The 169706-nt window shown below is 50.7% G+C and carries 156 protein-coding genes, 2 tRNA genes, 3 other RNA genes, 16 pseudogenes and 1 other annotated feature (2 of these 178 cut by a window edge); of the genes and pseudogenes, 87 read left to right on the top strand and 90 right to left on the bottom strand.

What is annotated here, in order from left to right; translation table 11 throughout:
• Nucleotides 1-710: the end of an L-asparagine permease gene (gene ansP / locus J4685_RS01750; protein WP_000857112.1), read on the top strand. Its footprint begins 784 nt before the window's first position; 710 of the gene's 1494 nt are visible here — the last part of the coding sequence; its start codon lies beyond the left edge, outside the window; it ends in the stop codon at nucleotides 708-710.
• A 76-nt stretch (nucleotides 711-786) separates the two neighbouring features.
• On the opposite strand, the gene J4685_RS01755 is transcribed toward ansP, so the two are convergent.
• Both J4685_RS01755 and J4685_RS01760 read right to left on the bottom strand, forming a co-directional pair.
• Nucleotides 787-1008: a YgdI/YgdR family lipoprotein gene (locus J4685_RS01755; RefSeq protein ID WP_000732362.1), complete on the bottom strand. Its 222-nt coding sequence runs from the start codon at nucleotides 1006-1008 to the stop codon at nucleotides 787-789.
• Nucleotides 1009-1152: 144 nt separating this feature from the next.
• Nucleotides 1153-2214, bottom strand: coding sequence for a YncE family protein (locus tag J4685_RS01760; RefSeq protein WP_000550643.1), 1062 nt, complete (start codon nucleotides 2212-2214; stop codon nucleotides 1153-1155).
• Between the two features lie 263 nt (nucleotides 2215-2477).
• On the opposite strand from J4685_RS01760, the gene pqqU reads away from it, so the two are divergent.
• Nucleotides 2478-4598, top strand: a complete 2121-nt coding sequence (gene pqqU / locus J4685_RS01765; protein ID WP_000692052.1) for a TonB-dependent receptor PqqU — start codon at nucleotides 2478-2480, stop codon at nucleotides 4596-4598.
• Between the two features lie 55 nt (nucleotides 4599-4653).
• Here pqqU and mcbR read toward each other — a convergent pair whose 3' ends face one another.
• Nucleotides 4654-5319, bottom strand: a complete 666-nt coding sequence (mcbR, locus tag J4685_RS01770) for a colanic acid/biofilm transcriptional regulator McbR (protein WP_001119592.1) — start codon at nucleotides 5317-5319, stop codon at nucleotides 4654-4656.
• A 333-nt stretch (nucleotides 5320-5652) separates the two neighbouring features.
• Nucleotides 5653-6690: an NADP-dependent oxidoreductase gene (locus J4685_RS01775; protein ID WP_001682108.1), complete on the bottom strand. Its 1038-nt coding sequence runs from the start codon at nucleotides 6688-6690 to the stop codon at nucleotides 5653-5655.
• A gap of 211 nt (nucleotides 6691-6901) precedes the next feature.
• Between J4685_RS01775 and mddA the strand changes: the two genes are divergently transcribed.
• Both mddA and J4685_RS01785 read left to right on the top strand, forming a co-directional pair.
• Nucleotides 6902-7417, top strand: coding sequence for an L-methionine sulfoximine/L-methionine sulfone acetyltransferase (gene mddA, locus J4685_RS01780; RefSeq protein ID WP_000155373.1), 516 nt, complete (start codon nucleotides 6902-6904; stop codon nucleotides 7415-7417).
• Entirely contained in the window at nucleotides 7417-7866 is a 450-nt protein-coding gene (locus tag J4685_RS01785) for a DMT family transporter (RefSeq protein WP_001076573.1), read from the top strand. Before mddA ends, J4685_RS01785 begins: the two co-directional genes overlap by 1 nt.
• A 4-nt stretch (nucleotides 7867-7870) precedes the next feature.
• Here the strand turns inward: J4685_RS01785 and J4685_RS01790 are convergent, their stop codons facing one another.
• The gene (locus J4685_RS01790) at nucleotides 7871-8104 is read right to left on the bottom strand and encodes a YdcY family protein (RefSeq protein ID WP_000018720.1); all 234 of its coding nucleotides are present in this window, start codon (nucleotides 8102-8104) and stop codon (nucleotides 7871-7873) included.
• A gap of 223 nt (nucleotides 8105-8327) precedes the next feature.
• Between J4685_RS01790 and srfA the strand changes: the two genes are divergently transcribed.
• Genes srfA through srfC form a run of 3 tightly spaced genes read left to right on the top strand, consistent with a single transcriptional unit; the run spans nucleotide 8328 to nucleotide 14780 of the window.
• Entirely contained in the window at nucleotides 8328-9653 is a 1326-nt protein-coding gene (gene srfA, locus J4685_RS01795; RefSeq protein WP_001129959.1) for a virulence-associated effector SrfA, read from the top strand.
• Nucleotides 9654-9657: 4 nt separating this feature from the next.
• Complete coding sequence (locus J4685_RS01800; protein WP_011233043.1) at nucleotides 9658-12639, top strand: virulence factor SrfB; 2982 nt, start codon at nucleotides 9658-9660, stop codon at nucleotides 12637-12639.
• Nucleotides 12636-14780 (top strand): virulence-associated effector SrfC, encoded by a 2145-nt coding sequence (srfC, locus tag J4685_RS01805; RefSeq protein WP_000165623.1) that lies wholly within the window; start codon nucleotides 12636-12638, stop codon nucleotides 14778-14780. Before J4685_RS01800 ends, srfC begins: the two co-directional genes overlap by 4 nt.
• A gap of 44 nt (nucleotides 14781-14824) precedes the next feature.
• Here srfC and J4685_RS01810 read toward each other — a convergent pair whose 3' ends face one another.
• Nucleotides 14825-14998 (bottom strand): GhoT/OrtT family toxin, encoded by a 174-nt coding sequence (locus tag J4685_RS01810; protein ID WP_001522647.1) that lies wholly within the window; start codon nucleotides 14996-14998, stop codon nucleotides 14825-14827.
• Nucleotides 14999-15196: 198 nt separating this feature from the next.
• Between J4685_RS01810 and yncL the strand changes: the two genes are divergently transcribed.
• The gene (gene yncL, locus J4685_RS01815; RefSeq protein ID WP_001103198.1) at nucleotides 15197-15292 is read left to right on the top strand and encodes a stress response membrane protein YncL; all 96 of its coding nucleotides are present in this window, start codon (nucleotides 15197-15199) and stop codon (nucleotides 15290-15292) included.
• A 104-nt stretch (nucleotides 15293-15396) separates the two neighbouring features.
• Here yncL and patD read toward each other — a convergent pair whose 3' ends face one another.
• The 5 genes from patD to J4685_RS01840 all read right to left on the bottom strand — a co-directional run bounded on the left by patD (nucleotide 15397) and on the right by J4685_RS01840 (nucleotide 20210).
• Nucleotides 15397-16842 (bottom strand): aminobutyraldehyde dehydrogenase, encoded by a 1446-nt coding sequence (gene patD, locus J4685_RS01820; RefSeq protein WP_000158083.1) that lies wholly within the window; start codon nucleotides 16840-16842, stop codon nucleotides 15397-15399.
• A gap of 114 nt (nucleotides 16843-16956) precedes the next feature.
• Nucleotides 16957-18381, bottom strand: a complete 1425-nt coding sequence (gene ycdR / locus J4685_RS01825) for a GntR family transcriptional regulator YdcR (protein ID WP_000760692.1) — start codon at nucleotides 18379-18381, stop codon at nucleotides 16957-16959.
• A gap of 135 nt (nucleotides 18382-18516) precedes the next feature.
• Nucleotides 18517-19287: a M15 family metallopeptidase gene (locus tag J4685_RS01830; protein WP_000237710.1), complete on the bottom strand. Its 771-nt coding sequence runs from the start codon at nucleotides 19285-19287 to the stop codon at nucleotides 18517-18519.
• 261 nt (nucleotides 19288-19548) lie between these two features.
• Nucleotides 19549-19779: a hypothetical protein gene (locus tag J4685_RS01835; RefSeq protein WP_001637891.1), complete on the bottom strand. Its 231-nt coding sequence runs from the start codon at nucleotides 19777-19779 to the stop codon at nucleotides 19549-19551.
• A 32-nt stretch (nucleotides 19780-19811) separates the two neighbouring features.
• A complete protein-coding gene (locus J4685_RS01840; protein WP_000747901.1) occupies nucleotides 19812-20210 on the bottom strand; it encodes a hypothetical protein in 399 nt (132 codons plus the stop codon).
• Between the two features lie 528 nt (nucleotides 20211-20738).
• Between J4685_RS01840 and sifB the strand changes: the two are divergent.
• Nucleotides 20739-21688, top strand: a pseudogene (gene sifB, locus J4685_RS01845) (SPI-2 type III secretion system effector SifB).
• Between the two features lie 273 nt (nucleotides 21689-21961).
• A complete protein-coding gene (locus J4685_RS01850) occupies nucleotides 21962-22192 on the top strand; it encodes a DUF2554 family protein (protein WP_000956438.1) in 231 nt (76 codons plus the stop codon).
• Here the strand turns inward: J4685_RS01850 and J4685_RS01855 are convergent, their stop codons facing one another.
• Together J4685_RS01855 and J4685_RS01860 are read right to left on the bottom strand one after the other, a co-directional pair.
• A complete protein-coding gene (locus tag J4685_RS01855) occupies nucleotides 22193-24157 on the bottom strand; it encodes a peptidase U32 family protein (RefSeq protein WP_001249743.1) in 1965 nt (654 codons plus the stop codon).
• 78 nt (nucleotides 24158-24235) lie between these two features.
• Nucleotides 24236-24484: pseudogene (locus J4685_RS01860) on the bottom strand (cupin domain-containing protein); the annotation flags it as partial.
• Here J4685_RS01860 and J4685_RS01865 point away from each other — a divergent pair.
• Nucleotides 24474-25313 (top strand): annotated as a pseudogene (locus J4685_RS01865) (benzoate/H(+) symporter BenE family transporter); the annotation flags it as partial. The pseudogenes J4685_RS01860 and J4685_RS01865 overlap by 11 nt on opposite strands.
• 53 nt (nucleotides 25314-25366) lie before the next feature.
• Here J4685_RS01865 and J4685_RS01870 read toward each other — a convergent pair.
• The 3 genes from J4685_RS01870 to tehA all read right to left on the bottom strand — a co-directional run bounded on the left by J4685_RS01870 (nucleotide 25367) and on the right by tehA (nucleotide 27787).
• Nucleotides 25367-26035 carry a DUF3313 domain-containing protein gene (locus tag J4685_RS01870; protein ID WP_001259024.1) on the bottom strand — a complete coding sequence of 223 codons (669 nt, stop codon included), beginning with the start codon at nucleotides 26033-26035 and terminating at the stop codon, nucleotides 25367-25369.
• A 155-nt stretch (nucleotides 26036-26190) separates the two neighbouring features.
• Nucleotides 26191-26787 carry a tellurite resistance methyltransferase TehB gene (tehB, locus tag J4685_RS01875; RefSeq protein WP_000218276.1) on the bottom strand — a complete coding sequence of 199 codons (597 nt, stop codon included), beginning with the start codon at nucleotides 26785-26787 and terminating at the stop codon, nucleotides 26191-26193.
• Nucleotides 26774-27787, bottom strand: a complete 1014-nt coding sequence (gene tehA / locus J4685_RS01880; RefSeq protein ID WP_001243994.1) for a dicarboxylate transporter/tellurite-resistance protein TehA — start codon at nucleotides 27785-27787, stop codon at nucleotides 26774-26776. Before tehA ends, tehB begins: the two co-directional genes overlap by 14 nt.
• Before the next feature lie 106 nt (nucleotides 27788-27893).
• Between tehA and ydcK the strand changes: the two genes are divergently transcribed.
• On the top strand, nucleotides 27894-28874 hold the full coding sequence (ydcK, locus tag J4685_RS01885) for a YdcK family protein (RefSeq protein ID WP_000170590.1): 981 nt from the start codon (nucleotides 27894-27896) through the stop codon (nucleotides 28872-28874).
• Here ydcK and rimL read toward each other — a convergent pair.
• A complete protein-coding gene (gene rimL / locus J4685_RS01890) occupies nucleotides 28871-29410 on the bottom strand; it encodes a 50S ribosomal protein L7/L12-serine acetyltransferase (protein ID WP_000229312.1) in 540 nt (179 codons plus the stop codon). The genes ydcK and rimL overlap by 4 nt on opposite strands.
• Before the next feature lie 216 nt (nucleotides 29411-29626).
• Between rimL and J4685_RS01895 the strand changes: the two genes are divergently transcribed.
• The 8 genes from J4685_RS01895 to aac(6') all read left to right on the top strand — a co-directional run bounded on the left by J4685_RS01895 (nucleotide 29627) and on the right by aac(6') (nucleotide 35624).
• Entirely contained in the window at nucleotides 29627-30745 is a 1119-nt protein-coding gene (locus tag J4685_RS01895) for a M42 family metallopeptidase (RefSeq protein ID WP_000144634.1), read from the top strand.
• Nucleotides 30742-31023, top strand: a complete 282-nt coding sequence (gene sgcB / locus J4685_RS01900; RefSeq protein ID WP_000976132.1) for a PTS sugar transporter subunit IIB SgcB — start codon at nucleotides 30742-30744, stop codon at nucleotides 31021-31023. Before J4685_RS01895 ends, sgcB begins: the two co-directional genes overlap by 4 nt.
• Before the next feature lie 10 nt (nucleotides 31024-31033).
• A complete protein-coding gene (gene sgcC, locus J4685_RS01905; protein ID WP_000460835.1) occupies nucleotides 31034-32347 on the top strand; it encodes a PTS sugar transporter subunit IIC SgcC in 1314 nt (437 codons plus the stop codon).
• Between the two features lie 13 nt (nucleotides 32348-32360).
• Nucleotides 32361-33167, top strand: coding sequence for a BtpA family protein SgcQ (gene sgcQ / locus J4685_RS01910; protein ID WP_000118612.1), 807 nt, complete (start codon nucleotides 32361-32363; stop codon nucleotides 33165-33167).
• Nucleotides 33168-33298: 131 nt separating this feature from the next.
• Nucleotides 33299-33736 carry an SgcA family PTS sugar transporter subunit IIA gene (gene sgcA / locus J4685_RS01915; protein WP_000606457.1) on the top strand — a complete coding sequence of 146 codons (438 nt, stop codon included), beginning with the start codon at nucleotides 33299-33301 and terminating at the stop codon, nucleotides 33734-33736.
• A gap of 11 nt (nucleotides 33737-33747) precedes the next feature.
• Nucleotides 33748-34380, top strand: a complete 633-nt coding sequence (locus J4685_RS01920; RefSeq protein WP_000924325.1) for a ribulose-phosphate 3 epimerase family protein — start codon at nucleotides 33748-33750, stop codon at nucleotides 34378-34380.
• 15 nt (nucleotides 34381-34395) lie between these two features.
• A complete protein-coding gene (locus tag J4685_RS01925) occupies nucleotides 34396-35187 on the top strand; it encodes a DeoR/GlpR family DNA-binding transcription regulator (RefSeq protein WP_011233042.1) in 792 nt (263 codons plus the stop codon).
• On the top strand, nucleotides 35187-35624 hold the full coding sequence (gene aac(6') / locus J4685_RS01930; protein WP_000354852.1) for a cryptic aminoglycoside N-acetyltransferase AAC(6')-Iy/Iaa: 438 nt from the start codon (nucleotides 35187-35189) through the stop codon (nucleotides 35622-35624). Before J4685_RS01925 ends, aac(6') begins: the two co-directional genes overlap by 1 nt.
• Nucleotides 35625-35678: 54 nt before the next feature.
• Here aac(6') and J4685_RS01935 read toward each other — a convergent pair whose 3' ends face one another.
• The 5 genes from J4685_RS01935 to hrpA form a co-directional block, all read right to left on the bottom strand.
• Nucleotides 35679-36881 carry a lactate oxidase gene (locus J4685_RS01935; RefSeq protein ID WP_000848075.1) on the bottom strand — a complete coding sequence of 401 codons (1203 nt, stop codon included), beginning with the start codon at nucleotides 36879-36881 and terminating at the stop codon, nucleotides 35679-35681.
• Between the two features lie 11 nt (nucleotides 36882-36892).
• Nucleotides 36893-37468: a YceI family protein gene (locus J4685_RS01940; protein ID WP_001024306.1), complete on the bottom strand. Its 576-nt coding sequence runs from the start codon at nucleotides 37466-37468 to the stop codon at nucleotides 36893-36895.
• A 195-nt stretch (nucleotides 37469-37663) separates the two neighbouring features.
• A complete protein-coding gene (locus tag J4685_RS01945) occupies nucleotides 37664-39319 on the bottom strand; it encodes a glucan biosynthesis protein D (RefSeq protein WP_001081950.1) in 1656 nt (551 codons plus the stop codon).
• A 219-nt stretch (nucleotides 39320-39538) separates the two neighbouring features.
• On the bottom strand, nucleotides 39539-40846 hold the full coding sequence (locus J4685_RS22720) for an ElyC/SanA/YdcF family protein (protein ID WP_001098493.1): 1308 nt from the start codon (nucleotides 40844-40846) through the stop codon (nucleotides 39539-39541).
• A gap of 63 nt (nucleotides 40847-40909) precedes the next feature.
• Nucleotides 40910-44812, bottom strand: coding sequence for an ATP-dependent RNA helicase HrpA (gene hrpA / locus J4685_RS01960; protein ID WP_011233040.1), 3903 nt, complete (start codon nucleotides 44810-44812; stop codon nucleotides 40910-40912).
• 200 nt (nucleotides 44813-45012) lie between these two features.
• Between hrpA and azoR the strand changes: the two genes are divergently transcribed.
• Complete coding sequence (gene azoR, locus J4685_RS01965; protein WP_000048924.1) at nucleotides 45013-45618, top strand: FMN-dependent NADH-azoreductase; 606 nt, start codon at nucleotides 45013-45015, stop codon at nucleotides 45616-45618.
• Here the strand turns inward: azoR and J4685_RS01970 are convergent.
• From J4685_RS01970 to J4685_RS01985, 4 genes are all read right to left on the bottom strand, one after another.
• A complete protein-coding gene (locus tag J4685_RS01970; protein ID WP_001518898.1) occupies nucleotides 45615-46064 on the bottom strand; it encodes a GFA family protein in 450 nt (149 codons plus the stop codon). The genes azoR and J4685_RS01970 overlap by 4 nt on opposite strands.
• Nucleotides 46065-46203: 139 nt before the next feature.
• Nucleotides 46204-46527: a YdbL family protein gene (locus J4685_RS01975; RefSeq protein ID WP_000760414.1), complete on the bottom strand. Its 324-nt coding sequence runs from the start codon at nucleotides 46525-46527 to the stop codon at nucleotides 46204-46206.
• A 7-nt stretch (nucleotides 46528-46534) separates the two neighbouring features.
• Nucleotides 46535-46726 (bottom strand): YnbE family lipoprotein, encoded by a 192-nt coding sequence (locus J4685_RS01980; protein ID WP_000784063.1) that lies wholly within the window; start codon nucleotides 46724-46726, stop codon nucleotides 46535-46537.
• Nucleotides 46726-49362 (bottom strand): YdbH family protein, encoded by a 2637-nt coding sequence (locus J4685_RS01985; protein WP_000677040.1) that lies wholly within the window; start codon nucleotides 49360-49362, stop codon nucleotides 46726-46728. Before J4685_RS01985 ends, J4685_RS01980 begins: the two co-directional genes overlap by 1 nt.
• A 239-nt stretch (nucleotides 49363-49601) precedes the next feature.
• Between J4685_RS01985 and ldhA the strand changes: the two genes are divergently transcribed.
• The gene (ldhA, locus tag J4685_RS01990) at nucleotides 49602-50591 is read left to right on the top strand and encodes a D-lactate dehydrogenase (protein WP_000762206.1); all 990 of its coding nucleotides are present in this window, start codon (nucleotides 49602-49604) and stop codon (nucleotides 50589-50591) included.
• 110 nt (nucleotides 50592-50701) lie between these two features.
• A complete protein-coding gene (gene hslJ, locus J4685_RS01995; RefSeq protein WP_000725241.1) occupies nucleotides 50702-51112 on the top strand; it encodes a heat shock protein HslJ in 411 nt (136 codons plus the stop codon).
• A 43-nt stretch (nucleotides 51113-51155) separates the two neighbouring features.
• On the opposite strand, the gene J4685_RS02000 is transcribed toward hslJ, so the two are convergent.
• Nucleotides 51156-51422 carry a DUF333 domain-containing protein gene (locus J4685_RS02000; protein WP_001200679.1) on the bottom strand — a complete coding sequence of 89 codons (267 nt, stop codon included), beginning with the start codon at nucleotides 51420-51422 and terminating at the stop codon, nucleotides 51156-51158.
• Between J4685_RS02000 and J4685_RS02005 the strand changes: the two genes are divergently transcribed.
• The 3 genes from J4685_RS02005 to uspF all read left to right on the top strand — a co-directional run bounded on the left by J4685_RS02005 (nucleotide 51326) and on the right by uspF (nucleotide 56138).
• The gene (locus J4685_RS02005) at nucleotides 51326-51637 is read left to right on the top strand and encodes a hypothetical protein (RefSeq protein WP_031608776.1); all 312 of its coding nucleotides are present in this window, start codon (nucleotides 51326-51328) and stop codon (nucleotides 51635-51637) included. The two genes, J4685_RS02000 and J4685_RS02005, sit on opposite strands and share 97 nt — an antisense overlap.
• Nucleotides 51638-51697: 60 nt before the next feature.
• On the top strand, nucleotides 51698-55222 hold the full coding sequence (gene nifJ / locus J4685_RS02010) for a pyruvate:ferredoxin (flavodoxin) oxidoreductase (RefSeq protein WP_001193241.1): 3525 nt from the start codon (nucleotides 51698-51700) through the stop codon (nucleotides 55220-55222).
• A gap of 481 nt (nucleotides 55223-55703) precedes the next feature.
• Nucleotides 55704-56138 (top strand): universal stress protein UspF, encoded by a 435-nt coding sequence (gene uspF, locus J4685_RS02015; protein WP_001082296.1) that lies wholly within the window; start codon nucleotides 55704-55706, stop codon nucleotides 56136-56138.
• A gap of 52 nt (nucleotides 56139-56190) precedes the next feature.
• Here the strand turns inward: uspF and J4685_RS02020 are convergent, their stop codons facing one another.
• The gene (locus J4685_RS02020; protein WP_000159242.1) at nucleotides 56191-56529 is read right to left on the bottom strand and encodes an SMR family transporter; all 339 of its coding nucleotides are present in this window, start codon (nucleotides 56527-56529) and stop codon (nucleotides 56191-56193) included.
• Between the two features lie 274 nt (nucleotides 56530-56803).
• A complete protein-coding gene (locus J4685_RS02025; protein WP_001223391.1) occupies nucleotides 56804-58636 on the bottom strand; it encodes a DUF4765 family protein in 1833 nt (610 codons plus the stop codon).
• A gap of 429 nt (nucleotides 58637-59065) precedes the next feature.
• Here J4685_RS02025 and J4685_RS02030 point away from each other — a divergent pair.
• Nucleotides 59066-59218 (top strand): annotated as a pseudogene (locus J4685_RS02030) (tyrosine-type recombinase/integrase); the annotation flags it as partial.
• A gap of 105 nt (nucleotides 59219-59323) precedes the next feature.
• Nucleotides 59324-60259 (top strand): tRNA 2-thiocytidine(32) synthetase TtcA, encoded by a 936-nt coding sequence (gene ttcA / locus J4685_RS02035; RefSeq protein WP_001156210.1) that lies wholly within the window; start codon nucleotides 59324-59326, stop codon nucleotides 60257-60259.
• A 43-nt stretch (nucleotides 60260-60302) separates the two neighbouring features.
• On the opposite strand, the gene dbpA is transcribed toward ttcA, so the two are convergent.
• From dbpA to smrA, 4 genes and pseudogenes are all read right to left on the bottom strand, one after another.
• Nucleotides 60303-61676, bottom strand: a complete 1374-nt coding sequence (dbpA, locus tag J4685_RS02040) for an ATP-dependent RNA helicase DbpA (protein WP_000123679.1) — start codon at nucleotides 61674-61676, stop codon at nucleotides 60303-60305.
• Nucleotides 61677-62162: 486 nt separating this feature from the next.
• The gene (gene zntB, locus J4685_RS02045; RefSeq protein ID WP_000387373.1) at nucleotides 62163-63146 is read right to left on the bottom strand and encodes a zinc transporter ZntB; all 984 of its coding nucleotides are present in this window, start codon (nucleotides 63144-63146) and stop codon (nucleotides 62163-62165) included.
• Nucleotides 63147-63291: 145 nt separating this feature from the next.
• Nucleotides 63292-64446: pseudogene (locus tag J4685_RS02050) on the bottom strand (methyl-accepting chemotaxis protein).
• Between the two features lie 410 nt (nucleotides 64447-64856).
• On the bottom strand, nucleotides 64857-65420 hold the full coding sequence (gene smrA / locus J4685_RS02055; RefSeq protein WP_001046799.1) for a DNA endonuclease SmrA: 564 nt from the start codon (nucleotides 65418-65420) through the stop codon (nucleotides 64857-64859).
• Between the two features lie 264 nt (nucleotides 65421-65684).
• Here smrA and ogt point away from each other — a divergent pair, with 264 nt between their 5' ends.
• The 3 genes from ogt (at nucleotide 65685) to uspE (ending at nucleotide 68246) form a co-directional block, all read left to right on the top strand.
• The gene (ogt, locus tag J4685_RS02060) at nucleotides 65685-66200 is read left to right on the top strand and encodes a methylated-DNA--[protein]-cysteine S-methyltransferase (protein ID WP_000945038.1); all 516 of its coding nucleotides are present in this window, start codon (nucleotides 65685-65687) and stop codon (nucleotides 66198-66200) included.
• A 195-nt stretch (nucleotides 66201-66395) separates the two neighbouring features.
• A complete protein-coding gene (gene fnr, locus J4685_RS02065) occupies nucleotides 66396-67148 on the top strand; it encodes a fumarate/nitrate reduction transcriptional regulator Fnr (RefSeq protein WP_000611914.1) in 753 nt (250 codons plus the stop codon).
• A gap of 150 nt (nucleotides 67149-67298) precedes the next feature.
• On the top strand, nucleotides 67299-68246 hold the full coding sequence (uspE, locus tag J4685_RS02070) for a universal stress protein UspE (protein WP_001262138.1): 948 nt from the start codon (nucleotides 67299-67301) through the stop codon (nucleotides 68244-68246).
• 54 nt (nucleotides 68247-68300) lie between these two features.
• On the opposite strand, the gene J4685_RS02075 is transcribed toward uspE, so the two are convergent.
• Nucleotides 68301-68555, bottom strand: coding sequence for a DUF2534 family protein (locus J4685_RS02075; protein WP_000605645.1), 255 nt, complete (start codon nucleotides 68553-68555; stop codon nucleotides 68301-68303).
• A gap of 238 nt (nucleotides 68556-68793) precedes the next feature.
• On the opposite strand from J4685_RS02075, the gene J4685_RS02080 reads away from it, so the two are divergent.
• A complete protein-coding gene (locus tag J4685_RS02080) occupies nucleotides 68794-69825 on the top strand; it encodes a mechanosensitive ion channel family protein (protein ID WP_000493674.1) in 1032 nt (343 codons plus the stop codon).
• Nucleotides 69826-69910: 85 nt separating this feature from the next.
• On the opposite strand, the gene J4685_RS02085 is transcribed toward J4685_RS02080, so the two are convergent.
• Complete coding sequence (locus tag J4685_RS02085; protein ID WP_000163361.1) at nucleotides 69911-70513, bottom strand: helix-turn-helix domain-containing protein; 603 nt, start codon at nucleotides 70511-70513, stop codon at nucleotides 69911-69913.
• Between the two features lie 43 nt (nucleotides 70514-70556).
• Between J4685_RS02085 and J4685_RS02090 the strand changes: the two genes are divergently transcribed.
• Together J4685_RS02090 and J4685_RS02095 are read left to right on the top strand one after the other, a co-directional pair.
• Entirely contained in the window at nucleotides 70557-71243 is a 687-nt protein-coding gene (locus J4685_RS02090; RefSeq protein ID WP_000097264.1) for a B3/4 domain-containing protein, read from the top strand.
• Nucleotides 71244-71270: 27 nt separating this feature from the next.
• Nucleotides 71271-71609: an antibiotic biosynthesis monooxygenase family protein gene (locus J4685_RS02095; protein ID WP_000051816.1), complete on the top strand. Its 339-nt coding sequence runs from the start codon at nucleotides 71271-71273 to the stop codon at nucleotides 71607-71609.
• A gap of 106 nt (nucleotides 71610-71715) precedes the next feature.
• On the opposite strand, the gene J4685_RS02100 is transcribed toward J4685_RS02095, so the two are convergent.
• From J4685_RS02100 to zirU, 4 genes and pseudogenes are all read right to left on the bottom strand, one after another.
• Nucleotides 71716-72273, bottom strand: coding sequence for a redoxin family protein (locus J4685_RS02100; RefSeq protein ID WP_001062615.1), 558 nt, complete (start codon nucleotides 72271-72273; stop codon nucleotides 71716-71718).
• A gap of 98 nt (nucleotides 72274-72371) precedes the next feature.
• Complete coding sequence (gene zirS, locus J4685_RS02105) at nucleotides 72372-73205, bottom strand: two-partner-like secretion system exoprotein ZirS (protein ID WP_001242936.1); 834 nt, start codon at nucleotides 73203-73205, stop codon at nucleotides 72372-72374.
• Nucleotides 73206-73225: 20 nt separating this feature from the next.
• Nucleotides 73226-75209: pseudogene (zirT, locus tag J4685_RS02110) on the bottom strand (two-partner secretion translocator ZirT).
• Between the two features lie 74 nt (nucleotides 75210-75283).
• Nucleotides 75284-76129, bottom strand: a complete 846-nt coding sequence (gene zirU, locus J4685_RS02115) for a two-partner-like secretion system exoprotein ZirU (protein ID WP_000273690.1) — start codon at nucleotides 76127-76129, stop codon at nucleotides 75284-75286.
• A gap of 291 nt (nucleotides 76130-76420) precedes the next feature.
• On the opposite strand from zirU, the gene J4685_RS02120 reads away from it, so the two are divergent.
• Nucleotides 76421-77278: a GyrI-like domain-containing protein gene (locus tag J4685_RS02120; protein WP_077905006.1), complete on the top strand. Its 858-nt coding sequence runs from the start codon at nucleotides 76421-76423 to the stop codon at nucleotides 77276-77278.
• Between the two features lie 387 nt (nucleotides 77279-77665).
• Nucleotides 77666-78775 (top strand): hypothetical protein, encoded by a 1110-nt coding sequence (locus tag J4685_RS02125; protein ID WP_000275519.1) that lies wholly within the window; start codon nucleotides 77666-77668, stop codon nucleotides 78773-78775.
• Nucleotides 78776-78987: 212 nt separating this feature from the next.
• Here J4685_RS02125 and J4685_RS02130 read toward each other — a convergent pair whose 3' ends face one another.
• Entirely contained in the window at nucleotides 78988-79224 is a 237-nt protein-coding gene (locus tag J4685_RS02130; protein ID WP_001168012.1) for a YgdI/YgdR family lipoprotein, read from the bottom strand.
• A 128-nt stretch (nucleotides 79225-79352) separates the two neighbouring features.
• Nucleotides 79353-79943 (bottom strand): TetR/AcrR family transcriptional regulator, encoded by a 591-nt coding sequence (locus J4685_RS02135; protein ID WP_000208479.1) that lies wholly within the window; start codon nucleotides 79941-79943, stop codon nucleotides 79353-79355.
• Nucleotides 79944-80020: 77 nt separating this feature from the next.
• On the opposite strand from J4685_RS02135, the gene bdcA reads away from it, so the two are divergent.
• A complete protein-coding gene (bdcA, locus tag J4685_RS02140) occupies nucleotides 80021-80734 on the top strand; it encodes an SDR family oxidoreductase (RefSeq protein ID WP_000171961.1) in 714 nt (237 codons plus the stop codon).
• A 90-nt stretch (nucleotides 80735-80824) separates the two neighbouring features.
• Here bdcA and J4685_RS02145 read toward each other — a convergent pair whose 3' ends face one another.
• Nucleotides 80825-81694, bottom strand: a complete 870-nt coding sequence (locus J4685_RS02145; RefSeq protein ID WP_000456776.1) for an aldo/keto reductase — start codon at nucleotides 81692-81694, stop codon at nucleotides 80825-80827.
• A gap of 275 nt (nucleotides 81695-81969) precedes the next feature.
• Nucleotides 81970-82875, bottom strand: coding sequence for a LysR family transcriptional regulator (locus J4685_RS02150; protein ID WP_000359207.1), 906 nt, complete (start codon nucleotides 82873-82875; stop codon nucleotides 81970-81972).
• A 118-nt stretch (nucleotides 82876-82993) separates the two neighbouring features.
• Between J4685_RS02150 and J4685_RS02155 the strand changes: the two are divergent.
• A pseudogene (locus J4685_RS02155) lies at nucleotides 82994-83922 on the top strand (aromatic alcohol reductase).
• Nucleotides 83923-84018: 96 nt separating this feature from the next.
• Here the strand turns inward: J4685_RS02155 and J4685_RS02160 are convergent.
• On the bottom strand, nucleotides 84019-85632 hold the full coding sequence (locus J4685_RS02160; protein ID WP_001216566.1) for an ABC transporter substrate-binding protein: 1614 nt from the start codon (nucleotides 85630-85632) through the stop codon (nucleotides 84019-84021).
• Nucleotides 85633-85821: 189 nt separating this feature from the next.
• Between J4685_RS02160 and mpaA the strand changes: the two genes are divergently transcribed.
• Nucleotides 85822-86550, top strand: coding sequence for a murein tripeptide amidase MpaA (mpaA, locus tag J4685_RS02165; protein ID WP_000219108.1), 729 nt, complete (start codon nucleotides 85822-85824; stop codon nucleotides 86548-86550).
• On the opposite strand, the gene ycjG is transcribed toward mpaA, so the two are convergent.
• Nucleotides 86525-87490: an L-Ala-D/L-Glu epimerase gene (gene ycjG, locus J4685_RS02170; RefSeq protein WP_001258078.1), complete on the bottom strand. Its 966-nt coding sequence runs from the start codon at nucleotides 87488-87490 to the stop codon at nucleotides 86525-86527. The genes mpaA and ycjG overlap by 26 nt on opposite strands.
• Before the next feature lie 115 nt (nucleotides 87491-87605).
• Here ycjG and tpx point away from each other — a divergent pair, with 115 nt between their 5' ends.
• The gene (gene tpx, locus J4685_RS02175; RefSeq protein WP_000084399.1) at nucleotides 87606-88112 is read left to right on the top strand and encodes a thiol peroxidase; all 507 of its coding nucleotides are present in this window, start codon (nucleotides 87606-87608) and stop codon (nucleotides 88110-88112) included.
• A gap of 89 nt (nucleotides 88113-88201) precedes the next feature.
• On the opposite strand, the gene tyrR is transcribed toward tpx, so the two are convergent.
• From tyrR to pspA, 8 genes are all read right to left on the bottom strand, one after another.
• Nucleotides 88202-89743 carry a transcriptional regulator TyrR gene (gene tyrR, locus J4685_RS02180; RefSeq protein WP_001235493.1) on the bottom strand — a complete coding sequence of 514 codons (1542 nt, stop codon included), beginning with the start codon at nucleotides 89741-89743 and terminating at the stop codon, nucleotides 88202-88204.
• A gap of 147 nt (nucleotides 89744-89890) precedes the next feature.
• On the bottom strand, nucleotides 89891-90952 hold the full coding sequence (locus tag J4685_RS02185) for a YcjF family protein (protein WP_001294474.1): 1062 nt from the start codon (nucleotides 90950-90952) through the stop codon (nucleotides 89891-89893).
• Entirely contained in the window at nucleotides 90949-92346 is a 1398-nt protein-coding gene (locus J4685_RS02190; protein ID WP_000825860.1) for a YcjX family protein, read from the bottom strand. The genes J4685_RS02185 and J4685_RS02190 overlap by 4 nt, the downstream gene beginning before the upstream one ends.
• 148 nt (nucleotides 92347-92494) lie before the next feature.
• On the bottom strand, nucleotides 92495-92809 hold the full coding sequence (gene pspE / locus J4685_RS02195) for a thiosulfate sulfurtransferase PspE (RefSeq protein ID WP_000913428.1): 315 nt from the start codon (nucleotides 92807-92809) through the stop codon (nucleotides 92495-92497).
• 75 nt (nucleotides 92810-92884) lie between these two features.
• Nucleotides 92885-93103, bottom strand: coding sequence for a phage shock protein PspD (pspD, locus tag J4685_RS02200; protein ID WP_001097607.1), 219 nt, complete (start codon nucleotides 93101-93103; stop codon nucleotides 92885-92887).
• Nucleotides 93104-93125: 22 nt separating this feature from the next.
• Entirely contained in the window at nucleotides 93126-93485 is a 360-nt protein-coding gene (gene pspC, locus J4685_RS02205; protein ID WP_000508938.1) for an envelope stress response membrane protein PspC, read from the bottom strand.
• Nucleotides 93485-93709, bottom strand: a complete 225-nt coding sequence (pspB, locus tag J4685_RS02210; protein WP_001274953.1) for an envelope stress response membrane protein PspB — start codon at nucleotides 93707-93709, stop codon at nucleotides 93485-93487. Before pspB ends, pspC begins: the two co-directional genes overlap by 1 nt.
• Before the next feature lie 59 nt (nucleotides 93710-93768).
• Nucleotides 93769-94437, bottom strand: a complete 669-nt coding sequence (gene pspA / locus J4685_RS02215) for a phage shock protein PspA (protein ID WP_000511000.1) — start codon at nucleotides 94435-94437, stop codon at nucleotides 93769-93771.
• A 170-nt stretch (nucleotides 94438-94607) separates the two neighbouring features.
• Between pspA and pspF the strand changes: the two genes are divergently transcribed.
• The 3 genes from pspF (at nucleotide 94608) to sapB (ending at nucleotide 98311) form a co-directional block, all read left to right on the top strand.
• A complete protein-coding gene (gene pspF, locus J4685_RS02220) occupies nucleotides 94608-95588 on the top strand; it encodes a phage shock protein operon transcriptional activator (RefSeq protein WP_011233037.1) in 981 nt (326 codons plus the stop codon).
• A 111-nt stretch (nucleotides 95589-95699) separates the two neighbouring features.
• Complete coding sequence (gene sapA / locus J4685_RS02225) at nucleotides 95700-97349, top strand: peptide ABC transporter substrate-binding protein SapA (RefSeq protein WP_001241631.1); 1650 nt, start codon at nucleotides 95700-95702, stop codon at nucleotides 97347-97349.
• A complete protein-coding gene (sapB, locus tag J4685_RS02230) occupies nucleotides 97346-98311 on the top strand; it encodes a peptide ABC transporter permease SapB (protein WP_000583291.1) in 966 nt (321 codons plus the stop codon). The genes sapA and sapB overlap by 4 nt, the downstream gene beginning before the upstream one ends.
• A 149-nt stretch (nucleotides 98312-98460) precedes the next feature.
• Here the strand turns inward: sapB and J4685_RS02235 are convergent.
• The 4 genes and pseudogenes from J4685_RS02235 to J4685_RS02250 all read right to left on the bottom strand — a co-directional run.
• Nucleotides 98461-98867, bottom strand: a pseudogene (locus J4685_RS02235) (recombinase family protein); the annotation flags it as partial.
• A gap of 235 nt (nucleotides 98868-99102) precedes the next feature.
• Nucleotides 99103-99216, bottom strand: a pseudogene (locus J4685_RS02240) (putative holin); the annotation flags it as partial.
• Between the two features lie 58 nt (nucleotides 99217-99274).
• A complete protein-coding gene (locus J4685_RS02245) occupies nucleotides 99275-99700 on the bottom strand; it encodes a subtilase family AB5 toxin binding subunit (RefSeq protein ID WP_000727930.1) in 426 nt (141 codons plus the stop codon).
• A 19-nt stretch (nucleotides 99701-99719) separates the two neighbouring features.
• Nucleotides 99720-100223 (bottom strand): annotated as a pseudogene (locus J4685_RS02250) (pertussis toxin-like subunit ArtA); the annotation flags it as partial.
• 179 nt (nucleotides 100224-100402) lie between these two features.
• Here J4685_RS02250 and J4685_RS02255 point away from each other — a divergent pair.
• Nucleotides 100403-100540: pseudogene (locus J4685_RS02255) on the top strand (IS4 family transposase); the annotation flags it as partial.
• Nucleotides 100541-100611: 71 nt separating this feature from the next.
• Here J4685_RS02255 and J4685_RS22725 read toward each other — a convergent pair.
• Nucleotides 100612-100758, bottom strand: a pseudogene (locus tag J4685_RS22725) (hypothetical protein); the annotation flags it as partial.
• Between the two features lie 252 nt (nucleotides 100759-101010).
• On the opposite strand from J4685_RS22725, the gene J4685_RS02265 reads away from it, so the two are divergent.
• Nucleotides 101011-101898: a hypothetical protein gene (locus J4685_RS02265; protein WP_023211925.1), complete on the top strand. Its 888-nt coding sequence runs from the start codon at nucleotides 101011-101013 to the stop codon at nucleotides 101896-101898.
• A 333-nt stretch (nucleotides 101899-102231) separates the two neighbouring features.
• On the opposite strand, the pseudogene J4685_RS02270 reads toward J4685_RS02265, so the two are convergent.
• Nucleotides 102232-102587: pseudogene (locus J4685_RS02270) on the bottom strand (Arm DNA-binding domain-containing protein); the annotation flags it as partial.
• Between the two features lie 134 nt (nucleotides 102588-102721).
• Here J4685_RS02270 and sapC point away from each other — a divergent pair.
• The 3 genes from sapC to sapF are packed head-to-tail and all read left to right on the top strand — an operon-like array spanning nucleotide 102722 to nucleotide 105412.
• On the top strand, nucleotides 102722-103612 hold the full coding sequence (gene sapC, locus J4685_RS02275) for a peptide ABC transporter permease SapC (RefSeq protein WP_001146150.1): 891 nt from the start codon (nucleotides 102722-102724) through the stop codon (nucleotides 103610-103612).
• Complete coding sequence (gene sapD, locus J4685_RS02280) at nucleotides 103612-104604, top strand: peptide ABC transporter ATP-binding protein SapD (RefSeq protein ID WP_001128869.1); 993 nt, start codon at nucleotides 103612-103614, stop codon at nucleotides 104602-104604. The genes sapC and sapD overlap by 1 nt, the downstream gene beginning before the upstream one ends.
• Before the next feature lies 1 nt (nucleotide 104605).
• The gene (sapF, locus tag J4685_RS02285; protein ID WP_000230457.1) at nucleotides 104606-105412 is read left to right on the top strand and encodes a peptide ABC transporter ATP-binding protein SapF; all 807 of its coding nucleotides are present in this window, start codon (nucleotides 104606-104608) and stop codon (nucleotides 105410-105412) included.
• A 15-nt stretch (nucleotides 105413-105427) separates the two neighbouring features.
• Here the strand turns inward: sapF and J4685_RS02290 are convergent, their stop codons facing one another.
• Together J4685_RS02290 and steC are read right to left on the bottom strand one after the other, a co-directional pair.
• Nucleotides 105428-106135, bottom strand: coding sequence for an EAL domain-containing protein (locus J4685_RS02290; RefSeq protein WP_001268400.1), 708 nt, complete (start codon nucleotides 106133-106135; stop codon nucleotides 105428-105430).
• Nucleotides 106136-106601: 466 nt separating this feature from the next.
• Nucleotides 106602-107983 (bottom strand): annotated as a pseudogene (steC, locus tag J4685_RS02295) (SPI-2 type III secretion system effector kinase SteC).
• 34 nt (nucleotides 107984-108017) lie between these two features.
• Between steC and J4685_RS02300 the strand changes: the two are divergent.
• The 9 genes and pseudogenes from J4685_RS02300 to osmB all read left to right on the top strand — a co-directional run bounded on the left by J4685_RS02300 (nucleotide 108018) and on the right by osmB (nucleotide 116594).
• The gene (locus tag J4685_RS02300; protein WP_031608761.1) at nucleotides 108018-108197 is read left to right on the top strand and encodes a hypothetical protein; all 180 of its coding nucleotides are present in this window, start codon (nucleotides 108018-108020) and stop codon (nucleotides 108195-108197) included.
• On the top strand, nucleotides 108172-108471 hold the full coding sequence (locus tag J4685_RS02305) for a hypothetical protein (RefSeq protein ID WP_031608760.1): 300 nt from the start codon (nucleotides 108172-108174) through the stop codon (nucleotides 108469-108471). The genes J4685_RS02300 and J4685_RS02305 overlap by 26 nt, the downstream gene beginning before the upstream one ends.
• 117 nt (nucleotides 108472-108588) lie before the next feature.
• A complete protein-coding gene (gene fabI / locus J4685_RS02310) occupies nucleotides 108589-109377 on the top strand; it encodes an enoyl-ACP reductase FabI (protein ID WP_000506501.1) in 789 nt (262 codons plus the stop codon).
• A 199-nt stretch (nucleotides 109378-109576) separates the two neighbouring features.
• A pseudogene (locus J4685_RS02315) lies at nucleotides 109577-110554 on the top strand (CMD domain-containing protein); the annotation flags it as partial.
• 244 nt (nucleotides 110555-110798) lie between these two features.
• The gene (locus J4685_RS02320; RefSeq protein WP_000485045.1) at nucleotides 110799-112733 is read left to right on the top strand and encodes an exoribonuclease II; all 1935 of its coding nucleotides are present in this window, start codon (nucleotides 110799-110801) and stop codon (nucleotides 112731-112733) included.
• A gap of 261 nt (nucleotides 112734-112994) precedes the next feature.
• Complete coding sequence (pdeR, locus tag J4685_RS02325; protein ID WP_011233034.1) at nucleotides 112995-114977, top strand: cyclic di-GMP phosphodiesterase; 1983 nt, start codon at nucleotides 112995-112997, stop codon at nucleotides 114975-114977.
• A 121-nt stretch (nucleotides 114978-115098) separates the two neighbouring features.
• Nucleotides 115099-115278: a hypothetical protein gene (locus tag J4685_RS02330; RefSeq protein ID WP_001279854.1), complete on the top strand. Its 180-nt coding sequence runs from the start codon at nucleotides 115099-115101 to the stop codon at nucleotides 115276-115278.
• An 86-nt stretch (nucleotides 115279-115364) separates the two neighbouring features.
• A complete protein-coding gene (locus J4685_RS02335; RefSeq protein ID WP_001088591.1) occupies nucleotides 115365-116117 on the top strand; it encodes a DNA-binding transcriptional regulator YciT in 753 nt (250 codons plus the stop codon).
• A gap of 258 nt (nucleotides 116118-116375) precedes the next feature.
• Complete coding sequence (osmB, locus tag J4685_RS02340; protein ID WP_000481166.1) at nucleotides 116376-116594, top strand: osmotically-inducible lipoprotein OsmB; 219 nt, start codon at nucleotides 116376-116378, stop codon at nucleotides 116592-116594.
• Between the two features lie 119 nt (nucleotides 116595-116713).
• On the opposite strand, the gene yciH is transcribed toward osmB, so the two are convergent.
• The 5 genes from yciH to pgpB all read right to left on the bottom strand — a co-directional run bounded on the left by yciH (nucleotide 116714) and on the right by pgpB (nucleotide 120366).
• A complete protein-coding gene (yciH, locus tag J4685_RS02345; RefSeq protein ID WP_001285199.1) occupies nucleotides 116714-117040 on the bottom strand; it encodes a stress response translation initiation inhibitor YciH in 327 nt (108 codons plus the stop codon).
• On the bottom strand, nucleotides 117040-117777 hold the full coding sequence (pyrF, locus tag J4685_RS02350; protein ID WP_001529407.1) for an orotidine-5'-phosphate decarboxylase: 738 nt from the start codon (nucleotides 117775-117777) through the stop codon (nucleotides 117040-117042). Before pyrF ends, yciH begins: the two co-directional genes overlap by 1 nt.
• A 190-nt stretch (nucleotides 117778-117967) precedes the next feature.
• Nucleotides 117968-119137 (bottom strand): lipopolysaccharide assembly protein LapB, encoded by a 1170-nt coding sequence (gene lapB, locus J4685_RS02355; RefSeq protein WP_000891378.1) that lies wholly within the window; start codon nucleotides 119135-119137, stop codon nucleotides 117968-117970.
• A 6-nt stretch (nucleotides 119138-119143) separates the two neighbouring features.
• Nucleotides 119144-119452, bottom strand: a complete 309-nt coding sequence (locus J4685_RS02360; protein ID WP_000876301.1) for a LapA family protein — start codon at nucleotides 119450-119452, stop codon at nucleotides 119144-119146.
• A gap of 149 nt (nucleotides 119453-119601) precedes the next feature.
• Entirely contained in the window at nucleotides 119602-120366 is a 765-nt protein-coding gene (gene pgpB, locus J4685_RS02365) for a phosphatidylglycerophosphatase B (RefSeq protein WP_000948635.1), read from the bottom strand.
• Between the two features lie 195 nt (nucleotides 120367-120561).
• Here pgpB and ribA point away from each other — a divergent pair, with 195 nt between their 5' ends.
• On the top strand, nucleotides 120562-121152 hold the full coding sequence (gene ribA, locus J4685_RS02370) for a GTP cyclohydrolase II (protein ID WP_001176284.1): 591 nt from the start codon (nucleotides 120562-120564) through the stop codon (nucleotides 121150-121152).
• A 55-nt stretch (nucleotides 121153-121207) separates the two neighbouring features.
• On the opposite strand, the gene acnA is transcribed toward ribA, so the two are convergent.
• The 6 genes from acnA to topA all read right to left on the bottom strand — a co-directional run bounded on the left by acnA (nucleotide 121208) and on the right by topA (nucleotide 128842).
• Nucleotides 121208-123883 carry an aconitate hydratase AcnA gene (gene acnA / locus J4685_RS02375; RefSeq protein ID WP_000099457.1) on the bottom strand — a complete coding sequence of 892 codons (2676 nt, stop codon included), beginning with the start codon at nucleotides 123881-123883 and terminating at the stop codon, nucleotides 121208-121210.
• 182 nt (nucleotides 123884-124065) lie between these two features.
• Complete coding sequence (gene ymiC / locus J4685_RS22400; RefSeq protein ID WP_223148964.1) at nucleotides 124066-124158, bottom strand: small membrane protein YmiC; 93 nt, start codon at nucleotides 124156-124158, stop codon at nucleotides 124066-124068.
• Between the two features lie 109 nt (nucleotides 124159-124267).
• Nucleotides 124268-124438, bottom strand: a complete 171-nt coding sequence (locus tag J4685_RS02380; RefSeq protein WP_000029023.1) for a hypothetical protein — start codon at nucleotides 124436-124438, stop codon at nucleotides 124268-124270.
• Nucleotides 124439-124579 carry a YmiA family putative membrane protein gene (locus tag J4685_RS02385; RefSeq protein ID WP_216640612.1) on the bottom strand — a complete coding sequence of 47 codons (141 nt, stop codon included), beginning with the start codon at nucleotides 124577-124579 and terminating at the stop codon, nucleotides 124439-124441. It abuts the gene before it with no gap.
• Between the two features lie 280 nt (nucleotides 124580-124859).
• The gene (cysB, locus tag J4685_RS02390; RefSeq protein ID WP_000776228.1) at nucleotides 124860-125834 is read right to left on the bottom strand and encodes an HTH-type transcriptional regulator CysB; all 975 of its coding nucleotides are present in this window, start codon (nucleotides 125832-125834) and stop codon (nucleotides 124860-124862) included.
• Between the two features lie 410 nt (nucleotides 125835-126244).
• Nucleotides 126245-128842 carry a type I DNA topoisomerase gene (gene topA / locus J4685_RS02395; RefSeq protein WP_000513595.1) on the bottom strand — a complete coding sequence of 866 codons (2598 nt, stop codon included), beginning with the start codon at nucleotides 128840-128842 and terminating at the stop codon, nucleotides 126245-126247.
• Nucleotides 128843-129244: 402 nt separating this feature from the next.
• Between topA and J4685_RS02400 the strand changes: the two genes are divergently transcribed.
• Complete coding sequence (locus tag J4685_RS02400) at nucleotides 129245-129496, top strand: YciN family protein (protein WP_000548618.1); 252 nt, start codon at nucleotides 129245-129247, stop codon at nucleotides 129494-129496.
• A 41-nt stretch (nucleotides 129497-129537) separates the two neighbouring features.
• On the opposite strand, the gene sohB is transcribed toward J4685_RS02400, so the two are convergent.
• The gene (sohB, locus tag J4685_RS02405; RefSeq protein ID WP_000422087.1) at nucleotides 129538-130584 is read right to left on the bottom strand and encodes a protease SohB; all 1047 of its coding nucleotides are present in this window, start codon (nucleotides 130582-130584) and stop codon (nucleotides 129538-129540) included.
• A 237-nt stretch (nucleotides 130585-130821) separates the two neighbouring features.
• Here sohB and J4685_RS02410 point away from each other — a divergent pair, with 237 nt between their 5' ends.
• Both J4685_RS02410 and cobO read left to right on the top strand, forming a co-directional pair.
• Nucleotides 130822-131583, top strand: a complete 762-nt coding sequence (locus J4685_RS02410; protein ID WP_000559310.1) for a YciK family oxidoreductase — start codon at nucleotides 130822-130824, stop codon at nucleotides 131581-131583.
• A complete protein-coding gene (gene cobO, locus J4685_RS02415) occupies nucleotides 131580-132170 on the top strand; it encodes a cob(I)yrinic acid a,c-diamide adenosyltransferase (protein ID WP_001278859.1) in 591 nt (196 codons plus the stop codon). Before J4685_RS02410 ends, cobO begins: the two co-directional genes overlap by 4 nt.
• An 86-nt stretch (nucleotides 132171-132256) precedes the next feature.
• Here the strand turns inward: cobO and rluB are convergent, their stop codons facing one another.
• The 3 genes from rluB to rnm all read right to left on the bottom strand — a co-directional run bounded on the left by rluB (nucleotide 132257) and on the right by rnm (nucleotide 134742).
• Nucleotides 132257-133132, bottom strand: coding sequence for a 23S rRNA pseudouridine(2605) synthase RluB (gene rluB / locus J4685_RS02420; RefSeq protein WP_001291233.1), 876 nt, complete (start codon nucleotides 133130-133132; stop codon nucleotides 132257-132259).
• A 100-nt stretch (nucleotides 133133-133232) separates the two neighbouring features.
• A complete protein-coding gene (locus J4685_RS02425; RefSeq protein WP_000077250.1) occupies nucleotides 133233-133853 on the bottom strand; it encodes an L-threonylcarbamoyladenylate synthase in 621 nt (206 codons plus the stop codon).
• Nucleotides 133854-133860: 7 nt separating this feature from the next.
• Nucleotides 133861-134742 carry an RNase RNM gene (rnm, locus tag J4685_RS02430; protein WP_000500438.1) on the bottom strand — a complete coding sequence of 294 codons (882 nt, stop codon included), beginning with the start codon at nucleotides 134740-134742 and terminating at the stop codon, nucleotides 133861-133863.
• 121 nt (nucleotides 134743-134863) lie between these two features.
• Here rnm and trpL point away from each other — a divergent pair, with 121 nt between their 5' ends.
• The 10 genes and pseudogenes from trpL (at nucleotide 134864) to J4685_RS02485 (ending at nucleotide 144264) form a co-directional block, all read left to right on the top strand.
• Nucleotides 134864-134908: a trp operon leader peptide gene (trpL, locus tag J4685_RS02435; RefSeq protein WP_010989026.1), complete on the top strand. Its 45-nt coding sequence runs from the start codon at nucleotides 134864-134866 to the stop codon at nucleotides 134906-134908.
• Nucleotides 134885-134980: a sequence feature (Trp leader region), on the top strand. It overlaps the preceding gene by 24 nt.
• A gap of 22 nt (nucleotides 134981-135002) precedes the next feature.
• On the top strand, nucleotides 135003-136565 hold the full coding sequence (locus J4685_RS02440; RefSeq protein ID WP_001194397.1) for an anthranilate synthase component 1: 1563 nt from the start codon (nucleotides 135003-135005) through the stop codon (nucleotides 136563-136565).
• Nucleotides 136565-138160, top strand: a pseudogene (gene trpD / locus J4685_RS22405) (bifunctional anthranilate synthase glutamate amidotransferase component TrpG/anthranilate phosphoribosyltransferase TrpD). The gene J4685_RS02440 and the pseudogene trpD overlap by 1 nt, the downstream one beginning before the upstream one ends.
• A gap of 3 nt (nucleotides 138161-138163) precedes the next feature.
• Nucleotides 138164-139522 (top strand): bifunctional indole-3-glycerol-phosphate synthase TrpC/phosphoribosylanthranilate isomerase TrpF, encoded by a 1359-nt coding sequence (gene trpCF / locus J4685_RS02455; protein ID WP_001195278.1) that lies wholly within the window; start codon nucleotides 138164-138166, stop codon nucleotides 139520-139522.
• 9 nt (nucleotides 139523-139531) lie between these two features.
• The gene (trpB, locus tag J4685_RS02460; protein ID WP_000209485.1) at nucleotides 139532-140725 is read left to right on the top strand and encodes a tryptophan synthase subunit beta; all 1194 of its coding nucleotides are present in this window, start codon (nucleotides 139532-139534) and stop codon (nucleotides 140723-140725) included.
• Entirely contained in the window at nucleotides 140725-141531 is an 807-nt protein-coding gene (gene trpA, locus J4685_RS02465; protein WP_000443035.1) for a tryptophan synthase subunit alpha, read from the top strand. The genes trpB and trpA overlap by 1 nt, the downstream gene beginning before the upstream one ends.
• Nucleotides 141532-142010: 479 nt before the next feature.
• On the top strand, nucleotides 142011-142193 hold the full coding sequence (locus tag J4685_RS02470) for a general stress protein (protein WP_000807657.1): 183 nt from the start codon (nucleotides 142011-142013) through the stop codon (nucleotides 142191-142193).
• Nucleotides 142194-142282: 89 nt separating this feature from the next.
• Nucleotides 142283-142786, top strand: a complete 504-nt coding sequence (locus J4685_RS02475; RefSeq protein WP_001022826.1) for a ferritin-like domain-containing protein — start codon at nucleotides 142283-142285, stop codon at nucleotides 142784-142786.
• 73 nt (nucleotides 142787-142859) lie between these two features.
• Nucleotides 142860-143366: a ferritin-like domain-containing protein gene (locus J4685_RS02480; RefSeq protein ID WP_001109977.1), complete on the top strand. Its 507-nt coding sequence runs from the start codon at nucleotides 142860-142862 to the stop codon at nucleotides 143364-143366.
• Between the two features lie 19 nt (nucleotides 143367-143385).
• Nucleotides 143386-144264, top strand: coding sequence for a manganese catalase family protein (locus J4685_RS02485; RefSeq protein WP_000488347.1), 879 nt, complete (start codon nucleotides 143386-143388; stop codon nucleotides 144262-144264).
• An 81-nt stretch (nucleotides 144265-144345) separates the two neighbouring features.
• Here the strand turns inward: J4685_RS02485 and ompW are convergent, their stop codons facing one another.
• Nucleotides 144346-144984 (bottom strand): outer membrane protein OmpW, encoded by a 639-nt coding sequence (gene ompW / locus J4685_RS02490; RefSeq protein WP_000714795.1) that lies wholly within the window; start codon nucleotides 144982-144984, stop codon nucleotides 144346-144348.
• 337 nt (nucleotides 144985-145321) lie between these two features.
• Here ompW and J4685_RS02495 point away from each other — a divergent pair, with 337 nt between their 5' ends.
• From J4685_RS02495 to yciA, 4 genes are all read left to right on the top strand, one after another.
• Entirely contained in the window at nucleotides 145322-145726 is a 405-nt protein-coding gene (locus tag J4685_RS02495) for a YkgJ family cysteine cluster protein (RefSeq protein ID WP_000114955.1), read from the top strand.
• Nucleotides 145727-145751: 25 nt separating this feature from the next.
• Nucleotides 145752-146495, top strand: coding sequence for a YciC family protein (locus J4685_RS02500; protein WP_000028507.1), 744 nt, complete (start codon nucleotides 145752-145754; stop codon nucleotides 146493-146495).
• A gap of 56 nt (nucleotides 146496-146551) precedes the next feature.
• A complete protein-coding gene (locus tag J4685_RS02505; protein ID WP_000808682.1) occupies nucleotides 146552-147091 on the top strand; it encodes a septation protein A in 540 nt (179 codons plus the stop codon).
• Nucleotides 147092-147251: 160 nt separating this feature from the next.
• A complete protein-coding gene (gene yciA / locus J4685_RS02510) occupies nucleotides 147252-147653 on the top strand; it encodes an acyl-CoA thioester hydrolase YciA (protein ID WP_000210317.1) in 402 nt (133 codons plus the stop codon).
• 58 nt (nucleotides 147654-147711) lie between these two features.
• Here yciA and tonB read toward each other — a convergent pair whose 3' ends face one another.
• Nucleotides 147712-148440, bottom strand: a complete 729-nt coding sequence (tonB, locus tag J4685_RS02515) for a TonB system transport protein TonB (RefSeq protein WP_001525247.1) — start codon at nucleotides 148438-148440, stop codon at nucleotides 147712-147714.
• A gap of 223 nt (nucleotides 148441-148663) precedes the next feature.
• Here tonB and J4685_RS02520 point away from each other — a divergent pair, with 223 nt between their 5' ends.
• Nucleotides 148664-148960, top strand: a complete 297-nt coding sequence (locus tag J4685_RS02520) for a YciI family protein (RefSeq protein ID WP_000967605.1) — start codon at nucleotides 148664-148666, stop codon at nucleotides 148958-148960.
• A gap of 43 nt (nucleotides 148961-149003) precedes the next feature.
• On the opposite strand, the gene J4685_RS02525 is transcribed toward J4685_RS02520, so the two are convergent.
• A complete protein-coding gene (locus J4685_RS02525) occupies nucleotides 149004-149177 on the bottom strand; it encodes a YciY family protein (protein ID WP_001531561.1) in 174 nt (57 codons plus the stop codon).
• A gap of 142 nt (nucleotides 149178-149319) precedes the next feature.
• On the opposite strand from J4685_RS02525, the gene cls reads away from it, so the two are divergent.
• Together cls and J4685_RS02535 are read left to right on the top strand one after the other, a co-directional pair.
• Entirely contained in the window at nucleotides 149320-150780 is a 1461-nt protein-coding gene (gene cls / locus J4685_RS02530; RefSeq protein WP_000206883.1) for a cardiolipin synthase, read from the top strand.
• 33 nt (nucleotides 150781-150813) lie between these two features.
• Nucleotides 150814-151143, top strand: coding sequence for an HI1450 family dsDNA-mimic protein (locus tag J4685_RS02535; RefSeq protein WP_000425070.1), 330 nt, complete (start codon nucleotides 150814-150816; stop codon nucleotides 151141-151143).
• A gap of 47 nt (nucleotides 151144-151190) precedes the next feature.
• Here J4685_RS02535 and J4685_RS02540 read toward each other — a convergent pair whose 3' ends face one another.
• From J4685_RS02540 to J4685_RS02570, 7 genes are all read right to left on the bottom strand, one after another.
• On the bottom strand, nucleotides 151191-152027 hold the full coding sequence (locus J4685_RS02540) for an ion transporter (RefSeq protein ID WP_000059074.1): 837 nt from the start codon (nucleotides 152025-152027) through the stop codon (nucleotides 151191-151193).
• Nucleotides 152028-152074: 47 nt separating this feature from the next.
• Nucleotides 152075-153079, bottom strand: a complete 1005-nt coding sequence (oppF, locus tag J4685_RS02545) for a murein tripeptide/oligopeptide ABC transporter ATP-binding protein OppF (RefSeq protein WP_000994695.1) — start codon at nucleotides 153077-153079, stop codon at nucleotides 152075-152077.
• Nucleotides 153076-154083, bottom strand: coding sequence for an ABC transporter ATP-binding protein (locus J4685_RS02550; protein WP_000058858.1), 1008 nt, complete (start codon nucleotides 154081-154083; stop codon nucleotides 153076-153078). Before J4685_RS02550 ends, oppF begins: the two co-directional genes overlap by 4 nt.
• An 11-nt stretch (nucleotides 154084-154094) precedes the next feature.
• Nucleotides 154095-155003 (bottom strand): oligopeptide ABC transporter permease OppC, encoded by a 909-nt coding sequence (gene oppC, locus J4685_RS02555; protein WP_000979653.1) that lies wholly within the window; start codon nucleotides 155001-155003, stop codon nucleotides 154095-154097.
• A 14-nt stretch (nucleotides 155004-155017) separates the two neighbouring features.
• A complete protein-coding gene (gene oppB, locus J4685_RS02560) occupies nucleotides 155018-155938 on the bottom strand; it encodes an oligopeptide ABC transporter permease OppB (RefSeq protein WP_000911102.1) in 921 nt (306 codons plus the stop codon).
• 121 nt (nucleotides 155939-156059) lie between these two features.
• Entirely contained in the window at nucleotides 156060-157691 is a 1632-nt protein-coding gene (gene oppA / locus J4685_RS02565) for an oligopeptide ABC transporter substrate-binding protein OppA (protein WP_016504817.1), read from the bottom strand.
• A gap of 776 nt (nucleotides 157692-158467) precedes the next feature.
• On the bottom strand, nucleotides 158468-159115 hold the full coding sequence (locus J4685_RS02570) for a YchE family NAAT transporter (protein WP_000615840.1): 648 nt from the start codon (nucleotides 159113-159115) through the stop codon (nucleotides 158468-158470).
• 476 nt (nucleotides 159116-159591) lie between these two features.
• Between J4685_RS02570 and adhE the strand changes: the two genes are divergently transcribed.
• A complete protein-coding gene (adhE, locus tag J4685_RS02575; RefSeq protein ID WP_000301678.1) occupies nucleotides 159592-162270 on the top strand; it encodes a bifunctional acetaldehyde-CoA/alcohol dehydrogenase in 2679 nt (892 codons plus the stop codon).
• Between the two features lie 196 nt (nucleotides 162271-162466).
• Here the strand turns inward: adhE and tdk are convergent, their stop codons facing one another.
• Nucleotides 162467-163084, bottom strand: a complete 618-nt coding sequence (gene tdk, locus J4685_RS02580; RefSeq protein WP_000068097.1) for a thymidine kinase — start codon at nucleotides 163082-163084, stop codon at nucleotides 162467-162469.
• Between the two features lie 662 nt (nucleotides 163085-163746).
• On the opposite strand from tdk, the gene hns reads away from it, so the two are divergent.
• On the top strand, nucleotides 163747-164160 hold the full coding sequence (gene hns, locus J4685_RS02585; RefSeq protein WP_001287382.1) for a histone-like nucleoid-structuring protein H-NS: 414 nt from the start codon (nucleotides 163747-163749) through the stop codon (nucleotides 164158-164160).
• A gap of 130 nt (nucleotides 164161-164290) precedes the next feature.
• On the opposite strand, the gene galU is transcribed toward hns, so the two are convergent.
• The 3 genes from galU to rssA form a co-directional block, all read right to left on the bottom strand.
• Nucleotides 164291-165199 carry a UTP--glucose-1-phosphate uridylyltransferase GalU gene (galU, locus tag J4685_RS02590; protein ID WP_000729448.1) on the bottom strand — a complete coding sequence of 303 codons (909 nt, stop codon included), beginning with the start codon at nucleotides 165197-165199 and terminating at the stop codon, nucleotides 164291-164293.
• 202 nt (nucleotides 165200-165401) lie between these two features.
• Nucleotides 165402-166415 (bottom strand): two-component system response regulator RssB, encoded by a 1014-nt coding sequence (gene rssB, locus J4685_RS02595; RefSeq protein ID WP_000193433.1) that lies wholly within the window; start codon nucleotides 166413-166415, stop codon nucleotides 165402-165404.
• A 90-nt stretch (nucleotides 166416-166505) separates the two neighbouring features.
• Complete coding sequence (rssA, locus tag J4685_RS02600; protein WP_001230572.1) at nucleotides 166506-167411, bottom strand: patatin-like phospholipase RssA; 906 nt, start codon at nucleotides 167409-167411, stop codon at nucleotides 166506-166508.
• A gap of 110 nt (nucleotides 167412-167521) precedes the next feature.
• Between rssA and J4685_RS02605 the strand changes: the two genes are divergently transcribed.
• From J4685_RS02605 to J4685_RS02635, 7 genes are all read left to right on the top strand, one after another.
• On the top strand, nucleotides 167522-167980 hold the full coding sequence (locus J4685_RS02605) for a YchJ family protein (protein WP_001540172.1): 459 nt from the start codon (nucleotides 167522-167524) through the stop codon (nucleotides 167978-167980).
• 50 nt (nucleotides 167981-168030) lie between these two features.
• Nucleotides 168031-168873: a formyltetrahydrofolate deformylase gene (gene purU / locus J4685_RS02610; RefSeq protein ID WP_001191156.1), complete on the top strand. Its 843-nt coding sequence runs from the start codon at nucleotides 168031-168033 to the stop codon at nucleotides 168871-168873.
• 170 nt (nucleotides 168874-169043) lie between these two features.
• Nucleotides 169044-169185: non-coding RNA, RtT sRNA (locus J4685_RS02615), on the top strand.
• Nucleotides 169186-169213: 28 nt separating this feature from the next.
• Nucleotides 169214-169298, top strand: a tRNA-Tyr gene (locus J4685_RS02620).
• 34 nt (nucleotides 169299-169332) lie between these two features.
• Nucleotides 169333-169417, top strand: a tRNA-Tyr gene (locus tag J4685_RS02625).
• A 44-nt stretch (nucleotides 169418-169461) separates the two neighbouring features.
• Nucleotides 169462-169592: non-coding RNA, RtT sRNA (locus tag J4685_RS02630), on the top strand.
• A gap of 44 nt (nucleotides 169593-169636) precedes the next feature.
• Nucleotides 169637-169706: non-coding RNA, RtT sRNA (locus J4685_RS02635), on the top strand (it continues 161 nt past the right edge of the window).

Raw genomic sequence — 169706 nt, forward strand, 5'->3', positions numbered from 1 at the left:
GGCGTATTGGTCTTTTCTATGTAGGATCGGTCGTATTGCTGGTTTTACTGCTGCCGTGGAACGCCTACCAGGCGGGGCAAAGTCCGTTTGTCACCTTCTTTTCTAAACTTGGCGTGCCTTATATCGGCAGTATTATGAATATCGTGGTGTTAACCGCCGCGCTTTCCAGCCTGAACTCCGGGCTTTACTGTACGGGGAGAATTTTACGTTCAATGTCGATGGGGGGGTCCGCGCCGAAATTCATGGCGAAAATGAGCCGTCAGCATGTGCCCTATGCGGGTATTCTGGCGACTCTGGTGGTTTACGTGGTCGGCGTGTTCCTGAATTACCTGGTCCCCTCCCGCGTGTTTGAGATCGTTCTTAATTTTGCCTCGCTCGGCATTATCGCGTCGTGGGCGTTTATCATGGTGTGCCAGATGCGTTTACGCCAGGCAATAAAAGAAGGCAAAGCCGCAGACGTCAGTTTTAAACTGCCCGGCGCGCCTTTTACCTCCTGGCTAACACTGCTGTTTTTACTAAGCGTGCTGGTACTCATGGCGTTTGACTACCCGAATGGAACTTACACTATCGCCTCGTTGCCGCTGATCGCTATTCTGCTGGTCGCCGGCTGGTTTGGCGTGCGACGTCGCGTAGCGGAGATCCATCGCACTGCGCCAGTGACGGCGGATTCGACAGAGAGTGTCGTATTGAAAGAAGAAGCAGCGACATAACATTACCCTTCCCCGGCAGCCCCAGGCCTGCCGGATTTAATGCGCGTTGCCGCCAACACCGCATCGCGCCCAATGCTTAGTCAGCCTTAATCAACTGCGCCACATCATTGCTGTTAATTTCCCGCTGGTTGCCTTCCTGATCGGTATAACTGGTCATTCCCGTCTCTTTATCTAACTGTGGCTTACCCTGAGTTACGATCGTTTGCCCATTCTTCGTCGTCATCACATAGTTGGTTGTACAACCCGCAAGCATAAAAAACATCATGCCCAAACCTGAGCATATAAATAACTTTTTCATATTTTCCTCGTGAATATAATGAGTAAACTACAGCAAAAAGGCAGTGTAATTCTCACAGAATCATCAGGCTATCGGCGGGGTGTAACGAGGCGTATCGGTGCGTTTAAAGAGATGACTGGAGGGGTTTCCCCCTCCATACCCTATTTACAGAGCAATGCGAATAACATCATCCGGCTGCGTCGCTTCCTGTTCACGTGTCGATTTCTGCTTCACGCTGACGTAGAGCGTTTTACCGTCTGCCGATAGCGCCAGACTATTCGGGTACGTCGGCGTATCGAACGTTTTAACAACGTTATAGGTCTTCGCATCGATCACGCTGACCTGCCCTGCCTGACGGTGCGTCACATACGCCTCGTTACGTGTCGGATTATACAGGACGGCCAAAGAGGCAGGCGCCGCGATTTTGACAAGAATATTGCCATTACGGGTATCGACAACCAGAACTTCAGTCGCCTTCGAGTCGGTGATAAACGCGCGATGACCTGCGGTATCGAGACTCAGATTAATAAAGAAGTGTTCTTTACCGTCATCCAGCAACTTCTTACGACTGAGAATTTTATTGCTGGCAGTATCGATGGTGATAAATTCGCCATCCGCATTGGTGGTGTACAGGCGTTGCGCTTTACTGTCGAGCGCCAGACCCGTACTCATTTTGCCGGTATTTTCGATCGTCGTTTTCAGTTTGATGGTTTCGCCATCCACTACCCAAATAGCACTCTCTTTACCAACACCGCTAATGTAGATCGTGTTGGTAGACGCATCGGCAACCAGCTCACGGGGCTGTAACGGACGAACCTCTTCAGTACGTTTGCGCGCATCAAGTACCAGACGACCTTTTACATCACCCGTTTTGGCATCAATCGCGGTAACAGCGCTGTTAATGGTATTGCCAAACCACAGCGTTTGGGTCGCGGCATTGATGGTGGCGCCGAACGGCTTGAGATCGTTATGAATCGCTTGCGTGATTTCCAGCGTCACCGGGTCGAGACGATAAACTACGCCGCCTTTATCCAGTTTACGGCTTTGCGATGTAGCCAGCCAGAGCGCGTTTTCTTGCTGACTCCAGGCCATCTCATAAGCGCCTTTGCCTACTGCTTTACGCAGCATGTCTTCCGCCGCCAGCGTGCTAAATGAGGATGCGACGAGGAGCGAACCTAACAATAAAGAACCACGCAGGCGCGGCGAAAAAAGATGACGTAAGTGCATGACGACTCCCTTTGATAAAAACGTGTATAGCTGCTTCACACTACTTCGCTGCGCGGGATCTTCGTTCCGCACTTATTATAAGTTGAGAATAATAATCATTATTTATCAGAAAGTGGAGCTTTTCCTCGCCTGCGAATGTCATGGCTCTTAAATACCGCACATTTTCTTAACTTAATGTGCGATTAAAATCTCAAAACTTTACATATTGACTACCCTTAATGTCACGTTTTCCGTTGATACGCTTACATTTATCCGGCATTTTCATGAAAATTATTTCCGTTAGACAGCGACTTTATCCCGCCCTCTTATTGCCTCTGACCTTCTCCCCGGTCCTTCAGGCCGCCAGCGCGCCCAATGAACAAACCATGCTAGTCACCGCAACGCCGCAAACCGTATCCGAGCTGGATACACCTGCCGCCGTTAGCGTCATTGAGGGAGAAGACATGCGTCTGGCGACGCCGCGCGTTAATTTATCTGAGTCTTTAACCAGCGTCCCGGGATTGCAGGTGCAGAACCGGCAGAACTACGCGCAGGATCTGCAAATCTCTATCCGTGGATTTGGCTCGCGTTCCGCCTTTGGCGTGCGCGGCATTCGTCTGTATGTTGATGGCATTCCCGCCACCATGCCGGATGGACAAGGCCAGATTTCGAATATTGATATTAACAGCATACAAAACGTTGAAGTGTTACGCGGCCCCTTCTCAGCGCTATACGGCAATGCTTCCGGCGGCGTGATAAATGTCACCACCGAAACCGGGAGACAGCCGCCCACCCTTGAGGCCAGCAGCTACTACGGCAGTTATGGAAGCTGGCGCTATGGGTTAAAAGCCACGGGAGCGATGGGGGACGGCACACAGCCTGGCGACGTGGATTACACGGTATCGACTACCCGTTTCACCACCCACGGCTACCGCGATCACAGCGGCGCGCGAAAAAATCTGGCTAATGCCAAACTGGGCGTGCGCCTTGACGATGTCAGTAAACTTTCGCTGATTTTTAATAGTGTGGACATTAAGGCGGACGATCCCGGCGGACTTACCGAATCTGAATGGAAAGCCGATCCGCAACAGGCGCCGCGCGCTGAACAGTACAATACGCGTAAAACCATCAAACAAACTCAGGCAGGATTGCGTTATGAACGTCAGCTCAGCGCGCAGGATGATATCAGCGTGATGGCCTACGCCGGAGAGCGGGAAACCACGCAATACCAGTCTATTCCCCTGGTGGCACAGCTAAAACCAGCCCAGGCTGGCGGCGTAATTACACTGCAACGCCACTATCAGGGAATTGATTCCCGCTGGACTCACCGGGGAGAATTAGGTGTGCCGGTCACCTTCACTGGCGGGTTAAACTATGAAAACATGAGCGAAAACCGCAAGGGTTACAATAATTTCCGTCTCAACAACGGCACCCCTGAGTTCGGGCATAAAGGCGATTTACGGCGGGATGAGCGTAACCTGATGTGGAATGTCGATCCTTATCTGCAAACCCAGTGGCAGCTTACGCAAAAACTCTCGCTGGATGCTGGCGTGCGCTACAGTTCCGTGTGGTTCGATTCTAACGATCACTATATCGCGCCCGGCAATGGCGATGACAGCGGCGACGCCAGCTATCACCACTGGCTACCCGCCGGATCGCTAAAATATGCGTTAACTGACGCCTGGAATCTCTATCTTGCTGCCGGTCGCGGATTTGAAACTCCCACTATCAATGAACTTTCTTATCGCGCTGACGGCCAAAGCGGGTTCAACTTTGACCTCAAACCGTCGACCAATGATACGGTGGAAGTCGGCAGTAAAACGCGGATTGGCAATGGCTTGTTGACCGCCGCGTTATTTCAAACCGATACCGATGATGAAATTGTCGTCGCCAGTAGTATGGGAGGACGCACTACCTACAAAAACGCGGGCAAAACGCGCCGCCAGGGCGCAGAGCTCGCGTTGGACCAGCGCTTCGCCGGCGACTGGCGGGTGAAAGCATCATGGACCTGGCTGGATGCGACCTATCGCAGTAACGTTTGTCAGGGGCAAAACTGTGATGGAAACCGGATGCCCGGCATCGCCCGTAATATGGGATTCGCCTCATTAGGTTTTATCCCGGATGAGGGGTGGTACGCCGGAACAGACGTTCGGTATATGGGCGATATCATGGCCAATGATGAAAATACCGCCAAAGCGCCTTCGTATACCGTTGTTGGACTAAATACAGGGTATAAATTTAATTACAGTCAGCTTACCGTCGATATTTTTGGGCGGGTAGATAATCTATTTGATAAAGAATATATCGGTTCGGTGATCGTTAATGAATCTAATGGCCGATATTATGAGCCAGCGCCAGGGCGTAACTATGGCGTGGGGATTAATCTGGCATGGCAATTTGAATAAATATCCGGCAATAGCGGGGCATCCCCGCTATTGATTAGTCATAGTTTCATGAAAGTTACATGAAGTACTGATTTTTAATCGTCGCTACGTTTTGTTGCAAAACGTTCTGTAGGCAGTGGCGACTGGCTTCTTTATCACCAGTCACTAACGCATTAAGCAATTTTCTGTACAGATTAACGCCGTTTTGATAATCATCAAGTTTAAAATTATCATATAAAAAATGCAGACTTGGCCCCAGGCGTACCCATAATTGCTCGATCATGGCATACAGCGTTGGCATATCCGCGTAGTGGTAGATCTCAAAGCGGAATGCGCGGTTGGCCAAAAGAATTTTCTCCATAACGCCACTTTCCAGCGCCTGTTGAAATTCATCTAATAGCGCATTCAGCGTCTGCTCGCGATCCGGGGTAATCTTACCCGCAGCGGCGACCACCGCCATCTCCTCCAGGGCAGTACGAATCGTATTAATTTCCAGCAAACTTTCCAGCGAGATCTCCGGCACCATAAACGCCTGTGCTGGCGCTACCGCCAAAGCACTGGAAGAGACCAGCCTTAACAGGGCCTCACGCACCGGCGTAATACTGACGCCTAACTCTTGAGCGATATTTTTAGTGATAAGCCTTGCGCCTGGTTTTAATGCGCCAATAGACAATTGATGCTTTAACCGATTTTCAACCTGTGTGGTCAGGCTTATATGTTGTGTTTTTTCCGTACCCGGCATTTTCCTTCCTTCACCTCTTGGCAGAACAACATCGCAATCGAGTCCCGAAGAAGTTTCGGAACTTAATTGTAAAAAAGATAATCCAGACCTGAACGGCCAAATAAATAAAAGTGATAATTTACTTGCGTGATATTCTCATCTTTTACAACAATACAGGTTTCTTTATGGCAACCGTTTTATCTCCGTCATTCCTTCATGTATCGAGATTTTTGACCGGTTCAGGCCGCTGAGGGAGATAAGCTGCCCCACCGCGATCTGAATGATGAATATAAGTAAAGCCGCAATTTTAAAATTTGCACATTTTTATGGCGACATAATGCCGCCATTTTTTCTTTACGCATCGTCCGCTAAACGTATCACGACTTTGCCAAAGTTCTTCCCCGCCAGCAGCCCTATAAACGCTTCTGGCGCATTTTCCAGCCCATCAGTAATCTGCTCCCGGTAATGTATTTTCCCTTCTTTGATCCAACGCCCCATTTCTTGCTGAAACTCATGTATCCGGTGACCATAGTCCTGGTTGATGATAAAACCTTGCAGGCGAATACGCTTTTTAAGTAATGTCGCCATCAGCAGTGGCAGTCTGTCTGGACCGTCCGGCAACGTTGTCGCATTGTAGCCGCTGACCAGACCGCAGAGCGGAATCCGCGCCGACGTATTCAGTAGCGGTAAGACGGCGTCAAAGACTTTACCACCGACATTCTCATAATAGATATCGATACCCTGCGGGCAGGCCTGCGCAAGCTGTTGTGGGAAATTATCAGCGTGATGATCAAGGCACAGATCAAATCCCAAAACGTCTGTCGCATGACGGCATTTTTCCGCGCCGCCGGCAATACCCACGACCCGGCAGCCCTTCAGCTTGCCAATTTGCCCAACCGTTGCGCCTACGGGGCCGGTGGCGGCGGCGACAACCAGCGTTTCGCCCTCTTTCGGCTGGCCGATATCCAGTAACCCCATATAGGCGGTAAACCCCGGCATCCCTAAAACTCCCAACGACCAGGAAGGATGTTGCGGATTATCACCCAGCTTTACCAACCCTTCGCCATCTGAAATGTCATAATCCTGCCAACCATTGTAACTCAACACCCATTCGTCTGGTCGGTAATCAGGATGATTCGACGCGACAACGCGACTGACCGTACCGCCAACCATAACGCAGCCAGGTTCAACTGGCGGCGCATAAGAGGGTTCATCGCTCATGCGGCCACGCATATAAGGGTCGAGTGATAAAAAAACGGTACGCAATAGCACCTGCCCTTCACCGGGCGTCGCGACGTCATCTTCTTCGAGGCGGAAGTTATCCATCTGCGGCGCGCCGTGGGGACGCGAGGCCAAAACCCAACGACGATTTCGGTTGGTCTGTTGCTTCATTCTATTCTCCTCATGCCTGGCATAATCCATCAATAATAGTCGAACATTAGCTTTCTGAGGGAGTTAAACACTCTCAGATATCAGGCTGTGCGCTTTTATGAACGACTTTCTTTCCCCTCTCGCTAAATATGAATTCTTGCGCTAATTCGTTGATTTATGCCGCCTTCAATAGTATTTCTAACACTATCGTAAACATTCCCTGGGGTTCCCTATGACGATTCGCTTTGCCGATAAAGCAGACTGCGCCGCGATTACCGAAATCTATAACCATGCGGTATTACATACTGCGGCCATCTGGAACGATCGGACGGTCGATACGGATAATCGCCTTGCCTGGTATGAGGCCCGTCAATTACTGGGCTATCCGGTGCTGGTAAGCGAAGAAAATGGCGTGGTGACTGGCTATGCATCATTTGGCGATTGGCGCAGTTTCGACGGTTTTCGCTATACCGTCGAGCACTCGGTTTATGTTCATCCGGCGCACCAGGGGAAAGGACTGGGGCGAAAACTGCTCAGCAGACTGATCGACGAAGCCCGACGCTGCGGCAAGCATGTGATGGTGGCCGGTATTGAGTCACAGAATGCCGCCTCGATACGCCTGCATCATTCGCTGGGATTTACCGTCACCGCGCAAATGCCGCAGGTCGGCGTAAAATTTGGCCGTTGGTTAGATCTTACGTTTATGCAGCTCCAGCTTGATGAACACGCCGCGCCGGACGCCTGCTGATGAACCAGTCGCTGACGCTTATCTTTTTGATCGCCGCCGGCGTCGGGCTGGTGGTACAAAACAGTATTATGGTGCGTATTACGCAGACATCAACGACGATTCTGATCGCTATGCTGTTGAACTCGCTGGTAGGGATCGTTTTATTTGTGACGATATTGTGGTTTAAGCAAGGCGCTACGGGCTTCGGCGAGCTGGTCGCCAGCGTGCGCTGGTGGACATTGATCCCCGGTTTGCTGGGGTCATTTTTTGTATTTGCCAGCATTAGCGGGTATCAGAACGTTGGCGCCGCGACGACTATCGCGGTACTGGTCGCCAGTCAGTTAATCGGCGGACTGGCGCTGGATATTGCGCGTAGCCACGGCGTCACGTTACGCGCAATGGTCGGGCCGGCGTTTGGCGCGCTGTTGCTGGTCATTGGCGCATGGCTGATTGCGAAGCGCCAGTTTTAATGGGTTACAGGATCGTGCCGCCTTTGGTGAGCTGTTCGCGGCGCGCGTCCCGATCTTCTTGATATTGCCTGCCGTGATGCGCGATAGCCGTGCGTAAACGCTGCTGCTGCACATAACGATCTTCACGACGTAATTCAGCGTCATCGCTCAAGGCAATCAGCAATTCATTCATATGGGCAATTACGCTCTCCGCGATGGCGGCATCCACGCGGGCGCTCACTTCCTCCAGGTGCGACATAAGCTCTCCTACTCTTTATTCTGTAACAGCATGATTCGCCTATTATACGCGTTATTGTCGCCCGATGCGGTCATTCGCCGCCGCCACCCTGATTTAACTTACGTCAAGTGGAAACACGGGGCTTAATAGACCGAGAATTCGCGCCTTTTTGCCTTTCTTCCGCCGTTTGCTTGCGTATAGACCCCGTAAAGTAGACGCGTGAAGAAGTCTAAGGGATAACAACGTGGCAAAATCTCTCTTGCGCAGCGGCAATCTGGATGATTATCAGGCCGTGGGCGGCGGCGGTCAGGCCGTATTTGAATCAGCATTGCAAATTCGCGAAACGCTTCGTCTGCGTAAACAGCAGGCGATGGTTGACTGTCTGGCGATTCCGCAACTTAACGATAATGGCGATCGGGTTGACTGGTATTCGCCGATTGAAGGTCAGGCGATAGCGTGGAAAGCGGCTGACGAAGAGACACGTTCTCGGGCTTTACGTTATTTAGCCAGCACTTTTGAAAGCGCGGCTGCACTCAGTCGCAAAAGTCTGCAATCCGGTAAAACAGCGCTCCAACTATTTGGTTCGCTACTTGAGAAAGCGACGCAATTTCCCGGCGAAAATCATGTTTTCCTGGTTAACGGCAAACCGGTTATCACCTTCTGGGGATTCGTTAATCTCAACGAAAATACACGCGATGATGTGCTGGACTGCCTGCGGGTCACCGAGGCAATCCCTGACATCCCGCTGGTCGAGCCGGAGCCGGAGCCCGAAGAAAAGCCGCTGGTAGAGGCGGCGTTTAGTCAGGCGGATGAACCCTTGTTAACGTCTGTCATTGAACCGCCGAAAATGCCGGAGGAACCTGTTGCGCCGCCCGTTATCGTTAGCGAGCCGAAGCCGGCCACACCCATCCCGGTTGCTGAGGCGAAAAGAGCTCGCCGTCTACCGCTGTGGAGCTTACCTGTCGCTGCCGTGGTTATCGCCGCCGTCGCCACGCCTTTTTTCTGGCCATCTTCATCCGTTAACGGGTCCTCTCCTGTTCGCGCCGCGCCTGTCGCTACCGCGAAAACTGACGTTACCCCATTGCCTGAACTCACCGCGCATTTGCCACTGCATCGCGCTGAGGTGACGCCCGCCCCCAAAGCGGCGCCGCTGCCGGAGGCGCCTGTTATCATTGCCGCTATTCCCAAAGACGCGCTGGTGATGGACAGTACGCAGATGAAGCTTGGAACCACGCGCTTTTTAAACGGTAGCTGGCGCGTCAGCGTGGATGTCAAAGATCCGATTACCGGCAAGCCGCCCTCTCTGCGTTATCAGATCCAAAATAACAAAGGTATCGCGCGCGTAGTACATGGCGATAACGTGGTTTGTCGGGCGGAAATTTTCTCTGGTCTGCATCAAACGGGCGAGCTGATGATTAAAAGTCGCGGCAATGCGCGCTGCACCGACGGTTCACGTTATCCGATGCCGGAAATTACCTGTAAAGCAGGCGTCAATGACGTCGCAACCTGTACCGCCCGTTATGGCGACCACGCGGCAATTCCGTTGACGTTTAAAAAGATAGGTGCCTGATTTTATGTTGGTCAATCTGTGTGATTACAAACAGAGCGTCACGCTCATTGCAAACAGCGGCGTCCAGTTTCTTGATTTTGGCTTAACGCCGCAAGAGTCGGCCCACTACGGACGTTTTGTGCGCAAAACGGCAAACGGCCCGCTACTGCGCCTCGATTTTGATCTGACCAGCGGGCGCTACACGTTGCCTGGACGTGCTGGCGGCCAACCCGAAGTCGTGAAACCGGAAAGCACTCAGACGCTGCACTATTCTCTGGATGTACTCGACGGGATCTGGCTTCCCCTGCCGTTCCTGCGTTTTAATCCGCCGCGTACCTTTATTGACGGGCCGGATAACTGGGCACGCATTCAGGCACGTAAACTCAGCGAGCCAGATAGCGCCGGAAACACACACCGGATCACCCTCGCCTTCGACAGTCAACTGGCAAAAAATATGCCTGCGGCGTTGGCGCCTTGCGAAAACGATCTGCTCAATGGCACACGTTTTGCGCTCGCCTGGCGCGATGAAGAAGTTGCCGATTTTCTTGACCAGACATGGATTGACGGCTGGCTGCGCGAGTCGTTTCTTCAGTATGCCTCACAGGTGGAAAACCGTTCGGAACAGGCCATACAACAAGCGCTGCGTAGCTTTGAGTATCAGGCGCACTGGTTGAATTTACTGACGCTGTTAGGCGAACAGCTTACGGTGCCGGAAGTAAAGTTTGTGACACATACGTTAAGCACGCCCGCAATCCCGGTCGATCTGATTCTGGATGTCGGCAATACGCATACCTGCGGCGTCTTGATCGAGGATCATGGCGATGCGAATGACGGGTTACGCCAGACGGCAGAGCTTCAGGTGCGTTCTTTAAGCGAGCCGCAGTATCTGAACGATCCTTTATTTACCAGCCGGGTGGAATTCTCGGAAGCACGCTTTGGCAAGCAACACTTTTCTGTCGAAAGCGGACGAGACGACGCCTTTGTCTGGCCTTCCATTGTGCGTGTGGGCGACGAGGCTCGCGCCCTTGCTATGCAGCGTGTGGGCACCGAAGGCAGCAGCGGCATCTCCAGCCCGCGTCGCTACCTGTGGGATGAAACCCCCGCCTTGCAGGACTGGCGTTTTAGCCAGATCCACGGTAAAACGCAGCGCGAACCGCTTGCCACCGCGTTTCCGCTGATGAATCTGATGAACGATGACGGACAGCCGTTATTCCGCCTGCCGCATGAAGAAAGGCTACCGGTTTTTTCGCCGCAATACAGCCGTAGCACCTTGATGACGCATATGTTGTGCGAAATTCTGGCTCAGGCGCTGGGGCAAATTAACAGCGTCGCCACCCGGCTGCGGCTCGGCTTTCCCGCCTCGCCGCGCCAGCTACGCACCCTGATTTTAACGCTGCCTTCCGCCATGCCGAAACAGGAGCGAGAAATTTTCCGCCAGCGAATGTTTGAAGCGCTGGCGCTGGTCTGGAAAGCCATGGGCTGGCATCCGCAGGATGAGGATTTCACCACGCCTAAGCAGCGTGAAAAAAGCGTGGTGCCGGTACCAGAAATACAGATGGAATGGGACGAAGCAAGTTGCGGCCAACTGGTATGGCTTTATAACGAAGCCATTTCGCATTACGCCGGGCGTACCGAATCCTTTTTTAATGCGCTGGCCAGACCGGATCGCCAGCCTGAACCCGGCGTCGTCCCCGGGCGCGCGTTGCGCGTGGCATCGATTGATATCGGCGGCGGCACGACGGATATGGCGATCGTTCACTATCAGTTAGATGACGGCGTGGGGGCCAATGTAAAAATTACGCCTCATCTCCTGTTTCGCGAAGGTTTTAAAGTCGCCGGGGACGATCTGCTATTAGATATCATTCAGCGTTGCGTACTCCCTTCCCTGCAAACGGCGTTGCAACGGGCAGGCGTTACGGATGCCGCCGCCCTGCTGGCGACCTTATTTGGCGATTCGGGACGAATTGATACTCAGGCCATTTTGCGCCAGCAAACGGCGCTGCAATTATTTATGCCGCTGGGCCATGCGGTACTTTCCGCCTGGGAGCAAAGCGACATTAACGATCCGTTTGCTGGTTTACATGCAACATTTGGCGATCTGCTGATCCGCCGCCCAACAAGCAACGTGATGAACTATATCCAGCAGGCGATCGATCATGCCTTACCGTCTGGTTCGCCGACATTTGATATATTCAATGTGCCGTTGCAAATTCAGTTTAGCCAGCTTCAGGAGGCTCTGCTGGCCGGTCAGTTTACGCTGACAACGCCGCTTCATGCGGTCTGCGAAGCGATCTCCCACTATCACTGCGATATCTTGCTGGTGACGGGGAGACCGACCTGCTTACCCGGCGTACAGGCGCTCATCCGGCACTTACAACCGGTGCCGGTTAATCGCATTGTGTGGATGGATAAGTATCAGGTACATGAATGGTATCCCTTCAGTCAGCAAGGGCGTATCGGCAATCCAAAATCCACTGCCGCGGTGGGCGCGATGTTATGCAGCCTGGCGCTGGACTTACGTCTGCCGCGTTTCAATTTTAAAGCGGCTGATATCGGCGCGTATTCGACTGTGCGTTATCTCGGCGTACTGGATAATACCGTTAATACGCTTCGCGATGAAAATATCTGGTATCACGAGATCGATTTGGATAAACCCGGCGCAACGCTGGACGCACGCCTGCATTTTCCGCTACGCGGCAACGTGACGTTGGGCTTTCGTCAACTGGCGAACAGTCGCTGGCCTGCAACCCCACTCTATTGCCTGAGCATTAATTCCGCCGAACTGGCGAAAACCATCGCTGGCGACGGCGTACTGAATGTCCGACTGAAATTACGCGGCAGTAGCAAAGATAGCGCCCCGGAATCGTTCATATTAAGTGATGCCTGGCTCCAGGACGGGACGCCGGTCGCCGCCGATGCGCTGACATTAAAATTGAATACGCTGGCTGACCGCCGCCACAGCGGCAGCCACTACTGGATAGATAGCGGGAGTGTATACCTGAAATGACAAAACCGTTAAACGCCACCCAGGCTGTTATCGAGTGGGTTAACAACACGCGCCGTTACGCAACGCGACTGGATGACGAAGCCGACGCTCTGCTGGCGCAACTTACGCTTGCCGCGGCGGATGAGTCAGCGCTCAACGCCGCCTGCGCATCACATGGCTGCGTCGGTCTGTACGGGTATGCGCAATCCGCAAAAGCGCATCTGTTAACGACGCTATGCGGTAACGAGAATGGCAAGCTGGAAATTATCACGCCGGACCGTGACTATGATTATTTCAGCCACATCAACCCGGGTCATGCGCCAGCGAATATGGCTATTCGCTTTACGCGCGACATTTTTTCAAACGAGAGCGGCTGGCCGTTGCGCCTGTGCTTGATCAGTGAAGCCGAACTGGTGCAGATCTTTATTGCCTGGACCAGCGCGTCCCCCGTTTGTCGCCAGGTCGAAAAATCCATTATCACATCACGCCTGGAGAAATGGCAATCGCTTCGCCAACCGCAGCCCGTCCCCGGCGTTACCGCTGAAGAGGTTGCGACCATCGCGAGTTTCTGGCGCTCTTGCCTGCCGTCCGCCAGACAACATATTGATGATGCGACATGGCAACACTTTGCCTCGCTCTTGCCTGCGTTGGATCTCACGACACGGGCGCACGCCTGGGCATTACTGTGGGGAGAGCAACCAGAGATCACCCAGCAATGGCTGGCGCTGGCACATATGTTGCAACAAACCGGCCATGCCGAGGAACTGGCGGCGCCGCTCAGCCTGCTGGTCGATCATTTTGGCTTACCGGCGGAAAACTTCCTGACGCAAATGGCGCTAACCGCCAGCGATACGCAAAGCGATGTGGTGGTGCATCCGGTTAAGGAAGGCCGACTGCTCAATGCGGTCAGCCTTTCGCTTGATTCTCTGGCGCTGCTTACCCGCGAACTGGTGCTAACCGTTGAAAACAGCGTACTGGATAACGTTGATTTACTGGATATTCCGGTCGCGCCAGACAGTCATCCTCATCCGTTATGGCGGACGAAATTAGGCTGGATGCTGGCCCATTACCGTCAGCAGATACAGCCCGATGTTCTGGTGATTTGCAATGCTCTGGTATCTCGCTCGCAAACGTCCACTGCCGCCCGTCACTTACTGGAGTGGGTTAACGCCACGCAGCCGCAGCATGAATCAGCGTTACCCGGCGTCGTCTGGGCTATTACTCCACAGGATGCCCGTTTTGCCACCCAGCAAAATCTGGATGAAGCCGTCCAGCAGTTGATGGGTAAACCTGGCGTGCATTGGGGAACGTTGCAGGCGCTGGATAAACACAGTATGCAGCGTTTGGTGGAGTGGTTATCGCAGGCGACATCGGCACCACAGCGACAGGCGCGCTTACAGGCGTTACGCGCACAACTACGAGGCCGCGTGCGCGATCTGTTACCGATGTTTGATGACGCGCGGCTATCGGTTGAAACCGTGATCCGGCGTCTTCAGGCCCAGGCCGCCAGACATGGCGACCTGCTGGCCGGGCTGTTACCGCCGGTACAGAACTTCGAAGCGTTGCTGCGCACCCGACAGTCGCGAGAAGAACAGGTCAGCGGTTTATTTAATGACGCGATCGATCTCTTTGCCGACGAACCAACGCGCGCTTCAGCGTCAGAAGGTCATGAAACAGGCTACCAGGCGCACAAAATGTGGATCAGTCATCTGCGCCAGTGGGCCCACTGCCGGGATAATGCGCAACGTCTGGGGCTGGAACCGCAGATGCTCAACGCCGTGGCGGAGATTTTAATTACCGCCAGCTATCGCCTCGGTTTACCTCAGCAGTTACAGAAAACCATGCAGCGCGAGGAGGTGAGCGGCGCGCAGCTTCATGCCATCATTGGTAACTTCATCGCCTGGCTCGGCTACGCAAATATCGAGGAGGCCCAACGCCCGGCCAGCCGCGTTCAGAAAGGCGCAGCCATTTTCGCCGCAACGCCGCGTTCGACAATGTTACGTCTAACAAAGCTTGACGAACAGCCCGTTCACGCCGCCAGCCGCTATGTCTATGACTGGCTTGTTGCGCTGTATACCCTGGCCAATGAGAACGCAGGTTATCGACATCCGCAGGACGTTACCGACGTAGACAGAGAGCAATTACTTGCCCTGATAGCCTGACCTGGCGGAAAAACCATGCCCGGTAACCTGTATCGGGCTTGAGGTCAGAAAAGCGAAAACAGCAATGCGACGGGGAAACTTATCGGCCATGTCGCGCCAACCAAAAAGGCGCTCAGGAAACGAATTCGTTTTTTGTCATGAGTCAAAAACCAGGTGATCAGGAATGATATCACCGCCATGACGGCGTAAAAAATTAATATCTTTTGAAAGAGGGTCATATCAGGCATCCGCGCCAACCAGAGGAAAAAACGCGCGCAATATGCTCTTTTTATTTGACACACATCAAGGTTTATCAGCCTTGACAGCAAAACGTTCTCAATGCACGGCTCCGCTCACAGAATATCCTGTTTACGTATTATTGCGGATCTCGCCAACCCGTACTATACCCATAGGGGTTATGATGAAAGGTGGCGAAAATGAATGTTTCCAGTAAAACCGTCGTGCTGATTAATGTCTTTGCTGCTGCAGGACTTTTGGGTCTGATCTCGTTGAGATTCGGCTGGTTTGCTTGAGGTGTTCAACCTTTGAGTACTTGCTGCGCATGTTGGCGGGGAGGTCCCCCTCTCCGCCGATACCCGCCTATTTTTTCATGATTTTTCTGAACAGTAAATGATCCTTAATGCTTAACCATGATGTGGCGGACAAGGGTGTAGTCTTCCAGACCATACAATGACATATCTTTGCCGTATCCCGACTGTTTTTGCCCTCCATGCGGCATCTCGCTAACCAACATGAAATGGGTATTAATCCAGGTACAGCCATACTGCAATCTGGCGCTAAGCCGGTGCGCCCGCCCAACGTCCTGAGTCCAGACGGAGGATGCCAGACCATAGCGAGAATCGTTGCCCCACCTCAGAACCTGATCTTCATCATCAAAGACGGTTATACTGACCACCGGGCCGAAGACCTCGCGTTGCACGATGGCATCTTCCTGTTTTGCGTCTGCCAGCAACGTCGGAGCGAAATAGTAACCTTTACCTTCCGTTTGACTTCCGCCAGTAATCACACGGATATGGCTGAGGGCCTTCGCCTCCTCTACAGCCGCTGTGACGCGCTTCAGGTGCGCCAGCGAACTTAACGGCCCCAGCTCTGTCGACTCATCCTCCGGTGCGCCCATTTTCAGGCTGCTCACCGCGTTCCCCAGCTTTTCGACCAGCGCATCATAGATACCGCGCTGCGCGTATATACGGCACGCTGCAGTACAATCCTGTCCGGCATTATAGAAACCGAAAGTCCGGACGCCTTGCGCCACCGCATCCAGATCGGCGTCATCAAAAACAATCACCGGGGCTTTACCACCGAGTTCCATATGCGTACGTTTTATCGCTGGCGCAGTATGGCGCAGAATATGCTCCCCGGTCGCGATAGAACCGGTTAAAGAGACCATGCGTACTTTTTCATGGCCGGTCAATACATCGCCAACAGTTTGCCCTCGTCCGAACAGGACATTGAGCACCCCAGGCGGAAAGATATCCTTCGCCAGCGCGGCAAGTTTAAGCGCCGTCAGCGGCGTGATTTCAGAAGGCTTAATCACCACACAGTTACCTGCCGCCAGCGCAGGCGCCAGCTTCCAGGCCGCCATCATGAGCGGATAATTCCACGGCGCGATAGAGGCAACCACGCCAATCGGGTCCCGGCGGATCATCGACGTATGCCCTTCCAGATATTCACCCGCCGCCAGTCCACTCAAACAACGGGCCGCGCCGGCAAAAAAGCGAAAGACATCCACGATTGCCGGAATTTCATCATTAATTACGCAGTGCAAAGGCTTACCGCAGTTTTGCGATTCAAGCCGGGCGAACTCAAGGGCGTTTTGCTCGATGCTGTCCGCCAGTTTTAACAGACATTCCGCCCGTGCTTTGGGTGTGGTCTGCCCCCATTCGGCAAACGTGTTAACGGCGGCCTGCACTGCGGCGTCAATCTGCGCGGGCGACGCTTCCGCAATCTCAAGTATGACCTCGCCTGTCGCCGGGTTATAAACAGACTGCCTTTCTCCCTCGCCGTCCACCAGCACGCCATTAATCAGTAATTGATATTGCATAGCATTTTCCCATATCGTCATTAATCGATTTCCGGCGAACGGGCCGCCGCTTTCCTAAAAATAGACGGCGCGCCAGATGCTCACCCGGCACACTCGGGAAATTTAGTCAGGTTGTGAGCTGACACGCATTCCACCTCACACAAGGCTTTTAGCGCTCAGCATCTCGCGAATCAGGCTGCCAAGCTGTTTTACGGCCTGTTCTTCCCGTTCTCCCCAATGCCATGCGGTGTTAAAACGAAAGAAACGCGTCCAGGCGCCGGACGTTGAAAACATTTTCCCCGGCGCGATACTGATAAGGTGTTCAAGCGCTTTGGCGCTAAGTTCACCGGCATCAAGCTGCTCAGGTAGCTCCAGCCAAAGAAAATAACCGCTATCGTTATGGTGAATTTTTACTTCCGCCGGGAGATGGCGCAAAAGGGTTTGCCAGGCTTGCTGTTTACGTTCGGCAAGCTGCCTTCGCAATCGTCGCAGATGCGCGTCATATCGACGTGTCGAGAGATAATCCACTAACGCCAATTGCATGGGGGAACTGGTGGATAATGTGCTCATTAACTGCAAACGCTGAATTTGTCTGGCATGGCTTCCTCCCGCAACCCAGCCAATGCGAAAACCGGGAACCAGACATTTGGAAAAAGACGAACAATGCAACACGGTATCGTCGCGATCCCATGCTTTGGCAGGCAGAGGTTTCTCGCGGCCAAAGTAGAGTTCGCTATAAACATCGTCTTCAATTAGCGTCACGTTATGGTGCGTGAGTAACGCAACCAGCCGCGCTTTTTTCTCAGCACTCAGCGTGAACCCTAACGGATTCTGGCTGTTGGTCATTAACCAGCACGCTTTCACCGGATATTCCTGTAACGCCTGTTCCAGCGCCATAAGATCGATACCTTCTTTAACATCGGTAGGTATCGACAACGCTTTCAGGCGCAATCGCTCCAGGGCCTGTAGCGCACCGTAGAAACAGGGGTTCTCCACCACCACCCAGTCTCCCGGCGCCGTCACCGCCTGTAAACTAAGATTCAACGCTTCCAGCGCGCCGGCGGTAATGACAATCTCGTCAGGAGAAACGGTAATCCCCTGCTGCGCGTAACGGCGTGCTATCGCATAGCGCAATTCTGCATTACCTGGCGGCAAGTTTTCGATGACGCTCATTGCCGTCGCGGTTTTACTGACCTGCGCCAGAGAGCGGTTCAATTGCGGCAAGGGAAACAGACGCGGATCGGGAAACGCTGAGGCAAAGGGCACCACAGAGGTATCACGGCTCGCCTGCAGCATCTCAAAAATATAGGTATTGATATCTACGGCTTCATCCCGAATAACGTGCGCTGCCGTCGCGACTGACCGACAAACCGGATGCGGCGCGACATAATAACCAGATTGCGGACGGGCGATAATCCGTCCCTGACTTTCCAGCAACTGGTACGCATGACCGACAGTCATAAAACTCATGCCGCTACTGGCGACCTGCTCCCTCAGCGAGGGTAATCGATCGCCGGGTTGCCAAACGCCAGAGGCGATTTGTTCTCTAATTTGCTCCGCCAGACGTTGATATTTTTTCATTATTCGATCTCATTGAGCGCTGCTTACAGGTGGCAACCGCAGTGTATATCAGTTGTTAAAATTAACAATGATTTGCTAACTGTTATGGTGCTTTCCAACAGGCGTAATGATTAGATTTCGCAACAAAACGCCGTTTCAGGGTCTCTGCTTAACGGGAAAGTCAAACCAGGTGTTCGGGTATGGTTCATGAGTAAGAGAGAAGTGCCACCATTCAGTATCCAGTGGCGTAAAACCCGCATCACGCATCAATGTTTGTAATAACAACCTATTTGCGCGTTGCTGAGCGGTAAGTATGACATTATCGGGATGGGATAACGGACTAAAACAGTCAAAGCCGGTACCAAAATCCAGACTATTATCTGGCGAGCGTTGCGCCGCGGACGCAGTACAATTCACCAGTGGTCGTCCGGGATCGTATATTGGTATTTTACTGTCAAGTGGAACAATCGTTAGATCAAGCGTACTTCCCCGACTGTGGCCGGATCTGGCGGCAAGATAACCTTCCTCAAACAGACGATTTTTCTCTACCTGCGGATAAAATTCGTTTTTCATTTGGTTTTGAGAAGGATCTTTGGCCCACGCGATAAAGTCGTTCACTGCGCTTTGCGGACGGTAGCAATCATATATTTTTAAGGTAAGTCCGAAGGGGCGTAAACGATCGGCGACCTGCTTTACTGCGTTTGCGGCTGGTCGTGTTAACAGGCAAACAGGCGCGTTATAGCCTTTAATGGGGCGACCAATAAAGTTATGGGAACTGAAGTATCGCATGTCTACCTGTACGTCGGGGGCGACCGTAGTAATATCGACAAAGTCTTTTGGCTGGTGGAGATCAATATGGTTTTCAGCTGATATTGCCTGAACGGACAACAGGCTGAACAGGAGGAAAGAAGATACGCATTTTACCATATGTTACACCTCGCGAGAGTCACAGGGGTGATTATGTATTTGAGCAGGTAAAGATTAGCGGACAGCGCTTAAACAGATGGTTAAAATAAACATCATTCCCCCCCTGTAATCTGTGCCTTATTACAAACGGAGAGGTTATATTTTGCTTATATGGCCATTACGCCGCCTGTTCTATACCCAAAATAATTCGAGTTGCTTAAAGGCGGCAAGGGAGTGAGTCCCCAGGAGCACAGATAACGATATGTTTTCACAAAGGCGAGTCTACCTGACCAGAAAGGATATTTGATAATCAGTAGTACAGTTGTTGTCGCCTTCCATAACTAAATAACATTGTTTCGCCAAAGATAAGACCACTATATAGTCAGGAAGGCAATTAGTGAGGAACACGTCGATTGTCGGCGATAATGCACTGAAATTACGATTCACTGCAGTTGTGCAAACACATAGAATCCCCCTCGAACCGAGATAATTCGGTCTGCTGGTCATAGCCATTATTCAGTAAGACCGCAGGTTGCAGCGGCGGATCACGGGCGTGAAGAAAAATCCTGTGCCCCAAATTTTTTGGACAAGCGCTGAACCTGCCGTATACTTTTACTTAACGTACACTCCGCCATAAAAATAAACCCTGCGATGATACCGTAATGCCACAGGCATAACTTAAGGATATGCCATAAATCAAGCGAAGCATGATTTAACTTCTCAGTAATTGCGATAGTCTGTACAAATATTATGGGATGAAATAATAAGACGCCTAACAAAAATATCCCTGCCACGATCATGGCAAGTAACTGGAAAAAAGCCCATCCGATAACGAAACGGTAAAGTAACAGCAATAATAGCCGTCCACATTTTCTTAGCCATTCTGACTGCAAAATGCCCCAGGATGCTGTCTTTTCGTGAATTTCACCATCTGATTTCTTCATTTTGAGCCTCCTCGCAGGTTTTTATAATTTTATCACCTAACTGGAAATAAACCCGTCAGCTAATCGTTACAACAAATATAATTAAGACAAAAACTAAAGAGTAAAGGCATTTATATCATAAGTACTATCAGCATAGGCCTCCTGCCCTGCCGCTAAATATCTCATTGTTGTTAGCCTAATAATACTTTCAGTTTAACTTCTTATAAGACAATTTGTACACGGTTGAGCAACAATTTACTTTCTCTAAAAATAATATAGCGTGTAATTAAACATTACTCATGGTATATGATGATGTGAGAATTAAGAAAACCATTTTACTTTCATTCGTTTTACCTGACATACTTCATGGCCAGGAGGCGTGGACTGACTAAAGCCACGGGTCGATTTTAACAATAATGTTGACGGTTCAGGACAAAGCAAAAATCAGGTGTTTCACCGATAGGCAAACCGATGGGCAACATGGGATAATATTTCGAATACCACCTATTCCAGTAATGAAGTATCATATAATCACTTGTGGTCTACATTATGCCAATTACTATCGGGAGAGGGTTTTTAAAGAGTGAGATGTTTTCTCAAAGTGCTATCTCTCAACGCTCCTTCTTTACGTTACTATGGGAAAAGATTAAAGATTTTTTTGTGACACGCAAAGATCCACTGCCGATCAATATATAAAGGAATTGTGTGATGTTGCCTCTCCGCCTGACGCGCAACGTTTATTTGATTTATTTTGCGCGTTATATGAATTATCATCACCATCATGCAGAGGAAATTTCCATTTTCAGCACTATAAAGATGCTGAGTGTCAGTATACAAATCTCTGTATTAAAGATGGCGAAGATATTCCGTTATGCATTATGATACGTCAGGATCACTACTATTATGAGATAATGAATAGAACAGTGCTCTGTGTTGATACTCAGTCTGCCCACCTGAAAAGATATTCTGATATTAATATAAAAGCTAGCACTTATGTTTGTGAACCGCTATGTTGCTTGTTCCCTGAGCGGTTACAACTCTCGCTATCCGGCGGTATAACATTTTCCGTTGACCTAAAAAATATAGAAGAGACGCTTATCGCCATGGCAGAAAAGGGTAATTTATGTGACTGGAAGGAACAGGAAAGAAAAGCCGCCATCTCCTCCAGGATTAATCTGGGCATCGCACAAGCAGGTGTAACAGCTATTGACGATGCTATCAAAAACAAAATAGCCGCAAAGGTTATTGAGAATACTAACTTAACGAATGCAACATTTGAACCAAATTATGTACAAAGCTCAGTTACTCAAATTGTTTATTCATGTTTGTTTAAGAATGAGATACTAAGGAATATGCTGGAAGAAAGTTCCTCTCATGGCCTGCTATGTTTAAACGAGCTTACTGAATATGTAGCGCTACAAGTTCATAACAGCCTTTTTTCTGAAGATTTATCTTCACTCGTTGAAACAACAAAAAATGAGGCTCATCACCAGAGTTGATCACACCATAAATAGTATGGATTTACAATCCCCTGGCAATACCAAAACCATCTAATACAATAACTTTAAATATATACTCCCAGGGAATAATGGATTTACTATGGAACGAATTGGCTCGTTATTTTTATAATTGACATACTGAGTATAAGTATATTTTCTCATACAACTTATCGCACTTATTGACAAACCGTTTTCGCTAATTTGAAGTGTGGAATAATAACTCAAAGAAATTATTGGCATCATAGCCTCACGACGTAACTGGAAGGTGGCATGATGCTTACAAAAACGTTATCAGTAGTTTTACTGACCTGTGCGCTGTTTTCAGGCCAGTTACTGGCGAAACAGCAAGACCACGCATTCGTATGGTTTGCGACGGGAGGGCACCAGCTTAGACACGAAGCCGACAGTGATGAATTACGGGCGGCAGCGGAAGAATCCGCGGAAGGCTTGCGCGAGCACCACAACTGGCAGAAATCGCGCAAACCAGAGAGCTATTTTCGTTAATTAAACGCCCCTGCGCTTCGGCAGCGTTTTCATCAGCGCTTCAGGGCTCACTGAAGCGACAACGCTGCCGGGCTGGGGCATTTTTAAGATGTGGTTTTTAATTTTGCCAATGACATGCATTTCGCAAGGGCGGCAGTCGAATTTTAGCGTCAGTACCTCATCGCCATGCACCAACTGCATCGGCGTGGCTTTCCAGCTCTTAATATTTCCTTTCGCCTGCTTAGGACAAAGGTTGAACGCAAAACGCAGGCAGTGTTTGGTGATCATGACCGGTACCTCGCCCTTCTCCTGATGCGCCTCATAGGCCGCATCAATCAATTGTACGCCGTAACGGTGATAAAATTCCCGCGCTTTGTGGTTGTAGACATTAGCGAGAAAGCTGAGATGCGTTTGCGGATAGACCGGCGCAGGCTGCGCCACGGGTTTCCGACGACCTCGTTGATAATGGGCCAGCCGCGCCGCGTCAAGCATATCAATCGCCTCCCGACGGAACTGATTGAGCAGGCTATTTGGCACGAACAACGCCGCCGGTAATGTCACCTGCATATCACGCGCGTAGTAAGGCGTCTGTCCCAGCTTCGCCAGTCCGGCTTTTAGGTTATTCAACGCTTTTTCAGAGTTGTTGGCTTCCTCAAATACCCCGTCAAGCGTATGCGTGATGCAGACACCGTCTTCACTGGTCAGCGTCAGAATAAGCTGTTCCTGCCAGCCGCCCAGCATGATATCAACCGCCACACGGCGCTCACTGGAGGTTTTTGTCAGCGCTTGCTGCCAGTTATGATCCAGATTACGATTCAACGGATGATGCGGACGGACTTTATGCAGGTCGGCAGGCATATCATTTGGCCAAACGCGGTAGCGGTTATGACCGGTTTTCTCCACCGTATTGGCGCGAAAACCTACCACTTCACGCTTAATCAACACGTTCAGACCATCGCCATTCGCCAACGGCTCCGTCGCTTCTACATCGAGATAATCCTTCGCCACATTCAGCACCTCACCTACCGGCAAGCCAATAAATTTTGGTGAATCAAATGCGCCAATATCACCTTTACGCGCGTTAACAAAATAGTCGGTGCTGCCGCGATGGAAGGTTTTTTCCGTGGAGGGAACAAAAAAATGCTCGGTCCGACCAACCGATGCACGCGCCAGATCGCCACGTTGCTCGATAATCGCGTCCAGCATCTGACGATAATGCGCGGTGATGTTTTTGACATAGCTCATGTCTTTATAGCGCCCTTCAATCTTGAAGGAACGTACGCCTGCATCGATTAACGCGCCGAGGTTAGCCGTTTGGTCGTTATCTTTCATCGATAGCAAATGTTTTTCGTAAGAGACCACCCGCCCCTGATCGTCTTTTAACGTATACGGTAAGCGACAGGCTTGCGAACAGTCGCCCCGATTGGCGCTGCGCCCGGTTTGCGCATGAGAGATATAACACTGCCCAGAATAAGCGACACACAGCGCGCCATGAATGAAGAACTCAATCGTGGCGTCAGTAGCCTGATGAATAGCCGCTATCTGACTCAAATTAAGCTCGCACGCCAGTACAATCTGTGAAAAACCGACATCGGCAAGAAACTTCGCTTTTTCCACGCTGCGAATATCACACTGTGTACTGGCGTGAAGCTCAATCGGCGGGATATCCAGTTCCAGAATGCCCATATCCTGCACAATCAGCGCATCCACCCCGGTGTCGTACAAATCGGTGATTAACCGCTGCGCGGGCTCCAGCTCATCATCATGCAGGATAGTATTCAGCGTGACAAAAATCCTGGCGCCGTAACGGTGAGCAAACGGGACCAGATCGGCGATATCGCGCAGACTGTTACTGGCGTTATGACGCGCGCCAAAACCGGGTCCGCCGATGTAGACGGCATCTGCGCCATGCAAAATCGCTTCGCGAGCAATTGCGGCGTCACGGGCCGGACTTAACAATTCGAGATAGTGAGGTTGCTGGCGCATACAGTCTTTCTTATCCAATAGCAGCGAAATGGCGGCTATTGTAGTCAGAAGCGCAAACTAACGAAATAGTTTTCCCGCTTAATCACGTGGGTAATGGATCAGCGAGTGAAAATGAACCGTCTGGTCACTACTGTTGCGATAGGTATGCGCCGTATCGCCGGCAAAACGCAAACCTTTACCAGCGTCTATTGTTTGCCATACCCCACCAGTACACATGTCCAGCCGACCCTGAATCACCACCACATGTTCGATAACGCCGGCTTTATGCGGCGTTGATTCGCTGACCGTGCCAGGCGCCAGCAATAGAGAAAAATAGTCAAAACAGATGCGGATAATCCCCCATTTTCTTGCCGCCGCAATGCTGGCGGGAATACTGCTACGCTTCGGCCTGCAGGCGTTCGGGACGCTCAACGGAGAGTTTGTCATGTGCGGCGGTATGCTATTGGCGTGGCTACTCTTTAAAGTATTCGCGCCCCGCTATGCCGTTATTGCTGCCATGGTGATGGGAATAACGGTGGCGCTCATCCAGGGTAAGGTGGCGATGAGCGGTATTCATTTCGCGCCGGTGTGGCCCACCTTCGTTCCCCCCCACTTTTCATTCGCTCAAAGCCTGAGCGTCGCGGTACCGCTCTTCCTGGTGACGATGGCATCGCAAAACGCCCCCGGCGTCGCCACAATGAAGGCGTCTGGCTATCAGCTTCCTGTCTCTCCGTTAATGATTTTTACCGGCTTGCTGGCGCTGCTGCTTTCGCCATTTGGCGTTTATTCTATCTGCATTGCCGCCATTACAGCCGCCATTTGTCAAAGCCCGGACGCGCACCCCGATCCAACGCGTCGCTGGTTAGCGGCCGCCGCCGCAGGCGTTTTTTATTTACTTGCCGGGTGGTTTGGCGGTTCGATAACCGCGCTGATGGTCGCCCTGCCGGTTAGCTGGGTGCAAATGCTGGCTGGTCTGGCACTGTTAAGTACGATTAGCGGTAGCCTGTATCAGGCGCTTACTCACGAAAGTGAGCGTGACGCGGCAGTTATCGCATTTCTCGTCACCGCCAGTGGGCTAACGCTGATGGGCATCGGATCGGCATTCTGGGGGTTGATCGCTGGCGGGATAGGCTACGCAGTATTAACGAGAACGCGCCGCCCATCGTTGTCTGGCTGATGGCGGCCGCTAATCTGCCGGGGTTTGCGCCATCTTGCGATGGCGCCGCAGAATTATTTTTTGTTAGTGTCAAACATAGAGGTATCCGTCGCCATATCATCCACAACCTGTTTCAACGTCTCAAACGCCATTGGCGTACTGGAATTACTCAGGTCTTTACCTTCGCCCTGGCGCACTACCTTGACGACCGGCTTGTTGGTCGCGGCATCTATCAGCTCACCCTCAAAATAGAGGTGGGTATCCATGGCCCGGTGGCCCGTCGCCATTTGCGTGCCCGCCACAATCAGCGCTACAGGGATCACCTCATAGAATTGCAGCCCTTCTTTGCTGGTATCCACGCCCGTAATCGCCCCGCGGAAAATCAAACTGCGCGGCCCTGGCGTCGTGACCAGCGGTTTGCGCTGTTCAATTGCTGATTTTACTTTAGTGTTCGTATAAGCCAGCAGTTTATCAAGAACTTGCTGCCCGACCTGGGTCGTTGGTTTGGGGACGGGATAGTATGTTATCGGATTGTAAACAATACTGTCATAGTTAGAGTCATTGAAATGTGGATCTACCCAGCGCAACACCGGTTTCCCCGTGGCGGAGGTAGTTTCCTGCAGGTCCGAATAATTTTTTAAGAATCCAGAATACTTATCCGGCTGTGTGACTTTAGACGCACAGCCGGATAACGCCAGCAAGCCAGTAAGCACTGCAACTTTAAATAAAGTATGAGTACGCATGAAACGATCCCTTTAGTCTTCGCAATGATGCAAAGGAAATAATAGCAAAACGAAATCATTCTGGATGCACTAAAAATGGTAACGACAGCACAATTTGAACGCAGCGCCCGACAAAAAAATGCCGAACGCAGCGAGACTTACAGAACTTGCATCGCTCAGGCCGTTTTTCTCGCCAGCATCGTAGCAAAGCGCAGTTTGATACGGTTGCCGTTTTCGTCCGTGCGGTGAAGCTCGCCGACATCTTCGTTGTATTTCAGCATGTCCCATCCTTCGTAATAGCGGCGTAATTCGCCTTCTTTAAAAGCGAACGGGAATCCCACCGTACAGGGAAAGTCCGGCGTATCCATTGCCGCAACAATCAAATTATACCCGCCGGGTTTTGTGCAGCGTTGCATATTGGCAATTAAACCGGGAATGGTTTGCGCCTCAAGAAACATCATAACCACCGTCGAGAGAATAAAATCGTACTCGCCGTCAAAGGTCAATGTATTCAGATCGACAATGTCGGTTTGCAGATTATCCAGCCCTTCTGCCGCTTTAATACGCTCAAGGTTAGCCATACTGGCCGGATTTTTATCCCACGCGGTAACGTCATAACCGTTCGCGGCCAGATACAGACTATTACGGCCATTGCCACATCCCAAATCCAACGTTCGACCCGGCGCGACAACCTTTGCCGCCGCCAGCACATCCGAATGCGTGCGGGTTAAACCGTATTTCTCAGTAAAGTAATTTTCGTCACGAACGGTCATTTTTTTCCTCCGTTTTCAACAGTGCAGCGCGCTCAGTGCGAATAAGCAACGTCCCCTGCACCAGCAATAGAAATGTACGAACCAGCAATAAGGCGATAATAGCGTTCGTGAAAATAAACAGCGGGACGGCCAGAATATGGAAAAGCCCTGATTCACTACCGTGACCAAGATGTAACCCCGTGGTCGCCAGCGCGGAAACGCCGAACGAAAAACTCCAGAAGGAAGCATTAAACGGTTGTGATAAATACCAGGGCATTAATCGCAGCATAAATAAAAGCTGTAACAGACCGTAGCCGAATAGCATTTTCGCCAGCGTGTCGCCTTCCCCGCCATTGACGCTCAGCCAGGCGCTACAGGCGACCAGCGCGGGCGCCAGTTGGATACCCAGCGACGTTCGCAGCACCGCCGGTAATTCGCCGCAGCTACGCAGTCGCTGCAAAATAACCGGTTCCAGGCTTAACCACGAAAAGACGCCTGCGCCTAAAAACACCAGTCCGGCATCATTGTAGCCGAGCGCTCCACAGGCCATGGCGCTGATAAAATTATTCGCTACCGTGGGCAGATAAAGTCCTGGGGTTGTCGCTTCTTCCGGATGCGCTCCGCGCCAAAGTCCCGCCGTCTGCCAGGCGGCATACGCCAGTTGTATGACGACCCCCACGCTGAATAGCGCAACGGCCAACGGGCGATACCAGGGAACGAAACCGATCGCGACCAGCATCGTGGTGGCGGGAAACAGGCTGACAAAACTGCTCATTACCGGATGTCGCACTTCAGCCATCACGCTATGGGGAAAGCGCGCCAGACGGCTAAGGAACGCCAAGGTCAAGAGTGCCCAAATAATCATCGCCAGGATCACCATGATGTCGCCGGGCCAGTGGCTTATTGCCCATATCTGGCTGGCATAACGCCAGGCGAATCCCATACCGATAGTGCCAAGGACGATGCCAAAATAGCCCGCAGGCAGATTGAGCACGCGATCGCTCTGCTTGTGATTACGCATTTTGTTTAATTTATAAAGTATATTTGAAATGCATTTTATGGAATTTCTGGTTGTTTCGCCAGTACCTTTGCTACGGTTATCTTAATCGTTCACACGGAATTTCCCTATGACCAAATATCGACTGAGTGAAGGACCTCGTGCTTTTACTTATCAGGTAGACGGTGAGAAGAAAAGCGTCTTATTACGACAAGTTATTGCCGTAACGGATTTTAACGATGTTAAAGCCGGAACCTCCGGCGGCTGGGTTGATGCCGATAATGTGCTGTCACAACAGGGGGATTGCTGGATTTATGATGAAAACGCGATGGCCTTTGCGGGCACGGAAATTACGGGGAACGCGCGTATCACGCAGCCGTGCACGCTCTACAATAACGTGCGAATAGGCGATAACGTCTGGATTGATCGCGCTGATATCAGCGATGGCGCGCGGATAAGTGACAACGTCACCATTCAGTCCTCTTCCGTGCGCGAAGAGTGTGCGATTTATGGCGATGCCCGCGTGTTAAACCAGTCAGAAATTCTCGCCATTCAGGGACTAACGCATGAACATGCGCAGATTTTACAAATTTACGATCGCGCCACCGTGAACCATTCGCGGATTGTCCATCAGGTACAGCTTTATGGCAACGCCACTATCACTCACGCTTTTATTGAGCACCGGGCGGAGGTCTTTGATTTCGCGCTCATCGAAGGCGACAAAGACAATAATGTCTGGATCTGTGACTGCGCCAAAGTCTATGGCCATGCGCGGGTTATCGCCGGCACAGAGGAAGATGCGATCCCTACCCTTCGCTACAGCTCGCAGGTAGCGGAACATGCGTTAATCGAAGGCAACTGTGTGTTAAAACATCATGTGCTGGTAGGCGGACATGCTGAGGTACGCGGAGGTCCGATTTTACTGGACGACCGCGTGCTGATTGAAGGCCATGCCTGTATACAGGGCGAAATTCTGATTGAGCGCCAGGTCGAGATTAGCGGACGGGCGGCGGTGATAGCCTTTGACGACAATACTATTCACCTACGCGGCCCAAAAGTGATCAATGGCGAGGATCGTATTACGCGTACCCCCTTAGTCGGTTCCCTTTAATCCGCATCAATAATGCGGGCATACATATTAACGTCGTGATAGTCGCCGTTAAGATACTCTGCCTGTTTCATACAGCCTTCCAGCGTAAAATGGTTGCGCCGTGCGACCGCGTTACTGGCCTGATTATCAACGCGGCATTTAATGACGAAGCGCCGAATATCGCCGCGCCGGGCATAATGTGTCATCAGCGCCTGTAATGATTGCGACATTATCCCTTGTCCCTGGAGGGACTCATCCAGCCAGTAACCGATATAGGCGGCTTTGTTTACCGGTTCGATGGCATTAAATGAGAGTACGCCTGCCATCTCATTCTGGCAGAAAATCAGGTACATTTTGGCGTAACCACGCTGGTGTAACAGCATATTACCCTGCACATGCTTACGCGTTTCCTCTTGCGACGTGACATATTGCGGCCAGTCGAGCGACTGTTGTAGCCACGCTTTGTTTTTGAGTACCAGTTGGTGCAGCGCCGGAACATGACTTTCATCTGCCGCTCGCAGTTCCAGCGTCGTGCTAACAGGAATAATTTCCACCATCGCGTTGCCCTTCTTCGTTGTTGGTCGTAATCACATAAATAGCCTGGTTTACCGATAACCCGCAGGTGATATGAGCGTTTTTATTGTATCGCCATCACATTATTTTTTATTGGCCATATTTAGCGTATTTCCGCGTGACACATTTCACACTTATCCAACCATTCTCCGCCTATAAAACGCTCAACGACTGATTGTTTTATCACCACGGAGACGCCAATGACCTTTTCTGTGCAGGAAACGCTTTTTTCTTTACTGCGGCTAAACGGGATTTCAGGACATGAAAGCAGTATTGCAAACGTTATGCAGCACGCGTTTGAGCAGCAGGCCAAAGACGTCTGGCGGGATCGCCTGGGCAATGTCGTCGCCCGTTATGGCAGCGACAAATCCGACGCGCTTCGCCTGATGATTTTTGCGCATATGGATGAAGTCGGTTTTATGGTACGCAAGATCGAACCCTCCGTCTTTTTACGTTTTGAACGCGTGGGCGGCCCGGCGCAAATTACTATGCCCGGTTCGGTCGTGACGCTTGCCGGACGTTCAGGCGATATCATGGGCTGTATCGGTATTAAAGCATATCACTTCGCGAAGGGTGACGAGCGCACCCAGCCTCCCGCGCTCGATAAACTCTGGATTGATATCGGCGCAAAAGATAAAGCGGATGCCGAACGAATGGGTATTCAGGTGGGGACGCCAGTAACCCTTTACAACCCGCCGCACTGTCTGGGCAACGATCTGGTGTGCAGTAAGGCGCTGGACGACAGGCTGGGGTGCACGGCGCTACTGGGCGTCGCCGAGGCTCTCGCCTCCACACCGCTCGATATCGCGGTGTTCCTGGTCGCGTCGGTACAGGAAGAGTTCAATATTCGCGGGATTGTTCCCGTTTTACGACGCGTGCGCCCCGACCTGGCGATTGGTATTGATATCACCCCATCCTGCGACACGCCTGACCTGCAGGATTACTCGGATGTGCGGGTCAACCACGGCGTCGGCATCACCTGTCTGAACTATCACGGACGCGGTACGTTGGCGGGACTGATTACGCCGCCGCGTTTGCTGCGGATGCTGGAGACCACCGCGCACGAAAATAATATTCCCGTACAGCGAGAAGTCGCGCCAGGCGTCATCACTGAAACCGGCTACATTCAGGTTGAACTGGACGGTATTCCCTGCGCTAGTCTTTCTATTCCCTGCCGCTATACCCACTCGCCAGCCGAAGTCGCCAGCCTGCGCGACCTGACTGATTGTATCCGTTTACTGACTGCGCTGGCCAATATGTCGCCAGAACAGTTTCCCATTGAGCCTGAAACAGGCGCTACACAAGAGGCACGACCATGATGAAAAAGATCCTTGTGGCATGTGGTACCGGCATGTCGACATCAACCATGATTGCACAAAAACTGCAGGACTTTCTTGCGGAGCAAGGCATTGCGGCAACCACGGCGCAATGCTGTCTGAATGAGATCCCGTTGAACTGTAACGGTATGGATCTCATCGTAACGTCCATGCGTACGCACAGTGACTATGGCATCCCGACGCTCAACGGCGCCGCCCTGCTGACAGGCATCAACGACGACGCATTAAAACAAGAAATCAAGGCGCTGTTAACACAATAAAGGGGGCATTATGTTTGATTACATCCTGTCTCTCGGCGGCACCGTTTTTGTGCCCATCATTATGATTATCATCGGCTTAATCTTTCGTATTCCCTGGCTGCAGGCAGTGAAAGCCGGGGTGACGGTCGGCATCGGTTTTGTCGGCATGGGGTTGGTGATCGTCATGGCGATCGACAGTCTCAGTCCGCCGATTAAAGTGATGATTGAGCGTTTTGGCCTGACGCTGCATGTGTTTGACGTCGGCGCCGGACCCGCATCCGGCGTCGGCTATGCGACGGCCATCGGCGCGATGATCATTCCCGTTATCTTTCTGCTCAACGTCGGTATGCTGGTGACTCGACTGACCAAAACCATGAACGTTGATATTTATAACTACTGGCACTACGCCATTACCGGAACGGTCGTCCAGTTGATGACCGGCAGTCTGATTTATGGCGTACTGGGCGCGATTTGCCACGCCGCCTTGTCGTTGAAAATGGCCGACTGGACGGCGAAACGAGTACAGAACATTGTGGGTCTGGAAGGGATTTCTATTCCGCAAGGGTATGGCTCCAGCTCCGTGCCATTGTTCGTATTGCTGGATGCGATATACGAAAAAATACCGTTTATGAAGGGACGCAATATTGACGCTCAGGAGATCCAAAAACGGTATGGGATGGTCGGCGACCCGGTGATCATTGGCGTTGTTCTCGGGCTGATCTTCGGACTTGCTGCAGGCGAAGGCTTTAAAGGGTGCGCAACCTTAATGATTACCGTGGCGGCGATTATGGTGCTGTTTCCGCGCATGATTCGCCTTATCGTTGAGGGATTAATGCCCATTTCCGATGGCGCGCGTAAGTTCTTCCAGAAACACTTTAAAGGGCGCGAAGTCTTTATCGGTCTGGATACCGCAGTGACGTTAGGCCACCCGACCACCATCGCGGTTGGACTGTTGTTAATTCCCATCATGTTAATTCTGGCGAGCATACTGCCGGGCAATAAAGTCCTGCCGCTGGCTGATTTACCGGTCGCGCCATTTTTTATCTGCATGGCCACGGTTATTCATCGCGGCGATCTGATTCGTACTCTGCTCAGCGGCATCATTGTCATGATTACCGTTCTGCTGATCGCCACCCAGTTCGCGCCGTACTTTACCGATATGGCGCTCAAAGGCGGCTTTAGTTTCGCCGCTGAAAACGCGCAAATTACCGCGCTGTCGGTGGGAAACATGTTTGGCTGGTCAATATCTGAATTGATGTCGCTGGGCATGATTGGCGTGGTGATTGTGGTCGGCATTGTCGCCAGCATCATACTTGTCTTACGTAAACGTGAACTACCGGAATAAGGAGCAACCCAGAATGAGTTGGCTAAAAGAGGTAATAGGAACGGAAAAAGCCGTTATCGCCATGTGCCATTTACGGGCGCTGCCGGGCGATCCCGGGTTCGATACAAAGAAAGGCATGAACTGGGTAATTGACCGCGCCCATGACGATTTAATGGCGCTACAAAATGGCGGCGTGGATGCGGTGATGTTCTCCAATGAATTTAGTCTGCCCTATTTAACAAAAGTCAGACCGGAAACGACCACCGCGATGGCAAGAATTATCGGTCAGTTAATGAGTGAAATTCGCGTACCGTTTGGGGTAAACGTGTTGTGGGACCCTGTGGCCTCTTTTGATTTGGCGATGGCGACCGACGCAAAATTTATTCGCGAAATTTTCACCGGTGCTTACGCCAGCGATTTTGGCGTCTGGGATACGAATGTCGGCGAAACCATTCGCCATCAGCATCGCATCGGCGCAGGCCACGTGAAAACGCTGTTTAACATCGTGCCGGAAGCGGCGGTGTATCTGGGAAACCGGGATGTCTGTTCAATTGCGAAATCGACCGTATTTAACAATAACCCCGATGCCCTGTGCGTCTCAGGCCTGACGGCGGGCGCTCGCACGGATAGCGCCATACTGAAGAGGGTAAAAGAGACCGTCCCCGACATGGTCGTGCTGGCGAATACCGGGGTGTGTCTGGAAAACGTCGAGGAGCAGCTCTGCATTGCCGACGGATGCGTAACGGCAACCACGTTTAAAAAAGACGGCGTCTTCGCCAACTTTGTCGACCAGGCGCGCGTGGCGAAGTTTATGGAGAAAGTACGCCATATCCGACAATAAAATGGGGATAAGCAAAACGCTTATCCCCTGCAGAGAGCGATAACTCTTCTGCCGATCTCCGTCGCCTTCGCCAAAAGACACGCCGGAGATCGGTTTCAGAGTAACCCGAACCGGCAAGGAGTCAACGATCGATGATTAATGATGTTAAGTGGGTTCAGGCGCAACGCCATGCCAGCGACTGGCGACACGCGCTGGATATCGCCGTCCGTCCGCTGATTACCTTCGGCGCGGCGGCCCCCTGCTACCTGGACGGTATTATTGAGAACACCCTTAAATGGGGGCCATATTATCTTATCGCGCCGGGGATTGCGCTGCCCCATGCCAGACCGGAGCAAGGCGCCAACCATAATCAAATCAGCGTCACTACGCTATCAACGCCGATCGCTTTCGGCAATGCGGATTGCGATCCCATCTGGCTGTTGCTTTGCGCCAGCGCCACGGATGCCGAAGCACATATTCGCACCATTCAACGCATCAGCCAGTGGCTCGACTCGCCGGAAAGCGTCGCGATGTTGCAAGATGCGCCAAATGATGCCGCGCTTTTCGCGCAATTAGCCGCATTACGCTGATGGAGGTTCCGATGCTCCTGCACCCTTCACTGGCCTCCGCCGATCCGCTGCGCTATGCCGAGGCATTGACCGCTTTACACGATGCGCCTCTCGGCTCGCTGCATCTGGATATCGAAGATACCAGTTTCATCAACAATATTACCTTCGGTATGAAAACCATTCAGGCGGTCGCGCAATACTCTCGCCATCCGCTCTCATTTCACCTGATGGTCTCATCACCGCAACGCTGGTTACCCTGGCTTGCAGCTATCCGCCCCGGCTGGATTTTCATTCATGCCGAAAGCGTGCAAAACCCCTCGGAGATTCTGGCGGATATTCGCGCTATCGGGGCGAAAGCAGGACTGGCGCTTAACCCGGCAACGCCGCTATTGCCTTATCGTTATCTGGCATTGCAACTGGATGCGCTGATGATCATGACCAGCGAACCCGACGGGCGCGGGCAGCAATTTATCGCCGCGATGTGTGAAAAAGTGAGCCAGAGCAGAGAGCATTTCCCTGCTGCGGAATGCTGGGCGGACGGCGGTATTACACTTCGCGCCGCACGGCTGCTTGCCGCCGTAGGCGCACAGCATCTGGTGATTGGCCGGGCGTTATTCACGACGGCGAACTATGATGTGACGTTGTCACAATTCACCGCGCTATAAAGGAGTCATATGCTGATGAGCCAACAGCGCCCCGACCGTATCAAACAGATGTTGCATTACCTTTGGCAACACAGGCACCTCTCAACACAACAAGCTATTGAGCTTTTTGGCTATGCAGAGGCAACCGTGCGCCGGGATTTTCACTATATCGCCAGCCGTTATCCCGGTATGGTTCGCGGCCATGGTTGTATTGACTTCGACGACAGTACGGAAGATAAAGAATATGTTTTCGACGTTAAGCGAACGTTACAAAGCGAGGCGAAACGCGAAATCGCCGCCCTCGCCCGCACGTTCATCAAGGATGGAGACTGCTTTTTTCTCGACTCCGGCTCCACCTGTCTGGAACTGGCAAAATGTCTGGTCGACGCCAAAGTAAAAGTCATTTGCAATGACATCAAAATCGCTAACGAACTGGGTGGCTTCCCACACGTAGAGAGCTACATTATTGGCGGACTGATTCGCCCCGGTTACTTTTCGGTGGGCGAGAGTCTGGCGCTGGAGATGATTAACGCTTTTGCCGTTGAACGCGCCTTTATCTCCTGCGATGCGCTGTCGATTGAAACGGGCATCACCAACGCTACCATGTTTGAAGTAGGCGTCAAAACGCGCATTATTCAGCGCTCACGCGAGGTCATATTGATGGCCGATCATTCAAAGTTTGATACTGTAGAACCCCATGCGGTGGCGACGCTGTCCTGTATTACTACCATCCTTAGCGACAGCGCGCTCCCGTCTGCTATCGCCCGACGTTATCAGCAGGCAGGGTGCCGTTTCATCATGCCAGCCCCATCATCAGGAGCGCGTTAATGGACATCAGGCAAATGAACAAAACCCATCTGGAGCACTGGCGCGGATTGCGAAAACAGCTCTGGCCAGGTCACCCGGATGACGCCCATCTGGCGGACGGCGAAGAAATTCTGCAAGCCGATCATCTGGCATCATTTATTGCGATGGCAGACGGGGTGGCGATTGGCTTTGCGGATGCCTCAATCCGCCACGATTATGTCAATGGCTGTGACAGTTCGCCCGTGGTTTTCCTTGAAGGTATTTTTGTTCTCCCCTCGTTCCGTCAACGCGGCTTAGCGAAACAATTGATAGCAGCAGTGCAACGATGGGGAACGAATAAAGGGTGTCGGGAAATGGCTTCCGATACCTCGCCGGAAAATACAATTTCACAGAAAGTTCACCTGGCGTTAGGATTTGAGGAAACAGAGCGCGTCATTTTCTACCGAAAGCGTTGTTGAGGGAAATCACACAGGAAAAGGTCGGGTATAATATCCGACCTCTATATTACAGTATTACTGTGGCAGATCTTTTTCAGTTAACAAGCGTGTCGTTTTCACTTGTTCAATATTCCTGGCGCCACCTAACATCATGTTAATTGTCAGCTCCTTGTTTAGCTGTTCAATCACTGATGCCACACCCTGAGCGCCGCCAAGATTAAGACCGTATAATACAGGTCGGCCTACCGCCACAATATCCGCTCCGCTGGCTAACGCTTTGAATACGTGCGAACCACGGCGTACTCCACTGTCAAAAATAACAGGCACTCGCTTGTTGACAACTTTTGCAATCGCAGGAAGCATGTCGAATGAGGACGGCCCGCTGTCTAATTGACGGCCACCATGATTAGAAACCCATATTCCTGCGGCTCCGGCCTGGATAGCAATTTCAGCATCCTCCGGCGACTGAATGCCTTTTACGATAACCGGCAGACCGGAAATACGATGTACATAGGCAATATCCTCCGGCGTAAAGGCTTGTTTAGCCTGCGCGTAAATTTCACTTATCCCTGCCCCTTTTCCGGTTTTTGAACCATCGTCATTTTTTCTGGCGAACATTTCCAGGTTTGCAAAGCCCAACGGGAACTGGAAGTTATTTTTAATATCTTCTTCCCGATAGCCACCTACAGGCGAATCTACGGTCAGAATAATCGCTTTAGCGCCATGTTTTACCGCTTGTGCAAGAATAAATTCGTTAAATTGATTATTCTTACTCATATAAAGCTGGAAGAAGAACGGATTTTTCCCGGAAACGTTAGCCACCTCTTCGATGGTCTTGTTGCCATAAGTGCTCAACGAGAAAATCGAACCGACCTGCGCCATGCCTTTCGCCGTCGCCAACTCTCCGGAGGCGTGGGCCAGGCCCTGCGCCGCCATCGGTGCCTGGATTATAGGCGTTTTAAGCGGAATACCCAGCAGCTGCGTTGATAAATCGATCTCTTTTAACTCAATGCCCTGTAATACGCGCGGCATAATATATTTTTTGTCAAAGCTTTCGGTGTTGCTGCGAAGGTTATTCTCATCTTCGGCTCCGCCGCGAATATAACCAAATGCCCCTTTCTCCATTCTGGCCTGAACGCGTGCTTCCAAGGAGGCTACGTTCGTCATTTTTATTGCTTTTTCGTCCATACTGGCTTTGTACTCTTCAGCATAAGCCAGGCCTGATGTTGCCAACATTGCCAGCGAGGCCACTACTCGAATGAGGTGATGAGTTTTCATCATTATTCCTTTTATTGCTTAACCGCTTCTGCCTGGATTTTTATATCGACAACTTTCGTCATCCCCATATCGACCAGATAATCTACCCCCCACTGGGTGCGATCTATTTGCGTGACAAAATCACCGCCGCAAACCTGCGCCTTGAATATCGGGCTCATATAACAGCCAAACTTGGTGGTGGTTAAGGTGACGGGCTTAGTTACCCCCTTCATTGTTAACAAACCGTCAATAGAAACCGGTTTATTATCTTCAAAATGCCATTTTGTCGATTTAAATACTATTTCTGGATATTTTTCCGCATCCAGAATATCGCTACTGCGGATATGGTTATCAAACGCATCCACCCCGGTATTTAAGGCGCTTACGGGAATCGTCACGCGCATCTCTGCGACTTGCTTTTCCGGCTGATATTTCAGTTCGCCGCTAATAGCATAAAACCCGCCATGATTGGTTGAGGTCTGGAAATGATCGATATTAAATACCGCATTGGTATGCGTATTATCAAATTTATATACATCTGCATGAGCAGCACTTAATAAACCCAGAGACAGGGCAGCACCAAGAAAACTCTTTTTCATTATATTCACTTTATATCTTAAATAAGGTGAAGCTATCTTAATGTTCCCTGTCCGCAGGATCGAGAGGGATAAACAGGAAGGACTGTTGCAAAAATAGAACGATGAAAAGGCCGTGTTACAAAAACAGCGGCTCACGAATGGGTTTATGTCAGGGCTATTTCCGCAACCTGTACCGCCTTTGTGGCGGTACAGAAGGCAAACTGACTAACGCATGATACGATCGTCAACATAACGGCGCTTATCCGGCGCGGGCGGGAAATACTGATACAGCCAGGTTTCGCTGATAGCCTCCCCCTGGCAGCGCAGGAACATACGCATATCCACCGGTGCCGTAGAATCCGAGGTCGGATACCAGTCAAACTGGATACGATAACCGTCGAAAGGCTCTACGTAGAGGATCTCAACCTGCTTCGCCTCACCGCTGGAGAGCGTAATTACCGGCTCAATGCTTTTTGGCGCGGCCGCTTTCAGATCGCCGCCGACAAAATCAATAGCAAAACGGCGTGCCCATTTATCCGGGTAATGTTCGCCCGGCGCCCAGCCTTCGGGAAAGCCGCCCATCCCTGTACGGGTCGCCATGACCCGCGCAAGCGGCGATTGTACCGGCGGCTGCGCGCTCCAGTACAAACGATAATTAAACACCAGCGTATCCCCGGCTTTGATCGCTTTTTCCGGCTGCCAGAAACAGACCACATTATCCAGAGTTTCGCCAGTGGTTGGGATCTCCATCAGGCTAACCGCGCCTTTCCCCCACTTACTGCGCGGCTCCACCCACAGGCTCGGACGTTTGTTGTACCAGTCCATGACATCCTGATAATGCGAGAAATCGCGATCGAGTTGCAGCAGGCCGAACCCTTTTGGGTTATCGTCCATATATGCGTTGAACTGCAATTTCTGCGGATTATTCAGCGGGCGGCAAATCCACTCGCCGTTACCCCGCCACATCGCCAGCCGATCGGAATCGTGAATTTGCGGATGAATGGTGTCGCATACCCGGCGTTCATTATTCCCACAGCTAAACATACTGGTCATCGGCGCAATGCCAAGTTGCTTTATATCTTTACGGGCGTAGAGATGGTTTTCTACATCCATGATCACCTGCGTTTTTTCGCAATGGATTACAAATTTATACGCGCCCGTCACGCTGGCGCTGTCCAGCAGAGCGTAAACGGTAAACGTAGTATCGCCCGGCTTCGCGGTGTCAAACCAGAAGGCGGTGAAGTCAGGGAACTCTTCCTGACCGTCAGTATAGGTATCTATCGCCAGCCCGCGAGCCGACAGGCCATACTGATAAGTATCATCTACCGCCCGGAAATAACTGGCGCCCAGGAAGGAGACAACATCGCGCCGCGCCAGTTCCGGCGCTTTAAAGACACGGAAACCGGCGAAACCGAGATCGCTCTGCCCTTCCAGTTGCGTCGTGTCGACGCCGGCATCGTTGTATTTAAACAGTTCCGGGCGAAAATGGATCTCGCGAGCAAGATGCGTCGTCGTATCAACGGAAAACATGCGTACGCGACGACGAAAGCCCATCCCTACGTGGAAAAACTGAATATCGAGCTGCCGGTTGGCAACGCCGTTCCAGAGTGAATGCGCCGCGTCATACTGAATGCTGTTATAGGCCTGCGGCGTCAGATTGGCGAGCGTATCCGGCAAGGGTCCCGGCGCGCCGCCCCAGGGCTTTTTCGCTAACGCCTGGGCCATTGATTGCAGACCAGCAAAATCAAAACGGACAATTTTACCATCCGCAATATCGGATTCCGCGGCAAACGCCGCCTGAGAAAAGAGTGAAGCAATACCGCTGGAACCGCACACGGCGGCCATTGCCATTGAACCTTTAATAAATCGTCTACGATTCATACCTGAAAATGAGTCCTTCTGGTCTTGTGAATGGTCCCGCGCTGGTTTTTTCAGCAGCAAGAATGTGCCCGTTTCTGACCGCTCACTCTAGACAAAATTCATTAATAATCCAATTGTTGGTCGCCTGGAAACTGTGCAAAAGCGTAAATATTTTATGTCGATAAGAACCGACCGAATCGGATGTAAACCTCACGCAGCATTCTTCAGGTTATGAAAAGTTTATTCCAGACTAACGTGATGCTTCATGACTCGTTTAAACAGCGCCAGACGCGCACGCATAAAGCGGTTTTCCACTTTAAAACCGGCAAGTTTGTTCAGCCCAATCCGCAACAGACGATCTCGCCCCCGAATGCTGGCGGGCCAGCGAACCGGGCCGTGCAGCACGTCGCGCGTGCGGCTGGCATGACGAGCGAAATTCACCCAGTAATCCGCCACCTGCGAGGCAAAGGCCAGGTCATTCTCATTCACATAATGGCATGTGGGCTCAGCCCGCGTTAACGTATCGAATACATACGGTATTTCATTGCCATGACAGGCGCCATTCGCGTAGGTGTTATGCTCCGCTTCGGCGACATAATCAAACCAGTAACGCCAGCACGGTTCGCCGATCCGCTGCTGCGCTTGCATGACGACATAACCCAACGTGGTAAATACCATATCCCGACAGACCTGCCGCCCTAGCGCTTCGTCGCCTTTCACTCCAGGATAAAGCAGCCGGATTAACCCCAGACCAACACGCCGCTCACGGCGCGCACTGCGCAGCGTAGTATCTGCCTGCAATACCTGCCATGCGTTTTCAATATCGCGTGGGATATCAACGTGAATGATAAAATCTTTACCACGCGGTCCATACCCTGTTTCATCGTCACGCAAACGTGGTAGCTCGCCGGCAATCAGAGACAGATAACGCTCCACCGTCCAGATGCCCTCTTCAACATTGGCAAAACGTGTACCGCCATTCAGATGGCGCAGTATCGGAACAAAACCAGGAAAACTCAGCCAACGCGGCGCATCGGTGTCGTCGTCTGTCACGCGCCGGAACGTCGCGATAGTGCGCCGCTGCATGGTGGGGTCTTGCACAACGATAGCCGTGTTAATGTTTTCTTTCGCCTGACGGATCAGTGCGCAGGAGAAACGGGCATTTTCGCCGCAATTAGTTGACCGATCTTCCAGCCAAATTTTCTCAGCCGGAATATGCCAGAACTGGTTCGCGATATCCGCGAGGATCGCGGCTTCGGCGCGTCCGGTTGTACGAATAGTGTGGTAGCGCGGATGCCGGGCAATCACGGCGTACAAAAACGGCGTTGAATGACTTATGCCGCCGCTAATCAGTAAAGGAACGCCTTGCGCTTTGGCGATGCGGCAGGCCGCGTCGATAGTGGGGATCACCGCATTGCCCGCCAGGACGACGCAATCCGACGAATAAGGTTGTTCGCCGGAAAAATCATTTTGCGCCAGCCACTGTCCGACGGTATTCACCGCCAGCAATGTTGCCGCAGAGAGCGCCGGAAATGGCGTTGTATTCATGATTCCTCCTTTTTGTTTCGAACTTGTACCGGATCTCTTTGAAAGACGTCGTCGCCTGGCTTTTTAGGCCGTAATCTGATCCATGGCCTGTAAAATACGCTTATCGGAAATAGGATAAGGCGTACCGAGCTGTTGGGCGAAATAACTGACGCGCAATTCTTCAATCATCCAACGGATCTCTTTAACATCATCATCCTCGCGACGCGCTGGCGGCAGTTTATTTATCCATTGTTGCCACGCCTGCTGAACGCTTTCGACTTTCAGCATTTGCGCCCGATCGCGGTGCGGATCGACAGCCAGTTTCTCCAGCCGCTTTTCAATTGCCTGCAGATAACGCAGCGTATCGCCGAAACGTTTAAAGCCGTTGCCAGTCACAAAACCACGGTATACCAGGCCGTTCATCTGCGCCTTGATATCGGAAAGCCCCAACGCCATGCTCATATCCACCCGCCCTTTCAGACGCTTATTGATATTGAATACGGTCGTCAGGATGCGCTCAACCTGCTTCGCGATATCCACCACAGTATCATTCAGCTCGGCGCGTACCTTTTCGTGCAGCGCGGTGAAACCTGCTTCGCTCCACACCGGCCCGCCGTTGGCATCTATCAGCTTATCTACCCCGCAGGCGATACAGTCATCAATCAACTCCAGTACTTTGCCGTACGGGTTAAAGTACAGCCCCAGCTTGGCTTTATTCGGCAATTTCTCATGCAGATACTTAATCGGTGAAGGAATATTGAGCAACAGCAGACGGCGTAAACCGCACCACATCGCCTGTTGTTGTTCCAGCGGATTATCAAACAATTTGATAGCGACGCTGTCACGCTCATCCACTAACGCCGGCCACGCCTTCACTTTATAATTACCGCGTTTCTGTTCGTAGCTTTCCGGCAGCTCGCCGAAACTCCAGATATGCAGCCCGCTCTGCTCGATGCCGTCATCCGCCACCGCCGAGAGCGTCTCCTGCACTTTGCCTTTCAGCGCATTTTTAAGCTCGGCGAGCGAACGCCCTTCCTGCAGTTTCTTGTTTTTGTCATTCACCACGCGAAACGTGATTTTCAGATGCTCGGGCACCTGATCCCAATGCCAGTCTTCCCGGTCGACCGTGACGCCGGTCATCCGGCGCAGTTCACGCTCCAGAGCGTCCAGCAGCGGCAGCTCCAGCGGCGTTACGCGACCTAAAAACGCTTCAGCATAGTTTGGCGCCGGAACAAAGTTGCGACGTACCGGTTTTGGCAACGATTTAATCAGCGCAATAACTAATTCACGGCGCAGCCCTGGGATCTGCCATTCAAAACCGCTCTCGTCAACCTGGTTAAGTAGCGGCAACGGAATATGGACGGTCACGCCGTCAGCATCCGCGCCCGGTTCAAACTGATAGCTCAAACGCAGCTTGAGATTGCCCTGGTGCCAGAAATTCGGGTAATCCAGTTTGCTGATTTTTTCCGCGCCTTCTTTAATCAGCATACTTTTTTCAAAGTTGAGCAGATCCGGCGTCTCGCGGCTGATTTTTTTCCACCAACTATCAAAGTGGCGGGCGGAAATAACGTCATGGCTAATACGCTGGTCATAAAACTCAAACAGGGTATCGTCATCCACCAGGATATCGCGGCGGCGAGATTTGTGCTCAAGTTCCTCGACTTCCGCACGCAATTTTAGATTCTCACGGAAGAAGGCATGACGGGTTTGCCAGTCCCCCTCCACCAGCGCATGGCGGATAAACAACTCACGACACAACGCCGGGTCAATCTGGCTGTAATTCACCTTGCGCGCGGCGACAATCGGCAGACCGTAGACAGTAACCTTTTCCGTCGCCATCACCGCGCCTTGCGCCCGCTCCCAGTGCGGTTCGCTATATGAACGTTTAATCAGGTGCTGGGCTACCGGTTCCACCCATTCTGGCTCAATGCGGGCAGCGATGCGCCCCCACAAACGGCTGGTCTCCACCAGTTCTGCGACCATTGTCCATTTCGGCGGTTTTTTGAATAAACCGGAACCGGGGAAAATAGAGAATCGGGCGTTACGCGCGCCGGTGTACTCTTGTTTATCGGCATCTTTCATCCCGATATGCGACAACAGCCCCGTTAACAACGCAACGTGAATTTCCCGGTATTCTGCGGGTTCGCTGTTTACCGGAATCCCCAGTTCTTTTACCACCTGACGCAGTTGGGTATAGATATCCTGCCACTCACGCACGCGTAAATAGTTCAGATAGTCGGTGCGACACAGACGGCGGAATTGATTCGACGACAGGGCCTTTTGTTGCTCGCCGAGGTAATTCCACAGGTTAACAAACGCCAGAAAATCGGATTCCTTATCATGGAAGCGCCGGTGTTTCTCATCGGAAGCCTGCTGCTTATCCACTGGGCGCTCGCGCGGATCCTGAATAGAGAGTGCGGAAGTAATGATCATCGCTTCGCGCACACAGCCATGTTTTTGCGCTTCCAGAACCATACGCGCCAGGCGCGGGTCGACCGGCAACTGGGATAATTGTCGGCCCAGCGGCGTCAGCTTATATGCCGTTTGCTGTTCGTCGGCGGTAATCGCCCCCAGCTCTTCCAACAAACGCACGCCATCCTGAATATTGCGCTTATCCGGCGCTTCGACAAACGGGAAGGCGGCTATGTCACCCAGTCCCAGGGCGGTCATCTGCAAAATAACCGACGCCAGGTTGGTACGTAGAATTTCCGGGTCGGTAAATTCCGGGCGTGACAAAAAGTCATCTTCCGAATACAGACGAATGCAGATCCCTTCCGATACGCGTCCGCAACGCCCTTTACGCTGATTGGCGGAAGCCTGTGAGATCGGTTCAATCGGCAGGCGCTGCACTTTAGTGCGGTAGCTGTAGCGGCTGATGCGCGCAGTGCCAGGATCGATCACATATTTGATACCCGGCACCGTCAGCGAGGTTTCCGCCACGTTAGTCGCCAGCACGATACGACGTCCGCTGTGCGACTGGAAAACGCGGTTCTGTTCGCTGTTCGACAAGCGTGCATACAGCGGCAACACTTCGGTATGCCGTAAGTTCAGCTTGTTCAGGGCGTCGGCGGTATCGCGGATTTCCCGCTCTCCGCTCATAAAAATCAGGATATCGCCGGGACTTTCACGCCCCAGTTCATCGACAGCGTCGAAAATTGCCTGTAGCTGATCGCGTTCAGTGTCGTCAGCCTCTTCCACGATGGGGCGATAACGAACTTCTACGGGATACGTTCGGCCAGATACTTCGATAATCGGCGCGTTATTAAAGTGGCGCGAGAAGCGTTCCGGGTCGATGGTCGCAGAGGTAATAATCACTTTCAGATCGGGGCGACGCGGCAGAAGCTCTTTCAGATAGCCGAGCAAGAAGTCAATATTCAGGCTGCGTTCATGCGCTTCATCAATAATGATGGTGTCATACTGCATCAATAGCCTGTCCTGCTGGATTTCCGCCAGCAGGATACCGTCCGTCATCAGTTTGACCATGGTGTTGCTACTGACATGATCGCTGAAACGAACTTTATAGCCGATGCAGCCGCCTGGCTCCGTTTGCAACTCTTCGTCAATGCGGTTAGCGACGGTGCGCGCCGCCAGGCGACGCGGTTGAGTATGTCCAATAAGTCCTTTAATTCCGCGTCCCAGTTCCATACAAATTTTCGGCAACTGGGTGGTTTTACCGGAACCGGTTTCCCCTGCCACGATCACTACCTGATGATCGCGGATCGCTTCCAGAATGTCCTGTTTCTTCTGGCTAACAGGCAGATTTTGCGGATAAGTGATTGAGGGACGCGCCGCTTCGCGGAGAGCGACCTGCGTCGCAGCCTGTTCAATTTCTTTCGCCATCGTCTGGAAAATGGCCTGTTGCGCATCAGGATTTTTTACTTTCTTTACGCCATGCAGGCGGCGCGCAAAGCGCTGTTTGTCGCGCAGCATCAGTGCATCCAGCCGCTGCTGTAACACCTGAAGCGTCAACATAGATTGTTCAGTCATAAAGCTCTTGGGCAGCATTCTGCCTGTTTAAAATCGTTTTAAATGATAGGTATAGAGTACCACATTGGGGCTTTTTTTGCGTTGTTCAATAATTTCGAACAAAGGGTTCGATATATTGCGCTATCCCTGCGACATATTTGTGAATAAAGTGTCAACAAGCAACGGGGCACGCCCCTTCAAACACATAAAAGGAAACACCCATGAGCAAGGTATTAGTTCTTAAATCCAGTATTCTGGCAGGGTACTCTCAGTCTGGTCAGTTGACTGACTATTTTATTGAACAATGGCGCGAAAAACACGTCGCAGATGAAATTACTGTCCGCGATCTGGCGGCCAACCCTGTTCCGGTGCTGGATGGCGAGCTGGTGGGCGCGATGCGTCCGGGCGATGCGCCTTTAACGCCACGTCAGCAGGACGCTCTGGCGCTGTCTGATGAACTCATTGCTGAACTGAAAGCCCACGACGTCATCGTTATTGCGGCACCGATGTACAATTTCAATATCCCGACGCAGCTGAAAAACTACTTTGATCTGATTGCCCGCGCCGGTATCACTTTCCGCTATACCGAAAAAGGCCCGGAAGGTCTGGTAACCGGTAAACGCGCGGTGGTTCTCTCCAGCCGCGGCGGTATCCATAAAGACACCCCGACGGATTTGATTGCGCCTTACCTGAAAGTGTTCCTTGGTTTTATCGGTATTACCGACGTGAATTTTGTCTTTGCCGAAGGCATCGCCTACGGGCCGGAAGTGGCGGCTAAAGCTCAGGCCGATGCAAAAGCCGCGATTGACAGCGTAGTGGCCGCTTAAATATTTTTGCCTCCCGTTTCGACGGGAGGTGACTTCTTAGGTTCGTAGCGCAAATATCCTACCACGCCGCTACTGCCGCCATCGCTGGGATGCGTTACCCCATCATTGACTTCAACGCAGGCGAAATCAAAAGGCGACACATTTTCAATGCACGCCACATTGACCCCATATTGATCGGGATTGGATCGGCGCTGATGAAAAGTATATATCCCGCATACCGAACAGAAAAAATGCACCGCCTTGCCCGTATTGAAGCGATATTCGGTAAGCTTATCCTGCCCTTTTAGCACTTTAATACCCGATAGCGGCGCAGACACTGCCACCGCTCCGCGCATCCGGCAAAACGAACAGTTGCAGCGCCTGGCGGTATGAAAGCCATCGCTAAGTTGAACGGTAAACACGACGCTGCCACAATGGCAGGCAGCAGATAATTTTTCAGACGTCATACCTGGTTACTCGCGAATAGTGATACCAGTCAACAGTATAGAAATAGCCTTCCGGTTCGCCTAATGTAAATACGACCTCCGTATTCAAAAATTACCAATATAAAAAAGTATTCTGCAATAAAAAATTGTCGGGAAGCGGTTATTTACGCATCCATTTGCCATTAATTCCCTGGACATATTCTCCCGGCCTGGCGCGCTCAACCAGTTTTTGCCCTGCCATCTTCGCCACCTCGTCCACGGGAAGATGATTGCTATCCGCTAACTGCTGATAACTGGCGCGGCGGGCATGATTAATATCAAGCACCAGTTTCTGGGTTTCGGCATCATTCTTTAAGGCCACCAGATAGCCATTCAGCGTTTCCCCGACCCGGCCCTGCGTGCGCGCTTCGTCCAGGGTTAAGGCCCACACAGAAGGTGTGAGCAAGCTCAGCGTCAGCACCCATAGCATTAAATACTTTTTCATTATGGCCTCAGAATAGATCGCTGCGTGATTTCAGGAGTTCTTCAACGTCTTTATCGACTTTGATATGTATTTCATGCTCGATCTTTACATTCATGTTGATGGTAATCGGCTGTTCCGGCGCGGCGACTTCAATTCGTGGCGTGCACCCCACCACGATAAATGACGCAAGCGCTGACAGCATGGCAATACTCATTTTCATTATTTATCCTCACAGTCCTTGTCTTTCCGGCAAGGAGGTTGCGGCAACGCTGTATTTTGTTCAAGCCATGCCTGTAAATTGTCGCCAAAACGCAAACTGCGCCACAGCGTAAACACATTTTCTTCATGGGTATAGTTCAAGTTAACGATCGCGGTTTTACCATCTACCCGGCTTTTGCCGGTAATGGCCGCCTGCATCGTTAGTACGCCCAGGTTATCAACGTTAATTTTCGTCCACGAATGCGTAATCTCCATATAACGTAGCCAGTTAATCGCCGAGCCTGCCGTAACATTATCCTTCACCACCGCATCCGCAGTATCTTTATCGATACGCAACGTCATTGGCCCGGGATTCGTAAGCCAGCCATCTTTGATTATCCATTTTTCATTGTTCAGCCACAGCGGCAGCGCACCGCTAACCGGACCAGACATGGCGAATTGCTTTGGATTTATGGCGCTAATCAATTCGCTGGATGAAATATTTTGCACCCGCAAAAGCGCCGGGTCGTGCTGCGGCATTCGCAACTGTTTCATAATGATTTGACCGCCCAGCACGTCTACGCTGACATCGCTTAGCAGTAATGGATTCGACTCGCTCCAGGGATAACCGCCCTGTAAATCAGCAGTGATATTTTTCGCCGTGACCTGGTTAACTATCCCGGCAATACGCAGCGAGACGGGCCCGCGCGTCCCCAATTGCCACGCGCCGTTGTGGAAGCGAAATGGCAGAATGAAATCGACGCCGTTGATTTTGTTATCCGGCATCCAGGCACTGCCGCCTTTTAACACGCCGTGTCCACCCGCTTCAAACCCCTGCCCCTGTGCGGCGGAAAAAGCCACCTGCGCATACAGTGAGCCTTCGCGCAGCGTCATTTTCCAGTCTGGTGGAAGCAACGGCTGGAAAACGATAAGCGACTGCTTCGGCCACCAGGCCTGTCCGCGAAGGCGTTCGCCATCCCAGCGCCCATTCAGCCGTACCGGCCCTATCGCCCCCGCCCGAAGGTCGCCTTTAAACTGGAACAGGGTTGGCTCGCGCCCTTCAACGCTAAAATTAATGGTAGAAGGCGGCAGCACGCTCCCGCTGGTAAATACGGTTTTTCCCGCCTCCAGAGACAGCGCGCCCTGTAGCGACGGCGTTGTGGCGTCGCGAACCCAGACAATAGGTTTATTCAGCGCCAGTCTTGGCGATGTGACGGTCATTGCGCCATAGTGCAACTGATCAAAACCGGTGGACAAACTGGTCAACCTGATGGTGTCATCATGCCATTCGCCCTGTCCGGCAATATCCCAGCGGGCGCGCATTGGCGTAAAGCTTCCTTGCCCCCAATAGCGCCACCGCCAGCGACCAGCATCAGGGAGAAAATCATTCGCCAGGCCATCAAGATGAAGAACGAAATCGCCCATCTCATTTTCGTGCGCCCGTAAAATAGCCTGTAATCGGCCATCAACGCCGCGCGGCGTCACCTTAACGCCCGCCAGCGGCCAACGAATTTCATCAATATCTAACGCATCAATCACCCGTCCGCGCGAGCGTAGCAATGCGCCAGGTGCAAAGGTGAGCTGCGGATCGGCCAGACTGCCGCGGAACATAGCGGGCAATACGGCATAAAAGATTAAATCCTTCTGTTTAGCCTCGCCGGTAAGCTGTAGAGGCATCTCACTGCTATCCATGCTGAGTTTTCCCGGGCCGATAGTCAGTACAGCGTTCGCTTTACCGGCATCGCCCTGGGTCAGAATATTCAGGCGTCCGCTGACTCGCGCATTATCCGGCCCGGCTTGCCAGTTATCGATATTAAAAGCCAGACGTCCGCTCAAGGGGAATCCCTGATATGGCCAGTTCCAGCGGCCATCGCTGATGGTAAGCCGCTGACGCGTTACCGCCCAGGGGAGATCGAGAATCGGGTCAGGATTACCTCGCGCCATCACGATGAGCTGTCCGGCGTTATCACGCCACTCCAGTTCCGCATCCACCAGCGACGGTTCCTGCGGCAGACGCAAGGTCGCTGCCGCATGACCGCTGACCGGCAGGCCATCCGGTACCAGCGGCAACATAAACTCCCCCACCAGGCTAACGGGAGGCTGGTTGGCCAGCGCGGCGATCTCCAGTTGGCTCACCGTCAATGCCTGACCGCGTAGCTGCCCTTGAAATTTTACTTTTTCGCCCTGATAACGTATCTGCTGAATGACCGGCGTCATGGAGATCGCCAGCTTGCCCTGCCATTCCGACCAGGGCGCGAGAATGACATTATCGATGTTAATCCAGGTATTGGGCAGCATTGACTGCCACTGCGCCAGCGTACGCGGCGCGGCGGGAGAAGCTTCCGTAGCGGGCAGTTTCGCCAGGCATACGGCATCCAGTTTGAGGCTTTTAATATTCAGCAACCAACGGCTGGGATGCGTCAGTTCCGCCTGGGTAATATGCGCTAACGAACAATCATTGACCAGATAGCGAAGATCGGGAATCACTAACCCATGACGTGTCAAGCGTGGACTTTGTTCCAGAGCGATACGGGTACCGACGGGTAGCCAAATTCCCGCCAGAGTGGGAACCCACAGCCCGAGGGTCATCAGTAGCGTCAGAGGGACAAGAATCAGCAGTAACAGTAGCGCAAGGGCGGCTTTATATTTACCCTTCATGGGCCATTAATTTCCTGATTTAACGAAAAATTCAGTCGGCTATCTCTTTATTTTGGCATGATTGCCCGTACATAGCCTAATAGTTCATGTTGCAGGGGCGCCCTCCGGCTATTTGAGGCGTTGTGGAGAATGATAACCTAAAATTATTCATTATATGTATGACTATCAATTATTTTTGATTTTTTGTAAGATAATTTTAAGCATATTTGTGTGATTCTAACATCACTGGAGAAGGTCATATGAAACTCGCCGTCTATAGTACCAAACAGTATGACAAGAAATATCTACAGCAAGTGAACGAAGCGTTCGGTTTTGAACTGGAGTTTTTTGATTTTCTGCTGACCGAGAAAACAGCGAAAACCGCCAATGGATGTGAAGCAGTTTGTATCTTCGTGAATGACGACGGGAGCCGACCGGTACTGGAAGAGCTGAAAAAACACGGCGTGAAATACATCGCGCTGCGTTGCGCCGGATTTAATAATGTCGACCTGGATGCCGCTAAAGAGCTCGGTTTGCAGGTGGTCCGCGTGCCGGCTTATTCTCCGGAAGCCGTCGCTGAACATGCGATTGGCATGATGATGACATTGAACCGCCGTATTCACCGCGCTTATCAACGCACCCGCGACGCTAACTTTTCCCTTGAGGGACTGACCGGCTTTACCATGCACGGAAAAACCGCTGGCGTCATTGGTACCGGTAAAATCGGCGTCGCCGCGCTGCGTATCCTGAAAGGCTTTGGAATGCGTTTACTGGCGTTTGATCCCTATCCCAGCACCGCCGCGCTTGATCTCGGCGTCGAGTATGTGGATCTGCAAACGTTGTTTGCCGAATCGGATGTCATTTCCCTGCACTGCCCGCTCACGCCGGAAAACTACCATTTGCTGAACCATGCGGCATTCGACCAAATGAAAAATGGCGTTATGGTCATTAATACCAGTCGTGGCGCGCTGATTGATTCCCAGGCGGCTATCGAAGCTCTGAAGAATCAGAAAATCGGCTCGCTGGGGATGGATGTGTATGAAAACGAACGCGACCTGTTCTTTGAAGATAAGTCAAACGATGTTATCCAGGATGATGTTTTCCGCCGTCTGTCGGCCTGCCATAACGTACTGTTTACGGGGCACCAGGCATTCCTGACCGCAGAAGCGCTGATCAGCATCTCTGAAACCACGTTACAAAACTTAAGCCAGCTTGAGAAGGGCGAAGCCTGCCCGAACGCGCTGTTCTAATCCTATCGCTCCCCTGCGCTCAGGGGAGCATTTTCGGATAACCCCTGAAGATCTATCCGGTCATATCATTACTATAGTCAGTGTTAACTATCAGATTACAGAGAATATCAATGAAGAAAATCGTCACGCTGGTCGCCCTGAGCATCATAATGACAGGGTGTGTGAGCAGTGGAAAAGTGTCCGTCAAACGCGAGCAACTGGAGCACCACCGCTTTGTTCTGGAAAGCGTAAACGGTAAAACGGTCACCGGCCCGGAGCTCAGCTTTGGCGAGGACATGACGGTATCCGGCAAAATGTGCAATCAATTCACCGGCGAAGAAAAACTGTCGGACGGCGAATTAAAAGTGAAAAATTTAGCGATGACCCGAATGATGTGCGCCGATCCGCAGCTTAATGCGCTGGACGGCACCCTCAGCGAGCTCTTCAGCAAAGGCGCGCAGGTCGATTTAACCGCGAACCAATTAACGCTGGCGACGGCAGAAACAACGCTAATGTATAAACTGGCGGATTTAGCGCACTAAGCTATTAAGTGAAAAGTTATACGCGTCAGGCGAAACGCCGCGCTTAGTAACTCCCGCAGTTTCCGGCGGCAAGCGACTGTTCGCTACAACGTTTGCCGTTGGGTAGCGCGCACATACCAATTACTGAACCATCAAGCTGCCGGGCCGCTGAAAGCGAACCGCCAATCATAGCGCAATTCGCTTCGCCGGCGCTGGACATCGCCGCTTTCATCCCTGGCGAAACATGCGCCGCGGTTGCCTGCTGAACAGGTTCGCTACTGCAAGCCGACAATAATAACGCGGCACACCCCACCCAAAACGCTGCGCGCATTTCTCTCCCCTCTGTTTATTCATCCAAACGACACCGCCCTAAATAATAGGCAGCAGAAACTGACGCGTCGAGAGGCAAAGCGCGCATTTATGCGCTTCATTAACATTTATTGGCAATTTTTTACGTCTTTTCGGCAAGAAATCGTCATTCTCCTCCCGCCAGGGACACAAAAGCGAAAATGGGGCTTGAAGGGCTTTGCTAAAATAAAAGGATAACTACAGGATGCGCTCTCGATTATGCGTGTCCCTCTTTTTTGCGCAATGTAAGGGTGTCATATGCAAACAATTGACGGTAATGGCGCAGTAGCGTCGGTGGCGTTCCGTACCAGCGAGGTTATCGCCATTTACCCGATTACGCCCAGTTCAACAATGGCTGAACAAGCGGATGCCTGGGCCGGCAATGGGCTTAAAAATGTCTGGGGCGATACGCCGCGTGTGGTAGAGATGCAGTCGGAAGGCGGCGCGATCGCCGCCGTTCACGGTGCGTTACAAACCGGTTCGCTTTCTACGTCATTTACATCATCGCAGGGGCTGCTGCTGATGATTCCAACGCTGTATAAACTGGCGGGGCAGCTCACGCCGTTTGTACTGCACGTTGCCGCGCGCACTGTTGCCACACACGCGCTTTCTATTTTTGGCGACCATTCCGATGTGATGGCGGTCCGCCAGACAGGCTGCGCGATGTTATGCGCCGCCAGCGTTCAGGAAGCGCAGGATTTTGCGCTGATCGCACACAGGGCTACGCTGAAAAGCCGCGTTCCGTTTATTCATTTTTTTGATGGCTTCCGTACATCGCATGAAATCAACAAAATTATACCGCTAACGGATGAAACCATTCTGAACCTGATGCCGCAGGCGGAGATCGACGCTCACCGCGCCCGCGCGCTGAATCCGGAACATCCGGTGATTCGTGGAACTTCAGCGAATCCGGATACCTACTTCCAGTCTCGCGAAGCGACCAACCCGTGGTACAACGCCGTTTATGATCATGTTGAAGAGGCGATGAAGGCATTTGGCGACGCTACGGGCCGTCAGTACCAGCCATTTGAATATTATGGCCATCCCCAGGCTGAACGCGTCATCATTATGATGGGCTCCGCCCTCGGCACCTGCGAAGAGGTCGTGGACGAGCTACTGATACGCGGAGAAAAGGTCGGCGTTCTGAAAGTCCGTCTGTTCCGCCCCTTCTCCGCCAAACATTTGTTACAGGCATTACCGGAAACCGTTCGCGCTATCGCCGTGCTGGATCGCACCAAAGAGCCTGGCGCGCAGGCCGAGCCGCTTTATCTGGACGTGATGACCGCACTGGCGGAAGCCTTTAATAATGGCGAGCGCGAAACGTTGCCGCGCACCATTGGCGGCCGTTATGGGCTATCATCCAAAGAGTTCGGCCCGGCGTGCGTACTGGCGGTCTTTAATGAACTCAGCCGCGCGAAGCCCAAGCCACGGTTTACGGTGGGCATTTATGACGACGTCACTCACCTCTCGCTGCCATTACCGGAAAATACCCTGCCCGGCAGCGCTAAACTTGAAGCGTTATTTTACGGTCTGGGAAGCGACGGCAGCGTATCCGCCACGAAAAATAATATTAAAATTATCGGTAATTCTACGCCGTGGTATGCGCAAGGTTATTTCGTTTATGACTCTAAAAAAGCTGGCGGGCTCACGGTATCGCACCTGCGCGTCAGCGAAAAACCCATTCGTTCCGCTTACTTAATTGCTCAGGCGGATTTTGTCGGCTGCCATCAATTACAGTTTATCGATAAATATCAGATGGCGGAGCGTCTGAAGCCAGGCGGTATCTTTCTGCTTAATACGCCGTACAGCGCCGACGAGGTCTGGTCGCGTCTGCCGCAAGAAGTTCAGGCGGTGTTGAATCAGAAAAAGGCGCGTTTTTACGTGGTTAACGCGGCGAAAATCGCCCGCGAATGTGGACTTGGCGCCCGCATCAATACCGTCATGCAAATGGCTTTCTTCCACCTGACGCATATTCTTCCGGGCGATAGCGCCCTAGTTGAGCTGCAGGGCGCGATTGCCAAAAGCTATAGCAGCAAAGGGCAGGATCTGGTTGAGCGTAACTGGCAGGCATTGGCTCTGGCACAGGAATCGCTGGCGGAAGTGCCGTTGCAGGCGGTTAATCCGCACAGCGCGCATCGCCCGCCGGTCGTCTCCGACGCCGCGCCGGATTTTGTGAAAACCGTTACCGCCGCCATGTTGGCGGGCCTCGGCGACGCACTGCCTGTTTCCGCCCTGCCGCCGGACGGAACATGGCCAATGGGCACCACCCGCTGGGAAAAACGCAATATCGCCGAAGAGATTCCTGTCTGGAAAGAGGAACTGTGTACCCAATGTAATCACTGCGTCGCCGCCTGCCCTCACTCGGCGATTCGTGCGAAAGTCGTTTCCCCGCAGGCGATGGAGAACGCGCCAGCCAGTCTGCATTCGCTGGACGTGAAGTCCCGCGATATGCGCGGCCAGAAATATGTGCTGCAGGTCGCGCCGGAAGACTGCACTGGCTGTAATTTATGCGTAGAGGTCTGCCCGGCTAAAGATCGGCAAAATCCACAGATCAAGGCGATTAACATGATGTCGCGCCTTGAGCATGTGGAAGAAGAGAAAGTGAATTATGACTTCTTCCTCGACTTGCCGGAAATCGCTCGCAGCAAACTGGAACGGATTGATATCCGCACATCGCAGCTCATTACGCCGCTGTTTGAATATTCCGGCGCCTGTTCCGGCTGCGGTGAAACGCCGTATATTAAACTGCTGACTCAGTTATATGGCGACAGAATGTTAATCGCTAACGCCACGGGGTGTTCCTCTATTTACGGCGGTAACTTACCCTCTACGCCTTATACCACCGATGCCAACGGACGCGGCCCGGCGTGGGCGAATTCGCTATTTGAAGATAACGCGGAATTTGGCCTCGGTTTCCGTCTGAGTGTGGATCAGCACCGGGCGCGCGTCATGCGTTTACTGGCGCAATTCGCCGATCGCATTCCGGCGGAATTAAACGATGCGCTGCATGCCGAAGCAACGCCTGACGTTCGGCGTGAACAGGTCGCCGCATTACGCCAACATCTGAAATCGGTTGCGGGCGCAGAGGAACTGTTAAAAGATGCTGATGCGCTGGTAGAAAAATCAATCTGGCTGATTGGCGGCGATGGTTGGGCATACGACATCGGCTTTGGCGGTTTAGACCATGTGTTAAGCCTGACGGAGAATGTCAATATTCTGGTTCTGGATACGCAGTGTTATTCCAATACTGGCGGCCAGGCGTCGAAGGCGACGCCGCTTGGCGCCGTCACTAAGTTTGGCGAACATGGCAAGCGTAAAGCCCGTAAAGATCTTGGCGTCAGCATGATGATGTATGGTCATGTTTATGTCGCGCAAATTTCGCTGGGCGCGCAGTTAAACCAGACGGTGAAAGCCATCCAGGAGGCCGAAGCCTGGCCAGGACCGTCGCTGATCATTGCCTATAGTCCCTGTGAGGAACATGGCTACGATCTGGCGCTAAGCCATGACCAGATGCGCCAGTTAACGGCGACCGGTTTCTGGCCGTTATACCGCTTTGATCCCCGCCGTGCGGATGAAGGCAAGCCGCCGCTGGCGCTGGACTCTCGGCCACCGTCTGATGCCCTGGCGGAAACGTTGCTTAATGAACAGCGTTTCCGTCGCCTGAATGCGCAACAGCCTGAAGTAGCTGAACAATTATGGCGAGATGCCGCATTGGATTTGCAAAAACGCTATGACTTTCTTGCCTTGCTGGCAGGAAAAGCGGAAAAACCCAGCGCAGATTAAAAAACATTCTAAGGATTAACCTGGAAATAAAAAAAGCCCGAACATCCGTTCGGGCTTGTCAATTTATACGCTGGAAAGCAAAGGTTAACGCAATGGCCCAACGACAAAATGAATATGTGACAATAAAGGCATATAACAGGCGTAGAATATCGTAACCGAATGATATTGTATAATTTTTATTTCGTATAATACCCCTAAAAGCATTCGTATAAATTATATCTATTTCACTGCGAATTATTTCATTAATTATTGAATTAAACGGTAACATCTCTTTTTAGGTCTTTCCTGACAAGGCAGAAATAACGTTTTAACGTCAACTCGCTGATTGTTTACGGGGAATGCGCTTAATATTACGCCGTCCTCCCCTGTTGGTAGTCCCCGCAGAGTATCGTGGAGCAGCACCTAAAATGTGACGTATGTCATTGTACATAAAGTGCCTTTAGGGAGTAGAATTTCAGTGGATACTTAAACAGGAGGTTTTATGAACAGAACGATTCTTGTACCCATCGATATTTCAGATTCAGAATTAACTCAACGCGTGATTTCACATGTTGAAGCCGAAGCAAAGATTGACGACGCTAAAGTGCACTTTTTGACTGTAATCCCGTCTTTGCCCTATTACGCTTCACTGGGACTGGCTTATTCAGCAGAGCTCCCCGCAATGGACGATTTGAAAGCCGAAGCCAAATCTCAACTGGAAGCGATTATCAAGAAATTCAACCTTCCCGCGGACCGCGTGCAGGCGCACGTGGCAGAAGGCTCTCCTAAAGATAAGATTCTGGAAATGGCAAAAAAATTACCGGCCGATATGGTGATTATCGCCTCGCATCGTCCGGATATTACTACCTATCTGTTGGGTTCCAACGCCGCAGCCGTTGTGCGTCATGCGGAATGCTCCGTACTGGTGGTGCGCTAAATACCCGAGCCCGCATAAGAGAGTGCGGGCTCAAATCAACCATCATCATCGCCTAGTGACTGACGCTTTTTGAAAACAGATTGATTACGATTACACCGCAGATGATAAGCAACATGCCAATAATAGCCGGCACATCCAATTTTTGGCCAAGAAACAGCCATCCTATCAATCCAATAAGAACAATCCCTACCCCAGACCAAATGGCATAAATGATACCCGCAGGGATGGTTCGCATAGGGATGGTAAGGCACCAGAACGCGATACAATATCCGATGATGGTAACGAGGCTCGGTACCAGACGCGTAAAACTATCCGATAATTTTAATGAGATCGTGGCGATAACTTCTACCACGATGGCGATAAATAGAAAGATTACAGCTTCTTTAGTCATACATCTCTTCGTTCCGATATTTTTCTGGTCGTGGTGACATCTTAATTAATACGGATGACAGAATAAAGACGCTTTTGACCCGTTGCGTATCTCGCCATAACCTACTTCAAGTTGCATGTGCTGCAGCTGCGTTCCCTTACCCCAGTCACTTACTTGAGTAAGCTCCTGGGGATTCGCTCGCTTGCCGCCTTCCTGCAACTCGAATTAATTAAAGTATAAAAGCAACCTTTCATACACGAGAGATAACAACAATAAACCTGTTCAGGATTTATGATTACTTAGAAGCGTTTGCCTGCCCCGTATTTTCTGCTTTACCATATGTCCTGTCAATTATACCAACAGGGTCCACTGGTGTGTTTTTTGGCATAACCCAGCCACTTTCACTGACACTACCTCGTGTAAGATATTTGACTTTTACCCTAACGATAATAAGATAATGTTCCCTGCTGAACCTGTCGGCAACACTAAGATCGGTGGTATATTCAGGTACGATTCTTCCACTTCGAACCTGCTCTTTGGCTATTTCAGCAGAGACAGGCAATACCTCTACATCGCCCCCCTCAATACCGCCTGCTGTTTTAAAACTAACAATATTTTCAGCCTGCGGACCTATTGTACCTCGGCATAATACAACTTCAGTCTCCCCTGCTGCAGCATCCCCACTCTGGTATTTCTTATAAATACTTTGTACATTTTCTTCTGATGTAGGGTATAAATCTTCTGACAGAGAGGCCAGTATATCTTCCAGTAAGGGGGAATCATCCGTAATATCCAGAAGCTCTTCATCATAACCCGTGTCTCCTTCTCTTAACTCTGAATAAGGCTTATCAATATGGCGAATAAGCCCCCCACCTTTCAGCCCTGACGCCTGATAAAATCTTCCATCAGAAGATCGGTAAAATGTTATGGCTGAATTTTTTCCGCTATCCGAATAGGTTGCCTGATACGTTTCTGAACCGGGTTCTTTAGTTAAAACGAGCTCTCTGTCGCCATATTTTATCGTATTAGGCGCTTCCGATGACAGCGGTGGATATGAGGCTTGTTTTCTGTAGCGTCCCCCTGCCATAGATGTAACGTGTTCAAATAGGCCATCTAACACCTTACCTGCCAGGTTAGGCTCCGTAGTTGGGGCAGGATGATCCTCCGGGAGAGCCCTTTCATATCTCTGTAATTCTTTAACAGGTAAAAAATCATTCTCACCCTCTGAATTACCATTTTTTATCCTATAATCACCAGATGTTACTGCTAATCTTGATGATAATAACAAACCAGTTACTGCAATGTTTTTAATACTCCTGTCCATTTTATGAATGGTTACTGGCTGAAGATGATTGCGGCTATGAGAAGATAAGAAAATTTGCTTTTGAATTTCCTTTCCCTCAAATATAATTTGCTCAGTGCTTTTAGGTGGAACAGTTACGCTATCTACATTAAATAGCTCATGTTCACCACTCATCGTTACCTGAGAAAAACACGACGATGTATGTGCAATTGCAGCGGGATCAATCTCTTTATAAATAACATTGGCGTAAACGTTTGCAACTTCACCGCTTGCATTTAAATGATCGTGCAAAATATGTTTTAGAAATAGATCTAACAACAATTTTTTTGATGTGATTCCATTTACACAGTTGTGAAAGTCAGGGGGAATTGGATAGCCGTTTTGATCAAATGGAAGCGATAAACATCCTCGCCCCCCATCAATATTTTCGTAACTGTAATTTAGAGATATCTTTACCTCGCATTTATTGGTATCTACATCGTCATTGATACTGAGCTCTACTTTATAATTAACCAGCCTACGGAAGGTTACGCTATTTGAATAATAAAAATCCAATGTTGATTGGATTTCTTCACATATAATTTCATGTGTTGGCTCAAAGAAGAATTCATAAATATTTAAGCTGTTCTTTTCTTCATCTTTGGCCATCTCATCCAGCTTAATATATTCTTCTGGTAAATTAGATATTTGCTCATGAAAGATATCGTCCTGATAAAGTCCATCCAACATTGAAAGGCACGGTATGGTATCCCAACTTCTGATAGCTTGTATCTGTACCGTCTGCTGTGATTCTCTGGTTGATATATCACTTACTGTTATACGCATTACGTTCTCCAGCCAGAATTATGGTATACATCATAAGGTGTAGATATCAGGTAGCAATTCTCATCGCAAATAATTTGTCTGAACTGTACATATGATACAGGCTATTTTTAATTCAATATGACCACCAGAATAGGCAAGAAAATTTTAAATAGTATACGGTAAAATGATCTTACCCAACGATAATTAAACACACTGCACTATCTTATTAGATAATAAAATACTGATACGTTATTTTATATCACCAATAAAAGAGCAAAAAGGGTGTGCCGAATATCATTTTACACCTGTCCCGGTTCACCCCACGGAACCACTTGAAACGTACCATCATCAGGACGCTGCAGCGCCTGAATTTCAGTTGAGCCCGTCACTTCTTAACGGGCCTGGCTACATGATGTATACAGTTGACAATATCCGAAGGTACTATCTCTATTAAAACGTGCTGGCATTCGTCGCCGTAATCCGTACCATACGCGACATACTTTTGCCTGCTGGCTGTTGACGGCAGGAGCGAACCCGGCATTTATCGCCAGCCAAATGGGGCATGAAACTGCGCAGATGGTGTATGAAATTTACGGTATGTAGATTGATGACATGAACGACGAACAAGTAGCGATGTTGAATGCGCGGTTATCGTAGTTGCAAAGTTTGCCCCCAATTTGCCCCATTTAGTACCAGAGAACTGAAATAATGCAAGAAATTCAAAAGAATACAAAGAAAGAGCAATACAACCTCAACAAGTTGCAAAAGCGCCTGCGCCGTAACGTTGGCGAAGCGATTGCCGATTTTAATATGATTGAAGAAGGCGATCGCATTATGGTTTGCCTTTCTGGCGGCAAAGATAGCTATACGATGCTGGAAATTTTACGTAATTTGCAGCAAAGCGCCCCGATCAATTTTTCACTGGTCGCCGTCAATCTCGATCAAAAGCAGCCAGGTTTTCCGGAGCATATCCTGCCAGCCTACCTTGAGCAGCTGGGCGTAGAATATAAAATCGTCGAAGAAAACACCTACGGCATTGTGAAAGAGAAGATTCCGGAAGGAAAAACCACCTGCTCGCTGTGCTCGCGTTTGCGTCGGGGTATCCTGTATCGTACGGCGACTGAACTGGGCGCGACCAAAATCGCCTTGGGCCACCATCGCGACGATATTCTGCAAACCCTGTTTCTGAATATGTTCTATGGCGGAAAAATGAAAGGGATGCCGCCGAAGCTGATGAGCGATGACGGCAAACATATCGTGATCCGCCCGCTGGCTTACTGCCGCGAGAAAGATATTATCCGTTTTGCTGAGGCCAAAGCCTTTCCTATCATTCCTTGTAATCTGTGCGGTTCGCAACCCAACCTGCAACGCCAGGTGATTGCCGACATGCTACGCGACTGGGATAAGCGCTATCCTGGACGGATCGAGACGATGTTTAGCGCCATGCAGAATGTCGTGCCGTCTCACCTTTGTGACACTAACTTGTTCGATTTCAAAGGGATCACTCACGGTTCCGAGGTCGTCGACGGCGGCGATTTAGCGTTCGATCGTGAAGAGATTCCATTGCAGCCCGCTGGCTGGCAGCCGGAAGAAGATGACACCTCCTTAGAGGCGTTGCGGCTTGATGTTATCGAAGTGAAATAATCTGCAGGCGTCTCAGCACTCCGCTGAGACGCCATACTATCGATCATTTTAATAGCCGTACCCGGCATGACTTGCCTTTGATCTTCCCGTTTTGCAACTGCTTCCAGGCTTTTTGCGCTACTGCTTGACGTACGGCGACGTAAACGTGCATTGGATGCACGTTAATTTTGCCGATATCCGCCCCGTCTAATCCAATATCGCCGGTCAGCGCGCCCAAAATATCTCCCGGACGCATTTTCGCTTTTTTGCCGCCGTCAATGCATAGGGTAGCCATCTCTGCGGCCAGAGGGAGTAACGGCTGCCGGGCGGGCGCATTCAGCCAGTTCAGCTTGAGTTGCAGCATTTCTGAAAGAATATTCGCCCGCTGCGCCTCTTCCGGCGCGCAGAAACTGATCGCCAGGCCGCTGCTTCCCGCGCGCGCCGTACGGCCAATACGGTGGACATGCACCTCCGGGTCCCAGGCCAGTTCATAGTTAACCACCAGTTCGAGCGATTTAATGTCTAATCCTCGCGCGGCAACGTCGGTGGCAACCAGAATGCGCGCACTACCATTTGCAAAACGCACCAACGTCTGGTCGCGGTCGCGTTGTTCCAGATCGCCGTGGAGCGCCAACGCGCTTTGTCCCACCGCATTAAGCGCATCACAAACGGCCTGACAATCTTTTTTGGTATTGCAAAACACCACGCAGGACGCTGGCTGATGCTGGCTAAGCAACGTTTGTAGCAGCGAAATTTTTTCATGCGCAGACGTTTCGAAGAACTGTTGTTCGATAGCCGGTAGCGCATCTACCGTATCGATTTCAATACGTATTGGCTGCTGCTGTACACGGCCGCTAATCGCCGCAATGGCCTCAGGCCAGGTTGCTGAAAACAATAACGTCTGGCGCGTCGCAGGCGCAAAGCGGATCACCTCATCAATGGCGTCACTGAATCCCATGTCCAGCATTCGGTCTGCTTCATCCATTACCAGAATATGCAGCGCATCCAGCGATACGGTTTCTTTTTGTAAATGATCCAGCTGGCGCCCCGGCGTCGCGACAATGATATGCGGAGCGTGCTGAAGCGAGTCGCGCTGTGCGCCAAAGGGCTGCCCGCCACACAAGGTCAGAATTTTGGTATTTGGCAGAAAACGGGCCAGGCGACGTAACTCTCCGGCAACCTGATCCGCCAGCTCCCGCGTCGGACACAGCACTAACGCCTGTGTCTGGAACAGACTGACGTCAATTCGATGCAAGAGCCCAAGACCAAACGCCGCCGTTTTGCCGCTACCGGTCCTGGCCTGCACACGCACATCATTTCCCGCCAGAATGACGGGTAATGCCGCGGCCTGAACAGGCGTCATCTCAAGATAGCCCAGCTCAGTAAGGTTATTGAGCTGGGCGGCGGGCAAAACATTCAGGGTTGAAAAAGCGGTCACAATTTACTCTCGCGGTAACGACTCATAGTCAGCAGGCGCGTATCCTCGCAGATCCGGGCGTTTGATGCGACATTTTAATCGGTTCTTCGTCCGGCGGCGGGTCGGGCATCGGCTGAGGACGGGGAAGCGGCTCAGGAATGGGAACAGGGTCAGTCGGAACCGGGTCCGACAAGGACGAGTGTAGATATAATAAGGTCAAAAGACAGCTCATATTACCCTCCAGAATGTCAATCAGACTCTTAAAGGGTAGACGCTGATATCCTACAGGCAAAAAAAAGCCGACTAATCTAAGTCGGCGTCGTACGAATCAATTGTGCTATGCAGTAATTCAAAAAAGGAAGTAAGACAATATGGAGCGCAACGCCCATCGCTTGACGTTGCATTCACCTGCGAGAGAGATATTGCCCCGAATAGGTAGATGGTTTATTGACTTCGCTCAAATTTCTCGGCGTTTTTTCATACGAAATGGTCTGAAAAGCGCTTTTGTTACAACCATTTACTGCGATGCAACCATAAAGTAACACCACCGATCAGGACAACTAACAGAATACAAAACAGAGAAAAGCCGAACCGCCATCCGCCGCCAGGAATACCGCCCAGGTTAACGCCAAATAACCCTGTTAAAAAGGTGCTGGGCAGAAAAACCATCGCCATAAGCGACATGGTATAAGTTCTGCGCGCCAGAGACTCCTGCATCACCTGGGCAATTTCATCCGCCATGATGCCAGTACGCGCGATACAAGCGTCAATTTCATCCAGCCCCCTTCCCAGCCTGTCGGCGATATCCTGCATTCTGCGCCGATGATCGTCGCTCATCCACGGCAGCCGTTCACTCGCAAGCCGGGCATAGACGTCGCGCTGCGGCGCCATATAGCGGCGCATAACAATTAGCTGTTTACGTAGCAATGCGAGGAAACCGCGCGGTGGGATTTGCTGGTCGAGAAGATTATCTTCCAGATCGATAATTTTATCGTGTAGCTCTTCAATAAATTCACTGGCGTGATCGGTTAACGCATCGCACACATCCACTAACCAGCCGCCGCAATCTACGGGCCCGGTGCCCTCCTGCAAATCACTGACCACATCGTCCAGCGCCAGAACCTTTCGCTGACGGGTAGACACAATGAATCGCTCGTCCATATATAAACGCATTGCTACTAATTGATCCGGGCGTTCGTCAGTACTGCCATTAATACAGCGCAGCGTAATGAGCGTCCCTTCCCCCATACGACTTACGCGCGGGCGCGAGCTTTCACCAGCCAGCGCATCACGCACGTTATTGGGGAGTAAAGGCGTTGAAGCTAACCAGCGGGCGCTGTCCGGGTGGGTATAATTAAGATGTAGCCAACAGGGATGCTGACTATCGATCACATCATTATCTTCGAGCGGTTTTACTCCACCACGACCATCCAGTAGCCATGCGAAAACGGCATCCGGCACGTTCACATCTGATCCCTTAATGGCTTCCACAGCGCCTCCACGTTACAACTCTCATGCCGTTAGTCTAGCTTTCGGGAAAGGTTAAGCAATCTCTCATTTTCTCATTGCGCAAAAAGAATGACGGGAACGTGAGAAAAAAGCGCCTTAGCAACAGGCGCTTACCAAACATGTATTATCAGGCCTGGCCGCGCCTGGTGATGGTCGAAAGAGGTGATACATGAGAGCGCAACAGCGCATGTTCACTGTAACCCGGCTGGCTTAAACGAAATTTGTCGGTTTTAGTCTGTAACTCGATCACCTGCGCCTTTAAAACATCCGAAGAAGCAGATAACGCTTCAACCATTAAGACATTGCTATGGGTTGCGCTTTCCAGATCGTTCAACGCCAGGGTTATCTGGTTAATGCCTTTTTCCTGCTCCCGCGTGGTGGTAGAAATTTCACTCATCAGCACGTTTAATTGCCCGGAGCCGCCAACAATCTCCTGCATATTTTTTTCAGCCTCCTGCACTATGGCGGCCCCCTGCCGCACATTGTCATGCGTAACGTCGCTCAGCGCCTTGATATTTTTTGCCGCCTCGGCGCTACGATGCGCCAGATTACGCACTTCCCCGGCCACCACGGAGAAACCTTTTCCATGATCGCCCGCCCGCGCAGCCTCTACTGCCGCGTTAAGCGCCAGAATATTAGTCTGGAATGCGATACCGTCAATCAATGAAATAATCTCCGTCATCTGCGAGGCACAGTCGGTAATAGAACGCATATTTTCTGTAACCCGCACCATTAACTCACCGCCTTTACGGGCGCATTGGGTTGCACAATCCGCCTGTATGCTCGCCATTCGGGTATTATCCGCATTGTTTTTGGTACTCGCCGCCATTTCATCCATACTGGCGGCAGTCTGAATTAGCGAGGCCGACTACTGTTCCGTCTTTACGGATAGCGACAGACTGCGCGCCGCCAGTTGTTCGGAAAGGGTCATTGCCGTTTGCGAAGAGGATCTGATTTCACGTACCAGCGCGGAAATATTCTCCGACAGGCTATTAATACCGGGGATGAGTCGCCCGGCGCAATTATTGCCAAATTCGGAGATATGAATAGACAAGCTTCCTGCTGCGACCTCTTCAATACTTTTCTTCACGGTATTAATCGGCACTACCAGATAGCAGGTCATATACCACCAAAGCAGTAATGCCGAGATCAGATAAATGATATTACACGTAATTAAAATAGGGAGATCGTGCAGAAAAGCTATTTGTAAAGTATCCACCAAAAGAAACGCACATACCATGAATAGAATAATGCATGTCCTGACGCTGATATTTCTCAACATTTTTGACGGCCTACAACCAGGATAGGAGACAGGTTTTATTTTTATAGCATTTCAGATACCTATTGCCATTCGTTTCTTTGACATTCTCCATATTCAATACCAGACCATCGCCATTTCCCTTAGTGCAACAGATAAAATCACCTATATTCGCTATGCCAGGATATTCATCCATCCATATTGACAACTGATGTACTTATCACCATTTTCTGCTTAATAGTTAAGTCGAAAGCCAGTATATTTTAATAGACGCTTAAATAAGCGAATGACTGTTTCTCCGTGTTATTACCGTGGACAGCGTTATCGCCCGTTCTCTTGCAGAATCCTGAGCGTTTGGATGAGGCGTTATATCAGGCATAAAATCGGGTTCGTGCGAGCTTGCGCTGGCGGTCCTGTCCGCCAGCGGCAACGATTTACCGACTACGCTTCGCATGGCGCTCCCAGTTATCCTGTTTAGCCTGCACTGTTTTACGTAAAGCGACATAACATGCCCCGCCGCCGCCATGGTGCGGCAGCGCCGAACAATAAGCCTGTACATCCTCAAACTCTGTCAACCAGCGGGCCACATAGCTTCGGACGATATTGGCATGCGACTTCGCCTCTCGCCCTTTACCATGAATGATCAGGACATTACGCAACCCCTCTTTCTGCGCCTCCAGGATAAAACGAAACAGCATTTTTCGGCACGTTTCGACCGGTTGGCGTAACAAATTGAGGCTGGCCTGCTGAGGGTATTTCCCACTGCGTAACTTGTCGATGACACCCTGCTGCAATCCTTCCCGACGAAATTCCAGCGGTTCATTCAGCGGCAGAATATCCAGAAAGCCCGTCGTCAGGAAATTATCAAGCTGAAGCGTGTCGATACGCTGGGGCGTTTTAAGATTACGCGTTGGCTGCCAGTGTACATCAGTATGGCGTTTCAGCGGCTGGACATCCTCCATGGCGTCAAGAAACAGCGCTTTATCGTCAAGGTTCATGGTTCATGGTTCATCCTCCAGCGTTTTTGCGACTGCCGTTATCATAACCGTGCCCTGTTATACCGACAACGGTTTACAGTTATTTCCAATAACAGCGACAATGTAAGGCAATTAACCGCCTCGCCAGGCTCCCTTTTTCTCCGCCAACGATATTACTGGCGCTAAATGTGTTATCCCTGACTATCTTTTAAGGAGTATGGTTGCGGGTATTCCTGGCATGGTATCTTGTCTCTTACGTTAGATTAAGACGATGTGAGAGAACGGATGCTGAGATTACTTGAAGAGAAGATAGCCACGCCATTAGGCCCGTTATGGGTGGTTTGCGATGAGCAGTTTCGACTGCGGGCCATTGAGTGGGAACAGTACCGCGATCGTATGGAGCAACTGCTAAATATCCACTACCGTCACGAAGGCTATGAACGCGTTTCTGCGACTAACCCCGGTGGACTCAGCGATAAGCTTGCAGATTATTTTGCAGGCAATCTCGCCGTAATTGGTACCCTGGAAACCGCCACGGGGGGCACACCTTTTCAACGGGAAGTATGGCAGGCGTTGCGCGCTATCCCCTGCGGGCAGGTGATGCACTATGGCCAACTGGCGGCGCAACTGGGACGACCGGGCGCCGCACGCGCAGTGGGTGCTGCGAATGGCGCTAACCCCATCAGTATTGTTGTTCCCTGCCATCGCGTCATCGGGCGTAACGGCACTCTGACCGGATACGCAGGCGGCGTGCAGCGAAAAGAGTGGCTATTACGCCATGAAGGCTATCTTTTATTATGAATATACAGGCAAAAAGTGCCTTATCGGTCACACTTTTATGTAAAGCAACAACAAATAAATTACGTATTTTCAAATAGATAAAAATATTCATCAAACTTATACTTGAATTATTCCTTCTCCGGGATAGCTCAGACTTACGCGCTCACCAAAAAGATGTTAAAATTGACAAATATCAATTACGGCTTGAGCAGACCTATGATCCCGGAAAAGCGAATTATACGGCGCATTCAGTCTGGCGGTTGTGCTATCCATTGCCAGGATTGCAGTATCAGCCAGCTTTGCATCCCGTTCACACTTAACGAGCATGAGCTTGATCAGCTTGATAATATCATCGAGCGCAAAAAGCCCATTCAGAAAGGGCAAACTCTGTTTAAAGCAGGTGATGAACTGAAATCGCTCTATGCTATCCGCTCCGGAACGATTAAGAGCTACACCATTACCGAGCAAGGCGATGAGCAGATTACTGGATTCCATTTAGCAGGCGACCTGGTGGGTTTTGACGCCATTGGCAGCGGTCATCATCCGAGCTTTGCACAGGCGCTGGAAACCTCAATGGTATGTGAAATCCCCTTTGAGACGCTGGATGACCTGTCCGGCAAAATGCCTAACCTGCGTCAGCAAATGATGCGTCTGATGAGCGGTGAAATTAAAGGCGATCAGGATATGATCCTGTTATTGTCGAAGAAAAACGCCGAAGAACGTCTGGCCGCGTTTATTTACAACCTGTCCCGCCGCTTTGCGCAGCGTGGTTTTTCACCGCGTGAATTCCGCCTGACGATGACCCGTGGCGATATCGGCAACTATCTTGGCTTAACGGTCGAAACCATTAGCCGTCTGCTGGGGCGTTTCCAGAAAAGCGGCATGCTGGCGGTGAAAGGTAAGTATATTACTATTGAAAACAGCGATGCGCTGGCGGCCCTCGCCGGTCATACCCGCAACGTCGCTTAAACGTCAGCTAAACCATTGATGTTATCTTCTGCCATATCGTTAAATTTTTCTCATTTATTGATCTGGCAGAAGCGCTTCCTCTGTTTCATTCACCATATTTGAGTTACTCTTTAGTTACAAGCTGCGATGACAGTTGTAAGGAGACCCTGTATGGCTATGTATCAAAATATGCTGGTGGTCATCGATCCCAATCAGGACGACCAACCCGCATTACGGCGAGCAGTTTATTTGCATCAACGGATTGGCGGCAAAATTAAAGCTTTCCTGCCTATTTACGATTTCTCGTATGAGATGACCACCCTGCTTTCTCCTGACGAACGCACCGCAATGCGTCAGGGCGTAATAAGTCAACGCACAGCCTGGATACGTGAGCAGGCGAAATATTATCTTGAAGCCGGTGTCCCCATTGAAATTAAAGTGGTCTGGCACAATCGTCCCTTTGAGGCCATCATCCAGGAGGTGATTGCCGGCAGTCACGATCTGGTATTGAAAATGGCGCATCAGCACGATCGACTGGAAGCGGTCATTTTTACCCCTACCGACTGGCATTTGCTGCGTAAATGCCCAAGCCCCGTGTGGATGGTCAAAGATCAGCCGTGGCCAGAGGGCGGCAAAGCCCTGGTCGCCGTGAACCTGGCAAGCGAAGAGCCCTATCACAATGCTCTCAACGAAAAACTGGTAAAAGAGACCTTACAATTGGCGGAGCAGGTTAATCATACCGAAGTGCACCTTGTCGGCGCCTACCCCGTTACGCCAATCAATATCGCCATTGAGCTGCCGGAATTTGATCCCAGCGTGTATAACGACGCCATCAGAGGCCAGCATTTACTGGCGATGAAAGCGCTGCGCCAGAAGTTCAGCATCGATGAAAAAGTTACGCATGTAGAAAAAGGCTTGCCGGAAGAAGTTATCCCGGATCTTGCCGAACATCTCCAGGCGGGGATCGTTGTGCTTGGCACCGTTGGACGTACCGGACTCTCGGCCGCGTTTCTGGGGAACACGGCCGAACAGGTCATTGACCATCTGCGCTGCGACCTGTTAGTCATTAAGCCTGATGAGTATCAGACACCGGTGGAACTGGACGACGAGGACGATTAATCCCTCTTGCGTCCTGCCGGATGGCGCTGCCATCCGGCCAATACCCTATTCCTGTTACTCATCTCCGCCGAGGAAATAGATCCCCAAAGGAATCGCCAGCAGAATAGTGAACACCAGACTGTAAACGAAAATCATTGCCGACTGAATGGCATACATAGAGCTTGTCCACTCGGACAGTGGAATATGATATTGCTCAATCACACCGCCGATAGTCGCGCGCGTTACCACCGATGCCGCAACGATAAACACTGCCAGCAGGCATAACAGAAATTTTTTCCCCTTCGCCGATTTCAGCTTCATCATGATCATAGTATTGTCCTTTACAGATGACTTTGTTACCTGATAGCAACAATACCATGACAATCACGCGATGTCTGCTCTATAAAACGTGACATTATATTTACATAAAAAGTAAACCGCTGAGATTAAAGCTGATAGCACTATTTCTTCTTTTTACTTATCGATGATCTACGCGTTTATCCTGGGTAAAATACCTGTTAATCAGGTCATTCTGAGCTGTTATCGTAGGAAGGAGCGGAAAACAATAATGTTCACTGAATTTTTTCTCAAAAACGCATTTAATCTGGCGATACTTTTCAGTTGCGGCATGGCGTTGCTGGTCGTGAGATTTTGGCTCAGCCGTAACGTACAGTGGAAGAAAGGATTCACGTTCCATGCGGCACAGTTTTTTATTTACGCGATTATTATTGGGACCATCGGGAGCATCCTGAATAATGCTATTGGAGATTATAACTTGCGTTTTATCTCTTCCGGAGTCATTGATTTTATCTGCACCTCGCTCATTGCGCTTATTCTGACGATAAAACTTTTCCTGATTATTAACCAATTTGAAAAAGCACAAGTCAATAAAGGTAGAGATGTCACTAGTACCCGTATTCTGGCACGGGTCATAAAAATAACCATTATTGTCGCGATTGTCTTACTGTATGGCGAACATTTTGGCATGAGTCTGTCCGGTCTGCTGACCTTTGGCGGTATCGGCGGTATCGCTGTTGGTATGGCGGGCAAAGATGTCCTGAGCAATTTTTTCTCCGGTATTATGCTCTATTTCGATCGCCCCTTCAGTATCGGAGACTGGATTCGTTCTCCTGACAGAAATATCGAAGGTACGGTCGCCGAAATCGGCTGGCGAATTACACGAATTAACACATTCGACCACCGCCCGTTGTACGTGCCTAATTCCGTCTTTTCATCCATTAGCGTTGAGAATCCGGGACGGATGACCAACCGTCGAATAAAAACGGTTATTGGATTACGTTACGAAGATGCCGACAAAATTGGCCTCATTGTTGACGCTATCAGAAACATGCTGCAGGCGCACAGCGATATCGATCAGAAACAGACGCTGTTGGTCTATTTTAATGAATTCGCCGACTCTTCGCTGAATATTATGGTGTATTGCTTTACCAAAACAACAGTATGGCAGGAATGGCTTGCCGTACAGCAGGATGTTTACCTGAAAATTATTGCGATTGTCCAGGAAAACGGCGCTGACTTCGCCTTCCCAAGCCAGACGCTCTATATCGATGACCCGGAGGCCGCGCCTGCGATAAAATAAAAGATAGCCGGTGCCCGATAACGCTTATCGGGCACCGAGGCTTCCCTGTCCGAATGACGGGTTGTTAGCGCCTTCCTCACGGTGATCAACGGCTCTTTTCATTCACCGTCATGGTAAATTCAAGCACCTCATTAGTGTCGTTAACGTAGACATGAGGCATGTCGGTTCTGGCTACAGCGGAGCAGCCCTCCCGAATAATAAAGCGTCTACCGTCGACTGTTAATGTCAGTGTTCCCTGATTAACAAACAGTAATTCACAGGTGTCTGCCGGATGCCCTGCCGATTCAAACTGTTCACCAGGATGCATTATCCATTGCCAGAGTTCCAGCATATCCGGCCCGCTGGTTCCCGCCATCAGTTTTGCGCTGCCGCCTTTCTCGCCGCGCCACAACACCGGAATAGCATCCCGGTCGATAAGATGGACCATCGGCTCGCTGGCGACGTTGACAAAATCCGCCACGGACACTCCCATTGCCGCCGCGATCTTACATAACAGCGCAATGCTTGGATTGGCTTTACAGCCTTCAATTTCCACCAGCATTCCTTTACTGACGCCGGAACGCCGCGCAAGCTCATCCAGCGACATCTTTTTTTGGCTACGAAATTGTTTGATACGTTGGGAAACAGCTTCATTTATCGTGCTGACGTCGGCGCCCGCCGCGGTCGATAAGTTGACTTTTTTGGTCATTGGTCGATATCATAGAAGAAAATAGTCATTACAGGATTATGCGATGTCTTCTATGTTACCGTCAATCAGCCCGGAACTGGCCCGTATCGCTCCCGGCTTTCGTGCATTAAGTATTAATGTTATTGCCGCTCCGGTTCGCGATGCGCAAGTCGGAGAAATCGCGCTAAAAGAGGCCTGTCAGGCCGTAATTAACGGCCAACCGGCGTGGGCACAGGCGCATATAGACGCCTGGAATGCGGTGTTTAAAGCATTCGGCGCAAAACCAAAGCGCACCCCCTGCTCGGCTGAAGCGCTACGAAAACGCGTGTTGAAGGATGGAACAATGGCGGCGCTGGACCCGGTCGTTGATCTTTATAACGCCGTGAGCCTGCGCTATGCCGTACCGGTAGGCGGCGAAAATAGCGCGGCTTATCGTGGATCGCCGCGGCTGGTTTTCGCAGACGGTAGTGAAACATTTGATACTCTGAAAGAAGGACAACCCGTCACCGAGTCGCCAGAACCAGGCGAAGTTATCTGGCGCGATGACAGAGGCGTCACCTGTCGGCGCTGGAACTGGCGTCAGGGAGTACGTACCCGACTAAGCGCTTCAGATAAAATGATGTGGTTTATCCTTGAAAGCTTGCCGGAAATGCCGGTTGATGAATTGTACGCGGCAGGAAACATGCTGACTGACGGCCTTGAAAAAATGATGCCAGGTTTACGTTTTGAATCCACGTTGATGGGTGTTTGATTGATATTGCGTAACAGGAGAAATACCATGTCGCTGTTTCTGACAAGTTTTATTTTCGAAAAAAAAGAGTACGACGAAGAATTTTATCAACTGGATGGCTGGATTGAGCGCTATACACAGACTATTGATGGCTATATTGGGATGGAAAGCTATACCGATGCCGCCAGCGGAAGAATGGTTAATAATTATTACTGGCAGACCCGCGAATCAATGGAGCTATTGATAAATAATTTACAGCACCAGCAGGCCAAATCACAAAGTCATAAGTGGCTTTCCGGTTACCAGACGATTATTGCAGAAATTCAGGGGTGCCATAACGTTAACCTGCCCCATCCGCTGGCATCATTTTCAGTTCCTTATGCGTGATGCAATAGTATATGCGTTAAATGTGGGGGCACTACAGGAGGATGCCTGCGCCCCTGCATTGCCGGTTATTCGGTTCTCTGTGCAGGAGCGGTGCTGATATAAGTGATTAGTAAACAGGAAGATGAGTGATATCTCGTGGTACACTAACATGCGTAACCACATTGTTTTCATCGCACTCTATCAACGCTCTGGCAAAAATACTGAGCTCATTAATTTTCAGTCCGGAATTATCCAAAAACTGGCGGCAAGCGTAGTCAGAAACAAATATTATGCCGGGATGAATATCATGTTCCCGAATAAAACGGGCCTGAGCAAATGGCGTATCCATACTCAACACATATACCGCCCGGTTTGAGTGGCTACCCGCTGATTTAAGGCGGTCACTATATTCTTTTACCTGCCATTCACAAACCGGCGTATCCAGTGACGGGACGACAATAATCCGCTTTTTTATCCCCGGGATACAGTAACCCGGTAATAAATTATGGCTCACCAGCCCCTTTGTGCAGGGTAATGGTTCGCCTTCAGCCAGTATACCGGGTTTGAGGGTCAGTTGCGTTTTGCCAAAGGTCACAGCGTGTTCCTGACCCAATGAGATATAATCTTGTGTTGTTGTTGGCGTCATAAAAACTTCTCCTTTTAACATTTGTATTATTTTAGCCATAATAATTATTTAGCAATCCGCTAAAAAACCAGGTGAACATCCATAATAAGATGATGGTGATAAAAAGAATTATATTAGCCATAATGATTAATATAGTTTTATAGTCTTCCTCTGATGGAAATTTGTTTACTGAACAAATGCCCTGCATATTCAAAAGATATGTCAATACGTTCGTTACTATGTCCACGATAGGTTATAACTTGTGTATATTTACCTGGCATATTTTCTTTCTTAAGAGGGCCATAATCCCATAAGCCTTTTGAATTTTCATACGCTACCATCTTACTAATGAAAACTTCATTTACAGGATTTCCGTCGATATCCTTAACAATAGTTGTGATGGTGGCACTTTCACCCGGCGATAATACAGGTTTATCTATACTCATAACTGTTAAATCTCGGCTTGGCGTATTAGATATAGTTTCTGTTTCAATATACTGAAATTCAGATACCGATGGCACAGGCGTGTACCCTGACGCTGAAGCCATATCCGTTTCATTATAAATTTCTAGTTTAATCTTTGAACCCCGATGTTCCTTTTGGATATTAAATTTATGTTCACATGGCTTTTCACGTTTAAGTATATGCTGAGAATTATCTTTATTGATCTGATAATACGTACATACTGTAGTAAAAGTTTCCGCAGACTGATAGTTATTATCCGGATCTCTGATGCCTACATTTCTGGCATTCCTCGCAATAGTCATTCCCGGAAAAGGTGTATACTTTTCAATAGAAAAGCCAAGTCCATTAAACTGCAATTCGTAGGTATCACGAGGTGTTCCAGGCCTGTGCCCAACGCTCGGCGCCGTAGGTGGAGAAAACATCCCGACGGTTGCCGCGGACGTTGTCGACGAATCCGCCAAGACGCTTATCGGCACAGCCGCCAGAAGCAGGCTATAGATAATAAGATTATGTTTCGACATACGCACTGTTGATCCTTTTTAAAACATTAATTCGCATCAGAGGTTGCGGTATTACTCTTAGCATTTTCCTTATCAGAAATAATTCTGACGCGGATATATTTATTCTGAAGCGATTCCCCATTAAGACTATAAGGAAGAAGCCAGGTGGCTTTTGTCGCCCCCGGTACGGATTGCCAGGATTTCATTTCATCCGAGATTTCCCACTGATAATTAAATGCATCAGTACAGTCCGTGTTATTTACACAAAGCGTTCTGGCTCGCATTTCTGTTCCGACGACTGGCGCAGTAACGCTTCCGTTGGCTTCTTCAGTACCCGGCGTAAAAAGCACCTCCACAGAAGTGACCTTCTGCGCAATACTGTCTGACTGCGCTTGTAGTAGTACGGTCCCCTTCACCGGATGTTTATCGTCTGGTCCGCTTGCTTCAATATGTAATTTGAGCGAGCGGGCATCATCGCCGATATGGGTCACCAGAACCCGTTCAACCCAATGGCCGTCACGCTCTGTACCACCGAGCGCTTTAAATGCCAGACCCGGCATATCTGATTGATACTTAATATGACGTGGTTTGAGCGACGCCCACTCCTCTTCAGAACGCTCGCGCACGTAGTGCCACTCAATAACCTTCCCCTCTTCTCCGGCAGGAAGCGGCGTACTGATAACAAAGTTGCCGTCCTCAACCTGAACATCGTCATTGATAACATTTATCCATGAACGGAAACTGGTCTCATCCTGTGTCACCCTTACCGGGATACGCTCGGAGGTCACACGAGTACCCCGGCTGTCAGTCACCGTTAAATAAAGGCTATACTCCTGACCGTCGGTCGCCGTCAGCGGAAGTTGTGGAAGGATAAGGCCGCTGCCCAGACTTCCCTGAAGCTGGAGTCCGGCGAGAAGCTCCGCATCACCCGACCACTCAACCTTCTCAATCGGGTAACGGCTATCTACCGTCGCCATTAATGTCACCAGCGTCCCGGACAGGCCTGACACCGGCATTGCCGTAATGCGGATTTTACTGGCCTGCTCCCGATACGCCATGACGATATCGTAATTACGATCGACAAAGGCACGCCGGTTAGTCGTATTCGACGGCGCCCCAACGTTGCGGTAATCAAGCTGTTCATGTAACGGCGTACCGAAGGAATAGTTGACTCTCAGACCGCCCTCTGCCTGCGAGCCGCCGTTACCGGCGTCCCGATATCCTGCTCTGACCTCAAGTAAGGGGACGGGATTCCAGACCAGAGCCGCACCTGCGGCGCGGGGATTCCGGCTTAATGTACCGTTACCCAATAGATCAACTTTAATCCCCGTAATACTGTTCATATGTGAGCTCGCCACTGAACCAGGGAAAATCGGGCAGCGTGCCTTTTGTTCGCAGATCAAAGCCATATGCCGGACGCTCATCATGTAATTCATGCGCTGCTGACGTTTTCCAGCCGGTGAGAGGGAAATAATAGTTGCCGGAAAAGGCCAGACTGTCTTTATAAACTTCCCCGCCAATGCCGCCACGTAAGTGGGAATAACGGATGTCGGCATCCAGAAACGTATTGACGCCGAGCAGCCATCCATTGACCTCCTGGCGGTAACCCATACCAACGTTAACATAGGTGCGGCCATCGAAACTGCTGCTGTCGTGGTCGCGAAAGCCAAGCTGGCCAAAGAGTAAAGACGATGTCGTTTCCTCGACGGGAATAAACATATCGAACTCTGATGAGCGATATTTCGCGCCATCTTCAAGATTGACGCCACCACGGAAAATAATCTCCGGAAAAGCGCTCTTCATCCCCTCGTTCACCAGATGATTAGCGGCTTGCCCTAGTAATGCCTTTATTTTTCCTTTGGCATAATCCTCCAGCGTCCCCTCCTGCAGATGCGGAGAAATAGACGATGCCGTCCCTGCAATCCATGACTGAATTTCATTATCGCTATCAGCAATGACCGGCAGTGGAATCTGACTGGTAACAATGGCCCAGGTTATATATTTAGTAATGGGTTTTTTAGAAAAAACCACTTTATTGTCTCCTGCTATATCCCCCTGCCTGGCAGAGGGAGTATTTAAATAAGATGTTTATTTGGCGATAACCATCAGCGACGGATAGCGCGTTTATTCTCCGGCGTGGCTTTCGTCGTTTTAGGCGTAACGTGGACACGGAACAGTTTATTCTGCTCAGTTCCCTTAATAATATATTTATGTTTTTCAGCGTTGGTATTATTCAGATCGGTGAACTTATCTGGTGTCCCGGCATCCGCCATCTGCCAGGTAAAGTTATAATTACTGACCTCACACTCAGCCGCCGCTGTGGCGGCACATTCCAGTACCGCTTCAAGGGTGCCGCCTACTACTGGAGTGTTGGCGTCATTGGTACCGTTGAGTTCATCAGTCGGTTTACCACTTTCATTCACCACATTGATAGTGACAGAACGTAGCTTATTAGAAATCGTACCGTCTGCGGCGGAGTCGCCGCCCACCCCAGAAGATGCAGAAGTTAATAAGACAGTGGCTGGTAAGAATGCACTATCCGGCGTCCCCGTTGCCGTCTTAATTCGGTAAACGATTTTAATTTTTTTACCGCCTGCATCAGCAGGAATGGTAAAAGCCGTCCCGGTTGCCGCCGGGGTTCCAGAAGGATCGGCGGCCTCATTATCCACCAGATACCATTTAATATCGTCGGCATTATTCATTTTATCTAGCGATAAGGGATCCCCATCCTTATCCTCAATAAAAACATCCGCTATCTGGAGGGTTGAACCGGTCGTCAGTTCCCCAGACACTTCTATCTTTTTTGCATTAGTAGTTGCCACAGGACGGTGACCAACAGAAGCAGGTGTAGCAGAAGAAGCCATATCATTGGCTCTGGTATTCGCCACCGTCTCTACTGAGACCACGGATGCACAAATTGCTAACGCTAATAAAGATCTTTTGAAGTACAAAACAATTCCCTTTTATTAAATCATTAGAAATAATTATGAGATTTATAATCTCACGGGCTAAAAATTCAGGATTATTCAATCATTTTAACCGCCTGTGAAATTATGCCCTTCGCCATGCCAATTACTTAGCTTTACTGGCAAAAGCCGATCTCCAAGTGTAAAGTTTATTCAGAAACGTCAAGCAATTTAAATCTTTCTTGTTTTGCCAGAAAAGCTAACAACCCCACTAGTTTAATAACACAGTATGTCAAACACCTTAAATGTTTATATTTTCAGCTTCAATAAAGAGGAATGATGATGAAAAAAGCGATAATAATCTCAGTATTAGAGCAAATAGAAAAAAATCTTGAAGAGAGGATTGATATTGAAAATCTGGTTGTTATAACAGGTTATTCGCGAAGGAGTTTGCAGGATTTTTTTAAAGAAAAGTGTGGCGTCTCTATCGGAAAATATATCAGACAACGCAAGTTGAGCAGAAGCGCCACTCTGCTAAAGCTGACCTCTCAGTCGGTCACAGATATCGCGTTCAGAATGGGGTTTGATTCAGTGCAGTCCTATAGTCGAGAGTTCAAAAAAACATTTGGCGTCAATCCCAATAACTATCGCAAGGCTGATTTCTGGGATCTCAGAAACCTACGGCCTCCCTACTGGCTTGACTGTGATGAGCATTATCAGTTCGAGATTTGCCAGCTTACGTCAAAAGAAATTTTCGGATTTCAAACATCTCATCAGATCGCAACAAATGACCTTCCTAAAAAAGCGTCGCCTATAAAGTGGAAAATCATTCATGAGACGCTCAGAACGTGGGGCGAAAATGTGTATTGTCTCTCGTCTTTTAAGCCGGATAATACCAAAGACCAGGTCATCGCCGTAAGCAGTTTTTTTGGTATGGAACATAATTCCGTCGATGGAGGCAAAATACCCATGTCGAGGGTAATAAAATGTGGTAAATATGCAAAATTCCATTTCGTTGGTCATAAGGAACAATATCAACAATTTTCCAATACAATATATATGTGTATATTGCCAAAACTGAATCTTATCAGGAGAGAAGGAGAAGATATTGAATACTTCCATTTGGCATCCGTCCAAAAGCAACAGAATAATGAATCCATTGTCGATCTTTATTATTACATCCCTGTACTGTAATGACGTTGTACCATCCACGCATTTCTGCTGAAAAGTCTTCTCTTTTCAGAGCGGTAATAAAACTCTCGGCATTGATTCTGATAAAATAAGTAACTATTAAATAAGTTAACGTTTGAAAGAATTGAAAAATAAATTGTTGTCACGCAACGCCGGAGCCAGGTTTCTAACAGTACTGTACGGTGTGGTGATCAGGTAATATTGGCTACAGTTTACGGTAAAAGCAGAGTCCATACTTTAACTATTAATGGGAGTATGCTGGTCGGGCGACTTGCGGGGCCTTTATGCTCCCACATTTATAATGTTGGTATGACTACATTCTCTCTATACTTTCCTATGCTAACCTTTTATCTCGTTGAGATAACGTTTAATTAAAATGTTCTCTTTTTGATGTACATTATAAGAAGATACATTATTCATATTTTCGAAATCAGAGCAGACGATATGTATACAACCATCAGAAACACAGCGCTAGCAATGGTAGCTTGTTTTTCGTATATCGCACATGCCAGTACCCACCCTCCTCTTATTATCACCAGGGGAGCCGGAGGAGACGCATCCGGAGCCACAGTCATTCATGATAATTGGCGGCATGGCACTCCTGACCTGGTCAATCTTACCGATATCCCCATAGATAAAATCAGACCAGAAAAATACAGTTGCGTACTGATTATTGGGCAAGGAGCTATAAAAGAGATGCTTCTTGCGAACAATGCCTCAGCAATACTTTCCGGAAAAACGGTTGGTCTGTATAGTCATCTGATCGATCAGAACACGCTCAGATTACTTTGGCAATTGCAGAACAAAGTGAGATTCAATCTCTTTTTTACCCGCTCGCAGATAACTCTGCTAAAACTAAGGAACATTTCAGAATATAATTTTTTGAGTTCTAAAGTAAATAATGTCTGGGGACAAGACTCACTAGCAATTGAAACAGTGGCACCTGACAGGGGTAATATACCGGAAAAAGCGCTTCCCCTCAAAACAACAGATTATGTGATCTGGCTGGGTGGAAACTATACTACCTCTTCTGGTACGCAGCGTATTTTCACAAACGATCAGATTGTTGTAGCCCTGAAGCCACTACATAATGTTATTTCATCAAATGCATCGATTGCTATTATGCTTTCACCACGTTTTTTTGATAATAGCATGAGTAAAGAAGCAAAAGTTAAACGACTGAAGGCAGTGCTTAACACCTTTTCGCGAAGCAGGGTCACATTTTATATGAATAAGGAGATGCTTGCTAATCTGAAAGAATTTGATTTGCCTGTTCAACTATCCCCCTCTTACGCAGAGCTGATGCGAATGCCCTGGGCCAGCGCTACCCAGCATTTTGCTTCTGTGGATCAATATAACCTGTTTGCTGATCTCATACCTAAAGTCACGCCGTTTCTTCTTGAACCGAATGATGCCGATCAAGCTCTCTATGCGACGGATTATCTTAATACCCGGCGTGTAAGTCTGACCCAAAATATTCTTAACCACGGTTGTGACTAAACAAAACGCGCAGAATCCGGGATAGTTAGCAATCCAAAACAGACCGTTAGCCATGAGTACTGTTTATCTTCACTATACAGGGAACAACCAAATAACTGACGACACAAATCAAGCCGAGACCCGGTATTCGGCTATTCAGGTGCTCTATTCAATTCAGGCCCAGAAACAGTCCGGTACCCATACTGGACACGGCCTCCAACTGCTTTAGCGCATTACCAGTCCAGCTTCGATGCGCCTTCTGTCGTCTGCACTATTTCACTGGTTTTAATGACGCGATGATAACCATAAGCATCAGCGTATTTCGTCATTCCGGTTGCGGTGTCAACCTCCGGCTTACCCTGCGTTTCAATAATCTCTCCCGTCCGGGTCGTCATAGTATAGGTCGTTGTACATCCGGCTAGCATCAACACTGATAAGCTAATTACCGTAATAAGACTACATTTTTGCATTTCTCTTTTCCCTGACACCTCTATTTTTGATGTACTTTACCGAATACCGCAACGGCAAGATGGATGATTAGGGCTATTGCTCCCTGTTTGCCCGTATCTGATTGGCTCAGGTTTTTTGATGCGCTGCGTTAATCCGGCAGTAATCGCTCCAGCACATCTCCAGCCAGAAGTACGCTCTCCTGAAGACGCTCCAGGCTATACCCCGCTCGCGCCTTGGCGGAAAGTCCCGCCATTAGCGTCCCCATAAAGTCCGTCATCCGGTCAGCCTCTTGCGGATACCGCATGGCGACATAAGTGCGAATCAGGTTTTCAGCAGCGATGTAAAACTCGCAGGCGGCCTCTCGTGCCGGTTTATCGTTACAATGAGCGCCCTCCAGAACCAGACATCCGGTAGCATCAGGATCGGCAGCGTAACGTCTTGCCGCTTCCATCAGCACATCGATAAGGCACTTCGCGGTCGGGCGATCGTGACGCAGAAGCGCCCCGAGCGGAATCGCGTCGGTCATCCTGTAACGCTTTAATACGCGCGTATACAGCCCTAGCTTGCTGCCAAACGCCGCATAGAAACTGGGAGGATTGATCCCGAACGCTTTTGTCAGATCCGCTACGCTCACCGCGTCGTAGCCGCGCGAATGAAATAAGTGTTGAGCGGTTTTAATGGCTTGCTCCGGATCGAACTGGCGAGGGCGACCCGGCGTTCGGCTATGTTTTGTAGTCATTACTACATAACTCCTTGACGGCATGATTTCATTACACATATTGTAGTGGCTACTACAATATCATAAAGGACATCCTGATGACGCTATTTCGCAACAAATCTGTACTGGTTTTAGGGGGAAGTCGTGGTATCGGCGCGGCTATTGTACGACGCTTTAGCGCTGACGGCGCATCGGTCGTTTTCAGCTACGCCGGATCGCGTGAAGCCGCCGAAAAACTGGCAGCGGAAACCGGAAGCACCGCCATCCAGACGGATAGCGCCGATCGGGATGCCGTCATCAGCCTCGTGCGTGAGTACGGACCGCTGGATATTCTGGTCGTCAATGCGGGCGTGGCTCTCTTCGGCGATGCGCTGGAACAAGATAGCGATGCGATAGATCGTTTGTTCCGCATTAATATCCATGCGCCTTACCATGCGTCAGTCGAAGCAGCCCGCAACATGCCGGAAGGTGGACGCATTATTATTATCGGTTCCGTGAATGGCGATCGGATGCCCGTACCGGGAATGGCCGCGTACGCCGCCAGTAAATCAGCCCTGCAAGGGCTGGCGCGCGGCCTGGCCCGTGATTTTGGCCCCCGCGGGATTACGATAAATGTGGTGCAGCCAGGTCCCATTGATACCGACATCAATCCGGAAGATGGCCCCATGAAAGAGCTGATGCACAGTTTCATGGCAATCAAACGACACGGAAGACCTAAAGAAGTGGCTGGAATGGTGGCATGGCTTGCCGGCCCGGAAGCCTCTTTCGTCACCGGCGCGATGCACACCATCGATGGTGCCTTCGGAGCCTGACGGCCAGGCGAATATCACACGGTTGCCGTCTACGCTCCGGCAACCGTGTTAGAAGCTGTTCATGCGAGAAAACATCCGCAAGCGCCGGGATCAATCGTGGATTTTAACGCCAAGACAACCGCGAACAAATTCAGGATTAAAATGCTTCACCGCTTCGCCAACGTAGCCTAAATCAAGGGCGTTGATTTGAGCCATTTCATTATCCGTTAGTGAGAAATCCCAGATGGCAAAGTTCTCTTCAATGCGTTCCTGTCGAGTGGATTTAGGAATAACCGTGACGCCACGCTGCACGTTCCAACGCAGGACAACCTGCGCGATGGTTTTTTGATGGGCATCGGCAATCCTTTGAAGCATGACATTTTCATACGGTTTATGTCTCCCGCCGCCTAACGGCGCCCACGCTTCAGGCTGAACGTTATAATGCTTCATGGTTTCCAGCGCGGCAGGTTGTGCAAAGTATGGATGCAATTCGACCTGGTTTACCATTGGCGTAATTCTGACGGTTTCACAGAAGTTGGCTAACACATGCGCATAGAAGTTGGACACGCCAATGGCTTTTAGTTTACCGGCTTTATAAGCGTCTTCCAGCGCGCGCCACGCGCTAAAATAATCGCCCATGGCCTGATGCAATAAATAGAGATCAAAATAATCTAACCCGGATTTTTTCAGCGACGCTTCAATACCTGCTTTGGCCAGATCGTAGTTAGCCATATCTTGCACCCACAGTTTAGAAGTAATAAATAACTCCTCACGGGTACACAGACCTGTCGCGATGGCTTCACGAACAGCGTCACCAACGGCATCTTCATTGCCGTATACCGCAGCGGTATCGATAAGGCGATAACCGCTGCGAATAGCGCTTAACACTGACTGCTGACATTCTTCTTTGTCGGTTACCTTAAAAACGCCAAAACCCACCATAGGCATTTTAAGGTTGTTACTTAATATTGAATATTCCACGCTAAAGCACCCTTTCGTCGTAAAGACGCCATGATAAGAGCAAAATACAGGTACAATGAGTATTGTTAAATCCGATTATATTTATACAAAAAGTTCATTAATAACAGTTGTACAGATTTTTTATTGCATCCAAACGTTCAGTGCTTGCTATATACTCGCCGTGTAGCACCCTGTTTGATAATGACTTTTCTTATGTGTCAAAACCAGTACCGTCATTTTGACCGTTTGTGAAAAAGTTTTCTGAACAGGCAATGCGATATCCGGAATAATACTTTTTAGCAAAAAGGCTCCGGCTGGCTCAGTGCCGTTTTGCACCAGTGATAAAAAGCGCGTACCGCAGGCGGCAAAAACCTGTTTTGCGGATAGACCAGCGCAAGCGGCAAATCATAAGAATGGTTGTCCATGCAGGTCACCAGCGCCCCGCTGTGCAGATACGGCGCAACCAGATAGCTGGCGACGCGAATTAACCCCAGCCCCTGTATTCCAGCCTGAATATAAGCGTCCGTATCATCGACAACCAGCGTCTCCTGCACCCGCATCGCGTAATCCTCCCCCTCACGCGTAAAAAACCAGTCGGTGGTACGCCCGGTGCGGTGGTTCAGGTAGCCGACCGCATAGTGTTTTTGCAGATCATCTAAATTTTCAGGGCTACCGTAACGCTCAATGTAAGTGGGCGATGCTGCTATCACCCAGTTAAAACTGGCGAGCGGACGGGCAACCAGCGTGGTGGAATCATCGATCCTGCCGGCCCGAATCACGCAGTCATACCCTTGAAGGATAATATCCTCCACGCTATCGCTGGAACAAAGTATCAGCTCCAGCTCCGGATACTGGCGCAAAAAGGCCGGGAGCGTGGGAATAATGCAATGTCGGGCGAGAGATTGCGGCATCCCCACTTTAAAACGCCCTTTGGGTTGTGCCGCCCGGCCGGGAAATGACGACTCCATGGCCGCGATATCTGCCAGCACTCTTTTGCACTCTTCGTAGTAACGCCGCCCCTCTGCGGTCACACTAAGTTTGCGAGTTGTACGTTGCAAAAGTTGAATCTTAAGCCAGGATTCCAGTTCTTTAACCACTCGCGATACCGTTGAGCGCGGCACGCCCAGCACTTCGGCGGCTCTGATAAAACTATGGGTATCCACTACGCAAACATAGACCTGCATCGCTTCCAGCTTGTCCATTTTCCCCCCGCCAATTATCCCATTTATCAGAACAGTCTAACCCGTCTTCGGCGTCTTATCGAACGCAGATCCCTGACGTAATCTCTATCTACAGGTGAATCAACACAGAGAGGTGCAAATGAAACAATCCAATAATCAGGTGGGTGAAAAAGTATTGGTGCTGGGCGCGGGACAACTGGGGGCGTCAGTGCTGGCGTCGTTGGTTCCGGCGGTCACACAGCGTAATGGTTCCGTTAGCGTTATTGTGTCAGGGCGATCCAGGGATAAACAGAGCAAACGACGTTCCAGCATTCATCAACAACTGGCGGATGCCGGTGCGCGGTTTATCCCGGTCGACATCGCAGACAGTTCGGTTGCAGCGTTAAAAGATCAATTCCACGGTTTTGATACGATCATCAATTGTATGGGGTTTGTCGCCGGTGCGGGTACCCAGATAAAAATCACCCGCGCGGTACTGGAGGCGGGCGTTAAGCGCTATTTCCCCTGGCAGTTTGGCGTGAATTACGATGTGGTCGGCAAAGGCAGCGGCCAGCCGGTGTGGGACGAACAGTATGACGTCAGGACGCTTTTGCGCGAGCAAAACGTCACAGAGTGGGTGATTGTTTCAACCGGTATATTTACCTCTTTTCTCTTCGAACCAGCCTTTGATGTGGTCAACTTAGCCAAAAAACCATCAATGCCCTCGGCGGATGGGAAAGGCAGGTCACCGTCACGTCGCCTGCGGATATTGGTCGCCTGACCACTGAAATTTATCTGCATCAGCCGCGTATCACTAACGAAGTCGTCTTTGTCGCGGGGGAAACGACCTCTTATGCAAAACTGGTGGAAACGGTCGAACGCGTGACGCAGCAAACTTTTACCCGAGGCGTATTGACGCAACCTGACTTACAGGAGCAGCTCCGTTTACATCCGCATGACCCAATGCTGCGCTATCGCGTCGCCTTCGCGCGTGGTGACGGTATGTGGTGGCCGATGAGTGACACCTGGAATGCACAACATCATCTGCCGACACAGGATATTGCCGCCTGGCTGAAAACACACCAATGAGAACGGCGGCATCAGGCGCTCGCTTAATCCCCATGCCTTCTGCCAGCACCAGGCGGCGGGCGTGGTTACCTTTCATCAAAAGGTAACCAGTACGCATCAGTGCTTCACGATATACATTGTACGACTATAGGCCACATCTTCTGGGTTAGTAATGGGGTATCCCTTTACCCACGGTTTAATTAACCGGCCATTGGTATACTGATAAATAGGCGCTATAGGCGCTTGTTCCGTTAAAATTTTCTCCGCTGCATTGTAATCCGCGTTACGCGCTTCGGCGGTATTTTCCATCGTCGCTTGCGTCAGGATTTTGTCATAAGTCGGATTAGTAAAGCGTGAAATATTCCCCGTATGCGTGGACGTTAATAAGGATAAGAAAGTCGACGGTTCGTTGTAATCACCCACCCAGGAGGCGCGAATAACATCAAAATTACCGGTATTCCGGCTGTCGATATACGTTTTCCACTCCTGGTTTTGCAATTTCACATCCACCCCCAGATTTTTCTTCCACATTGACGCCACCGCAATCGCGATTTTCTGATGGTTTTCTGAGGTATTGTAAAGCAGGGTTAATTTAAGCGGCTTCTGCGATCCGTAGCCTGCTGCACGCAGCAATGTTTTCGCCTGGGCGTTAAGTTCTTCCTGGTTCATTTGTTCAAACGGTGAAGGATCGGGCTTAAATCCTGCCGTGACATCCGGTGTAAAATGCCAGGCCGGTTTTTCACCGGTACCTAAGACTTTTTCCGCCATCAAACGGCGATCAATGGTCATACTTAGCGCCAGACGAACGCGGGAATCCGCCGTCGGCCCTTTCTGCGTATTAAACGCATAATAATAAGTCCCTAATTGCGGCGGCGTATAAACTTGCCCTGGAATATCCTTCAATAATTTCTGGTACATATTTTTAGGGAAAGATTCGGTGATATCAATATCACCGGCAAGATAACGTTTCGTCGCAGCCGACTCCTGGTTAATGGGTAAAAATGTCACTTTTTGCAGTACCGTTTTCGCGTTATCCCAGTAATGCGTATTAGGCTCGACCACCAGTTTTTCATTTACCACGCGCTCTTTAAGCACATACGCGCCATTGCCGATCAGTTTTCCCGGCTTCATCCAGTCTTTGCCGCTTTCGACATTCGCTTTTTGGACCGGATAAAAGGCAAAACTGGCGGTCAGACTGGCAAACCAGGGCAACGGCTTGTCAAGCTGAACACGCAAAGTGTGCGCGTCCACGGCACTGACGCCAAGCTGATCCGGCGTGACATTACCGTCGATAATGGCTTGCGCATTAGTGATGCCAGCCAGAGCGGCAAACCAGGCGAAGGGGGAAAGCGTTTTGGGATCAACCAGGCGTTGCCAGCTATAGACAAAATCCTGGGCGGTCACCGGCGTTCCATCGGCCCATTGCGCATTATCCCGCAACGTAAACGTCCAGATACGATTATCATTGCTCTTCCACTGGCTGGCGACGCCAGGGATAATTTCACCCTTTTCGTTCTGGTTAACCAGCCCTTCAAACAGATCGCGGATCACCTGAATTTCAGGCAGCCCAACGGCTTTCGCTGGATCTAACGAAGCGGGCTCATCTTTGATATGACGCACCAGTTCTTGTTTTTCTGCCAGTACCGTTCCGCCGGGAACATCCGCAGCATATGCCAGGGAAAAGCTGCTAACCAACAGCGCACAACAGGTTACTGAAACAGAATGCCTCATAGAAGTTCCTCAAAGATGAGTTAAATGACAACGTAATTATTTGTTTCAGCAGAAAGGAATGCAATTATCTTCCGCCAGAAAGTTGATATCGCGCCATACAAGAGGGTAAATAGAAACCATTTGATAATCGGTGGGTTTTACACAACACTACGATGATTACCCTACTGGTCTCAGCTTCGGGAAACGCGTATGACTGTCACCCGCCCCCGTGCCGAGCGCGGCGCATTTCCGCCAGGCACTGAACATTATGGACGTTCGCTACTTGGCGCGCCGCTAATCTGGTTTCCGGCGCCTGCCGCCAATCGCGAAAGCGGTCTGATACTGGCTGGCACCCACGGGGATGAAACCTCATCCGTGGTGACGCTCTCCTGTGCGTTACGCACCTTAAATCCAACCCTTCGCCGTCATCATGTCGTACTTGCCGTTAATCCTGATGGCTGTCAACTGGGGTTAAGGGCAAATGCGAATGGCATTGATCTAAACCGTAACTTTCCCGCCGCCAACTGGAAAGCGGGTGAGACAGTTTATCGCTGGAATAGCCGCGCGCAAGAGCGTGATGTCGTGCTGCTAACCGGCGACCATCCCGGCTCAGAACCGGAAACCCAGGCGCTTTGCCAGTTAATTCATCGACTCCAACCCGCCTGGGTCGTCTCTTTTCACGATCCGCTAGCCTGCATTGAAGATCCACGTCGCAGCGAGCTAGGCGAGTGGCTGGCCGATGCGTTTGCGTTGCCGCTGGTGACCAGCGTAGGTTACGAAACGCCCGGTTCGTTTGGCAGCTGGTGCGCCGACCTCAACCTGCACTGCATTACCGCCGAGTTTCCCCCTGTTTCCGCCGATGAAGCCAGCGAAAAATACTTGCTGGCGATGTCGAATCTGCTCCGCTGGCATCCTAAAGATGGAGTTGACCCGTCGTAAAGCGTAGCGCGGGCTCAACATCAACCGTCAGCCATGTTGGGCCATCAAGATCGGCGAAGCTCACCTGCGGCATAAGCGGCAGCGCGGCGCTAATCGCTCTTAATGTACAGAGCATACAGCCCAGCATCAGGCCGAATCCTTGCTCCCGCGCCTCCGTTGCCAGCGCCAGCGCCTCGGTCAGACCGCCGGTTTTATCCAGCTTAATGTTGATCATATCGTAGCGCCCCGTCAGGGCTTTCAGACTACTGCGAGTATGGCAGCTCTCATCTGCACAGATGGGCAACGGATGAATAAAATTTTCCAGGGCGGCGTCATCCTGCGCGGGCAGCGGTTGCTCCAGCATCGCGACATTCAGATCCGCCAGTAACTGGCAACGCGCCGCCAGCCCCTCCGGACGCCACGATTCATTGGCGTCCACAATGAGCGTCGCCTCCGGCACCGCCGAGCGGATCGCCACCATACGTTCGCTAATCAGACGAGCATCGAGTTTGATTTTCAGCAACGTCGCCCCTTTTTCCCATAGTGCCGCCGCACTGGCAGCCATCTGTTCCGGCGTGCCTATCACTACCGTTTGCGCGGTAGTAAAAACCGGGGCCAGCGTCACGCCGAGCAGCCCGGCAAGGCTTTGCTGCCGCTGGCGGGCCTGCAAATCCCATAAGGCGCTATCCACCGCGTTGCGCGCCGCGCCTGCCGGCAACAGTTTCTGCAATGCTTCGCGAGTCAGCCCGTTTTCCAACTGAGGCACAATACTCATGGTTTGCGCCATGACCGAGGCATCACTTTCACCATAACGTGGATATGGCGTACATTCCCCGATGCCTTTTACGCCCTCTTCTTCCAGTTCGACAACGACAACATGCGCTTCGCTTCGGCTACCGCGCGCAATAACGAAAGGCGTATGCAACGGCCAGGTTTCCTCATATACCTTAACAGATCTCATCTCTTCCCCTCTGATAGCGCCGGACGCGGCTTGCTACAAATAGTATTTGCCGTGTTAATGAATAATGACTTAAACTGGATTTCGACGTTAACTATAAGTAAATAGGAACATAATTATGTCACAGACTGTACATTTCCAGGGTAACCCGGTCACCGTTGCCAACGTTATTCCGCAGGCTGGTAGCAAAGCACAGGCTTTTACTCTTGTCGCAAAAGATTTGTCTGACGTTTCCCTCAGCCAATATGCAGGCAAACGCAAAGTGCTGAATATTTTCCCAAGCATTGATACTGGCGTATGCGCCGCATCAGTTCGTAAGTTTAATCAACTGGCCACAGAAGTGGAGAATACCGTCGTATTGTGCGTTTCTGCTGACCTGCCTTTTGCACAGTCGCGTTTTTGCGGCGCGGAAGGCCTGAGCAACGTTATTACGCTTTCCACTCTGCGTAATAACGAGTTTCTGAAAAACTACGGCGTCGAAATCGTTGACGGCCCGCTGAAAGGTTTGGCGGCGCGCGCAGTCATCGTGCTTGACGAAAACGACAACGTTATTTTCAGCCAGTTGGTGGATGAAATCACCCACGAGCCGGATTACGACGCCGCGCTTAATGGCCTGAAGGCATAAGCCAGCGCCTGCTGGCGCTACGTTTGTCAGTGCTACAGGCGGTGCTCTTTTGTCACAAGAAGGCCTCTATCCGGAGGCCTTCTTTTTTTCTACTCTTCACCCTTCTTCTGGCTCAGACCATATTCACGCAGCTTATTGGCAATCGCGGTGTGCGATACCCCCAACCGTTTCGCCAGTTTACGCGTACTCGGATAGCTACGATAAAGCTGGGTCAGGACAGAACGTTCGAAACGACTGGTAATGTCATCCAGAGAACCTTCCATCGCATCCTCGCCGACTGCCACCGTCGCGGCATCGTAGTCAGGCAACAGGATGTCCTGCGGACGCAGCTCATACCCTTCCAGTTGCGTCAGCGCCCGGTAAATCGCATTTTTAAGCTGGCGAACGTTACCCGGCCAGCCGTAACGAGTGAGGACCGTACTCAGATCGGCAGACAGTTTCGGTCGCGGAACGCCCTGTTCGTCGGCAAAACGCGCCACGAACAGTTCGGTCAACGGCATAATATCCTGCGGGCAATCGCGCAACGGCGGCAAATTAAGCGTCAGAACGTTAAGTCGATAATAGAGATCTTCGCGGAACAGTCCTTTTTGCACCAGCTCCACCAGATTTTTCTGCGTGGCGCAGATAACGCGGACATCAACATGAATTTCGTGATCTTCGCCGACGCGACGGAACGTACCATCGTTGAGAAAACGCAGCAGCTTCGCCTGCATACGCGGCGACATTTCGCCAATTTCATCCAGCAGCACCGAACCGCCATTCGCCTGTTCAAAAAAGCCTTTTTTACCTTCCGGCGCATGGCCAAATAGTTCGCTTTCTACCGCATCTTCCGGGATTGAAGCGCAGTTGAGCGCCAGATACGGTTTCGCTGAACGAGGGCTTGCCTGGTGACAGGCATAGGCGAAAAGATCTTTGCCGGTTCCCGTATCGCCGGTAATCAGCAGCGGCGCGCTGAGCATCGCCAGTTTGCGCGCCTGCTCAACGACGTGCTTCATCTTTGCGCTCACGGCAATAATCTGACTAAACGCGCTCAGATCCTGCGTGGACAAATTCTGTAGCTGCTGCCCCATACGAATCGTGGAACGCAACATCACGACCGCCCCGGTCAACACGTATTCGTCATTTTCGTTTTGTAAATGTACCGGCGTAATCTCCATCAGGAAGTTTTGCCCGTTGATCACGACATGTTCGTTATGGGAGCTTTGCGGGTTACCGTCCAGCCAGCGCTGAAAATTGAAGCCGTTGATTAATTGTGCGGCGGTATGGTGCCGCATTCGCTCCTGGCTCTGGGCAAAAAGCTGACAACTCGCCGGGTTCGCCATCTCCACTTTACTCTTCATATCCAATGAGAGCACCGGCTCCGGCAACGCCTCAAGCAGCGCGCTCAGGGCCAGATGTTCACGTTCGGACGGCATCCAGGGAACGGTACGGACATCCGTTACGCCGGAAATACGGCGGATTTCGGCCATCAGGCTGCTGAAGTCGGTGAATTCCAGCTCAGCAAAATTAAGATAAATTCGCCCAATGGGATCAATCTCGATTCCGCGTAAATCAATGCTACGTAACACCAGTAAATCAAGTAATTCGCGGGTCAGACCAAGTCGGTCTTCACAAAAGACTTCCAGACGCATGGGAACCTTCACCTGAATAATGAACCATTAAATAGATGATAAGCCACTATTCGGCTGGCAGGAAGGATTCTGTCAACAAATATTGACAGCATGACGGAAAAACGGGCGCTGCGGCGTAAAGCCAGGCAATCAGCGCCCTGTGGAAGGTCATTTCTCCGGCGACGACTTACTCTTTTGCAGGGTCTCTTTTAGCTGACCGATAAGCTGACGACGAAAATCACCGAGACGTGGTTTATCGTTGTCGATCCACGGCAATGGCCGACATAGCTCCATCGCTTTTATTCCCAGTCGAGCGGTAAGAAGGCCTGCGCCAATCCCCTGCGCCGCGCGCGTAGACAGGCGTGCGGCCAGATCCTGAGACATCCAGTCCATACCGACTTCACGTACCAGCTCACTGGCCCCCGCGAACGCGATATTCAGCAACACCAGACGGAACAGACGAAGGCGGCTGTAATAACCAAGTTCAATGCCATACAGCGTTGCGATGCGGTTAATCAGGCGTAAATTACGCCAGGCAATAAACGCCATATCCACCAACGCTAACGGGCTGACGGCGATCATCAGAGTCGATTCCGCGGCGAAACGGCTAATCTCACGTCGCGCCTGCGCGTCAAGTACCGGCTGTACCAGATTCGCATACAACCCGACGATTTCCCTGTCGTTTTGCGTTTCGTGAATAGCGGCATACCAACGTTGTAATACCGGATGTGATTGATCAATCCCCGCCTGCTGCGCCAGTTTTTCGCAAAATGCGCGACCTTTCCCGACGCTATGGCTATGTAACAGTTCACGTGCTTCATCGCGTTCATGCGCCCGCTGGCGCAAGCGCCATAATCGCCGCCACTCCGTGACCACCGATCCCACGCCAGCGCCAACGATCAGCGCGCCTGCGGCACAGCCGCCTAAAGCGACCCAGTCCTGAGTTTGCCAGGCATTCATTGTCCACTGTACGCCTTGCCCGACCACGCTCGCGCCAAACAGCGCCAGTCCTCCCATCACCATTTTACGCCACAGGCTGCGTTTGGGGCGCAGCGCGGCATCGACCGCCGCTTCTGCCACGCCTTCGTCTTCCGGGCGCTCATCGATAGCTGCAGGCGCAAATGTACGCGACTCCGCTTCGCTGAAAGTTTGCTGCGCTTTGAAGGCCGACGTAGGTTCCTCCTTTAGCGGTTCTGCAAAATCAATACGCGGTTTTAACGGTTCGCTCATCGCAGCTTATCTCCTATTAAAAACTCCAGCGCAGCGTCCAGACGAATATGCGGTAACGGTTTATCAACATCCATCACCTGCGGACGAAAGGCTTCGAACTGAAAACCCTGACTATCCCAAAACGCTTGTCCCGGCAAACGCGAAGGCACTTCGCCGGGGTACACGGTTAACGGCGCGCCGTCACTCAAACGGTTTCCACGTAAAGCCGGGATTTTTTCACCGTTGACCTCAATCACACCGCTGGTGGTCGCCTGTACCGACGCCAGCCCCAGGCAATCCATACTAATGCCTTCAAACGCGGCATTTTGCCAGGCATCCTGAATAAGCTGCTGGAGCAAGGCCACCATATTGGCATGTTGGTCGAGGGTGACATGGTCGGCTTTCGTCGCGGCGAACAGCAATTTATCAATCACCGGCGAAAACAAGCGGCGAAACAGAGTCCGCTGGCCATAGTGAAAACTTTGCATCAACTGCGTTAAGGCGAGACGCATATCATTAAACGCCTGCGGCCCGCTATTAAGCGGTTGCAGACAGTCGACCAGCACAATCTGGCGATCAAAGCGTAGAAAATGATTTTTGTAGAACCCCTTGACCACTTTTTCGCAATAGTAGTTAAAGCGTTCGCGCAGCATTCCAGCGTTGGTCTGCTTATCCGCCTGCGCCAGTTTTGACTCGCCGAAGGCGTCCACATCCGGCCACGGGAAAAACTGCAACGCTGGCGCGCCCGCCATATCGCCCGGCAAAACAAACCGTCCAGGCTGAATAAAGTGCAATCCCTGCGATTTACACTGATGCAAATAATCCGTCCAGGCGGCGGCAATCTCCGCCAGCCGATTTTCATCGGCGGGCGCCAGCGGATCGAGCCCGTCGCAAAGTTGCCGCCATTTTGCGGCCCACTCAGCGCGTTGCCCTTGCAACAAGCCGTTCATCTGACGGGACCAGCTTAAATAATCCTGAGCCAGCATGGGCAGATCGAGTAACCATTCCCCTGGATAGTCCACAATCTCCAGATACAATGTCGAGGTATCTTTAAAATGGCGCAGCAGCGAGTCGTTTGAGCGATAGCGCAACGCCAGCCGAATCTCACTCACGCCGCGCGTCGGTGTGGGCCAGGCGGGAGGATTGCCATAAAGCTGAAGTATCCCCTCGTCGTAGGTAAAACGGGGAATACCAAAATCACGTTGAGGCACGCGCTTTACGCCAAGCAGGCGTTCTTCGCGTACCGCGCTGAGCAACGGTAAGCGCGCGCCCGCGTGGACATTAAGCAACTGGTTAACCATCGCCGTGATAAACGCTGTTTTACCGCTGCGGCTCAACCCGGTTACGGCAAGACGCAAATGCCTGTCTACCCCACGATTGACCAGCGCGTTGAGTTCAGTTTTAAGTCGCTTCATTGACATCCTGTTGAGCCTGAAGAGAAGAAAAAATAATAACGAGCCTGCGTTATAGATATGTGCAAAAACGTTATTATCAACTACCCGGAGAGATCAACAACGGCGCATTAAGCGCCGCGGTTAGTATGAGTATTGAGCAATAGATTATCTATTTTTTTACTTTCGGCATATCAAGACGACTGATGCCGCCCATATTCATCGCGTGCGTATACCCCATATCAAGCAACATTTGTTTTGCCATGCCCGACTGTCGTCCGGAGTTGCAATATAACTTTACCGTATCGTTCCTGTCTGGAACTACCGTTTCGATATGAGATTTAATCTCCTTCAATGGGATATTAATCGCGCCCTGAATATGCTCTCGCTGATATTGTTCCGGAATGCGGACATCTATCCAGTATTCTGCGGCATAAAGCGGCATGGCTATGAATAACGCTAACGCAAATATTCCTTTTTTCAACATACTTCCGTCCTGACACGTAATGTATTTCGCACACACTATACGCCAGAGCTTAACGAAATATTATGACCAGACTCGCTATTTGTAACGCTGCGAAATTTTATTCGCCGCCTTACGAAGTACTGGCTCCAGCGCAAACGCCAGCAACATTTTTAGCGGACGACGGGCGACGGATTTTACCGCCCATCCCGCCACGCCGGCAGGCCCGTAGCGTAACGCGGTCAACAGAACCAGCTTACCTGCTATTTTGAAGCCGGGCTTCACCTTCTGCCCGGCGCGTTGCCAGCGAGTATTCATCTTCACCTTCCCGATATATCACTTACAGTTGACGGAAACGACTACGCAATGTGAACGTATCTGACGTGACGTAGCGTTCCATTTCTCGCAAACGCTTTTCGCCTGCGGCAAGCTCTCTGTCTACGGTATCCAGCAGTTCGCCGCTGGTCGGCTGCGGTTTCCCTGCGGCCAGATTATCCGGCATAGGGTCCAGTACAAAAGACAGGACGATATAGGCCACTACGGTAAAAAACGCCAGCCCAAAGAAAATCGACAGCACGACCAGAATACGCACCAGTTTTACCGGTACATCAAGGTAGTCGGCGATCCCGGCGCAAACGCCACGCACCATGCCCTTTTGCGGCATACGCCATAGTTTTTTATTCAGATTGATTCCACCCATTAGCGCTCTCTCCAGTTCGGATGCTCTGCATCAAGAATATCTTCCAGCGCCTGAATGCGCTCGCGCATACGTTGCGCGTCGTCTGTGAGTTGCAGTAAGCGTTGCTGCTCGCTTTGCGACAGTTCTCCCCGACCGGCGCGGTTGCTGTAATGCAGCCACAGCCAAATCGGTAACACAAACAACACAAAAATGGTTAACGGGATGGCCAGAAATAGCGCGCTCATGCGTTCTCCTTACACCTAAAGCTGATGAGCGACGGCGCGTACCGGCGCCGCCATTGTCATTATTGATTATCTTGCTTCATTTTGGCTTTCAACTGCGCCAGCTGCTCGCTGATTTCATCATCGGCTTTCAGGTTGGCAAACTGTTGGTCCAGCGATTGCTGCTTACCAAAACGATGACTTTCCGCTTCCGCTTCCATTTGATCGATACGACGTTCAAAGGATTCAAACCGCGCCATGGCTTCATCCAGTTTGCCGCTGTCAAGCTGACGACGGACATCGCGGGAAGAACTCGCCGCCTGATGACGCAGCATCAGCGCCTGCTGGCGAGCGCGTGTTTCGCTGAGTTTGTTTTCCAGCTCGCCAATCTCTTTCTTCATGCGCGCCAGCGTGTCATCCACCAGCGTGACTTCCTGTTCAAGCGTAGCAATTAAATCGGTCAGCTTTTGTTTTTCAATCAATGCGGCGCGCGCCAGATCGTCTTTATCTTTGCGCAGAGCCAGTTCCGCTTTTTCCTGCCACTCGGTCTGCTGAGCCGTAGCCTGTTCAATACGACGGGATAACTGTTTCTTTTCCGCTAAAGCTCGCGCGGAGTTCGAGCGAACCTCCACTAGCGTATCTTCCATCTCCTGAATCATCAGGCGCACCAGCTTCTGCGGATCTTCCGCTTTTTCCAACAACGCATTGATATTGGCGTTCACGATGTCGGCAAAACGAGAAAAAATACCCATAATTCAATCCTCACATAATGTTCTGATAACGGGCGATGCCCTGCTACGTGATTAATACAATTTGCGTGCCAACTTTTCATATCACTGATAATAAAGAAATTGTTTCGTTTTACCTCGCCAGCAAAAAAGGATAAAGTGGTGAAAAACACTAACAAGTGGCGATTTTCATCATGGCTGAATTTAAAGATAATCTGCTCGGCGAGGCAAACCGTTTTCTTGAAGTACTGGAACAAGTCTCCCGGCTCGCGCCGCTGGATAAGCCAGTGCTAATTATTGGCGAACGCGGGACGGGTAAAGAACTTATCGCCAATCGACTGCACTATCTCTCTTCACGCTGGCAGGGGCCGCTTATCTCGCTTAACTGCGCGGCGCTTAACGAAAATCTGCTGGACTCAGAACTGTTTGGCCATGAAGCGGGCGCTTTTACCGGGGCGCAAAAACGTCATCCCGGTCGCTTTGAACGCGCCGATGGCGGCACGCTGTTTTTGGATGAACTGGCGACAGCGCCGATGCTGGTACAGGAAAAGCTGCTGCGGGTGATTGAATATGGCGAGCTAGAGCGCGTCGGCGGCAGCCAGCCGTTACAGGTTAATGTGCGATTAGTATGCGCCACCAATGCCGATTTACCCGCCATGGTGAAGAAAGGGACATTTCGTGCCGATCTGCTCGACAGGCTGGCTTTTGATGTTGTACAACTGCCGCCGCTGCGCGAACGCCAAAGCGATACTATGCTGATGGCCGAGCACTTTGCTATTCAGATGTGTCGTGAGCTACGTCTGCCCTTATTTCCCGGTTTTACCGATCGGGCAAAAGAAACGTTGTTGCATTACGCCTGGCCGGGTAATGTCCGCGAGCTGAAAAACGTAGTCGAACGTTCAGTGTATCGCCACGGCAGCAGTGAACATCCTTTGGATGAAATTGTTATCGATCCTTTTCAACGCCATCCCGCCGAACCGCCCACGCCCGCCCTGCCATCGGCATCCGCCACGCCTGACCTGCCGCTCAACTTGCGGGAGTTTCAACTGCAACAGGAAAAAGCGCTGCTGCAACGTAGCTTACAGCAGGCGAAATTTAACCAGAAACGAGCCGCCGATTTGCTGGCGCTCACCTACCACCAGTTTCGCGCCTTGCTTAAAAAGCATCAGCTTTAGCTATTTCTCCGGCTAATTGACGACATTTACGCCAGTTATCCACCGACATTTTTACGTGGCGGGCCGAAGTGCGATACACTTTGCAAATTGAACTTCAAAAACTTAACTATTATGCGCCTGGTTTTATCGTCTCTGATCGTGATAGCGGGTCTACTGAGTAGTCAGGCTACGGCTGCGACTACGCCCGAACAAACTGCGAGTGCAGATATTCGCGATAGCGGCTTTGTGTATTGTGTCAGCGGGCAGGTCAACACCTTTAATCCGCAAAAAGCGAGCAGCGGCCTCATCGTTGATACCCTGGCCGCCCAGTTATATGATCGCCTGTTGGATGTCGATCCCTATACTTATCGTTTAGTCCCAGAGCTGGCAGAAAGCTGGGAAGTGCTGGATAACGGGGCAACGTACCGTTTTCACCTGCGCCGCGACGTTTCCTTTCAAAAAACCGCCTGGTTTACGCCGACCCGAAAACTCAATGCTGATGATGTCGTCTTTACCTTTCAGCGGATTTTTGATCGTCGGCATCCGTGGCATAACATCAACGGCAGTAGCTTCCCCTACTTTGATAGCCTACAGTTCGCCGACAATGTAAAAAGCGTGCGTAAGCTGGACAATAACACCGTTGAGTTTCGCCTGACGCAGCCAGACGCCTCCTTTTTATGGCATCTGGCCACACACTACGCTTCCGTCATGTCCGCTGAGTACGCCGCGCAGCTTAGCCGAAAAGATCGTCAGGAACTGCTAGACCGCCAACCGGTCGGCACCGGGCCTTTCCAGCTTTCGGAGTACCGTGCCGGACAGTTTATTCGTCTCCAGCGCCACGATGGGTTTTGGCGCGGCAAACCGCTAATGCCGCAAGTGGTGGTGGATTTAGGCTCCGGGGGTACTGGGCGTTTATCGAAATTACTGACCGGTGAATGCGATGTTCTGGCCTGGCCCGCCGCCAGCCAGCTAACTATTTTACGCGACGATCCGCGTTTGCGTCTGACGTTGCGCCCGGGGATGAATATCGCCTATCTGGCCTTTAACACCGATAAGCCGCCGTTGAATAATCCCGCAGTGCGTCATGCGCTGGCCTTATCGATCAACAACCAGCGCCTGATGCAGTCGATTTATTACGGCACGGCGGAAACCGCAGCCTCCATTTTACCGAGAGCCTCATGGGCTTACGATAACGATGCCAAAATTACGGAGTACAATCCGCAAAAATCGCGCGAACAGCTAAAAGCGCTGGGCATTGAGAATCTTACGCTGCATCTCTGGGTGCCGACCAGTTCTCAGGCCTGGAACCCAAGTCCGCTAAAAACGGCGGAGCTTATTCAGGCGGATATGGCGCAGGTTGGCGTAAAAGTGGTCATTGTGCCGGTTGAAGGTCGTTTTCAGGAGGCGCGCCTTATGGATATGAATCACGATCTGACCTTATCCGGCTGGGCCACGGACAGCAACGATCCGGATAGCTTTTTCAGACCGCTGTTAAGCTGTGCGGCCATCAATTCGCAAACCAATTTCGCCCACTGGTGTAACCCTGAATTTGACAGCGTGCTGCGTAAAGCACTGTCGTCGCAGCAGTTGGCTTCGCGCATAGAAGCATATGAGGAAGCGCAGAATATCCTGGAGAAAGAGCTGCCGATACTGCCGCTGGCATCATCACTACGCCTGCAGGCTTACCGCTACGATATTAAAGGGCTGGTGTTAAGCCCGTTCGGCAATGCGTCTTTTGCCGGCGTCTCCCGCGAAAAACACGAAGAGGTGAAAAAACCATGATTATCTTCACCCTGCGTCGGTTATTGCTGTTGCTGGTGACGCTATTCTTCTTGACCTTTATCGGCTTTAGCCTGAGCTATTTTACGCCGCACGCGCCGCTACAAGGCGCATCATTATGGAATGCCTGGATTTTCTGGTTCAACGGTCTGCTGCACTGGGACTTTGGCGTGTCCAGCATTAACGGCCAGCTGATCTCCGAACAGCTTAAAGAGGTGTTTCCCGCCACGATGGAGCTGTGCATTCTCGCCTTTGGTTTTGCGCTGATGGTCGGCATCCCGGTCGGGATGCTGGCTGGCGTGACGCGTAGCAAATGGCCGGATCGTTTTATCAGCGCGCTGGCGCTATTAGGTTTCTCAATTCCGGTTTTCTGGCTGGCGCTTCTGCTCACACTGTTCTTTTCGCTCACGCTAGGGTGGCTGCCGGTATCCGGGCGATTTGACCTGCTTTATGAAGTTAAACCGGTTACCGGTTTCGCCATTATTGACGCCTGGATTTCAGATTCGCCGTGGCGTGATGAAATGGTAATGAGCGCCATACGACATATGGTTTTACCGGTGCTCACGCTTTCCGTCGCGCCGACCACAGAGGTGATCCGCCTGATGCGAATCAGCACTATTGAGGTCTACGATCAGAACTACGTTAAAGCGGCGGCCACGCGCGGCTTGTCGCGCTTTACGATTTTACGCCGTCACGTGTTGCATAATGCGCTGCCGCCGGTCATTCCCCGTCTTGGTCTGCAGTTTTCAACCATGTTAACGCTGGCGATGATTACCGAAATGGTTTTCAGCTGGCCAGGGCTGGGACGATGGTTAATTCACGCCATTCGTCAGCAGGACTATGCCGCTATTTCCGCTGGCGTGATGGTCATTGGGTCGCTGGTTATTGTGGTCAATGTGATTTCCGATATTTTGGGTGCTATGGCTAACCCTCTGAAACATAAGGAATGGTATGCCTTACGATAAGAAGCAATAAAAATATCATTAAATCAAAAAGTTATGCTTTTATTTTTGTGATAAGTTCGTTTTTTAGTACGTAAATATATACATATTGTTTTCTATTTTCTCCGGCAGTCCATGCTTCGATGATGATTGCCGGAGATTTATCTTCTCTATCAGCGCCTCCGGGTTTCACTGCGTGATGCTGCAGGAAGTTTTCTGTACAGCGTCGACAGCCCCCATAAATAATCGTTACCTGCTGTCGCGGTACTTCTGACCCAATCAGACGCCGGGCCTGCGCCTATTGTTCCAATGTTAGTTTCGGTCGTCGGCCACCATTACGCCCCCTCGCCCTTGCCGCTTCCAGTCCAGCGCGGGTTCTTTCCACAATCAATTCACGTTCCATTTCAGCGAGTGCGCCCATGACATGAAAGAAGAATCGCCCCATTGGCGTCGACGTGTCTATGCTGTCGGTCAGGCTGCGGACATTAACGCCGCGTTCGCGCAATTCTTCTACCAGAACGACCAGATGACGCATACTGTGACCCAGGCGATCAACCTTCCATACAACCAGTGTGTCCCCTTATGATAACGTCCTGACTAAAAGGAGCAGGCTTCACGGGCTGGATTTATCCAACAAAGCGCGTAGTGAGTGTTTTCCGTGAGCCTGAATACGAAAAAGGCCACGTAAATGCGCAGCCTTTATGGTGGAGTTCTAATCTTAAGAGGCACTCCATCAAACAAACCACCCACAGTTGTCAGAAGCTTGAAGGAGTGCTTTGGGGTGACAGTATCTGCGGCATTGTTGCCACGAACTACGTTCCCGCAAATGCTCAAAATACAATCCCAAAATCCGCTCCAGTAAACAGTCTGAATATCGTTGCCCCACAGATCGCTACAGCCATACAGGAACCTGATAAAGGTTCAGACATAATCATCTCACCAACAAGATTAAGCCTGTTCTTTAGAGCGTTTAATACCCAGCAACATTTAATTTGTCACCGTAGGCCCCATACAATAACTTGATGAGCTACAAGTAGTTATCGCAATTAATTCCCTGGAAGAGAATGCACTTTTGAAATCGGGGTCGCGCCAAACATTCTCTTTATAATATATCCTTACATCCCCCCCTGTTGTATAATAATACTTTGCTGTATTTAGCATGTTATCAAACCCCTGTTTATGATTCCCGTACACATCCACTTTACACATGGCATTGATGCTAATAGCTTCACTCCCGTGCTTCAGTCCGATACAAAAAAACTGAGTTTCCTTACCCCCTGACGTATACACACCATAAGACAGGTTGTTAATCTGAACATTACTCACATACGTATCATAATCAGCCATAGCTGCATAACAAACACTGGATAATGACGCAAGAGCAAGAGTCAGAACCTTTAATTTCTTTTTCATAATCCACTCCAACAATATTTACCATACTTGTATTTCTATCGTAAACAAGCTCAACTGCTTCATGGATATTTTCAATTGGGATAGAATTTACAGATACATACTCACTTTGTAACCGCATCATCACTCGCTCAAAATGACCAAACTGGATACCACATAACTCAATATAAGCAACAGACGGCGGAAGGCTGTAGAAACTATTGTCTGCACGGATTCTGTATCTGTACAACCTGCCGCTAAATGTTGCTCTGGAGTAATATAATTGTGCTATATTATAAGACTCATTAATATCTGAGATAGTCGCAATATAGTACTGTCTCGACTACCGGATGCACAGGAGTCATCTCTTATATGTTGCTGAAGATTCCTGTTATTACCGTGAGAAGCAAAACCATCCCGAAAAATCACATCTGAAGGTCTCGAGTCAACACGATATACAAAACCAACGGTACTTGCATAATCAGAAAAACACTAAAAATAATATTACTTTTTTATCATACCCTCTCCCACAGAAACTATCAGGCAAACCACCTAATGTGTTAAACCGAGTGCTAACCATAGCTCAGTCATACTTTACGTCTCGCTGGATAAAATTAGAAAAACAAACCTCCCCGGTTTACGGGCACGAAAATCCCCGTAATCGCACAATGCCTATCCTTAAACTGCGGCACTATAACGGCTTCCCCTACAGGGAGCCGTTTTGTTATGCCACTTCTCAATGACCTGCTCGATTTCAGCGACCATCCCCTTATGCCACCGCCTTCAGCGCAGATGTTTGCGGAACATCTTCCTGCTGAGTGTATACAACACTGCCTGACGCTCTCTAAGCATGCAACCGTTCGCCTGGCGTTCGGCTTTTCCGCCTGGTGTTTATCCCTGATACGCCTGGCACGCAGTTCCAGCGCGTAGATAGCGCCATGTTCAGGACAGCACCAGACAACGTTGCTGTAAGCAGGAGAAAACACTTCCCGGCAAACTTTGCATTTACGGCGCGGTAATTTAGCCATGCTCACCTCAGACCCGGTTACGGATATAGCATCTAATAACGTTAGATTATGCATGCGTAATAATTCATAGCATATCTATATTAATGTAAATAAAATACAGTCAACAGATTTCTCCAATTTTATTATATATAAACAGAGGCTTACGTTGAGTAATAACAAGATCATACAATTCCGCACCAGTAAAATTAATGTAAAAATAGGCGTAATCATGTATTAATATTGACTGGACAGCAGGTAAGTGATAACAAATAAATATTAAAAAGTAAATATCACATAATAACCATTATCACTACATGAGAGGTGAATATGATGAAACCTATTTCTGCCGCGATCCTCAATATTAGAGGGGCAGCCCCCGGCACTGCCACTATCGGAAATGGCGCAACTAACCTAGCCAAAGATATTATTAGGGTAGCTAATATTGCTTATAATATTTCACAGGTTGAGCAAAAAAGTGGGTTCTTGTTAGTTACGGGAGAGAAAGGCTTCAACAAATCGGCTTGCCTGCATATGCTGGGACAACAAATATCCAGAGTTTTTTCTGGGAAGCACTTATATCCTGGTGTTTTTATAAGTAAAGACGCAGCGTCCGAATTTGAAAAAACAATCAGCACTCATTATAAAACTCTTTTGGGTCACATTGATCTGCAACAATACACTAATGATGTAAATTGCGGAGCAGCTGTAGGTATTGTTGCACGGCAGCAAGAAAACCTCATACTAGATGAGATCACATTAAGTGCGTTTAAAAAGGTCTATATTACCGGTCATGGTGCAGCAGGCACTAATGTTCTAGCCAGTGGCGACTCTGTTTTTTCTGCAAAACAACTGGTTGATATTCTGGTTGCTAATAAAGTTTTAGAGGTTATAAAGGATATAAGGATTAGTAGTTGTTATTCCGCAGATAAAAGAGAGCCTAATAGTTTTAAAATGGAGGACATAGATAAAGCGAATAGAAATGCTGGTTTCTTTGAACGAATGGTGTTTGGAGAACGTGATACTTTTATAGAGAGGGTTGCTAATGAGATCTGGAGTCGAGGCTACACAGATGTCAAAGTTTCTGGTTATCATGGTGCTGGTGTATTTTATGCTGGTGAAATCCCATTTACACATCTTAGAAGCACGACGATCCCGCCAACTATCACTGTAAAAAGAAAGTCCGTAAGAGTAACGCTGGAAAGTCCTATAGATTAAATCATAAACTCAGCTCTATTACTTTTGGGTAGATAAAGGGATTATCATCAAAATTATATTTTTGTTAAGGTTTTTACGATATTGTAAACTGACAGTTACTGTATAAATAATCGGTAACTGTCAGCTCACATCTGAGCTAATAAATATAATTCCCCCTGCTGACCCGCTGCAGCGGTTTAAGACGCAACACCTCATGCCGGAGTATTCCGATCTGTCTTATTGTGAACCTCCCAGAGACTAATGCCGCAACATCCTGATCGCGCCATACTCCAAACTGGCGCCAGCCGCCACTGTCGGTCTTAATGACCCTGGCCCAAATTCCGTACAGTGCTAAAACTTCTCCCAGTAGTCGTATGTTCTTTTACGGTTAACGCTTCTGTTTTTTTCTTCTTCTCCAGTACCATCTGGCGACGAGGATCGAGTCCCTCAGTTAACCATGATCTAAAGTACTGACGGCGTTCCCTGGCATGAGATAGTGATATGGTTGGATAATCGCCAATCGTCAGTTGAGCAGCGTTCCCGTTCCATCTGTATCGGTAAAAGAATGTTATACTGCCGGATGTAGAGAGCCTGACATTGAGACCATGAGCGTCTGAGATGACCTTGATTTGGTCTCTTTTTTTGCCAGGAGCCTTTCTTAATTTTGTATCGGCAAGCAATGTGTACACTCCATGAGAGGATATGCACATTAGTGTACACATTTTGCATAATTGATAACCTCAAAGTACACAAAATTAAAACACCAACGCTCGATAACGAATTGATAATGTTTGAAAATTTCAAAAGACATAAAGCATGGTAAACAAAAATAAAACGAGTAAATATGCCTTACGATAGCGTCTACAGCGAAAAGCGCCCGCCAGGCACCCTGCGCACTGCCTGGCGCAAATTTTATAGCGACGCGCCTGCGATGGTGGGCCTGTATGGATGCGCCGGTCTGGCGTTGCTGTGTATTTTTGGCGGCTGGATCGCGCCCTATGGTATCGATCAGCAATTTTTGGGCTATCAGCTACTGCCTCCCTCCTGGTCACGCTATGGCGAAGTCTCCTTTTTTCTGGGGACTGACGATCTGGGGCGCGATGTGCTGAGCCGCCTGTTAAGCGGCGCGGCACCCACAGTCGGCGGCGCGTTTATCGTAACGCTGGCGGCTACGCTATGTGGATTAGTCCTCGGCGTAGTGGCAGGTGCGACTCACGGTTTACGCTCTGCCGTACTGAACCATATTCTGGACACGCTGCTTTCCATCCCTTCGCTCTTGCTGGCGATTATCGTCGTGGCATTTGCCGGCCCACATCTGTCACACGCGATGTTTGCCGTCTGGCTGGCCCTGTTGCCGCGAATGGTACGTTCCGTCTACAGCATGGTGCATGATGAACTGGAAAAAGAGTACGTCATTGCCGCCCGTCTGGATGGCGCGACAACGCTGAATATTCTGTGGTTCGCCATTTTACCGAATATTACCGCCGGTCTGGTCACCGAAATTACCCGGGCGCTGTCGATGGCGATTCTGGACATCGCCGCGCTGGGATTTTTAGATCTTGGCGCGCAGCTTCCCTCTCCCGAATGGGGGGCCATGTTGGGGGATGCGCTGGAGCTAATCTATGTCGCGCCGTGGACCGTTATGCTACCCGGCGCGGCGATAACGCTCAGTGTTTTACTGGTAAACCTGCTCGGAGATGGGATTCGTCGTGCGATTATTGCGGGGGTGGAATAATGCCGTTACTGGATATCCGCAATCTCACCATTGAATTTAAAACCAGCGAAGGTTGGGTAAAAGCGGTCGATCGCGTCAGTATGACATTAAGCGAAGGCGAAATTCGCGGCCTGGTAGGTGAATCGGGTTCCGGAAAGAGCTTGATTGCTAAAGCTATTTGCGGCGTCGCGAAAGACAACTGGCGAGTCACTGCCGACCGTATGCGTTTTGATGATATCGATCTGCTGCGCCTCTCCTCTCGTGAACGGCGTAAGCTGGTCGGGCATAATGTGTCGATGATCTTCCAGGAGCCGCAGTCGTGCCTTGATCCTTCCGAACGCGTCGGCCGCCAGTTAATGCAAAATATTCCCGCCTGGACCTATAAAGGCCGCTGGTGGCAGCGTTTAGGCTGGCGTAAACGGCGTGCAATTGAATTACTGCACCGGGTGGGAATTAAAGATCATAAAGACGCGATGCGCAGTTTTCCCTATGAACTGACCGATGGCGAGTGTCAGAAAGTTATGATCGCTATCGCGCTGGCGAATCAACCGCGACTCCTGATCGCTGATGAACCCACCAACTCAATGGAACCAACGACGCAGGCGCAAATTTTTCGCCTGTTGACCCGACTGAATCAAAACAGTAATACCACCATTCTGTTGATTAGCCACGACCTGCAAATGCTGAGTCAGTGGGCTGACAAAATCAACGTCTTATACTGCGGCCAGACGGTAGAAACCGCGCCAAGTAAAGATCTGGTGACGACGCCACATCATCCTTATACGCAGGCGCTTATCCGCGCGATTCCGGATTTTGGCAGCGCGATGCCGCATAAAAGCCGTCTCAATACGCTGCCGGGCGCGATCCCGCTACTGGAGCAGTTACCGATAGGTTGTCGTCTGGGGCCGCGCTGCCCTTACGCACAACGAGAATGCATTATCACGCCACGCTTAACCGGCGCGAAAAATCATCTCTATGCCTGTCATTTTCCGCTGAATATGGAGAGAGAGTGATATGGTGGAAACTCTGCTTGAAGTGCGCAACCTGAGTAAAACCTTTCGCTACCGGACAGGATGGTTTCGCCGCCAGACCGTAGACGCCGTGAAACCATTAAGCTTTACGCTTCGTGAGCGTCAGACTCTGGCCATTATCGGCGAAAACGGTTCCGGCAAATCCACGCTGGCAAAGATGCTGGCCGGCATGATTGACCCCACCAGCGGCGAGCTTCTTATTGACGATCATCCCCTGCATTACGGCGACTATTCATTTCGAAGCCAACGTATTCGAATGATTTTTCAGGACCCCTCAACGTCACTGAATCCACGTCAACGTATTTCACAGATTCTTGACTTCCCCCTGCGCCTTAATACCGATCTGGAGCCGGAACAGCGGCGCAAACAGATTGTCGAGACGATGCGTATGGTGGGGCTATTGCCCGATCACGTGAGCTACTACCCGCATATGCTGGCGCCGGGACAGAAACAACGTCTGGGTCTGGCCCGCGCGCTGATTTTACGCCCAAAAGTCATTATCGCGGACGAAGCGCTGGCTTCGCTTGATATGTCCATGCGCTCGCAGCTCATCAATCTGATGCTTGAATTGCAGGAAAAACAAGGCATCTCCTATATCTACGTCACGCAGCATATCGGCATGATGAAACATATTAGCGATCAGGTATTAGTGATGCATCAGGGGGAAGTGGTTGAACGCGGCAGCACCGCCGATGTGCTCGCCTCTCCGCTACATGAGCTTACCCGCCGTTTAATCGCAGGCCATTTTGGCGAGGCGCTGACCGCTGACGCATGGCGAAAGGATCGCTAAGCGAAACAAATACCCTCAGTTCGATTCTCTGAGGGTGTTCACGCGACGGCCCAACAGCAATGTTTCAACCTCTTCTAACGCAACGGAAGGAAATAACGTGCCCTGGGTTGCCCAAATGCCTGCCGTTTTTAACACCGGCAAATAGCGTGTGTTTTCCTGGCCACCCACCACGATCTTGTCACAATAACGCCGGATATGTTTGACAAGCAGCGGAAACGTCATTTTTTCAATTTGTGAGATAAAAAAGCTGCGATCAAGTTTTACGCCGCTAAAACACCCGCAAACTAATGGCGCAGCGGTTGCGTTCCCTACGCCCAGGTCGCCCAGCCATAATGGATTAGGTTGCTTATGAAGCGCGTGTATTAAAGGATCGATTAAGGCGTTATCTTGACATGAAAAATGTTCAGCGACCTGCAGCTCCACAAATAGCATGGCGTGTAGTAACGCGCGAATATCTTTGTCCTGAAGGACAAGCTGCGCCATACCCCGATCGATATTTACGATACAGAACAGGCCGTGGCGTAGAAACCAGCCATGTTTGGCCGCGATTGTCCGCAACAGATCAAGCAGAAAACGGCGCTTCTGCGAATTGTCCCATGACGAGATAACAAACTCAGGGTGTAGCGGACGAGCGGGCGACGATGCAAAATGGGTAGTGATTTCGACACCCAGTAAATCCCCCTCCATTGCCCTTATCGGCTCTGCCATAAAAAAATAGCGCATGTGACCACTCCACTTGATCTTAACTCCCTGATAATGCGCTTTTAACGCAAATCAATCAATAAAAACGATCAATATCTAAAAAATGATCGAAAAAAACAATATATGTTAACTTCATGATAACTTGCTAATTTTATGTTTTGAGAATGTTCTTCTATTGCTATAAGGAAATTTACATACTACGCCGAACAACGCTAATACGACGGCATGAGACCATCCGTAAAGCCAGGTTTTTCTTGTCAGGAAGAGGGGAAAAATCAAGGCGAGTTAATAGTGTTGCACCATCGCGTAGCATTTCACCCACTATGGCAGCGCGGCATCGCCAACCCTAGTGGCGAGTTGCATCTCCGCTACAGGCTGTCCAGATCCCCCGAACGACCTTTAAGCGAATAGCAACTCTCAATAATTGATCGGTAAATCTGTAGCGAATGTGCCCCCGGCGATTCGCAGAAAAGAACGGAACTAAATGCTATTTTTTTAATTCATCCTTTAATACCTTAGCCACAAGAGTCCCTTCCTCCGGCGCGGCTAGTTTAAAACGTCTTCCTGGCGCAGGTGCCTGTTCTTCCTCTCCGATTAACTCATCAAGTTCTGTAATAAGTGACTTATAATATTCAATATCTTCAGTATTTCCTTCGGTCTCGGACTGCTTTAATTTTACCAGGTAACGGGCCTTAATTTGCTCTTCCAGTTGCCTTGTTGCAAGAGAAACGCTTCGCTGTTGCCGGGATTCTTGTGATAGCACGATTTGATCGCCATCGACAAAGAAAAGTACCCCCTCTTTAATCAGAATATTACCTACGTTATCTATATCATGCATATAAACCCCCCGGGATTCAAGAAGCGCCTCCGCCATTCGATAGTTATCTTCATCTTCAATATCGAACTCCTGACCTTGAATATATTTTGAAACTAAAACTGTAACGTCTTTACCATTAATATTCATGGAGGCCGAACGAGAAAAATTCTTGTCGTCATTGGCCATATTCAAATACTTACTGACACGATCAGGATGACAATTACGATGCTCCGGAGAGTTAACATCCACTTTTATTCCCCGCTCATTAATTGGAATCTTAACAACAAAGTCATCATGTAACCGATAGACTGTCCCATAACTTCCGCTACCTATTTTATTTTTTTCAATATCACGCATGCGAATATTTTTCTGAAACTCCGGCGAGTTAATAAACGCCTCTATTGCCGCTGGTTGTGATGTATCTGTCTGATCAATAGCGCCGCTCTCATCACCAGACGCCGTGGCGGGCGTGGCGGGCGTGGTCAGGAAGTCTATCAAACGATGCTCAAAGCCTCATAGATCCCATTACTACCTGCTTCGCTCGGCGTCAGGTGATCATTATCTAAAGCGGCAAGCGTAATTTCCCCGGAATTATAATTAAACATCGTTTCTTTTAAAAAATCGACGCAACGCTCAGAGCACTCCGTCTCGGTCACTAACATTCCATCATAAAACATCTGTAGTAGTAACATATTTTCTTGATGTGCTAATACCTCTACAGTGTATTTATCTCTTGTTTCAGGCCTGGAGACATCAATAAGTTTAATATATCCAAGAAGGGGGCGCCATCGTGTACAGTCTTCATCTCGCTTCGAAAATGGTCGTAGCGAGAAAGGCTTCGTAATATCTGGACGCTCGTTTTTTTGGCACAGTAGATTATAGATTTCTCTATAATCAGAGATTAAACTTCGACTGGTAAATATATTCCTGAAAAAATCTATGAACTTCTCATACGTTGAAAAAACATGCTCTCTTTTATGATCAATGATATCTCTTAAATGTCTTTCTGATATCTGGCAACTATGATTTCCGATCTGAAATGTAAACGGCATATGTCTCATCCTCTGAAAATTTATTATAATATACATGCAAACATATAAAAACCTGATTTGTAACTACTGTAATTACCTGATTTCCAAAATTTTTCATATTCAGTATTACTCTGCATCAATAAATAGAGAAAACCTTCAGCGCCTAAAAAAGAAATTATTTTTGTTAAGCATTTGCTGGTTAAAATTACATATCCATAACATCGCTAATAGGTGAGGTAAACCATTTGGATGAATATTCAGGCTTCCTACAGAACCTTTATTTGTCTGGTGGAAGGCGCATCGCTATCATACTTGCTGTCCGTCCCGGTGTCTCTGGTTGGATGAGGCGAACCTTACACCAGCTGGTATACTGCACCGTAGGGCCTGTCCCATTAGACTCTTTGATTTGCCAGTTTGGCCCTGGGGAGTGCTCAAAATCCTCAGGGACTTCGTTACCGTGTGGTTTTAGAACGTCACCTGCCGGAGATAGCGGCGGAAAAATAGCGTGACACACGGGGCCAGGAGTGGGATATAATTTCAGACTAATTTCGAATAATGTTGAAAAGTTGCTGTTAACCATTGTTCGTAAAAGCAAAAAATAAGCAATGACTATAAGGATTAAAGCTATGGGTTTTCTTTCCGGTAAGCGCATTCTGGTCACTGGCGTGGCCAGTAAACTGTCCATCGCCTACGGTATCGCACAGGCGATGCACCGCGAAGGAGCTGAACTGGCGTTCACCTACCAGAACGACAAACTGAAAGGCCGCGTAGAAGAATTTGCTGCCCAGCTGGGTTCCAGCATCGTTTTACCGTGTGATGTCGCTGAAGATGCCAGCATTGACGCTATGTTTGCGGAGCTGGGTAACGTTTGGCCGAAATTTGACGGTTTCGTACACTCGATCGGTTTCGCGCCTGGCGATCAGCTGGACGGCGATTATGTTAATGCAGTTACCCGCGAAGGCTTTAAAATCGCTCACGATATTAGCTCTTACAGTTTTGTTGCCATGGCGAAAGCCTGCCGCACCATGCTGAATCCGGGTTCTGCGCTGTTGACCTTGTCTTATCTGGGAGCGGAGCGCGCCATCCCGAACTACAATGTCATGGGTCTGGCGAAAGCCTCTCTGGAAGCTAACGTGCGTTATATGGCAAATGCAATGGGGCCGGAAGGCGTTCGCGTCAACGCCATCTCTGCGGGCCCAATCCGCACGCTGGCGGCGTCCGGTATTAAAGACTTCCGTAAAATGCTGGCGCATTGTGAAGCCGTTACGCCAATTCGTCGCACCGTGACCATTGAAGATGTGGGTAACTCAGCGGCGTTTCTGTGTTCCGATCTCTCGGCAGGCATTTCTGGCGAAGTCGTCCATGTTGACGGCGGGTTCAGCATTGCGGCAATGAATGAACTGGAACTGAAGTAAGCGCATTAAGTTTATTAGCGGGCGGCACGGCTGTGCTGCCCCATTCCCCTCACTCACCGCTCATCTCGTTATATAGCGTTCTGATATTTGTTATCACCTAACAATCTTTCATCCCTTTCCCGCATACGCCAGGATAATCCAGCATAAACGATCCGACGCCGAATCATTATCGATCGCCATTTCATCCTCGGGAAACCCTATGGAACAATGCCGAAAAGCGGGTAAAAGCCACTGGTATCATGAAACACAATCCACTATCTCGTCACAAACTCCGCTTTCGCTGATGCCGGAAGCCGCGTATGTTAACGATCGATTTTTACTGGATTTAGCGGTAGCAGAAACCGCGTTGTCGCCTTTTGAGTCATGGTTAAAGCCAGCTCGCCAGTTGGCGGATGTCTTATTTCCCCGCACGGTTCTCAACGACCGGCTTCATACGTTTAGCGCCTATGAACGTATGAGCACCGCCCTTACCGCCGCTCAGGTATTTGGGGTTCAGCGTTTGTGCCGCCATTATGCCGCACGTCTGGCGCCGCTACCCGGCCCTGACGCCTCAAGAGAAAGCAATCAACGGCTGGCGCAAATTACGCAATACGCTCGTCAGCTTGCCGGCTCCCCCTCCGTTATCAATACGCGAGCCCGCGAACAGCTTGCAGAGGTGGGATTAACCGCCCGGGATACCGTACTCATCAATCAGATCATTGGGTTTATCGGTTTTCAGGCGCGAGTAGCGGCGATATTTCAGGCGTTTTGCCGTCTGCCCGTGCGCGAGCTGCCCGGCCAGGAGATGCAGCGCTTTGCCAGGGCCGCGCGGTTTCAAAACCCCCAGACGACATGGCGGCCCGCCGCCAGTCTGGTAGAATATCCTCTCGCCCATACCAAAGTTCGGCGGCAATATTCGTCTTCACAATGCCAAATAATGGCGCCGGTACTCATGCGCGATCCGTCTTCATTCGCGTTACTCGAACGCATACTGACCAGCACATTACACACTGCGTCGCCCCCTTCTTTACTTCCACTTATCACGCTCCTCACATCACGTATCAACGGCAGCGCCGCCTGCTTTAACGAACAGGCAACCCAACCTGGCGCGTGGCGCCGTGCTGTCATCACGTTACGCCAGGAAGACGACGACATCGCTCGTTGGGAACTTGAGCCCGCGCTGACACAGGCGATACAATGGCTCACCAGAGCGCCCGATCACTTTAGCGCCGCGCATTTTTTCCCGCTACTCACCAGGGGAGTTTCATCGGAGCAGGCCATTAATATGTTAGGCTGGTGTGGCGTGTGCGGATGGTTAAATCGTTTAAAAATCGCGTTGGGCGAAACCTATTAACTCATCCATTACTGAAAGAGCGCTTGCTGCGCCAGGCAGAATCGCGTAAAACTGTCAGCCGCTCTTTTGGCTACGAAAATAGACGAATATGTTTCAGGACAACCCGCTGCTAGCGCAGCTTAAACAGCAACTGCATTCCCAGACGCCGCGCGCTGAAGGGGTCGTAAAAGCCACGGAAAAAGGCTTTGGCTTCCTTGAGGTTGACGCGCAAAAAAGCTACTTCATTCCTCCGCCGCAGATGAAAAAAGTGATGCATGGCGATCGTATCGTCGCGGTCATCCACACGGAAAAAGAACGGGAGTCTGCCGAGCCGGAAGAACTGATCGAACCGTTCCTGACGCGTTTTGTGGGAAAAGTTCAGGGTAAAAATGACCGCCTGTCCATCGTGCCGGATCATCCGTTGCTGAAAGACGCGATTCCCTGCCGCGCCGCGCGCGGCGTTCAGCATGAGTTCAAAGAAGGTGACTGGGCGGTTGCCGAAATGCGCCGCCATCCGCTTAAAGGCGACCGTTCGTTTTACGCCGATTTAACGCAGTACATCACCTTTGCCGACGATCACTTTGTTCCCTGGTGGGTTACGCTTGCCCGCCACAACCTGGAAAAAGAAGCGCCGAACGGCGTAGCGACGGAGATGCTGGACGAAGGGCTGGAGCGCCAGGATCTGACCGCGCTGAATTTCGTCACTATCGATAGCGCCAGCACTGAAGATATGGATGACGCGCTTTATGCTGAGGAATTAGCGGACGGCAGACTCCAGCTTACGGTGGCTATCGCCGATCCTACCGCCTGGATTGCCGAAGGCAGTAAGCTGGATAACGCAGCGAAAATTCGCGCCTTCACCAACTACCTGCCGGGCTTCAATATTCCTATGCTGCCGCGTGAGCTGTCTGACGATCTGTGCTCGCTGCGCGCCAACGAAGTGCGTCCGGCGCTCGCCTGTCGCATGATCATCGCCGCGGACGGCACCATTGACGATGATATTGCCTTTTTTGCGGCCACGATCGAATCGAAGGCCAAGCTGGTGTACGACAATGTCTCCGACTGGCTGGAAAATAACGGCACCTGGCAGCCGGAGAACGAAGGCATTGCCCAGCAGATTCGTCTGTTGCACCGTATTTGTCTAAGCCGCAGTGAGTGGCGTCATCATCATGCGTTAGTCTTTAAAGACCGCCCGGATTACCGCTTTGTGCTTGGCGAAAAAGGCGAAGTACTGGATATTGTGGCGGAACCGCGCCGTATCGCTAACCGTATCGTAGAAGAGTCGATGATCGCCGCTAACCTTTGCGCCGCGCGCGTACTGCGCGATAAGCTCGGTTTCGGTATTTACAACGTACATACGGGCTTCGATCCCGCGAATGCCGACGCGCTGGCCGCGCTGCTGAAAACGCATGGTCTGCATGTCGATGCCGAAGAGGTGCTGACGCTGGAAGGCTTCTGTAAACTGCGTCGCGAACTGGATGCGCAGCCCTCCGGTTTCCTTGACAGCCGCATTCGTCGCTTCCAGTCTTTTGCGGAAATCAGCACCGAGCCGGGGCCGCATTTCGGTCTTGGTCTTGAGGCTTACGCCACCTGGACCTCTCCTATCCGTAAGTATGGCGATATGATTAACCATCGCCTGCTGAAAGCGGTCATCAAGGGAGAAGCTATTGCGCGTCCGCAGGAAGATATCACCCAACAAATGGCGGAACGCCGTCGCCTGAACCGCATGGCGGAGCGCGATGTCGGCGACTGGTTATATGCACGCTTCCTTAACGATAAGGCGGGGACAAATACCCGTTTCGCGGCAGAAATTATTGACGTCAGCCGCGGTGGTATGCGCGTGCGACTGGTCGATAACGGCGCTATCGCCTTTATCCCTGCCCCATTCCTGCACGCCGTTCGCGATGAACTGGTATGCAGCCAGGAAAACGGTACGGTACAGATTAAAGGTGAGACGGTTTATAAAGTGACGGATGTCATTGATGTCACTATTGCGGAAGTTCGCATGGAAACCCGCAGCATTATTGCCCGACCGGCAGCGTAACCACGCTTAGCTCGCTCAACGGCCTTTGCTGAGAAGGCAAAGGCCGTTTCTTTTCTTCTTCTCCCTTCCGTCATGCTCTAAGTTTAATCTTATTCAAGCGCCCCATTTCTTGTTATTTTTAGCTGGCGACTATGCTTTTTCCAGAATCTGGATTACATATGAATACATAGATAAAACAATACGTTCAGCCATAATTACCCTTATTTATAACATGGCTAACCTTTCTTTTCGGGCACCTGGCGCTTAAATGGGATGGTACGCATGATGAAACAGATTCAGGAACAAACGGCGCTAAATCCCCTTCACTCTCACTGGCGTCTGGCTGATGACCGCAACGTGCTGTATCTCTCCCCGACAGGTGAAACGGATGCAGAAAAAACGGTTGAGCTATCGCCGGAGCAAGCCGGGCGTATCCGGGAAATAACGGCGATTACGTCCAGTCTGCTGATAACGTTGTTGATAGAAAAACAGGTTACCGCTGTGCACCTGGTAGGCCGTAAGATTAATAACCGTGAATGGGCTGGCAGCCTGGCAACCTGGCCTGATACGCCTGCCGTCGCGCCAACGCAGGCGCAGGAGCTCTCTTTTGCCGAGCAAATCGTATCAGAAGCCAGCTCAGTCATTGCGATACTGGATAGTCGGGGAAAAATCTGTCGATTTAATCGGTTATGCGAAGAGTACACGGGCTTAAAAGAGCGAGATGTAATTGGTCAAAGCGTCTTTAAATTATTTATGAGTCGCCGGGAGGCGGTTGCCTCCCGACACTACATTGAGAATTTTTTTCGCAATGGCAATGCCTATGAAATCGAACGCTGGATAAAGACTCGTAAAGGCCAACGCCTGTTCTTATTTCGTAATAAATTTGTCCATAACGGTAGCGGAAAAAACGAAATTTTCCTGATCTGCGCAGGCACGGATATCACCGAAGAAAGGCGGACTCAGGAGCGTTTACGCATACTGGCGAATACAGACACCGTCACCGGCCTGCCCAATCGCAATGCTATTCATGAATTTATTAATCATGCTATTGCCTCGGCTGGCGAGTCGCAGGTGGGTATCGTTTATCTCGATCTGGATAACTTCAAGAAAATTAATGACGCCTATGGGCATATGTTTGGCGATCAGCTCTTACAGGCCGTTTCACTGGCGCTGTTGAGTTGTCTGGAGGAAGATCAATTGCTGGCCAGACTGGGGGGAGATGAATTCATTGTCCTCGCTGCCCATACGTCTCAGGCCGCGCTGGAAGCAGTAGCCTCACGAATCCTTACCCGTCTGCGGCAACCGTTTCGTATTGGACTCATCGAAGTTTACACGGGATGCGCCATTGGCATTTCGTTGGCCCCCCGGCACGGACAGGACAGCGAAAGTCTCATTCGCACTGCCGACACCGCAATGTATAACGCCAAAGAAAGCGGCCGCGGTCAGTTCTGCGTTTTTTCGCCGGAAATGAATCAGCGCGTATTTGACTATCACTGGCTGGATACAAACCTGCGAAAAGCGCTGGAAAACGACCAGTTACTTATTCACTATCAGCCCAAAATTACCTGGCGCGGCGAAGTACGTAGCCTGGAAGCGCTGGTACGCTGGCAATCGCCGGAACGCGGATTAATTCCGCCGCTGGAGTTCATCTCATACGCCGAAGAGTCAGGACTCATCGTGCCGCTGGGCCGCTGGGTGATTCTGGATGTGGTTCGCCAGATTGCGAAATGGCGCGATAAGGGGATTAACTTGCGCGTCGCCGTTAACTTTTCGGCGCGACAACTGGCCGACCAGACGCTTTTTACTGCGCTTAAACAGGCTTTGTACGATCTGAATTTTGAGTATTGCCCGATCGATGTCGAGCTAACGGAAAGCTGCCTGATCGAAAACGACACGCTGGCGCTATCGGTTATCCAGCAATTTAGTCAGCTCGGCGCCCAGATTCATCTGGATGATTTTGGCACCGGGTATTCTTCGCTTTCTCAACTCGCCCGGTTCCCTATTGATGCCGTTAAACTGGATCAGGCTTTCGTCAGAGATATCCATAAGCAACCGCTGTCGCAATCTCTGGTTCGGGCGATTGTCGCGGTGGCTCAGGCGCTAAATTTACAAGTGATTGCCGAAGGCGTAGAAAATGCTAAAGAAGATGCCTTCCTGACAAAAAACGGCGTCAATGAACGACAGGGCTTTTTATTCGCCAAACCTATGCCCGCCGTTTCTTTTGAACGCTGGTACAAACGTTATCAGACGAAAAAAATGCGTTAATGGCGGCGATAATAGGGAGAACAGCCTGTGCAGACAGGCATAGCCCTATTTTTCCCTTCTCTTTTCAGATTAATTTCTGCATCATGAATTGAAACCTTTTCTGACATTAAGGATGACAAACATGTCTGATATCGAAGCACAACGAATTGCCGCACGCATTGATACCGTGCTGGATATCCTTGTTGCTGGCGATTACCACTCGGCCATCAATAACCTTGAAATATTGAGAGCAGAGCTGTTAGATCAGGTTAAAGACGGTATCTCGCCATCCCAGGCACCCGGGTCGCCCTGGGAAATCTGATAGCGATTATTTGTCCGGGATGGCCGTTAGCCCTTCCCGGCTCTCTGACTGTCTGTTGACTCCTCTTAACGTATAAAATTAATACTATGAACTCCCGACAACAATCAATTTTGCAAATGGTGGTTGATAAAGGCCAGATGAGCGTTGCTGAACTGGCGAAAATTACCGGCGTATCTGAAGTCACGATTCGTCAGGATCTGAATACCCTGGAAAAACAGAGCTATTTACGCCGTGCGCACGGTTTCGCCGTTTCGCTTGAGAGCGATGACGTAGAGACTCGCATGATGACGAACTACATGTTAAAACGCCGACTGGCGGAGTTCGCCGCCTCGCTGGTCAGTCCAGGGGAGTCCGTTTTTATTGAAAATGGCAGTAGCAATGCGCTATTGGCCCGGACGCTGGCGGAACAAAAAGATGTCACGATCATCACCGTGAGCAGTTATATCGCGCACCTGCTGAAAGAAACCCCTTGCGAAGTCATTCTCCTCGGTGGAATCTATCAGAAAAAAAGTGAAAGCATGGTAGGGCCGTTGACGCGACAGTTTATCCATCAAGTGCATTTCAGCAAAGCATTTATCGGTATTGATGGCTGGCAGGCTGATACCGGCTTTACCGGACGCGATATGATGCGATCGGATGTGGTTAACGCTGTTCTGGAAAAAGGCTCAGAAGCGATTGTCCTCACCGACAGCTCCAAATTTGGCTGTGTGCATCCCTATCCCCTGGGCCCGCTTTCTCGCTTCCATCGTGTCATTACGGATTCCAGAATTTCCGCCAGCGATCAAATGCAGTTAGAACATGCGGGGCTGCTAGTCAATGTTATTGGCTCATCCGTTTAAAATATTTCCCGATGGTTTGCCCTATGGCAAATCATCCTCTCTCTAAGACTTTTCTGACATCCCAATTAAGACTATTTACCTGTTGTAACGAGCGTAACGTCGTAAAATTAATATTAGCGAAATAACAGGAAGTGACTATCACCTGCGTGATATACCCCTGCACAATCAGGTTTTACGGAAAATCTCTTAACAGATTTTATTTTAACTATAGTTATAGTGAGCTTAATTCCGTGAATCGTTAATTCAGGAGAGAGTATTATGTTTATGACGAGCAAAAAAATGGCCGCTGCTGTGCTGGCAATCACCGTAGCAATGTCTCTGAGCGCCTGCTCAAACTGGTCCAAGCGCGATCGCAACACGGCTATTGGCGCAGGTGCGGGGGCATTAGGCGGCGCAGTGTTAACGGACGGCAGTACATTAGGCACCCTGGGCGGCGCGGCGGTCGGCGGCGTGATTGGTCACCAGGTTGGAAAATAATCCAGACGTTTAAATATTGAACGGCTCAAAATAATACGTTTATTCTTTTCAGGTCTGGATTACAAAAATAGACAAAGTTGACTTTTACGCCACGGTAATTTACAACCGTGGCGTTTTCATTAGCCGCCAGCTAATTTTACTTTCATTCCTTTAGCTTCCAGCAATGATTTTATCAAGTCGCGTTTATCACCCTGAATTTCAATAATCCCTTCTTTTACTGCCCCGCCACAGCCGCATTTTTTCTTCAGTTCAGCCGCCAGTTTGGTTAATTCCGCATCATTCATCTCGATACCGGTAATCAAACATACGCCTTTACCCTTACGGCCACTGGTTTGACGCTGAATGCGAACGATACCATCCCCTTTGGGACGAACCGGCGCCGTTTTAGGTTCTTCAATGCGCCCCGTCTGTGTTGAATAAACCAGACGACTATTGGAATCGCTCATTATGCCTCCCGTTTCAGTGACGCGTTAATATCCTTCAGCGTTTGCGCCGGATCTACTGATTGCGTAACCGGGCGGCCAATCACCATATAGTCGACGCCGGCGGATAATGCCTGTTCGGGCGTCATAATGCGTCGCTGGTCGCCTGCCTCGCTGCCTGCGGGCCGAATGCCCGGCGTCACCAGCTTAAATGCAGCGCCAAAGACCTGTTTAAATCTGACCGCTTCCTGAGCGGAACAGACCACGCCATCCAGCCCGCATTGCTGCGTCAGGCGCGCCAGCCGCTCCGCATGTTCCGCCGGTGACAACGTCACGCCAAGATCACGCAGATCGCTGGTTTCCATACTGGTCAACACGGTCACGGCAATGAGCAACGGCGCATCTTTACCGAATGGCGCCAGCGCGTCGCGCGCTGCGGCCATCATTCTCGCCCCGCCAGACGCGTGAACGTTTACCATCCAGACGCCCAGGTCTGCCGCTGCGGCGACTGCCCGGGCCGTGGTGTTGGGAATATCATGAAATTTTAGATCAAGAAAGACATCAAACCCACGTTGCTGGAGATCCCGAACGAGCTGTGGACCAAACAGCGTGAACATCTCTTTGCCCACTTTTAAGCGACAATCGCGAGGATCGATTTTATCGACAAACGCCAGGGCTTTATCGCGTTCATGGTAATCCAACGCCACAACGACAGGCGATTCAGTAATAGCGCAGGAAGAAGATGAAGCAGTAAACGTCATGACCAGACCTTCTTGATGATGGGCACCGGAAGTGGCGCAAATTGGATAAACGGCGTGCATTCTACCTGCGGCGCAGGGAAATTAACAGGTTCGATTGACAACCTGATAAGCCCTGGTCGCCGATGTCAGCGTCGTTTCTAGCTTTACATCATTAAGTATGTTGTAACTAAAGTGAAGCTTTTTTTATATACTACTGCCCATCAAGTCCGCGAATAGGTTTAATGGTCGACCATGCCCGGCAGGACGGACAGTGCCAGTACAAGGTATAGGCGGTAAAACCGCATTTCTGACAACGATACCGCGGTTTACTGCGCACCTGCTCGCCAACCATATCACGCAGTACCATCAGGCTTTCTTTCGCTCGCCCTTCTTCCGCCTCGTTGAGATGGTAATCCATCAGCTTATGGAACACCCGCATGGTAGGATGTCGCTGTAGCTGACGCGTGATATAGACTTGAGCAGCGTCACTACCTTCACGCGCTTCCAGAATATCGGCAAGCATTAACTCAGCGCCAGCACCAGTATTCTCCTCAACGGCGCGACGTAAAAACTCCGCCCACTCGGCATTTTTACCGAGCTGTTGATAACAGGTTTGCAGCATCTCCAGCGTTTCGCTGACCAGCTCTTTATCCTGAACGATCACACGTTGCAGGCTTTCGACCGCTTTGGCGTAATCCCCTCTCGCCATATAAACGCGCCCCATCATGATAGACACCCGGGCGCTATTTTTATCTGCGGCGGCACCTTTTTTCAGCAACGCCATCGCGCGATCCATGTCGTCGTTGCCCATCTGCTGTAACGCTAACTCACAGTAAAAATGGGCGATTTCGATACGTTGTTTATCTTTGCCCAGTTTCACCAGCCGTTCTGCTACTTCGATCGCCTTTTGCCAGTCGCTGGTTAGCTGATAGATTTGCAAGAGCTGCTGTAACGCGCCTACGCGAAATTCCGTTTCGTCGGTAAGTTGGTTAAACATATCTTCCGCGCGGTCATATAAACCGGCGGCCATATAGTCGCGCCCCAGTTGCTGAACAGCCAGTAAACGCTGTTCATAGGTCAATGAAGCGCTTTCCATGAGCGTTTGATGAATACGAATGGCGCGATCGACTTCGCCGCGTGAGCGAAACAGATTACCGAGAGTGAGATGAGCCTCAACGGTGCCGGTATCCTCTTTAAGCATATCGAGGAACAGATCCACCGCTTTATCTTGTTGGTTACTCAGCAGGAAGTTAACCCCTGCGACATAATCGCGCGACAGGCGGTTAGCTTCATCCTGTTTTGTTTGTTGCGCACTTCTGCGACCCATATACCACCCATAGGCAGCGGCTACAGGCAACAACAGAAATAACAACTCCAACATAAATGATTATTCCTTTACAACCGACGAATCGGCAGGGACCGCAACGTCGGTTGCTGGCGAGAGCTTGTTTTCCAGTCGTTTAATTTTACGTTCAGCGCGGGCAAGGGAAACGCGGACCCGCAGCCAGAACAGGCCGCAAATCAGCCAGCCAATCGCAAAACCGACGGCGAACAGCACAGCAAGCAACGTGGAGATACGATACTCCCCTTGCGCCAGCAGGTAGTTAAACGTCACCTGTTGATCATTCTGCGCGCCCAGCGTCACCGAAATAACAAAAATCGCCAATACCAGTAAGAAAATGAGTAAATATTTCACATTACTTCCCGTTATGTGGTTTGCGCGAATAAATCGTGTCCAACTTACCGCATCCAGCCTTCTAAATTACCATTTTCCCGCCTCGCGCGAAATGGAAATGCGCCCGCCATCAGATGATTTAAGGGCAATAGTCAGAAAATCAACCGTTGTCAGCTTTCCTGCTCGCGTTCAGCAATTTCTTGCGCTTCTTCACGAGGCGGCATAAGCGGCCCGCAAATTCGCTGCGCCAGCCAGGTCGCCAGGGTAACTAATAGCCAGGAGATGAGCGTGGCGACCACTAAATCTCGCGGCCAGTGCATTCCCAGAAGCAAACGGCTGCCCATTACGCCGGTCGCCCAGACAAACAAAAACGCGATGGTGAAAGTCCGTCTGCGCGGCCATAACAGACCCACGGCCAAAAGCGCCCAGCTCGCTGCAAACATGGTGTGTCCGGAGGGAAACGCAAAGCCCGTCTCTTTTTGCCAGTGCTGACGCAGGAAAACGGGAATGTTCTGTTGCCCGGCCAACTGCTCTTTCACTAAATGTCCGCGTTCTGTACGCTTTAAAGTGTAGAACTCATCGACGGGAATATGGTGCGTTTTTTCAAGCCAGACCACAAATGGCCGAGGCTCCTGTACGCGCTCCTTTACCCATGACTTCACGCCCTGCCCGACGATAATCGCCCCGCCGAGAATCGCAAACAGCATAATGGCGGCGCGCAGGCGAAATCGCAGGCACCATAAGAACCATCCACAAAGAATCACATGCGTGATAACGCCCCAGGGTTTGGTCACGGTTTCCGTTATCCAGAATAGCGTTTTTAGCCACCAGACCTGATGTCCTGGCTGCCACTGCCAGCCTGATACCCATACGGCAAGCGGCATGATAAGCAACAGGGCGGCTCCTGCCGCGGTGCGCTTCGCAATTGAAAGCATGGATGCTCCTTTTATAAGTAAGTATCACAATCATAACTGAAAATTCTCGCCGGACTGGAAAATTGACAAATTTGTGCCATTCCTGAGCAATTACGTGGTAGTGATTAGGTGATGACCGCCGCCTTATGGCAAAATAGCGGGATACAATCCAACAGGCGACGACACCGCAGGCGTCAGCATAATCTGGAGAAATACATGCAGCTTAAACGTGTGGCAGAAGCCAAACTGCCAACCCCATTGGGTGACTTTCTGATGGTGGGATTTGAAGAACTGGCAACCGGACACGACCATGCCGCGCTGGTTTTTGGCGATATTTCAGGTAAAACGCCAGTACTGGCTCGCGTTCATTCCGAATGTCTTACGGGGGACGCGCTTTTTAGTCTGCGCTGTGATTGTGGTTTTCAACTGGAAGCCGCGCTGACGCATATTGCGGAAGAAGGCCGCGGTATTCTGATTTATCACCGCCAGGAAGGCCGCAATATCGGCCTGCTTAATAAAATTCGCGCTTATGCGTTACAGGATCAAGGCTATGACACGGTGGAGGCCAATCATCAGCTCGGCTTTGCCGCCGATGAGCGTGATTTCACCCTGTGCGCGGATATGTTCAAATTACTCGGCGTGGATGAAGTTCGCCTGCTGACCAATAATCCGAAGAAAGTCGAAATACTGACCGAGGCGGGAATTAATATCGTGGAACGCGTTCCGCTCATTGTGGGTCGTAATCCAAATAATGAGCATTATCTCGATACTAAAGCGGCCAAAATGGGCCACCTGCTAAGCAAGTAAGCCACCGGTATTAAAGCGCGGGCCTGCCTGTTTACGGCAGGCCCGATAAACGGCTTTAGTTCAGCATATTTCTAATGACATAGTGCAATATGCCGTCATTCTGGTAGTAAGTCAGCTCGGTGGCGGTATCAATGCGACAGCGACAAGGCACCGTTTCTTTGCTGCCGTCCGCTCTCGTTAACATAACCGGAATGGTCGCGCCAAGGCGCAGATTTTGCAGATCCGCGATATCAATCACCTCTTCCCCGGTCAGTCCCAGCGTTTTACGCGTTACGCCCTGTGGAAACTCCAGCGGCAGGATCCCCATCCCAATCAGGTTTGAGCGATGGATACGTTCGAACGACTCGGCGATCACCACGCGAATACCTAACAGCCGCGGACCTTTTGCCGCCCAGTCACGGCTCGATCCCGACCCATACTCTTTCCCGGCAATTACCGCCAGCGGCGTTTTTTCCTGCTGGTAGAGCATCGCGGCATCATAAATCGACATCGCTTCCGTACCCGGCAAATGCCGCGTCATCCCACCTTCGACGCCGGGCAGCATTTCGTTGCGAATACGAATATTGGCGAACGTACCGCGCATCATCACTTCATGGTTGCCGCGCCGTGATCCATAGGAGTTAAAATCCTTCCGCTCAACGCCGTGGTTTTGCAGATAGCGTCCGGCGGGACTGTCCGGCTTGATACTGCCGGCCGGGGAAATATGGTCGGTCGTCACCGAATCGCCCAGCATCGCCAGGATACGCGCGCCGTGGATATCTTTGACGGGTGCAGGCTGGGCCTGCATTTCATCAAAGAAAGGCGACAGGCGGATATAGGTTGAATCCGACTGCCAGCCGTAGGTATCGGACGATTCAACCTGAATCGATTTCCATTCTTCCGTGCCCTCAAACACTTCCGCATACTCTTTACGGAACATATCCGATGATACCAGTTCAACGGCGCGGGCAATTTCCTGCGCCGAAGGCCAGATATCCTTCAGGTATACCGGATCGCCTTTACGATCGTACCCCAGCGGGTCTGTCGCGAGGTTAATATTCATGTTTCCGGCCAGCGCATACGCGACCACCAGCGGCGGCGACGCCAGCCAGTTCGTTTTCACCAGCGGATGGATACGCCCTTCAAAATTTCGGTTACCGGAAAGCACGGCCCCTACCGTCAGATCGCCTTTTTTAATCGCGGTCTCAATAGGCTCCGGCAACGGACCGGAGTTCCCGATACAGGTCGTACAGCCATAGCCGACCAGGTTAAAACCGAGCTCATCCAGATAAGGCGTAAGTTTGGCCTGCGCCAGATAGTCAGATACCACTTTTGACCCCGGCGCCAGAGAAGCCTTGACCCACGGTTGACGCTTCAACCCCAGCGTTACTGCCTTTTTCGCCAGTAATCCCGCCGCCATCAGCACGCTGGGATTCGAGGTATTCGTACAGGAGGTGATGGCGGCAATGACGACAGCGCCATCCGGAAGCTGATATGGCTGTCCGTTCATCGTATAGTCAACCGGCTGGCGATCTCTTTGCGCGGTATTCAGCTCCAGCTCGGCGCTGGCGGCAAAGGCTTTCGGCACATCGCCTAACGCCACGCGATCCTGCGGGCGTTTCGGCCCGGCCAGGCTGGCCTCGACATCGCCCATATCCAGTTCCAGCGTACTGGTAAATACCGGTTCGTCACCGGGATTACGCCACATTCCCTGCGTCTTCGCGTAGGTTTCAACCAGCTCGATCAGATCGTCGCTACGTCCGCTTAATCGCATATATTCCAGGGTGATGGCGTCAATGGGGAAGAAACCACAGGTGGCGCCATATTCCGGCGACATATTAGCGATAGTCGCGCGATCCGCCAACGGCAGCGAATCCAGACCGTCACCATAAAATTCAACAAATTTACCCACGACGCCATGCTTACGCAGCATTTGCGTGACGGTGAGCACCAGGTCAGTGGCGGTGATCCCCTCCCGAAGCTTACCGGTTAACTTAAAGCCGACGACATCCGGGATAAGCATCGACACGGGCTGACCAAGCATCGCCGCTTCCGCTTCAATACCACCCACGCCCCACCCCAATACGCCCAGACCATTAATCATGGTCGTATGGGAGTCAGTCCCCACCAGCGAGTCCGGGTAAGCAATCCACTCCCCGTCCTGTAATTCGCTCCAGACGGCTTTACCCAAGTATTCCAGGTTAACCTGATGGCAAATGCCGGTTCCGGGCGGCACCACGCTGAAACGGCTGAATGCCTGCTTTCCCCATTTCAGGAACATATAACGCTCATGGTTACGTTCCATTTCCAGCCGCACGTTTTCTTCAAACGCATCGTCATCGCCGAAATGATCGACCGTCACAGAATGGTCAATAACCAGATCAACCGGCGATAACGGGTTCACTTTCGTCGTATCGCCGCCGAGGCGTTTAACGGCTTCACGCATCGCCGCCAGGTCGACAACGGCAGGCACACCGGTAAAGTCCTGCATCAGGACACAGGCGGGCCGCCAGGCAATTTCACGATCGGCATGGGCATTTTTAAGCCAACCGGCCAGCGCCTGAATATCTTCATCAGTCACAGACTCGCCGTCCTGCCAGCGCAACAGGTTTTCCAGTAACACTTTAAGTGATTTGGGCAAACGGGCGATATCGCCCAGGGATTTGGCAGCCAGCGGCAGACTGTAGTAATGATACGTTTTATCTTTGGCCTGCAATGTATCCTTACTGGCTTCTCGTAGGGTTGACGACATAGCTCCTCCTTTAATTACAGGGTTGCGTTACCCTGATTCTCCACAGGGTTGTATTAAAGATAACACAAACAAAATGTAACGTTTTGATAACAACCCAAATTGCTAAAAGAGGAGAAACCTAACAGGCGAGAAGCGAAGATGAAAAAGCCCGATAAATAACGCATTATCGGACTTTGACGAGATTAGACGGCAATCCAGATTAACTCGGCCCAGAACAGTAGCGATAATATAAACGCGCCAGTCCATGACCAATACTTTATATTTGACGTTAACATAGGCGACACCAACTGTGTTTAATCAATACTGAGAGGCGCTCAGCACACGGTTGCTGCGGTGTAATAAGACAGCGTTAATAAAACAGTAACGCCAATAAAAAGACGGATATTATTTTTGTGACACCTCGTCAGCAAAAGCATCAATAAATGCCCGCTGCTGCGGTGTGAGCGTCCAGTGCTGCGGAACAGACCGGAAAACGGTCGTATCCTGGGTGTTATCATCGTCACAAGGTTGAATCGGGGGCGCGACCACGCGCTCGCGTTCCGACGTAATGCTCACTTAGCCCCACCAATGCCAGATAACAAGCGCTACCACTACCCAGAACAACGCAGAACCCACAAAAACCGCCAGCCATGCTTTACATTTGAGCTCAGGGTCGCGGCGCGGTTCCTGGTTTTCAGAAGGCATTACTAACCTCATGCTATCGGTATCACTTATCATTTCAGCACCAAACAATCGGTACAATTAATCATCAGATGAGACAAATCCTAAATAAACTTTAGTCAAAAATCCAGTCAATTTACGAATCGTTGCCAGTGAATAAATCAATCTTTTGACTCAAGATAACTATTTGGAAAAAGAAACTGGCGTGACGGGTAATTCAACACTATTTTGCTGATCATTACCCGTAATACTTCGAGGGGTATTGCAAAAGGCGGCTTTGTCTGCCATGCCACTACGAGGCAAACCGACGGTGCTATTACTTTTCAGGCAGCTTTATATCCTGAAACATCGCTTCAATTTCTTCATTAGAACGCAACGCCACCGCCGTATCCACCACATCACGCGTCAGATGCGGCGCAAAACGCTGGATAAAATCATACATATAGCTGCGTAAAAAAGTACTACGGCGAAAACCAATTTTTGTGGTGCTGTGGCTAAAAATATCGTGCGCGTCAACCCGCACTAAATCAGGATCGGCAAGCGGATCGACCGCCATGCTGGCAATGACGCCAACGCCCAGCCCCAACCTGACATACGTTTTAATCACATCCGCATCGGTTGCAGTAAAGACGATCCGCGGCGTTAATCCTGCGCGATTAAAAGCGGTATCCAGTTCGGAACGGCCGATAAAGCCGAAGGTATACGTCACCAGCGGATACTGCGCCAGCGCTTCAATCGTTACGGAAGACATTGCCGCCAATGGATGATCCGGCGTCACCACTATCGAACGGTTCCAGTGATAGCATGGCAACATCACTAGATCGTCATATAAATGCAGCGCTTCCGTGGCAATCGCGAAATCGGCGTTCCCTTTCGATACCGCTTCCGCAATCTGCGTTGGCGACCCCTGGTGCATATGCAGCGAAACGCGCGGGTAACGCTCGATGAAGCCTTTAATCACGCCTGGCAATGCGTAACGCGCCTGAGTATGGGTAGTCGCAATATAGAGCGAGCCTTTATCCGGCCAGGTGTGCTCGCCGGCGACCGACTTAATGGCATCGACTTTGGAAAGCACCTCACGCGCAATACGAATAATCTCCTGACCTGCGGGCGTCACCTGAGTCAGATGCTTACCGCTGCGGGCGAAAATCTGGATGCCAAGCTCATCTTCCAGCATCCTAACCTGCTTGCTGATCCCCGGCTGGGAAGTATACAACCCCTCAGCGGTAGAGGAGACGTTAAGGTTATGATTAACCACTTCAACAATGTAACGAAGTTGCTGCAATTTCATAATACATCATCCAGATTAGCGCCATCAGGCCATCGTTTATCTGCAGACTTAATCGGGCTGCTAATACGATTTAATAATAAAAAAGGTGTTAACTATAACCACTATATCATTTATATCTGAACTGTATAGCCAGCGCGATAAAATAATAAGCCCGCTATACTCAAAATAATTCGAGTGATTAAAGGCAACAAGCGAGTGAGTTCCCAGGAGCATAGATAACCAGGTGACTGGGGTGAGCGACAAATCTGCCGGGAGCAGATTTGAACGTCGCGTGCGACGGCCCGTCAGGGCGAGGCCCATAGATGGGCCGGGTAATCCGTAGCCAACACATAAGCAACTTGAGGTATGAAGGGGATATAAAAAAGGGCCGCTTACGCGGCCCGCTTGACTACAGTGGCGACAGGCAGGGGTTATTTCTTACCTTCAACCCACTTGCCGTCGACGAAGAACGCTGACCATCCCGTCGCCTTCCCGTCTTTTTCCGCCGCAACGTACTGCTGTTTTGTTTTGCGGCTAAAGCGAACAACGGTTTTATTACCTTCCGGATCCTGCTGCGGCGCATCCGCCAGATACCGCAGTTTTTCCGGCAGGCGATCGCGGAACCGGTAAAGCTCCTCGACTAATGGCGCGCGCGTTTCGCGTGATTTCGGGAACGTATTGGCCGCCAGGAATATCCCTGCGGCGCCATCGCGCAGCACAAAGTACGCGTCCGATTTTTCACACGGCAGTTCCGGCAATGGAACAGGATCTTCCTTCGGCGGCGCAACTTCGCCGTTACGCAAGATCTTACGGGTATTTTTACATTCGTCGTTAGTACAGGCCATGTACTTACCAAAACGCCCCATTTTCAGGTGCATTTCGGAACCACATTTCTCACACTCAACGATCGGGCCGTCATACCCTTTGATGCGGAACTCGCCTTCTTCAATCTCGTAGCCGTCACAGGTCGGGTTATTACCACACACATGCAATTTACGCTTCGGATCGATCAGATAGCTGTCCATCGCCGTACCGCACTTCTGACAGCGACGTTTGGCGCGCAGGGCGTTGGTTTCGGCGTCGTCGCCTTCCAGCACGTTCAGAACTTCATTTTCCGGCACCAGGTTAATGGTCGTTTTACAACGCTCTTTCGGCGAAAGCGCATAACCTGAACATCCAAGGAAAACCCCCGTACTGGCAGTACGAATTCCCATTTTACGGCCACAGGTTGGACAGTCGATGCTGGTCAGCACCATCTGGTTAGGACGCATCCCCCCTTCTTCCGGATCTTTCTCGGCTTTATCGAGCTGCTGAGTAAAATCGCTGAAGAAGTTATCCAGTACCGCTTTCCACTCGGCCTGGTGATTTGCAACCTGATCCAGACTATCTTCCATCTGCGCGGTAAAATCGTAGTTCATCAATTCGCGGAAGTTTTCTTCCAGCCGATCGGTGACGATTTCACCCATTTTTTCCGCATAGAAGCGACGGTTTTCAACGCGAACATAGCCGCGATCCTGAATGGTCGAGATAATCGACGCATAGGTAGACGGACGACCAATACCGCGCTTCTCAAGCTCTTTAACCAGAGAAGCCTCGCTAAACCGGGCTGGCGGTTTAGTAAAGTGCTGAGCAGGCGTCAATTCAACTAGCGTCAGCGCATCGCCCTTATTCACGGCAGGCAATGTGCGATCTTCATCGCCTTTACGCAGCGCCGGCATCACTTTTGTCCAGCCGTCAAAGCGCAAAATACGCCCACGCGCTTTCAGACGGAATTCGCCTGCGCCAACGGTAAGCGTAGTAGAGTCATATTGCGCTGGCGTCATCTGACAGGCGACAAACTGACGCCAAATTAGTTGATACAACTTCTGCGCGTCAGCCTCCATGTCTTTCAGCGACTCCGCCATGACAGCAACGTCGGAAGGACGGATCGCTTCGTGCGCTTCCTGAGAGTTTTCTTTGCTGGCGTACTGGTTCGGGTTATCCGGCAGGTATTTCTTGCCGAAATTATCGCCAATATAACCACGCACCATGTTGACCGCATCCTGACTCAGGTTGGTGGAGTCTGTACGCATATAGGTGATGTAGCCCGCCTCATACAGACGCTGCGCCATCATCATGGTTTTCTTCACGCCAAAGCCCAGCCGGGTGCTGGCCGCCTGTTGTAGCGTGGAGGTGATAAACGGCGCGCCAGGTTTGCTGCTGGTCGGTTTGTCTTCACGCTCCAGTACGCTATAGCGCGCTTTTTCCAACAAGCTGACGGCGGCAAGCGTCTGCTCGCGATTTACCGGCCGGAATGGCTTGTCGTTCTGATGCGTGACCTGTAGCGGTAGCGCCTCGCCAGACGGCGTCGTCGTATTAGCGTCAATTTCCCAGAACTCTTCCGGAACAAACGCTTTAATCTCGCGCTCGCGCTCAACGACCAGACGGACCGCGACAGACTGAACGCGACCTGCCGACAAACCACGGGCGATCTTTTTCCACAGCAGCGGCGAGACCATATAGCCTACCACGCGGTCCATAAAGCGGCGCGCTTGCTGGGCGTTGACCCTGTTAATATTCAGCTCGCCCGGCTGTTCAAACGCCTGACGAATGGCATTTTTGGTTATTTCGTTAAAGACTACGCGACTGTAGCGCGCGTCATCGCCGCCGATCACTTCCCGCAGGTGCCATGCAATGGCTTCCCCTTCGCGGTCAAGGTCGGTTGCGAGATAGATGTGGTCGGCTTTTTCCGCCAACTGTTTCAGTTCAGAGACGACCTTCTCTTTACCGGGCAGCACTTCATAGTGCGCATCCCAGTTGTGCCACGGGTCAACCCCCATACGGTTGACGAGAGCGCCACGTTCATCCTTTTTGGGCTTTTTAGCCGTTTTGGTGGAGGTAGAGTCGGCGCTCTTTTTAGCTGCTGAGCCACTGGTCGGCAAATCACGGATATGACCCACGCTGGATTTCACCACGTAGTCATTACCCAGATACTTGTTGATCGTTTTGGCTTTTGCCGGGGACTCAACGATGACAAGAGCTTTACCCATATTCACCTTTACCTAAGTTGATTCTTCCAGGAATGCGTCGCACGTTGATTCACCTTCCACTGGCGACGAGACAACGATATATGGTCTCTGCGTCTGCGGATATCAACCCCTTGTACTGGCTTTGTGTACGAAATGTAACCCTCAGGTGACTGAGTTAACAGGCTTTTTTGCACACACGCGCTATAGCACGACGGAATTTTGGTCGAATGTCAAGCAATTCTGTTGCCAGATTGACGAAAGCGTCACACTGTACCTGATAAAATTCGATACGCAACTTTATTAGCATGCAAAAACAAATCTTGCCAGTGAACGCAACATGACAAATCCATCAATTTCCTGTGAGAATATTTGCCCATCAGAAGTGCTCAGCGTAGACTAATCTCCTTGTTTAAGGAGTAAAAAATGCATAAAGAGACGCAACCTATCGATCGCGAAACACTGTTGCTTGAAGCCAACAAAATTATTCGGGAACATGAAGACACGATGGCAGGTATTGTCGCCACCGGCGTAACGCAGAGAAATGGCGTGCTGGTTTTCAGCGGCGATTACTTTTTAGACAAGCAAGGGTTACCGACCCCTAAAAGCACCGCGGTGTTTAACATGTTTAAACACCTGGCGCATGTGCTGTCTGAGAAGTATCACCTGGTTGATTAATCCATGCCGGATGGCGCTGAATGCCATCCGGCAATAGCGGTTTACATCAACGGCTTTTGTCCACGCTGCCACCAGCGCAGCAGCAGCCGATCCGCGCTTTCCGCCGCGCTGCCGGTAACACGATCGATCAGTTTTTTACGCTGCATATAGCGCACATTCAGCACCTCACGCCCTTCCATCAGGCCGAGGATAACCTCATCGCTGGTGTTAATCTCATCAACCAGTCCTTTCTCCAGCGCCTGCTGACCGTACCAGTGTTCGCCCGTGGCGACCTGTTCAATGTCCAGAGCCGGACGCATCCGCTGCACAAACTCTTTGAACAGATGGTGCGTTTCGTTGAGATCTTCACGAAACTTCTGCCGCCCTTCTTCCGTATTCTCGCCTAACAATGTCAGGGTACGTTTGTACTGCCCTGCGGTATGCAGTTCAATATCAATGTCTTTACTTTTGAGAAAGCGGTTAAAGTTCGGAATTTGCGCGACAACACCAATTGACCCCACAATAGCGAACGGCGCCGCGATAATTTTTTCCGCCACGCAGGCCATCATGTAGCCTCCGCTTGCCGCGACTTTATCCACCGTCACGGTCAGCGGAATATTTTTATCGCGCAGGCGCTGCAATTGCGATGCCGCCAGGCCATAGCCGTGCACAACGCCACCGGGGCTTTCCAGACGCACAACCGCCCGATCGCCGGGTTTCGCCACTGCCAGCACCGCCGTGACCTCTTCGCGTAACGCATTAACTTCGTGAGCATCCATACTGCCTTTGAAATCTATCACCCATACGCGCGGTTTGTCCGATGTCGCAATGTCCCCCAGCTTCGCTTTCACTTTGGCGGCTTTCGCCTCCTGCTTATGCTTTTTTTTCTGCGCTTTATGCCACAGTTTTTGCTGATGGCCATCCATCAACGCCGCAGCAAGGTCATCCTTCATCTCCTGATACTGCTCACTCAAATTGGTCACACGCAGCTCGCCGCGCTGACGTTTGCGTTGCGTAGCATTCACGATCAGCAGCACAATGACGGCAATGGCCACCACAACGGTGACGATTTTTGCCAAAAATAAGCCATATTCAGACAACAATTCCACGACTCCCACCTTGATTAAATAACGCGACTTGCGCTCAGTGTACAACAGGCATCGAAGTCAGTCTCTCTTCATCCGTGTGCCTGTTGAGGAAGAAAAAGTATGACAAGACGTTCATTTTACGGCGTTATCGCCCCTGTCTGATTGAAAAAAAAGGCGCTTTCAGGCATAAACCCGAAAAGTTAACGCGAAGATAAGACAACCTGGCAGGACGGTGCACCACGCCGTTGAGGAGTAGCCATGCATTACCAACCGAAACAAGATCTATTGCAAAACCGCATTATTCTGGTCACTGGCGCCAGCGATGGCATTGGGCGGGAAGCCGCGCTCACGTATGCGCGTTACGGCGCAACGGTGATTCTGCTGGGACGCAACGAAGAGAAACTGCGTCGGGTCGCGCAGCACATTGCTGACGAGCAACATGTTCAACCACAGTGGTTTACGCTCGATCTGCTGACCTGCACCGCTGAAGAGTGCCGGCAAGTGGCCGACCGCATCGCCGCGCACTATCCCCGTCTGGATGGCGTCCTGCACAATGCCGGGTTACTGGGGGAAATCGGTCCAATGAGCGAACAAGATCCGCAGATCTGGCAGGATGTCATGCAGGTGAATGTTAACGCCACCTTTATGCTCACCCAGGCGCTGTTACCGTTATTATTGAAGTCCGATGCCGGCTCGCTGGTCTTTACGTCATCAAGCGTTGGCCGTCAGGGACGCGCCAACTGGGGCGCCTATGCCACCTCGAAGTTTGCTACTGAAGGAATGATGCAGGTGCTGGCGGACGAATACCAGAACCGTTCTCTGCGTGTTAACTGCATTAACCCGGGCGGCACGCGCACCAGTATGCGCGCCAGCGCCTTTCCGACGGAAGATCCACAGAAATTAAAAACGCCTGCCGATATTATGCCGCTTTACCTGTGGCTTATGGGCGACGACAGTCGCCGTAAAACCGGTATGACCTTTGACGCCCAACCGGGCCGTAAACCAGGAATCGCCCAATGAGTGATGAACGTTATCAGCAGCGCCAGCAGAAGGTAAAAGATCGGGTTGACGCCCGTGTCGCCCAGGCACAGGAAGAGCGCGGTATTATTATCGTGTTTACTGGCAATGGTAAGGGCAAAACCACGGCGGCTTTCGGGACTGCCGCCCGCGCCGTAGGACACGGTAAAAACGTAGGCGTGGTGCAATTTATTAAGGGCACCTGGCCCAACGGCGAGCGTAATCTGCTGGAACCGCATGGCGTCGAATTTCAGGTGATGGCAACGGGATTTACCTGGGAGACGCAAAATCGCGAGGCAGACACCGCAGCATGTATGGCCGTTTGGCAGCATGGGAAACGGATGCTGGCCGATCCGCTGCTTGATATGGTGGTCCTGGATGAGCTGACCTATATGGTGGCGTATGACTATTTGCCGCTGGAAGAGGTCATAAGCGCGCTAAACGCGCGCCCTAGTCACCAGACGGTGATTATTACAGGTCGCGGCTGTCACCGGGATATTCTTGATCTTGCGGATACCGTCAGCGAACTGCGTCCGGTTAAACATGCTTTCGACGCGGGCGTAAAAGCCCAGATGGGAATTGATTATTAACCGTAGGCCGGATTAAGGCGTTTGCGCCGCCATCCGGCACAAACCCTCTTGTCTGATGATTCTCGGCCTATAGACCGCGGTAGAGATTACCCGTTGTTATTACGCCCACCGGAGCGGCGTCCGCCAGCTATCTGGCTGTGGCGTTTTACCGCCCGACGGATCTGGTTCGCTTTCATACGACGACGGTCTTTTTCGACGGCAACCTTCGACGAGGTTTCCGGCGGGAGCTCTACCAGACCACGCAGATAGTTCGTTTGCGCGAGGTCGAGCTCAGTCCAGCCGCCGCGCGGCAGGCCTTTCGGCAGCGGGATATCGCCGTAACGAACGCGGATCAGACGGCTGACCTGAACGCCTACCGCTTCCCACAGTCGGCGAACTTCGCGGTTGCGCCCTTCCGTCAGCGTCACGTTATACCACTGGTTAATGCCTTCGCCGCCGCTGAATTTAATGGTCTTAAATGCCGCCGGACCATCTTCCAACTGTACGCCACGGCTTAAATCACGCAGTTTCGATTCATCCACCTGACCGAACACGCGCACGGCATATTCACGTTCAACTTCACGACTAGGGTGCATCAGGCGGTTCGCCAGTTCACCGTCGGTGGTAAATAACAATAGCCCGCAGGTGTTGACATCCAGACGTCCTACCGCAATCCACCGCGCGCCGCGCAGTTTCGGTAAGCGATCAAAAACGGTTGGTCGCCCTTCAGGGTCATTGCGGGTACACAGTTCACCTTCTGGTTTGTAATAGGCCAGAACGCGGCAAATTTGTTCCGCCGACTCTTTCACCGAAATCAGGTGACCGTCGATACGGATTTTCAAACCGGGAGTGACTTCAACACGATCGCCAAGCGTGGCGATTTTACCGTCAACGCTGACACGTCCCGCTTCAATAATGGATTCGATTTCACGGCGAGAGCCGTGGCCAGCGCGCGCCAGCACTTTTTGTAACTTTTCGCTCATAGAGCTTCCTTCAGGTGTCGCCTTCACAGGCGTCGAACAGGAGAATGAACGGCGCGTTGCCGCGCCATTTTAAGGCCGCGTAGTATACAGGCTTACGCCCTTATAAGAAAGGTGTAACGTCGCCGACGCCTTCGCGCAGCACCACCGGGGAGTCATTGGTCAAATCGATTACCGTGGTAGGCTGTTGACCGAGGTAACCGCCGTGGATGATCAGATCCACCTGCTTCTCCAGCCGATCTTTAATCTCCTCCGGGTCCGACTCGGTAAAATCGCTGCCAGGCAGCATCAACGACGTCGAGAGCATCGGTTCGCCCAGCGTATCCAATAACGCCAGCGCAATCGGGTTTGACGGTACGCGCAGGCCGATAGTTTTACGCTTTTCCTGCAACAGACGGCGCGGCACCTCTTTTGTCCCCTTCAGGATAAAGGTGTAATTACCCGGCGTATTGTTTTTCATCAGACGAAATGCCACGTTGTCGACGTAGGAGTAGGTCGACAACTCGGACAAATCGCGGCACATCAGCGTAAAGTTGTGGCCGTCCGGCAGATGACGGATGCGGCAAATGCGCTCCATTGCGCCTTTGTCTTCAATTTTACAACCCAGGGCATAGCCGGAATCGGTTGGATAAACAATAACACCGCCTTTACGCACAATGTCGACGGCCTGATTAATCAGCCGTTGCTGTGGGTTATCCGGATGGATATAAAAAAACTGGCTCATACTTCCCTCACTGTGATATTTGCGGCTGTTCCCATGTCTGCCATACGCCTTCAACGCCAGCGGGCAGCCAGAGTTTACGCCCCAACTCAATCCACGGGCAGGGCTGATGGAAATCAGATCCAAGCGATGCCCATAAATGATGCTGACGCGCAAGCGTCGCCAGTTGGGTGCGTTCATTGGGCGATTGTTGGCACTGCGCCACTTCCATCGCGTCACCGTGATGGTCGGCAAAATGCGCCACTAATCTTTTCAGCCACTTAGCGCTAAGGTCGTAGCGTCCCGGGTGGGCCAACACCGCCTTACCGCCAGAATGATGAATGACTTCAATAGCTTGTTCTATTGTACACCACTGCGGCGGAACATATCCGGTTTTCCCACGCGCGAGATATTTTTTAAAAACATCCGCCATGGTCGCGGCTTTGCCGCACTCCACCAGAAAGCGGGCGAAGTGGCCGCGCGTCACCGCGCCGCCATTGGCCAGTCTCAATGCCCCTTCCCACGCGCCGGGAATATGAGCTTTTTCCAGACGCTCCGCAATGAGCCGACCACGCGCCTGACGCCGCTGTGTCTGCTGCGCCAGAAAATCGCGCATTGCCGGGTGCGCAATATCAATATTCAGACCCACAATGTGAATCTCATGATTCTCCCAGACCGTTGAAATCTCCACGCCGGGAATAAGATTCAGGGCCAGCCCGCAACGTGAAATTTCTTCTCTTGCCGCAGGAATCGCGGCTGTGGTGTCATGATCGGTAATCGCCAGCGTGCCGACTCGCATCTCTACCGCACGGTGTACTAATGTTTCTGGCGTCAACAGTCCATCGGACGCCGTGGTATGACTGTGCAGATCGTAAATCACTGCGTAATTCGTGTCGCTCAAGGCGGCTCCCATAGAGATAAAGGTATGTCATGTACATCATAACGGTTCCGGCAAATATACTGAAATAGGTGTTGACATTACTCCATCGAACTAGTTAATTAGTACAAAAGTTCACATGAAGAGGGTATCTAAAATGGCAGCGACATTTGCATTACACGGTTGGTGGCGCACTTCCTGATAGCGGGCGGTGTATGAACAGCTGTAATCAGCCAAACGATACCCGGCCCGCCTGTTAAGCGGGCTTTTTTTTGAACAAAATAATGAGAATAACCATGCAAACACCAAAACCCACGCTCGAACTATTGACCTGCGATGTCGCCTACCGGGAAAACCCAACGGCGCTTTTTCATCAGGTCTGCGGCGATCGCCCGGCAACGCTGCTGCTGGAATCCGCGGATATCGACAGTAAAGACGATTTAAAAAGCCTGCTGCTGGTAGATAGCGCGCTGCGCATTACCGCTTTAGGTGACACTGTCACTATTCAGGCGTTATCTGATAATGGCGCCTCGTTATTGCCGCTACTGGATACCGCCCTGCCCGCTGGCGTGGAGAACGAAGTCCTGCCTGCCGGTCGCGTTCTACGCTTCCCGCCCGTCAGCCCATTATTAGATGAAGACGCCCGTTTATGCTCTCTGTCGGTATTTGATGCGTTCCGCCTGTTACAGGGGGTGGTGAACATACCGACGCAAGAGCGGGAGGCTATGTTTTTCGGCGGTCTGTTTGCCTACGACCTGGTCGCTGGCTTTGAAGCGCTGCCACACCTTGAGGCTGGCAATAACTGCCCGGACTACTGCTTTTATTTAGCGGAAACGCTGATGGTGATAGATCATCAGAAAAAAAGCCCCCGTATTCAGGCCAGTCTGTTCACCGCAAGCGACCGGGAAAAACAGCGTCTGAACTCCCGACTGGCTTACCTTAGCCAACAGTTAACCCAGCCTGCGCCGCCGTTGCCGGTGACGCCGGTGCCGGACATGCGCTGTGAATGCAATCAGAGCGATGACGCGTTCGGCGCGGTGGTACGCCAGTTGCAAAAAGCCATCCGCGCGGGCGAGATATTTCAGGTGGTGCCGTCGCGCCGCTTTTCATTGCCCTGCCCGTCGCCGTTGGCTGCCTACTACGTGCTGAAAAAGAGCAATCCCAGCCCGTATATGTTCTTTATGCAGGATAATGATTTCACGCTTTTCGGCGCGTCGCCGGAAAGCTCGCTGAAATATGACGCCGCCAGCCGTCAGATTGAGATTTATCCCATCGCGGGTACCCGTCCACGCGGTCGCCGCGCCGATGGTACGCTGGACAGAGATCTCGACAGCCGTATTGAGCTGGATATGCGTACCGACCATAAAGAGCTTTCCGAACATCTGATGCTGGTCGATCTGGCGCGCAATGACCTGGCGCGCATCTGTACGCCGGGCAGTCGCTACGTTGCCGATCTGACAAAAGTTGACCGCTATTCGTACGTGATGCATCTGGTTTCCCGGGTGGTGGGCGAACTGCGTCACGATCTCGACGCGCTGCACGCCTATCGCGCCTGCATGAACATGGGCACCCTGAGCGGCGCGCCGAAAGTACGCGCCATGCAGTTGATTGCCGATGCGGAAGGACAGCGCCGCGGCAGCTATGGCGGCGCGGTCGGTTACTTCACCGCCCACGGCGATCTGGACACCTGTATTGTTATCCGCTCCGCGCTGGTGGAGAACGGTATCGCCACCGTACAGGCGGGCGCCGGAATTGTGCTGGACTCTGTTCCGCAGTCTGAAGCCGATGAAACCCGTAATAAAGCGCGCGCCGTATTGCGTGCTATCGCCACCGCGCATCATGCACAGGAGACCTTCTGATGGCTGATATTCTGCTGCTCGATAACATCGACTCGTTTACCTGGAACCTGGCAGATCAGCTACGGACCAACGGTCATAACGTGGTGATTTACCGTAACCATATTCCGGCGCAGACGCTTATCGATCGCCTGGCGACAATGGAAAATCCGGTGCTAATGCTCTCCCCCGGTCCGGGCGTTCCCAGCGAGGCAGGCTGTATGCCGGAGCTGCTGACCCGACTACGCGGCAAGTTGCCGATCATCGGCATTTGTCTGGGGCATCAGGCGATTGTCGAAGCTTACGGCGGTTATGTCGGTCAGGCGGGAGAAATCCTGCATGGCAAAGCCTCCAGCATTGAGCATGACGGTCAGGCGATGTTCGCCGGGCTGGCGAATCCGCTACCGGTCGCGCGTTATCATTCGCTGGTCGGCAGTAATGTTCCTGCCGGGCTAACCATTAACGCCCATTTCAACGGCATGGTGATGGCGGTACGTCATGATGCGGATCGCGTTTGCGGTTTTCAATTTCATCCTGAGTCCATCCTGACGACACAGGGCGCGCGTCTACTGGAGCAAACATTAGCCTAGGCGCAGCAAAAGCTGGAACCGACCAACACCCTACAGCCAATTCTGGAGAAACTCTATCAGGCGCAAACTCTGACGCAACAAGAGAGCCATCAGTTGTTTTCGGCGGTCGTCCGCGGCGAACTTAAGCCTGAACAGCTCGCCGCCGCGCTGGTGAGCATGAAAATTCGCGGCGAGCATCCCAATGAAATTGCCGGCGCCGCCACTGCGTTGCTGGAAAATGCCGCCCCGTTCCCGCGCCCGGAGTATCTGTTTGCGGATATCGTTGGTACCGGCGGCGATGGCAGTAACAGTATCAATATTTCTACCGCCAGCGCCTTTGTCGCAGCGGCCTGTGGACTGAAAGTGGCGAAACACGGCAACCGTAGCGTGTCCAGCAAATCGGGGTCATCCGATCTGCTGGCGGCGTTCGGTATTAATCTGGATATGAACGCCGATAAATCACGTCAGGCGTTAGATGAACTGGGCGTCTGTTTCCTGTTCGCGCCGAAATATCACACCGGATTCCGTCACGCGATGCCGGTTCGCCAACAGTTAAAAACGCGAACCCTGTTCAACGTACTCGGCCCGCTGATCAACCCGGCGCATCCGCCGCTGGCGTTGATTGGCGTCTATAGCCCGGAACTGGTGCTGCCGATTGCGGAAACCTTACGGGTATTAGGCTATCAGCGCGCGGCGGTGGTACATAGCGGCGGCATGGATGAGGTTTCGCTCCATGCGCCGACGATTGTCGCGGAGCTACATGATGGCGAAATTAAAAGCTATCAACTGACGGCGGAGGATTTTGGCCTGACGCCTTACCATCAGGATCAGTTGGCTGGCGGCACGCCGGAAGAAAACCGTGACATTCTGACGCGGTTATTACAAGGTAAAGGCGATGCCGCGCATGAGGCCGCCGTCGCCGCCAACGTGGCGATGCTGATGCGCCTGCATGGTCAGGAAGATCTCAAGGCCAACGCGCAAACCGTGCTTGATGTTCTGCGCAACGGCACCGCATATGACAGAGTCACCGCACTGGCGGCAAGAGGGTAAATAATGCAAACCGTTTTAGCGAAAATCGTCGCAGACAAGGCGATTTGGGTAGAAGCCCGCAAACAGCAACAGCCGCTGGCCAGCTTTCAAAATGAGATCCAGCCAAGTACACGCCATTTTTATGATGCGCTCCAGGGCGCGCGTACCGCCTTTATTCTGGAGTGTAAGAAAGCATCGCCATCAAAAGGCGTGATTCGCGATGATTTCGATCCGGCGCGTATTGCCAATATTTATCAACATTACGCCTCGGCAATCTCGGTGCTCACCGACGAAAAATATTTTCAGGGTAGCTTCGATTTTCTGCCGATCGTTAGCCAAAGCGCGCCGCAGCCGATTCTGTGTAAGGATTTTATTATCGATCCCTATCAGATCTACCTTGCCCGTTACTATCAGGCCGATGCCTGTTTACTGATGCTCTCGGTTCTGGATGACGAACAGTATCGCCAGCTCTCCGCCGTCGCGCACAGTCTGAAAATGGGCGTGCTCACGGAGGTCAGTAATGACGAAGAACGGGAGCGCGCGATAGCGTTAGGCGCAAAAGTGGTAGGTATCAACAATCGCGATCTGCGCGATCTGTCGATTGATTTGAATCGCACCCGCCAGCTGGCGCCAAAACTGGGCCACGGCGTGACTGTCATCAGCGAGTCCGGGATTAACACCTATGGTCAGGTACGCGAACTGAGCCACTTCGCCAACGGTTTTTTAATTGGCTCGGCGTTAATGGCGCATGACGATCTTAACGCCGCCGTCCGTCGCGTGCTGCTTGGCGAGAATAAAGTCTGCGGCCTAACCCGCGCCCAGGACGCCAAAGCTGCCTGTGACGCTGGCGCAATATATGGCGGGTTGATTTTTGTGCCCTCATCTCCGCGCGCGGTTAGCGTTGAGCAGGCGCGAGAAGTGATAAGCGGCGCGCCATTGCAGTATGTCGGCGTTTTCCAGAACGCTGATATCGCCGATGTTTGCCAGAAAGCCGCCGTCCTGGCGCTTTCTGCCGTACAGCTACATGGCAGCGAAGACCAGGCGTATGTCAACGCGCTGCGCGAGGCGTTGCCCAAACAGGTGCAAATCTGGAAGGCGCTGAGCGTTAGCGATGCCCTTCCCGCACGCGATTATCACCATGTCGATAAATACATTTTCGACAATGGGCAAGGCGGCAGCGGGCAGCGCTTCGACTGGTCACTGCTACAGGGGCAACCGCTGGATAATGTGTTACTGGCGGGCGGGCTGGCGGCCGATAACTGCGTCCAGGCGGCGCAAGTCGGCTGTGCCGGTCTCGATTTTAATTCAGGTGTGGAGTCACAGCCGGGCATCAAAGATGCTCGTCTTCTGGCCTCGGTTTTTCAGACACTGCGCGCATATTAAGGAAAAAACATGACAACACTTCTCAACCCCTACTTTGGTGAATTCGGCGGCATGTATGTGCCGCAGATCCTGATGCCTGCGCTGAACCAGCTTGAAGAGGCCTTCGTCAGCGCGCAAAAAGATCCTGAATTTCAGGCGCAATTCGCCGATCTGCTAAAAAACTACGCGGGACGCCCCACCGCGCTGACGAAATGCCAGAACATTACCGCCGGTACGCGTACCACGTTGTATTTAAAGCGCGAAGATTTACTGCACGGCGGCGCGCACAAAACCAATCAGGTACTGGGTCAGGCGCTGCTGGCCAAACGGATGGGTAAAAGCGAGATTATCGCTGAAACCGGCGCCGGTCAGCACGGCGTCGCCTCTGCGCTCGCCAGCGCCCTGCTGGGTCTGAAATGCCGTATCTATATGGGCGCCAAAGACGTTGAGCGCCAGTCGCCGAACGTCTTCCGTATGCGTCTGATGGGCGCTGAGGTCATCCCGGTTCATAGCGGCTCCGCTACGCTAAAAGATGCCTGTAACGAGGCGCTGCGCGACTGGTCCGGTAGTTATGAAACCGCGCACTATATGCTCGGCACGGCGGCAGGACCGCATCCCTATCCCACCATCGTTCGCGAGTTCCAGCGCATGATTGGCGAAGAGACGAAAGCGCAAATCCTCGACAAAGAGGGCCGTCTGCCAGATGCCGTTATCGCTTGCGTCGGTGGCGGCTCAAACGCTATCGGGATGTTTGCCGATTTTATTAATGATACCAGCGTCGGGCTAATAGGCGTTGAACCTGGCGGTCACGGTATTGAAACCGGCGAGCATGGCGCGCCGCTTAAACATGGTCGCGTTGGCATCTATTTCGGGATGAAAGCGCCGATGATGCAAACAGCAGACGGGCAAATTGAAGAGTCCTATTCCATTTCCGCCGGGCTCGATTTCCCGTCCGTTGGGCCGCAACATGCGTACCTGAACAGCATCGGACGCGCGGATTATGTCTCCATTACCGATGATGAGGCGCTGGAAGCCTTCAAAACGTTGTGCCGCCATGAGGGAATTATCCCGGCGCTGGAGTCCTCCCACGCGTTGGCGCACGCTCTGAAAATGATGCGCGAGCAGCCGGAAAAAGAGCAACTGCTGGTGGTCAATCTCTCTGGCCGCGGAGATAAAGACATCTTTACCGTACACGATATCCTGAAAGCGCGAGGGGAAATCTGATGGAACGCTACGAAAATTTATTTGCCCAACTCAACGATCGCCGGGAAGGCGCTTTTGTCCCCTTCGTGACCCTGGGCGACCCTGGCATTGAGCAGTCACTGAAAATTATCGACACACTGATTGACGCTGGCGCCAACGCTCTGGAACTGGGGGTTCCCTTCTCCGATCCGCTGGCCGATGGCCCCACCATCCAGAATGCGAACTTACGCGCCTTCGCCGCTGGCGTCACGCCGGCTCAGTGTTTTGAAATGCTGGCGCTGATTCGTGAAAAACACCCAACCATTCCGATTGGCCTGCTAATGTACGCGAATCTGGTGTTCAATAACGGCATAGATGCGTTCTATGCCCGCTGTGAACAGGTTGGCGTAGATTCCGTGCTGGTCGCAGATGTCCCGGTTGAAGAATCGGCCCCCTTCCGCCAGGCGGCGTTACGGCATAATATCGCGCCGATCTTCATCTGCCCGCCAAATGCGGATGACGATCTTCTGCGCCAGGTCGCATCTTACGGCCGCGGTTACACCTACCTGCTTTCGCGTTCGGGCGTCACCGGCGCGGAAAACCGTGGCGCATTGCCGTTGCATCATCTCATTGAGAAGCTTAAAGAGTACCATGCCGCGCCTGCGTTACAGGGCTTCGGTATCTCCTCGCCGGAACAGGTGTCTGCGGCCGTGCGTGCCGGGGCGGCTGGCGCTATCTCCGGCTCAGCCATTGTCAAGATTATCGAGAAAAACCTCGCGTCTCCCGAACAGATGTTGGCGGAGCTCAGGTCCTTTGTCTCAGCCATGAAAGCCGCCAGCCGCGCATAACGGGTTAAGCCGTCAGCATAACGCTGGCGGCTTAATGAGAGGTTGGCGCCGAACCAGAATCACGATTCAGACGTAGATCATCAATCTTTTTGGTGTTATTCCCTGTCCAGCTTTCAAAAAGTCTGAAGTCAATTTTTGCTAAGAAAACTCCTAATCACGCCGAAAAATTTAGCGTTTTCACGTCAATTTTCCCCGCCTTTATGTAAAGAAATGTCAACAAACAATGCATTAACGTTTCTATGGCCGCAGATAGTGACGTTTGTTATTAATAACAATGCAAAGCATTTTCTGTTAAATCGCTTATTCTAAAAGAAAATATAGAATATATTATCTCTAAACCATTTTTTGTGCGTTATTTACGCGGTAAATCACAACTATTTCCGTTAATTTGACTAATCGGTTTAACCAACTAATTTTAATAGGGTGTCGACACGGTTAAAACCGATTTTTTCAGCAAGCAACGAGACAGGAGAAATAATATGGCCGAACATCGTGGTGGTTCAGGAAATTTCGCCGAGAATCGTGAAAAAGCATCTGAAGCGGGCCGCAAAGGCGGTCAGCATAGCGGTGGGAATTTCAAAAACGATCCGCAACGAGCTTCTGAAGCCGGTAAAAAAGGTGGTCAGAATAGTCACGGCGGACGTAAATCCGATAATTCCTGATTTACTGTAATGTAAATATAACACATGCTTTTATCAAGCAATCTGCGAGTCTTCTGGCTCGCAGTATTTTGCCCAGGAGAATTAGATTTATGAATATTAAAACCGTTGAAGACCTTTTTATTCATCTACTTTCAGATACCTATAGTGCAGAAAAACAATTAACCAAGGCTCTTTCTAAACTAGCCAGAGCCACGTCCAATGAAAAATTAAGCCAGGCCTTTCAATCTCATCTTGAAGAAACCCAGGGTCAGATTGAACGTATTGATCAGATCGTCGAATCTGAATCTGGCATTAAACTGAAAAGAATGAAATGCGTCGCTATGGAAGGGCTGATCGAAGAAGCCAATGAAGTCATCGAAAGTACGGAGAAAAACGAAGTACGCGATGCAGCGCTTATCGCCGCGGCGCAAAAAGTCGAGCATTACGAAATCGCTAGCTACGGCACGCTAGCCACCCTGGCCGAGCAGCTCGGCTATAGCAAGGCATTAAAACTGCTCAAAGAAACCCTCGACGAGGAAAAACAAACTGATTTAAAACTTACCGATTTAGCAGTCAGCAATGTTAATAAAAGTGCTGAACGCAAATCGAAATAATATTTTTAATTATCAGCTTGCATGATTCCGATTTTATTATCGGAGCAGATTATCACGCATTGAGGAATGTAAAATGAATTATACTGAACATTATCATGACTGGCTTCGTGACGCCCATGCCATGGAAAAACAGGCAGAATCGATGCTTGAATCTATGGCCAGCCGTATTGAAAATTATCCTGATATAAAAGCCAGAATTGAACAACATATTAGTGAAACCAAACATCAAATTACCATGCTCGAAGAAGTATTGGACCGTAATGGCATTTCTCGTTCGGTGTTGAAAGACTCCATGAGTAAAATGGCAGCAATGGGGCAATCTATCGGTGGCATGTTCCCTTCCGATGAAATTGTCAAAGGCTCAATTAGCGGTTATGTTTTCGAGCAGTTCGAAATTGCTTGTTATACCTCCCTGCTGGCGGCGGCAAAAAAAGCTGGCGACACTGCCTCAATTCCAACGATTGAAGCCATTCTGAAAGAAGAAATGCAAATGGCTGACTGGCTTATCAAACATATTCCGCAGACAACGGAACAATTTTTACTGCGATCTGAAGCAGATGGCGTTGAAGCCAAAAAATAAATAATAAGCAGGAGGCAATATGTTTCGACACGTAAAACAACTTCAATATACTGTGCGAGTGAGCGAACCTAATCCTGGATTAGCGAACCTGCTGCTGGAACAGTTTGGCGGCCCGCAGGGCGAACTGGCGGCCGCCTGCCGCTACTTCACGCAAGGTTTAAGCGATGATGATGCCGGTCGTAGAGAGATGTTAATGGACATCGCCACCGAGGAGCTGAGTCATCTGGAAATTATCGGCTCACTGGTAGGAATGCTTAATAAAGGCGCTAAAGGCGAGCTGGCGGAAGGTACCGAAAACGAAGCGGAACTTTATCGCTCGCTGACGCAGAATGGCAATGACAGCCATATCACCTCTCTGTTGTATGGCGGCGGCCCTGCGTTAACAAACTCCGGCGGCGTACCGTGGACCGCGGCTTATATTGATACTATCGGCGAAGTTACAGCCGATCTACGCTCAAACATCGCGGCAGAGGCGCGAGCGAAGATTATTTATGAACGCCTGATTAATCTGACCGATGATCCCGGCGTAAAAGACACGCTCAGTTTCTTAATGACCCGTGAAGTCGCACACCAGCTCTCTTTTGAAAAGGCGCTGTATTCGATTCGTAACAACTTCCCGCCGGGTAAATTACCGCCGGTAGAACAGTATACCGACGTGTACTACAACATGTCGCAAGGCGACGATCCGCGAGGTAGCTGGAATAGTGATGAGAACTTCAACTATGTCGCAGAACCGATGCCTGCTGCTGATGGCGGCGATGGCCTGGCGACAGTGAAATTGCCGCGCGAGCAGTTGGCGCTGCTCAAAGCGATGGCAGAAAGAACGAAATCGGACCCCACTGTTGATCCTCTCACTGGCGCAGAACTAGGCTGCGGCGAACCGAAAGAAGACAAGTGAGTTCCGACAAGTAAAATCCGTGTGTCATGTCCTTTTTTGACCCCGCCTGGCGGGGTCTTTTTTCGTCACAACATCACGCGATTAGAAACGATAGCCTGCCGAGAACATAAATACCCATGGGTCCAGACGCACGCTGTCATGCTGCTGCACGCCGCCCATTTTATAATTGGCGGTAGTATCAATATCCATGTACCAGACAGAGGCGCCAATTAACCAGTCGCGGTTAATCAGGTAATCTACCCCAACTTGCCCTGCCGCGCCCCAGGAATCCTTAAAGCTCAGATCCGACAGCCCGGTCTTTTTACCATTATCGTTAAAGTCGTTATCGAAGAAGGTGGTGTAGTTCACCCCCACGCCGACATAAGGACGCACTTTGCTGCTGGAATCGCCGAAGTACCACTGCGCCATTAACGTTGGAGGTAACAGGTGGACCGTGGCGATATCGCCCGTCGCGCCCGTACCCACCTTATGGCGGAACGGCGTAGCCGCCAGCAATTCAACCCCGATATTGTCCGTCGCCATGTAAATGAATGTCAGGCCGAGTTGCGTGTTATTACTCACATCAAACCCGTTTAAATGCCCCAGCGTACCACCCGCCCCTTCTGTAGGTCTGACGGTTGCCGGACCTGCACGCATAAAGAATTCTCCGGCTTCGTGCGCGAACGCGCTGCCTGAGAGAAGAGTTGTTAACGCCAGTGCCGCCACTGTAAATTTTTTCATACCCGCTCCATCGTTATGGTTATAAAAGCGTGATGAATATACCCACAATGAAGTAATAAGTGATCTAACACAGATCACATTTGTTCTTATAATTTAACATTTATTGATCCAGATTAATTTAGAACTTGTATTGAAAATCCTGGTTATAGGAATTCAGATCAATTTTGACATATTCACGCTATGCAAATATTTGTCTGCTCCTGTTGCCCTGGCGATAAAGGCTGGCTAAGGTAATCAATGTCCCGCAATGGCGCGTGGCGTTAAGATTCGCGAACACTGCGGGACAGATTAATTTCCGTTGTAATCTATTGATACGTGAGTTTTTTGCAGGTGAATCATGAGCGTTCTTAACCCATGCATGACATGCGGTGCCTGTTGTGCCTATTTTCGTGTCTCCTTTTATTGGGCTGAAGGCGACGATGCCAGCGGACGCGTTCCGGCATCATTAACCGAGCCTGTTACTCCTTTTTTACGTTGTATGGCCGGTACCAACCAAAAACAGCCGCACTGTAAAGCGCTAATTGGCACGCCGGGTGAAAACGTCAGTTGCGCTATTTATGAAAACCGCCCTTCAACCTGTCGCGAATTTTCGATATCGGGCGAAGGAGGCGAAGTGAATGAGGCGTGCAATCGCGCCCGCGCGCGATACGGATTACCGCCGCTTTACAAAGATATGCTTTTCCATACAACTGCTGATGCTGCCACTGTAGAGTTATCCAGGGTACAATTGCCCGCAAATTAACACCTGCAAAACTCAAGGAGAGTGCATGTCTATCACGGCGAAGTCCGTTTACCGTGACGCCGGAAATTTTTTCCGAAATCAATTTATTACTATCTTGCTGGTTTCGTTGCTGTGCGCATTTATCACGGTGGTCTTAGGTCATGCCTTTTCACCCAGCGATGCGCAAATCGCGCAACTCAGTGAAGGAGAACATCTGGCAGGCAGCGCTGGCCTGTTTGAGCTGGTACAAAATATGACGCCAGAGCAGCAGCAGATCCTGTTGCGCGCCTCTGCCGCCTCGACGTTTTCCGGGCTTATCGGCAACGCTATTCTGGCCGGCGGTATCATCCTGATGATTCAGTTAGTTTCAGCGGGACATCGGGTTAGCGCGCTGCGCGCTATCGGCGCCAGCGCCCCTGCATTGCCTAAACTGTTTATTCTCATTTTTCTGACTACCCTGTTAGTGCAAATCGGTATAATGCTGATTGTCGTTCCGGGGATTATTATGGCCATTGTGCTGGCGCTTGCGCCAGTGATGTTGGTTGAAGAGAAAATGGGCGTGTTTGCCGCAATGCGCAGCAGTATGCGTTTAGCCTGGGCTAACATGAGACTGGTCGCGCCCGCGGTGATAGGCTGGTTACTGGCTAAAACATTGCTATTGCTGTTCGCGCCCAGCTTCGCTGTACTGACCCCAAATGTAGGCGCTGTACTGGCGAATACGTTGAGCAATCTGATTTCCGCAGTATTGCTTATCTACTTATTCCGCCTGTATATGTTGATTCGCCAATAATCCGCAATGCGCCGTTACGCGGCGCATTCGACGCTCGTTGATGATGGAATCGAAGAATGAAGCAGTTTCTGGATTTTTTACCGCTGGTTGTCTTTTTTGCGTTTTATAAACTTTATGACATCTATGCGGCGACCTCCGCACTGATTGTCGCGACGGCAATCGTGCTGATTTATAGCTGGGTGCGCTATCGGAAAATAGAGAAGATGGCGCTGATTACCTTTGTTCTGGTTGCCGTCTTCGGCGGTCTGACGCTCTTCTTCCATAACGATGAATTTATTAAATGGAAGGTGACGGTTATTTATGCGCTGTTCGCCGGCGCGCTGTTAATAAGCCAGTGGGTGATGAAAAAACCGTTAATCCAACGTATGTTAGGTAAAGAACTGGCGTTGCCGCAGCAGGTCTGGTCAAAGCTGAACCTGGCGTGGGCGCTGTTTTTTATTGCGTGCGGTCTGGCTAACATTTATATCGCCTTCTGGTTGCCGCAAAATATCTGGGTCAACTTTAAGGTCTTCGGACTCACGGCGCTGACGCTCATTTTTACCCTGCTGAGCGGCGTCTATATCTACCGGCATCTGCCACAGGAAGATAAATCATAACCCTCCCGTGACTTATCATCGCCAGACTGCGAACGCCTGGCGATATTTTCTTCGCCTTTACGCCCTGCGCTTTCCCGTCAGTACCTTTATTCCCACTATTCTCCACACAAAATTCATAGTAGCATCGCGGCTGTAATTTTTTCTGATAGTCGGTTTTACAATGACAACAATGGATAATACTCCTCAGGGCGAGCTGGTTTTACGTACATTGGCCATGCCTGCCGATACCAATGCGAACGGCGATATTTTTGGCGGCTGGCTGATGTCGCAAATGGATATTGGCGGCGCGATACTGGCCAAAGAGATCGCGCACGGTCGGGTTGTAACCGTACGCGTGGAAGGAATGACATTTCTGCGCCCCGTCGCGGTTGGCGATGTCGTATGCTGCTACGCGCGCTGCGTTAAACGCGGTACGACGTCTATTAGCATCAATATTGAAGTCTGGGTGAAAAAAGTCGCATCAGAACCGATTGGACAGCGCTACAAGGCCACCGAGGCGCTGTTTATTTATGTTGCCGTCGATCCAGACGGTAAACCCCGCCCGCTCCCGGTTCAGGGTTAAGTATTCCCGCTTACGCCGCCAGCAGGTGATGGTATATTCCTACTGGCGGCGCCAGAGATTACTCAATCTGCGCCGTACCGTTCAGACGGAAGATAATATTGACCACCAGCCCGGAACCCGGCTTGCCTGCTTCATAGCGCCATTTGCGCATCGCATTCTTAACTTCACGCTCAAACATATTGGCTGGCTGCGCGGACAGAATCTGTACATTTTCCACTCGCCCAGCAGAGGTCACATCAAACTTCACCTTTACGCGGCCTTCAATACGTAACGCCTGTGCTCGCGCCGGATACTGCGGCTGGTTACGGCTCAGAGCGCGAGGTCCAGTGGGTACGCTCACCGCCGGCTTGCTGGTCGCCGAGGCGGTGCTGCTTGTTGGCCGCGCCGGGGCGCTATTTTCAAACGGTGAGGCAGGACGAGGCGCAGCCGGTTTGACTTCGCGCTTCGGCTGCTCTTCAACCTTTTTCACCGGTTCCGGTTTCGGTTTTGGCTTGGGTTTTGGCTTAGGTTTGGGTTTCTCAATCACCACGGGCGCTTCTTTAGGCGGTTCAGGGATCGGCTCTGGCTCCGGTTCGGGTTCAACCACCGGCTCCGGCGGCGGCTGAACCGCCTGGGGCGGCTCCAGGTCAGCGGGTGAAACCATTGTCACCGTGATAGGCTGCGCTGGCGCAGGCAATTCAATAACCTGATGTACCGAGGTATAGAGCAAACCTGCCACTACAGCACCATGAATGCCTACGGAAAGGAGTGTCGGCCAGGGAAAGCGACGAGGTAAATCAAGGGTCATTGAAGTCATAATCGTTTCAGTTGAAAAACCAGAGCTGAATTTTAAATGCAAATAGCAATCATATTCAATAATGCATTGCCGATAGCGGCATTTAAAAGATGATATTGCACAAAAACACCACACAAAATGTGCATGTTTAACAAAGTCGGTATCTTTACATTGCAGTTAAATGCCCTTTCCAATAACGTAATCAGCAACTTTTACCGATTAAGGAGCTCTACCCGTGCTGTATGTTATTTACGCTCAGGATAATGCCAACTCGCTTGAAAAACGCCTCTCGGTACGGCCCGCGCATCTGGCGCGCCTGCAACTTCTGCATGATGAAGGGCGATTATTAACTGCCGGGCCGATGCCCGCAGTGGACAGTAACGATCCTGGGGTAGCCGGATTTACCGGGTCAACGGTGATTGCTGAATTTGAATCTTTAGAAGCAGCGCAATCCTGGGCTGATGCGGATCCCTACGTCGCAGCGGGCGTCTATGCGCAGGTTTCGGTCAAACCGTATAAGAAGATCTTTTGAAAAGGATGGCCTGTTGGGCACCGCATACGGTGCCCTTTCTGGCTCACACACCGTGAATCGCAAAGAGTAATGAATTACGCTGACGATTAAAGATGCATTTCCTGATAGTATGGATACGCATATTACGGCGTGATTGCCCTTCAAGCCAACGCGCTTTACGGCGGCTCGCCTGACGTAGCATTCGCCAGCGCCCCACTTCCGTTCTACTACGCTTCATGTTTACGACTCTCACTGTAACAGAAGCGCCATTATACCCCCTCGCCGGATGCAGACCAGCGCTTTTCCCGTGTTTTTATTTGCCATGTGAATCCTGACGCGTAAACTCTTAACAACACGCTTTCTAAAGGATTTTTAAAGTTATGACAACCTTCTACACCGTGGTGAGTTGGCTGGTCATTTTGGGATACTGGGTTCTCATTGCCGGCGTCACATTACGTATTCTAATGAAACGGCGCGCAGTTCCCTCCGCAATGGCCTGGTTGTTAATCATCTATATCCTTCCGCTGGTCGGGATCATCGCCTATTTGTCCGTGGGCGAATTGCATTTAGGCAAACGTCGCGCCGAGCGTGCCCGCGCCATGTGGCCGTCTACCGCCAAATGGTTGAATGACCTCAAAGCCTGCAAACACATTTTCGCGCAAGAAAACAGTAGCGTCGCATCGTCCTTGTTTAAGCTGTGCGAACGACGTCAGGGGATTGCGGGCGTGAAAGGCAACCAGTTGCAATTGCTTACCGACTCCGATGATGTCATGCAGGCGCTTATTCGCGATATCCAACTGGCGCGGCATAATATCGAAATGGTATTTTACATCTGGCAGCCAGGCGGCATGGCGGATCAGGTCGCTGAATCGTTAATGGCCGCCGCCCGCCGCGACATCCACTGCCGGCTTATGCTGGATTCCGCGGGTAGCGTCGCTTTCTTCCGCAGCCCCTGGGCGGCCATGATGCGTAACGCTGGTATTGAAGTCGTAGAGGCGTTGAAGGTGAATCTGATGCGCGTCTTTTTACGCCGTATGGATCTTCGCCAGCACCGTAAAATGGTGATGATTGACAATTACATCGCCTATACCGGCAGTATGAATATGGTGGACCCGCGTTTTTTCAAACAGGATGCCGGCGTTGGGCAATGGGTCGATTTGATGGCGCGGATGGAGGGCCCCGTGGCGACAGCAATGGGGATTGTTTACTCCTGCGATTGGGAAATCGAGACGGGTAAACGTATTCTGCCTCCCCCGCCGGATGTGAATATTATGCCGTTTGAGCAGGCCAGCGGGCATACCATTCATACCATTGCTTCCGGTCCTGGTTTTCCGGAAGATCTCATTCACCAGGCACTATTAACCGCCACCTATGCTGCGCGCGAATATTTAATTATGACCACTCCATATTTCGTCCCCAGCGACGATCTGCTGCACGCCATTTGTACCGCTGCGCAGCGCGGCGTGGATGTCAGTATTATCCTGCCCCGTAAAAACGATTCACTGCTCGTCGGCTGGGCCAGTCGCGCCTTTTTTAGTGAGTTACTGGCGGCGGGCGTGAAAATCTATCAGTTCGAAGGCGGGCTGTTACATACTAAAAGCGTGCTGGTCGATGGCGAACTGAGCCTGGTCGGTACCGTGAATCTCGACATGCGTAGCCTGTGGCTTAATTTCGAGATTACGCTGGTCATTGATGATACGGGTTTCGGCGCCGATCTGGCTGCGGTACAGGACGATTATATTTCGCGCTCCCGCCTGTTAGATGCGCGTTTGTGGGTAAAACGTCCGTTATGGCAGCGTATTACCGAGCGATTGTTTTACTTCTTTAGTCCATTGCTGTAAAACGTGACCAACATGAGTAAACAGGTAGTCACTATGGAAATGGATCTGAACAATCGCCTGACTGAAGACGAAACGCTTGAGCAGGCTTACGATATTTTTCTTGAGCTGGCGGCGGATAATCTTGATCCGGCTGATATCATTCTGTTCAATTTGCAATTCGAAGAGCGCGGCGGCGCGGAGTTGTTCGATCCCGCTGAAGACTGGCAAGAGCACGTCGATTTTGACCTGAATCCAGACTTTTTTGCCGAGGTGGTGATTGGCCTGGCGGATACCGAAGACGGCGAAATTAACGACATTTTCGCCCGCGTTCTGCTGTGCCGGGAAAAGGACCACAAGCTGTGCCATATTCTCTGGCGCGAATAAGCGGTTCAGGCCGGATGGCGTCTGATTGCGCCCTCCGGCAAGCCTGTTTAATCCGGTAGCTTACTGCCGCATCGGTTACAATATTGCGCGCTATGTTCATGCTGGCTTTGCTGGCACTGCGGACATTTTCGCTGCCAGTGACGTTTTTGAAACGCGCTGCTCATGTGCGTGGTAATCAGTCCTGTAGGAATCGCAATCACCGAATAACCAATCAAAATAAGCACCGACGCGACAATACGTCCCAGCGGCGTATGCGGCGTAATATCACCGTACCCCACGGTTGTGACTGTCACTATCGCCCAATACACCGAGGCATTAAGCGTCGTGAAGCCATATTTCGGTCCTTCAATAAGATACATCAAGGCACCAAAAATAATCATCACGATCGCAATAAATGAATAGAACAGAATAAGCTGATGACGCGCGCTAATAATGGCGCTCCAGAATACGCGCAGGGATGGCATAAAGCGTAGCAGTTTAAGGATACGCAGCACGCGAATCGCTCGCATAGCGCGCCAGGCAAACATATAGTTCAGGCTAATTTCCGGCCACAGCCACATGACGTACAGCGGCAAAATCGTCACCAGATCAATAAATCCCCAGAAACTAAAAACGTATTTTGCCGGTTCGGGCCAGCTAAACAGTCTGAGCAAGTATTCACCGGTAAATATCAGGGTAACGCAGAGCTCCAGCCAGACAAAAATATGCCATTCATCAAATGTCAGGTGATATTCCGTTCCTACGCCTGATTCAACAAAAATGACCAGTACGCTAAGCAGCGCAAACAGCGCGCATAACCCTTCAAAACGGCGACCTGAGCGCGTAGTCAAATCGAACAGATTATGATAAAGACGACGGCGAACCGACGACAAAGAAAGTGACACGGTAACCTCACCTAAAAGAAGGGCTGACGAATTGTCAGCCCTTGCGATTATAACGGGTCTACTTTAAGGCAGGAAACGGCATGGCGAAAACTCCCTTCCAGCACCGGTCGCGTTTGCGCGCATTCTGGCCCGGCTATCGGACAGCGTGTACGGAACACGCAGCCGGAAGGCGGGTTAATGGGCGAAGGTAATTCACCCTCCAGCAATTGTATCTTCTTATTTCGCTCCAGATCGGGATCGGGAATCGGTACCGCCAACATCAGCGCTTTGGTATAAGGATGCAGTGGATTATGGTACACCTCATCATAGGTGCCCAATTCTACCGCATGACCGAGATACATCACCAGGACACGATCGGATATGTGCTTTACGACCGCCAGATCGTGCGCAATAAAAATCAACGACAGCCCCATCTCTCGCTGTAACTGCTGGAGCAAATTCACCACCTGCGCCTGAATAGAAACGTCCAGCGCCGACACCGGCTCATCGCAAATAATAAGCTTAGGTTCCAGGATCAACGCCCGGGCGATACCGATGCGCTGGCACTGCCCCCCGGAAAACTCATGGGGATAACGGTTGATGAGATTCGGCAGCAGCCCCACTTTCAGCATCATGGCTTTCACGCGGTCACGCACGTCCTGGCGCGAAAGTTTAGGATGATAAGTGCGCAGCGGTTCAGCGATAATTTCGCCAATCGTCATTCGCGGGTTGAGTGACGCCAGCGGGTCCTGGAAAATCATCTGGATATCGCTGCGCACCTCGCGCCACTCATCCGCTTTCATGCCCAACAGATCTTTTCCCAGCCAGGCGACTTTACCGTCTGTCGCCTTCACCAGACCAATAATGGCGCGCGCAAACGTCGACTTGCCGCAGCCGGATTCCCCCACCACGCCAAGCGTTTCGCCTTCATACAGGCGTAGCGTAACGCCGTCCACCGCTTTCAGGGTTTTCGGCGGTTGCCAGAACCACTGCTTCCCTTCTTTGATATCAAAATGTACTTTTAGATCGGCGATTTCGAGGAGAACTTTACGTTGTTCAATCACAGCATTCATAGCAGTTCCTCCACCGGTTTAAAACAGGCGCGCAAGCGACCAGGACTGAACGCTTCAAGTGGCGGCGCATTATTGCAGATCTCCATCGCATGAGGACAACGCGGCTGGAACGGACAACCTTTAGGCAAACGCAATAAATTGGGAGGATTGCCCGGAATCGTCAGCATTTCCGCCCCCTCGCTATCCAGACGCGGCACCGCATTAAGCAAGCCTATCGAATACGGATGAACGGGCTGATAAAAGACATCGCGCGCCTTACCGTATTCCATGGTACGCCCGGCATACATTACCAGGACCTTATCGCAAATACCCGCGACCACGCCCAGATCGTGGGTAATCATGATAATGGCGGTATTAAATTCGCGCTTTAGCTCATTAAGCAAGGTCATAATCTGCGCCTGCACGGTAACATCAAGCGCGGTGGTAGGCTCATCGGCAATAAGCAGTTTCGGCCTGCACAACAGCGCCATCGCAATCATCACACGTTGACGCATTCCGCCGGAAAATTCGTGCGGGTACATGTTCATCCGTTTGCGCGCTTCCGGCATTTTTACGGCATCCAGCATTCTGACGGACTCTTCAAAAGCTTCCGCTTTGCTCATTCCTTTATGCAGCATCAGGACTTCCATTAACTGCTCCCCAACGCGCATATAAGGATTTAGCGAGGTCATCGGGTCCTGAAAAATCATCGAAATCTGTTCTGCGCGCAGCGTATTCAGTTCGCGCTCAGGTAGATTAAGAATTTCACGTCCGTTAAAGGTCGCGGAACCGCCGATTCGACCATTCGTCGCCAGCAGTCCCATTAATGCGAACGCCGTTTGCGATTTCCCCGATCCAGACTCGCCAACAATACCTAACGTTTCTCCAGCGCGAAGCGTAAAGTTCAGATCGTTGACCGCCGTCACATCGCCATCAGGCGTAGCGAACGTAACACGAAGATCGTTTACCTCCAGCAGTACATTCGCCGGTTGCGGCGCCTGAGTTGCGGTTTCTGATAAGCTCATGGCTGTACTCCTTAACGATCTTTTGGGTCGAGGGCATCACGCAGGCCATCGCCAATAAAGTTAAAACAGAATAACGTCACCACGAGAAAGCCAGCCGGAAACAACAGCAGCCACGGTGAGACTTCCATTGAATTTGCGCCATCGCTCAACAACGCTCCCCAACTGCTTAACGGTTCCTGCGTCCCAAGCCCCAGGAAACTGAGGAAAGACTCAAACAGAATCATGCTGGGCACCAGCAACGATGCATACACTACCACTACGCCCAGGACGTTAGGCACAATATGGCGGATCACAATGCTGGCGGTCGACACACCACCCACCTGCGCGGCTTCGATGAACTCTTTACGTTTAAGACTTAGGGTTTGGCCACGCACGATACGCGCCATATCAAGCCAGGAGACCATGCCGATGGCGACGAAAATCAACAGAATGTTCTGCCCAAAAAACGTCACCAGCAAAATCACAAAGAACATAAACGGGAACGAGTTGAGGATCTCCAACAAACGCATCATCACAGAATCAATTTTGCCGCCCAGATACCCGGACAGCGAGCCATACAGCGTTCCGACAATGACCGCCACCAGCGCGGCGGCAATCCCGACCATCAATGAGATACGCCCGCCGATGGCAACGCGCACCAACAGATCGCGCCCGGAAGAGTCAGTGCCGAAATAGTGGCCGGACGCCATATCCGGCGCGCTGGACATCATGCCCCAGTCGGTATCGAAATAGGTAAATTGCGACAGCATAGGCGCTACTGTCACGAATAGGGCTATCAGAAACAGGACAATAAGACTGGCCACCGCCGCACGGTTATGCATAAAGCGCCGACGGGCATCTTGCCAAAGGCTGCGACCTTCCACCTCCAGCTTTTCACTGAAATTTTCCAGCGTCTCGCTGTTTTTCTTACTTAACATCATCGCGAGCTCCAGTATCAATAGCGAATTTTCGGGTCGATAACGGCATAGAGCACATCGACAATGGCGTTAAACAATATGGTCAGCGCCCCGACTAAAATGGTCAAACTTAACACCAGCGAGTAATCGCGGTTGAGCGCGCCATTAACGAAAAGCTGCCCAATGCCCGGTAAGCCATAAATCGTTTCAATCACCATTGAGCCGGTAATAATGCCGACAAAGGCTGGCCCCATATAGGATAAAACCGGCAGCAGCGCAGGTTTTAACGCATGGCGGAAGATGATTCTGCGCATCGGTAATCCTTTTGCCCGCGCGGTACGAATAAAGTTCGAATGCAGAACTTCAATCATTGAGCCGCGCGTAATACGAGCGATGCTGGCAATATAGGCCAGTGAAAGCGCGACCATCGGCAGGATCATAAATTTTAACGCCCCGCCGTTCCAGCCGCCGCCAGGCAGCCATTGCAAGGTTATTGCAAAGACCATCACCAGTAGCGGCGCTACCACAAAACTGGGGATAACGACGCCGGTCATGGCAAATCCCATCACCGTATAATCCCATCGCGTATTTTGCTTTAGCGCGGCAATCACGCCAGCGCTGACACCAATAATGACCGCCAGCAAAAAAGCGGCGGCGCCAAGTTTCGCCGAAACGGGGAAGCTGGCGGCAACCAGATCGTTGACCGTGTAATCTTTATATTTAAACGATGGTCCAAAATCGCCATGCGCCAGCTGCTTCAGGTAGCTGAAGTACTGCGTCATGATGGGATCGTTCAGATGATATTTTGCTTCAATATTGGCCAGCACTTCCGACGGCAATGCGCGCTCGCCGGTAAAAGGACTCCCCGGCGCGAGGCGCATCATAAAGAAAGAGATGGTAATAAGAATAAACAGCGTCGGAATCGCTTCCAGACAGCGGCGTAAAATAAATTTCAACATTGCCCGTACCTTCTGGCCTGTGCCTTTACTTCCCGGACGTGACAAAAGATCCGCCAGGGAAAGTTATAGTGCGATGAAAAAAGACACCATGGGACAACCGCAGTTGTCCCATGTCTTGCCATTAATGTTTGATAATATATAAGTTTTTCACATAAATATTATCCAGCGGGTCTTTACCGGTATACCCGCCCACCCAGGGTTTCACCAGGCGCGCGTTAACGTAGTAATACACCGGCACAATAGCCGAGTCTTTATCTAACTGCTGCTCCGCTTTAGCGTAGAGTTCGCTGCGCTGCGTATCGTCCGCCACTTTCAGCGTGTCGGCAATCAGCTTATCAAACGCCGGGCTCTTATAATGCGCGGTGTTATTTGAACTGTCGGACAACATGGTATTCAGGAACGAGGTCGGTTCATTATAATCTGCGCACCACCCGGCTCTGGCGACATCAAAGGTGCCCTGATGACGGGTATCCAGGAAGGTTTTCCATTCCTGATTCTCCAGATTCACATTGACGCCCAGATTTTTCTTCCAGATAGACGCCACGGCAATAGCCAGTTTTTTATGCAGATCGGAGGTGTTATACAGCAGGTCGAATGTTAAGGGCTTATCCACCGTAAAGCCGGCTTCAGCCAACAATTTCTTCGCTTCTTCATTACGCTTTTGCTGGGACCATTTGAACCACTCAGGCTCTACCAGTTTTGCGCCATCGGTATACGGCGGCGTGTAGCTATAAGCGGGTAAATCGCCCTGATTTTTAACCTTATTAACAATAATGTCGCGATCTAACGCCAGTTTCAGCGCGGTACGCACGCGGACATCGTTAAACGGCGCTTTTTGATTATTAATTTCGTAATAATAGGTACACAAATAAGGGTCTACGCGGACTTCATTCGGGATCTCTTTCTTCAGTTTCTGGAATAATTCGATCGGCATATTGTTATAAGTCATATCGATCTCGCCGCTGCGGTAGCGGTTAACATCCGTCACCTCCGAAGAGATAGGCAAATAAGTTACCTGATTGATGACGGTTTTGTCGTTATCCCAGTATTGCGGGTTACGCTCCAGCACGATACGTTCGTTCACCACCCAATTTTTTAACTTATAAGCGCCGTTAGTGACAATATTGGCTGGTTGCGTCCATTTATCGCCAAATTTTTCGACCGCTGATTTCGGTACAGGAGACACTGAAGGGTGGACCAACAATTTGTAGAAATAAGGCACCGGCTCACTTAAGGTCACTTCAAAGGTGTGATCATCAAGCGCTTTTACCCCCAGATCGGTGGCGGGTTTTTTACCGGCGATAATGTCATCGATATTAACGATATGACCGTATTGCAGATAGCTGGCGTACGGCGATGCCGTATTAGGATCGGCCAGGCGTTGCCAGCTATAAACGAAATCATGGGCGGTGACGGGCGTACCATCTGACCATTTCGCATTTTCACGTAGATGGAATGTCCAGACTTTAAAATCTTTATTTTCCCATTTTTCCGCGACGCCCGGTGAAGGATGCCCCTCGACATCACTAATTAATAAGCCTTCAAAGAGATCACGGCTGACGTTCGATTCCGGCACGCCTTCAATTTTATGCGGGTCGAGAGACTGCACTTCTGATCCATTATTACGTACCAACGTTTGCTTGTCGGCTAACTGAACACCGGCGGACACGTCTGCCGCAGTCGCGGCGCTGGCGGCGATGAGCGCAGTGAGTATTCCCACTGCAATTAAACTTTTTTTCGTGATGTTAGACATTGTGTTTGTACTCCACTCATTATAATTACTGGTTTTTACCAGCCTGTTTAATCCCGTCAGGGCTCCTGTACAGCACTGGTGGTGTACTGCCAGGTCTGTCACTGCTTTTGCTATCACCGACTTTATTTATTCTGACGATTCGTTCGATCGCCTTTCGTCGATTCGGTATACGACGTACCTGCCCACGTCGCACGTTATTTCTGACAACCATGTAAATGAAAATAGTTATCAACAATGTGAAATCTTCTGCAAAATGTTTGGCCGAAAAGTATCAAATGCGTTTCTGAACCGCCAATTTATTTTACAATTTTGTTAACCAATTCTCTTTTATGGAAAATTGCCTGCCCAGAAAAACGGTTAAAGAATGTTAAAAATCTTTGATTTATTCTTTATAATCAATAAGTTGAAAGAAAAATATCTCTCTGTCGCATCGTAGGTTATGCCTGCGCCAGAAAACACACACAAATTTAACAAATGCTCATTATTTAGCATATTCATCTACGATGGAGCTGAAACAACTAATAACATTTCAATAATCCTTCATCAAGCCCCAGAGTATGGTGTGAATAAAATAACAGACCTACCGCTTCTCACGGTCTCAGTAATGTTCATAATAGATTGATTAATAAAAATAAATAGCGTTAGATTATATTAGTATTTTTTATCATTTAAACGCTGAATGCTTATCAAAGTAAGAAGTGTTACGTGGGAATGTCACTGGGAATGTCACAAGACGGCCCCCTTAGGGCGCCGCCTGTAAATCAACAGGTGGGAGTTTAGTTGAGCAAGCCGGGGAAAATGCCTTTTATTCCTGTGACAATAAATTCGATGCCGAGCGCCATTAACAACAACCCCATGATTCGGGTAATAACGTTGATACCGGTTTGCCCCAGCAAACGAACCAGCCACGGCGCCATACGGAACACGCCCCAGCAGCAAAGCGCAAAAAGCGCAATGGCAACTGAAAAACCAAGCAAATGCGCGATGCTGTGATAACGCGTCCCCCAGACGATAGTGGAGCTAATCGCCCCTGGCCCCGCCATTAACGGTAGCGCTAACGGCACAACGCCAATGCTCTCGCGTATGGCCGTCTCTGACTTTTCTTGCTTGTTTTGTTTATCTTCCCCCAGCTTCCCGCTGATCATCGACATTGCAATGGTGACAACCAGGATACCGCCCGCAATTCTGAACGAATCAATAGAAATACCAAACAGCTGCAGGATGCCATCGCCGAGGAATAAGGAACTCCACAAGATAATCGCGACCGACAGATTCGCGGTGAGGTTAGTTTTATTACGCGCCGTGGCCGTCTGGTAGCTGGTCATGCTGATGAAAACGGGAATAATCCCCACCGGGTTAACCAGCGCAAAGAGCCCGATAAAGAACTTAAAGTAAACAGGAAAATCAAAAAGCGGTTGAATCACGGTTAGCTCCGAAGCGTTAGCCGGATGAAGTCAATGTTCGTTAATGATCAAAACGCGCAGAAGATACGCCTTTTATTCGCATAGTTCACCTCTTATCTACACCTAATTTCATCCATTCATCGCTGTTATTTATATGTACTCGTTATGCTAATCCACTTACTCTTCATGACAACGATTTCTTAACAATTTACATAAAAGGCTAAAATGGCCTGCTGAAAGGTGTCAGCTTTGCGTAATCTTGATTTAGATCACACAATCGCTACTCAGAAGTGAGTAATCTTGCTTACGCCACCTGGACGTAACGCGTTAGAGTTAAATGATACTAACGCAGAAGCTCTTTTAGTAAATCAGAGCGAAACGGACGTTAAGTAACCACCTGAATTTCAGGTATTTATACAAAGTATCGTCGATCTGTCTATACTCACGTATCGCGCAGATGATTTACTAAAAAAGTTTAACATTATCAGGAGAGCATTATGGCTGTTACTAATGTCGCTGAACTTAACGCACTCGTAGAGCGTGTAAAAAAAGCCCAGCGTGAATATGCCAGTTTCACTCAAGAACAGGTCGACAAAATCTTCCGCGCCGCCGCTCTGGCAGCCGCTGATGCCCGCATTCCGCTGGCCAAAATGGCCGTCGCCGAATCAGGTATGGGTATCGTGGAAGACAAAGTGATTAAAAACCACTTCGCTTCTGAATATATTTACAATGCCTATAAAGATGAAAAAACCTGCGGCGTGCTGTCAGAAGACGACACCTTCGGGACCATCACCATTGCTGAACCTATCGGCATTATTTGCGGTATCGTTCCAACCACTAACCCGACCTCTACTGCGATCTTCAAATCGCTGATTAGCCTGAAGACCCGTAACGCCATCATCTTTTCTCCGCATCCGCGCGCTAAAGAAGCAACTAACAAAGCGGCAGACATCGTTCTGCAAGCGGCTATCGCTGCCGGCGCACCGAAAGATCTGATTGGCTGGATCGATCAACCTTCCGTAGAACTGTCTAATGCGCTGATGCACCACCCGGATATTAACCTGATCCTCGCCACTGGCGGTCCAGGCATGGTTAAAGCTGCATACAGCTCCGGTAAACCGGCAATCGGCGTAGGCGCAGGTAACACCCCGGTTGTCATTGATGAAACCGCTGATATCAAACGCGCTGTGGCGTCTGTTCTGATGTCTAAAACCTTCGATAACGGCGTAATCTGTGCTTCTGAACAGTCTGTTGTCGTTGTTGATTCCGTCTATGATGCCGTTCGCGAACGTTTCGCCAGCCACGGCGGCTACATGCTGCAGGGCCAGGAGCTGAAAGCGGTTCAAAACGTTATTCTGAAAAATGGCGCTCTGAACGCCGCTATCGTCGGTCAGCCAGCCTACAAAATCGCTGAACTGGCAGGCTTCTCCGTACCAGAAACCACCAAGATTCTGATCGGTGAAGTTACGGTCGTTGACGAAAGCGAACCGTTCGCACACGAAAAACTGTCTCCGACTCTGGCGATGTACCGTGCGAAAGATTTCGAAGAAGCGGTAGAAAAAGCAGAAAAACTGGTCGCTATGGGCGGTATCGGTCACACCTCCTGCCTGTACACTGACCAGGATAACCAGCCAGAACGCGTTGCTTACTTCGGTCAGATGATGAAAACCGCGCGTATCCTGATCAACACCCCGGCCTCTCAGGGTGGTATCGGTGACCTGTACAACTTCAAACTCGCACCTTCCCTGACGTTGGGTTGTGGTTCCTGGGGTGGTAACTCCATCTCTGAAAACGTTGGTCCGAAACACCTGATCAACAAGAAAACCGTTGCTAAGCGAGCTGAAAACATGTTGTGGCACAAACTTCCGAAATCTATCTACTTCCGCCGTGGCTCTCTGCCCATCGCGCTGGATGAAGTGATTACTGATGGCCACAAACGTGCGCTCATCGTGACTGACCGCTTCCTGTTCAACAACGGCTATGCAGACCAGATCACCTCTGTGCTGAAAGCGGCTGGCGTTGAAACCGAAGTCTTCTTCGAAGTTGAAGCAGACCCGACGCTTTCCGTTGTTCGCAAAGGCGCTGAGCTGGCTAACTCCTTCAAACCGGACGTGATCATCGCGCTGGGCGGCGGTTCCCCGATGGACGCCGCGAAAATCATGTGGGTCATGTACGAACATCCGGAAACTCACTTCGAAGAACTGGCGCTGCGCTTTATGGACATCCGTAAACGTATCTACAAGTTCCCGAAAATGGGCGTGAAAGCGAAAATGATCGCCGTCACCACCACTTCCGGTACCGGTTCTGAAGTCACACCGTTTGCGGTTGTGACCGACGATGCAACCGGTCAGAAATATCCGCTGGCTGACTATGCCCTGACCCCGGATATGGCGATTGTCGATGCCAACCTGGTGATGGATATGCCGAAGTCCCTGTGTGCGTTCGGTGGTCTGGATGCGGTAACTCACGCCCTGGAAGCTTACGTTTCCGTACTGGCTTCTGAGTTCTCTGACGGTCAGGCTCTGCAGGCTCTGAAACTGCTGAAAGAAAACCTGCCGGCGTCTTACCACGAAGGGTCTAAAAACCCGGTTGCGCGTGAACGTGTTCACAGTGCAGCGACTATCGCCGGTATCGCGTTTGCCAACGCCTTCCTCGGTGTATGTCACTCCATGGCGCACAAACTGGGCTCTCAGTTCCACATTCCGCACGGTCTGGCGAACGCCCTGCTGATTTGTAACGTTATCCGCTACAACGCGAATGACAACCCGACCAAGCAGACCGCTTTCAGCCAGTACGATCGTCCGCAGGCACGCCGTCGTTACGCTGAAATTGCTGACCACCTGGGCCTGAGCGCGCCGGGCGACCGTACCGCCGCTAAGATTGAAAAACTGCTGGCATGGCTGGAAAGCATTAAAGCTGAGCTGGGCATTCCTAAGTCTATCCGTGAAGCAGGCGTGCAGGAAGCTGACTTCCTGGCACACGTTGACAAACTGTCTGAAGATGCCTTCGATGACCAGTGCACCGGCGCTAACCCGCGTTATCCGCTGATCTCCGAACTGAAACAGATTCTGCTGGATACCTACTACGGTCGTGATTTCACCGAAGGTGAAGTTGCAGCGAAGAAAGACGTCGTTGCCGCACCGAAAGCAGAGAAAAAAGCGAAAAAATCCGCTTAATTCGTTATCTGTTTTAGCATGACAATAACGGCCTCAATTGAGGCCGTTTTTTTGTTTTACCTGTTTATCTGATGCCTGAAGGCGCTATGCTTACCATCTGGCCTACGCGCTCACGGCACGCCCTTCGTCAGGAGGCCTGAATAATGACCTCCAAAGCGCTACAGGGCGTTTTATAAGCCGATCTTTACCTCAGGTATCATATGTGCCGATGGCGCTCCTGAATCGCCGTCAGTGAGCCCTCCTCCAGCGCGTCCTTATAATGCTTACGGCAAACTGAAACGTAGCGTTCATTCCCGCCAATAACCACCTGTTCGCCTTCGTTATAAGGCCTGCCGTCCTGATCAAGGCGCAAAACCATACTGGCTTTACGACCGCAGAAACAGATAGTTTTTAATTCCACCAGCTTATCTGACCATGCCAGCAAGTATTGGCTGCCGACAAAGAGCTCCCCACGAAAGTCTGTTCGTAGCCCATAGCAGAGTACTGGAATATCTAATTTGTCGACAACCTCGGATAATTGATAAACCTGCTGGCGAGTCAAAAACTGGCTTTCGTCGACTAACACGCAATGTATTGTCTGCCGCGCGCTCTCGGCACGAATCTCTTCAAACAAGGATGTATTTTGGTTAAACAATTTTGCCGGCGACGACAAACCGATACGAGAGCTGACTTTGCCTGCGCCGAAACGATCGTCGATTTCCGCCGTATATACGACGGTACGCATCCCGCGTTCCTGATAATTGTATGAAGATTGCAGCAGTGCAGTCGACTTACCCGCATTCATTGCCGAATAGTAGAAATATAGCTGTGCCATTGGTCGCAGGACCTCACCTGAGTGAAATAAAGATTGGCGGGATTGTACCATAATTTACCGATGCGACGGCGCGGCTCGCGCTCCGGTGAGTATTAAGAATTGTACAAACATCGCTCACTATACCCAAAATAATTCGAGTTGCTTAAAGGCGGCAAGGGAGTGAGTCCCCAGGAGCATAGATAACTATGTGGCTGGGGTGCGCGAGCGTAGCCAACACATAAGCAACTTGAAGTATGAAGGGTATATACACATTCCTTCACAAATTATGCCGTTAAAATTCATCAACAATGCTTATCATCACCCGCCAATATGAAAACCTTGTACTTATTGTTACCGTTACTCATACCCAATGCAAAGTAATAGGGTTTTCTTGTAAGGAAAGCTAATACAAGAGATTGATATCTCTGCAATGAGATCGTATTTCATCATGATAAAATGTGACCTGAATCCTAAATTTTTAGTGACAGACGGTGAGTATCCCCCCTGGCAATAAGCTCTTTTTTGTGCGGCGCCTCAAGGAAAATTTAAGTTGAGATAATTAAAACATGTGCTTAATAAAGCGTAATTTTGAACTCCTTACATTCCTGGCTATTGCACAACTGAATTTATCGCTCTATTATTAGCTCAACAAACCACCCCAATATAAGTTTGAGATTACTACAATGAGCGAAGCACTTAAAATTCTGAACAACATCCGTACTCTTCGTGCGCAGGCAAGAGAATGTACTCTGGAAACGCTTGAAGAAATGCTGGAAAAATTAGAAGTTGTCGTTAATGAGCGTCGTGAAGAAGAAAGCGCTGCTGCTGCTGAAGTGGAAGAACGCACTCGTAAACTGCAACAGTATCGTGAAATGTTAATTGCCGACGGCATTGACCCGAATGAACTGCTGAATAGCATGGCTGCCGCTAAATCCGGTACCAAAGCTAAACGCGCAGCTCGTCCGGCTAAATATAGCTATGTTGACGAAAACGGTGAAACTAAAACCTGGACTGGCCAGGGTCGTACACCGGCTGTAATCAAAAAAGCAATGGAAGAACAAGATAAGCAACTGGAAGATTTCCTGATCAAGGAATAATTTACTTCCTGGATGCTTAAAATCCCGCCGCTGGCGGGATTTTTTTTGCCTGAGTTCTCCGCTGACGACCCCAGGCATAAAAAAGCGCCGGATTTACCAGCGCTTCTGTTAAAAAATTTATAACGTATCGTTACTTCTTAATACCCATTTCTTCTTCAAGCCAGGCTTTAAATTCAGCACCCAGCGAATTATGACGGATGCCATATTCAACGAATGCCTGCATATATCCTAACTTATTACCACAGTCATGGCTTTTACCCTTCATGTGGTAGGCTTCAACCGTTTCTTTTTCGATCAGCATATCGATAGCATCGGTCAACTGAATTTCATCCCCGGCGCCCGGAGGGGTTTTCGCCAGCAACGCCCAGATATCCGCGCTCAACACATAACGCCCGACAATCGCAAGGTTAGACGGCGCGACATCCGCTTTTGGTTTTTCAACCACGCCAACTATCGGCACACTTTCGCCCGGCGCCAGCTCAACGCCTTTGCAATCGACCACGCCGTATGCAGTCACATCTTCTACTGGCTCAACCATAATCTGGCTATTGCCGGTTTCGTCGAAACGGCGGATCATTTCAGCCAGGTTATCCTGAGACAGGTCGGACTCATATTCGTCAAGAATAACGTCTGGCAGAATAACAGCGACAGGTTCGTTTCCGACAACGGGATGCGCGCACAATACGGCATGGCCCAGGCCTTTTGCCAGCCCTTGACGTACCTGCATAATAGTGACATGCGGAGGGCAAATAGACTGAACCTCCTCCAGAAGCTGACGCTTAACGCGTTTTTCCAGCATCGCTTCCAGCTCAAAACTGGTATCAAAGTGGTTTTCAATAGAGTTTTTAGACGAGTGCGTAACAAGCACGATTTCAGTAATGCCAGCAGCGATACATTCGTTCACGACGTACTGAATTAATGGCTTATCAACCAGCGGCAGCATCTCTTTCGGGATAGCTTTGGTCGCTGGCAGCATCCTGGTTCCCAATCCCGCGACCGGGATAACGGCTTTTTTGACTTTCGAATTAAGGGCAGCCATTTAAAATTCTCCTGGACTGTTCATGTATTGAACGTGTTCATTAATCTGTATCGTGTTCCAGTATATCAGTACCAGAACAAGCCTCAGGTCCAAAAAGGACTTATATTGGTATAATTAAGACAAATACTTATAAATCTGCCGCAGATAGTAACACTCGTCGGGAAAGGCCGGTAAAGCAATTTCCGCTCACTCTTCCGTTTGGTCATTCCGCAGACAACATCAATCGCAGACGCCCTCCTGCGCCCCATATTTGACACTGCCACGAGTCGCAACGCTGGCTTAATTGGTTAAGGTAGGCGTTACCCAATGTTCCTAGCGGCACGCCGCTGCTAATTTGAACCTGATGAGCGCCCGTATTTAAGGTGGCGTTCAATCCGGCGGAGACGAGAATCAAATTTTTGAGCTCACTGTGATAGTAGCCGACAAATAGCGGGAATTGCCCAGGTAAATTGGCTTGTCTGAGCAGATGATTTACCTGTTTTAATAGCGCGCCTAACTCCGGTAAACGGTGCTTTTGTTGGCCTAGCTGATCCTGCAATAAGCCGTTAAATAGCGCCCGCAGCAACAATGCGGCTAACACGCCGTTATCGCCCGTCCGGGTGACATCCAGGCAATAAAATGCCAGTTCGTTATCAGATAGCGGCGCAATATCCAGCACCAGTCCAGGCTGATCGGCGGAGACGAGCTGCCGGTAATTAATGCGGCAATGAGAAATCACCTGCTGTACCGGGGGCTGCAATTCCTGCAACAATTGCGCTGCGGCGGTCGGATTACTCACCATTGCATCCCAGTCACGAAACAGGCGTTCTTCTTCTTCAACCCGCGAGTTAAACATATTAGGGTATAAGCAAGCGAATACGGTTTCCCGCAAACGGTTGAGATCTTTTACCGGCTTCAGCAAGACATCTTCAACCCCAAGGCGTAACGCTTTGGCGATATCCGCCATATTTTCTGTTGCGGAAATAACCAGAATAGGCGTCTGGTCTCCGCGATTACGTAAGTTTTCTACCAGTTTGAGACCGTTCATTCTCGGCATAGCGATATCACATATCATGAGATCAGGGGTAAAACGCCCCATCAACTCCAGGGCATCCACCCCGTCGCCTGCCAATGCCGTTGTCGCTCCCAAAGAGGAAAACCACGAATCCAGAAGCGAGCGAAATACAGGCTCGTCTTCAACAATAAGAATCTGTTTTCCGACCAATGGCTGCGTCATGTTCTCTCCCCTGACTGGCTTTAATCAATAGTGGCATGGTATTGCCGCTTGCGCCTGTCAGAATTTGCTTAAGTGATCGTAAAAGGTACATTAAACGTCGGTACGCACCAAGGGTATAAGTTCGTCCATCTTTTTCTCTACGGCTAACTGACCCGCCGCAATAGCGGCATGGGCGCGATGAAAATCCAGCGTAGAGATTTGCGGACAGAATGGTTGAATGAGAATATCAGGCGGATCGCCAGCCATACGGTTACGTTTAAGACGATTTTCCAACACCTGGATGGAGGTTGTCATGATTTCCATTGCCCCAGGCGAACTCACGCCACGGCGTGAAGTCAGGCTACTGAAACGTTCTTTTAAACGCTTATGCCAGGGCAGCGCATCATCGCTCTCTTCATTGATATTCCCGACATTTACAGAGAGCAAATCTTGCTGCATGAGGTGGGCATCATGTTGCAGGTCTACCGCAATAACGATATCAGCCCCCAGCGCCCTGGTTAACGAAACAGGTACCGGATTAACGACTGCGCCATCTACCAGCCAGTAACCGTTATGTTCAACCGGAGACATCAGCCCTGGCATACTGCACGACGCGCGTACAGCAAGGTGTAGATCGCCTTCAGTAAACCATAGCTCTCGTCCCGTGCTAAGATTCGTCGCGACCGCGCCAAAACGTCTTGAACAGTGGTCAAAATCCGTGACGGGCATAATATCCCGATAGTGATTAAATACGCGTTCGCCGCGAAGCAACCCTCCTCTGCCCCAGGATACATCCATCAGGCGTAAAACATCCCAGTAGCGGAATGAACATACCCACTGTTCAAGCGCCGATAATTTATTACAGGCATACGCGGCGCCGACCAGTGAACCTATTGAGCATCCTGCAACGATATCAATATCAATGCCTGCTTGCTTGAGGGCTTTGATGACCCCAATATGAGACCATCCTCTCGCTGCGCCAGATCCCAGCGCCAGCCCTATTTTCATTTTTCTCATCGTACTTAACGACTTCCCCTGGCTTCAAGACGTAGCAACATCGCCACTGCTCAGTTAACATAATGCCACCCTGGCGTTCAACGCCGTTTTTTATATTCAGGGAGATTATTGTGTCTCAGCCTTGTCCCTGTGGTAGCGCTGACGAGTATAGCCTATGTTGTGGTCGTATTGTGTCCGGAGAACGAGTAGCACCCGATCCGTCACATCTCATGCGCTCTCGTTACTGCGCTTTTGTGATGAAAGACGCAGATTACTTAATTAAGAGCTGGCATCCAACCTGCAATGCGGCCGCGTTTCGTGATGATATCATCGCTGGATTTGCCAATACCAGGTGGCTCGGCCTGACTATTTTTGAACATACCTGGTCAGAAGCAGAAAATACAGGGTATGTTAGTTTTATCGCGCGTTTTTCCGAACAAGGGAAAACCGGGGCGATTATCGAACGTTCTCGTTTTATCAAAGAAAACGGTCAGTGGTATTATATTGACGGTACCCGCCCGCAGTTGGGTCGAAATGATCCCTGCCCGTGCGGTTCAGGCAAAAAATTTAAAAAGTGCTGCGGCCAGTGACGCCTGACAGTATCGATACAGCAAACACTCTCAACAGGATTTTTCCGGCAATGCAATCACTACAACGTAAAGTTCTGCGTACTATTTGTCCCGATCAAAAAGGCCTTATCGCGCGGATTACCAACATTTGCTATAAGCACGAGCTTAATATTGTGCAAAACAATGAATTTGTTGACCATCGCACCGGACGCTTTTTTATGCGGACCGAGCTGGAAGGCATCTTCAATGATTCCACTCTTCTGGCCGATCTGGACAGCGCCTTACCGGAAGGCTCTGTTCGTGAACTCAATCCCGCCGGACGCCGTCGGGTAGTGATTCTGGTTACTAAAGAGGCGCATTGTCTGGGCGACCTGCTGATGAAAGCCAACTATGGCGGGCTGGATGTTGAAATCGCCGCGGTCATTGGCAACCATGAAACGTTACGCTCGCTGGTTGAACGTTTTGAGATCCCTTTCGAACTGGTCAGCCATGAGGGATTAACGCGTGAAGAGCATGACACGAAGATGGCGGACGCCATTGATGCCCATCAACCGGACTATGTGGTGCTGGCCAAGTATATGCGTGTTTTGACGCCAGGTTTTGTGGCGCGCTTCCCGAACAAAATTATCAATATCCACCACTCATTCCTGCCGGCGTTTATCGGCGCGCGTCCTTATCATCAGGCCTATGAGCGCGGCGTGAAAATCATCGGCGCTACCGCGCACTATGTAAATGATAATCTGGATGAAGGCCCAATCATTATGCAGGACGTGATTCACGTCGATCACACTTACACCGCAGAAGATATGATGCGTGCCGGGCGCGACGTTGAGAAAAACGTATTAAGCCGCGCGCTGTATCAGGTTCTGGCGCAGCGGGTCTTTGTTTACGGCAATCGGACGATTATTCTTTAATCGTCAGTAATATGAATTGATTAGCTTTAATCCGTTACGGATGAAAAGTACGCAAACAGTTCATTTCAGGCAAAGGAATGCTTTACAGCGGCGTGTCATTTGATATGATGCGCCCCGCTTCCCGAAAGGAAGCGGGCCAGTATTAAGCATTACCCCGTGGTGGGGTTCCCGAGCGATCATAAGGGAGCTGACTGCAAATCTACCGTCATCGACTTCAAGGTTCGACTCGAGCAATAGTGAGAGAACGTTGCCGCAGGCAACGGCCCGAAGGGTGAGGAGCTTTAGCTCCGAATAATCCTTCCCGCTATAGAATGCAAGCAGCATAATGAATTTATCCCGTGGTGGGGTTCCCGAGCGGCCAAAGGGAGCAGACTGTAAATCTGCCGTCATCGACTTCGAAGGTTCGAATCCTTCCCCCACCACCATCTTCAAGCTTTACCTACAATTTGAATTACCCCTGGTGGGGTTCCCGAGCGGCCAAAGGGAGCAGACTGTAAATCTGCCGTCATCGACTTCGAAGGTTCGAATCCTTCCCCCACCACCATCACTTCCGTCGCGTATTTTATCCCCGTTAAGCACACTGTCTCATATCTCTCCGTACGGGGAAGGATGAGAAGCTTCGACTAAGGTTCGATTCGAGCGCAGCGAGAAAGCGTTGCCGCAGGCAACGACCCGAAGGGCGAAGCGCGCAGCGCTGAGTCATCCTTCCCCCACCACCATCACTTCCGTCGCGTATTTTATCCCCGTTAAGCACACTGTCTCATATCTCTCCGTACGGGGAAGGATGAGAAGCTTCGACTAAGGTTCGATTCGAGCGCAGCGAGAAAGCGTTG

It is taken from the genome of Salmonella sp. 32100201201700099SM, assembly GCF_017572645.1.
Taxonomy (GTDB): Bacteria; Pseudomonadota; Gammaproteobacteria; order Enterobacterales; family Enterobacteriaceae; genus Salmonella; species Salmonella enterica.

Bases quoted from the DNA above. Each gene is read 5' to 3' on its own strand.
- J4685_RS01755 (WP_000732362.1), bottom strand. From the start codon at position 1,008: ATGAAAAAGTTATTTATATGCTCAGGTTTGGGCATGATGTTTTTTATG.
- J4685_RS01760 (WP_000550643.1), bottom strand. From the start codon at position 2,214: ATGCACTTACGTCATCTTTTTTCGCCGCGCCTGCGTGGTTCTTTATTG.
- pqqU (WP_000692052.1), top strand. From the start codon at position 2,478: ATGAAAATTATTTCCGTTAGACAGCGACTTTATCCCGCCCTCTTATTG.
- mcbR (WP_001119592.1), bottom strand. From the start codon at position 5,319: ATGCCGGGTACGGAAAAAACACAACATATAAGCCTGACCACACAGGTT.
- J4685_RS01775 (WP_001682108.1), bottom strand. From the start codon at position 6,690: ATGAAGCAACAGACCAACCGAAATCGTCGTTGGGTTTTGGCCTCGCGT.
- mddA (WP_000155373.1), top strand. From the start codon at position 6,902: ATGACGATTCGCTTTGCCGATAAAGCAGACTGCGCCGCGATTACCGAA.
- J4685_RS01785 (WP_001076573.1), top strand. From the start codon at position 7,417: ATGAACCAGTCGCTGACGCTTATCTTTTTGATCGCCGCCGGCGTCGGG.
- J4685_RS01790 (WP_000018720.1), bottom strand. From the start codon at position 8,104: ATGTCGCACCTGGAGGAAGTGAGCGCCCGCGTGGATGCCGCCATCGCG.
- J4685_RS01800 (WP_011233043.1), top strand. From the start codon at position 9,658: ATGTTGGTCAATCTGTGTGATTACAAACAGAGCGTCACGCTCATTGCA.
- srfC (WP_000165623.1), top strand. From the start codon at position 12,636: ATGACAAAACCGTTAAACGCCACCCAGGCTGTTATCGAGTGGGTTAAC.
- J4685_RS01810 (WP_001522647.1), bottom strand. From the start codon at position 14,998: ATGACCCTCTTTCAAAAGATATTAATTTTTTACGCCGTCATGGCGGTG.
- yncL (WP_001103198.1), top strand. From the start codon at position 15,197: ATGAATGTTTCCAGTAAAACCGTCGTGCTGATTAATGTCTTTGCTGCT.
- patD (WP_000158083.1), bottom strand. From the start codon at position 16,842: ATGACGATATGGGAAAATGCTATGCAATATCAATTACTGATTAATGGC.
- ycdR (WP_000760692.1), bottom strand. From the start codon at position 18,381: ATGAAAAAATATCAACGTCTGGCGGAGCAAATTAGAGAACAAATCGCC.
- J4685_RS01830 (WP_000237710.1), bottom strand. From the start codon at position 19,287: ATGGTAAAATGCGTATCTTCTTTCCTCCTGTTCAGCCTGTTGTCCGTT.
- J4685_RS01835 (WP_001637891.1), bottom strand. From the start codon at position 19,779: ATGGCTATGACCAGCAGACCGAATTATCTCGGTTCGAGGGGGATTCTA.
- J4685_RS01840 (WP_000747901.1), bottom strand. From the start codon at position 20,210: ATGAAGAAATCAGATGGTGAAATTCACGAAAAGACAGCATCCTGGGGC.
- J4685_RS01850 (WP_000956438.1), top strand. From the start codon at position 21,962: ATGCTTACAAAAACGTTATCAGTAGTTTTACTGACCTGTGCGCTGTTT.
- J4685_RS01855 (WP_001249743.1), bottom strand. From the start codon at position 24,157: ATGCGCCAGCAACCTCACTATCTCGAATTGTTAAGTCCGGCCCGTGAC.
- J4685_RS01870 (WP_001259024.1), bottom strand. From the start codon at position 26,035: ATGCGTACTCATACTTTATTTAAAGTTGCAGTGCTTACTGGCTTGCTG.
- tehB (WP_000218276.1), bottom strand. From the start codon at position 26,787: ATGACCGTTCGTGACGAAAATTACTTTACTGAGAAATACGGTTTAACC.
- tehA (WP_001243994.1), bottom strand. From the start codon at position 27,787: ATGCGTAATCACAAGCAGAGCGATCGCGTGCTCAATCTGCCTGCGGGC.
- ydcK (WP_000170590.1), top strand. From the start codon at position 27,894: ATGACCAAATATCGACTGAGTGAAGGACCTCGTGCTTTTACTTATCAG.
- rimL (WP_000229312.1), bottom strand. From the start codon at position 29,410: ATGGTGGAAATTATTCCTGTTAGCACGACGCTGGAACTGCGAGCGGCA.
- J4685_RS01895 (WP_000144634.1), top strand. From the start codon at position 29,627: ATGACCTTTTCTGTGCAGGAAACGCTTTTTTCTTTACTGCGGCTAAAC.
- sgcB (WP_000976132.1), top strand. From the start codon at position 30,742: ATGATGAAAAAGATCCTTGTGGCATGTGGTACCGGCATGTCGACATCA.
- sgcC (WP_000460835.1), top strand. From the start codon at position 31,034: ATGTTTGATTACATCCTGTCTCTCGGCGGCACCGTTTTTGTGCCCATC.
- sgcQ (WP_000118612.1), top strand. From the start codon at position 32,361: ATGAGTTGGCTAAAAGAGGTAATAGGAACGGAAAAAGCCGTTATCGCC.
- sgcA (WP_000606457.1), top strand. From the start codon at position 33,299: ATGATTAATGATGTTAAGTGGGTTCAGGCGCAACGCCATGCCAGCGAC.
- J4685_RS01920 (WP_000924325.1), top strand. From the start codon at position 33,748: ATGCTCCTGCACCCTTCACTGGCCTCCGCCGATCCGCTGCGCTATGCC.
- J4685_RS01925 (WP_011233042.1), top strand. From the start codon at position 34,396: ATGAGCCAACAGCGCCCCGACCGTATCAAACAGATGTTGCATTACCTT.
- J4685_RS01935 (WP_000848075.1), bottom strand. From the start codon at position 36,881: ATGAAAACTCATCACCTCATTCGAGTAGTGGCCTCGCTGGCAATGTTG.
- J4685_RS01945 (WP_001081950.1), bottom strand. From the start codon at position 39,319: ATGAATCGTAGACGATTTATTAAAGGTTCAATGGCAATGGCCGCCGTG.
- J4685_RS22720 (WP_001098493.1), bottom strand. From the start codon at position 40,846: ATGAATACAACGCCATTTCCGGCGCTCTCTGCGGCAACATTGCTGGCG.
- hrpA (WP_011233040.1), bottom strand. From the start codon at position 44,812: ATGACTGAACAATCTATGTTGACGCTTCAGGTGTTACAGCAGCGGCTG.
- azoR (WP_000048924.1), top strand. From the start codon at position 45,013: ATGAGCAAGGTATTAGTTCTTAAATCCAGTATTCTGGCAGGGTACTCT.
- J4685_RS01970 (WP_001518898.1), bottom strand. From the start codon at position 46,064: ATGACGTCTGAAAAATTATCTGCTGCCTGCCATTGTGGCAGCGTCGTG.
- J4685_RS01975 (WP_000760414.1), bottom strand. From the start codon at position 46,527: ATGAAAAAGTATTTAATGCTATGGGTGCTGACGCTGAGCTTGCTCACA.
- J4685_RS01980 (WP_000784063.1), bottom strand. From the start codon at position 46,726: ATGAAAATGAGTATTGCCATGCTGTCAGCGCTTGCGTCATTTATCGTG.
- J4685_RS01985 (WP_000677040.1), bottom strand. From the start codon at position 49,362: ATGAAGGGTAAATATAAAGCCGCCCTTGCGCTACTGTTACTGCTGATT.
- ldhA (WP_000762206.1), top strand. From the start codon at position 49,602: ATGAAACTCGCCGTCTATAGTACCAAACAGTATGACAAGAAATATCTA.
- hslJ (WP_000725241.1), top strand. From the start codon at position 50,702: ATGAAGAAAATCGTCACGCTGGTCGCCCTGAGCATCATAATGACAGGG.
- J4685_RS02000 (WP_001200679.1), bottom strand. From the start codon at position 51,422: ATGCGCGCAGCGTTTTGGGTGGGGTGTGCCGCGTTATTATTGTCGGCT.
- nifJ (WP_001193241.1), top strand. From the start codon at position 51,698: ATGCAAACAATTGACGGTAATGGCGCAGTAGCGTCGGTGGCGTTCCGT.
- uspF (WP_001082296.1), top strand. From the start codon at position 55,704: ATGAACAGAACGATTCTTGTACCCATCGATATTTCAGATTCAGAATTA.
- J4685_RS02020 (WP_000159242.1), bottom strand. From the start codon at position 56,529: ATGACTAAAGAAGCTGTAATCTTTCTATTTATCGCCATCGTGGTAGAA.
- J4685_RS02025 (WP_001223391.1), bottom strand. From the start codon at position 58,636: ATGCGTATAACAGTAAGTGATATATCAACCAGAGAATCACAGCAGACG.
- ttcA (WP_001156210.1), top strand. From the start codon at position 59,324: ATGCAAGAAATTCAAAAGAATACAAAGAAAGAGCAATACAACCTCAAC.
- smrA (WP_001046799.1), bottom strand. From the start codon at position 65,420: ATGAACCTTGACGATAAAGCGCTGTTTCTTGACGCCATGGAGGATGTC.
- ogt (WP_000945038.1), top strand. From the start codon at position 65,685: ATGCTGAGATTACTTGAAGAGAAGATAGCCACGCCATTAGGCCCGTTA.
- fnr (WP_000611914.1), top strand. From the start codon at position 66,396: ATGATCCCGGAAAAGCGAATTATACGGCGCATTCAGTCTGGCGGTTGT.
- uspE (WP_001262138.1), top strand. From the start codon at position 67,299: ATGGCTATGTATCAAAATATGCTGGTGGTCATCGATCCCAATCAGGAC.
- J4685_RS02075 (WP_000605645.1), bottom strand. From the start codon at position 68,555: ATGATCATGATGAAGCTGAAATCGGCGAAGGGGAAAAAATTTCTGTTA.
- J4685_RS02080 (WP_000493674.1), top strand. From the start codon at position 68,794: ATGTTCACTGAATTTTTTCTCAAAAACGCATTTAATCTGGCGATACTT.
- J4685_RS02085 (WP_000163361.1), bottom strand. From the start codon at position 70,513: ATGACCAAAAAAGTCAACTTATCGACCGCGGCGGGCGCCGACGTCAGC.
- J4685_RS02090 (WP_000097264.1), top strand. From the start codon at position 70,557: ATGTCTTCTATGTTACCGTCAATCAGCCCGGAACTGGCCCGTATCGCT.
- J4685_RS02095 (WP_000051816.1), top strand. From the start codon at position 71,271: ATGTCGCTGTTTCTGACAAGTTTTATTTTCGAAAAAAAAGAGTACGAC.
- J4685_RS02100 (WP_001062615.1), bottom strand. From the start codon at position 72,273: ATGGCTAAAATAATACAAATGTTAAAAGGAGAAGTTTTTATGACGCCA.
- J4685_RS02120 (WP_077905006.1), top strand. From the start codon at position 76,421: ATGATGATGAAAAAAGCGATAATAATCTCAGTATTAGAGCAAATAGAA.
- J4685_RS02125 (WP_000275519.1), top strand. From the start codon at position 77,666: ATGTACATTATAAGAAGATACATTATTCATATTTTCGAAATCAGAGCA.
- J4685_RS02130 (WP_001168012.1), bottom strand. From the start codon at position 79,224: ATGCAAAAATGTAGTCTTATTACGGTAATTAGCTTATCAGTGTTGATG.
- J4685_RS02135 (WP_000208479.1), bottom strand. From the start codon at position 79,943: ATGACTACAAAACATAGCCGAACGCCGGGTCGCCCTCGCCAGTTCGAT.
- bdcA (WP_000171961.1), top strand. From the start codon at position 80,021: ATGACGCTATTTCGCAACAAATCTGTACTGGTTTTAGGGGGAAGTCGT.
- J4685_RS02150 (WP_000359207.1), bottom strand. From the start codon at position 82,875: ATGGACAAGCTGGAAGCGATGCAGGTCTATGTTTGCGTAGTGGATACC.
- J4685_RS02160 (WP_001216566.1), bottom strand. From the start codon at position 85,632: ATGAGGCATTCTGTTTCAGTAACCTGTTGTGCGCTGTTGGTTAGCAGC.
- mpaA (WP_000219108.1), top strand. From the start codon at position 85,822: ATGACTGTCACCCGCCCCCGTGCCGAGCGCGGCGCATTTCCGCCAGGC.
- ycjG (WP_001258078.1), bottom strand. From the start codon at position 87,490: ATGAGATCTGTTAAGGTATATGAGGAAACCTGGCCGTTGCATACGCCT.
- tpx (WP_000084399.1), top strand. From the start codon at position 87,606: ATGTCACAGACTGTACATTTCCAGGGTAACCCGGTCACCGTTGCCAAC.
- tyrR (WP_001235493.1), bottom strand. From the start codon at position 89,743: ATGCGTCTGGAAGTCTTTTGTGAAGACCGACTTGGTCTGACCCGCGAA.
- J4685_RS02185 (WP_001294474.1), bottom strand. From the start codon at position 90,952: ATGAGCGAACCGTTAAAACCGCGTATTGATTTTGCAGAACCGCTAAAG.
- J4685_RS02190 (WP_000825860.1), bottom strand. From the start codon at position 92,346: ATGAAGCGACTTAAAACTGAACTCAACGCGCTGGTCAATCGTGGGGTA.
- pspE (WP_000913428.1), bottom strand. From the start codon at position 92,809: ATGTTGAAAAAAGGAATATTTGCGTTAGCGTTATTCATAGCCATGCCG.
- pspD (WP_001097607.1), bottom strand. From the start codon at position 93,103: ATGAATACTCGCTGGCAACGCGCCGGGCAGAAGGTGAAGCCCGGCTTC.
- pspC (WP_000508938.1), bottom strand. From the start codon at position 93,485: ATGGGTGGAATCAATCTGAATAAAAAACTATGGCGTATGCCGCAAAAG.
- pspB (WP_001274953.1), bottom strand. From the start codon at position 93,709: ATGAGCGCGCTATTTCTGGCCATCCCGTTAACCATTTTTGTGTTGTTT.
- pspA (WP_000511000.1), bottom strand. From the start codon at position 94,437: ATGGGTATTTTTTCTCGTTTTGCCGACATCGTGAACGCCAATATCAAT.
- pspF (WP_011233037.1), top strand. From the start codon at position 94,608: ATGGCTGAATTTAAAGATAATCTGCTCGGCGAGGCAAACCGTTTTCTT.
- sapA (WP_001241631.1), top strand. From the start codon at position 95,700: ATGCGCCTGGTTTTATCGTCTCTGATCGTGATAGCGGGTCTACTGAGT.
- sapB (WP_000583291.1), top strand. From the start codon at position 97,346: ATGATTATCTTCACCCTGCGTCGGTTATTGCTGTTGCTGGTGACGCTA.
- J4685_RS02245 (WP_000727930.1), bottom strand. From the start codon at position 99,700: ATGAAAAAGAAATTAAAGGTTCTGACTCTTGCTCTTGCGTCATTATCC.
- J4685_RS02265 (WP_023211925.1), top strand. From the start codon at position 101,011: ATGATGAAACCTATTTCTGCCGCGATCCTCAATATTAGAGGGGCAGCC.
- sapC (WP_001146150.1), top strand. From the start codon at position 102,722: ATGCCTTACGATAGCGTCTACAGCGAAAAGCGCCCGCCAGGCACCCTG.
- sapD (WP_001128869.1), top strand. From the start codon at position 103,612: ATGCCGTTACTGGATATCCGCAATCTCACCATTGAATTTAAAACCAGC.
- sapF (WP_000230457.1), top strand. From the start codon at position 104,606: ATGGTGGAAACTCTGCTTGAAGTGCGCAACCTGAGTAAAACCTTTCGC.
- J4685_RS02290 (WP_001268400.1), bottom strand. From the start codon at position 106,135: ATGCGCTATTTTTTTATGGCAGAGCCGATAAGGGCAATGGAGGGGGAT.
- J4685_RS02300 (WP_031608761.1), top strand. From the start codon at position 108,018: ATGCAAACATATAAAAACCTGATTTGTAACTACTGTAATTACCTGATT.
- fabI (WP_000506501.1), top strand. From the start codon at position 108,589: ATGGGTTTTCTTTCCGGTAAGCGCATTCTGGTCACTGGCGTGGCCAGT.
- J4685_RS02320 (WP_000485045.1), top strand. From the start codon at position 110,799: ATGTTTCAGGACAACCCGCTGCTAGCGCAGCTTAAACAGCAACTGCAT.
- pdeR (WP_011233034.1), top strand. From the start codon at position 112,995: ATGATGAAACAGATTCAGGAACAAACGGCGCTAAATCCCCTTCACTCT.
- J4685_RS02330 (WP_001279854.1), top strand. From the start codon at position 115,099: ATGTCTGATATCGAAGCACAACGAATTGCCGCACGCATTGATACCGTG.
- J4685_RS02335 (WP_001088591.1), top strand. From the start codon at position 115,365: ATGAACTCCCGACAACAATCAATTTTGCAAATGGTGGTTGATAAAGGC.
- osmB (WP_000481166.1), top strand. From the start codon at position 116,376: ATGTTTATGACGAGCAAAAAAATGGCCGCTGCTGTGCTGGCAATCACC.
- yciH (WP_001285199.1), bottom strand. From the start codon at position 117,040: ATGAGCGATTCCAATAGTCGTCTGGTTTATTCAACACAGACGGGGCGC.
- pyrF (WP_001529407.1), bottom strand. From the start codon at position 117,777: ATGACGTTTACTGCTTCATCTTCTTCCTGCGCTATTACTGAATCGCCT.
- lapB (WP_000891378.1), bottom strand. From the start codon at position 119,137: ATGTTGGAGTTGTTATTTCTGTTGTTGCCTGTAGCCGCTGCCTATGGG.
- pgpB (WP_000948635.1), bottom strand. From the start codon at position 120,366: ATGCTTTCAATTGCGAAGCGCACCGCGGCAGGAGCCGCCCTGTTGCTT.
- ribA (WP_001176284.1), top strand. From the start codon at position 120,562: ATGCAGCTTAAACGTGTGGCAGAAGCCAAACTGCCAACCCCATTGGGT.
- acnA (WP_000099457.1), bottom strand. From the start codon at position 123,883: ATGTCGTCAACCCTACGAGAAGCCAGTAAGGATACATTGCAGGCCAAA.
- ymiC (WP_223148964.1), bottom strand. From the start codon at position 124,158: ATGTTAACGTCAAATATAAAGTATTGGTCATGGACTGGCGCGTTTATA.
- J4685_RS02385 (WP_216640612.1), bottom strand. From the start codon at position 124,579: ATGAGGTTAGTAATGCCTTCTGAAAACCAGGAACCGCGCCGCGACCCT.
- cysB (WP_000776228.1), bottom strand. From the start codon at position 125,834: ATGAAATTGCAGCAACTTCGTTACATTGTTGAAGTGGTTAATCATAAC.
- topA (WP_000513595.1), bottom strand. From the start codon at position 128,842: ATGGGTAAAGCTCTTGTCATCGTTGAGTCCCCGGCAAAAGCCAAAACG.
- J4685_RS02400 (WP_000548618.1), top strand. From the start codon at position 129,245: ATGCATAAAGAGACGCAACCTATCGATCGCGAAACACTGTTGCTTGAA.
- J4685_RS02410 (WP_000559310.1), top strand. From the start codon at position 130,822: ATGCATTACCAACCGAAACAAGATCTATTGCAAAACCGCATTATTCTG.
- cobO (WP_001278859.1), top strand. From the start codon at position 131,580: ATGAGTGATGAACGTTATCAGCAGCGCCAGCAGAAGGTAAAAGATCGG.
- rluB (WP_001291233.1), bottom strand. From the start codon at position 133,132: ATGAGCGAAAAGTTACAAAAAGTGCTGGCGCGCGCTGGCCACGGCTCT.
- J4685_RS02425 (WP_000077250.1), bottom strand. From the start codon at position 133,853: ATGAGCCAGTTTTTTTATATCCATCCGGATAACCCACAGCAACGGCTG.
- rnm (WP_000500438.1), bottom strand. From the start codon at position 134,742: ATGGGAGCCGCCTTGAGCGACACGAATTACGCAGTGATTTACGATCTG.
- J4685_RS02440 (WP_001194397.1), top strand. From the start codon at position 135,003: ATGCAAACACCAAAACCCACGCTCGAACTATTGACCTGCGATGTCGCC.
- trpCF (WP_001195278.1), top strand. From the start codon at position 138,164: ATGCAAACCGTTTTAGCGAAAATCGTCGCAGACAAGGCGATTTGGGTA.
- trpB (WP_000209485.1), top strand. From the start codon at position 139,532: ATGACAACACTTCTCAACCCCTACTTTGGTGAATTCGGCGGCATGTAT.
- trpA (WP_000443035.1), top strand. From the start codon at position 140,725: ATGGAACGCTACGAAAATTTATTTGCCCAACTCAACGATCGCCGGGAA.
- J4685_RS02470 (WP_000807657.1), top strand. From the start codon at position 142,011: ATGGCCGAACATCGTGGTGGTTCAGGAAATTTCGCCGAGAATCGTGAA.
- J4685_RS02475 (WP_001022826.1), top strand. From the start codon at position 142,283: ATGAATATTAAAACCGTTGAAGACCTTTTTATTCATCTACTTTCAGAT.
- J4685_RS02480 (WP_001109977.1), top strand. From the start codon at position 142,860: ATGAATTATACTGAACATTATCATGACTGGCTTCGTGACGCCCATGCC.
- J4685_RS02485 (WP_000488347.1), top strand. From the start codon at position 143,386: ATGTTTCGACACGTAAAACAACTTCAATATACTGTGCGAGTGAGCGAA.
- ompW (WP_000714795.1), bottom strand. From the start codon at position 144,984: ATGAAAAAATTTACAGTGGCGGCACTGGCGTTAACAACTCTTCTCTCA.
- J4685_RS02495 (WP_000114955.1), top strand. From the start codon at position 145,322: ATGAGCGTTCTTAACCCATGCATGACATGCGGTGCCTGTTGTGCCTAT.
- J4685_RS02500 (WP_000028507.1), top strand. From the start codon at position 145,752: ATGTCTATCACGGCGAAGTCCGTTTACCGTGACGCCGGAAATTTTTTC.
- J4685_RS02505 (WP_000808682.1), top strand. From the start codon at position 146,552: ATGAAGCAGTTTCTGGATTTTTTACCGCTGGTTGTCTTTTTTGCGTTT.
- yciA (WP_000210317.1), top strand. From the start codon at position 147,252: ATGACAACAATGGATAATACTCCTCAGGGCGAGCTGGTTTTACGTACA.
- tonB (WP_001525247.1), bottom strand. From the start codon at position 148,440: ATGACCCTTGATTTACCTCGTCGCTTTCCCTGGCCGACACTCCTTTCC.
- J4685_RS02525 (WP_001531561.1), bottom strand. From the start codon at position 149,177: ATGAAGCGTAGTAGAACGGAAGTGGGGCGCTGGCGAATGCTACGTCAG.
- cls (WP_000206883.1), top strand. From the start codon at position 149,320: ATGACAACCTTCTACACCGTGGTGAGTTGGCTGGTCATTTTGGGATAC.
- J4685_RS02535 (WP_000425070.1), top strand. From the start codon at position 150,814: ATGGAAATGGATCTGAACAATCGCCTGACTGAAGACGAAACGCTTGAG.
- oppF (WP_000994695.1), bottom strand. From the start codon at position 153,079: ATGAATGCTGTGATTGAACAACGTAAAGTTCTCCTCGAAATCGCCGAT.
- J4685_RS02550 (WP_000058858.1), bottom strand. From the start codon at position 154,083: ATGAGCTTATCAGAAACCGCAACTCAGGCGCCGCAACCGGCGAATGTA.
- oppC (WP_000979653.1), bottom strand. From the start codon at position 155,003: ATGATGTTAAGTAAGAAAAACAGCGAGACGCTGGAAAATTTCAGTGAA.
- oppB (WP_000911102.1), bottom strand. From the start codon at position 155,938: ATGTTGAAATTTATTTTACGCCGCTGTCTGGAAGCGATTCCGACGCTG.
- oppA (WP_016504817.1), bottom strand. From the start codon at position 157,691: ATGTCTAACATCACGAAAAAAAGTTTAATTGCAGTGGGAATACTCACT.
- adhE (WP_000301678.1), top strand. From the start codon at position 159,592: ATGGCTGTTACTAATGTCGCTGAACTTAACGCACTCGTAGAGCGTGTA.
- tdk (WP_000068097.1), bottom strand. From the start codon at position 163,084: ATGGCACAGCTATATTTCTACTATTCGGCAATGAATGCGGGTAAGTCG.
- hns (WP_001287382.1), top strand. From the start codon at position 163,747: ATGAGCGAAGCACTTAAAATTCTGAACAACATCCGTACTCTTCGTGCG.
- galU (WP_000729448.1), bottom strand. From the start codon at position 165,199: ATGGCTGCCCTTAATTCGAAAGTCAAAAAAGCCGTTATCCCGGTCGCG.
- rssB (WP_000193433.1), bottom strand. From the start codon at position 166,415: ATGACGCAGCCATTGGTCGGAAAACAGATTCTTATTGTTGAAGACGAG.
- rssA (WP_001230572.1), bottom strand. From the start codon at position 167,411: ATGAGAAAAATGAAAATAGGGCTGGCGCTGGGATCTGGCGCAGCGAGA.
- purU (WP_001191156.1), top strand. From the start codon at position 168,031: ATGCAATCACTACAACGTAAAGTTCTGCGTACTATTTGTCCCGATCAA.